The sequence below is a fragment of the Limnohabitans curvus genome (genome assembly GCF_003063475.1).
GTDB classification, from domain to species: domain Bacteria; phylum Pseudomonadota; class Gammaproteobacteria; order Burkholderiales; family Burkholderiaceae_C; genus Limnohabitans; species Limnohabitans curvus.
The window spans coordinates 2,588,561-2,819,246 of the sequence record NZ_NESP01000001.1 but is presented as its reverse complement, the minus strand read 5'-3'; the positions used below and the strand labels follow the sequence as shown (position 1 = coordinate 2,819,246).

The window sequence follows — 230,686 nt, the reverse complement described above, 5'->3', positions numbered from 1 at the left end:
TTGGCCACTTGCTTGTATTTGATGCCGGGCAAGATGCGTGTGAGGCCGTAGCCACCACGAGAAATCAAGGCCACATTGGCGCCGCTGTCTGCCGCGCGGTGAATGGCAGCCAAACGGGTGGCATCGTCACCGGCAAAACGGGTGTGGCTGCTGAGTGCGTCTGCATCGAGTTCGACCTCGTGACCGAGTTTTTTCAGACGTGCGACGCCTCGTTTGAAAGCTGCTTTGTCGCGCACCGCGCCGCTGGGGGAATAGATGTAAATGTGAGCCATCCTCACATTGTCGCGGCAAATTTACGGGTGTTGACTCATCCGCGTGTGTAATGCAGCAAGCGACCGCGATACGTACTCAAGTCTTGCAGCGGTTCGTTCATGATGATTTCTGTCACAGAAAATCCCATATGGGCCATGTCACGGTGAAACGCACTGCGGTTGCCGCGGTTGGGGTCAATGATGAGCACTTCAGCGCCCTCTGCTGCATGCTCTTGAATGAAACCAGACAGTTGTGCAGGGTGACTACGCTCGTACAGCACATCGCTGGCAATGAGTAAGTCAAACGCGCCCAGGCCTTTGTTCACCCTGCCCCAGTTGCCCGTTTCGTAATGCAGAGGCGGCAATTCGTTCAGCAACACATTGGCATTGAGAAAAGTCTCGGTCAATGGGTGGCAATCACTGGCGGTGATGTTGCCCTCACGGCGGTGCACCACCAAGCTGGCCAAGCCTAAACCGCACCCTACTTCCAACACGCGCTTACCTTTGAGTTCCCAGGTTTGCATGAGGTCTGCCAACTTTAGCGCCGAGGGCCAGACCAAACCAAACAAGGGCCAAGTGGCTGATGAAATACCGGCATCAAATGCCAAGCCCAGTGGGTCAAAAAACTGTTGCTTGTCGAGCAAGGAACGGATTTGCAAATCAGCACCACCTCCTACACCGACCCTCTGAAACTTCACTTCGTAACCGATGGGGGGTGTGGCGTTGGGCATGATTAACTTCGTTCAGGTGGCGGCATCGGTGCAGCCAACAAGGTGCTCAAGGCACGAGGACCGGCCATGTGGCCATGGTCGGGATATGGGGCATCACGCAGGGCGGCAGGCAGTGCAGACGTTTCCATCCAATGAATAGGCAAAGGCAACTTGGCGAGCAGCGGTGCCATCACACGCGGCACATGCAAGGCCACAGGTGCGGGTTGCACACTGGCCAAAAACTCTTGCAGCACTTGGGCGTGCCAAGCGATGCGATGGGCTGCCACTTTTTTGGGCTTGTCGGACAAGCCAAAGCCAGGCAAGTCCAAAGCAATCACAGGTGCTGACGATTGCAACTGAGCGACGTATTGCAAGCTCCAGCCATCGAGCCCGTGTAGGTAAACGTGCGGCGCAGATTGGCCGTCTTGTCGGTTGTCAAACCAATGCAGGCGCAAGCCTTCTAAGGCTGGCAAATCTGCCGTGAAACGCGACATCGCCAAGGGCACATCCAGCCCTGCAAACGCACCATCAGGCGTGCGCAAAGCGTCATCACGCAACGGAACCTTGCTGAGTTGCTGATCTGCACGGCGTTGCTCAAAAAAGCTTTTCAGCACTTGAGCGCAGTCGTCGGCCAACACGCCACCCGTGACTTGGGTTTGATGGTTGATTTGCTCATGCGCAAACAAGTTCAACACTGAACCCGCTGCGCCCGTTTTAGGCTCAGTCGCACCAAACACCACGCGCTTGAAACGTGCATGCAACGCCGCTCCGCTGCACATGGCGCAAGGCTCTAGCGTCACATACAAAGTGCAGTCGTCCAGCCGATAGTTGCCCAGTACTTGGGCTGCGGCACGCATGGCATTGACTTCTGCATGCGCTGTTGGGTCGTGGCGGGTCAGTGGCGCATTGTGGCCGTAGGCGATCACCTGCCCTGCCCTCACCACCACGGCGCCGACGGGCACTTCACCCGCGTCTGCAGCCGCTTGCGCTTGGCGCAGGGCGAGCTGCATGAAGCCAATGTCTTCGGGCGAATGCGTCATGGGTGCACCATCCCCAAATGAAGGGGGATGTGCGTGACGCACGGGAAACCCGCGTCGTCCACACTGATGAGGCTTGCAAACGGATGCGCCCGCATAAGAGCGAGCGCATGTCCCTCATCTTTGGCATTGAACTGCTGGGGCAGGTACACGCAATGCCTTTAGTGTTGCGCGCAAAATGCGGCAATCTTATTGCCATCTAAATCACGGAAATAACAGCCGTAATAACCACCGCCGCGCAGGCCAGGTGCACCTTCGTCAGTGCCACCCAGTTCTAGGGCTTTGGCGTGCAAGGCGTGGACGAGGTCTTGGCTTGCGACCGTCAAGGCCACCATATTGCCATTGCCCACGGTTGCGGGCTGACCATCAAAAGGGGTAAGGACGCTGAACATCGGTTGGCCAGGCTGGATGCCCCAACCGATGCCTCGGTCCATTTCAAAGAAACGTTTGCCGCTGATCAGCGCAAACAAAGCGTCGTAAAACGCAGCTGCGCGGGACAAATCATTGGTACCGATGCAGGTGTGACTGATCATGTGAGCCTCTTGGTAAATTGCCCAACGGCAACGCACCGCAAGGCGGTTGCACAGTTAGAAGCGGCGTTTGACCGCTGGGCCTGGGCCCTTGCCTTCGATGTGACGGAAAGTCACACGGGCTTTGTTCATGTCGTAGGGAGACAGTTCGACCGTGACTTTGTCGCCTTCGATGATGCGGATGCGGTGCAGGCGCATTTTGCCGGCGGTGTATGCGATCAGTGAGTGACCGTTTTCCAGGGTGACGCGGTAGCGAGAGTCGGGCAAGACCTCGGTCACGACACCCTTCATTTCGATCATTTCTTCTTTTGCCATGTACTCAGTGTTCTCTAATTTAAAAATTCAAGCCCAAAACGGGCGATTAACCAACAGCCTCCGATTGTAGGCTGTTCCCTCTGTGGGCTGATTGACCCGTCATTCCCACTCCATAATCACCTAAAAAATTCTTCATATTTTTCAAGTACTGACCTGCCCCCTCTGGCCGTACCAATCAATCGGAAGTAGTCCAAGGGTTCAAGGTTAATCCAAAACTTGAGGGTTGAGATTTGCAGCGGCATTGGTTTGAATCCTTTGCTGCTGCGCGAACTGAGCCGGTGGAATCCGGCCCAGGCTGCTGTGGGGCCTGACTTCGTTGTAGTCCTGGCGCCAATCGGCAATGCACTGCCTGGCTTGGGGCAAGCTCAAGAACCACTGCTCGTTCAAGCATTCATCTCGAAACTTGCCGTTGAAACTCTCGATGTAGCCGTTTTGCATCGGCCTGCCCGGCTGGGTCAAGATGTGCCGCACGCCATGTGCTGTGGCCCAAGCCATAAAGGCCCGGCTTGTGAACTCTGGACCGTTGTCCGTTCTCACGGCCAGTGGGTAGCCTCTGAAGGTGGCCGCTTGGTCGAGCAAGCGTGTCACGTATTGCCCCGAGATCCCGTAGTCCACGGCAATGTCCACGCACTCGTGGCTGAAGTCATCGGCCACAGTCAGGCACTTGATGCGCCTGCCATTGGACAAGCTGTCCGAGACGAAATCCATGCTCCAAACATCGTTGACCTTTTGCGCCAGTTGCAAGGGCACCCGCTCACACGGTGGGCGCTTGGCCTTCTTGCGCCTTCTTACGGCCAAGTTGGCATCTTTGTACAAGCGGTAGATCCGCTTGTGGTTGACGCCCGGAAACTCCGGGCGCAGCAGATCGTGGATGCGGCGGTAGCCAAATCTTCGGCGTACGTGGGCAATGTCCACGATACGTTCGCCCAGCGCCTGCGTGAGCGCATCACGCTTAGGCGGGTGGCGAAAACTGTCTCGGCTTAGCCCCACAAGGCAGCACGCGTGGCGCTCAGACAGAAGATGGGTCTGGATCATCTGGGTGATGGCCTCGCGTTTGACCTGCGGGGCTAGCGCTTTACGCCGAAGACGCTTTTGAGCGCATGGATGTCCAGGTGCGCTTCGGCCAGCAGTTTCTTGAGCTTGTTGTTCTCAGCTTCCAGGTCGCGCAGCTTGGCCGCATCGGAGGCTTCCATGCCGCCAAAGCGCGAGCGCCACTTGTAAAAGGTCGGCTGGCTAAAGCCGCCAGAGCGGCAAATGTCCTTGATGGACATGCCTGCTTCAGCTTGCTTGAGGAATCCGATGATCTGCTCGTCGGTAAATCGTGTGGTCTTCATATCCGCCATTCTCCAAAATTAGCGAACTTAGTTCCATCGATTTGGTACGGCTCAGAGGGGGCAGGTCAGTACTTACGTTCGTAAAAATAAACTGTGTAACTTTTGTGCAAGTTAAACAGCACCCACAACCAAACAAAAAAAAGCCTACAACTAACAACCTTGTATTTTACAGCACCAAGTTACACGCCGTGCTACTTTCTTTGCACAATTATTAAGCACCAGTTACCCAGTCAACACTATAAAATTCCCACTATGCAAAACACCCAAGCCAAGCCAAGCCAAGCCAAGCCAAGCCAAGCCAAGCCAAGCCAAGCCAAGCCAAGCCAAGCCAAGCCAAGCCAAGCCAAGCCAAGCCAAGCCAAGCCAAGCGCAATGCGTAACAACGCTGCTTACCTGCGCTTCGTTGCGCTTGCACACGCTGTCACAGCACAGCTCGATGCGGAAACTATTGACAGCACAGCTTTAAGATTACTGGAAGCTATTGCAGTTGCAGCAGCACAAAGCAACGCACTAACAGTAACGCAAGCAATGCAATTAAGCGCCATTGCATCCCCTGCAACCATTCACCGTAAGCTACGTGCGTTAGACGACCAGCAGCTTATTAAATTTATTTACATGGGCAAAGACCGTCGCACTAAGTACCTAGTTGCAACTGAAAAAGCTAACAAGTACTTTAACGAAATGGGCAATGCAGTTGCTCAAGCTCTTGCAAGTTAACTTAATACATCCACATTGTTAAGCTGCTGACAAAGCTCGTTAACTAGTGCAGCAAATGTTGTGTAGTGCTCAACGTAGCCAAGGCTCGTAACATCGCCATCCTGCACTTATTCAAATGCATGTGTAGAAAATGCTCCAATTTCTTTAGTCTCAAGCGCCCTAGTCCAAAGCTCTTTGTACTCTTTGTACCGCACGTTGTACCTGCTTAAAAGCAGCTGCAACAGTTCATTAGTAAACTGTTTACCGTACTCAATCTGTGCGTAACGCATTGCAATACCAGTACAAATCGCGCTAATTTGTGTATCTGTTAACTTGTTCTTTGCTTGTTCATCAGTTAAATTAATGTGTGCAACAACAGTTGCTAACCAAACAAGCTCTTGTAAATCAAGCTCAACATGTTCCCAACCTGTCAAACCTAAAAAGTGCTTAGCCAACGGTGACATTAACTCAACAACAGCTTTGCCGTAGTTGCCATTAATGTAATCTTCAGCACTGTAAGTAACGTCCTTGGCATTCCCCCAAACCTCTAGACACTTTTCATAGCGCAGTTTGACGCTGCCGCTCGAACTCATAGGGGCTGAGTTGATCGAGGTGCTTATGGCGTCGAACTCGATTGTAGAAACCCTCGATGTAATCGAAGATGTCCGACTTAGCTTCAGCCCGAGTTTGGTAAATCCGCTTCTTGATTTGTTCGCTCTTCAAATTACTGAAGAACGATTCAGCAACCGCGTTATCCCAGCAGTTGCCTCGACGGCTCATGCTCGGGCTCAGTCGGTTGTCTTTGCACCAGCGGTTGAACTCATCGCTGCCAAATTGGCTACCCTGGTCAGAATGGATGATCACTGAGTCCTTTGGCCTTCTGCGCCACACCGCCATCGTCAATGCATCCAGCACCAAGCTCGTCTGCATGCGTGGGCCCATACTCCATCCCACCACCGCACGCGAATGCAAATCTAGTACAGCCGCCAAATACAGCCACCCTTCATGTGTGCGGATATACGTGATGTCCGTCACCCAAGCTTGGTCGGGTTCGTCGTGTTGGAACTGGCGCTGCAACTGGTTGGGCGCAACCAATGAAGGCTTGCCCACTTTGTACCTAGGGCGTTTGTAGCCTCGAACTGATTTGATTTGAGCCACACGCATCAGCCGCGCCACACGGTTTTCGCTACAAGCCACGCCAGCTTCACGCAGGTCACAGAAGATGCGCGGACTGCCGTAGATGCCCATGCTCTGGTCGTAGAACTCTTTGATCTTTGCCGTCAACACCTCATTGGCTCTTGCCCTTGCTGAGAGCGGCTCATGCAGCCAAGCGTAGTAGCCGCTGCGGTGAACTTTGAGAACGCGGCACATGCTGGTGAGTTTGAATTCGGATCGGTGGGCTTGAATAAATGCGTACTTCACCCGGACTGCTTTGCAAAGTACGCGGCGGCCTTTTTTAGGATATCGCGCTCCTCGGTAGTGCGTCTTAGCTCAGCCTTGAGCTTGGCCATCTCGGCTTGCAGCACCTTTAGATCGTTGGTAGATGGTTCATCAGCCTTTTTGAACTTACTGACCCACGTGTACAGAACACCTTCAGCAATGCCTAGTCGCTTGGCTACATCGACAACCGAGTGGCCTTTATCGATGACTTGTTTGACTGCCTCGTCTTTGAACTCAGGGGCATATTTCGCTCGTTGCATTTGCAATTCTCCATTTCAGTTTTGACATCATATTTGTCTACTGATTTGGGGGAATGCCAGTATGCAACGTTTGCTCTCTAAATTCAGTCTTACCATTCAAGCTACCAACTAGCCTATCTCCAAGCATTTTGTATAGCTCATCACCATCTAATCGTTCATTTAACTTATCTTCAAAACCCAATCTATCAGCACTAAACTTCTTACAATAAAAAGCTAATGCATCAACAAAACAATCATCCTTAATTACAAAAGCTCGCGTTCTGTTTACCTTACTTGTCTTACCATCCACAGTAATAGTAAACAAATCATCCTTTGCACCTTTCTTACTTGTTACTTCCCTTACTTCATTAACAAAACGTATTCTGCTCCACTTTAATTTAAGCAGTTCACCTCTACGCATTCCAGTAATAAGTAGCAACCCAATAAAGCATAATGCAACGTACGTAGTTGCATTGTTATCTTTATCTAATTCGTGCTTTAATTTTTTTATCTTATTCTTTAATAAATCTTTAATTGCATCAATTTCTGTATCTGTAAATATGCCTCGTCTGTTAGCGTAATCGCCTTTATCTTGTGCTTTAACTTTAGCAAAATCAAACCCATCAATATAAGTTTCACTACGTTTGTGTAGCCAACTTATCATTGCATTAATTGTGCTTTGTTCATTTAGTGCTGTTGTATGTGCAGCGTTAAGGGATGCTTTCTGATGCCCTTGTGTACGTGCGTAAAAGTAGCCTTCGCAGTCTGTTCGCTCAAGCTCTTTCAGCTTTCCATCTTTTCCAATGTACTCAAGCCAGTGCGCTAAATGCGTCTTAATTGTTTTGTATCTACCCTCAACAATCGCGCCGCGCTTGTAATCTTCCCATCGCTTCTCTAAGTACATATCAACACCATCAGCATTAGTTATGCTGTAGTATTTTTTCCCCTGCGTTTCCAGTACTTTTATCTCGTAATAGTGCTTACGTGCTTTGTCTATTGCAAGTGTTTTATTCTTTGTTTTTAAGCTAAATCGTGCGTATTTTTTATCATTTGCCAGCCAAAAGCGCACGTGATAGTAGTCGCCGCGTTTGTATAAAAGCGCATCGTCCAGTATCAGCTCTTCCTCTAACTTCTCGCTAAAGTTTTTCTTTTTTACAACCATGCTTGCAGTGCGTAAAGTTTACGTTTTTTAATTGCAACACCCGTGTGCAACATTTCGTGCAACTTTACTGCACCTGCCCAGCAATCGCAAGCCTTTTATAGCCTGCGTGTAACTTTTGTGAAACATTGAAACCCAGTGTTTATGCGGGTTTCAAGCCTTGTTACTACTCCCACTCGATTGTGGCCGGTGGTTTTGAGGACACGTCGTAGGTCACTCGGTTGATGCCACGCACTTCGTTGATGATGCGGCCCGACACTTTCTTGAGCAACGCATAAGGCAACTCGGCCCAGTCTGCGGTCATGAAGTCGCTGGTTTGCACGGCGCGCAAGGCCACCACGTAGTCATACGTGCGGCCATCGCCCATCACGCCCACGCTCTTGACGGGCAAGAACACGGTGAAGGCTTGGCTGGTCAAGGCGTACCAAGATTTGCCTGTGGCTTCGTCTGTGAAGTTGTGCAGTTCTTCAATGAAGATGGCGTCGGCACGGCGCAGCAAGTCGGCGTATTCCTTTTTCACTTCACCCAAAATGCGCACGCCCAAGCCTGGACCTGGGAATGGATGGCGGTACACCATGTCGTGTGGCAGACCCAAGGCCACGCCCAATTCGCGCACTTCGTCTTTGAACAATTCGCGCAATGGCTCCAAGAGCTTCAAGCCCAATTGCTCAGGCAAGCCGCCCACGTTGTGGTGGCTCTTGATGGTGACGGCTTTTTTGCTCTTGGCGCCGCCGCTTTCAATCACGTCGGGGTAAATCGTGCCTTGGGCCAAGAAGGTAGCGCCTTTATGCCCACCATCGCCCGCTTTGAGCTTGGCCGCTTGTTCTTTGAACACGTCCACAAACAAGCCGCCGATGATTTTGCGTTTGGCCTCTGGCTCGCTCACGCCCGCCAATTTGCCCAAGAACAGGTCGCTGGCATCCACACGAATGACGTGCGCGTGCAGCTTGCCCACAAACATGTCCATCACCATGTCGCCTTCGTTCAGGCGCAACAAGCCGTGGTCCACAAACACGCAAGTGAGTTTGTCGCCAATGGCACGGTGAATCAGGGCTGCGGCCACGGACGAATCCACACCACCCGACAGGCCCAAGATAACTTCTTCGTCACCCACTTGTTTGCGAATCGCAGCCACCGCTTCTTCGATGTAGTCACCCATGATCCAGTCGGGGCGTGTGCCGCAAATATCCAGCACAAATCGGTTCAACAAGGCTTGCCCTTGCACCGTGTGCGTGACTTCGGGGTGGAACTGCACCGCGTAAAACTTGCGCGCCTCGTCGGCCATACCGGCGATGGGGCAAGCTGGTGTCGAGGCCATGACCTTGAAGCCTTCAGGCAGCTGGGTCACTTTGTCGCCGTGGCTCATCCACACTTTCAGCATGCCGTGGCCTTCGGGCGTGTTGAAGTCTTCAATATCTTTCAGCAACGATGTGTGGCCGTGGGCGCGCACTTCGGCGTAGCCAAATTCGCGTGTGGTGCCCGCCTCCACCTTGCCTCCCAGCTGGGTGGCCATGGTTTGCATGCCGTAGCAAATGCCCAACACGGGCAAACCCAGCTCAAACACGGCGTCAGGGGCGCGGTCGTCTACCTCGTACACGCTGGCGTGGCTGCCCGACAGGATGATGCCCTTCAGGTTGCCGTCTTTGGCGTACTCGCGCACCCAGTCGCTGGTCACGTCGCAAGGATGGACTTCACAAAACACATGGGCTTCGCGCACGCGGCGAGCGATGAGTTGGGTGACTTGAGAGCCGAAATCGAGGATGAGGATTTTTTGGTGCGACATAAATAAAAAAGGGCCGTCAAGTGGCCTAGGTCGTTATTGTCTCAAAAAACAAAGCCACCCCGAAGGGTGGCTTGTGTAGGGGCTCAAAACAATGCATCGCGCGTGTTCCGCGCTTGCAAAGCCTTTATTCGGCGCGGTAGTTCGGCGCTTCTTTGGTGATCTGCACGTCGTGCACATGGCTTTCACGAATGCCCGCAGCCGTGATTTCCACGAACTGAGACTCTTCGTGCATGGCTTCGATGGTGGCGCAGCCGCAGTAACCCATGCTGGCGCGCAAGCCGCCGGCCATCTGATAAATGATGGAGACGACCGAGCCTTTGTAGGGCACGCGGCCTTCGATGCCTTCGGGCACCAGTTTGTCGGCGTTGGGGTTGCCGGTGCTCGACTCCTGGAAGTAGCGGTCTGCACTGCCTTGCTGCATGGCACCTATGGAGCCCATGCCGCGGTAGCTTTTGTAGCTACGGCCCTGGAACAACACGATTTCTCCGGGGGCCTCTTCGGTGCCGGCAAACATGCCGCCCATCATCACGGTGCCTGCGCCTGCGGCAATCGCTTTGGCGATGTCGCCGCTGTAGCGGATACCGCCGTCAGCGATCAGGGGAACGCCCGTGCCTTTGAGGGCCGTGGCCACGCTGTCCACCGCCATGATTTGCGGCACGCCCACGCCCGCCACGATGCGGGTGGTGCAAATCGACCCGGGGCCAATGCCGACCTTGACGCCGTCCGCGCCCGCCTCAACCAAGGCCAAAGCCGCAGCGCCCGTGGCGATGTTGCCGCCGATGACTTCGATGTGGGGGTAGTTTTGTTTGACCCAACGCACGCGCTCGATCACGCCTTTGCTGTGGCCGTGTGCGGTGTCGACCACGATGGCGTCCACACCAGCGCGAGACAGTGCCTCGACACGTTCTTCAGTGCCCTCACCCACACCCACAGCCGCGCCCACGCGCAGCTTGCCTGCGGCGTCGCGTGCGGCATTGGGGAAGTTGAGTTGTTTGGTGATGTCTTTGACGGTGATGAGGCCCTTCAGCTCAAACGCGTCGTTGACGACCAGCAAGCGTTCCAGCTTGTGCTTGTTCAACAAATGCTTGGCTTGCTCAGGCGTGGTGCCTTCGGGCACGGTGATCAGGCGCTCACGCGGCGTCATGATTTCGCTGACACGTTGGTCGTAGCGGGTCTCAAAGCGCAAATCGCGGCCGGTGACGATACCCACCACTTTGCCGCCGTCGCACACGGGGAAGCCAGACACGCCCAGCTCTTCAGACAGCGCCATGACTTGGCGCACGGTGGTTTCGGGGGTGATGACCACAGGGTCGCGCAACACGCCGGATTCATAGCGCTTGACCTTGGCCACTTGGGCCGCTTGCTCTTGCGCGGTGAGGTTTTTGTGCACGATGCCAATGCCGCCTTCTTGCGCGATGGCAATGGCCAGACGCGCTTCGGTCACGGTGTCCATGGCCGCAGAGACCAAGGGCAAGTTCAGGCGAATGTTGCGGGTGAATTGGGTCGCAAGCGACGTGTCCTTGGGCAGGACTTGGGAGAAGGCTGGCACCAACAACACGTCGTCGAAGGTGAGGGCTTTGCCGAGAAGGCGCATGGTGATGGCTCCAAAAACAGCATTGTACGTAAGGGGTAAACACAGCTTGTATACAGCGCACCGGTTACTTTACACACGCTTTATTCCTTAAAGACCCGATGGCATTTGGCCTTGAACGACAATAACTTTCAACATTTGCAAACTTCGTATGAAGGTGATTCGTTTGACATCGCATCCTAAAAAACAACTAACTGCCCTGCTGCTTTGCATCACTGCCACATTTTGCAATTTGGCTTTCGCTGAATCTGCAAAATTCAGTTTGCCTGACTTAGAAAGCATGATGTTCAACCAAAGCCCTGCCTTGCGTGGGGCAAGCAATGCGGTCGATGCGGCACGCGCCGCAGTGGACACAGCACGCACGATACCGAACCCACAAATTGAAGTGATGAATGGCACGCGCAAGCCACGCCCAGACAGCACGACTGGCGCTGTCAATGGCAATGTCAAATCCATCAGCATCACCCAAGACTTGGACATGCCTTGGCATCGTTTTCCACGTGTGGACGGCGCGTTAGCTGGCTACTCCGCGGCACAAGCCAACGAACAATCGTTCAGGGCTGACATGCGTGCCCAGTTGCGCTTGCGTTACTACGATTTGGTGCGCCGCACAGCTGAAAACCGCGTAGCGGCAGAAGACGTGAAGTTGATGGAAGGCATCCACAAACGCATAGCCCTGCAAGTGGAAACGGGCGAGAAGGCACGGTTTGAACTGGTCAAAGCCAACGCCGAATTGCTGAACGCGCAAAAAATGCAAGAGTCTGCAGGCTTGCGTGTGCGTCAAGCACGTGGCGCCTTACGCGCCTTGGTGGGCCTGCAATTGCCCGAGAGCTTTGAAGTACAAGAGCAAACCCACACCTTTGCCCCCCCCTCTCCCCTCAACGAAGTACGTGACGAAGTGCTGAAAACCAACCCAGAACTGCAACGCACACGCGCAGAACGACAACAACTCGATCGCAAGCTGAGCGAAGAAAAAGCTTTGCGCTTTCCTAAATTTGCGCTGCGTGCAGATCAGGACCAAGATCCTGAGTGGCGCAGCAAACGCATCGGCGTGGCGATGAATCTCCCACTGTGGGACTGGCGTGGAGGCCCTGTGGGGGAAGCTGCCGCCAAGCTCTCGCAAACAGACAACCAGCTGGCCTATCAAGAATTTTCACTGCTGCAATCGCTTGAAGCGGCTTACCAGCAATACGACATTGCCAATGCCCAAGTGGTGGCACTGGAAGGCGGCATCGTGCGCCATGCAGCCAACGCACTGCGCATCGCAGAGTTGGCCTACAAAGCGGGAGAGAAGAGCTTTCTTGACGTGATGGATGCACAGCGCGTGTACCGCGCTGCACGTAACGAACTCATCACTGCACAGTTTGAACTGGCAGGGGCATGGGCCGAAATTGAACGCCTGCGCGCAAGTGCCCAATAACAAAAAAGGTTTTCATGCATTTCAACCATCTCACATTGCGCACGCTGACAGGCGTGCTGTTGTGTAGCGTCTTGGCTTTGTCGGCTTGTAAAAAAGCCACGGTGCAAGAAGCCACCAGTACCGAGAGCGATGCCATGCGCGTGTTTGCGCCTGAAAGCTTGAAAGCGCAAATTCAAGTCGCTGAAGTGGTCAGCCACGAGTTGTCTGACACGCTGCGCGTGGCGGGCCAAATTGACTTTGATGAACAAGCCCTCACCCGCATTGGCGCCAGTGTCACAGGCCGTGTGACTCAAATTCATGCACAGCTGGGCCACGTGGTGAACAAGGGCGACACACTGGCCTTGATCAACAGCAGTGAACTCTCTGGTTCTCAGCTGGCTTACCTCAAAGCACGCTCAGAAAAAGAGCTGCATCGCCGCAATGTGGAGCGCGCCAAAACGCTGTTTGACGCAGACGTCATCAGCGCAGCCGAACTACAACGTCGTGAAAACGAATACGAAATTGCCTCGGCAGAAACGCGCGCAGCCCAAGATCAATTGCGCGTGCTGGGCGTGAGCGCCAAAGCCATCGAGCGTCTGGCATCAACCGGCACCATCGACTCTGTGGCCAGCGTGGTGGCCACCATCAAAGGCGTGGTGGTTGAGCGAAAAATCGCAGCCGGCCAAGTGGTGCAGCCGTCAGATGTGTTGTTTGCTGTTGCCGACTTGAGCCGTGTGTGGGCCGTGGCCCAAGTGCCCGAGCAGCAAGTGAGCCAAGTCAAAGTGGGTCAATCGGTCAGCATTGAAGTGCCCGCATTGGCCAACGAAAAACTGGTGGGCAAACTCATTTATGTGGGCCAAACCGTCAATCCGGATACCCGCACCGTACTGGTTCGCACCGAGTTAGACAACACCAGTGGTCGCCTCAAGCCATCCATGCTGGCCTCCATGCTGATCGAGTCCGCACCTGTGCCGCGCGTGGTGGTGCCCATCACAGCGGTGGTTCGACAAGACGAGGTGGACCATGTGTTTGTGGAAGAGTCCAACAACTACTTCCGCCTCATACCCGTCAAACTCGCCGCCGAACAAAACGGCCAGCGCGTGGTGTTGGAAGGCCTCAAGCCAGGCATGCGCATCGTCTCAGAAGGTGCGTTCCATTTGAACAACCATCGCAATCTCGCTGAGATGGAAAACGGGGGCTAAGCACCATGTTGGAATCTCTCGTTCGCGCTGCACTCAAGCAGCGCTTGGTGGTCTGCGTCATTGCCGTTGTCTTTTTGTTCTTTGGCTTGCATGCGGCCACCAAACTCTCGGTCGACGCTTTTCCTGACGTGACCAACGTCCAAGTGCAGATCGCCACCGAAGCGCCTGGGCGCTCGCCGGAAGAGGTTGAGCGGTTCGCCACCGTCCCCATCGAAGTCGCCATGACGGGCTTGCCCGGTTTGACCGAGCTGCGCTCGCTCAACAAGCCCGGCTTGTCGCTCATCACCTTGGTGTTCACCGACAGCACCAGCGTTTACTTTGCGCGTCAGTTGGTGATGGAGCGTTTGATGGAGGTGGGCCAGCGCTTGCCCGCAGGCATCACCCCTGTGTTGGGGCCCGTGTCTTCTGGCTTGGGTGAGGTGTATCAATACACGTTAGAACATACCAACGATGGCAACCGTGAACTGAGCGAAGAAGAGCTCACCCAACGCCGGGTGGTGCAAGACTGGGTGCTGCGCCCCTTGCTGCGATCGATTCCTGGCGTGGCCGAAATCAACTCGCAAGGTGGCTACGTCAAGCAGTACCACGTGCTGGTGAACCCCGAGCGTTTGCGCCATTACAAAATCAGTTTGTCAGAGGTGTACGACGCCGTGTCGCGCAACAACGCCAACTCTGGTGGTGGCGTGCTGCCCCAAGCGGCAGAACAATATTTGATTCGTGGCGTGGGCTTGATTCAAGGCGTGAACGACCTCGGCCAAATCGTGTTGAAAGAAATCAACGGCACGCCGGTTTACATGCGTGATGTGGCCGAAATCAAACTCGGTCACGATGTGCGCCAAGGCGCACTCATCAAAAACGGCACCACCGAAGCGGTGGGCGGCATTGTGATGATGATGACCGGTGGCAATGCCAAAGAAGTGGTGAGTCGCATCAAAACCCGTGTGAAAGAAATCAACGACCGCGGCATGTTGCCCAATGACTTGAAGGTGGTGCCCTACTACGACCGCTCAGAGCTGGTGGATGCCGCGCTGTGGACCGTCACCAAAGTGCTGATTGAAGGCGTGGTGTTGGTGGTGATTGTGTTGTTCTTGTTTTTGGGTGATGTGCGTTCCTCGCTCATCGTCGTGGCCACCTTGGTGCTGACGCCCTTGCTCACTTTCATGGCCATGAACAAGCTGGGCATCTCAGCCAACCTCATGTCGCTGGGAGGCTTGGCCATTGCGATTGGTTTGATGGTGGATGGTTCGGTGGTGGTGGTGGAGAACGCCTACGCCCGTTTGGGGCGTGCGGCCGAGTTGGGTGAAAGCAAAGTGCGCGGTATTTTGAATGCCGTGTTGGAAGTCGCCACACCCGTTATTTTTGGCGTGGGCATCATCATTTTGGTGTTCTTACCCTTGATGACTTTGCAAGGCATGGAAGGCAAGATGTTTGCCCCCCTCGCCTACACGATTGCCATTGCGCTGGCTGTGTCACTGGTGTTGTCCATGACTTTGTCGCCTGTGCTGTCCTCGTATTTGCTCAAGCCGCCAGTGGGCGATGGCGACCACGACACACCGCTCATCAAAGCGCTCAAGTCACGCTATTTGAAGTTGTTGGACTTGGCCATGTCCAACCAAAAACGCACGGTGCAGGTGTCGCTGGCCACGTTTGTATTGGCGGTGTTGATACTGCCCTTTTTGGGAACGGCGTTCATTCCTGAAATGAAAGAAGGCTCGGTGGTGCCCGGCATCAACCGCGTGCCCAATATTTCATTGAATGAATCCATCAAGATGGAAATGCAGGCCATGAAGTTGGTCATGACGGTGCCCGGCGTCAAATCTGCCATCTCAGGTTTGGGCCGTGGTGAATCGCCTGCGGATCCACAAAGCGTGAATGAATCCACGCCCATCGTCAGCTTGAAGCCCCGCAGCGAATGGCCTTCAGGCTGGGACCAAACCGACATCACCAACGCCATGAACGACAAGCTCAAGGTCTTGCCCGGCGTACAAATTGTGATGGCGCAGCCTATCTCTGACCGCGTGGACGAGATGGTCACCGGCGTGCGGTCAGACATCGCGGTGAAAGTGTTTGGCGACGATTTGGATGACCTCAAACGCATAGCCAACCAAATTGCCAAAGTGGCGCAAACCATTCAAGGTGCACAAGACTTGCGCGTGGAGCGCATCTCGGGTCAGCAGTATTTGCAAATTGACATTGACCGCCAAGCCATTGCACGCATGGGCCTGAATGTGTCTGATGTGAACGACATGATTGAAACCGCGATTGGCGGCAAAGTGGCGTCAGAGGTGTTTGAAGGCGAGCGCCGCTTCTCTGCCGTGGTGCGTTTGCCAGAACGGTTTCGCGACAACATTGAAGCCATCTCCAACATCATCCTCAACTCGGCGAATGGCGCCCAAGCCCGCTTGGCTGACATGGCCAAGATTCAGGTGCTGGATGGTCCAGCCCAAATTTCGCGTGAAATGGCCAAGCGCCGCATTGTGGTGGGCATCAACGTGAAAGACCGTGACTTGGGTAGCTTTGTGACAGAGCTGCAAGCCAAGGTGGGTGACAAGGTCAAATTGCCGGAAGGCTATTACTTGGAATGGGGCGGCCAGTTCCAAAACATGGAGCGCGCGCTGGGCCACTTGAAAGTGATCGTACCCATCACGGTGGCGGCCATTTTCTTTTTGCTGTTCTTGCTGTTCAATTCGGTCAAGTTCGCCACGCTGATCATCACAGTGCTGCCGTTTGCGTCGGTGGGTGGGGTGATTGGTTTGTTCATCTCCGGCGAATATTTGTCAGTGCCGGCCTCTGTGGGCTTCATTGCGCTGTGGGGCATTGCGGTGCTCAACGGTGTGGTGCTGGTGTCCTACATCCGCAGCTTGCGTGAAGGCGGCATGTCGGTCAAGGACGCGGTGCTCGAAGGCGCACGCCAGCGCTTCCGCCCCGTGATGATGACCGCCACGGTCGCCATGCTGGGCTTGATTCCATTTTTGATTTCAGATGGTCCCGGCTCAGAGGTGCAGCGCCCCTTGGCGATTGTGGTGATTGGTGGACTGATCACCTGTACCTTGCTGACCTTGGTGGTGGTGCCCACGATTTATCACTGGTTCGATGAAGCAGAACCCGAAGCTTGAGTGAAGGAAAACACATGAAAGAAATCAAAGCCATCATTCGCCCCTCTAAGCTACCCACTTTGCGTGAAAAGTTGCGTAGCCTGCCCGGCTTTCCGGGCATGACGGTGAGCAAGGCCGAAGGCTGCTCGGCCCCTAGCTTGCACACGCCAACCAACTTGAAAGAAGAGCTGACCGACTACACGCCGAAGGTGCGTATTGAAATTGTGTCGCCCGACGAGATGTGCGACAGCATCGTGGACTTGATTGTTCACACCGCACAGATCGGGCAAATTGGCGATGGTCTGGTGTGGGTCACCGACATCACGCGTGCGGTGTTTTTGTACAAGTCGGTAGCTGGGCCTATCGAGAGGCCTTAATTCATGAACGCTTAGCCAAAGGCAAATTCAGCAGTAAATTTTGCGGCTTGAGCTTGAGCTGCTGGTTGGCATCTACCGCCATCGCCAAATAGACTGGCTTGCCACGCACCTCAGCCAGCATGTCGTTGGGCTCAACAAACTCCAACTTGAACAAACACAGCAAACGCTCCATGCGTTCAGCATCCACCTCTTTGCCTTGGTAGAGGTCGTTCAACACACCGCTGGCTTGGGCATCTAGGCCCACATGCCACACCCAGTGGTCGTCGTTGATTTCGCGCTCGGTTTGGATGCGCACTTGTACACCTAAGAAGTGTTGCACCCAGTTGGCCATCACCTCACACAGCGCATTCAAAGCGGGCTGACCACGGTTGAGGCTCACCACCCAGTCAAAGCTTTCGCTACGGGGCCAATACGCGTCTTGGTTGTCCTCGTTGAGCACATCCAAGTCCACGCTGCGCAGTTTGATGCCGCCTTGTTTGAGCAGCTCACCAATCGAGCCAAAGCCGCTTTGTGTGGCGTGGCGCTCAACCGTTTCATCATCTGCTGCCATCACTGCACCGTCTTCCAGCACGGTGATTTTTTGGGTGTGCATCAGCATCTCGGCCGCGCGTGCTTGCATGGCTGTGGGCGCTTCGCCCAAAACATGGCACAACAAGATGTGGGTGATGTGTTGCACCAGCAGCGGTGGTACGTCCACGCCCTCGCCTTTGAACAAGGCGATGTAGCTGGCTTCTAAGGTGGGCAGCGTGGTGATGCGCTGGCGAAAGCGCAGCCACACGGCGTAGTTGTCGGCGGCGTCTTTGTCTTGCAGCTCAGCCAGTTCTTGCGCGGTGACTTCTCGGCGTGGTTGCTCTACCAAGCTGTGGTGCAACGCCACTTCGGCGGCGCATGAGCTGGCAATGGGGGTCAGTTCAGGGCGTTCTAAAAGAAAGCGTAAAAAGTCGTCCGTGACCACCAAGTGGCCGGCCTCATTGGGCGTGAGCAGCGAATAGCCGCAGGTGGGCCAGAGAGAATGTGTCATGGTTGTTTGCCTGAGTTTGGCTACTTAGTAGCCGGGCTTTGCGCCCGCGCGGCGCTTAGAGAACAAGCCTGCGCGGCTGGTGCCTTGTTTTTGGAAACGCTCACGTCTCGCAACTTTGGGGTCAACGGTCAGTGGACGGAAAATTTCTATGCGGTCTAAATCGCGCAGCACATGGGTAGGCGTGGTCTTCTTGCCCCAAATGCACACGGTGAAAACATCGGGTTGGCTTAAATCAATCTCTGGGCATTCAGCCAGCAAGCCGCTTTGTTGCAAGGCTTGCATCACCGTCACGCCAGCGCTGAGTGACAGCAGACGCTCATGCACCACACGGGGTGCGGGCGAATACATCACGGTGATGTGAATGGGCGTGTTGAGGGTACTCACGCGACGTACACCTGCTCTGCGCGTTTCACAAAGGCATCCACCAAGGTGGCCGCGATTTTGTCGAACACGGGGCCCACCAAGGCGCCAAACATGCTCTCGAAAGCGTAGTTCAAGGTCAGCTCAATGCGGCAAGCGCGTTGCGGCTCTTGCGTGTTGGGGTCGAGCAGCGGGTGGAAATCCCAGGTGCCGTCCAAATGCTTGAACGGGCCATCGACCAGCTCTAGCTTGACTTGACGGCCTTCGATGTGCACGTTGCGCGTGGTGAAGCTTTTGTGAAAGCCACCAAAGCTCATGCCCACTTGGGCCGTTGCGCCATCGGCGTGATTTTCAAGCACTGCAGCGCGGTCGCACCAAGGCAAAAACTCGGGATAACGGGCCACATCGGTGACCAGCGCAAACATTTCTTCAGCGCTGAACCAGATAAGAACGGACTTGTGTACGGTTTTCATAGAATGGTCCACATTGTAAGAAGCTCTACCGTCCCCACATTACCTCAATGGCTACCAAAAAACCTGCAACTCAATCGCGCATCGCTGACAACAAAAAGGCGGCGTACAACTACTTCTTCGAAGAAAAGTTCGAGGCAGGCATGGTGCTGGAAGGCTGGGAGGTCAAATCTGCCCGAGAAGGCAAAGTGCAGCTCACCGACGGCTATGTGGTGGTGCGCAATGGCGAGCTGTTTTTGATCGGCTGCCAAATCAACCCGCTGCACACAGCGTCCAGCCACGTCAACCCAGACAATGTGCGCACGAAAAAGCTGCTGCTGAAAAAAGACGAAATCAAACGTCTGATTAGCAAGGTCGAACAAAAAGGCCACACACTCGTGCCCATCAACCTGCACTGGAAGAACGGCAAGATCAAATGTGAAATCGCGCTGGCCAAAGGCAAAGCCGAGCACGACAAGCGCGACACCATCAAAGACCGCGAAGGCAAGCGCGAGGTGGAGCGCGCGATGAAGTCGCGCACGCGTTAAATACGTCTGTGTCTGAGCGGTTCTCGCTCAGACGTCTCTCATCAACGGTTGGGTTTGCGCTTGGCAACATTGGCGCTGGGTTTGCCTGCGCCATTGACGCGTGGTGGCAAACCTGTGTGCTGTGTGAGCACACGACCCTTGGTGGGGGTCGCCGTGCTGTTCTTGCGACGCGCACTGGTGTAGCCGCCATCGGTCAAGGGCTGAAACGTAGGAATCAAATGCTGCTTGCCATTGCCAATCAGGTCGGCGCGGCCCATGGCTTTCAAGGCTTCACGCAACAAAGGCCAGTTGTTCGCATCGTGGTAACGCAAAAAGGCTTTGTGCAAGCGGCGGCGGCGTTCGCCGCGCACGATGTCCACGCTCTCGCTGGTACGGGTCACTCGGCCCAAAGGATTGCGGCCTGAGTGGTACATGGCCGTGGCCGTGGCCATGGGGCTGGGGTAGAAGGTTTGCACTTGGTCGGCGCGAAAGCCATTGCGCTTGAGCCACAGGGCCAAGTTCATCATGTCTTCGTCACTGGTGCCGGGGTGGGCGGCGATGAAGTACGGCACGAGGAACTGCTTCTTGCCCACTTCTTCACTGAACTTGTCGAACATGGTTTTGAAGCGGTCGTACGAGCCGATGCCGGGCTTCATCATCTTCGACAAAGGGCCACCTTCGGTGTGCTCAGGCGCAATCTTGAGGTAGCCGCCCACATGGTGCTGCACCAACTCTTTCACATACTCGGGCGACTTGACGGCCAAGTCGTAACGCAGGCCTGAGCCAATCAAGATTTTCTTGATGCCCTTGAGTGCACGCCCACGGCGGTAAATGTTGATGAGCGGTGTGTGGTTGGTACCCAAGTTTTGGCAAATGCCGGGGTACACGCAGCTGGGCTTACGGCAGGCTGCTTCAATCTCTGGGCTTTTGCAACCCAAGCGGTACATATTGGCGGTGGGGCCACCGAGGTCGGAGATGACGCCGGTGAAGCCAGACACTTTGTCGCGGATGTCTTCAATCTCGCGAATGACCGACTCTTCACTGCGGCTTTGGATGATGCGGCCTTCGTGCTCGGTGATCGAGCAAAACGTGCAACCCCCAAAGCAGCCGCGCATGATGTTGACGCTGAAGCGAATCATCTCCCACGCGGGGATTTTGGTGGTTGCATCATGGCTACCGTTTTCGTCGGCATAGGCGGGGTGCGGGCTGCGCGCGTACGGCAAGTCAAACACGTGGTCCATCTCTGCTGTCGTCAGCGGGATGGGCGGTGGGTTGACCCACACATCACGCGCGGTATGGCCTTCGCCGTGGGCTTGCACCAAAGCACGGGCGTTGCCGGGGTTGGTTTCTAAGTGCAGCACGCGGTTGGCGTGGGCATAAAGGATGGGGTCTGACTTGACTTGTTCGTACGCGGGCAGGCGGATCACGCTGCGCTCGCGTGGAGGCACTTTGAGTTTGCCTTTGCCTTGGAACGCTGGGTTCGGTACAAAGTTAATGACTTTTGCACCGACCTGCGCATTGGCGGCATCCGCCACCGCATTGGCCTCGTCTTCACGCGCACAGGTTTCACCCTGCGCTTTGGCTTGCTCGCTCACCATCAAATACGGATTGACGTGGGCCTCCACCCTGCCCGGCACATCAATGCTGGACGAGTCAATTTCAAACCAGCCTTCTGGCGTTTCGCGACGCACAAAGGCGGTACCGCGCACATCGGTGATGTCTTGCACCGGCTCTTTGGCAGCCAAGCGGTGGGCGATTTCCACAATCGCGCGCTCGGCGTTGCCGTACAGCAGCAAATCGCATTTGCTGTCCACCACGATGGAGCGGCGCACTTTGTCGGACCAGTAATCGTAATGCGCAATGCGGCGCAACGAGCCTTCAATACCACCCAACACGATGGGCACATCGTTGTAGGCTTCTTTGCAGCGTTGGCTGTACACCAGTGCGGCGCGGTCGGGGCGCTTGCCACCCACATCGCCTGGGGTGTAGGCGTCGTCGGTGCGAATTTTGCGGTCAGCGGTGTAGCGGTTGATCATCGAATCCATGTTGCCGGCGGTCACGCCAAAAAACAGGTTCGGTTTGCCCAAGGCTTTGAACGGGTCGGCACTTTGCCAGTCGGGCTGGGCGATGATGCCCACGCGAAAACCTTGGTTCTCCAACATGCGGCCAATGACTGACATGCCAAAGCTCGGGTGGTCTACATAAGCGTCGCCCGTGACGATGATGATGTCGCAGCTGTCCCAGCCGAGCTGTGTCATTTCCTCGCGCGACATCGGCAAAAACGGGGCCGTGCCAAAACGGGCCGCCCAGTATTTGCGGTAACTGGTCAGCGGCTTGGCGTTGCGGGGGAAAAGGGAGACGTCGGCGTAGGCATTCATGAAGGGCGTAAGTGTACGGGTTAGCCCCTTCCCTTCGGGTTTTAGGGGCTATCTAGAAATGCCGCTCTTTGGTACCTCGTCCCAGCCGTCTTTGGGTTTTAGGCAGCTGCGGTTGCAGGGTCAGGCTAAGCGCTTCTGCCGAATGTTGAAGCTTAAGGATCAGCGTATCTAACTGAGCCATTTCCTCATCCGTCAGAACACTGAGGATAGAACGATTGATTTCTCGCACTTGTGGCATCAAATTCTGACTGATTTTGATTCCTGCGGGTGTCAGACTCAAATGCACTTCTCGTCGGTTACCCGGCGGAATCTCACGATTGAGCAACCCTCTCTGTGTCAATCCAGAGATCAATCGAGAAGTTCGAGCCTTGTCCATTTGAATTCGCTCTGCCAACGCAGATGATGTCAAGACCTCCCCTTCCTTCATCAGGCCAATCACACGCCATTCACGGCGCGTAATGCCATGCCCGCCTTCGCATAGACGCACCACCATCGCCCCTGCCGAGGCGCTCAAACGATTCAATCGATACAACAGCAAATCGTCAACGCCTGCCAAACGTCGCGAGGGGGTGATGTCACGCATACGGGTAACTCCTTGGAACAGTTGATTAGATCAATAAATAGCACGCGATATACATTGCCACAAATGACAAACAGGAACGACCCCAAATGACGATATTTTCTAAATGCTGGCTCAGCCTATGTGGCCTACTCATCATTGCTGCACCGGCCATGGCTCAGGATGCTTCACCGACGACGACATATCCGAACAAAACGGTTCGCTTTGTCAGCAACTTCCCCCCTGGCGGGCCAGCAGACATTTTGGCGCGCTCTATGGCTGATGCACTGCAATCGAGCCTCAAACAAGCCTTTATCGTAGAAAACAAACCCGGCGCTGGCGGCAATCTGGGGGCGGACATCGTCGTAAAAAGCCCAGCTGATGGTTACACCGTTTTGTTCGGTATTGACACGACTTTCACTGTCAATCCATATATTTACAAAGCCATGCCGTTTAAGCCCGCCGACCTCAAGCCTGTCATGGTGTTGGCATCGTCCGGTTTGATGGTTGGGTCCTATTCGGGTAGACAGTTCAAATCCATGAAGGACTTAATCGCAGCCGGCAGATCCAAAGTCTTAAATTTCAGCAGCGCAGGCAATGGCAGCCCAGGTCATTTAGCCGCAGAAATCTTCACAGATGCCGCAGAAATCAAGATTCAACACGTCCCCTACAAAGGCAATACGCCCGCAGTCACTGCCGTCATGTCCGGCGAAGTTGATGCCGGCGCCTTGGCTACGCCTGGCATGCTGCCGCATGTTAAAACTGGACGAATCAACGCACTGGCAGTCACCAGTCGTAAACGCTCCAAGCTCGCGCCAGACGTTCCAACCGTCGCTGAGCTGGGCCTGAAAGACCTAGAGCTAGAAGTTCTTTATGTGGTGATGATGCCGAGTGCAACGCCAGATGCAGTTGTGCAAATTTTGCAAAACGCCATGAGAAGTGCCTTGAATCAACCAGACATCAAAACGCGGTTGATCAACCTGGACCTCGCCTATGAAGGCCTCACAGGCAAAGCAGCTCAAACGCGCCTGAATGATTTGTCTATTCGCTATGCGCGCATCGTGCAATCCACAGGGATGGAATCAGAATGAATCGCCCCAATATCATTTTCATCGTCGCTGACGATCTCGGATTTGCTGATCTCGGCTGTTATGGAGGACGCGAGGCTGAATTTGGCCCTGTCTCTCCTGTGATCGACCAACTCGCAGCCAACGGCTTGCGCCTGACCGAGGGCTATGCCAATTCACCCGTATGCTCGCCCACGCGTTTTGCACTCATGACTGCGCGCTACCAGTACAGACTGCGCGGCGGAGCCGATGAGCCCATCAACAGCAAAAGCAAAGGCAGCACCACACTGGGGTTACCGCCCGAGCATCCCAGCCTTCCTTCTTTACTGAAAGAGACGGGTTATCACACCGCCCTGATTGGCAAATGGCATCTGGGCTACCCACCTGCATTCAGCCCGATCAAATCCGGTTACGATGAATTCTTTGGCCCCATGTCTGGCGGGGTTGATTACTTCACCCACTGCAGCAACAACGGCACACATGATCTTTACTTTGGGGAAGCTGAACACAGCGAAGAAGGCTATCTGACCGATTTATTGTCCAAGCGTGCCGTCGACTATGTGCATCGGATGGCAAAACCTGCCCAAGAAGGGACGCCATTTTTCCTCAGCCTGCATTACACAGCGCCACATTGGCCATGGGAAACACGCGACGATGCGGATCTAGCAGACCAGGTTAAAGACAACCTGTTTCACCTCGATGGCGGCAACGTTCATACCTATCGTCGAATGATTCACCACATGGATGAAGGCATTGGTTGGGTCGTCGACGCCTTGCGAGAAACACAACAACTTGAGAACACCTTGCTTGTGTTTACCAGTGACAACGGTGGCGAACGCTTCAGTGACAACTGGCCCTTGGTTGGCGGCAAGATGGACCTGACCGAAGGAGGAATTCGTGTGCCATGGATTGCACATTGGCCAGCAGCCATTCCAGCTGGCTCAGTCAGTGAGCAACATTGTTTGACCATGGATTGGTCTGCCACCATGATTGAGCTTGGTGGCGCACAAGCAGCCCCGACACATCCTTTTGATGGTGTATCACTCAGCAAATTTTTGCGCGACCCCTCGTCCCTTTTTGAACGCCCGATGTTCTGGCGCATGAACCATCGGGGACAGCGCGCCATGCGAAGTGGCCCATGGAAATACCTGCGCGTGGATGGCAACGATTTTCTGTTCAACATTCAGCTTGACGCGCGCGAGCGCGCGAATCTTGCCAAACGTGAACCCGAGCGCCTGGCCAAGATGCGTCAGGCTTGGGAGGATTGGAACGCTTCCATGCCAGCCATTCCAGAAGACGCCACCATCAGCTTAGGCTACTCATACAAAGACATGCCGCAGCGCTGAGTCAAATCAATTCCCATAGTTGCGCGCGCAACCATTAGTGCAAACACCTAGTTGCGCACGCAACTATATTGATCACAATATCCCCTGCGTTCTCAACCCAAATTCCTTCAGCGAGATCTTCTTATGTTGTCCATGAAACATTGCCTTCGTATTGCATTGACTGCCTGTTTGGCCGCGACCAGCACTCTCAGCGTGGCACAAACTTATCCCAACCGTCCCATCGAATGGGTGGTACCTTATGCCCCAGGTGGGGGCACGGACACAGTGGCTCGCTCACTGGGACAAGCCATGGGCACAGTCCTAGGCCAAAGCATGGTCATCGTTAATAAACCGGGTGCTGCAACCAATATCGGCGCTGAGTATGTGGCGCGCGCCAAAGCTGATGGCTATGTTCTGATGTCTGCAGACACAGGCACATTGGCAGCCAATCCTTTCATCTACAGCAAGCTCAGCTACAACGTCGAAAAAGATTTCGCCCCCGTGGGTCTGACTGTGCGGTTTCCGATGATCTTGGTCGTCAACCCCAACGTCCCTGCGCACAATTTAAAAGAGCTCATCGATTGGACGAAAACTCAAGCCAATGGCGTGAGCTATGCCACCCCAGGAGCTGGCAGTCCCCACCACTTGGCCACAGAGTTGTTCCGAGACATGTCAGGCCTGAACCTCTCGCACATACCTTATCGTGGTGCTGCACCTGCGGTGCAAGATGTGGTCGCCGGTCAAGTTCCCATGATGTTTGTGGACACCGCCAGTGGCTACCAGTTCATCACCTCGGGTAAGTTGCGCCCCATCGGCGTTGCCAGCGCCAAACGTGTGAAGAACTTCGAAAACATTCCAACACTCAACGAACAAGGTTTGAAAAACTTCGAAGCTTATGCATGGCAAGGTTTGGTCGTTCCTGCGGGTACCCCTGCCGATGTCATCAACACGCTCAACAAAGCCTTGCTGACAGCCATCAACACCACAGAAGTCAAAGCGCGCTTGCAAGTACTGGGGCTCGAAGCCATTCCCAGCTCCCCCAAACAAATGGCCGATTACGCAGCCAAAGAGCGTGCCAAGTGGGGCCCCATCATCAAGGCCAACAACATCAAAGCCGACTGAGCATTGGACAACCATGACCGTACAACTCGACCGCACACTCACCTATCGCCTGCATCAACTGCACAAGTTGACCGATGCGGACAGTCAGTCCATCTACCCAGAGCGAACCGGTTTGTCGATGAGCGACGGACGATGCCTTACTACGGTCGGCACGTTTGAACCTTTGTCCGTCAAAGAGTTGGCTGAAAAAGCCAACCTGAACAAAGGCCAAGCCAGTCGCGCTGCACAAGCCTTGGTCGACCAAGGACTGGTACTCAAAGCCGACCACCCCGGTGATGGCCGAGGGGTGGTACTGACGTTGACAGCTGCAGGTCGCAAGATTTTCAAACGCGCCATGGACATGGTGAGCCAACGCAATGAGCAAATCTTTGGCTGCTTGAGCGATAAAGAACAGGCGGCCTTGAGTGCCATGCTCGACCGTCTGATCGCCCACGCACGCCCTCGCTGATACAGAGCAATTTTGAATTTACACATGCACACACCCACCACACAAGCCCGTCCTTCGATTTACTACACCTACGAAGTTTTCAAACCTTGGCTGCTCTCAGAGCATGCCCAACCCACACGCCAAAAAGTAGTGATCGTGGGCTCTGGCCCTGCAGGCATGGTGACCGCGCTAGAGCTGGCACGCCACGGCGTCGCCAGCGTGGTGCTGTCATCAGAGTTGCAGTTCTCGCAAGGCAGCCGTGCCATTTGCTTCACACGCCGTTCCATGGAAATCTTGCAACAAGTCGGCGTGGCCGACCGCATGACCGAAGGCGGCTTGCCTTGGCGATTTGGCAATTCATACTACCGCGGTCAACGCGTGTTCCGCATGGAAGCACCGCACGATACCGATGACCGATTTTTCCCCATCATCAATGTGCAGCAGCAGTTCATGGAGGAATACCTGCACGACGCCTGCAAAGCCAACCCACTGATCGATTTCCGTTGGGGTAACAAGGTGAGTAAGGTGGATCAAAAAGACGGCTACGCCGTGCTTGAAGTCGACACACCCGAAGGTCTCTACACGCTCGAGAGCAATTGGGTGGTTGCCGCCGACGGCGGTCGCTCAGCCATTCGTACTGCCATGAATTTGGAAATGGAAGGCGCCTCCTACGAGGGCTTCTTCGTGATTGCCGACATCAAGGTTGACTTGCCATTGCCCACCGAACGCTTGGCCTATTTTGACCCCGACTGGAACCCCGGTAACACCATCTTGATGCACCGCGAGCCCAATGGCATTTGGCGTGTTGACTACCAGTTACCCGATGGAGAAACACCTGAACAAGCACTGAAGCCCGAATCATTGAAGGCCCGCATTGATGCGCAGTTGGCCATGATTGGCCACGCAGGCGTCAAGTGGGAAATGGACTGGTCTTCGGTCTACTCCGCACGCACCTTGACCTTGCCAGACTTTGTGCATGGCAGCGTGATCTTCACCGGCGATGCCGCACACCTGTTGCCCATCTTTGGTGTGCGCGGTGCCAACACCGCTTTCCAAGATGCACAGTCCTTGGGTTGGCATTTGGCATTTGTGGTCAAAGGCTTGGCCAGTCAAAAACTGTTGACCAATCACAGCGCGGAGCGCGTGGGTGCGGCCCGAGAAATCATTGACGAAGCGGGTAAGAGCACTCGCTTCATGACGCCACCTGCAGGGGGGTTTCAGCTGCTGCGCGATGCGGTGTTGTCACTCTCGCTCACACAAGCGTTTGTACGCCCGCTCTACCACTGGCGAACCTCGCGCCCACATGCGTACACGCATTCCATGCTCAACAGCATGGGCGACGACAACGACTTGTTCAAAGCGGGTCCAGCCCATGGCGCACCGCCCCAAAACGTACGCCTAGGAGCCAATGACTTCTTGCTCGACCACTTGGGTGGTGGGTTCGACCTGTTGTACTTCACCGATGCCCCGACCATCCCCGAATCTTTGCAACACACCCTCCAAGCCGCGCGTTCCAAAGGCATGCCCGTGAACGTGGTTGCCGTAGGCAGTGCACACCCCGTTGCCGGTGCTGACACCACGTTGGCCGATACCAATGGCCATCTGCGTCAACGTTATGGCGTGCCTGCCAACGGCGGTGCGTATTTGCTGCGCCCCGACCAACACATTTGTGCGCGTTGGCTCACACTGGATGCCACTCGTTTGCAAGCAGCCCTCAAGACAGCACTGCCCCAGTAAGGAGACAACATGACGACTATCCCTAACGCTTTGACCATTCCCGATCTGGAAACGGTGTACGACAGCTTGGCCACCGCCATTGATCAAGCAGGTGAAGAGAAATCTTCCCTATTTTTGGTCAAGCTCGCCTTGCTCAACGCCAATGCCCTAGCCAGTGCCGATGTTTTTCAAGCACACCTGCAAGCGGCTTTACAAGACCTTTAATTCAAACAGGAAACACCATGCTCGTTCAAAAAGTTCATCACGTGGCGTATCGCTGCATCGACGCCAAAGAAACCGTTGAGTGGTACCAAAAACATCTTGATATGAAATTTGTCTTGGCCATTGCCGAAGACGAAGTGCCGTCCACCAAAGCGGCTGACCCTTACATGCACATCTTTTTGGATGCGGGGGCTGGCAACATCTTGGCTTTCTTCGAATTGCCGAGCCAACCGCCAATGGACCGCGACCACAACACCCCAGTCTGGGTACAACACTTGGCGTTAGAAGTTGACTCAGTGGACACCTTGATTGCCACCAAGGCGAAGCTAGAAGCCGCTGGCATTGAAGTGGTCGGTCCAACCAACCACACCATCTTCAAGAGCATTTACTTTTTTGATCCTAACGGTCACCGCTTGGAGCTTGCGGCCAACACAGGCACCCCCGACATGATGCGCAAACTCGATGAAGTCAAGTGGGACATGATCAACGAGTGGTCACAAACCAAACGCGCCCCTAAACACGCAGCTTGGATGCACGATGGAAGCATGTAACGAAACCCTCAACCCAACACGACGCAGTTGGGTCACAACAGCGAATCTAAGCGACACAGATTTTCCAATTCAAAATTTGCCATTTGGACGGTTTCGTTCAAATTCAAATGAACCATGGCGTATTGGCGTAGCGATCGGCGATATGGTGTTGGACCTCAAAGCAGCCGGTCTCATCCATCACGCGGATATGAATCAGCTTCTGTCGATGAAAAAGGAAGACCGCGTCGCATTAAGAGTTGCTATTTCCAACGGCCTCAAAGAAGACACGCCTGTCCATCGTCATGCGTTTGAACAAGCCTTGGTTGCACAATCGTCCATCGAAATGGGCATGCCTTGTGATGTGGGTGACTACACCGACTTCTACGTCGGCATTCACCACGCCACAGCGGTTGGTAAGCTGTTTCGTCCGGACAATCCTTTACTACCCAACTACAAATGGGTGCCCATTGGTTATCACGGGCGTTCGTCTACTTTGAACGTGTCTGGCACATCATTCCCTCGCCCTTGCGGTCAGGTCAAAGCACCTGATTCAGAAGTCCCGACATTCCAGCCATCAGCACGCCTGGACTTTGAGTTAGAACTGGGCGTGGTCATTGGCCAAGGTAACCCACAAGGCCACCCCATTTCGATGGAAGACGCAGAAAACCATGTATTTGGTTTGACGCTTTTTAATGACTGGAGTGCAAGAGACATCCAAGCTTGGGAATACCAACCCCTGGGTCCGTTCTTGTCTAAGAACTTCGCCAGCACTTTGTCCCCCTGGATCGTCACCATGGAGGCACTATCGCCTTTCCGTCAAAAATTCAAACGCGCAGACGGTGAACCACAACCGCTCCCGTACCTCAGCTCTCAGTCAAACAGCCTGCAAGGCGCGTTTGACGTGAAACTCGAAGTGCTGATTCAAACTGAGGCCATGCGTCAAGCTGGATTGCCTTTTGAACGAATCAGCTACTCCAACTTCACGCAAGCTGCCTACTGGACCGTCGCCCAAATGGTGACACACCACACAGTCAACGGCTGCTCCTTACGTGCCGGAGATTTGTTTGGTTCTGGCACTCTTTCTGGTCCAAAACCAGAGCAAGCTGGCTCCTTGCTAGAGCTGACGCAAGGTGGAAAGCAGACTATTGCTTTGTCCAATGGTGAGAAGCGAACGTTTTTGCAAGATGGTGATGCCATTGCACTCAAGGGCTGGTGTGAAAAACCGGGTGCGGTACGCATTGGCTTTGGTGAATGTGTGGCCACAGTCATGCCGCCTAGCGTTGCCTGAAGTCACGACAGACAAATGAAGCTGTACAACTATTTCCGAAGCGGCACATCGCATCGTTTAAGAATCGCGCTCAACCTGAAAGGCTTGGATTACGAATACGTCGTTGTGAATTTGCTCAAAGAAGAGCACCTTCAGGATCGTTTCAAAAAAATCAACCCACAGGGATTTGTTCCAGCACTTGATGTGGATGGAACGGTCTTGATTCAATCGCCGGCCATCATTGAATGGCTTGAAGAGAAATATCCGTATCCCCCACTGCTACCGAGTCACTCTTTGGCAAGACAGCATGTGAGAGCCATCGCAGCCATTGTGAGCTCGGACATTCACCCGCTAAACAATCGCCGAGTTCTTCAACATCTTCGCAAAGATTTTGGCGCCTCTGAAGATGCAATCCATCAATGGTGCGGGCAATGGATCGCTGAAGGCTTTGACACGATTGAGTCTCTCTTAAGTCAGGACAAACATCGCCAGGGATTTTGCTTTGGCTCGGCGCCAACGATGGCCGATGTCTATCTGATACCCCAAATTGAGAGTGCTCGAAGATTCAAAGTCGAACTTGAAAAATGGCCAAACATCCTGGCTATCGAAAAGAACTGCTTGGACTTGAATTCATTTCGCCTGGCGTCTCCATCGCTTCAAGTGGATGCTTGAACGGTAGCCAAGTTGCAGCGTCAGCGATTTGATGCCAAGGGTTCAACCTGAGCGCTATCGCCCCACAGGTGCGTCACCGCATGCTGAACCTGCGCCATATCACCTGAGGTAAAAAACCGCACAGAGCCCAGCTCTGTTTGTGTGGTCAAACTGCCGTTGTCCGTCAAGCGGCGCACCAACTCACGGGCCACGGCCTCGGCGGGGTCTAGCAGGGTCACAACCTCACCCGCCACGCGCTGGATCGTGTCGCGTAAAAACGGGTAATGCGTGCAGCCCAGCACCAAGGTGTCTGCGCCCTGCTCTAGCAGCGGCGTGATGAACTGGCGCACCAGGCTTTCAGTTTCAGCGCTGTGCAAATCGGCGCGTTCGACTTGCTCCACCAAACCGGGGCAGCCTTGCAGCAAGATGCGTTTGTCCGCGCCATACAACTCAACCAGCTTAGCCACCGCCGCGCTTTGCACGGTTTGGCGCGTGGCCAACACGCCCACCACGCCGCTGCGCGTCAGTGCCACGGCGGGCTTGATGGCGGGCTCAATCGCCACCACGGGCAAATGCGTTTGTTCGCGCAAGGTTTTGGCGGCCACCACCGTGGCCGTGTTGCAAGCGATGGTGATGCCCTTCACGCCTTGCTCGGCCAACCAATTGCCCACAGTCAGCGTGCGTTGGGTGATGTGCGCTTCAGATTGGTCGCCATACGGGGCGTGACCGGAGTCCGCCACATACACCAAGTGCTCATGCGGCAGCGCAGCGCGGATGGCGCGCAAGACGGACAGGCCACCGACACCCGAATCAAACACGCCAATGGCGCCTTGAAATGGGCTCGCTGTCGTGGATGAGGCAATGGGCTGGGACATGGTCCGAAGGTGCAGAAACTGGGTTGGGGTGAATCAACAATCTTGCACATTCTCGCCGAGACGAAGGCGGCTGTTAAAGCGCCGCGTCTAAGGTCGCTATATCGGGAGGTTGGCAGCCGACACGGCTGCAATTGATGGCGGCAGCCACCAAGGCGCGTTGCAAGGTTTCAGGCACACGTTGCATGGCAAGGCTGTTGTTGTTCAAGGTGTCGTGCCGTACCCAATCTGCCAAGCAACTGCCCCAAAACGTGTCGCCTGCGCCCACTGTGTCTTTCACATCCACCACGGGCGCTGCGCCTTGTGCATGTGCATCACCCACTTGCAAATAAGCGCCTTGCGCACCAAAGGTCAACGCCACACGCGAGCAACCTTGGGCCATCCAATGCGTCGCCAAGCTGGAGGCATTGGCCAAAGACACCTCTGCAAAACCGAGCAGTTCTAAATCTTCGTCACTGGCTTTGAGCCAATCGGCAAGGGCCGCCACTTCACGCACGGCTTGCAAGTACGCGGGCACATCATGGGCCACGCGTGGGCGCAGGTTTACGTCCACGCTGATGATCCAACCCAAACGCTTGGCAGCTGCAACGATTTGCAAGACCTTGTGGTGCTCGGGTGGCATGGCCATGAGCGAGCCGGTGTGCAGCACGCCAGGCGGGGAAGCCTCTAACAAAGCCACCACATCGGCCACTTGGTAGTCGCGGTCGGCAACGTTGTCACGGTAAAAACCGTAACTGGGTTGTCCCTCATGCACCTGCACCACGGCCAAGGAAGTGGGCCATGCAGAGCGGGGTAACAAGCTGCGTGCGTGGTTGGCTTGCAAATGGTCGAGCAAGGCTTGGCCAAATGTGTCTGTCGAAAAGGGAGCAACAAAGCCAACAGATGCGCCCTGCAAGGCGGTGGCCAATGCCAAGTTGTAAGGGCTGCCCCCCAAGTGCGGCACCAGCGAGCCATCGGGCTGCGCCATGCAGTCCATCAGGGCTTCACCCAGCACCCAGACCGGTGTGCGAGCAGGTGGCGTGTGTGATGCAGTGCTCAAGCCAAGCACTCCGCTGGAATGTCTTCAGGCTTCATCGCGCCCGTCATCACCGCCACGGTGTCACTCATGCTGATGTTTTTCGGATTCAAAACGGCTGCGCGTTTGCCCAAACGGGCCACGTGGATGCGGTCTGCAATTTCAAACACATGGGGCATGTTGTGCGAAATCAGCACCACAGGCAGGCCTTTGTCGCGCACGCGGCGAATCAGCTCAAGCACCATATTGCCTTCTTTCACGCCCAGCGCTGCCGTGGGTTCATCCATGATGACCACGTGCTGCGCAAATGCTGCAGCGCGGGAGACAGCCACGCACTGACGCTGACCGCCAGACAAGGTTTCTACCGCTTGGGTCATCGAGCGAATGCCCACCTTGAGGTCGTTCATGCGCTCAATGCTTTCTTGCAGCATTCGCTTTTTGTCCAGCATGCGCAGCACGTTGCCTGCAAAGCCGGGACGGCGAATTTCGCGGCCTAAAAACAAGTTCTCGGCAATGCTCATCGCAGGCGCAACGGCCAAATCTTGGTACACGGTTTCAATGCCTGCGCGGCGCGCGTCGATGGGCGATTTAAAATAGATAGGGTTGCCATCCAAAGAAATCATGCCTTCATCAGGTACGGTCGCACCCGACAAGCATTTGATAAGTGACGACTTGCCTGCGCCGTTGTCGCCAATGACTGCCAAGATTTCGCCAGCGCGCAGTTCAAAGTCTGCGCCGTCCAAAGCTGTGACTTGGCCATAGCGTTTGACCAAGCCCTTGGCCGACATGACGATGTTGTGTTGTGTGCCGCTCATGATTAGCGCGCTCCCTTGCGTGAGAGTTGATCCGTGGCCACAGCCAAGATCACCAAAATACCTGTGACCAAAATTTGATAAACCGACGACACGCCCATGAGCGTGAGGCCGTTGCGGAACACGCCCACAATCAATGCGCCTACCAACGTGCCCAAGATCACACCACGGCCACCAAACAAACTGGTGCCACCCAACACCACGGCAGTGATGGCGTCTAAGTTTTCGGTTTGTCCTGCATTGGGGTCCCCCGCGCCTGTGCGCGCCACACCCAGCATGGCGGCGAGTCCATAGCAAAGGCCCGCCAACACATACACACCCAACAACACTTTTTCTGTGGGGATACCCGTCAAACGTGTGGCCTCTGGGCTGTTGCCCACGGCGTACACATGTCGGCCTGCTGGGGTTTCACGCAACGCAAACCAAGTAAATAAATAGAGACCGAGCATCATCACCACGCCGTAGCTCACGGTCGCGCCACCCAATGAAAATGTGTTGCCCAACCAGTTCATGCCTGCAGGAATATCGGTCACGGTTTGTGAACCTGAATAAAGCTGCGTGATGGCAAAGGCAATGTTCAAGGTGCCCAAGGTCACGATGAAAGGCGGCAATTTGATGCGCGTCACCAACACGCCGTTGAGGTAACCAAACAAGGTCGTCACCGCCAAGCCACACGCCATCGCGACGGGCGTTGAAAGCCCATAGTCCACTGCAAATTTGGTCATCACAATGCCGCCCAGCGCCATGACCATGCCACATGACAAGTCAATGCCTGCAGTCAAGATGATGAGGGTTTGACCAATGGCAATCACGCCCACCACCATGACTTGCGCCAAGATGAGCGAGAAGTTTTGGGTGCTCAAAAACCGATCGCTTTGGCTGGCAAAAAACACGCAGGCCAACACCAGTGCGATCAGCGGTCCCAAGGTGCCCATGGGTGGAAGCTTGTCTTTGAAGGAATTCATACGGTGACTTTTTTCTTTAAAACCTGAGGGGGCCACACGGCCCCCTCAATTCAGCGTTGGTCTACGCTTTACTTGTTACCCCAGCACAAGTCTGTGCCGGTTTTGACGTCTTTGCTGTCCACGCCTTTCATGGCTTTGGCTGAAATCAGGGTCACACCAGTGTCGGTGTAGCCGCTGACTTTTTTACCGGTCTTGGCATATTCCACACCCGCAGCCACACCCATGGCGGCCATGCGCAAGGGGTATTGTTGCGATGTCGCTGCGATCACGCCAGCGCCCACGTCTTTGATGCCAGCGCAGCCGCCATCCACAGACACGATCAACACGTCTTTCTCTTTGCCTGCTGCCTTGAGTGCGTTGTAAGCACCGGCAGCTGCGGGCTCATTGATGGTGTAGACCACGTTGATGTTGGGGTTCTTTTGCAAGCAATTTTCCATGCCGGTTTGGCCTTTGGCGCGGTCGCCAAAGCTGTCGGCCATACACACCACTTCAGCAGGTTTGGCCAACTCGTTGCTCTTGGCATCGAGTGAGGTCAAGCCGTAGCCTTGCAAGAAACCGTTGTGGCGCTGTGCGCCTACAGGGTGGCCTGGGAACAAATCGAGGGTGGCGATGACGGGCTTCTTGCCATTCAAAGCGGCTTTGGCGTATTGACCAATGAAGACACCGGCTTTGTAGTTGTCGGTGGCAAACAACGCATCCGTAGCGTTGGCTGGCTCTGTGGGGCTATCCAAAGCAATGATCATCACGCCTTGTGCTTGCGCTTTCTTGATAGCAGGCACGATGGCTTTGGAATCGCTGGGCGTGATCAAAATGGTTTTGGCACCTGCGGCAATCATGTTTTCCATGGCGGTGACTTGACCTGCGTTGTCACCATCGGTCTTGCCTGCGGCAGACATCACTTTGGCGCCAAGTTTGGTAGCTTCGGCTTGCGCGCCCTCTTTCATTTTCACAAAGAAGGGGTTGGTTTCTGTTTTGGTGATCAATCCGATCACTGGCTCAGCGGCATAAGCGCTGGTTGCGGCCAAGGCAAGAGCTGTCAACATCAATTTAGGTGTGTTCAATTTCATCAAGGTCTCCACGTTGTTGGTCATCATCGCCGACGCACTTTTGCGCCGCGACTTAAATGTAAGATAACTTCACTTACTAAATCAAGTTAGTTTAGTTAGTACATACCCTGAAACATGAGTTGCTAAAAATTTGGCATCCTCCAAGGCCTGACAATATTGACAAATTAAGGACAGATACGTGCTCAAAGGAATTGACCCCATCCTCACCCCCGAGTTGCTCATGCACCTGTGTGCCATGGGCCATGGCGAATGGGTGGCCGTTGTGGATGCCAACTTCACCGCTGATTATTTGGCACACGGCAAACCCGTGGTTCGCCTGCCGGGCCTCAGCCTAAAACGCGTGAGCGATGCTGTGTTGTCGGTGTTCCCACTCGCCACCGATGTGGCGCAACCAGCCGCCCTCATGCACGTGTGCCACAGCGATGCCGCCCATCGCACCGAGGCACAACAAGCGGTGATTGGTTTGGTCAACAAAGCGGGCTTTCAGTCGAACCAAGTGGAGACGGTGGAGCGCTATGCGTTCTACGAGAAAATCAAAGATGCCAGTTTGATTGTTCAAACTGGCGAAGGCACGGCCTACGGCAATGCCATGTTCTGCAAAGGTGTGATTCTTTTATGAAAACAATGCGTGGGTCCAACCACACCGGTATGCGCCAGTTCAACGAGCGCACGGTGCTGCGCGCCATTCGTCACGAAGGCGCCATTCCCAAAGCCGATTTGGCGCGGCTCACGCAACTGTCGTCACAAACCGTGTCGATCATCGTCAACCGCTTGCTAGACGATGGCTTGCTCATCAAGCAAGAGCGCATTCGCGGCAAGATTGGTCAGCCCTCGGTGCCTCTCGCCATCAACCCCGATGGCGCGTACAGCATCGGTTTGCAAGTGGGCCGCCGTAGCCTCGAAGTGGTGGTGACTGACTTCCTTGGCCAAATGCGTCACCAGTGGCAGCACACCTATCCCTACCCTTCCCCAACCGAGGTGCTTCCCAAAATCAAAGAGGGCTTGAAGCTCATGCACAAACGCATGGGTGCTGAGGCATGGAAACGCGCCGTGGGCATTGGTCTGAGCGCCCCACTCGCCATGCACCAATGGGGCGACTTGATGGGCAAGAAGGCTCAAAAAGCCATGGTGGATTGGGAGCACATCGACTTGGTGCAAGAAGTTCAGGCCATGTCGGCCCTGCCCGTCGAATTTGCCAAAGACACGACTGCCGCTTGCGTGGCTGAATTGGTGCAAGGCTTGGGCCGCGATGTGCCGAACTTTTTGTATGTTTATGTCGGTACGTTTGTGGGTGGTGGATTGGTGATGGATGGCCACATCGTCAACGGGCCGCGCGGCAACGCGGGTGCGATTGGCTCCATGCCCATAGGACTGCCGCCTTTGGGCACCCGCGCCAATGCCAACACACCTGCGCAATTGCTGCAACTCGCCTCGGGTTGGCAACTGGAACAAGCCTTGATGGCTGCAGGCCACGACCCGCTGTTGGTGCAACAAGACGCCATCATGAGCTCCGAGTTCAGTGCATTCACACAGCCCTGGTTGTCGCAAGCCGCCAAAGCCTTGGCCATGAGCGCCACCAGTGCCGCCGCCCTGCTGGATCTGGACGCCATCATCATGGATGGCTCGCTCAACCCCAAGCTCTTGCAAGCCCTCATCCAACAAACAGAAGCCCGCTTGGCGCAATTCAGCTTTGATGGCATTCATCAGCCCCAAATTTTGGCCGGTCGCGTGGGTCACCATGCGCGTGCTTTGGGTGGTGCACTGTTACCCTTACACGCCCAGTTCTTCCCCGACAAAGACATCTTTTTGAAGCAAGACGAATTGGGGTAATTGGCTAGAAAATTTGTCTGTAACCATGTTGAATAAAACATGAAACTAAGTTACATTCATAGCCATGTTGGAACGTATCAAATCGACCTTGTCGTCTTTAGCCCCGGCCGAACAGCGCGTGGGCAAGCTTCTTCTCACTGATCCTCGCACCTTCTCGACACTGCCCGTGACCGAGCTGGCCGAACGTGCAGGGGTGAGCAAACCCACCGTGGTGCGGTTTTGCCGCAGCATGGGCTACGAAGGTTTGAGTGATTTCAAACTCAAGCTCGCCGGCAGCTTGAGCGAAGGCGTGCCCTTCATCCACCGCAACGTGGGCGCACAAGACAACAGCAACGAGGTGTTGGTCAAAGTCATTGACAACACCGTCACCGCGTTTTTGAAATACCGCAACGATGCATCATCAGCCGCGATTGACAAAGCCGCCGAAGCCATCGCCCTCACCCACAAAAAAGGCAAACGCCTTGAGTTTTTTGGTGTGGGCAATTCAGGCATCGTGGCGCAAGACGCGCAACACAAATTTTTCCGTCTGGGTTTTCACACCATCTCGCACAGCGATGGCCACATGCAAATCATGAGCGCCTCTTTGCTCGGCCCTGGTGACTGCTTGGTGGTGTTCTCTAACTCTGGTCGCACACGCGATTTGCTCGACTCATGCGAGATTGCCAAAAAGAACGGTGCCACCACCGTGGTGGTCACCGCCTCTGGTTCACCACTGGCCAACGCCGGAAAAATTCACCTCGCGGCAGACCACCCCGAGAGTTACGAAAAATTCAGCCCCATGGTGTCGCGCTTGCTGCACCTGATGATCGTCGACGTGTTGGCCACCACCGTGGCACTGCGCATTGGCAGCACACAGCTGCAACCTCTGCTACGCAACATGAAGCAAAACCTTCTTAACAAACGTTACTCATGACACACCCCAACCCACCAGCGGGCACGCTGGACATCGTGATTTTTGGCGGCGCGGGCGACTTGTCGTTTCGCAAACTCTTGCCCGCGCTCTACATGGCGCATTTGCATGACAAGCTCGACGCCTCGGCACGCATCATTGCCGTCGGTCGCCAAGAGTGGACGCGCCAAGAGTATTTGGATTTCATCGACAAAAGCTCACCGGCCTTCATCGAAAAAGACGCCTTCACAGCAGACGACTGGCAAAGCTTTTTGAACCGACTGGCCTACGTGAGCATGGACGTCACCAACGCCAACGACTTCCAAAAGCTCAAAGACTTGTGTGGCACACCCGCGCTGCGCGTGTATTACCTGGCCACGGCACCGAGCTTGTTCACGCAAATTTGCGCGCACTTGTCGGGCGCAGGTTTGGTGGATGCGCAGTCGCGCGTGGTACTTGAAAAACCACTAGGCACCGACCTCGCCTCAGCCCGCGACATCAACAGTCAAGTGGCCCGTTACTTTGACGAGCAACAGATTTACCGCATCGACCATTACCTCGGCAAAGAGACGGTGCAAAACCTGATGGTGCTGCGTTTTGGCAATGCCATTTTTGAGCCACTGTGGCGCGCGCCTTACATCAAGAGCGTGCAAATTACCGTGGCCGAAAGCGTGGGCGTGGGCAGCCGTGCAGGTTTTTACGACGGCGCCGGCGCCATGCGTGACATGGTGCAAAACCACTTGTTACAGCTTCTGTGCATCGTGGCCATGGAGCCGCCCATTTCCTTGGGCGCAGACGATGTGCGTGATGAAAAGCTCAAAGTGTTGCGCTCGCTGCGCAAGATGGATTTGGCCGACATCAAACGCGACACCGTGCGGGGCCAATACACTGCAGGTGCTTCTGAAGGTGCTGCCGTCAAAGGCTACTTGGAAGAAGACAACGTGCCCGCCAGCAGCCGCACCGAAACCTTCGTGGCCTTGCGCGCGCACATCAACAACGCACGTTGGGCCAATGTGCCGTTCTTCTTGCGCACGGGCAAACGCATGCAGCGCCGCGAATCGCAAATCATCATTGAGTTTGCAGATCAGCCGTTTTCTATCTTCGGCTCCACCGCACAGCAAGAGCCCAACCGACTCATCATCACCTTGCAACCTGAAGAATCGATTCAGCTGGAGATGATGGTCAAAGAGCCAGGCACGGGCATGAACTTGCATCCGGTGAAGCTCGGCCTCGATTTGCAACAGTCGTCCGACAAACGCCGTGCCGAAGCCTATGAGCGTTTGTTGATGGACGTCATCAAAGGTCGCCTCACCCACTTCATGCGTCGTGATGAATTAGAAGCAGCATGGATTTGGGTCGAGCCCATCATCAACGGCTGGGCTGAGTTGGACGACAAACCGCGCGCCTACTCTGCTGGCAGCTGGGGCCCTGCGGCGTCATCGGCCTTGATGGCGCGCGAAGAACTGTCGTGGTTTGAGGAAGCTTGATGACCTCCGCATGGCATCCTGAATCACGCGGCACCTTGACGGTTCACACTGTCAACCCAGCCGAGTTGAATGTGCGCTTGGCACAAGACATCGCGCAGCGTTTAGCTGCCGCCATTCAAGCACGTGGCTTGGCTGTGCTCAGTGTGTCAGGTGGTAAATCGCCCGTGGCTTTGTTTGAAGCACTGCGAGTGATTGACATCGACTGGTCGCGCGTGCGCATCACTTTGGTGGACGAGCGTTGCGTGCCACGCAGCCACCCCGACAGCAATGCGCTGTTGGTGCAAACCCATTTGCTGCAAGACCTCGCTGCCAAAGGGCAACTGGTGTTCATGGTGGCCAGCACGGCAGCGCCTTTGGATACACCTGCCACGCTTGCCAAAGCAGCCAGCCTTGCACTGACCGCTGCAGGCGTGGCCGATGTGTTGGTGCTGGGCATGGGCGCAGATGGCCACACGGCGTCCTTGTTTCCGGAGGCCCCCAATTTGACGGATGCGCTGGACCTGCGCAACACCCAAACCTGCGTGGCCATTGAATTGGCGCATCCCCCTGCCAATGCCCCCTATGCGCGCATCACGCAAACCTTGGCGCAAATTTTGTCGGCACGACACATCGTGTTGCCGCTTTTTGGCACCGACAAACTCAATACCTTGCAGCAAGCGTGGAAGCAAGCCACACCTGCCCTACCGATTTCATGTGTGTTGCAACAAACCCAAACGCCTGTGGCGCTTTGGCTTGCCAACTGAAAGTTTTTATGACTGTCCCTTTACACGCCACCCTCGCCACCGTGACCGCCCGCATTGAGCAACGCAGCGCCAAAACACGCCAAGCCTATTTAGACGTGCTGGCCCAAGCCAAAAAGCCTGGTCCTTACCGCGGTGGCATGGGCTGCGCCAATGCCGCGCACGCTTATGCGGCCATGCCTGCCAACGACAAACTGGTGCTGCGCCAAGAGCGTCAGCCCAATGTGGGCATCATCACCGCGTACAACGACATGCTCTCAGCGCATCAGCCTTATGAGCATTACCCAGAAAAAATTCGCGCGGCCGCACGTGCTGCAGGTGCCACAGCCCAAGTCGCTGGTGGTGTGCCTGCCATGTGTGATGGCGTGACGCAAGGTGAAGACGGCATGGAGCTGTCGCTGTTCTCGCGTGATGTGATTGCTTTGGCCACGGCCGTGGGTTTGTCACACAACGTGTTTGATGCGGCGCTGTTCTTGGGCGTGTGCGACAAGATCGTGCCTGGCCTGTTCATCGGTGCGTTGCAGTTTGGCCATTTGCCTGCGGTGTTTGTTCCGGCTGGCCCCATGACATCGGGTTTGTCGAACGACGACAAAGCCAAAGTACGTCAGCAATACGCACAAGGCTTGGTCAGCCGCGAGGTGTTGCTGGAAGCCGAACAAGCGGCGTACCACAGCGCAGGCACCTGCACGTTTTATGGCACGGCCAACTCCAACCAAATGCTCATGGAAATCATGGGCTTGCATTTGCCGGGTTCGTCGTTCGTGAACCCGGGTACGCCGTTGCGTGAAGCCCTGACGGTAGACGCCGTCAAACGTGCCGTGGCTTTGTCGCAAGACAAAGAAACCGGCGTGGGCTACCAAATCAACGCCAAGGTCATCGTCAACGGCATCGTGGGTTTACTGGCGACCGGTGGCTCAACCAACCACACGCTGCACATCGTGGCCATGGCACGCGCGGCAGGTATTCTGGTGAACTGGGATGACTTTGCTGAGCTCTCGGCTTGCGTGCCTTTGCTCGCACGTGTCTATCCCAACGGCAGCGCCGATGTGAACCATTTCCAAGCCGCGGGTGGCATGGGCTACCTCATGGCCCAGTTGCTCAGCGCTGGTTTGTTGCACGACGATGTGCACACCATCATGGGCCAAGGCTTGCACCGCTACACCGTTGAGCCTTGGCTCAACCCCGCACTTAACGGCCAACTCGATTGGCGCGATGTACCGACTAAGTCAGCCGACGAAGCTGTGTTGCGCCCCGTGACGCAACCCTTCAGCGCCGATGGTGGCTTGCGTTTGCTGCAAGGCAACTTGGGGCGTGCTGTGGTGAAGGTCTCTGCAGTCAAGCCTGAGCACCGCCAAGTGCGTGCGCCTGCCATTGTGCTGACCGACCAAAAGCAACTCGGTGTCTTGTTCAAAGAAGGCAAGCTCGAACGCGACTTTGTGGCCGTGGTGCGCAACCAAGGCCCACAAGCCAACGGCATGCCCGAACTGCACCGCCTCACCCCCGTGTTGGGCGTGTTGCAAGACAAGGGTTTCAAAGTGGCCTTGGTCACCGATGGACGCATGTCGGGCGCATCAGGCAAAGTGCCTGCGGCGATTCACCTCAGCCCCGAATCTGTGAACGGTGGTTTGATTGGCAAAGTGCAAGACGGCGACATGATTGCGCTTGACTGCGACACCCAAACTTTGCAGCTTGAGGTGAGCGATGCTGAACTTGCTGCACGCACCGCCCCCACCCCGGATTTGTCTGGCAACCAACATGGCACAGGCCGTGACCTCTTTGCCCTGTTCCGCGCCAATGCTGCGCTGGCCGAAGAAGGCGCATCGCCTTTGTTCACCAACATCTAAACCCCACATTGGCACATTCGCTAAACACACATGATATGACCCAACTCAATCCTGCATTCACCCGCCCCGCATTCACCTCACGCGTGGTGCCTGTCATCGTCATCACCCACCCCGACCAAGCGGTGCCCATGGCCCATGCGTTGCTCGAAGGCGGTGTGGACGTGATGGAAATCACCTTGCGCCACGCCGCAGGGCTGCCCGCGATTGAACAAGTCGCCAAGCACGTGCCGCAAATGCATGTGGGCGCAGGCACCGTCACACGTGCCGAAGAAATGGCCCGCGTGCAAGCCGCAGGGGCCAGCTTTGCACTCTCGCCCGGCATGACCGATGCCCTCGTGCAAGCCGCTATGGCATGCAAGCTGCCCTTCATGCCCGGCGTGATGACGCCTGGTGAAGTGATGGCCGCACGCGACTACGGTTTTGGCGTGGTCAAACTCTTTCCCGCCGCACAAGCTGGCGGCTTGGCCATGCTCAAAGCCTTGGGCGGCCCTTTGGGTGACATGCGCTTTTGCCCCACGGGCGGCGTGTCGTTGACCAACATGGGTGAGTTCTTGAAGCAACCCAACGTGGCCATGGTCGGCGGCTCGTGGCTCACGCCTGTGGATGTGGTGGAACGCGGCGACTGGGCCGAAATCACCCGCTTGGCTCGCGAAGCCACCGACGCGGCCGCTGTTTAAGTTAATTCAAGCACGCCATCAAAAGTTTCATCTGGTTGCGCCAAGAAACCCACTAAATTTGACGAAAATCCACACATGACCCCATTCGTCCCTCCCCACAAGCGCCAAGCCTGGCAAGCCCTGCAAGCCTTGGCCCAAGGCCCACAACCGCATTTGCGCGAGTTGCTCAAAAGTGCAGAACGCAACGCGGCCTTGCACGCCAGTGGTGCCGGCATCAGCATCGACTACGAACGCCAACGCGTCACACGCGAAGTCATGCAACAGCTCTTGGCCTTGGCCGACGAATCGCAAGTCATGCCACAAGCGCAAGCGATGTTCAAAGGCGAACCCATCAACGCCACCGAACAACGCGCGGTGTTGCACGTGGCGTTGCGTGGCAGCCATGTGCCTAACCCACCTTGGGGCCATGAAATTTCCAAGCAAGTCGCGAATGAGTTGCACCGCGTGTGTACCTTTGCCGAGAAAGTGCGCGAAGGCCACATGAAAGGCTTTGGCGGCGAGTCCATCACCGATGTGGTCAACCTCGGCATTGGGGGCTCAGACCTCGGCCCGCGCATGACCACCGAAGCGCTCAGCCACTTGACGCGCGACAGTTTCAAAAACAAAGTGCGTGTGCACTACGTGTCCAATGTGGATGCGTGGAGCCTGTACACCGCACTGGCTTACCTCAACCCCGCACGCACCGCGTTTGTGGTGCAAAGCAAAACCTTCACCACGCAAGAAACCATGACCTTGGCCGCGTCGGCCAAACGTTGGTTGACCGACGGCGGCTGCCCTGCTGACCAACTGGGCAAGCATCTGATTGCGGTGACAGCCAACCCACACATTTCTGCCGCGCAAGGCTTCACCCCTGAACACACGTTTGGTTTTTGGGATTGGGTCGGTGGCCGTTACTCGGTGTGGTCGGCCATCGGTTTGCCTTTGGCCATCTCGATTGGTGCATTTGCCTTCCAAGACATGCTGTTGGGCGCACGCGCCATGGACGAGCATTTTCTAACCGCACCGTCTGACCAAAACCTGCCGTTGCTCATGGCCTTGTTTGGCATTTGGAACCGAAATTTCTTGGGGGCCACCACGCACAACATTGCGCCCTACGCTTCCCCCTTGGGAAAGTTCGCCTCGTTCTTGCAACAGATGGACATGGAGTCCAACGGCAAAGGCACACACGTCGATGGCAGCCCCGTTGAAGTGGCCACGGCACCCGTGTTGTGGGGCGGCTTAGGCATCGACGGCCAGCACGCTTACTTCCAACTCATCCACCAAGGCAAGCACTTGGTGCCGATGGACTTCATTGGGTTGCGCACCGAACGCAGCCCGCTGCCCTTTGCCGCTGAACACCACCGCGTGGTGTTACTTAACATGCAAGCGCAAGCACAAGCCTTGGCCATTGGCCGCACGCCTGAAGAAACCATGAAAGAGCTGCGCGACAGCGGCATGGATGAGGCCGAAGTCCAACGCTTGGCCCCGCACCGCAGCTACCCCGGCAACGTGCCCAGCACCACCATTTGGGTGGATGCGCTCACGCCACGCAGCATGGGCGCGCTCATGGCTTTGTACGAACACAAAGTGTTCTGCCAAGCTGCCATCTGGGGCATCCACGCTTACGACCAATGGGGCGTGGAGTTAGGCAAGAAAATGGCCAAGGACATCGAAGCCGCCGAAGCAGCTCGTCTGAAAGCCTGATGCATGTTTGAGTCACGCGACCCCGCCGTGGCCCATGCGCAGGCGTATCCGCGCTTGCTCGGCGACATCGGCGGCACCAATGCCCGCTTTGGTTGGCAAGCGCTTGAAGATGCGCCCATCACCCACGTGCAAGTACTACCCTGTGCCGAACACGAATCGTTGTTGGCCGCAGCACAAACGTATCTCAACGCACAAGGCTTAAGCGCCCCACCCTGCGCGGCATTTGGCATTGCCAACCCCGTCACCGGCGACCAAGTGGCCATGACCAACCACCACTGGAAGTTCTCAGTGAATGCTTTGCGTGAAGGTTTGGGCGTGTCGCGCTTTCTGTTGCTCAACGATTTCACCGCACTCGCGTTGTCACTCACGCTATTGCCCGATACACAAAAACGCCAAGTGGGAAGCGGCACCGCTGCACCTGATGCTGCGATTGGTTTGATTGGCCCAGGCACCGGTTTGGGCGTGTCGGGTTTGTTTCCCGTGGGCTATCAAAACAAGTGGATGCCCATCGCAGGTGAAGGTGGCCACGTGAGTTTGACTGCAACCACCGAACACGAATTTGCAGCCATTCAACAACTGCAAAAACGCTATGGCCATGTGTCTGCCGAGCGCGTGATTTCTGGCGCGGGTTTGGTCGATCTGTACCACGCGTTGTGTGATTTGAAAGACGGACAAGGCCGAGAAATCACGACGCCCGCCGAAGTGATTGAGCGCGCACAAGAAGTAGCAACCTCCACAGCCAACGAAGCGCTGGATATGTTCTGCGGTTTCTTAGGTTCGGTCGCGGGCGACTTGGCTTTGACGTTGGGTGCACGCGGCGGCATCTACATCGGCGGCGGCATCGTGCCGCGCTTGGGTGGGCGCTTTGATGCGTCCCCATTTCGTGAGCGCTTTGAGGCCAAAGGTCGGTTCAAAAAGTATTTGCAAGAGGTGCCAACGTGGGTGATTCACAGCCCTGTGTCACCGGCATTGCAAGGTGCGTCGCAGGCTTTGTCGTTGACGCAATGGCAGTAACTTCTTTTTTCTCCGACTACGGTGACGCAGCTGACGGAGCGGCAGTTTCCTCATGCTGGAGTACCAGAAATCGTCAACTGCCGCTCCGCCAGCTACATCACTTCTGGTTGTCGAAGAGAAATTCACCGCATGTGAAATTTCAATTCTTCACCCATTGCTCCACTAGCGCTCTTATGCATGCAAGTTCGCGACTTCGCAGCTTGGCTGCAGGGGAATGCGCAGGTGACGATTTCTGGTACTCCAGCATGAGGAACCTGCGCATTCCCCTGTAGCCAAGCGAGCACAGCACAAAAAAAAACAAGACAGCAAAGAATTCACATTTCACAAAACGAGCAACACATGACTGACAAAACTTCAGCCAAAGCCAAACCAACTGCAGCAGCCAGAGCCACACAGCAAGCCAAAGAGAACGAACGTCCCTTGGTTGAAGACATTCGACTGTTAGGCCGCATCTTGGGCGATGTGATTCGCGAACAAGAAGGCAAAGAAGCCTATGAGTTGGTCGAACAAGTGCGCAAACTTTCGGTGGCGTTTCGCCGCGACTCTGATGCCAACGCCGACAAAGCGTTGAAAAAACTCTTGGCCTCGCTCAGCGCCGAAGCCACGGTCAGCGTGATTCGCGCGTTCACTTACTTCAGCCACTTGGCCAATTTGGCTGAAGACCGCCACCACATTCGCCGCCGCGCCATTCACGAACGTGCAGGCGATACGCAAGAAGGCAGCTTGCACATGGCGCTGAGTCGCCTCAAGGCCGCAGGCATCGCGCCCAAGAGCATCGTGCAGACATTGGCGCACAGCCATGTGTCGCCTGTGCTCACCGCCCACCCCACCGAAGTGCAGCGCAAGAGCATCTTGGACGCAGAGCGTGGCATTGCGCAACTCTTGGGTTTGCGTGACGACATCAAATCTCGCTCTGCTTTGCACGCATCAAGCAAAGCACCGGATGCTTTGGCGCTGCGCGAACTCGCTGCCAACGAAATGCAATTGCGTGCACGTGTGTTGCAGCTGTGGCAAACACGCTTGCTGCGTTTCACCAAGCTCACCGTGTCGGATGAAATTGAAAATGCGTTGAGCTATTACGAATCCACCTTCCTGAGCGAAATTCCAAAGCTCTACGCCGACCTCGAAGCCGAGTTGGGCCAAGCCCATGTACACAGCTTTTTGCGCATGGGTCAGTGGATTGGTGGTGACCGCGATGGCAACCCCAACGTCAATGCCGACACGCTGCGCTTCGCCTTGCGCCGCCAGTGCGATGTGGCCTTGCGCCACTACCTGACCGAGCTGCATTACATGGGCACTGAGTTGTCGATGTCGGCCATGTTGGTCGATGTCACACCTGAAATGCATGCCTTGGCTGACCGCTCACCTGACACCAACGCACACCGCCAAGACGAACCGTATCGCCGCGCCCTCACCGGCATGTATGCACGCTTGGCCGCCACGCTCAAAGACCTGACCGGTGGTGATGCCGCCCGTCATGCGGTGGCGCCACAAAACCCCTATCTGTTAGCGCAAGAGCTGCTGGCCGATTTGCGCGTGATTGCTGAATCGCTCGAAGCCCAACACGGCAGCGCCTTGATGGCACAACGCCTCACACCGCTCATGCGTGCGGTGGAAGTATTTGGCTTTCACTTGGCCACGGTGGACTTGCGTCAAAGCTCTGATCAGCACGAGCTGGTGGTGGCCGAGTTGCTGGCCACAGCAGGCGTGGAGAAACACTACGCCAAGCTCAATGAAGCCCAACGCGTCGAAGCGTTGAACAAACTGCTGCACGACGCACGCCCTCTGCGTGTGATGGGTGCCAACTACTCCGAACTCGCGCTGAAAGAGCTGGCGATTTTTGAAACGGCACGCGAGATGTTGGAGACCTTTGGCAAAGACGCCATTCGCCACTACATCATCAGCCACACCGAAACCGTGAGCGATTTGCTCGAAGTTTTGTTGCTGCAAAAAGAAACAGGCCTCATGCGCGGCACGCTGGGTAGCAAAACATCCACCTGCGATTTGATCGTTGTGCCTTTGTTTGAAACCATCGAAGACTTGCGCTGTGCCGCAGACATCATGGGTGGCTTTTATGCGATTGACGGCGTGGCCAACTTGGTCAAGCGCAGCGGTGGCGAGCAAGACATCATGCTCGGTTACTCCGACAGCAACAAAGACGGCGGCATCTTCACCAGCAACTGGGAGCTGTACCGCGCCGAGATTGCTTTGGTCACCTTGTTTGATGGCCTGTTCAAGCAACACGACATCACGCTGCGCATGTTCCACGGCCGTGGCGGCACCGTGGGTCGTGGCGGCGGCCCCAGCTACCAAGCGATTTTGGCGCAGCCCCCAGGCACCGTGCGCGGGCAAATTCGCCTCACCGAACAAGGCGAAGTGATTGGTTCCAAATACGCCAACCCCGAAATTGGTCGCCGCAATTTAGAAACCCTCGTGGCCGCCACCTTGGAAGCCACGATGTTGCAAACCACCAAGCCCGCACCACAAGCGTTTTTGGATGCGGCTCAGTGGCTCTCACACGCCAGCATGGCCGCTTACCGTGGCTTGGTGTACGAAACGCCGGGCTTCACCGAATACTTCTTTGCCTCCACGCCCTTGCGCGAAATTGCCGAGCTCAACATTGGCTCACGTCCTGCGGCGCGTCCCAAGAGTGGCAATGCATCGCCGCGCATTGAAGACTTGCGCGCGATTCCTTGGGGCTTTAGTTGGGGCCAATGCCGTTTGACCTTGCCCGGTTGGTTGGGCTTTGGCTCGGCGGTGGATCAGTTCATCCACCAACATCCCACGCTCAAGCCCAAAGACGCGCTGGCCTTGCTGCAAAAAATGCAACGCCAATGGCCGTTCTTCCGATCACTCTTGTCCAACCTCGACATGGTGTTGTCTAAGAGCGATTTGGGGCTAGCTTCGCGCTACGCCGAGTTGGTCAGCGACACCCGCTTGCGCAAGAAAATTTTTGGTTTGATTGAAGCCGAATGGCACCGCACCTCTGATGCCTTGAAGCTCATCACGGGCGACAAACAACGTTTGGTCAACAACGCCGCGTTGGAGCGTTCGATGCGCCATCGCTTCCCCTACATTGACCCGCTGCACCATTTGCAAGTGGAGTTGATTCGCCGCTACCGCGAAGGCAAGCGTCCGCAAGACCGTGATGAGAAGGCCCAACGCGGCATTCACATCTCCATCAACGGCATTGCGGCAGGGTTGCGCAACACCGGCTAAACCACGCGACAGACAAAAGAAAAGCCACCCGAGGGTGGCTTTTCTCATGAAGCTTTAGACATTACTTCTTGGCACGCAAACGTGTCAGTTCTTTCTGTGTGTCATTCCACAAGTCCATGCCCACGTTGGTGGCAATGCCTGCGTTGATGTGCGTGAGCTTGTCACGCATGCGGTTGGTTTCAGCCACCGACAACTCGTTGATTTGCATGCCTTTGGCTTTCAGATCGCCCAAGGCTTTGGCAGCTTCGTCACGTGTGTCTTTGCGTTCAAAGTCGCGGCTCACGCGTGCGGCGTCGAGCAAGATTTTTTGTTCGGTCTTGCTCAAGCCATCCCACCACTTCTTGCTCACCGTCACGATCCACGGGCTGTACACGTGGTTGGTCACGCTCAAGTACTTTTGCACTTCGTAGAACTTGCTCGACAAAATGGTGTTGTACGGGTTCTCTTGACCATCAACAGTTTTGGTTTCCAAGGCACTGAACAACTCAGAGAAAGGCATGGGCACGGCGTTGGCGCCCAAGAGCTTGAAGCTGTCGAGGTACACATTGTTTTGCATCACACGCAGCTTGACGTCGTTCAGGTCTTCCAGCTTGGTCACAGGTCGCTTGCTGTTGGTCAGGTTACGGAAACCGTTTTCCCAATACGCCAAACCGACCAAGCCTTTGTCTTGCAGCTTGTCCATCACCTTTTGACCCACTGGGCCATCTAACACGGCATCGGCTTCTTTGACGTTGTTGAACAAGAACGGGGTGTCCCACAAAGCCATCTCTTTGGTGATGCCCACCAAAGTGGCGGTGGAACCCACCATCATCTCTTGTGCGCCGCCAATCAAAGCTTGTTGCATTTGTGTGTCTGGGCCCAAGGCGGCAGCACCAATGGCGCGCACTTTCATTTTGCCGCCAGAGGCTTTTTCCACTTGCTCAGCAAACACCTTGGCTGCACGGCCTTGGTTGCTTTGCTCGTTCAAGCCGTAGCCAAAGCGAATCAAGCGTGGCTTGATGTCTTGCGCGAAGGCAGAAAACGAGGCACTGGCCACGGCCACGGTGGCTGCAGCAATCAGGGTTCGACGAAGAAAAGTCATGGGAAGTCTCCTTGGGTTAAAACTTATCGCATCCACGCCACAGGGGCGGTCACGATTTGTGGGAACAAAACAAACGCAGTCAAGATGATGAGGTAAGTCACCAAAAACGGGTTCACCCCTTTGATGACTTGGTGCATGGACAAACGCCCCACACCAGCCACCACATTGAGCACAGTGCCGACAGGCGGTGTGATCAAACCAATCGCGCCATTGAGCACAAACATCAACCCGAAATACACGGGGTCAATGCCAGCCTTCACCGCGATGGGCAACATCACGGGCGCAAAAATCAAAATCGTGGGTGTGAGGTCCAACGCAGTGCCAATCAGCACCAGCGTGATCATCATCACCGCCATCAACACGCGTGGGCTCTCGACCAGTGGGCCCAACCAACCTGTGAGCACTGTGGGCAAATCAGCCAAGGTGATCATGTAGCTCGCCACTTGTGCGCCTGCGCACAAGAACATCACCACCGCTGTGGTTTTGGCAGCACGGACCAAGACCTCGTGAATCTCCATCAGCTTCATTTCGCGGTGAATCACCAACGCGACGACCAAGGCGTAAAACGCGGCGACCACAGCCGCTTCAGTGGGCGTGAAGATACCCGTCTTCATGCCACCAATGATGATGAGCGGCATGAGCATGGCCCAGAAGGCTTTGCGTGTGGCGTGCAAACGCTCGATCAAGGGAAGTTTTTCACCTTGAGGCAAATCCATGTCGCGCAGTTGAAGCTTCCACGCCACGATCAAACCAATGCCCATGATCAGTCCGGGCACGATGCCAGACAAGAACAAAGAAGAGATGGAGGTGTTGGTGGTCACGCCATAAATCACAAACGGCATGGATGGCGGAATGATGGGGGCAATGATGCCGCCCGAGGCAATCAAGCCTGCCGAGGTGTGCATGGGGTAGCCCTGACGCTTCATCATGGGCAACAAAATGGTGGCCAACGCGGCGGTGTCGGCCAAGGCAGAACCGCTCATGCTGGCCATGAGCACCGCAGCGCCAATCGCCACAAAACCCAAACCACCGCGGATGTGACCCACCCAGGCTTGCGCCATGTCGATGATGCGGCGGCTGATGCCACCTGAGTTCATCAACTCACCGGCCAAGATGAAAAACGGCACGGCCAACAATGGAAAGCTGTCCACGCCCGCGACCAAGTTTTGCGCGAGCAATTGGGTATCCCAAAAGTCGAGGGTCCATGCCATGCCTGCGCCTGTGAGAACCAAGGCAAACGCCATGTTGAGGCCAATGCCCATGAGCAACAACATGCCCGCCGAGAAAACAATGAATGCTTGTGCTTCTGGTGTCATGCTGTTTACTCCACGTCCACGCCGTGGTCAAAGTCCATCGGTTTGTTTTGAATCAATTCTTTGAGTGCCATCAAGCCAATCGCCAAGGAGGACAACAACACAGGCAATGGCAGCAACCAATTGGGATAACCCAACACCACCGAATTGCTAGACAACCCCACTTCCACTTGCTGCCAAGCGCCACGGCCCAACATCAGGCAGCTCAGAATCACCAAGGCACGAATCAAAATCGTCAACGCTTGGAGCGTTTTGGGGTGATGGCGTAAACCGGCGACGAAGCTGGTGAAGGCCATGTGCTCACCCGCTGGATAAGCTGCGGTGGCGCCAATGAACACCATCCACACAAACAACAAACGCGAGAGCTCTTCACTCGCCGCAATGCCGCTGCCAAATCCGTAGCGCAACACCACGTTGAAAAACACGGCCACCGCCATGACACCCAAACACGCGGCCATCATCACGTGCGCGATGGACTGACTGCGTGAGGTGGTTTGATTGGTACTCATACACACTCCTTGGATTGCAACCAAGCACACACTTGCACTTGGATCGTTTCAATACTTTGCGTGGCGTCTGCGGTGAACACGCCGGCTTCGTCCACTGGTTTTTCTAAAGCCGCAAATTGGCTGTCCACCAAGGCGGGCTGAAAGTAGTGGCCGGGTCGTTGCGTCACACGCGCGATGGATTGCTCACGCGTGAGATCGAGGTGCACAAAGCGCAAGGCGGGCACGCTTTGACGCAAACTGTCACGGTAGGCCTTTTTCAAGGCTGAACACGTCAACACGGCGTGTGGGCCACGTTGCACCAGCTCGTTGGCCAACACATCCAACCAACCGGCACGATCATCATCGGTCAAGGGAACACCTGCGCGCATTTTGTTGACGTTTTCAGGCGGATGAAACTCATCCCCTTCAATCAACTGCCAGCCCAAGGCTTGCGACAAGGCTGCCGCAAAGCTGGACTTGCCGCAACCAGCCACACCCATGATGACCACAGGACTCATCGATTCATTTCCATTCATGCTTAAAGATTGGATAGCGCTATCCCATTTGGATTAAAAGTAGAGCAAGCTCAGTGATAACCATCACATCGCCTGCTCTTGGATAGCGCTATCATAAATAAATCAAACCGTTTACAACCTAGCAAAAACCCTGAGCCACATGAAGCCAAACAAAACCCGTTCTCGCGCCACAGGCCGCGTAACACTGGCTGATGTGGCGGCGTTGGCCAAGGTCAGCCCCATCACGGTGTCGCGTGCGTTACGCGGTGAGCGCGCTGTGGCCAGCGACTTAACCGACCGTGTCAAAACCGCGGCCTTAAAGCTGGGCTACACCCCCGATCCCGCCGCACGCGCCCTCGCCTCGCGTCACAGCGACCACGTGGCGGTGTTGATTCCGATGTTGTCTAACAACTTGTTTGTGGACGTGTTGGAGTCCATCCAAAAAACACTGCGCCACGCCGGCTACCAAAGTTTGATTGGCATCACCCATTACGACACACGCGAAGAAGAGCAACTCTTGCGTGAGCAGCTACAACACCGCCCTGCCGGCATCTTGGTGACCGGCTTAGACCGCAGCGACGCAGCGCGGGAGCTGATTGAAAAAAGTGGCATTCCGTGTGTGCACATGATGGAACTCGCGCAATCGCCCGATGTGAACAGTGTGGGGTTCTCACAAACACAAGCGGCCATGACGTTGACCGAGCATTTGCTACAACGCGGACGCCAACGCATTGCCTTTGCCGCCGCCCAACTCGACCCACGCACGATGCAACGCTTGGATGGATGGCGCAAGGCCTTAAAGGCGGTCAAGCTGTATGACAAGGCACTCAGCTACACCAACAAGTCGCCTTCATCCATGGCCTTGGGCGGAGAAATGCTGCAACACATCATGGCGAATGACCCCAGCATTGACGCCATCTTCTTCTGTAACGACGACTTGGCCCAAGGCGCGTTGTTGGCGGCCCAACGCTTGAAAATCAAAGTACCGCAGCAATTGGCCATTGCTGGTTTCAACGACCTCACGGGCAGCGACTTGATTGGCCCGGGCCTGACCACCATTCGCACGCCACGCGCTGCCATTGGTGAAGCCGCAGCCAAGATGCTGTTGAACCTGATGCGCGAAGAAGATGTGCCAACGCCTAGCGTGGACGTGGGCTACGAGCTGATGGTGCGCGGTAGCACCTGAACTTGGGTTCAGACGCACGCCCCACGTTCGCGTTACAAACGCAAGCCAGAGGCTTGGTCGAACCAAGTCACGTGTTCGGCTTGAATCTCTAAGCCCACAGAATCACCCGGACGCACCAACGTTTGCGGCGCGGCGCGCACGGTGACCTTGCCCGCAGACGTGTCGACCACCACATAGGTATCGGCACCTGTCGGCTCTACCAAATTCACGACGCCACGCCACTGCGCTGCATCGCTCAAGCGGATGTGCTCTGGACGCAAACCAAGCAAGGTGGGTGTGTCGCTGTGGTTCGGAGCCATCAAGCTCAGTTGTGCGCCTGCAATCATGAAATGTTCAGTGCCAGATACACGGCCCTCAATCAAGTTCATCGTGGGTGAACCAATGAACGTGGCCACGTAGGTGTTGGCAGGTCGGTTGTAAATTTCGTCTGGCGTGCCCAACTGTTGCAGCACGCCCCCCTTCATCACCGCGATGCGGCTGCCCAAGGTCATGGCTTCAACTTGGTCATGCGTCACATACACGCTGGTGATGCCGCTGAGTAGGTGCAAGCGTTTGATTTCGGCACGCATTTCCACGCGCAGCTTGGCGTCGAGGTTAGACAGGGGTTCGTCAAACAAGAACAGCTGTGGGTTACGCGCCAAGGCACGGCCCATGGCCACGCGCTGACGTTGGCCGCCCGAGAGTTGCGAGGGGCGACGGTCCAGCAAATGCTCAATCTGCAACATGGCAGCAACTTCGGCAATGCGCGCTTGACGCTCGGCCTTGGGCACTTTGCGGATTTCGAGGGCAAAGCCAATGTTCTCGGCCACGCTCATCGTGGGGTACAGCGCGTAGCTCTGAAACACCATCGCAATATCGCGCTGCGCGGGCGGCACGCCGACCACGTTTTTGTTGCCAATCGAGATGCTGCCTTCGGTAGGCTCTTCCAAACCCGCAATGATGTTGAGCAAGGTGGACTTGCCGCAACCCGAAGGCCCCACCAAGATCAAAAACTCACCAGGCGCCACGTCGATGTCGATGCGTTTGAGCACCTCCACCGTGTTGTCACCCTGACCAAAGCATTTACGAATGCCGCTGATTTTCAATGCTGAAGACATGTTCTATTCCTCTTAACCTTTCACGGCGCCGGCAGTAAGGCCGCGCACAAAATATCGTCCGGCCACCACGTAGACCAACATGGTGGGCAAGCCCGCAATCAACGCAGCCGCCATGTCCACGTTGTAGGCTTTGACGCTGCTGGTGGTGTTAGCCAAGTTGTTCAAACCGACGGTGATGGGTTTGGAGTCTGCGCCACTGAAGGCCACACCAAACAAGAAGTCATTCCAAATTTGGGTGAACTGCCAAATCAAAGTGACCATCACGATGGGCGTGGACATAGGTACGATGATGCGAAAAAAGATCATCCAAAAGCCTGCCCCGTCCATGCGTGCGGCGTTGAGCAAATCTTTCGGCACGGCTGCGTAGTAGTTGCGAAAGAACAAGCTCGTGCTGGGCAAGCCTGCCAGCAAGTGAACCAAGATCAGGCCCATGATCGAGCTAGAGAGCCCCAACCAACCCAAGACTTGGCTCATGGGCAGCAGCACCACTTGAAATGGCATGAACACACCAAACAACAAAAATGCAAACAAGGTTTCGCTGCCGCGAAATTTCCACAAGCTCAGCACATAGCCGTTCAGGGCGCCCCATGTGGTGGAGATCAACACAGCGGGAATGGTCATCCACACCGAGTTCCAAAAGAATGGCTCTAGGCCAGAGCACTGCGCGCCGGTGCAGGCTGAATCCCAAGCCAACCGCCACGCGTCTAAATTGACGCCTCCGGGCAAACTCACCAAACTGTTCTGGCGTATTTCATCCGCGTCTTTGAGTGAGGTCACAACCATCACATACAAAGGCGCTAAGAAGAAAACGGCACCGATCAACAGCGTGGCATACAACACTGCACGCGAGAGTATGTGGATCGAAAAGAACTTAGTGCTCATGGTTTTTACTCCGCAACTCGCTGTACAGATAAGGCACCACCAATGCAGCGACTGTGGCCAACATCATGGTGGCGCTGGCTGCACCCAAACCAATTTGTCCACGCGTGAAGCTCATCGCATACATGAATGTGGCGGGCACATCGGTGGCGTAACCGGGGCCACCAGACGTCAAAGCCATGATCAGATCAAAGCTCTTGATGGCCAAATGCGAGAGCACCATCAAGGTTGAGAAAAACACAGGGCGCAACGCTGGCAACACGATGCGCCAATAAATACGCGGCAGCGATGCGCCATCAATTTGTGCAGCTTTGATGATGCTGTCATCAATCCCGCGCAAGCCCGCCAAAAACAATGCCATGGCAAAACCCGCAGATTGCCAAATACCAGCAATCACGACGCAGTAAATTGCCATCTCGCTGTCGACCAGCCAACCAAAAGTGAAGCTTTCCCAGCCCCAGTCATGCATGAGTTTTTCCAAACCCATGCTCGGGTTGAGTAGCCATTTCCATGCTGTGCCTGTCACCACAAATGACAAGGCCATGGGGTACAGGTACACCGTGCGAATGAAACCTTCTGCTCGAACCTTCTGATCCAACAGCACAGCGAGGAACACCCCCAAGGCCATCGCACCGCCCACATAGCCGATGCCAAAAATAGCCAAGTTCTTCAGGGCGACCCACCAACGGTCCATCTCCCACAACTTGGCGTATTGCGCCAAGCCAACAAATTCGTAATTGGGCAACATGCGAGACGCGGTGACTGACAGCACACCGTTCCAAATCATGAAGCCATAGATGAATGCAAAGCCCAGCATCAAGCCTGGGGCGACCACCAATTTGGGTATTAACGTTTCTAAGCGATGCTTTTGCATCTGGATGCCTTTATGTAAGAAGCAAAAAAGGGAAAGGGTTGCCCCTTTCCCAATCCCTCGTTCAACCGTTGCTTACCACCACACTTCGTACTGAACGCCAGCGAGTGTTTGTGAGGTGCGACCGTTGGCACCAAAGCCTGTATCGGGTTGAGAAACACCTGCGGCATCTGTTGTGGCCGCGTTGGCTGTTGCTGCCGCAGCATTCCAGTTCGCACGTGTCACATAAAAACGCAATTCAGGGCGTGACCAAAAATCTGGTGACAACGCGATAGTTGGCGCGATCGTGAGTTTGTTCAAACGCTGAGCCGCTGTGTTGTCGCTGAATTTGCGTGACGTTGTACCGGCTTCGACCAACATTTTGAAGTTGTTGGTGTAGGCATAAGAAATACGACCACCCAAAGACGTGTCCTTGGTTGTCACACTGCTGTTATCTGCCTTCGTGGTTTGATAACCCACGATGGCTTGACCGCCAAAACGGCCCGACTGCCAGTTGATCGAATCAGCGATACGGTTTGATTTTTTTCCGTATTCCGGCACAGTGCTGCCGGTGTAAACGTTGTAGAAGTTGTTGAACTGGCCGTTCAATGCAGCATAACCACTGGATGTTTGCAAAAACAAGCTATTGGTCAAACCTTTGACCAAGAAATCAGATTGGTTGTGGTTGACTGACAAGCCTGAACCACCGCTACTTGCCAAACCCGATGTGCTGACCGAAGTCAACATCACGCGGACTTTGCCACCAGGGTTGCTGTTAATGTCGGAAATATCCACGTTCAAACGGTTAGCCGAGGTCCCAGCAATCATCTTTTTATCAAAGGTGTCGCCGGTTTGCAAAGCGGCGCCCACTTTGACACTACCCACAGACAAATCTGTAAAACCAGTACCTTGGTTCACACCATAGTCAAGCAAGAACTTGTCTACGATGTGCACGTCTTGGATACGAAGACGGCGTTGACCCACCCAAATTTTGGCTTCGGGTGCAAAACCCAAACCACTCATTTCAACGAAGGCTTGTTCTGTGCCGACGTTGCCGCTGTTCCACTTGGTGGGCATGTAGTCGAGTTTGTATTTCACGCCTTCGACGTCAAAGGTTTTAGCAATGTTGACTTCAACACCGTAGTCACCCTCATTACCCAAACGGTACTTTTGCAAGTCCCCGCCAAGCGTCAAACCACCTTTGACTTGTTGGTCTTTGTTGTAGCTGTACACACCACCGCCGCGGCTATAACCCGTGACTTCGACGCCACCCACATCAGCGGCCATCACCGCTGTGCTCAAGCAGCACAGAACTGCAGCTGCGCAAGTTAATTTCATTTTCATTATTCGTATCTCCAAGGTTTATGTTTCAACAGTCAAGCTGCTGCTTATTTGGTGGCTGCGGCGGCAACCAGACGCTTTTGACCATCGTCAATGCTGATCTTGTCGTCGTTCCAGAACTGGCTCACCAAATCTTTGATCGCGCCTTCGGTTGCTGGCGAAATCGCCATGCCGTGGGCCACGGAGGGGACCAAGCCGCCAGTCTTGGCGGTGTCCACGAAGTCTTTGCTGGAGAGCTTGGCGCAGTCATCAAACTTGGCCATCGACATGTTCAAACGCACAGGGATCGAACCCTTGTTGAGGTTGAACACCTCTTGGAAGTCGGTGCTCATGATCGCTGCGGCCAAATCACCTTGAGCTTTTTGTGCGCTGGCATCTTTGAGCTTGAACATCGCGAATGAATCGATGTTGAAGGTGTATGACTTCGCTGTTCCTGGGGCTGCCGCACACAAGAAATCTTTGCCTGGTTTTTTACCTGCAGCCACAAACTCACCCTTGGCCCAGTCACCCATGAACTGGAAACCCGCCTTGCCTTGCATGACCATGGCAGTGGCCAAGTTCCAATCGCGACCAGGAGAGGCTGCGTCGGTGTAGCTCTTGATCTTGCGGAACGTCTCGAGCGACTTTTTCATCGTCGGACTGTTCAAAGCTTTGGGGTCGAGTTTGACCAAGGCCTCTTGATAAAACGTGGCACCGCCCACGCCCAACACCACGGATTCAAAAGTGGTGAAGTCTTGCCAGTTTTGACCACCGTGTGCCACAGCAATAAAGCCTGCCTTTTTGATCTTGTCGGCGGCAACGAAGAACTCATCGTAGTTGGCGGGCATCTTGGCAACGCCGGCTTTTTGCATCACTTCTGGGTTAGCCCAGACCCAGTTCACACGGTGCACGTTGACAGGGGCAGCTACGTAGCTGCCTTTGTATTTCATGACATTGGCGACGACCTGTGGCAACAAGCTGTCCCACTTCTCGGCGTGCGCCACGCTGTCCAAGTTGGCCAACACGCCCTCGTGTGCCCACTCTTGAATCGCTGGGCCCTTGATTTGTGCGGCTGATGGTGGATTACCTGCCACCACACGGCTCTTCAACACAGTCATCGCGTTATCACCGCCGCCGCCCGCAACTGCGAAATCTTTCCAGGCATGACCTTTGGCAGCCATGATTTTTTTCAGCTCAGCGGCTGATTTGGCTTCGCCGCCCGATGTCCAGTAATGCAGGACTTCGACCTCGCCCGCCACAGCTGCGGACACGGACAAAGCGACAGCACAGGCCAAAAAAAGTTGATTCAATTTCATAAGAATGTCTCGCTCTAAAGTGTGTTGAAACTTGAATTAATCACTCAAGTTGATTTATTGTGACTTAATCAATCAAGTTGATTTATTAGGTTTATCCCTAACTTTTAACGCCGTGTTTAAACTCAAGGCATGAACACAAACCACAACTCACAAGCGCAGCGACTTCAAGGCAAAGTCAGCCTCATCACAGGCGCTGCACAAGGCATTGGCTTAGCCACCGCCCTCAAATTTGCACGAGAAGGCGCCATCGTCATCGTGTGCGACGTCAAACAAGCAGCGGTAGATGAGGCCGTCAAGCAATGCCAAGCCTTGGGTGCGCAGGCCCTTGGCTTTGTGGTGGATGTGACGCAGCGCGACATGGTGGATGCCACGGTCAAAGCCGTGCTCGACAAGTTCGGGCGCATCGATGTGTTGGTCAACAACGCAGGCATCACACAAGATGCACGCTTACAAAAAATGACGTTGGAACAGTTTGACCGTGTGATCGACGTCAACCTGCGGGGTGTGTTCCATTGCGCGCAAGCCGTGACCGAAGCCATGGTGGCTCAAGGCAGCGGCGTGATTTTGAATGCATCTTCTGTCGTCGGTATCTACGGTAACTTCGGCCAGACCAACTATGCGGCCACCAAGTTTGGTGTGATTGGGTTCACCAAAACTTGGAGCCGTGAACTGGGGCCCAAAGGCATTCGTGTGAATGCAGTAGCCCCCGGTTTTATTCAGACGCCCATCTTGTCAACCATCCCTGAAAAAGTGATTCACGAGATGACCGACCGTGTGCCATTGAAACGCTTAGGCCAACCCGAAGACATTGCCAACGTGTATGCCTTCTTAGCCAGTGACGAAGCGGCTTACATCAACGGGACTGTGATTGAAGTGGCTGGCGGTCTGACCTTATGAGTGATGCCCAACCGCTGGAACACAGCACCGCGCGCAATGCGCCCAAAAACAAAACCGATTTGTTTGTGTCATTCACCGTGCTGGCCTTACAAGGTTTTGGCGGCGTGCTGGCGGTTGTTCAGCGTGAACTGGTGGACAAAAAAAAATGGCTCACCACGGATGAGTTCGTCGAAGACTGGTCCGTTGCGCAAATCCTGCCTGGCCCGAATGTGGTCAACCTCGCACTCATGATCGGTGGCCGACACTTCGGCATTGCAGGCGCATTGGCGGCACTCAGCGGTTTGTTGATTGCACCAACGGTGCTGGTACTGCTGCTGGCCGCAGCGGTGGCCGGTGTGGCAGAGACGCCTGTGGCACAAGGCATGCTGCGCGGCATGGGTGCTGTGTCCGCGGGCCTCATTGCAGCGGTGGGCATCAAGCTCATGGGCGCTTTGAAAAACAACCCCATGGGCATGCTGACCTGCATTGGCATAGGCACCCTCACCTTCGTTGCCATTGGCTTGCTGCGCTTGCCATTGGCTTGGGTGCTGCTCTCCCTCGGCCCATTGGCCAGCGTGTGGGCGGCGCATTGCATCAAACAGCGAGATGTAGCATGAGCATCACCTTGACCCTCGCCGATTGGGGCTCGCTGTTTTTGCACTTCATCTCGCTCTCGCTCTTGGCCGTGGGTGGCGCCATCACCACGGCGCCCGATATTCACCGCTACTTGGTCGACGAAACACATTGGCTCAGCGACACGCAGTTCACCTCGTCCATCGCTCTAGCGCAAGGCGCCCCCGGCCCCAACGTGATGTTTGTCGCCCTGATGGGTTGGAACGTGGGCCTGAATGCGGGGGGTGGGTTGGCTGCAGGCTGGCCCGCCGTGGCCTTGGCCTTGTGGGGCGTACTCATCACCATGGTGGGCATCATGATTCCGTCATGCACCCTCACCTTTGTTGCCACGCAATGGGCGCACCGCAACCGCGACATGCTGGCGGTCAAAGCCTTTAAAAGCGGCATGGCCCCCATCGTGATTGCGCTACTCATTGCCACGGGTTGGTTACTCACAGGCAATCACGAGTACCCTGCGCGTGATTGGCCCTTGTGGGTCTTGGCTGGTGCTACCACATTGGTTGTGTGGAAGACCAAAACACACCTGTTGCTGCTATTAGGTTTTGGCGCCTTGCTAGGCGCCCTAGGTTGGATCTAAAAAAAACAGGCCGCAGTCTTCGGCTGCTCAGCTAAAAATCAAACAGCAGTCCGCTGACGACGTGCCTCATACAAGCAAACACCGCTGGCCACCGACACGTTCAAGCTCTCAACGCCGCCACACATCGGAATGCTGATGAGCTCGTCACACGTCTTGCGTGTGAGCTGACGCATGCCGTCACCCTCAGCCCCCAACACCAAAGCCGTTGGACCTTTAAGGTCGACTTGGTACAAAGTTTTGGGTGCATCGTCGCTGGTGCCGATGATCCAAATGTTGCGCTCTTTGAGTTCGTTCAAGGTACGCGCCAAATTGGTCACCATGAAATATGGCACCGTCTCTGCCGCACCGCTGGCCACTTTGGCCACCGTGGCGTTGATACCCACGGCGTGGTCTTTGGGGGCAATCACCGCATGCGCACCCGCACCATCGGCCACGCGCAAACAAGCGCCTAGGTTGTGTGGATCGGTCACGCCATCGAGCACCAAAATTAATGGCGCTTCAATTTTTTCAATGCCCTCGAGCAACTCATCCAAGGAATGCACTTGCTTGATTTCGCTCACACGCGCTGCCACACCTTGGTGGCCGTGACCGCCTGAGAGTTTGGCCAAACGGGGGCCATCGGCTTCGATCAAACGGATGCCCGCTTCAGTAGCGCGGTCCACAAATTGACGCATGCGCGCGTCACGGCGCGTGGGGTCGAAATAGATTTCGATGACGGATTGCGGCGCTGTTTTGACGCGCACGCCAACGGCGTGAAAGCCGAAGAGAACTTTAGGAGCTGAAGACATATAGGGCTGATTATCCCTTGACCTGCCCCGCTTCTATCGTGATGGCCTGATCGCACCTTGCTGCCAGCTTCAAATCGTGAGTCACTAACACCAATGTGGTGCCCAGTTCCTTGTTGAGTTCAAACATCAAATCCATGATGCGCTCGCCGCTGGCGTGGTCTAGGCTGCCTGTGGGCTCGTCGGCCAGCAGCAGCGCGGGCTTGACCACAAAGGCACGGGCCAAGGCCACGCGTTGTTGTTCGCCGCCCGACAGCACTTTGGGGTAGTGGCCCAAACGCTCGCCCAAGCCCACACGCACGAGCATATCTTTGGCGGCAGCGCGTGGGTTTGGCAAGCCTGCCAGCTCTAGCGGCAGCATGACGTTTTCTAGCGCCGTCATATTGCCCAAGAGCTGAAAGCTTTGAAACACAAACCCCACTTGACGTGCGCGCACTGCCGCGCGTGCGTCTTCGTCCATCGCAAACATATCCATGCCGCCCAGCCACACGGTGCCCTGTGTGGGCGTATCAAGACCGGCCATGATGGACAACAAAGTGCTTTTGCCCGAGCCTGAAGCCCCCACAATGGCCAATGATTGCTGGGGCGCTAGATGGAAGTCGATATCGCGGAGAATGTGCAGTGTGCCGCTGGCGTCTTGCACCGATTTCGACAAATGCGAGACGACCATCAAAGGTGAAGGCAATGTGGATGATTTTTCAAATGAAGGCTGGGTCATGAAGCGCAATGGGTGGTTAAGACGTGACTTTAACTTGGGCGCACTGGGCGCCGCTTTGCTGGGGGCATTGGGTACAAGCGCAGCCTCGGCACAGCAAAGCGTCATCACGTCCACGGGCCAAGGCATGGAGGGCGATATCACCTCCACAGGCCCACACCGCCGCCGTGGCCAGCCTTATCCCAGCCAAGTGCCACCGCCCGGCTCTGCCCCTGCACCAGGTACGGTGCCTGCGGCCACTGTTTTGGTGTTGGGCGATTCGCTCAGTGCCGAATACGGCATTCCACGCGGCAAAGGGTGGGTAGCCCTGCTGGCCGACAAGCTACAAGCCGAGCGTCCCGATGTACGCGTGGTCAACGCCAGCATCAGCGGCGACACCACCGCCGGTGGCCGCTCTCGTCTGCCTGCCATGCTCGACCAAGTGCGCCCCGTGCAAGTGGTGATTGAACTTGGCGGCAACGACGCATTACGTGGCCTTGATCTGAACAGCACACAAAACAACCTCGAAGCCATGATTCAAGCCTGCCGCGCCGTCAACGCGCGCGTGGTGTTAGTGGGCATGCAAATACCGCCCAACTACGGGCCAGACTACAGCGCCAAGTTCACCGTGATGTTTGCCAACCTTGCTAAAAAATACCGCACAGGCTTGGTGCCTTTTTTCCTCAAAGGCATTGCCGATGCGCCAGATGCCACGGCGCAATTTCAACCCGACCGCATCCACCCCAAAGCCGAAGCGCACCCGCGCATGTTGGCCAATGTGTGGCCTGAAATTAAAAAGAATTTATAAACCGTGAGCGTGACCTTTATTTCGGCGCAAGACGCCATGAGCCGCATGGCCATTCCGTTGGGCGAGCCCGGCGGCTTCAGCACCATCATCGACGCACGCAGCGAAGACGAGTACGCACTCGACCATTTACCGGGTGCGGTTAACTGGCCCTCGCTCAACAACGAAGAGCGCATCTTCGTGGGCACCCTATACAAACAGGTCAATGCGTTTGAGGCGCAGAAACACGGTGCGGCCATGGTGGCCGCCAACATTGCGCGCCACATCCAACGCGAAGTATTGGATCTGCCCAAAAACTGGCAACCGCTGATTTACTGCTGGCGTGGCGGCAAACGCAGCGGCTCGCTGTCGTTGGTGTTGGGACAAATAGGCTTCAAGGTGAACTTGATTGAAGGTGGCTACAAAGCGTTTCGTGCGGCCATCGTGGAAGACATCCCTAAGCGTGTGGCACCACTGCAATTCAAAGTCATCTCTGGCCCCACGGGCTCAGGCAAAACGCGCTTGCTCTATGCACTCGCCGCCGAAGGTGCGCAAGTGTTGGACCTCGAAGACCTCGCCAGTCACCGCAGCTCGGTGCTGGGCCACATTCCCGGTCAGCCTCAGCCCAGCCAAAAACGCTTTGACACCTTGGTGTGGCAAGCCCTGCGCAGCTTTGACCCTGAGCGGCCTGTGTTTGTGGAGTCTGAAAGCCGCAAAGTGGGCAACCTGTCCATCCCCGAATCGTTGATGCTGGCCATGCGTGAAAGCCCGTGCTTTGAGCTGCAGCTCAGCCTCGATGAACGCGTGGCCTTGCTGATGGAAGACTACAACTTCTTCGTCGATGACAAAGACTTGTTTTGCCACCGCCTAGATGCACTGGTGGCCATTCGCGGTAAAGCTGTGGTGGATGCGTGGAAAGAACAAATTCATACAGGCCACATCGACAACGTGGTGCGCGAGCTGTTGGTATTGCACTACGACCCCACCTATGCGGCATCCATGGTGCGCAACTTCACGCAAGGTTCCAACGCCACGGCGTGTGTGGCAGACAACCGCCATCCAGATAGTCTGCGCAAGGTGGCACAAGCCTTGTGCCAACAAGTGGGCGCTTGAGGTCTAGCTAGCCCCTGCTGCCGTCACACGCACGGCAGCGCGGTACGCATGCCAGCTGGCAAAACCTAGCCAAGGCCCGACCACCAGCAAACCCGCAGCAGACGGCAACATCGCCAACACCACCAAAACAGTGATGAGCAAGCCCCAAAATACGGACACAGCGGTGTGATCCACAAACACACGTAGGCTGGTGATGCAAGCGGTGATGGCATCGGTGTCACGGTCCAAAATCATCGGAATAGACACCATCATGCTGGCGAACACCAAACCGGCAAAAAAACCACCCACACAAATGTAGGCTGCCACGAATTCCCAATTTTGCGGATTGAACACTGCTTCTAAAACAGTCGCGGTTGTGGGCATGCCTGCACTGTTGAAGAACACAGCAAACACCACCAACGAAGCACGCCCCCACAGCAACTCCATCACGACCATCACCATGATGAGCATGCTCATGCTGCGGATATGCGACTCCCAACAGGTCAACGAACTGCCCATGCTCGGCGGTTCACCGCGCTCCATGTGCATGCTCACGTCATACAGACCCATGGCCAAGAAGGGGCCAATCAGCAAACACCCCGACACGGCCGACAAGGTGTACTCGGGGTTGCTTTTGAACACAGCCAGCAGAATCAGCGCCATGAGCCAAAAGCAGACGCCGTAAAACAAAGAAATCAAAGGCTGCGAGGCCATGTCTCGCAAGCCTCGCCACAGCCAACGCAACGGATCGCTGAAGCCAATCGGGTTGATGTCAATGCGGTCATGCGCCTCGTCTGGTACCAATTGCTGCATCTGTCTCCCCCTCTTGTGGGCTTGGTTTTATAGGTGGGCGACTTTCAGAGCTCGCGCGATGTCATTTTGTAAATCGATCACATTCTCTAGCCCAATGCAAAAACGCACCACGCGCCCGCGTTGCATATGCGACACCGAGCGTACGCGGCTAGAGGCCATGTTGTAAGGCATCACCAAGCTCATGGGCCCGCCCCAGCTGTAACCAATTTTGAACAGCTGCAAAGCATCGCAAAATGCGTCCACTTGCTGAGAAGTGAAACGCTCATCCATCACCGCGCTGAAAATGCCTGCGGCCAAACCGTCTGGCTCTTGCGGCGTCACACACAGTTGCTGCCAATGTGCATGACCGGGCGAACTGGGCAGCGCAGGATGCAGCACTTGGCTGAACGCAGGCTGCGAAGCACACCATGCGGCCAGTGTGCGTGCGGCTGTGTCTTGCGCTTTGTAGCGCAGCGGCAGCGAAGGCAACGAGCGCAACACCGCCTCGGCATCGTTCGCGCCGACGCCAGTGCCCAAACGCATGTGGCTGAGTTTGAGCACACGCGCCAGTTCATCGCTGCGCGTGACGATGCTGCCCATCAACACATCGCCACCGCCACTGGGATATTTGGTGAGCGCATGAATGGTCAGGTCCACGCCCAAGCTCGGCTGCCCTTGAGCGCCCTGCTCTGGCATCAGGTCAAACGCGTTGAACGCGAGGCCTGCACCCCAGGTGTTGTCGAGCGCGCACAACACGCCGCGTGCTTTGCACAGCTGCACCAAAGCCACGAGGTCGGGAAACTCCATCGTCACCGAGCCCGCCGCTTCGAGCCACACCAAACGCGTGCGCGGTGTGATGCGTGCAGCCAAGTCATTCACATCCAACGCGTCGTACACCTGATGCGTGATGCCAAACTGCGCCAACTCACCCTCGGCCAGCGACTTGTTGGGCGCATAGGCGTTATCAGGAATCAACACCTCGTCGCCGGTTTTGAGCAACGCGAAATCCACATGCGCAATCGCCGCCAAACCGCTGGGCGTGAGAAGGCAATGCGTGCCGCCCTCTAACGTGGCCAAGCGTTCTTCGAGGGTGAACGTGGTGGGTGTGCCGTGCAAGCCGTAGGTGTAAGCCGACTTGTCCATCCATTCGCGTGTGCGCATGGCAGCCACGTTGGGAAAAATCACCGTCGAGGCTTTGAACACGCCAACTTGCGGCGCTTCAAATTCGGCGGGGGGTTGGTAGGCGTGGTGAATGAGGTCGGTGCTGCGTGACATGCACTGATATTACCTACGCTGAGTCACCCAAAAATCAAAACAATGACAGGCATAAAAAAACTCCGCACGGTGGCGGAGTTTTTTCTTGAAGTGCGAAAGATTAAACCTTCCACTTCTCCATCAAAGCCGCTGGACGCATGTTGTCATACGGCTCAAACGGTTGGTGAATCCATGGGTTGGTGGGCAAGTAGTCCATCGAGTAGTCGGGTGCAAATGCCGACACGCCCTTGGTCCAAATCACAGCAGTACGCAGCTCAGTGATGGGTGCGTAGTTGTTTTTGAGTTGGTCGACCACCGCCTTGAGGGTGTGGCCAGTGTCAGCCAAATCGTCCACCAACAACACTTTGCCAGCGATTTCGCCTTTGGGTGTGGTGATGAAGCGGGCGATGTCCAAGTGGCCTTGCACGGTGCCAGCGTCAGCGCGGTACGAGCTGGTGGACATGATGGCCAAAGGCTTGTCAAAAATGCGCGACAAGATGTCACCTGGGCGCATGCCGCCACGGGCCAAGCACAGGATGGTGTCGAATTGCCAGCCAGATTGGTGAATCTTGATGGCGAGTTTTTCAATGAGGTTGTGGTACTCGTCGTACGACACGTACAGGTGTTTGCCGTCTTCGGTCAACATGGGGTGGTCCTTTTAAAAATTAAGCGATGTAGGGGTGGGTCAGCAAGATCGTGTGGTCACGGTCTGGGCTGGTCGACACCATGTGGATAGGCACGCCGGTGGTCTCTGCAATGCGGTTGAGGTAGTGCTGAGCGGCTTTGGGCAACTTGGCGTAATCGGTCACACCCACGGTGCTGTCGGTCCAGCCAGGGATGGTTTCGTAAATGGGCTTGCAACGCGAAATTTCGTCAGCGCCCATGGGCAAGATGTCGATGGTTTGGCCATCCAGCTCGTAACCCACGCACAAGAGCAATTCGGTCAAGCCGTCGAGCACGTCAAGCTTGGTGATGCACAGGCCAGACAAGCCGTTGACTTGCGCGCTGCGTTTGAGCAAGGCGGCATCGAACCAGCCGCAACGGCGTGAACGGCCAGTGGTCACGCCTTTTTCAGCGCCCACGGTGGACATGTGATAGCCGGGGTTGCCGGGGGTTTCCCAATCCAACTCGGTCGGGAATGGACCGCCGCCCACGCGTGTGCAATAGGCTTTGGTGATGCCCAAGATGTAGTGCAACAAACCTGGGCCCACGCCAGCGCCTGCAGCGGCGTTACCGGCCACGCAGTTGCTAGAGGTGACGAAGGGGTAAGTGCCGTGGTCCACGTCGAGCAAGGTGCCTTGTGCGCCTTCAAACAACAGGTTGGCACCGGCTTTGTGGGCTTCGTTCAACTCGCGTGACACGTCGGCCACCATCGGCAAAATTTCTTTGGCGTAAGCCATGGCTTCGTTGTAGACGGTATCAAAGTCCACCGCGGGTGCGTGCAAGATGTCGGTCAACACATGGTTGTGCAGCTCAAGGTTCTCGCGCAGTTTGGTAGCGAAGCGCTCGGGGTGCTTCAGGTCTTGCACGCGCAAGGCGCGGCGTGCAATTTTGTCTTCGTAGGCGGGGCCAATGCCGCGGCCTGTGGTGCCGATCTTGGCGGTACCGGCCTTCTCTTTGGCTGCTTCACGCGCGATGTCGATGGCGGCGTGGTAAGGCAAGATGAGTGGGCAAGCTTCGCTGATGCGCAAACGTGAGCGCACTTCAACGCCAGCCTTTTCGAGGCCCGCAATTTCTTCGAGCAACTTGGTGGCAGACAAGACCACACCGTTGCCGATGTAGCACTTCACGCCAGGGCGCATGATGCCGCTGGGGATCAAGTGCAACGCGGTTTTGACACCATTGATGACCAAGGTGTGGCCTGCGTTATGACCGCCTTGAAAGCGCACCACGCCGGTGGCGGTTTCGGTCAACCAATCGACCAATTTACCTTTGCCTTCGTCACCCCATTGGGTGCCGACCACGACGACGTTACGGCCTTTGGTTGCAGCCACGGTTTGTCCTTGGGTAGTGCTCATATCCACTCGATTACTAAAAAAATTAAAGGGCTTGAACGGCAGGAACAGCTTGCACTGCCCATTGGCCGGCGACTTCGATCAGTTCACGATCGCAATCAAATTCATCGACTTCACTCTCGTGGCCTGGCATCACGCAGACCACGGTTTCACCATTGGCACGCAAGGTGGCAATGGCTTCGCGCAAACCTTGGGCGGTTCCCCAAGGCGCACGGATGGCTGCTTTGAGAGCGCGCTCGGGCACCACGCTGACCAACTCTTTCAGGTCCAAACTGAATCCGACGGCGGGACGCTTGCGACCAAACACGGCGCCGACTTCGTCGTAGCGGCCACCGCGCACCAAAGCGTCGCTGGCACCGGGCACAAAGATGGCAAAGCGCACGCCGCTGTAGTAGGCGTAGCCGCGCAAGTCGGCCAAGTCAAAGGTGATCGCCACACCGCTCAAGTCAGCGGCAATTTGGCGCAACTCAGCCAAGGCTTGTAGGACCACAGGCCATGCGGCAAAGGTTTTTTCGGCTTGTGCCAACACAGAGGCGTCGCCATACATGTCGACCAAGGCCACCAAGGCGGTGCGCACATGGGCAGGCAAATCTTTGGAAAGGGCTTGAACGCCTGAAGTGTCTTTGGCCGCCAAGGCGCTGTGCAAGGCATCGCGTGCGTCAGCCGTCAGGGTAACGCCGATGAGCAAGGCCGGCACGATGCGCGCATCGCTCAAGTCGACCGTGAATTGGTGGATGGACACGGCTTTGAGGGTGTCCAACGCCAAGTGCAGCACTTCGAGATCGGCCTCAATACCCGCGTGGCCATAAATTTCAGCACCAAACTGCAAAGGCTCACGGGTGGCGAATGGGCGGTCTGGGCGCGTGTGCAGCACGGGGCCGCAGTAGCACAGACGCGTCACACCGGCACGGTTGAGCAAATGGGCATCAATGCGGGCCACTTGCGGCGTGGTGTCCGCGCGCAGACCCAAGGTACGACCCGAGAGTTGGTCCACCAGTTTGAAGGTTTGTAAATCGAGTGCGCGGCCGGTGCCGGACAACAACGATTCGAGGTATTCGAGCAGCGGCGGCATGACCAACTCGTAGCCGTAGCCTCTAGCTGTGTCGAGGTACAAACGACGCAGCTCTTCGATGTGCCGGGCCTCAGAAGGCAGAACATCGGCGATGTGATCCGGCAGAACCCAAGCAGACATGTGATTAAGGGAGGCTGTTAAAACCGAGATTTTACAGGGCTAAACGCCCTCAACCCAGCCACCAGAGCATCAAAAGACCGACCACAACGCAGACCAGGCCGAAAAAGCGGATTTGACCGTCTTCCAACACCATGAGTTGGGCCATTTTGTCGCGCCAACCGTGAGGCGACACGAACGGGAAGATGCCTTCAAAAATGAGCATCAACCCGAACGCGACCCACAGCGTATCGCTGTCAAAGCTCATACGAAGGGCCTTTTACTTCTTCGGTGCTGGGGCGCTGCCGCCACCGCTGCCACGCAGGGCTTTGAAGAAGTCGCTCGATGGGTCCACCACCATCACGTCGCTCTTTTTGCTGAACGTGGTTTTGTAGGCTTCTAAGCTGCGGTAGAACTGGGCAAAGTTGGCGTCACGGCCAAACGAATCGGCATACAAACGCGCGGCTTCGGCATCGCCCTCGCCTTTGATTTTTTGTGCTTCGCGGTAGGCATTGGCCACCGTCACTTCGCGTTGACGGTCGGCATCGGCGCGAATTTTTTCGCCTTCGGCAGCACCGGTGGAACGCAATTCGTTGGCCACGCGCTTGCGCTCGGCTTCCATGCGGCGGTAGACTGATTCGGTGATGGCATCGACATAGTCAGCGCGGGTGATGCGCACATCAATCACGTCCACGCCCCAAGGCTTGGCACCTTTGACAGCGGCCAGCACTTCGCGCTTGACATCACTCAGCAATTCTTCGCGCTTCAATGAAAGCAACTCTTTCACAGTGCGCTTGTTGATTTCCTCTTGGAAAGCATTGCGCACCACGCGGGCGAGTTGCACCGCGCCTGCGTTTTCGTCCAGACCCACGTTGCGGATGTATTGCGATGGGTCGGTGATGCGCCAACGGGCATACCAGTCAATCACCACGCGTTGCTTTTCAGCGGTGAGCATGGGCTCGGTGTCAGCATTGTCAAGCGTGAGCAAACGCTTGTCGATGTAGCTCACATTTTGGAACGGTGGCGGCAGCTTGATGTTCAAGCCAGGCTCAGTGATGACGCTCTTGATTTGGCCAAAGGAATACACCACGCCAAACTGGCGTTGGTCCACCACAAACAGGGTGGAGCTGAGCAGCGCCAAAGCCACGAAGGCTGACGAAATATAAAAACCGATTTTGTTCGTTTGCATGTTCGTGTCCCCTATCAACGGCCGTCACGGTCGCGTGAGCGGCCATCGCGTGCGCGGGCATCGGCCGCAGGCGCTGGGTTGGTGGTCGTGTTTGCCGTGTTGTGTGCCGCGTCAGCGGGAGCCGCAGGCGCTGCACCATTGGCTTGACTGCTTTGTTGAATGATCTTGTCCAGCGGCAGGTAGAGCAAATTAGAACCTTGCTTGATGTCCACCAGCACCTTGGTGGTGTTGCTGTAAATCTGTTGCATGGCGTCGATGTACAAACGGTCGCGCATGACTTGTGGGGCCTTTTGGTATTCACCCACGAGTGACTTGAAGCGTTGGGCATCACCCTCGGCTTGCGCCACGATGCGGGCTTTGTAGCCATCGGCTTCTTGCTTCAAACGCGAGGCGGCGCCCACAGCACGTGGGACCACGTCGTTGGCATAGGCTTCGGCTTCGTTCTTGGCGCGCTCGCGTTCTTGACCGGCTTTGAGCACGTCGTCAAATGCGGCTTGCACTTGCTCTGGGGGACGCACGCCACCTTGTTGCAAGTTGATACCCACCACTTCGACACCCACTTTGTATTGGTCCAGGATGGCTTGCATGATGGTGCGAATGCGTGGGCCAATTTGGTCACGCTCTTCGGACATGGCTGCGTCCATCTTCATCTTGCCGACCACTTCGCGCACCGCTGTTTCGGCAGCTTGCACCACGGTGTCGGTGGGGTTCTTGGTTTCAAACAAATAGGCACGTGCGTCGGTCAAACGGTATTGCACGGCAAATTTGATTTCGAGGATGTTTTCGTCTTCGGTCAGCATCGCCGACTCACGCAAGCCCGTAGATTTAACGATGTTGTCACGGCCCACATCAACTGAGCGAATTTGCGTCACAAACACCAATTCTTGGCGCTGGAATGGGTAAGGCAAACGCCAGTTGAAACCGGCACCCACGGTGGCGTGGTAACGACCAAACTGGGTAATCACCGCTTGCTGACCTTCTTGAACGATGAAGAAGCCTGTGCTCAACCAAATGGCCAGCACGACCGCACCGATCACGCCAATGCCAAAACGCGCGACTTTGAAATCGGGGCCAGTTGGTCCACCGTTGTTGCTAGGCGGTTCTGAACCGCCCTTTTTATTGCCAAACAAACCCGCGAGCTTGGCGTTGAAGTCGCGCCACAGTTCATCCAAATCGGGCGGGCCACTTGCACCTGCAGGTGGACGTTTGGATTCTTCTTGTGGCTTTTTCTCTTCGCTAGAAGGCGGGATGGCTTGACTGCCGTTGGGGTCAAACGTGGGGTTGCCGTCTTTGTCGCGGCCCCAGCGGCCATCGTTGAGGTTGAACATGCCGAGCAGTCGCGTGCGCCAAGATTTGGAGCTGACCGTGTGGGTGTTGGAGTTCATGCGCATCGTTGTTTTTTCTCTGAAGTCTTCGATTGTGCCTAAGGATTCAGGCCTCATTCCAATTCCTGCGTATTTGCATGGTCTTCGGGCATCGTCGCCAGTGCTTCCTGTGCCAAAAACTCGCGCAAAGCGGCCAAGCCCTCGCCTGTTTGGGCGCTCACAAAGAAACGCGGCACGCTCTGACCATCCACCGTGTAGTGGTCGTTCAATTGCAACGGACGCGTCTCGGGGCTCATAGCGTCGAGCTTGTTGAACACCAAGACCTGCGGCACACCGGCGGCGCCAATCTCGGCCAAGACCTTTCGCACCTCGTCCATTTGTTCGGGGTAATTCGGGTTGGACGCATCGACCACGTGCATCAACAGCGTGGCATCGGCCGCCTCTTGCAAGGTAGCTTGGAAGGCATCGATCAAACCGTGCGGCAAGTCACGGATGAAGCCCACCGTGTCTGACAACGACACCGAGCGGCCCGTGCCGTCGGCATTGCCCAAATACAGCTGACGTGTGGTGGTGTCGAGCGTGGCAAACAGCTGATCGGCGGCGTAGGCACGCGCTTTGACCAAGGCATTGAACAGCGTCGATTTGCCCGCGTTGGTGTAGCCCACCAGCGAAATGGTGAAGGCGTCACGGCGGTTGCGCTGGCGGCGCTGGGTGCTGCGTTGCTTTTTGACCTTGTCCAAACGCTCTTTGGTGCGTTTGATCGAGTCATTGATCATGCGGCGGTCCAGCTCAATCTGGGTCTCACCGGGGCCGCCGCGCATACCGATACCACCGCTTTGACGCTCCAAATGCGACCAACGGCGCACCAAACGCGTGCTGAGGTATTGCAGCTTGGCCAGCTCGACCTGCAGCTTGCCTTCGTGGCTGCGCGCACGTTGGGCGAAGATTTCCAAAATCAGCAAGGTGCGGTCGTTCACCGCCACGCCCATGTGGCGTTCTAGGTTGCGCTGCTGCGCGGGGCTGAGCGATTGGTCAAACAAAATCTCGGTGGCGCCGTGCATGAGGGCCAGCTCTTTGATTTCATCGGCTTTGCCACTGCCAACAAACAGCGCGGCATCAGGCGCTTTGCGTTTACAGGTGACGCGCGCCAAAGGCGTCAAGCCCGCGGTTTCGGCCAGCAGGCCGAGTTCTTCTAGCTCGCCATCGAAATGCGGCAAGCCAAAATCGACCCCCACCAAAATGGTGGCGCCGGCGGTTTTTTGAGGTGTGTCGTTCAAGCGATCTATCTAAAAAGGTGAAACGTAAAAAGTGAGACGTAAAAAAAGGGCTGAAACAGCCCTTTTTGCAGAGCATTCAAGCTCAGACTTCAGGCGAACTGCCTGTGCCGTCGGTGGGGTTGAAGTTGACAGCACGGCCCGGCACGATGGTCGAGATGGCGTGCTTGTAGACCATTTGCGTCACGGTGTTGCGCAGCAACACCACATATTGGTCAAACGATTCGATTTGGCCTTGCAGCTTGATGCCGTTGACCAAATAAATGGACACGGGCACATGCTCGCGGCGCAGGATGTTCAAAAATGGGTCTTGCAACAGTTGGCCTTTGTTCTTTGAGTTGTCGGTGTTCACGATATTTTCCGTGTCTGTGTAGTTGAAAGAAATCCCACGTTACCACAGAGCCCGAAGGCTTTGTGGCTCAGTCGTCTTTGCCAGCGTAAGGGTTACTTGAGGTCTTCATCTCAATTCGCAAGGGGGTACCTTCCAAATTAAAGGCCTTGCGGAAGCGCCCTTCCAAGAACCGTTTGTAGGTTTCGGTCACGTGCTCCAGCGAGTTGCCGTGAATCACGATGATGGGCGGGTTCATGCCACCTTGGTGGGCATAACGCAACTTGGGGCGGTACATACCGCCGCGCTGAGGCGACTGAAACTGCACGGCTTCCAGCAACAAACGGGTCAGCAAAGGCGTTGGCATTTTGCACATGGCGGCCTTGTGGGCCTGCGCGATGGCGCCCCACAGTGGGCCCAAGCCTTGGCGTTTCTTGGCCGAGATGAAGTGCATGGCCGCAAACTTCAAGAATGGCAAACGCGTCTCAATCGAGCGCATCAACAGTTCCCGCTGGTAGGAATCCACGGCATCCCATTTGTTCACAGCCACCACCACAGCGCGGCCGCTTTCCAAGATGTAGCCGGCGATGTGGGCGTCTTGGTCGGTCACGCCTTGGGTGGCGTCGAGCAAGAGCAGGACCACATTGGCCGATTCAATGGCTTGCAAGGTTTTGACCACCGAAAACTTCTCGATGGCTTCAAACACCTTGCCTTTGCGGCGCAAGCCCGCCGTGTCGATGAGTTCAAACATCTGGCCGTTGCGCTCGAACGGTACGCTGATGGCGTCACGCGTGGTGCCGGGCATGTCAAACGCCACCAAACGCTCTTCGCCCAACCACGTGTTGATGAGGGTAGATTTGCCCACGTTGGGGCGACCAGCCACAGCCAGTTTGATGATGCCGTTGTCAGCCTCTGCGTCTTCTTCGTCCGGGTCGGCCAAATTCAGCGGCGCCAAGGCTTGCGCCATCATGTCGCGAATACCTTGACCATGCGAGGCCGACACAGGCAACACCTCGCCCAAGCCCAGCTCGTAGAACTCCACCAGCTGAGCGCCCTCTTTCATGCCCTCGGCTTTGTTGGCCACCAAAATGGTGGGCTTACCCAAGCGACGCAGGTAGTTGGCAATGTCGTGGTCTTGCGCTGAAATGCCACCACGGGCATCCACCACAAAGACGACCACATCGGCTTCGGCCACCGCTTGCTGGGTTTGACGGGCCATTTCTTTGTAGATGCCGTTGTCAGCAGTGGGCTCAAAGCCACCCGTGTCAATGACGATGAATTCGTGCTTGTCAAAACGGGCATTGCCGTAGTGACGGTCACGGGTCAAACCCGCGAAGTCAGCCACGATCGCATCGCGCGATTTGGTCAAGCGGTTAAACAACGTGGACTTGCCAACGTTGGGGCGGCCCACCAGGGCCAATACGGGTTTCAAAACTTAGTCCTTTAACTTCCCAATTACGGGATTTGGAGGCCAGTCACGCGACCTTCGCGTGTGACCACCACATAGCGCCCACCTGCAAACACAGGGGCGGTTGCCAATTCTTCGGTGTCGAGCTTGATGCGGTTAAGCAAAGCGCCATCCGACAACGATAAGAGGTAGAGCCACCCGCCGTTGTCCGCCACCAGCACGCCGCGCGGCGTAACCAAAGGTGCGCTCAAGATGCGGTATTTGAGACGCTCTGTTTCCCACAAGCGTTCACCGGTGGTTCGGCTCCATGCCTGCACCACACCGTTGGACAAAGGTGCAATCAGCACTGTGTCGTTGCCGCTCACCCCCATTTCACCCACCGAGGGTCGTGTCCACACGCCCTGTCCGCGTTCGGCGTTCACACACCCAACTGCAGCCTGGAAGGCACGCACACACACCACATCACCGACGCGGTCAAAGGGGCTGACCAAGTCAACCAAGCGTTCCACATCATTGGTGCCACGTGGTGTGGCAATGGCAGATTCCCAGCGAATCACGCCAGTGTTCGGGTCAAGACCTGACAAACGGCCAGACAAACCGACCAACAACGTGTTTTTAAATGCCAGCATCACGCCGGCTTGCTTGAGCACTAAGGGCTCACCCGGGCGTTGCTGTGTCCAAATTTGATTGCCTGTTGCACCGTCAAAGGCAATGACAGAACGGTCGGCGGTCAACACAAATACGCGCGCACCAGCGACCAAAGGTGCGGTGAACGACTGCGCGGGCAAGCGCTTGCGCCACTGCACTTGGCCATCTCGCAAAATGACCAATTCGTTGTTACGCGTCACCACGGCTACTTGTTGGCCATCGCTGCCCACGCCTGCGGCGATGGCTTGGTCCAGCTTCAGGCGCCAAATGTCTTTGCCTGTCGCTGCGTCCAGCACCGCCACCACACCTTGGCTATTGGCCAAAGCAATGCGGTCTTCGCGGGCTGACACGACCAAGGGGAAATCCACCTTGCCCACATTCGCTGTCCAACTGGTGCGCACGTCTTGCAACACAGGCACGCCCGGAATTGCGGTAGGTTTGGGGCGCGAGGGCCCAGAGCAAGCGGCCAAGGCCACGCACACGCCCGCTAAGCTCAAGCGCAACAGGTGGGTCCAGCTAGGCGTTGTTGTGTTCACTTTTTGCTCTCCACAGCAGGTGTTTCTTCAGGGTCAGCACCCAAGGCGGCCAACTTCACCGCCACCAAACGGCGGTACTCGGCATTGGGCTCAAAGCCTTTCCACGCATTTTTGTAGTGTTGAACGGCTTCAGCGGGTTGCGCTTGCAACATGGCCAAGTCGCCCAAGCGGTCGGCCATCAAGGGGGCGAAGGCTTCAGGTGCTTTGGCAGTGAGTTGCTTGCGCGCCTCGTCGTAGGCTTTGTCATCGATCAACAAGGCAGCCAAGCGCAGGCGGGCCAAGGCTTGGTAGCCTTCGTCGCTGGCTTTGTCGATCACCCATGTGAGTTGCGCTTTGGCATCGGCTTTGCGGTCTTTGTCTTGGTACAAGCGCGCGGCCAACATGGCCGCTTGCTGTGCATACGTGGTGCTGGCAAATTTATCTTTGATGTCAGTCACGGAGCGGTCGAGCAAAGCCATGTCGTTGCTCAGGGCCGCACGCTCCACCGTGTCATACAAAGCGGCAGATTGCGCGGCTTGCTTGGCCGAATAAGACTGCCAGCCCATCCAAGCGGCGTAGCCACCCAAAACAGCAATCAGCACCCACGTGATGAGGTCGCCCCAGCGCTTCCAAAAGTGCTTGAGCTCATCGAGTTGTTCTTGTTCTTCGAGATCGAGATGAGATGCCATGGTGTAGTGTGTCTGACTAAAAAGTAAACGAATTGTAGGGCTCGGTCTGTTTAAACCGTGGTTTGGTTCTGAGCCAGGCTCTGCGCCAGTTTATCGGCCACGCGAGTCGTCACGTCCACCAAGGGCACGGCCTCTTGGGCACCTGCGCCATCGCGCAGCGACTTGAGGGTCACTTCACCTCGGGCCAACTCGTCGCCACCAAAGATAAGGGCAAATTGCGCGCCGCTGCCATCGGCTTTTTTGAACTGCGATTTCATGCTGCCCATGCCCTCGCCCGCCCCAGCGTGCATTTGCACGGACATGCCCTGCGCGCGCAGGGTTTGGATGGTTTTGAACACCACGGGCAAGGCTGACGCATCGGGCACGATGGCGTACACATCAGGGCCCACGGCCTCTGGCAAGGTGCCCTGCTCTTTGAGCAACTCAAGTACACGCTCCACGCCCAAAGCCCAGCCCACAGCCGGTGCGGGCTTGCCGCCCACTTGCTCGATCAGGTAGTCATAACGGCCGCCACCGCAAATGGTGCCTTGCGAGCCCAAGCGGTCGGTCACGAACTCAAACACGGTGAGGTTGTAGTAGTCCATGCCACGCACCAAGCGCGGGTTGATGCGGTAGGCCACGCCGCTGGCGTCCAAAATGGCTTTGACCGCGTTGAAGTGGGCCAGCGAGGCTTCGCCCAGGAAATCGATCAACTTCGGCGCGGCTTCCACCACGGCTTGCATGGCTGGGTTTTTGGTGTCCAAGATGCGCAGCGGGTTGCTGTGCAAACGACGCTTGGCCTCTTCGTCCAGCACATCGGCATGGGCTTCTAAGTGCGCAATCAAGGCTGTGCGATGCGCAGCGCGTTCGTTGGGCTGGCCCAAGCTGTTGAGCTCCAAGCGCACGTCTTGCAAACCCAGCTCTTGCCAGAGCGTCGCGGCCAACAAAATAAGTTCGGCATCCACCTCGGCGCCGGGGAAGCCCAAAGCCTCCGCGCCGATTTGGTGAAACTGGCGGTAGCGACCACGTTGTGGGCGCTCGTGGCGGAACATGGGGCCCATGTAATACAGGCGCTTGCCACCGTCGTACAGCATGTTGTGTTCGACCACGGCACGCACCACACCGGCAGTGGCTTCAGGACGCAGCGTGAGTTGCTCGCCGTTCAAGCGATCTTCAAAGGAGTACATCTCCTTTTCCACAATGTCGGTCACCTCACCCAAACCACGCACAAACAAAGCAGTGGGTTCGACGATGGGCGTGCGCAGGTTGCGGTAGGCGTGGCGGGCCATCAAGCCGCGCACTTTGTCTTCCAGCCATTCCCATTGGGCGGAGGCTGGGGGCAACAAGTCGTTCATGCCTTTGACAGCGGTCAGGGCTTGGGCCTTGGCGGGTTTGCTTGATTTCACGGGCTCGGCCGCGTGGTTGGGGGTGAGTTCAGAAGTCACGTTTCGATCCAGAAGTCTTCATCACGCTTGGGGCTTAACCGAAGCGTTTTTCAATATAAGTTTCAACAATTTGGTGGAACTCTTGCGCGATGTTGTCGCCGCGCAAGGTCATGGCTTTTTCGCCGTCGATGAACACGGGCGCTGCAGGTGCTTCACCGCTGCCGGGCAAGCTGATGCCGATGTCCGCATGCTTGCTCTCGCCAGGGCCGTTGACGATGCAGCCCATCACCGCCACTTTGAGGTTTTCCACGCCAGGGTATTGCGTGCGCCACACAGGCATTTGGGCGCGTAAAAAGTCGTCAATCGACTTGGCCATTTCTTGGAACGTGGTGCTGGTGGTGCGACCACAACCCGGGCATGCCGTGACGCTGGGCACAAAGGTGCGCAGGCCCAAGGCTTGCAGAATTTCAGAGGCAATCACCACCTCTTGCGTGCGCGCCTCGCCGGGCTGCGGTGTGAGCGAGACACGGATGGTGTCGCCAATGCCTTCTTGCAAAAGAATAGACAAAGCGGTGGCAGAAGCCACAGTGCCTTTGGTGCCCATGCCCGCTTCGGTCAGGCCCAAATGCAGCGGGTAGTTGCAGCGCTGGGCCAGCTCGCGGTACACCGCAATCAGGTCTTGCACACCGCTCACTTTGCAACTGAGCAAAATTTGGTTGGCCGACATGCCCATGCTCTGCGCCAATTTGGCCGAGTCGATGGCCGAGGTGATCAAAGCCTCGTACATCACTTGCTTGGCCTCGAAAGGCTTGGCACGCAAAGCGTTTTCGTCCATCAACTTAGCCAGCAGTTCTTGGTCGAGGCTGCCCCAGTTCACGCCGATGCGCACAGCCTTGTTGTAGCGCATCGCAGCTTCAATCATTTGGCCGAATTGCTTGTCGTGCTTGTCGCCCTTGCCCACGTTGCCGGGGTTGATGCGGTACTTCGACAAAGCTTGCGCGCAGTCGGGAAACTCGGTCAGCAAACGATGGCCGTTGTAATGAAAGTCGCCAATCAAAGGCACGTTGATGCCCATGCGGTCCAACTGTTCGCGCACATGTGGCACGGCGGCGGCGGCTTCGGGTGTATTCACCGTGATACGCACCAGCTCCGAGCCAGCCAAAGCCAATTCTTTGATTTGAATGGCGGTGCCAATCGCGTCCACCGTGTCGGTGTTGGTCATGGACTGCACGCGCACCGGCGCGTCGCCACCGACCGTCACCACATGGTCGCCCCAAGCCACACGCGCTTGCAAGGTTTGGCGAGCTTTGGGCTGCGACATGGCAATGCCTTGCAAATGGGTGTCAGCGGGCATCGGGCGCTCCTGGGGCACTGGTGGGCGCTGCAGCACTGGCGTTTTGTGCGGCCACCGCCGTTGAATGAACCGTGGTGACCACCATGTTGCTGGATTTGACCTCGGTCACAGGCACCGCTTCTTCTGCGGAAGGCAACACGACGACCGGCGCGGCCACAGGCACCACCACCGTGCCCACCGCAGAGTCATCTTTGAAAACCAATAACGATTGAATTTCAGGCCACAAGCCCAAAACCAAAGCCACGACCAAAACGGCCAAGGCAGCCCAACGCATCGGCGTGAACAAACGGGTCACCGCCAAAAAGCTGGACTGAGGCAAAAACGAGGGGCGATCCAAAGGGAAGTCCAAACCACGTTCGTTTTTAGGCGCCAAACGCGAGACATCTTGGCTTGGCAAGAGGGCCAGCACGGGGGCTGCATCTGTTTTCAACTGACGACACACGGCCAAGGTCAAGGCGCGGGCAAACATGGCGTCTGGCAGCTCATCCAAACGGTCGGACTCCAAAGCTTCGAGCTTGGCAGGCGACACGCGCAAGGCTTGCGCCAACACATCGAGCTTGAACCCTGCGTCTTCACGGAGTTGACGCAACAAGGCCCCAGCGGTTGTGCTCGGTGTGGTCGATGTGGTGGTTTCTTCAGTCATCAGGCTTCAAAAAAGAATGAGGGGTTTGTTCAATTATTGCGTGGGCGTGTGTCAGCTTGTGCCGCACGTTTTTTGCAAAATTCAATGGCTTTGTTTGTTTTGTCAGCGCTGGCATAACCCGGCTGCGACAGCGCACGGTCAAACTGCGTTTGCGCGTCTGCATCACGGTTTTGCTCGCACAAGAACCAACCGTAGTTGTGTTGAATGGCAGCCAACTCGTTGGCACGCACAGGCGGCTGAGACGCCAATTGCAGTGCTTGCTCAAAACTTTGTTGTGCCAAAGCAGGCGCTTTTGCGCGCTGGTGAATCAATCCCAACAAGCTGTAAGCATCGGCATAGTTCGGGTCAATTTGCAAAGCGGCGCGCACCTCTTGGTGTGCCACGTCATTTTGGTTTTGCTCGTAATACGCGCTGGCCAAACTCAGGCGGCGCATGGCGCGTTGGCGGGTGCTGTCTGGCTCGGCTTGCGTGAGCGTGTCTAGTTGCGGCGCAGCAGCACTGCAAGCAGTCAAGCCACATGTTGTCGCAATCAACACGGCCACAAAAGTCACGACACGCCACACACTCATGACGACACCTGTGTGAGCGGAATCACGCGCTGCTTGGCCATGCGTGCATCCACCTTGGTGCGGTCTTTCACGTCACCGGCAAGCTGGCCGCAAGCGGCATCGATGTCGTCACCACGTGTCTTGCGCACGGTGGTGGTGATGCCGGCTTCGCTGAGTTGCGCGGCAAACGCTTTGACCGTGGCCGCGCTCGAACGTGTGAGACCAGAGGCTGGAAATGGGTTGAACGGAATGAGGTTGAACTTGCAAGGCACCGGTTCACCCTGCCCGCGTTTGGGTTTGACCAAATCGATCAAAGCTTGCGCATGCTCAGGCTGGTCGTTCACGCCATCCAACATGCAATATTCAAAGGTGATGAAGTCGCGGGGCGCGTGCGCCAAATAGCGTCGGCAGGCGTCCATCAACTCATGCAAGGGGTATTTGCGGTTGAGCGGCACCAAGTTGTCGCGCAAAGCGTCAGTGGGTGCGTGCAGCGACACGGCCAAGGCCACGGGGCAGTCTTCACCCAATCGGTCCATCATGGGCACCACGCCCGAGGTGGACACCGTCACACGGCGGCGTGACAAGCCATAACCGTGGTCGTCCAACATCGACCGCAACGCAGGCACCAAGGCGCTGTAGTTTTGCAGCGGCTCGCCCATGCCCATCATCACCACGTTGGAGATGACGCGCTCGGTGGTGTTGAACTGCTTGCGCAGCGTGTGCTCGGCAAACCACAGCTGCGACAAGATTTCGCCGGTGGTGAGGTTGCGGCTGAAGCCTTGGTGACCGGTAGAGCAAAAGCGGCAGCCCACAGCACAACCGGCTTGCGACGAGATGCACAAGGTGCCTCGGTCGTCTTCAGGAATGAACACGGTTTCGACGGCGTTGCCATCGCCCACGTCGAACAACCACTTGATGGTGCCGTCGGCGGAGTCGTGTCGGGAAATGGGAGTGAGTGGCTGAACCTGTGCGCAGGTCTTCAGCTTCTCGCGCAGCGACTTGGCGAGATCAGACATCTGATCAAAGTCTTGTGCGCCTTTTTGGTGGATCCACCGGAACAGCTGTGTGGCGCGGAAGCGTTTCTCGCCCAAGCGCTCACAAAAAACGGCCAAACCGTCGAGATCAAAATCAAGCAGGTTGGCCGTCATTTTTTTGCGTCGGCGTTGCTGTGACCAGCCACGCCAATTGCCTCTTAGTGACCGTAAACGTTCATGCCGGCGAAGAAGAAGCCGATTTCAACAGCGGCTGTCTCAGCGGCGTCAGAACCGTGCACAGCGTTGGCATCGATGCTGTCAGCGAAGTCAGCACGGATGGTGCCAGGCGCTGCGTCTTTAGGGTTAGTTGCGCCCATCAAGTCACGGTTTTTCAAGATAGCGCCTTCGCCTTCGAGCACTTGGATCATGACAGGGCCAGAGACCATGAAGTCAACCAAATCTTTGAAGAAAGGACGTGCTTTGTGCACAGCGTAGAACTGTTCAGCTTCGCCGCGTGACAGGTGAGCCATGCGAGCAGCCACAACTTTCAAGCCAGCAGCTTCGAAACGTGCGTAGATTTGGCCGATGACGTTCTTAGCAACTGCGTCTGGCTTGATGATGGAGAGAGTACGTTCGGTCATTTGGAATTTCCCTGTATTGACTGTTATTGAAATTTTGTGCGCGATGCGCGTAGCCTGCTATTTTAACCGTTTCAAGGGATTTCCCTTGAACGCGCAAGCGTTTTTGGTGCATCTTCGCTGTGATTTATCGGCCACCTCGACCACGGTTGCCACCCGCACCGCCGCTATTACCGCCACCTGAGCGGCCACCGCCGAAGCTACCGCCTGCAGAACCGCCGCGTCGTGGCGCAGCACTGCTTGACGGACGTGGACCACCGACCAAGCCGGCCTTGAAGGCTTTTTGGCCATCTTTTTTGCGTTGACGCTCCTCGGCATAGCTGTCTGCACCGATGTAGCCCACCGAGGTTTGCATCGGATCTGGCTGCGGTGCACGCTCTGGCGGCTTGCCACCGCGGCGGCGCTCGGTGCGAACCAAACGTTCGGGGCCACTGCGCTCTTCGGCCGCGCGTGGTGTGGATGGACGTGGGCCAATGCTGTTGCCGCGACGGCGGCTGTTGGCGCGCTCGCTGCGGTCATGGCGTGAGGGGCCGCTTTGCATCGGCGCCTCGGCGCCGGCAGCTTCCATCAAGGCGCGAATGTCGCGCTCGCCCAACTCCACAAAGGCGCCACGCTTCAAGCCGCGTGGCAATACCATGGCGCCGTAACGGATGCGAATCAAACGGCTGACAGCGTGGCCGACAGCTTCGAACATGCGGCGCACTTCGCGGTTGCGACCTTCAGAAATCGTGACGCGGTACCAACAGTTGGAGCCCTCGCCGCCGCCCTCTTCGATCGAGCCAAATTGGGCGGGACCGTCGTCGAGTTGAATGCCAGTGATGAGTTGTTCTTTTTGGTCTTTGCTGAGCTTGCCCAGCGAGCGCACCGCGTATTCGCGTTGCAAGCCAAAGCGTGGGTGCATCAGCTGGTTGGCCAGTTCGCCCGAGCTGGTGAACAGCAACAAGCCTTCGGTGTTCAAGTCCAAACGGCCCACAGATTGCCATTTGCCTTGGTACAGGCGTGGCAACCGGCGGAACACGGTGGGACGGTTTTGTGGGTCATCGGTGGTCACCACTTCGCCAGCAGGCTTGTGGTACGCGATGACGCGCGGTGGCGGCGGCGCAATGCGCACCTTGAGCTGACGGCCATTGACCTTGATTTGGTCACCAAACTGCACGCGTTGGCCCACGTGGGCCACTTCGTTGTTGACAGCCACATGGCCTTCGGCAATCAGGCGCTCCATCTCGATGCGTGAGCCCAAGCCCGACTGGGCCAAGACTTTGTGCAACTTAGGCGATTCGGGTTGTGGCAACAACACACGTTTTTCGGGTGCGGCTTCAGCGCGAATGAGTTCAGCATCGAACTCGCCTGAGACCACATCGTCAAAATCAAAAACGGTTTCGTCGTCGTCCAAGAACTCGTCGTGTGCTTCGGTTGGCTTGCCACCCAGGTCGTGGTGTTTAGTGTTCATGCGTGTCGTCGCCGGTTGGGGCGGGGTCTCTGGGTGAGGAAAGTTCAAAAATAGGGGCTTCGTCGCTGAGAGCCGTCGGGGCTTGGGTTGCCACTTCAGCCGCATTGCCTTCGGCAGGCGTTGTGATTTCAACTGACTCAGCGGACTCGAGGGCCATGTCCATTTGCAACGATGGATCGTCTTCACCCAAGCGGGCAAAGGCGTTGGCTTGCGCTTGGGCGCTGTCATACACGGGCAGTTGGTCGAGCGAGGCCAAGCCCAGGTCGTCCAAAAACTGACGCGTGGTGGCGTACAAAGAAGGACGGCCCACGGTTTCGCGGTGGCCAATGACTTCAACCCAGCCGCGGTCTTCGAGTTGTTTGAGGACCAATGAGTTGATGGTCACCCCGCGCACGTCTTCCATGTCACCACGGGTCACGGGCTGGCGGTAGGCAATGATGGCCAAGGTTTCCATCACGGCGCGTGAGTATTTAGGAGGCTTCTCGGGGTTCAGACGGTCCAAATACTCGCGCATTTCTGGGCGGCTTTGGAAGCGCCAACCGGTGGCCACTTGCACCAGCTCAACGCCACGTTGCGCCCAATCGAGCTGCAACTCTTCGAGCAAGGTGCGAATGGTGTCTGCGCCCAAGGCGTCAGAGAACAGCACGCGCAAATCGCGAATCTGAATCGGTTGGTGCGAACAAATCAGGGCGGTCTCAAGTACGCGCTTGGCATCCACGGTGTTCATCGTGAGAGTTCCGGGTCAAGGGTCGAGGAAAAGGCCTACGAAAATTCATCTCGAGGCAGGTAAGGGCAACGCGGGGCATTGCCGAAGTCAGAACCAAAGGGCTCACCGCTTTCACAAGCGTGAGCTCATATTATAACGGAGAAGGCTAAAAAGCTTATTCGGGGCGCTTCAGGCCCAAACCCGCCAGCAAATTGACCATATCGTCAGGCAGCGGCGCTTCAAACTTCAGGGACTCGCCCGTGATGGGGTGGTCAAAGCTCAAACGGAATGCGTGCAAAGCTTGGCGGTCAATGCCCAAGGTCATGGGGCCAGCGTAGAGCGAGTCGCCCACCAGCGGATGGCCAAAGTGCGCCATGTGGACACGGATTTGATGTGTACGGCCCGTGTGCAAGGTGCACTGCACCAAACAGGCTTCCTCTTGGCTGCTCAGGCACTCAAACGTGGTGTGGGCTTCTTTGCCGGGCAAGCGCTCGAGGTCGACCACAGCCATGCGTAAGCGGTTGCGGTAGTCGCGGCCAATCGCAGCCACAATGTCGCGCACCGGTGTGCCACTCCATTTGCGATACGCGACGGCCAAATATTCACGGTGGACTTCGCGCTCAGCAATCATGGCCACCAAGGCATCCATCGCGCGGCGGGTGCGCGCCACGATCATCAAGCCGCTGGTGTCTTTGTCTAAGCGGTGCACGATGCCTGCACGGGGCAACATGACCGCTTGCGGGTCTAAGGCCAACAAACCATTGAGCAACGTGCCACTCCAGTTGCCTGGTGCGGGGTGGACCACCAAGCCAGCCGGCTTGAAGAGCACGCGCAGGTCTTCGTCTTCGTAGATCACATCCAACGGAATATCTTCGGGCTTGAAGGCTTGGCTTTGCGGTGTGGGTTTCAAGATGAGCTGGTAACGCTCGCCCATGCGCACCTTGGCCGAGGCCTTGGTCATCACGCGAGGCGTGGGCACCACACAGCTCACACACCCCTCACTGAGCAGCTGCTGCGAGAAGCTGCGAGAGAACTCGGGCAGCAACACAGCCAAAGCACGGTCAAGGCGTTCGCCGTGCAAATCACTGGGAATGACGAGTTCGCGGGTTTCCACCTCGGGACCGTCAATGAGGTCGACATGCTCATCGAGCAAAACATCCTCCTGCAAGGGCGCTGTGGATGGCGGCTGAGCCGATAGAATGGTTTGACTTTGCTTCAAGAGGTTGACCTGTGGTGTTACGACTCAAATTATCGACTGTGTGGATGGCCATCGGCCTGTCTACGGCTATTCTTTTCACAGGATGCGCCGACAGCAACTACGATCCCACCAAAGATTGGAGCAATGACAAGCTCTACAACGAAGCCAAAGACGAAATGGCGGCGGGTGGCTACGACAAAGCCATTGGCATGTACGAAAAGCTCGAAGGTCGTGCAGCAGGCACGCCGCTCGCTCAGCAAGCGCAGCTTGACAAAGCCTGGGCGCAATACAAAACCAACGAGCCTGTGCAGGCCGTGGCCACACTCGACCGTTTCATCAAACTCCACCCTGCCAGCCCCGCGTTGGACTATGCGCTGTACCTCAAAGGTTTGGTGAACTTCAACGACAACTTGGGCTTGTTGTCCTCATGGGCCGAACAAGATTTGGCTGAGCGTGACCCCAAGCAAGCGAAAGAATCGTTTGAAGCTTTCCGTGAACTGGTGGTTCGCTTTCCTGACTCAAAGTACGCTGCTGACGCGCGCTTGCGCATGGCGTTCATCAAAAACTCGCTGGCGCGTTCAGATGTTCACGTGGCCCGTTTTTACTACCAACGCGGCGCTTATGTTGCCGCCATCAACCGCGCACAAACCACGGTACAGGAATACCGCGACGTGCCAGCCGTGGAAGAAGCTTTGTTCATCATGGTTCAGTCCTACGACAAGCTGGGCTTGAACCAATTGCGTGACGACACCAAACGCGTGTTGGAAACCACCTACCCTAACTCCGCGTTGTTGTACCCAGAACGCGCCGTGACTAAAAAGTCGTGGTGGAAGTTTTGGAAATAAGGTCTTGGCTCAACGCATCTAAAGCTTGAGCCAAGTCTTGCGCCGTTTGCAGTGGACGCATCGGCGGCAAAGCCGCAATCAACCGACGGCCATAGCCAGTGGTGACCAAGCGGTTGTCACACAACACCAAGACGCCTTGGTCTGATTCGGTACGAATCAATCGACCGGCCCCCTGCTTCAGCGCCACCACAGCCTCTGGCACAAAGTAATCGTTGAACGGGCTGCGGCCTTGCGCTTCTAGGCGCTTGGTGCGCGCTTCGACCAAGGGGTCATTGGGTGGCGGAAACGGCAGTTTGTCGATGACCACGAGCTGCAGCGCATCGCCCGGCACATCAAAACCCTCCCAGAAGGTGGCTGAGGCCACCAATACGCAACCGCCCTCACCGACTTTTGCACCTTCGCGAAAACGCTCCATCAAATGGCGCTTGGGCCATTCGCCCTGCACCAACACTTCGATGGCTGAGCCTTCAAGCTGCTGCTTCATCACATCGCCAATCGCACGCAAAGCACGCAGCGTGGTGGTGAGCACCAAAGTGCGGCCACCCAAGCGGCGCACGGCATCGCTGGCAATGGTGGCCACTTGCGCGCTGTGCGCGGGGTCATTCGGGCGCACGATGTCACGCGGCACATAAAGAGAGGCTTGCGCAGGGTAATCAAACGGGCTGCTCACACGCAAGACCGTGGCCGACTCTAAGCCACAAGGCTCGGTGAACCAACGCAAGCGCGGGTCATCCCCCAACGTGGCGGACGTGAAGACCCAACTGCGTGGACGTGCGTCCTCGACGGGGCGCATCGGAAAAGCGCCGTCAAAAGGCGATGCCGTTGCATCGTCTTCGTGCGTGGCGCTATCGGCGTCGTGATGTGCCACGAAGGTTTCTTCCAGCGATGGCTCGTCATGCCAAGGCGGTGGCTCTTCTGGGTTGACATCGTCGGCAATCACCGAGGCTTGCTTCATCAAACGCTCGCGCACGGTTTGCGCGATGTCGAGTGGCGCTTCCATCAAGCGCATTTGTGAGGCGCTCACATCCATCCAACGCACGGCATCGGGCGCACATGGGTTCAAGAAGGCATCCACACGCTTGGCGATTTCGGCCACACGGTCATGCAAGCGCATGAAGTCGGGCGCAATTTCGCTCACGGTGTCTAAAGCTTGCAGCGCCTGCACGCAGGCTGCGCCCACATCTTGCAAGGACTGCTCCCACACACCAGGGTGAATGCCCTCTGGCGCATCTTCGGTCCAGCGCAATTTCACAGCGCCAGGTCGCTTGCCACCGATGAGGCGCAACTCTCGTGCGGCGCGTTCCAAACCAGAACACACGTCTTGCCAGTCGGCCAAACCGCGTGCCAATTGCAAACCGGTGGCCAGCATGTCGCGGGTCACATCCAGCAGCTGGGCTGTGCCAAGTTGATGGCCTAAGAAGTTCACCCCCACTTCGTTGAGCTGATGCGCTTCGTCAAAGATGACCACACGCACACTGGGTAGCAATTCAGCCATGCCTGTTTCGCGCACCGCCATGTCGGCAAAAAACAAATGGTGGTTGATGACCACCACATCGGCACCCAACGCTTCGCGACGCGCCGCATTGACGTGACAGGTTTTGAACTTGGGGCATTGCGAGCCCAAACAGTTCTCGCGGTTAGAGGTGATGAGTGGGATCAAGGGCGAGCGTTCGTCCAAGCCGGGCAGCTCGGCCAAGTCACCCGTGCGGGTGCTGAGCGACCACGTTTCCACACGCGACAACAAGTGCACGGTATGGCGATCAGGTATCTGCGTGTCACGTCGCGCCAGTTCCATGCGGTGGGTACACAAGTAGCTGGAGCGACCTTTGAGCAAGGCCAAGCGAATGGGTAAGTTAAGCGCTTGTACCAAGCGCGGCAAATCGCGTGCGTACAGCTGGTCTTGCAAGGCCTTTGTCGCGGTCGAGAGCAACACGCGCTCACCACTCAATAGCGCAGGCACCAGGTACGCAAAGGTTTTACCTACACCTGTACCCGCCTCCACCACCAAGCTGCCGCCGTGCGCCACCACATCGGCCACGGCCAGGGCCATGTCGGTCTGACCTTGGCGTGGACTGAATTGATCGGTGGCGCGAGCCAGCACGCCTAAAGGTGCAAACGCTTCTTGCACCAAATCACGCAAGGGGTGGCTCATTGGCCTGGCACAGGCAGCGGTGCTGCTGGTTCTTTGTTACGTTCGCGGAGTTTCTTTTCAGCGTCGGCACGACGTTGCACAGCTTCCCGCTGCTTTTGCTCATAGTCACCACGCTTGGTACCTTGCAAGGCATGGTCGATTTGCTTTTGTGCGTTGGCATCTGCACGTTCTTTCGAAGCGGCAATAGATGCTGCACGTTCAGCTTGGGCTTTCTTTTGCGACGCTTCGCTGTTGCGATCAGCCAAACTACGGCGGGCTTCGTCGGCATGAATTTGACGCTCTTGCGCGTTGAAACGTAGCTCTTGTTTGCGCAAAGCGGTGTCTGCTTCAATGCGTCGATCACGCGCTTGCAAGCGGCAGCTGTTGACATCAAAGTTTTGGTAGCACAGCTTCATCTCTTGTCTGTATTTGTCTTCGAGTGCTTGGCGTTCACGTGTCAAGCGGACGCGTTCTTCGTTGCGTTCGGCATCCGATGGAAAACCAGACAAGGGCTGACTCGCGACCACGCCAGATGCTGGCGCAGCGGCATTCACCGAAGGTTCAACACACCATGCAGTCACGCAAACGCATGCCAGCAAAGAAAAAAACATTTTCTTCATGTCAACCCCGTATCCACCGTGCGACGCTCCAGTGCCAAAAACTCGGCCGATTGCATCTCGTTCAAACGCGACACCGTGCGAGGAAACTCATGCGACATGGGGCCTTCGGTGTACAACTCTTCAGGTGTCACAGCCGCTGACAGCATCAGCTTGACGCGACGGTCATACAACACATCAACCAACCACGTGAAGCGACGAGCCTCGGCCGCTTTATTAACAGGCATTTGAGGCACGTCGCTCAACAAGACCGTGTGAAACTGGCTGGCAATTTCCAAATAGTCGTTTTGTGAACGCGGGCCGCCACACAAATCTTTGAAGTCAAACCACACCACACCACCGGCTCGGCGACGTGCTTTGATTTGACGCGCCTCGATGTGCAGCACCGGGTCTTCGTCTTGACATTCGGCCAAGCGGTTAAAGGCATCGGTCATGGCCGCATCGGCCTTCTCACCCAAGGGACGCAAGTACAACTCGACTTGCTCTAACGTTCTGCGGCGGTAGTCTGTGCCGTTGTCCACGTTGATGACTTCCAGCTCTTTGTTGAGCAGCGCAATCGCAGGCATGATGCGGTCGCGGTGCATACCGCCAGGGTACAAGTCGTCAGGCTTGAAGTTAGAGGTGGTCACGAAGCCCACGCCGTTGTCAAACAAGGCATCCAGCAAGCGATGCAAGATCATGGCATCGGTGATGTCGGCCACATGGAATTCGTCAAAGCAAATCAGCTTATAGCGTTTGGACATTTGTTTGCCCAACACATCGAGTGGGTTCACTGTGCCTTGCAACTCACGCAGCTCGCGGTGAACCTCGCGCATGAACTCGTGAAAATGCAAACGGGTTTTGCGTTTGATGGGCACCGCTTCAAAAAAGCAATCCATCAAAAAACTTTTGCCACGCCCCACCCCGCCAAACATATACACACCGCGTGGAATGGCAGGCCGGTTCACCAACTTCTTCAGTGAGTTCGAACGCTTCTCTTTGTATGCAGCCCACTCGGCAGCACAACGCTCTAACGCATCGATGGCGCGCAACTGCGCAGGGTCACTTTGAAAGCCTCGAATTTCGAGTTCTTTGAGGTAATTTTGATGAACGGGCTGGTTGACTGACATAGGCCTCTATTGTGCCTTGCCCATGAAAAAAGCCCGCTGTTACCAACGGGCTTTTTAGACGCAAAGCGGTTGAAATTGATTAGAAGTTCAACGTGCGTTTGTCCACTGCCAAAGCAGCTTCTTTGGTCGCTTCGCTCAAAGATGGATGAGCGTGGCAAATACGTGCGATGTCTTCGGCTGATGCCTTGAATTCCATCGCCACCACGGCTTCAGAGATCAACTCTGACACCTGTGGGCCCACCATATGCACGCCCAAGATTTCGTCGGTCGTGGCATCGGCCAAGAACTTCACCATACCGGTGGTGTCGCCCAAAGCGCGCGCACGGCCGTTCGCGAGGAACGGGAATGTGCCAGCTTTGTAAGCCACGCCATCGGCCTTGAGCTGCTGCTCAGTGCGGCCCACCCAAGCGATTTCGGGGCTGGTGTAGATGACCCAAGGGATGGTGTTGAAGTTGACGTGACCGTGTTGACCAGCGATACGCTCGGCCACGGCAACGCCTTCTTCTTCGGCTTTGTGCGCGAGCATCGGGCCACGCACCACGTCGCCCACCGCCCACACGCCAGGAACGTTGGTTTTGCAATCGCCGTCCACCACAATGGCGCCACGCTCGTCTACTGCCAAGCCAATGGCTTCGGCATTCAAACCAATCGTGTTCGGCACGCGACCAATCGACACGATGAGCTTGTCAGCTTCCAACACAATGGCTTCGCCTTTGGCGTTGGTGTAGTTGACGGTGACGCCCTTCTTGCCATTGACGATCTCGCCGACTTTCACGCCGAGTTCGATCTTCAAGCCTTGCTTGTCAAAAGCCTTTTTGGCTTCTTTGGCGATTTGCTCGTCCACAGCGCCGAGGAATGTAGGCAGACCTTCGAGGATGGTCACGTCAGCGCCGAGACGACGCCACACAGAACCCATCTCCAAACCGATCACGCCGGAGCCAATCAAGGCCAGCTTCTTAGGCACAGCACCCACGCGCAACGCGCCATCGTTGGACAACACGTTGACTTCGTCAAACGGTGTGCCGGGCAACGCACGGGCGTTAGAACCCGTGGCGATGATGACTTGCTTAGCCGTGATGGACTCTTCAGTCTTGCCAGCCACGTTGACGGTGTAGCCGCCTTCAGCCTTGCCAGCGAAGCTGCCACGACCGTGGAAGAACGTGACCTTGTTTTTCTTGAACAGGTACAAGATGCCGTCGTTGTTTTGCTTCACAACGTTGTCCTTGCGGGCAATCATCTTGGCCACATCCATCTTCACGTCTTTGGCAGAAATGCCGTGTTCTGCGAAGTGGTGGTTGGCATGGTCAAAGTGTTCGCTGGACTGCAGCAAAGCTTTGGAGGGAATGCAACCCACGTTGGTACACGTGCCACCGGGCGCTGGGCCACCGGCTGCGTTTTTCCATTCGTCGATACAAGCGACTTGGAAACCGAGTTGTGCAGCGCGAATAGCTGCGATGTAGCCACCTGGGCCACCACCAATGACGACGACGTCGAATTGTTTACTCATAGGAATATCTCTTGAATGAACAACGCCCCCAAACTGGGGGCATTGCAATTAGCTGAAATTAGATGTCGAACAAGAGGCGCGCTGGATCTTCCAGCGCTTCTTTCATCGCCACCAGACCCAAGACAGCTTCGCGGCCGTCAATGATGCGGTGGTCATACGACATCGCGAAGTAGTTCATCGGACGAACCACGACTTGGCCGTTTTCCACCATGGCGCGGTCTTTGGTCGCGTGCACGCCCAAGATGGCTGACTGTGGTGGGTTGATGATCGGGGTCGACATCATGGAGCCGAAGGTACCGCCGTTGGAGATCGAGAACGTACCGCCGGTCATTTCTTCAAGGCCCAATTTGCCGTCACGCGCTTTCACGCCGAATTCAGCAATTTTCTTCTCGATGTCAGCAAAGCTCATTTGGTCAGCGTTGCGCAAAATTGGCACCACCAAACCACGTGGTGAGCCCACAGCGATACCGATGTCGAAGTAGCCGTGGTACACGATGTCGTTGCCGTCTACAGAAGCGTTCAACACGGGGAATTTCTTCAAAGCATGCACAGCCGCTTTGACGAAAAAGCTCATGAAGCCCAGCTTAACGCCGTGCTCTTTTTCGAACTTGTCTTGCATGCGCTTGCGCATATCCATGACCGGGGCCATGTTGATTTCGTTGAACGTGGTCAGGATGGCGTTGGTCGATTGCGATTGCAACAAACGCTCGGCCACGCGCGCACGCAAACGTGTCATCGGCACACGTTGCTCTGGACGCTCGCCCAAGTTGACAGCAGGTGCTGCCACCTGTGGCAATGCTTTGGTCGGTGCGCCTGTAGGAATGACAGCCGCTGTGGACTGCACGCCACCGGCAACGGCACTGAGCACATCACCTTTGGTGACGCGACCGTCTTTGCCTGTGCCAGCCACAGAGCCAGCGGCCAAGTTGTTGTCAGCCATCAGCTTGGCTGCAGCGGGCATGGCCACGCCAGCTTTGCTGGTCGATGCAGCGGCGGCGGCTGCAGGTGCAGCAGCAGCGGCTGGTGCGGCGGCAGGCGCTGCAGCAGCGGGGGCAGCTGCGCCCACTTTGCCGTCGGTGTCGATGCGCGCGATGAGCTGCTCAGCAGCCACGGTGCCGCCATCAGCGACCAAGATTTCGCACAAGACGCCAGCGGCAGGTGCGGGCACTTCAAGCACGACTTTGTCGGTCTCGATGTCGATCAAGATTTCGTCAGCAGCGACAGACTCGCCCACTTTCTTTTTCCATTGCAGCATGGTGGCTTCGGCCACGGATTCGGACAGCTGTGGAACTTTGACTTCGATGATTGCCATATGTATCTCTCTTTATTGGTGTGTTCGATTCAACGATTTATTTGGTCAGCACGAAGCCTTTGAGCTTGCCGAATGCGCCTTCGACCAGCGACTTTTGCTGCTCTTGGTGCAAGTGCGAGTAACCCACGGCTGGTGACGCCGAAGCGGCACGGCCCGAGTAGCCGAGCTTTTGGCCTGGCAACATGTTTTCGTGGATGTAGTGCTGCACGAAGAACCATGCGCCTTGGTTTTGTGGCTCGTCTTGCGTCCACACCAACTCAGTGGCGTTGGGGTACTTCTTGAGTTCAGCAGCGAAAGCTTTGTGTGGGAAGGGATACAACTGTTCGGCGCGCAGAATGGCCACGTCGTCAGCACCCAACTCTTCACGCTTTTTGACCAAGTCGTAGTAAACCTTGCCCGAGCACACCAACACGCGCTTGACCTTGTCGGCCTTGAGCGCTTTGTTCTCTGGAATCACGGTTTGGAATGAACCTTTGGTGAATTCAGACACAGGCGATGTTGCGTCTTTGTTACGCAGCAACGACTTCGGTGTGAAGATGATCAAAGGCTTGCGCAAGTCGCGCACCATTTGACGACGCAACACGTGGAAGATCTGGCTGGCCGTGGTGGGCTGCACGATCTGCATGTTGGTGTCAGCAGCGAGTTGCATGAAGCGTTCGAGGCGTGCTGAGCTGTGCTCTGGGCCTTGGCCTTCGTAGCCGTGAGGCAACATCAACGTCAAGCCGTTCACACGGCCCCACTTCACTTCGCCGGAGGCGATGAACTGGTCGATCACCACTTGGGCGCCGTTGGCGAAGTCGCCGAACTGGGCTTCCCAGACCACCAAGGTGTTGGGGTCGTTCGAGGCGTAGCCGTATTCGAAACCGAGCACCGCTTCTTCAGACAAGATCGAGTCGATCACGACAAACGGAGCTTGGTTCTCAGTCACGTTTTGCAACGCCACATAAGTGCCGGTGTCCCACTTTTCACGCTTTTGATCGTGAATCACAGCGTGACGGTGTGTGAACGTGCCACGGCCGCAATCTTCACCTGACAAACGCACGGGGTAGCCGCTGGCCACCAACGATGCGAAAGCCATGTGCTCGCCCATGCCCCAATCCACGGGGATGTCGCCACGGCCCATCGCGGCGCGGTCGTCATACACCTTTTTCACCAACTGGTGAGGCGTGACGGTCGCGGGGATGGTGGTGATTTTTTCAGCCAAGCGCTTCCACTCGGTCATGGGGATGGCGGTTTCGCCAGCATCTGTCCACTTCTTGCCCATGAAGGGTGACCAGTCCACAGTGAACTTGGTCTTGAAGTTGGTCAACACAGGATCATCGGTGTGCTTGCCCGCATCCAAAGCGGCGCGGTAGGCCTTGACCATGTCGTCGCCCAATGTGTCGCCCAAGCCTTGTGTGGCCAACTTGTCGGCGAACAGCTTGCGGGTGCCAGGGTGAGCGGCGATTTTTTTGTACATCAGCGGCTGAGTCAGCGCTGGTGTGTCTTGCTCGTTGTGGCCGAGTTTACGGAAACACACGATGTCAAGCACCACGTCTTTGCGGAAGGTCGAACGGTACTCGAGCGCCAACTGGGTGGCCAACACGACGGCTTCTGGATCGTCACCGTTGACGTGCAACACAGGCGCTTCGACCATCTTGACGATGTCGGTACAGAACACGCTAGAGCGCATGTCGCGTGGGTCAGAGGTGGTGAAACCGATTTGGTTGTTCACAATGATGTGCACCGTGCCGCCTGTGGTGTAACCACGGGTTTGGGCCAGTGCCAAGGTTTCTTGGTTCACGCCTTGACCGCCGAAGGCGGAGTCACCGTGGACCAACACGGGCAACACTTGGCTGCCCGTTGGGTCAGCGCGGCGGTCCATGCGGGCGCGCACAGAGCCTTCGACCACGGGGTTGACGATTTCCAAGTGTGAGGGGTTGAACGCCAAAGACAAGTGAACGGGGCCACCAGCAGTCGACACATCAGAGCTGAAGCCTTGGTGGTATTTCACGTCACCAGCCGGCAACTCTTCAGGCGCGGTGTGGTCGAATTCGGCGAACAAGTCGGCAGGCAACTTGCGCATGGTGTTGACCAACACGTTCAGACGGCCGCGGTGGGCCATACCGATCACGACTTCTTGCACGCCTTTGAGGCCCGCTTGTTGGATCAGTTCGTCCATCGCGGCGATGAAGCTTTCACCACCTTCAAGCGAGAAGCGCTTTTGACCCACGTATTTGGTGTGGAGGTAACGCTCCAAGCCTTCCGCAGCGGTCAAACGCTCCAGAATGGCTTTCTTTTTGTCGGAATTGAAGTTGGCTTTGCTGCGGATGCTTTCCAACTTTTCTTGCCACCAACGCTTTTCACCCATTTCTGAGGTGTACATGAACTCGGCGCCCAAGGTGCCGCAGTAGGTTTCACGCAAAGCGTTGAGCAATTCGCGCAAGGACATGTTGTTCTTGCCGAAGAAGGTGTTACTGGTGTCGAACACGGTTTCTTGGTCGGCGTCAGAGAAGCCGTAGAAAGCGGGGTCGAGGTCAGGAATATTGGGGCGTTCAGTGCGCTTGAGTGGATCGAGGTCTGCCCAGCGTTGGCCCACGTTGCGGTAAGCGGCAATGAGCTGCTGCACTGCTGTGCGTTTGCGACCCATTTCGACGTTTTCGCTGGCCATGACGACTTTGGTACCGCCAGCTTTGGCGCGTTCTGCAAAGGCGTTGATGACGGGCAAGTGAGGCACGTCTTTGGCGTTAGAGCCATCGACTGCGGGCACATGCTGAAGCGCGTCGAAGTACTCGCGCCACGAATCGGGCACGCTACCAGGATTGGCTAAATAGTTTTCGTACATCTCTTCGACGTAAGGGGTGTTGCCCCCGAAGAGATGGGTATTGCCCGAATAGGCTTGATAGACGGTTGTCTCACTCATTTGCGCTGACCTCCGTTCCCCTGCAGGGAACATTAGCTGGTTGGAAAAAAACCTCCGCGACACGGCTGGACCGGTTAGCGGATGCGACTGTGGTCAGGATTGACCTAGTGCATCCAAGATTGTGCCACCGAAAACCCAGCCGTGGGCGCCAAATCAAACGATTTGGTCTTTGATCTGTTGCAAAGCGGTTGGATCGTCGATGGTGGTCAAGTCACCTGGATCGCGCTTTTCACACACCGCCTGAATGGCACGGCGCAGCAATTTGCCACTGCGTGTCTTGGGCAATGATGTCACGAAAATCACACGGGATGGGCGAGCCACCGCACCGAGTTGGCTGTCCACCACTTTCATGACTTCGGCCTCCAAGACTTTGCGGGCTGCGTCGTCGGTCAAGCCAGAGGTATCTTTGGCAATCGCAAACGCCATGGCCACTTGGCCTTTGAGCTGATCGGCCACACCGACCACCGCCACTTCGGCGATGTTGGGGTGGCTGGAGATGCTTTCCTCGATTTCGCGGGTGCCCAAGCGGTGACCCGCGACGTTGATCACGTCATCGGTGCGGCCCAAGATGAAAAAGTAGCCGTCTTCGTCGCGCACAGCCCAGTCGAAGGTGCTGTAAACCAGCTTGTTCGGCACGGTGTTCCAGTAGGTGCTGACGAAACGCTTGTCATCGCCCCAAATGGTTTGCAAGTTGCCGGGAGGCAATGGGCCTTCGATGGTCAACACGCCTTTTTGGTTAGCGCCGGTCAACTCTTCGCCAGTTTGGTCGTCGACCAACTTGACGTTGTAGCCGTAAACGGCTTTGCCAGGTGAGCCAAACTTGCTGGGTGCTTTTTCGACACCGTTGCAAATGGTCAAGATGGGCCAACCGGTTTCGGTCTGCCAGTAGTTGTCGATGATGGCTTTGCCGTTCAGGCCTTCTGAAATCCACTTGGCGGTTGGCTCGTCCAGAGGCTCACCCGCCAAGAACAAAGCTTGCAAGCTAGACAAGTCATATTTGGTCAACAAAGCGGGGTCTTGCTTTTTGAGCACACGAATGGCCGTGGGCGCGCTGAACATCACATTGACTTTGTACTTCTCAACCAAGCTCCACCAGATGCCGCCGTCTGGGCGAATCGGCAGACCTTCATACATGATGGTGGCCATGCCACCAATCAATGGACCGTAAATGATGTAGCTGTGCCCTACCACCCAGCCAATGTCGCTGGTACAGAAGAAAGTGCCCCCAGGTTTACCTTGGTAAATATGGGGAATGCTGGACGCCAAAGCCACGGTGTAACCACCGGTGTCACGTTGCACGCCTTTTGGCTTGCCCGTCGTGCCCGAGGTGTACAAGGTGTAGCTGGGGTGGGTGGACTCTACCCACTCGCAAGGCACCACGGTGTCCATGTGTTTGGCGCGCTCAGTGGCGTAATCCACATCACGACCAGCCACGGGCGTGAAAGCCGCCAATTTGCGATCCACCATGATGACATTGGCAGGTTTGTGTGCCGACAGCTTGATCGCCTCGTCGAGCAAGGGCTTGTAGGGCACGCCTTTGCCGCCGCGTGAACCCGCGTCCGCGCTGATGATGACTTTGGGCGACGCATCTTCAATGCGGGTCGCCAAAGAATGAGACGCAAAGCCGCCGAACACCACCGAGTGGATAGCACCCAAACGCGCACAAGCCAACATGGCAAACGCCGCTTCGGCAATCATGGGCATGTAAATCAAGACGCGGTCGCCTTTGGTGACGCCCAGATCTTTCAAAATGGCCGCCATGCGCTGCACTTCTGCGTGCAAATCGCGGAAGCTATAGGTGTGCTCTTGGTTGGTTTCGGTCGAGACGAAGATCAAGGCCGCTTGGTCAGCGCGGTCCTTGAGGTGACGGTCTACCGCGTTGTGGCACAGGTTGGTTTTGCCACCCACAAACCACTTGGCAAACGGCGGGTTGCTGTAATCACAGATTTGTTGTGGCTGGGTCTCCCACTCCACCAATTTGGCCTGCTCAGACCAAAAAGCGTCGCGATCCTCAATGGAACGGCGGTGAAAATCTGCATAAGCAACCATCTACTTCTCCTAAAAACGAATTTGCACTGAATTCATAATTATGAGAAGAACGTACTTGCAACAAGCTGACTTTTGGTGTGGGTAATTACCCTTTACTTGATCAGGGCGTGAATTTCTTTGAAGGGGTCGGCTTCGGCTGAGCGCAGCCATTCAAACAAAACCATCTCGGTCGTCACCAGTTCGGCACCCGCACCGGCCAAACGGTCAAAGGCTGCGTCGCGGTTGCGCTCGGTGCGTGAGCCGCAGGCGTCGGTCACCACCCACACGGAATACTCTTCTTCTAGCAAGTCCAAAGCGGTTTGCAGCAAACACACATGGGCTTCGCAGCCGGCGATGACGATGCTTTGGCGCGTAGGCTCTTGCGGCACGGCCTTTTGCAAATGCTTGGGCAAGCTGCGGGCATTGCCAGCGGGCGCACGCGCCGCGGGTCGCAACACCTCGCTCAGGCCATCGGCACAGGCGCTGAAACTCATCTTGGGCAAGGTACGGCGGCACAAGGCACGCAACTCCACAGGATTGGGACCCAGTTTTTCTGGGTTTTGTTCCGTGCCATAGGTTGGCACCTCCATCCAGTGGGCAGCTTGGGCCAGGCGCATGGCGTTGGCCAATACCAAATCGGCTTCAAAAATGGCGGGCATCAGGCGCGCTTGGTAGTCCACCAGCACGAGTTGGGATTCTTGGTCGTCGAGCAACATGCGAAGTACAAATAGGTTTGTAGAAAGCACCAAGTATCGACGATGCGGCTAGAGGACGTTTGTCAATATCGTTTACTTTAGGATTAACCCTAGGTAAATCAACAACTTACGCGATATATTTGATAAGATTTAGCAGATAAAACAGCTAGAATAAGCGGTTATGTTGAAACGAATTCTCCTCATCCTCTGCTGCGTCGCCAGTGCACATGCTGCACCGTCGAACAATGCCGCAGACGACATCGAGCGCTATCTGGCGGAGCGCGGCATCGTCGCGCAAATGGACCACATGCGCCAATCCGTCGGAGACACGGCGTCAGACTTGGTGGTCAACGCCATGACGTTCTTGGGCGTCCCCTACCGCCGAGGCGGTACCAATGCCAGCACCGGTTTTGATTGCAGCGGTTTTGTACGCTCGATGTTTGAGCAAACCGTGGGCAAAGTGCTGCCGCGCCGTGCCAGCGAACAAGCTGCGGCCACTGAAAAAATCGACAAACAAGATTTGAAGCCCGGCGACTTGGTGTTCTTCAACACCATGCGCCAAACCTTCAGCCATGTGGGCATTTACGTGGGCGACAACAAGTTCATCCACTCACCCAAGCCAGGCCAACAAGTGCGCGTGGACGATATGCGCCAAGCCTATTGGGACCGCCGTTTCACAGGCGCGCGTCGCGTGGCACCTGCGGCCAACGGCGACAGCCTCAGCAACTAAGCGCAGCAGAGCGTTAAAAACGCTCGCCTTCGCTCAGATAGCGCCAAGCGCCCTCTTCCAAATCGCCCAAGCTCACGCGTCCTAAACGGATGCGGCGCAGCGCCAAGATCTCCAGCCCAGCCAATTCACACAGGTAAACCGCCAAACCCAGGTGCGAGCCTTTCACGGCCAAACGCAACTTGCTGCGCTCGGGGTTGGCACTGCCCACGCTGATTTTGAAATCGGGCAAACGCAAACGTTCGTCGCGCATGGCCCGTTCAATCGGACGCAACGCATCGGGCGTCACCTCGCCGCGCACATCCACAATGAGCTCTTGCTCAATGAAGGCCATGTCCTCCATCAGCTTGCGCTGGACGCGGAAATCTTGCGTGAAGGCTACCAAGCCGCTGGCTTCATATTCCAATGGCACGCTGGCGTCGAGTTTGGCCAAATGACTTTTCAAAAAACGCACGCCACTGTGGTCATGCTTGCTGTGTTGCTCGGTGGTGAGCAAGGTGCGCACGTTTTGCGGACCTTTAGGCACGCGTGTTGGCACGGCAGCGCGCCCGACTGGCGCAGGCTTTTTCATCGGCAATGGCTCTAGGCCATCGGTCCAACCCGCAGGTTTGTTCAAAATCAGCGTGACCGACATGAGGTTGAGCAAACTGGCGTGTGCATCTACCGTCACGTGTTGTGTGGTCACACGACGTGACGGCTCTTGCACCACCGCACCATCAACGCGCACAAAGCCCGCTTCAATGTATTGCTCGGCTTCACGGCGCGAACAGTCGCGCAGTTGCATGATGCGTTTGGAAAGGCGCTCGCCTTCGGCTGGGCGGTCACCCACAGATTTGCTGGAATTCATAAGGGCTGAATCCTCCCACAGTTAATCGTTGTATCGTTCACCCATTCACTTGTTTGTGGAGAGATTTCGTTGAATTTGGCTCATTTACTCCAGCGCATGGCGCGTCAGTTTCCTAACCGCGCTGCTATTTTTCATGGCACACATGCCGTGGCGACCTACGCGCAATGGGCGCAACGCAGCGCGCACCTGGCCCAACAGTTTCAAGATGCGGGCCTGCAACCAGGCGACCGCGTGGCGCTGTTCATGCACAACCACCCGCGCTATCTGGAAGTGATGTTTGGTGCATGGTGGGCAGGTTTGGCGGTGGTGCCCATCAATGCCAAACTGCATGTGCGTGAAGCGCAATGGATTGTTGACAACGCCAAAGCCAGCTGGGCCTTCATCACATCTGACGTGACGGCAGACGTCACCACAGACACTGGCGAACAATTGCAAGGGTTGCAGCGCGTCATCGATGTGGATAGCCCAAACGCCGATGACTTATGGGCCCTACCTCACGCAAGTGATAAGCCCCCCACAAAGCCCATCGTTGAGCGCCAGTCGGACGACCTCGCTTGGCTGTTCTACACCAGCGGCACCACGGGTCGCCCCAAAGGCGTGATGATCACCCACCGCAACTTGATGACCATGGGCCTAGCTTACTTCACCGATGTGGATGCCATCACCGCGCAAGACACTATCGCTTATGCCGCCCCCATGTCGCATGGCGCAGGCTTGTATGCCATCCCGCATTTGATGGCTGGTGCACGTCATGTGGTTCCGGCTTCAGGCGGCTTTGACGCAGCGGAGTTGTTTGAACTGGGTCAGGCGGTTGGTCCGCTGTCGATGTTTGCTGCACCGACCATCGTCAAACGCTTGGTCGACCATGCTGAGCAAACACAACAAACCGCCGAAGACTGTGGCAACGCCTTCAAAACCATCGTCTACGGCGGCGCACCCATGTATGCGGCAGACATCCAACGCGCGCTGCGCCTCATGGGCCCGCGCTTTGTACAAATTTACGGCCAAGGCGAAAGCCCCATGGTGGGCACGGCCCTGTCTCGCTTTCATTTGAGCGACACCACCCACCCCGAACATGCGCAACGCTTGGCGTCTATCGGCGTGGCGCAAACGCCGGTGCAAATTCGCATCGCCGATGAGCAGGGACACGATCTGCCTTTGGGTGAGGTGGGTGAAGTGCTCATCCAAGGTGACAGCGTGATGGCCGGCTACTGGCGCAACCCAGAAGCCACGCAAGCCGCCATTCGCGAGGGCTGGTTGTTCACGGGTGACATGGGTTGCTTAGACGCGCATGGTTTTCTCACACTCAAAGACCGCAGCAAAGACCTCATCATCTGCGGCGGCTCTAACGTCTACCCGCGCGAGGTGGAAGAAGTGTTGTTGCAAGCCTCGGGCGTGAGCGAAGTGGCCGTGGTGGGCGCACCCGACCCCGAGTGGGGTGAAATCATCGTGGCTTTTGTGGTGACACAACTCGGCAGCACCGTCACCGCGCAAGACCTCGACACATATTGCTTAAAAGAAATCGCCCGCTTCAAACGCCCCAAGCGCTACGAACTGGTCGACAGCTTGCCCAAGAACAACTACGGCAAAGTGCTGAAAACCGAACTGCGTCAAAGACTCGCTCAGCCCTAGTGGTATGGTGCTGCCCCATGCACACACAAATAGACCACCTCGTCATCGTTGCCAAAAGCCTAGAACAAGGCGTGCAATGGTGCGAAGACACACTGGGCATCACGCCTGGCCCCGGCGGCGAGCACACGCTGTACGGCACACACAACCGCTTGTTCAAAGTGGCCTCGCCTTCCAACCCCATGGCCTATGTCGAAATCATCGCCATCGACCCCCAAGCCGTCCGCCCCAAACGCGCCTGCCCGACGCGCTGGTACGACATGGACGACCCCGCCTTGCAAAAGGCTGTCGCCAAAGAACCGCGCTTGGTCCACTTTGTGGTGAATACCCCCGACATCCGAGCCGCACGCATGGCCGTGCGCATGCAAGGCATTGACCGCGGCCCCGCCATCTCAGCCAGCCGACGCACCAACCGTGGCACGCTCAACTGGCAAATTTCAGTGCGCGCCGATGGCCAACGTTTGTTTGATGGCTGCATGCCCACACTCATTCAATGGGGCAAGCCCGAAGCGACCGACCCGCTCAAGCTGCATCCGCGCAACACCCTCACCCGCTCGGGTGTGACGCTGCAAAGCCTAGAGGTGATCCACCCCAGCGCCGCGAAGTTGCAAGCCGCTTATGACGCGATTGAACTCAACCGTGTGACGGTGACCGAAGGGCCAGCCAACCTCAAAGCCACCTTGCAAACACCCAAAGGGGTGGTGGTGCTGGAGAGTCTTGGCCTTTAAGTGGCTTTCAAAGCGGCTTTTTGTTTGGTGTTTGGCTCGCAGGCTGTTAGCTTTTATACGCCTGCACTTTCTCATACGCGGCCCACAATTTATGCTGCATCTCGCAGCCATTCATCATCAAACCCGGCGCTGAGATGCCCATGAAGCGGTCGGTTTGCATGATGAGCGCATGGGCTTGCTCAAACACACCTGCGCCATACAACTGGCGAATCGCGCCCACATAGGGCGCGGTGTCGCCACGGTCGGTGAGCAACACCAAGGTTTCGATGCAGGCATAGACCGAGCGGCGTTGCTGGGGAATTTGGTCAAAGTGGCGAATCCATTCGCAGCCTTCCACCGTGGCGGCTTCATCGCCACACGCCAAGGCCAAGAGGGTTTTGAGTTCGCCCACGCGCAGGTCTGCCCAGAAGCTTCCTGCATCCGGTGTCATGCCAATCAAGGCTGCCACAGGGCGCTCGTCTGCCAAGTTGGACTCGTTCAACGAGGCCAACAAATCGCTGCATTCTTCGTTGTCGAGGTCGGTCAAGTTGAGGATGGCTTCACGCATCTCGTTGGCGATGCTGTTGTTCTCAAAATCGAGGTCGTCCACGGGGTAAATCTCAGACATGCCCGGCACCAAAATGCGGCAGGCGTACACACCCAAGTGCTCGAAGTCGGCGATGTAAATATCAAAGCCATCGTCGTGCATGCGTTTCACACAATACGAATAGTCGTCGGCAGTGGTACTGGAGAAGTTCCAATCCACAAACACATAGTCTGGAATTTGGCCCAAAAATTCCCAGTGAATCACGCCACTGGAATCGACGAAATGAATTTCAATGTTGGGAGCGCTGGCCGCTTCATCCAAATCAAACGTGGGTGGTGGGAAGCCCACCAAAGTGTCCAACGCGCGGCCTTGCAGCAACTCGGTCAAGGCACGCTCTAGCGCCACTTCAAAACGAGGATGCGCACCAAAGCTGGCAAAACAGCCTTGGTCTTCGGGGTGCAGCAAAGTCACGTTCATCACGGGATACTTCCCGCCGAGTGATGCGTCTTTCACCAAGATGCCAAAGCCTGCGGCACGCAAAGCGGCAATACCCACAGCGATGCGTGGATAACGGTTGATGACGGCTTCAGGCACATCGGGCAAACAAATGCCCTCGCTGATGATTTTGGCTTTCACGTGACGCTCAAAAATTTCAGACAAGCCTTGCGTTCGAGCCTCAAGCGCGGTGTTGCCCGCTGACATGCCGTTGCTCACATACAAGTTGCCAATGATGTTGACGGGGATGAACGCCGTCTCACCATCGCGCTGGCGCACATAGGGAATGGCGCAAATGCCGCGCTCTACGTGGCCGGAGTTGAAATCCACCAAGTTGGCGCAATCGATGTTGCCTTCTGGGTTGTAAAACGTGTGCAGCTCGGCGTTGAGCAAGTCCTTGGGCCACGAGCCATCGTCGGTCAAATCAAACCAACGCTCTTGCGGGTAATGCACAAACGAGGCATCCGCTGTGAGGGGGCCTAGGTAGAAATGTGTCCAAAAATAGTTGGTCGCCAAGCGCTCAAAAAACTCACCCAAGGCACTGGCCAAACACGCCATGCGCGTGGCGCCTTTGCCGTTAGCAAACAACACAGGGCAATCGCGGTCACGGATGTGGACCGACCAAACACCATCGACGGGGTTGAGCCAACTCTTCTCTTGGATGTGAAACCCCATTGCCTGCAACTTGGCTTGTAGGGTGTTGATGGTGGATTCGAGTGGCGCGTCTTTGCCAAGAATAAAACTTTGAGTGGGCACGGTAAATCGCTTTTAAAAACAGCAGGGGCGCCCTGGAACTTGTCCCGTATTGTGGGGCCTGCACGACCTGCTCAAAGCTCGGGGTTTTCGCTCAACGATGCGGCGACGTGTCTGTTATTTAGTCGTCTTTTGGCAAGGTTGCCAGCAGCGCCATGCCTGCAGCCATGACGCCAGCGGTCAGCCACAACGCCCCTTTGAACGTGCCCGTGGTCTGAGCCATGTAGCCTGCCACCACGGGGGCCAGCATTTGCGCTGCGCCATAGCTGAGCGTGAGTTTGGCCATGGCTTTGCCTGGGTTGTTAGGCGCGCGGCGCCCCACAAGTGCCAGCGTCATGCTGACAATACCAATGAAGGTAGCGCCGTATCCCACTGCCCCCGCGAGTGCCGCCCACAACTCGCCCGACATGGCCGGCAGCATGACCGAAAGCGTTTGCAAACCAAACGCCAACAGCAAAGCCCGTTTGTCACCCACACGCCGCGCCACCAAATCCCAAATGAACACCGCAGGCATGGCCGCCATGCCGACCATCGCCCAAGCCAACGGACCTTGGCCCGCCAGCGCAGGCTCGCGCTCCACGATGGCCACGGTGAACGTGGCACTGATGACAAAGCCCCAGCCCGCGGCAAAGTAACTGGTCAGCATGGTCCACGCCCAGCGGCGTGAGCCCAAGCCTGCTGCAGGCGCTGCGTCATGCGCCACCACCACCTGGGGTGGCACAGGCGGACGCCACTTCCAAGCGGGCACAAAAAACAACAAACCCAAAGCCGCAAAGGCCAACCATTGGTCCGACCATGTGGGCCACAGCTGTGCCAAGCCCCAAGCCCCCAGCGCCGACACCACAATGCCCAGCCCTAAGCCGATGAAATACAAACCCAACTCAGGCCGACGCCCTTGGCGCATCAGCCAACCCAAGATCAAACCTGAACCGAGCAACATGCCCGTGGCACCACACAAGCCGCCGATGTAGCGAATCAAAGCCCATGCAGGCATCCACGTGGTCAGCGCCATCGCCGCCACCGTGAGCAAGGCCATCCACAAGCCAGCGCTGTACAGCCAATGCCGCCAGCGCACATCGTCAATCCAAGTGGCGGCTAAAGCACCGCTCATATAACCCGCGTAGTTGATGGCGGCCAAACCGCCAGCGGCCGCGTCGGTCAATCCGGTTTGGGTTTGCAGGCTAGGCAACAAGGGCGTGTAGGCAAAACGGGCCAAGCCGATGGTCAGCACCAAGCCGCAAATGCCGCCCGTGAGAACTTGCCATGGATGAAGGTGTTTGTTCGACATGAGTCAGCGAAGTATGCCGCGCGTCGGGCCCCTCAATGTCAAATTGCTGTCACGCGGGTGCGAGAGGCATCAAGCCAAGGTAAGGCTCAGCCCCGTGCGCCTTTTGGCTTCTCAAACCCCGCATCCACCCAAGCCTGAGCGGTATTGCGGTTGAGCTTGAAGCCAGCCTCCACCCGCACCTCAGCCAGCGTGTCGCCGCCCTCGTCTTGCGCGCTCAGTGTGGCGTAGGGGTTGTCGTCATCGGGCACGATGTCTAGCAGCACGGTCACGCGACCTGTTTGGCCGTTGACCGTGACGGCCTGGTGCAGCGTCGCGTGCAACTGCTGCTCGCTGCGGCGCACAAATTCAGAAGCGGTTTTGACCAAGGTGATGAACGCCGTGCCGTCCAAGGGCTTGGGGTTCTTTTTGTCGCGGCCCATGGTCCACGGGCCAATCAAGGCGGCTTCGGATTCGCCGTCTTTGAACATGGCCACCGCCCAGCCGTCGTCATCGTCGTTTTTGATGACCTTGGCTGTCCAAGTTTCGTTTTGCCATAGGCGGGGCTCTTGCACAAAGCCGCTCTCTTGGGTGTCGTCTTGCGAATGGTCTGGGGTGTGGTCGTCGTTCATGCGGATTGGGTGGCGTGTTCGGGGTTGGCGCGGGTGGCATCCATCCACGCGTGGATGTCTTTGGGGCTGGTCAAGGTGCGCACATGCATGTACGCAGCCTCGGCCTCGGGGTAGTGTTTGCGCAAAAAGTTGAGCCATTGTTTCAAGCGCCCCGCTTGGTGACGCTCGCTCACATGGCCCGACACAATTTGCCAAAACGTGTGCAGGTGTGGCGGCAGGTCTTGCCAACGCACTACGCGAGCGGGTGCAGGCAAACCACTCGCAGATGCGTCGTGCGCTTGAATGGCCCAGCCCAGTCCAGGGTTGGTCACCATGCCTCGGCCCAACATCAAGTCAAAGCAACCTGATTCAGCACGGGCATTGATGGCGTCTTGCACATTCCAAATTTCGCCATTCGCCACCAGCGGGGTTTTGACCTTGGCTTTGATGTCGGCAATGCGGTGCCAATACGCGGGTGGGCGATACGCATCGGCCTTGGTGCGGGCGTGCACCACAATTTCACTGGCACCACCCGCCTCTAGCGCCAAGGCGCATTCCTCCGCCGTGCTGTCGTCGTTGAAGCCCAAGCGCATCTTGGCCGACACCACTTGATGGGCGGGCACCGCGGCGCGCACCGCTCGCACAATTTGGTACAGCACCTCGGGGTCTTGCAGCAGCACCGAGCCACCGCCGTGGCGGTTGACTTGTTTGGCGGGGCAACCAAAGTTCAGGTCCACCCCGTCGCAGCCCATGCCCGCCACGCGCGCGGCGTTGTCCGCCAAACATTGGGGGTCTGACCCCAGTAGTTGAGGCCGCACCGGCACGCCAGCAAACGTACGCCCGCCATTCGTCAGCTCGGGCACGATGCGCAAAAACGTGCGCTCGGGCAGCAAGGTGTTGGTGACGCGGATGAACTCGGACACGCAGCGGTCCACCCCGCCGATGCGGGTCAGCACGTCGCGCAGCACAAAGTCGAGCAAGCCCTCCATCGGGGCAAGAATAAGCATGGGGTTGGGAGTTTGAAAAAGAAGGCCGCAAGCAGCGAAGGCACTACTCTACCTAACTCCGTGCAAGGGATGGTTTTACTGGGACAATAGCGGTCTTATCTGTTCACTGAATTTTCCCTTTCCATGTCCGACCTGACAACTGTTGAAGTCCGTCCCGCCACCATGCGCGACGCCGCCAAAATCGCCGAGCTGTACGCCGCCACCGCCAAAGAAGCGTTCAAAACCATGCAAACCGGTAGCAAAGTGCTGCCGGTGCCCGAAGAAAAAAGCACCACCTACTGGCGCGAAGCCATTGAGTTTGCTGAACCTCAAGTGCAAGTAGCCGTCGACGGCAGCAAGATCGTGGGCTTTGTGGGCTACGACCGCTCTCGCGACAAAGGCACGCCCAACACCCTGGGCGAAATTTGGGACATCTACGTGGATGCTGCTTACTGGGGCCAAGGCGTCGGCCTGGCGTTGTGGGACGCCGCCCGTGAAGGCCTCCAAGAAGAAGGCTGTACCCATGTGTCCATTTGGGTGCCCATCGCCAACGACCGCGCCATGCGCTTTCATGAGTTGGCCGGCTTCAAACGCGAAATGTCCAGCGCCAAGACCGTGCCCATGGGCCCCGTCAAGGTGGAAGAGATTCGCCTGAAGCAAGCGCTTTGATTTTTCAAGCGCTGTCATTTTTAAAGAACCGAACGTGTCTGAACACTACGCCGCCCTCGGGCTGAAAAGCGATGCCACGCTGGCGGACATCAAACGCGCATTCCGCCAAAAAGCCTCGCAGTTTCACCCAGACCGCAACACCGCCGAAGACGCGCCTGCGCGTTTTCGCGAGGTGCAAGAGGCCTACGACGTGCTGTCAGACGAGACCAAACGCAAAGCCTACGACGACAACCGCCGCCGTAATTTGTTAGATGACCCTGCGCAAACCGCGCGCGAAATTTGGACCGCCTACTTTCAGCAAGTGCTGAATCGTTCATAAAAACGTTCTGATTCAAAAGCAACGTTTCCATAAGCAAAACATGAGCATTTCTCCATTCTTCCAAGAGCTGCGTTCGGCCTACCAAGCCGAGCTGGACGACCTCAACTCAGACTCCGAAGGTCACTACATCCTCGACAAACGCTTGGCTGAAAAGCGCAAAGAGCTGGGCTTTTTGCTACAGATGCTGGATCTCAACCCCGAAATGGTGGCTGTGGTGTTGCACCAAGCCTTTGAGTTTCATGAGCCCGAGTTGATGGACCACTTCATCACCTTAGACGCCGATGATTTACTGAGCTGGGATGCTGTGTCTGAAGGCATCCGCATTGCACCTTGGGCACAACCCATGGTGGACCAAATCTTGGCAGAGCCTGTGGGTGCTTGGTTCATGAGCGTGGCTGCGGCCCTCGAATACATGCACGGCACGCCTATGCGCTCCTCCGCACAGTCAAGTGACGCCGATGCCGACGAAGATTTAGAGAACGTCGAACGTGGCGATCAGCCCGAACAAGACGAGGAGCGCGAAGCACGTGAACGCGAAGAAGCGGGCAACGCATGGATGGTCGAACAAGGCTTCGACAGCAAAGAATAAACAGGTGACCCCATGACCGACAAAACAAATGCCATCGCACTGATTGCCAAAACGCAAAGCCTCATCGCCGCAGGCGACATCACGGGCGCAGAAGCCGCGCTCGTCGAGCTGGCCGATGCCGAAGGCGACCAAGCCTTGATGGTGGTGCTGGCGCAGCTGCCCCCCAAAGACATCTTGGCCGTGATTCGTGAGTACGACACGTCCAAAGAATCGGTCATCAACCTGCTGGTCACGCCCGAGCAATTTGCCCGCGCCGTGGTGATTGAAAAACAATACAAAGACCTCACCCGCACCCACTTGCGCGGCATGATGAACTCCATCATCTTTCGCGACGATGCAGACACGGTTGAGTTCCTCACCGCCATTGGCGATTTGGAAGGCGGCGCTGAAGCGCTGGCCGACTACTTCAGCGAAAAGTGGAGCCGCATCGAAGCCTTTGCACGCACTGGCACATTCGACACCATGGAAGACGACGGCGACATGCTGTCTGAAAGCGCCCTGCTCGGCTCCGCCTATGTGAAGCCCCGCGTCGAAGAAGACGAAGTGGCCGACCAAGACTGGATGCAACTCGCGTGGATCTTGCGCCACAAAATTCCAGACCTCTTCATCGAAATGTTGCTGGTACTTCGCGCCAAAGCACGTGCCCACGATGCGGGCCTGTCGGAAGACGACGAGGAAGACGACGACGGCAAGGTCGAGACCAGCGCCACCGACCGCGGCCAAGCCACCCCCGCCGCGCGTGACTCTGACGAAGAATCTGCCATCTAAACCCACAGACCATGACGCAAGCTGTTGTTGCCCTTTTTGATGACCGCCCTTTCTTTGAAAAGGCGGTTGCCTACGGCGTGCAACACGGCGTGTTGGACCAAACCAAGCTAGACGCCATCCAAACCGATGCGCCTAAAGGCATGGTGCAAATCGCGCGTTACTTTGGCAGCGAGTTCTTGCGTCCTGAGCTTGAAAAGGCTAAGGACCGCATCGTCAACATGGTCAGCCTCACGTTGCAAATTCAAAGCGGTGGCGATTTGCGCAAAGCCGCAGAGCAGCTGCGCGAGCACTCTTTTCTTTCGCGCTCGAAGGCCGCTTCAGACATGCTCAAAGCGCTCATCGTCATGCCGCAAAACACGCACTTTGGCATGAACGAGCACGGCGGCTTTAGCGACAAACACATCCCGCAATTGGCCAAATGGTCGCTGTGCAATTTGGCCGACTACCAAGCCGAGCTGGCCAAGCGCCAACAAGTGGCCCACGTCATCGACGCCGCCATTTGGATGGCGGACCAACTGGGCCTGCACGCTGACGATTTAGAAGAAGCGGGCTGCGATGCCGAAGCCGTGATTCGCACCGCGCTGATGGCTGCTGCCACCAAACACAAAGACATGCCTGACTGGGTGGCCTTTCAAAAAATCATCGCCACGCTGCGCAAGCCCAGCGCCACCAAAACCATCCACTTGGTTGCGCCCAAAAACTTGCCCGCCGAATTCAAAGCAGCGGTCGAGCACGTGCGCCTAAGTGTGGAAGCCGACTTGCCCAAAATTTTGGATGCCAAGTTGACGCCACAAAAACTCTTCAACCAAACACCGGCTTTTGTAGGCCGCTACTTTTGGGTAGAGGATGGTTTGTCTGAGGTTGACCACTTTGATCGCCAAACCTCTGCCGCATGGACCAAAGCCACGGGCGGGCACAGCGACGACAGCTCGCTGCTCACTCTCTTCTTGTGCATTGCCACGGGTAGTACCGGCAAAACACTGCTGACCGAAAAAACGGCAACCACGCTGATTCGCAAAATCCGCAAATCAGGCGTGCAACCCGAGCTGGCGACGGCATTCATCCAAGCCAATGCACCGGCTGAGCATCAAGACGATTACATAGCCATGTGGGAAGCCTTCATTGACGAATCGCTCGTCACGTTGGAGAGCGACCACGACTACAAACTGCACGATGCACTGTCGCTGTTGCGCCGCGAATGCAATGTGGCCGACTAAGCCATAGCCGTCAAACAAAGCCACCGCTGCCAGCACCTTCAATTGCCTCGACCTTCGCCTTGACCGCAGATTTACCCCACGCCGTTGCGCGCTTACGCGCAACCCGCCTCGCCCGCAGCGTCAAACCTTTTCTAGCCCGAGGCGGCCCCAAAGGTGAACGCTGCGCAGGCTGCCGCTTGGTGCCCACACACTGCATCTGCTCACTGCGCCCCGACGTGTCCACACGCGCAGGCATGTGTTTGCTGATGGCCGACATCGAACCACTCAAACCCAGCAACACGGGCTGGCTGATTGCCGATGTGGTGGCTGACACCTTTGCGTTTGGCTGGGCGCGCACCGAAGTTGACCCGACTTTGCTCGCGTTGTTAAGCGACCCGCAATGGCAACCCTATGTGGTGTTCCCTAGCGCGTTTGCTGAATCGCAACGCGTGGTGCATAACGTAGCGCATGAAGCCCACAAGCGCCCCTTGTTCATCCTGCTCGACGGCACGTGGGACGAAGCGCGCAAGATGTTTCGCAAAAGCCCCTACCTGCAAAACTTCCCCGTGTTAAGCCTGCACCCCGAACAACTGTCGCGCTACAAACTGCGACGCGCACAAAGCGAGGCCCACTTTTGCACCGCCGAAGTGGGCGCCATGTGCCTAGACCTTGCCAACGACACGCAAGCCGCGACCGCCCTCAACGCCTACTTTGATGTGTTCACCGAGCACTACCTCAAAGCCAAGCAACAACTCCCCGTCGATTTGGGCGATGACTTGCATCTGCGATTGCAGACAGCCACCCATTCCGCGTGAACGACAATCAAGACATGGCTATTCAATGGTTCCCCGGACACATGCACCTCACGCGCAAAGCGATTGGGGAGCGCATCAAAGAGATTGACGTTGTCATCGAAATGCTCGACGCCCGCTTGCCCGGCTCTAGCGCCAACCCGATGTTGGCCGAGCTCATTCAAGGCAAGCCCGCACTCAAGGTGCTGAGCAAGCAAGACTTGGCCGACCCCGAGCGCACCGCGATGTGGCTGGCCCATTACAACGCCATGCCCGGCGTGCGCGCCATTGGTCTAGACACCAGCATGTCCTCGCCCGCCAAAGCGCTGATCGACAACTGCCAACAACTCGCCCCCAACCGTGGCGGCATGGCCAAGCCCATGCGCGTGCTGATTTGCGGCATTCCCAACGTGGGCAAGTCCACCCTCATCAACACGCTCAAAGGCAAACGCGCCGCGAAAACGGGTGACGAAGCGGGTGTGACCAAGATAGAGCAACGCATCGCCTTGGCCGATGACTTTTATTTGTACGACACCCCCGGTGTGCTGTGGCCTCGCATCATCGTCGAACAAAGCGGCTTTAACCTTGCCGCCAGCGGCGCGATTGGCGTGAACGCGTTTGACGAAGAAACCGTGGCGCTTGAGCTGCTCAACTACCTCATTCCCCACTACCCCGACGTGCTGCACAAGCGCTACAACATCGACGACGTGGCCAGCCACACCGACGAAGAAATGTTGGACGCCATTGGTCGCAAACGCGGTGCAGTGCAAAGCGGTGGGCGCATCAACACCACCAAAGCCGCGCACATCGTCATTCACGATTTCCGCACAGCGGCGCTGGGTCGCGTGACGCTAGAAACGCCCGAGCAATTTGCCGCGTGGTTGGCCGAAGGAAAAATTGCAGACGCCGAACGCGCCGTGCGCAAAGAGGCGATTGAGAAAACAAAGAAGACGGCGCGCAAGCCTAAAAAGCGTTGAGATCAGAACAGCAACACATGACACAACGCCTAGACACGCCCGACAAAGAAGCCATCGCCCTGCTCCCCCCGTTTGAACGCTTGGGGCTAGACCGCATCACCTTGGTCAACACAGCCAAGCAAGCCCAGATCGCACATGACGCCTTGATGGCCTCACGCGCCTGGGGCTTTGACACTGAATCCAAGCCCACCTTTCGCGTGGGCGAAGCGTCTGATGGCCCGCATGTGTTGCAGCTTTCCACCCGCGAACGCGCTTGGGTGTTTCAGCTGCACGACCTCGACTGCCGCGCGGTGGCAGCCGACTTGCTAGCGCGACCAGGCATTGCCAAAGCCGGCTTTGGTTTGGGCGATGACCGCAAACGCATCATCCAAAAATTTGGCGTGGAGCCAGCAGATGTGCTGGAACTGAACAGCATTTTCAAAGCGCAAGGCTATCGCAAAGAAGTGGGCGTCAAGGGCGCGGTGGCGGTGCTGTTCAAGCAACGTTTTCAAAAATCAAAGAAGGCCGCCACCAGCAACTGGGCCAATGAACGCTTGAGCGAATCGCAACTGGTGTATGCCGCCAACGATGCGTATGCAGCGTATCGGGTGTGGGAAGCTTTGTCGCTTTAAACCTTCAGAGCAAGGAACCGTCATGTCAAACCTCACAAGCCACAGCGCCACCACACACTCTGAACACGCCAGCTCGGTGCTGGCGTTTGCCAATGCCTTGTGGCGCGTGCGCCGACCCAAGCCCTTTGTGTTGGTGATTGAAGGTGAAGTCGGCCATGAAGGCACCGAGCCCACCGACTACCTGCACGACAAACTGCTGTTGCCCGAATGGCGCGAAGCTTTTTACAAGCTGGTCGATGCCACGGGCTTGGTCGTCTGCCTGAATTCGCACACCCAACACCCCACCTACCGCGATGTGCGTGGGCGCTCCAGCAAAGGGCGGCTGAGCCAGGGCGAGTACTACCACCACGACGGCTGCACAGGCCCCGTCAAGCCGCGCTTTGTGGAAATTCGCTGCCCCATTCAGCCGCAAACACGCGGCGTGGCCACTGCCGTAGCGCCGCACCGCGATGTGGTCAAAGCCATGGTGCAAGTGCTGCCCGCCGAGCTGGCCGCCACAGCCGCACTGGCCACGCAAGACATGAGCCCCGAAGCCTTGAGCCAAATGGACTACGCCGCGCTAGACCACCTGCAAGGCCTCATCACGCGCACCGTGCGCAAGAAGCTCAACGCAGAAGGCGCACGCAGCTACTTCCGCCAAGTCGATGCCGCCGCCAACGCCTACTTTGAACCTTGGGCCTTGGGCGAAAGCCGCTTCATTGCCAACGCCAACAGCGGCGTGACCATGCAACACCGCCGCGCCTACCAAGCCCCACACACTGGCGGCGTGGCTAATGGCCACTTGGTCAAACGCTGGACCAATGAAGAGCTGCTGCTACCCGGCCAAGTGGCCGACCTTGCCTTGATTGCTGCACTGTGCAGCGAAGAAGGTGATGAAGCGGATGGAGAGCGGGCTGAGGGGTGTTACCTCGGGGCGCATTGAGCGCCGTCTCAGTCGGGGCTCTTCCCCGTCAACTCTTCAAACTTGGCCGCCATCGTGGGGTTGCCGCGGGTGAGCTTCTTGATCGTCAGGTCGTCGGCCTTGTCGTTGGCCAAGCGTAAATTGTTGGCCGACTTGTGCAGCGCTTCCTTGGTTTTTTCCAAGTCCTTGATGGCTTCATCAATGCGCTTGACGGCTTCTTCAAAGCCCTCAGAGGCCAAGCGCCAATTGCGGCCAAACGCCGTCTTGAATTCGTCTAGCTGGGTTTCAAACTTGGTGATGTCCACGTTCTGCGAGCGCACCAAGGCCAGCTCGGACTTGTACTTCATCGCGTTCAAAGCGGCATTGCGCAGCAGCGTGATCAGGGGCACAAAGAACTGCGGCCGCACCACGTACATCTTGGGGTAGCGGTGCGACACATCCACGATGCCGCTGTTGTACAACTCGCTCTCCGGCTCCAGCAGGGACACCAGCACCGCGTACTCGCAGGCTTTTTCTGTGCGGTCCTTGTCCAGCTCTTTCAGAAAATCCTCGTTCCGCTTCTTGGTGGCCGTTTCGTCGCTTTCGTTCTTCATCTCAAACATGATGGAGACGATCTCGGCACCCGACTCGTCTGAGTCCCGAAAAATATAGTCACCCTTGCTGCCGGTGCGGGCGTCGTTGTCTTTCTCAAAATGCGCCCGCTGAAAAGCGGCTGCACGGATGCGGTTGAACTCGATTTCGCAGTGCTGCTCCAATGTTTCACCCACCATCTTGGTTGACAGCCGCGCCTTCATGTCCCGCAGACGGGCAATCTCGGCATCACTGTCGCGCAGCTGCAAGGCGTATTGCTCCTTGATGGCTTTCTCTTCCAGCTGGTTTTTGACGGTGATGAGGCTGAGCTCACTCTTCAAGGCATCGCGCTCTTGGGCGACCACACCCACGGCCTCGTTCACGGCCAGTTGGCGCGCTGTCTCGCTGGCCGCCAGCTTGGCTTGCAGCGCCTGAATTTCGGCGTCCTTTTTGGCAGCCTCGGCCTGCAGCGCATGGGCCAGCTTGGCCTCGGCCAACTGGGCTGCCGCTTGGCTGCTGTTGCGCGCCCTCTCCTGTTCGGCCTTCAGCTCGTTGGCCAACTGATCGCGCTCTTTGCTCACCTTGCCCAAAGCCTCCGTCACCGCCAGCTTGCGCGCCACCTCGCCCGCGTCGAGCTGGGCTTTCAGCGCCTGAATCTCCGTGTCTTTGGCCGCCGCTGTTTTTTGCAACGCATTGGTGACATTGGCCTCGGCCAAGGCAATCGCGCCCTGCTTTTCCCGCTCGGCCAACTCCAGCCGCTCGTGCAACTGCTTTTCAAAATCGCCATCACGCACCTGCTTGAGGATGTCGGCGTACCCCGCTTCGTCGATCTTGAAGGCTTTGTGGCAGTGTGGGCAGATGATTTCGTGCATGGTGGTGTTTCCTCTTTTTTGTTAGTTTTTGGTAACGTGTGCCTACCTCAGGCGCATGGTTTGCCTTGATAGGAAAACTTGACCCCGGCATTGGAGAAATCAAAAAGCAAAATCGTGGGCGCGACGTTGTTATGGCCGACACACTTCGATGGTGTCACTGGTCCACTCTTGGTTGACCTAATTCCAGTTTTAACTTCTTCAAGCTGGCTATAGCGCTATCAACAGTCGCTTCTAGTAGCTCGTTTGGCTTGGGCGCTTTGGTCGCAGACGCTGCATCAGCGAAAAGCACACCGTCATCGAAGAGTTTTTGGCGTTGCGACTTGACTAACTCTGCCCATCGATTGAAAAACTCGAGAAGTTCTCGTTCCGCTGGATCAAGATGGCCCACGACACTTGGATCGATATTTGGGATCTCAGCAAAGTGATCCGCAAACAGACACGCAATTGACAATTGTCGAAGCTGCTCGTGAGCCTCTCCAGCTTGTGCTGTTCGAGATCCGCTGGTAGGCCGCTCCCAAGGCGACCCCCCAGGTGCCAAGAGTTTCATACCCTCGATGATGTCTTTATATCGCGCCAATGGATAGGCGTTGCCTGGCAAAGCAGATCGATGCGCCCAGACCGCCAAAATCGAAGAAGCAACCTTGGCTTGAGCAGCGTCCCTGATAGGACCATCCGGCTCATTGGATGCCTTGTCGATTAGCTCTGCCAAATAGTGCGCCATCCAGCGCCCCAAGGTGTCGTTCAGCTCGGAAAAACCCAGCTCATCTGTCAGATGTGATCCAAGAGCCAAGATGTTGATCGGCTGATTCAATACGTCCGCATTGTCGGAGGACAAGGATTTTCGTGAACCGCGTTTTCTCTTCGGTGTCCTCGTCATATCTATAGGTGTCGTCTTTTGATTTTTCATGCTCTATCTCTATTTGCACAATCAAGTCCATAACGGATTGAACGAGAAAGCTAGCCAGGGATACCCGATCCATGGATAACTGCCACCCGTCAGACCGTAGATCCGAAGAATAGTAGTAATTCCTTTCCCGCTTATCGCTAGGAGTGTCGCCCCACGTTTGATAGGAGAAAAGGCCTCGGTTCTTCTCGTCCAGCCAAATTGGCTGCGATAGGCTGGAAACAATTTGCCTCAGCCCCGGAAAAACGGACTTGGCCGGCGCAAATTCAATTCGGCAGATATCGTTTCTAAAGGTGTCGCATTCATCCAAACGCAGATCACCCTCCAATGCATCGAGCCAGCCCTTCAAACGAAATTGGGGGTCGTGTATCTCCAAATCATCCCCGGCATTTGGGATGTGGTAATCCCATGAATCATCCGCAGTCTGAAGAGCGCGTACTAGAGCGCTGGCAGTGCCCGGAGAAACAAGTGCAGACGACAGTCTGGCTGTGAAATTTGTCTTTTGGGTGTGAATGCTGAAACGCGCAGCAACCGCAACTGAATCATCTGAAGCGACGTTGAGGAGTTCCAGAAACCGTTTGTCGTCAAAACCCTCCGATGGCACACTTAGCCAATCAACGGGCGGACCCCAGAATTGCCTCTTCAGGGGTTTACATTGGCGAATGTCTGAGAGCCACCGCTGAGGGTTCTCAATACCATTTCGGTCCAACCATCCCTCTAGGGTTCCCCAAGTGTCATCGTTACATGCGATCAGTGGGTATTGCTTCATTAAAGTACCCGCAGCGCACCACATTGCATGCCACTCCAAGTGACTACGATATCGCTCAACCGTCGGGAGCGACCCGTGCCGGTTGTAGGAAAGGCTGTAGTTGCTATTGCGAAACCGATCCTTTCGTGGTTCGTCAACTGAACCTTCAGCATCGGTTTGGACATGCCACATGTCAACTATCCAACGCGCCGCTTCATGCTGAAACGTGTTCATTGAGAGACCCGAGAAAACCTCCACACCGCGTGTAAACCAGTAGGGAATAGTGTCCATATGATCAAAGTAGAACTTGTTTTTCCCCTCAGGTTGATCTCTAGCTCGCGCCACTTTCTTAGTTGACTCGACCACTCGGGTAAATGCGGACTGACCAATGTTTTCCACCTGCTTTAGCTCGGCCTTAGTCAACCGACCAGGTTCAATATTTGCAATGTTGATCAGTGCATTCTTCGCAGACATTCGCACAAGCAAATGCGGAAATGAATCATCCGTCGCAGCGATGAGCAGCCAGTTTGCATACGGCGCGATTTGATCGGTTTTTTCTGAACTAATTCGTTCTAACGTCAACATCAACCACATCCGAGCTGCACACCAATAGAACGGTGCTTTAGGATCTTTGAAATGCGGCTCTGTGTGCTTGTCATATCGTTTGATGACATGATCAAGGGTGTTTGAATCCTGTAGTCGTGCCAAGCAGCGAATGCCATGCGCCGCGCGCCAGCGCACGCGGAGATCGATATCACCAAGAAAACCATATAGCAATCGTGCGACAGCTTCAGTCGTATCGGCTGGTTCGTCATCGACGCGCTCTGAGCGCACATTTGTCGTATCCGCATCCAGAAAGCGTCCTTGTAACCGCGACGTAAAACGGTCAAGAACCTGCGCAGCTTCTGTAGGCCTCACAAATTTGGCTGCATAGCCGACGAAGGAGTGGATTCCTTGGGGGCTAAGGGAATCGGAGTTATTTTCAATGCCAGCGAGAAGCAGTTCGGTAACCTCATCATCCGAAAGCGCCATGTTCTGCAAAATCCACTCTAAATCTGATCCATCTTCGGATAAGTACCGGCCAAACACGTGGAACTCTGAGACTACTAACTTCTTGAAGTCCGTACGGAACCATTCCTTTATCGCAAGTGAGGCGGGTAACCATGACTTCAAATTGCCTAATACTGCGGCGCGCCAGTCATATGTTGAGATTTCTTCAGATTGAAGATTACACAATGCTTTGAGAAATGCCAGTCGGTCTGCACGCTTCACCTGGCGTGCCATTGCACTAAGTAGAGTTGATGCGCTGAATTGCACACCAAGTGAGTCTGCCTTCAGTTTCGTGGCGTCGATGAACGCGTATATCGCTGCCGAATCTGCGAGTGAGGCGCATTCGGCAAAATCGAGAAGGCTTTCGAAAGCAATCGCACGTTGCGCTGCGGCCTCTTTCCATGACGATGAATCCGGCACCCCTGGTTCATTGTCAAAGGCAGACGTGAAATTGCTGACTTCAACCAATCGCGATGCCCATGGCCCTTTGTTTCCGCCATTGAGCAATGATTCAACCAACTCAACTGTAGATGGCCTTCCATTCTTCGCAAACCGCAACAGCTCGTCCCTAGCGATCTCCTCAGATAAGGATGTGCGAATGACTGCTTGAGCCTGGGAAGAAATTAGAGCTAGTGTTGAGGTATCACACGTATCGTCAAAGTTTGTAAGCGCCATGGCTTGCGCTGCAGTGATGTCGCCTGACTGAAGAGCCGCTTTGATAACCTCGGGTAGCAGGATATTCTGATCTACCACAGCCTCATCATCCCAACAACCGACGGCGGCGAGTGCAAGTGGTGTGCTCAATGCTGACAGGGTTCGCGCGACCGAAGTCCACGGGAAGTGGTCGTAACCGAGAAGCCGCAGATACACCTCATCAACAATAAAGTGAACCCGTGTTGCCAGCTTACGCCGGTACATTTCATCTAGCGTTGAAGCACCCCGCTTGGCTAATGGTTCTAATACGGCGAGTTCGTGCATGGAATCGCCATCGATTTCATCGGCCACTTTTAGAGCCACATTGAATATAGCTTGCCCGTCGTCGGGACTGATAGATGCCAGAACACGGGCAAGTCCCATCAGAAAGCTGATTTTTTCACTTGAAGCGGTTTTGGCAACTGCCGCTGCAGATGCCCAGGCATTGACTTGTTCGATTACTGGGTCATGCAGCACATGACTGAGAGCGAGCTCGGTCATTAGCGGCTCAAAGTATTGGCCAAATGGTGCGTCCCATTTTTTAAAGACCGTCCTCACAAGCAGCATTACATCCGCAGGCGAGGCCCCAGGAATGCATCTGAGTGCAGACATGGAATATGCGACCTGAACGGCCATACTCGCATGTTCATAGGTCCGTGTGCGCCAGCTCTCTCCAACAAATATCGAGACGGGTGGAACCAAGTTCGACGCCAACTCAGTGGCTGGAAGCAAGCCAAGCAAGGCCCGAGCTCTAGCGTTATAAATGGCTAGACGATCTTTGATCAGCGCCGTTGATTTGCTGTGGTTTTCGCGTGCCAAATTCGCGGCTTTATTCTTCTCCCTTCCGGTAAGGGTTGTATCTACCTCGGGTACTGTCAAATACGAATCAACTGTTGCGACACGTCCGTTTAGACATTCGCAGAGCGCGAAAGCACGAAGGGCCAAATCGCCCTGAGGCCTCTCCAATTGATACGACCGACTCGGATCCCGAAACTCATCCCTCAAAAACCGCGTCAGGATTCGGATCATTGGAGCAACGTTCTTTGACTGCGCAACGACGATCTCGCAGCCGGTCAAAACCAGTGCGGTAAGTGATTGACCAGGCTTATCGAACGCTGAGTAAGCCGTACCTTCAGACTTAATTGCAACCGCTACTGCTCGACTCGATAGTGAAAGCGCAAGCGCGTCGATGTCGACGACCTGCCCAGACAGTGCCATTGGCACCAAAAGCAAGCAATGCCAAGACTTTGGCATTGCGGAATCAACTACGCATCGCTCAAGCAATGCGGTGTCTCCTCGGGCTATGAGCTGGCGACTAAGCACAAACGCGACCTCGAAGCCAACTGACCGCGGGGTCCAACTTAGAGTGAATTCAATCGCGGCAGTTGGCCCGTCTGTGCGCAAAATGCCTTCAGCAACTGCGGCTATATCTCGACCTTCAATTTCCCAAGAATGAGGATGCAAACCTTGATTTGATTGTTCACGGGAATCTTCGATTCGGCGCAGGTGCCATTCACGCAACTGCCTCCGCTTTTCGCGAACCGATATACCGTCACCCTTGCGCGAGTCGGCGGCCAAAATATGCATGAGCGCAGGGCCATGGTGCACTTGTTGTGACGGCTCATACAGGATGGTTCGATCCACAGTCTGACGTGCGAAAGTTGCGGCAAGATCTGGGTGTCCTGTCAGCGTTTCCTGAACTGCCTTGTCAATTTTCAAGGCTTCAGCGCCAATTAGCAGTATTAACAGGGCATTCGCAGCGTCACCAGCCGCACGGCAGACCTTCATTGCGATGCGTAGGCGAGAATGATGTGCTTCGCGACGAAGAACCATATCGGCAATAGCTGTTGGCTCAACACCGCTTTCAATTAGTTGCACTATCTCGGCACCTCGACCGGCGGCGAACAATGCACTTGCCAGATGTGCAGCAGCGTATGGATTCACGGAATGCTCTGCCTTGACATGATTCGCTATATCAAGAATTGTCGATGGAAGTTGTTCGATTGCTTCGTCTCTAACAAAGCTCTCGAAGTCTTCATCTGCAAAGGTCACGGCGTCATTTGCAAGCTGTATCCCAGGTGCAATCTCCCCACAAATATCAATGAGCCTCTCTCTCATTAGGCCAGTTACGCAAGCCAAATCATGAATTGGAATTGGTCTGGGTAGTCCAATCAAAGCTGCGCATAGAGTTCCAAGTAACTTCGGGTTGCCATCCCGAAGCAACGCCTCACGGAGACGCTCTCTGAAAATATCATCCAATCCTTTTCCATTTGGCATCAGAAAGTTAAGTGCGTGCTGTGGTTGCGTTGTCGCAAATTCGAACGCGTAGTTCTGCACGCGTGGTACGCCACGTGAAAAGTGATGGAAGTCTTGGATCCACTGCCAGGAGGCGGCGCCAAACCGTGCTACTGCAAACTGCGTAGTCTCATCCAGAGTAAATGCCGCAATGTTTCTCGGGATAAAGCTTTCCGGGAGTGCAAGGTCGGAGAGTCGACTAGAGCGCGCGGTGACCAGTATCCGAACGTTTGCAGGTAAACCTCCAATCTTTGTGAACTCGTGTACAAACGATACTTCTGATGGAGTGCATTGGCGGGCACCTTCAACCGAGTTGTCTGCGGCGTCTATTGCAATGACAAGTAGGGCATTGGTCGATCGTGCAGAAACTGTCGCGGCAGCAAGGTCTAAGCGCTGTTTGAATTCACGAATGTAATCATCATTACCAGTTCGATTGATAAAAAGCGGAGTTTGAAGTTTGCTTGCAAGCTCGTTGATTATTTGAAGGTATGCATCCTTTGCTCTATGTCTGTATGCATCTGGTTCCTGGTATCGCCCGGCGCCATAGCAATCAAAGATCACCATAGTTGACCCTTGTGGCAACCCTTTTTGAATTTGCTGAACCGTTGTGGTTTTGCCACTTCCACCCGGCCCATGCAGGCAAAGCCTCTGACGACCTGAAATCATCTCATCCAGCACTTCGACGGCAACTTGGCGCGGCACGGCAGCTTCAATATAGCGAATCTGCGGGGGGCATGGAAAAAGCGCATCTGGGTGAGCGACACCCAGCCAGCTTAGAAGAGTTTCTTTAGAAATTACGCTACCTCGACCCTCAGGTAGCATGAGTTTGTGCACTCGTGCCTTGAGCTCCGAGGCTAGGCTTAGCGCGCCGCTTGCAACTACGTTGGCAATCTCAGCAACACAAGCCTCCTCATGTGCAAACCTCGATTCAGCACCACACATTGAGAAATCAAACGCAAGAAGAAAAGATGAGAACTGCGCTGACTTAAGTTTGGTTGCTTTTTGTAAAGCTCTGTAGTTTTGGCCTTGTGAATCAGCTATAGCTTCGGCAACCTCTAAAGCAATCGGCTGATTGCTGACCAACCGAATTGAAATGTTGTTGGATGCGACTAAATCTGGTCGCTTATCCGCCAACCCCGCATAAGCGCTAGCCAAGCGAGCAATGACGGAGTTGTTCTTTTTGCCGTTAGTCGCGGCCTGTAAGCGGGCAAGAGTCCACGGTAATTCAGGATTCGCGGATGAATACTTCAGCTGTTCGACCACTACTTTTGTCGCTTTGGAAAGCTGGGACCCGCCAAAGTACTGTGCGCAATCTACTCCCAGCCACGCATCTGCAGGTGCACCCGTTTCGTCGATAGCAAGTAAACCCTCGACGGTCAGTGCTACAAGGTCATTCATGCCAGTGAGAAGGGGTAAGGCGTGCCGTAACGCCCACCATTCGTGAAAGTCGTCTCCTGCTGAGGAGCCCCGAGCGCCTCCAAAATCTGGCTTTGCCATTTGCTTTTCCGATTTGCTGTTTTAAATAACTATAGGTCGCGCGGATGGCATTGCCATGCATCGCTTTAGTTGGGTAAAGCTCACACCGCCCCATGCCGACCTACTCCAATTACCAACCTTTGCGTAGCCTGCGTCGTTGCCACCTAAAACAACACCCGATTGGTTGTAAGCTCACGGTGCCTTACGTCCTTTGGCGCCTTCCCGGCTTCGGTAGAGCTGTCAGGTTTTGGAAGTGGTCGCAATTTGCGGCCACCTCGTGTTTTTTTCCTGCGTGAGTTGAAACAGGAAGTCGCTGGGGAAGCGGTCCCGATTGCGTTTGACCTGCTCATTGAGCCAAAGGCCAGTAAAGGTTTCATCTGGCTTCAACGATTCCCCGCTTGCCCCTGCACCAGCAGATCAAACACAATCCGCGCAAAGTTGGCGGCTTTGCTGGGGTCGGCCAGTAGCTGCATCATCTGGTTTTGGTGGGCATCGCTGCTGTCCATGATCGCGTCGTCAATGGCCTTCGAGAAATCACCCAGCAGGGCCTGCTCGGCCGAGTTGTTCTCGATCTGCTTCATCACCTTGATGTTCTCGCCCACCTTGTCGCGGATCGTATAGGCGTAGTTCACCATGTCCTTGTCGGTGAGCTGGTCGGTCACAAACACCTCGTTCAAGCGGTTGATGATCTGCGACAGATACTCTTCTTTTTTGTCCTTTGGCTTGGCCGTACCTAAGCCTTCGCCCGGCTCCAGCTTGTACTCACCGGTATTTTCTTTAAGCAGCAAATCCTGCTGGCGTATCTTGGCCACACGGTAGTGGCTGAGCACCACGTTGCCTAGGTCGATGTCGTCTTCATCCAGCAAGGTTTCGCGCAACATGGGCCGCAGGTTGCGGGCGTACAGGCTGAGCTTTTCCAAATCGGTGTCGTCGTAATCCACGATCTGCGACATGAACTCGTAAAAACGCACAAAGGTGCCCAGGTCTTTCTTGAAGATTTCGAGCGCGTCTTTTTCCTTCTGGCATTCCTTCAGGCTTTTCTCGGCGTTCGCAATCAGCACAGCATCGCCCGTTTTCTGGGTGCGCTCAAACATCTCCTTGGCAATCTTGAAAGCCTCCACCGCCGATTTGTAGCGCAGCTGCCAGCGTTGCACCGCAGGCTTGCAGATGTTGGCAATCGCAGCGTTGCTCTTGTTCTTCACATAAAACGCGGCGCAGAACTGCTCCACTTCCTGCCAAGTAAAAATGCCACCGGCACGCAGCTTGTCTTGCAGCGCGAAGATCAGGTTGGGATCGGACACATCCAGCAGCTCAGCCGTCTGGAAATACGGCTGAAACGCTTCCAGAATTTCATCCGGATCATTGAAGAAGTCCAGCACAAAGGTGCCCGTCTCGGCCTTGTTGGGGTAAGTGCGGTTCAAGCGCGACAGCGTTTGCACACACTCCACCCCCGCCAGCTTCTTGTCCACATACATGGCGCACAGCTTGGGTTGGTCAAAGCCAGTCTGAAACTTGTTGGCGACGATCATCACTTGGTAGTCGTCCGAATCAAAAGCCTTGCGCATATCGCGGCCCTTGAGGTTCGGGTTCATATTGCTTTCGGTGAACTTCTCGCCGATCAGGCCCGCCACGTTCGGGTCTTTGTCGGTGAACTCCACCTCCCCCGAAAACGCCACCATGGCGCGAATCCTCTGGTAGCCCTTGTCTGCGATGTACTTGTCAAAACACTGCTTGTAGCGCACCGCCTCCTTGCGCGAACTGGTGACCACCATGGCCTTGGCCTGCCCACCCAACAAGCCCATCACGTTGTCCTTGAAGTGCTCAACGATCACCATCACCTTCTGGGCAATGTTGTGGTCGTGCAGGCGCACCCATTGGTTCAGCTTCACTTTCGCTCGCTTGCTTTCCACTTCCGCGTCGGCACCTTGCACCTTCAGGGCCAGCTTGTACGCCACCTTGTAGTTGGTGTAATTCTTCAGCACATCGAGGATGAAACCCTCCTCAATCGCCTGGCGCATGCTGTACACATGAAACGCCGCTGGCTTGTTGGTGCTGGATGCCACCTCGTCCGGGCGCGGCACGCGGCCAAACAGCTCCAGCGTCTTGGGCTTGGGCGTGGCGGTAAAGGCAAAGTAGCTCAGGTTGCCCGATGCGCGGCGCGCAGCCACCGTGGCGGCGATGATGTCGTCGCTGTCCAGCTCCTCGGCCTCGCCCCCAGCTTCCCCTGCTTCCTTCATCAGCACCTCTTTGAGCTGCCGCGCCGTCGATCCGCTTTGCGATGAATGCGCCTCGTCGGCAATGATGGCGTAGCAGCGCTCCTTCAGGCTCACGCTGTTTTCAATCGCCTTCAGCACATGCGGAAAGGTCTGGATAGTGACGATGATGATGGGCTGGGCCGACTCCAAGGCTCCGGCCAGCTTCTCGGACTTGGAGCCATCGCCTTCTTTGTTGTTGATGCGCCCAACCACGCCATCGGTGTGTTCAAACTGGTAAATGGTGTCTTGCAACTGCGCGTCCAACACCGTGCGGTCAGTTACAACAATGACCGAGTCAAACTGCTTCTTGCCGTCGGCCTTGTACAGCGATGAGAGCTGATGGGCCACCCAGGCAATCGAGTTCGACTTGCCCGAACCCGCGCTGTGCTGAATCAGGTACTTCTGCCCCGGCCCCTCGCTGCGTGCCGCCGCCAGCAGCTTGCCCACAACATCCCACTGGTGGTAGCGCGGGAATATCAGGCTTTCCTTCTTGTACTTGCGGCCTTCCCAGTCTTCCTTGTCCTCAATCTGCAAGTGCACAAAGCGGGCGAGGATGTTGAGCAGGTTGTCCGGCAGCAGCACCTCATTCCATAGGTAATCCGTGGCGTAACGGTTGATGTCCTCAGGCACATCATTGCCCGCGCCGCCGTCGTGCGTGCCTTTGTTGAAGGGCAGAAAGTAAGTGTTCTCACCCTCCAGCTTTGTTGCCATGTGCACCTCGTACTGGCTCACCGCAAAGTGCACCAGCGCACCGCGCTTGAAGGTCAGCAGCGGCTCCGCTTTCTTGGCCACCGGGTCTACAGGCAGGCGCGTGGTTTTGTATTGCTTGATGGCGCGGTCCACCGCCTGTTTGAATTCACTCTTCAGCTCCAGCGTGGCCACCGGCAGGCCATTCACAAACAACACCAGATCAATGCGCCACGCTTTGGCCTTGGTTCCTGTTTCAGCAAGGTGCGCATCAGTCGCCCACGGGCTGTACACCAGCTCGGGCACCACACGCAGGCGGTTCTTGGCGTAGCGGGCCAGCGTGTCTGGGTTCAGGTCGTGCTCGGGCTTGAACTGGCACAGCGACAAGCGCGCATTGCGATCGCGCAGCTCGTGGCGCAGCACGCCCAACGTTCCAAAGGTGCGGCTGTCCTTGTGCGTGGCATTCGGGTCGGCCTTGCCCAGTTGCGCGGCAACCAGTTGCAAAAACTTCTGCTCGGCATCCTTCGGGTGGTTGGCGCAAAACTTTTGCCACTGCGCGTCTTGCGTTTCCTGCACAAAGCCCAACGCATCCTCGGGGTACAAAGCCAGTTCGCGGTTGTACTTGTCTGGCGAGCCGAGCAACCAGCCATTGGCGAGCAACTGGCGAATGATGTCGTCTTGAAAGATGCGTTCGGTGGCTTGGTCGCTCATGGTCGAATTGAAATTTGGCTGTGTGGGTGAAGGCCGTCAGGCGGCGGCTTGCCAATCGCGCACGTCAATCTTGCCGGTGACGGCGGCGGAGATTAGAGCGGTACGGCGTTCTTGCAAGAGTATTGAAACGGACTGTGCTTTGTCCGCCAGCTGATCAATTCTAAGCAACCGATTTTTGAGCGCTAAAACAATTTCTTTCTGTTCTTCAATTCCCGGCAAAGCAATATTCATTTTTGAAAGAACCGAGATGTAAATATGCTTGATGGTTGTTCCACCAGCATCAAAGAGCATTTTGGTTTGATAGCTAGCGCCCATTAGTGAAATGGACACAAAGTCTGAGCAAACCTTTTCTTGCATCAGCCGTAATAACGCGATGGACTGACTTATGCAAGTCACATGCGCGCCATCAAAAACTGTAACGCGGCCTAAAGTGCCATCTTTGGTAAGAAGGAGGTCGCCTCGCAATGGCTTACTTTTGTCAGAGAGGGTATTCAAGAAAGCATCTTCTGACGTTTGTCTCGCTTGTTCATAATTGACTCTGCCAAATTCAATATCAGCAGCAGTCAACATATAAGGGCCCTCTTCGGTTGTTGGCATAGGGTTGGTGAACCCATATGTGATGAACTCACATATCCACCCAAGCTTAGTCACCGTCCAATGCTCAGGCACCTCTCCTAGCCACTCCACGCCGGAGTCTTTCATCGGGGCGTTGGGGTTGAGGCCTTTGGTGACGGCGTGGCTGATGACGGCTTGACGCTTTTCCTTGAGCAACTCAATCAGCCGCTGCTGCTTCTCGATCAAGGCATCAATCTTCGCCGTTTCGTGGTCGAGGAAGGCCGCGATTTGTTTTTGTTCGTCATCAGATGGCAACCAAATATCTGCACCTCTGAGAATTGCTTGAGTGATACTGAAAACCTTGACGCCCTTGACCGCAAGACGAATTTGAGTGCGAAACTCTTTTGCATCAAAAAGATATGCAAAATAACGCGTGTTTTTATGGCCTTCCGGTCGAGCAATGATGGTGTGATAACCCGCGAATGTAACCGTATCGCTGGTTAGTTGAGTGAAATTACCTGATCCGTCAAGATCCTCTGATGTGTCTGCAAAAACAAAGTCTCCTTTGCTAAGTAGACAATTCGAAAATGCTTTGAGATAGCTTTCATCTACACACTTTAATGAGTGCTTTGTAGGGTTTACTTCAAATCCAAACTTTGAGTGAACCTCGCCGTAATTCACGCAAGGGATTCCATCTTCTACAAGATTCTCCTTGGTAATGGTTAGGCCTTTGCCGAAAGCAAATTTATAACGAAGCTTGCTGATTGCCCAATGGGGCGGAATACGTCCAAGGCACGCAACGCCAGAATCCTTGTACGCCGGATAAGCCTTGTACCGACTCATTCCGCATCCCCCTCGCCCACGTTCGCCAAATAGAACTCATGCAGTTTGGCCTGCAGCAGCTTCTTGTCCGGCAACTGGGTTTGGCGGCTGTTCTTGAACAAGCTGGCCGCATCGAGGCGAATTTGTCTCACCAGTGGTGAGAGTTTTGGAAATTCTCTCAGCAGTGTTGAGAGAATTGGCGAGGCAGGATAAGCCAAGCAGCTCATGAATGCACCTCGCGCAGCAGCGCCATGATCTCGGCGCTCACGGCATCCAGATCGGCGTCAATTTCTGCCAGCGGCCGTGGCGGCTGGTACTGGTAGAAGTGGCGGTTGAACGGAATTTCATAGCCCACGATGCCGATCTCGCCATCTTTGGCGTCGCGCTTGCTGGCGTCGATCCACGCGTCGGGCACATGCGGCTGCACTTCAGCCATGAAGTAGGCCTCTACGCTTGCGCTCACTGTGCGGCTGGGGTCTAGTGCCACGTTTTCAAAGTCGCGCAGTTCGCCATCGGCTTGGTATTCGATGACTTCTTTGTTCACGTCGAACAGGCCGTACAGGGGGGTGGCCTTGCCTTTGTGAACTTTCTTGATCACCTTTTCGGCGGCTGGGTTCTTCCAGCTCACGGCATCGGCGATCTGCTTTTTCTCTTTGGCGTCCAGCGAAATGCTCGCCTTTTTGCTGGCGACCTTGATGGCTTCGTCATAGCCATTGAAGTCGTCTTGCTGATCGCTGCCGATTTCGCCTTGCAGGGCACGGGCCTTGAGCAGCACGGCCTTTTGTGCCAGCCAGGTGCTTGCGTCGAGCAGGTCTTTGATCTGCTTTTCCTTGAGGTCGGCAAAGTGGCTTTTGAGATAGGCGCGGATTTCGACGGCATAGTCGTCAAGCTGGCCGTAGAGCTCGCAATCAGCCGTGTCTTGCCAGTGGTCTTGACCATACTCGGTGTAGATCCACTGCATGGCACTGCCGAGTGCGCCGGACTCAATGCGCAGGCTGGCGATGCGTTCACTGCTGAACTGCCACGACAAACGCAGTGGCCTCTCGATGGTGATGCGGCGGTAGCCAAACTCGTGCGTGGCAAAAATTTTGCTAGCGAAGGTTTTGACGGCTTCGGGCTTGGGATTGGCGGCTTGGCGGCCACGGTTGCTTTTGACTTCAGCCGGTTTATCGAGCGCCTGCGCCTCAACCACCTCAAATTGGCCAAAGCAGCGGGTGATGGTGGCGATGTCGGCGTCGTCCATCATATGGCGCTTGCTGCCCAGCGATTTGCGCATCTTGCCGCAGAGATTGACGCCATTGATGAGCTGCACCTTGCCTTTGCGCTCGGCGGGCTTTTTGTTGGAGAGCACCCACACATAAGTGGCAATGCCCGTGTTGTAGAACATGTCGGTGGGCAGTGCGACGATGGCTTCGAGCAGATCGCTTTCCAAAATATGGCGGCGGATTTCGGATTCACCCGAGCCTGCGCCACCGGTGAACAGCGGCGAACCATTGAGGATGATGCCAATGCGTGAACCACCTTCTTTCACATCGCGCAGCTTGCTGATGAGGTGCAGCAGAAACAGCAGCGAGCCGTCGGACACACGCGGTAGGCCAGGGCCAAAGCGACCATCAAAGCCTTTGAGGGTGTGTTCGTCGGCAATGTCGCCTTCGATCTTTTTCCAGTCCACGCCAAAGGGCGGGTTGGAGAGCATGTAGTCGAACTTGCTGGCGTAGAGGTGGTCGTTGGAGAGCGTGTTGCCGAGCTTGATGTTGCTGACTTCCTGCCCCTTGATGAGCATGTCGGCCTTGCAGATGGCGTAGCTTTCGGGGTTCAGCTCCTGACCAAAGCCGAGCATGGCGGCTTGGGGGTTCAGCTCGTGCACATATTCCATGCCCGCCGACAGAAAGCCACCCGTCCCCGCTGTTGGGTCATAAACGGTGCGGATGATGCCGGGCTTGGTCAGGGCTTCGTCGTCTTCCATGAACACCAGCGAGGTGGTGAGCCGCACGATGTCACGCGGGGTGAAGTGTTCGCCTGCCGTCTCGTTCGAGCTCTCGGCAAACTTGCGGATCAGCTCTTCAAACACCAAGCCCATCTCGTAGTTGGAAACGGCCTTGGGGTGCAAGTTCATGGTGCGGACTTTTTGCACCACCTTGTAGAGCAGGTTGGCATCGTTCAGAAGGCCAATGAATTCGGCGAACTTGAAGTGGTCAAAAATCTCGCGGGCGTCTTTGGAAAAGCACTGGATGTAGCGCTCCAGATTGGCCTTGATGCCCGACTCGCCCAGGGTGCTCAGGTCCATGGGCGAGGTGTTGAAAAAGCTTAAGCCCCCGGTAGCGCGCAACAGCAGCTTTTCCTTGGCCTCTTCGGCAATGGCCATCTTCTCCACCTTTGCGGCTTCGGCCAGCACAGCAGACTTGCTACTTTCCAACACGCATTCCAGACGGCGCAGCAGGGCAAAAGGCAGGATGACGCGGCCGTATTGGCTCTGTTTGAAGTCGCCGCGCAGCAGGTCGGCAAGCGCCCACAGGTCGGCGGCAAGGTTATTGGTTTCTTGGGTCATTTTTTACTAACGAGGGGTTGGAGTTTCAACCTTATAGGGCTAAGTATTACACGCGGTTAAGGGGGAATCGGCCAAGCCATTGCGTCTGACTATAAAGAGCGAAGCGTTTACTTCTTGCTAGGCGGCAAGTCAGCGTTGCTGCCGTGCGCCACTTCCTCCGCCATGCGTTTGCGGCGATAAAACCACATAATCACCGCAAAATATGCACCGAATATCTTGCGCATGAGGCGCATTCACCGCATAATCACCGCATGAATAGCGGCGATAAACTTTATATCTGGCAGCAAGACACTTGGCCCAAGTGGACCTACGCGCACACGCGCTTGGCCCCACTACTGGCGCAAGTGCACCACGCACAAGGGCTGCTGCTGGGCCGCATGCACGACATTGGCCTAGAGCAACGCGACCAAGCCACCCTGCGCGTGCTGACCGAAGACGTGATCAAGACCAGCGAGATCGAGGGCGAAATGCTCAACCCCGAGTCGGTGCGCTCGTCCATCGCCCGCCGCTTAGGCGTGGACATTGGCGCACTGGCCCCCACCGACCGCCATGTGGACGGCGTGGTGGACATGGTGCTAGATGCAACCCAACAACACGACCAAGCACTGACAGTGCAGCGCCTGTGCGGCTGGCACGCCGCCCTCTTCCCCACAGGCTATAGCGGCATGACGCCCATCCGCGTAGGTGCGTGGCGCAACGACGCACAAGGCCCAATGCAGGTTGTGTCTGGCCCGTCGTACCGCCCACGCGTGCACTACCAAGCCCCGCCCGCGAATACGCTAGACGCTGAAATGGCGCTGTTCCTAGATTGGTTCAACACCGCCAGCCAAGACGACCCGCTGATCAAAGCCGGGCTGGCCCACTTGTGGTTTGTGACGGTGCATCCGATGGACGATGGCAATGGCCGCATGGGCCGCGCCGTGGGCGACTTGGCACTGGCCCGCGCCGAAGGCACTGCGCAGCGCTACTACAGTCTGTCGGCACAAATCCAGCGCGAACGCAAAGACTATTACAACCAACTCGAACGCACCCAAAAAGGCACGCTGGACGTGACCGATTGGCTAGAGTGGTTTTTGGGTTGCCTTCTGCGCGCCGTGCAAGGCGCACAAGGCACGCTGTCTGCTGTGCTGAGCAAAGCCAACTTCTGGCGGCAATGGGCCGACACACCCATGAACGAGCGACAAATCAAACTGCTCAACAAACTGCTAGATGGCTTTGACGGCAAGCTCACCACCAGCAAGTGGGCAGCGATTGCCAAATGCTCACAAGACACCGCGCTGCGCGACATCAACGAACTGCTAGAGCGCGGTGTGTTGATGCGGTCTGAGGCGAGTGGGCGGAGTACGAGTTATGAAATTCGATCATTGCCGGTTGATGCATTTGGCAGCATCAAGCAAGGTTTAAATGAGGCTATTGCGCACGCTAAAAATCAATAGCCACGGGGCTGGCAGAACGTAAAAAAGCCGCCAACCCTTTCAGGTTGGCGGCTTCTTTATTTACAGCGCGAAGCGTTTACTTCTTGCTAGGCGGCAAGTCCGTGCAGCTACCGTGCGCCACCTCTGCCGCCATGCCGATGCTTTCGCCCAGCGTGGGGTGTGGGTGGATGGTTTTGCCGATGTCCACAGCGTCTGCGCCCATCTCGATGGCCAGAGCGATCTCGCCAATCATGTCGCCCGCGTGTGTGCCGACCATGCCGCCGCCCAAGATCTTGCCGTGGCCGTGGGCCTCGGGTGAATCGTCAAACAGCAGTTTGGTCACGCCTTCGTCGCGGCCGTTGGCAATGGCGCGGCCCGAGGCGGTCCAAGGGAACAAGCCCTTTTTCACCTTGATGCCTTGCGCTTTGGCTTGGTCTTCGGTCAAGCCCACCCATGCCACTTCGGGGTCGGTGTAGGCCACGCTTGGGATGACGCGTGCGTTAAACGCCGCAGCAGCCAGCTCTTTGTTGCCTTGAAGTTCGCCCGCGATGACTTCGGCAGCCACGTGCGCTTCGTGCACCGCCTTGTGCGCCAACATGGGCTGGCCCACGATGTCGCCAATGGCAAAGATGTGCGGCACGTTGGTGCGCATTTGAATGTCGACGTTAATAAAGCCGCGGTCGGTCACAGACACGCCTGCTTTATCAGCGGCGAGTTTTTTGCCGTTGGGCGTGCGGCCCACGGCTTGCAACACGAGGTCGTACACCTGCGGCGCGGGGGCTGTGCCGCCCTCTTCTGCCGGTGCAAACGTGACTTCAATGCCTTCGGGCAAGGCGCGTGCGGACACGGTCTTGGTCTTGAGCATGATGTTGTCAAAGCGCTTGGCGTTCATCTTTTGCCAGACCTTGACCAAGTCGCGGTCAGCGCCTTGCATGAGGCCGTCCATCATTTCCACCACGTCCAGGCGTGCGCCCAGCGTGCTGTAAACGGTGCCCATTTCCAGGCCAATGATGCCGCCGCCCAAGATGAGCATGCGCTTGGGTACTTCTTTGAGTTCCAAAGCGCCTGTGCTGTCGACCACGCGTGGATCGTTGGGCATGAAAGGCAAACGCACGGCTTGTGAGCCTGCAGCGATGATGGCCTTCTTGAAGGCGATCACTTTTTTGCTGCCGTTTTGTTCTTGTGCAGTGCCGGTGGTCTCCGACACTTCGAGGTGGTTTGCACCTACGAACTGGCCCAAGCCGCGCACGGTGGTGACCTTGCGCATCTTGGCCATGGCAGCCAAGCCGCCTGTGAGTTTGCCAATGACTTTTTCTTTATGGCCGCGCAGCTTGTCGATGTTGACAGCGGGTGTACCGAAGTCCACACCGAGGTCAGCCATGTGAGCCACTTCGTCCATCACCGCTGCGACGTGCAGCAAGGCTTTGGATGGAATGCACCCCACGTTCAAACACACGCCACCCAAGGTGGCGTAGCGCTCAACGATGACCACGTTCAAGCCGAGGTCAGCCGCACGGAATGCAGCCGAGTAACCGCCGGGGCCACCGCCCAACACGAGCACATCGCACTCGATGTCGGCAGAGCCACCGAAGCTGGAGGCCACGGGCGCGGGTGCGGCGGCAACGGCAGGCGCTGCGGCAGAAGCAGTTGCAGCAGCCGGCGCCGAAGTGGGTGCCGGTGCAGCAGCGGGTGCCGAAGCCGCAGGCGCAGCAGCGCCCTCGCCGTCCAGCACCAAGACCACCGAGCCTTGCTTGACCTTGTCGCCCAGCTTGACTTTCAACTCTTTCACCACGCCCGCGTGTGACGATGGAATTTCCATCGACGCTTTGTCGGACTCGACGGTAATGAGCGATTGCTCAGCCTTGACGGTGTCGCCGGGTTTGACCAGCAACTCGATCACGGCCACTTCGTCGAAGTCGCCGATGTCTGGAACTTGGATATCAATCAGTGCCATATCAAGTCCTTAGAGCAACACGCGACGGAAGTCGCTGAGGATTTGACCGAGGAACGCGTTGAAGCGTGCCGCCGCTGCGCCGTCGATGACGCGGTGATCCCACGTCAAGCTCAAAGGCAACATCAAGCGTGGCACAAATTCTTTGCCGTTCCACACGGGCTCCATGGTGCTCTTGCACACACCGAGGATGGCCACTTCGGGCGCGTTGATGATGGGCGTGAAGTACTTGCCACCAATGCCGCCGAGGCTAGAGATGGTGAAGGTTGCGCCTGTCATTTCTGCGGGGCCGAGTTTGCCGTCGCGGGCTTTCTTGGCCAGCTCTGACATTTCTTGGCTGATTTGCAGCACGCCTTTTTTGTCGCAATCACGGATGACGGGCACCATCAAACCATTGGGCGTGTCAGCGGCAAAGCCGATGTGCCAATAGTTTTTGTAGACCAGTGCATCGCCGTCGAGCGAGCTGTTGAACTCTGGGTATTTCTTGAGCGCGGCCACGCAAGCCTTGATCAAGAACGCCAGCATCGTGACTTTGACGCCCGACTTTTCGTTCTCTTTGTTGGTCGAGACGCGGAAGGCTTCGAGGTCGGTGATGTCGCAGTCGTCATGGTTGGTGACGGCTGGAATCATCACGGCGTTGCGCAACAGGTTGGCACCGCTGATCTTCTTGATGCGGCCCATTTCTTTGCGCTCGACAGGACCGAACTTGGCGAAGTCGACCTTCGGCCATGGGATGAGACCCAAGCCTGCGCCATCGCCACCGGCAGATGCGCCACCTTTGGCTGCTTGAGCCTTGGTTTGTGTCGCGCCCGACATGACGGCCTTGGTAAACGTTTGCACGTCGTCTTGCGTGATGCGGCCCTTCACGCCAGAGCCTTTGAGCTCTTCCAACGGCACGCCGAGTTCGCGTGCGAACTTGCGCACCGACGGTGATGCGTGTGGCAAGCCCAAAGTAGGCGCGCCAGGTGCATGTGCAGGTGCTGCAACAGCAGCCACCGCAGCGGCAACGGTTGTAGGTGCAGCCACGGCGGCAGGCGCGACGGCGGCAACTGCAGAAGCGGCAGCAGCCACAGGTGCAGCGGCGGCAGACACGGTGCCTTCCAAAATGGCCAGTAAGTCACCGATGTTGACGGTGTCGCCCACTTTGACCTTCAGCTCTTTGAGCACGCCAGCGTGAGACGACGGAATTTCCATCGACGCTTTGTCAGACTCCACGGTGATGAGCGATTGCTCCACCTTGATGCTATCGCCAGGCTTCACAAACACTTCGATGACGGCGACATCTTTGAAGTCGCCAATGTCTGGCACGTGAATTTCGATGGGGCCAGATGCTGATGGAGCGGCGGCCACGGGGGCAGCTGCTGCAACTGGGGCTGGTGCAGCGGCTACAGGAGCAGCTGCTGCAGGTGCGGCTGCAGGACCTGCGGCAGCACCAGCGGCTTCCACCACCAACACCACTGAGCCTTCTTTGACCTTGTCGCCCAAGTTCACGCGTAACTCTTTGACCACGCCAGCCGTGCTTGATGGAATTTCCATCGAGGCCTTGTCTGACTCGACGGTGATCAGGGACTGTTCCGCTTTCACGGTGTCGCCCACTTTGACCAGCAGTTCAATGACTGCAACTTCGTCGAAATCCCCGATATCCGGGACTTTTACTTCTACCAATGCCATGTTGTGTCTCCCGAATTATTAGGCGTACAGCGGGTTGATCTTGTCGACTTTGATGCCGTACTTTTTGATGGCTTCAGCCACTTGTGCCACTGGCACGGTGCCTTCTTCGCTGAGGGCTTTGAGGGCTGCGACCACGATGTAGTGGCGGTTGACTTCAAAGTGCTCACGCAGCTTGCTGCGGAAGTCAGAGCGACCGAAACCGTCTGTGCCCAACACTTTGTAGGTGCGGCCTTTAGGAATGAACGGACGAATCTGTTCGGCATAGGCCTTCATGTAGTCGGTCGAGGCAACCACGGGGCCGACGTAAGGGTCCAACTGCGCCGCCACGAAAGGCACCTTGGGTGTCTCTGTGGGGTGCAACAAGTTGTAACGCTCAGCGTCTTGACCGTCGCGTGTGAGTTCGTTGAAGCTTGGGCAGCTCCACACGTTGGCAGCAATGCCCCAATCGGCAGCGAGCAAGTCGCGCGCAGCCATGGATTCACGCAGGATGGTGCCCGAGCCCAACAAGTTCACGCGGGGTGCAGTTTTCTTGCCCTCGCCTTGTTGCAGCAAGTACATGCCTTTGATGATTTGCTCTTCGGTGCCAGCCTTGAGGCCAGGCATCGCGTAGTTTTCGTTCAACAAGGTGATGTAGTAGAAGACGTTGTCTTGCTTCTCCACCATGCGCTTCAAACCGTGGTGCAAGATGACGCCGACTTCGTGTGCGAAGGTCGGGTCATAAGACACGCAGTTCGGAATGGTGTTGGCCATGATGTGGCTGTGACCGTCTTCGTGCTGCAAGCCTTCGCCGTTCAACGTGGTACGGCCTGAGGTGCCGCCCAACAAGAAACCGCGCGCTTGCATGTCGCCAGCAGCCCAGGCCAAATCGCCGATGCGTTGGAAACCAAACATCGAGTAGTACACGTAGAACGGCACCATGATGCGATTGCTGGTCGAGTAGCTGGTGGCAGCAGCAATCCAGCTGGACATACCGCCGGCTTCGTTGATGCCTTCTTGCAAGATCTGACCAGCTTTGTCTTCCTTGTAGTACATGACCTGGTCTTTGTCGACCGGTGTGTAGTTTTGACCTGCTGGGTTGTAAATACCGATTTGACGGAACAAACCTTCCATACCAAAGGTACGGGCTTCGTCCACCAAGATAGGCACCACGCGTGGGCCCAAAGCTTGGTCACGCAAAAGCTGCGTGAGGAAGCGCACATAGGCTTGGGTGGTCGAGATTTCACGGCCTTCGGCCGTAGGCTCCATCACCGATTTGAAGATGTCCAACGACGGCACGGTGAAGGTTTCTTCGGCTTTCGTGCGACGGTGTGGCAAGTAGCCGCCCAAGGCCTTGCGGCGCTCGTGCAGGTATTGCATTTCGGGGGTATCGTCCGCAGGCTTGTAGAACGGCACGTTGGCCAATTCGCTGTCAGGCACTGGGATGTTGAAGCGGTCACGCATGTACTTGATGTCTTCATCCGTGAGCTTCTTGGTTTGGTGAACGTTGTTCTTGCCTTCGCCCGCTTTGCCCATGCCGAAACCTTTGACGGTCTTGATCAACAAAACGGTCGGCTGGTCTTTGGTATTCACAGCTTGGTGGTAGGCCGCATACACCTTTTGTGGGTCGTGGCCACCGCGCTTCAAAGCCCAGATTTCGTCGTCGCTCATGTGCGAGACCATTTCGAGCGTGCGTGGATCGCGACCGAAGAAGTGCTTGCGCACGTAGGCGCCGTCGTTGGCTTTGAACGCTTGGTAGTCGCCGTCCAAGGTGTCCATCATGATCTTGCGGAGTGCGCCGTCTTTGTCGCGGGCCAAAAGCTTGTCCCACTCGCTGCCCCACAAGAGCTTGATGACGTTCCAGCCTGAGCCGCGGAATTCGCCTTCGAGTTCTTGCACGATCTTGCCGTTGCCGCGCACAGGGCCGTCCAAACGTTGCAAGTTGCAGTTGACCACGAAGATCAAGTTGTCCAGCTTTTCGCGAGCGGCCAAACCGATCGCGCCCAATGATTCCACTTCGTCCATCTCACCGTCGCCGCAGAACACCCAAACCTTGCGGTTTTCAGTGTTGGCAATGCCACGTGCGTGCAAGTACTTCAAGAAGCGCGCTTGGTAAATCGCCATCAATGGGCCGAGGCCCATCGACACGGTGGGGAACTGCCAAAACTCAGGCATGAGTTTGGGGTGTGGGTAGCTGGACAAACCTTTGCCATCGACTTCTTGACGGAAGTTGAGCAACTGCTCTTCGGTCAAACGGCCTTCCAGGTAAGCACGTGCGTAAACGCCGGGTGACACGTGACCTTGGATGTACAAGCAATCGCCACCGTGGTTTTCGTTTTCAGCGTGCCAGAAGTGGTTAAAGCCGGCACCAAACATGTGGGCCAATGAAGCGAAGGAGCCAATGTGACCACCGAGGTCGCCACCGTCTTCTGGGTTGTGGCGATTGGCCTTGACCACCATCGCCATCGCGTTCCAGCGCATGTAAGCGCGCAGACGTTCTTCAATTTCAATGTTGCCAGGGCAATGTGCTTCTTTGTCCGGTTCGATCGTGTTGACGTAACCGGTGTTGGCAGAGAACGGCATGTCGATGCTGCTCTCGCGGGCATGTTCGAGCAGTTGCTCTAACAAAAAGTGGGCGCGCTCTGGGCCCTCTGCGTTGATGACGGCGGACAAAGCGTCCATCCACTCACGCGTTTCTTGGCTGTCCACATCGTTACGTGGATCGTTCGGTTGTGCTGACATGCTTGTCTCCTCTGTGTTGCACTTGTTTTGGCTCGAATGTAAATAGTTTCTCACAAATTCCATAAATTTCAAATAGCGACTATTGATTTCTTATTATGAAATTCAATAATTACCTGAAAGGTGCTTTTCAAGGCAGACATAAACTCACCACACATGTCAAAAACATTGCCCACATCTCCTTTCAAGCAACTGATCGTCCGCTGGCGCCATTGGTGGCGTCAGCAAACACCCAACCGACAAGACCGCTTCGCGTTCATCGCACCCCTGGCTGCCGTAGTGCTGTTCATGGCAGCGATCACGACGGCGTTTTGGTACTTGCGATACGAAGAAATCGTGCGCGAACAAGAGGTCGTGCGGCGTGACGTGGAGTACGCCCAACAACGCCTGCGCTTACGCTTACTGGACAAACAAGAACAAATCATGCGCATGGCGCGTGACATTGCCAACAGGGAAACCGATAGCAAAGCTTTTTCTGGCGAAGCCCAAACTCTGTTAAACCAAAGTCCAGAGCTGGCTAGTTTGACGTGGCTCAACGCACGTCAACACGTGCATGCGTCTTATGCCAGTGCCAGCAACAACTCGACCATGAGTTTTCTGACGGGCAATCTCGTCACGCATACCGAAACGCTCAACACCTTCCATTTAGCGCGTGACTTGCAGCAACCTGTTTACTCGCAACCCATCATCGAAAAACGCGCCAATGCAGCGCCCTACACGCACCTGCAGCTGCAAGTTCCCATCGTCTCGCACAACAAATTTGAAGGCGTGTTGGTGGCCGAATACACGATGGACGGTATGTTGCGTTTTGCCGTGCCCAACGAAATAGCCAACCGCTATGCCGTGTCGTTACGAGACGTGAACAACAACGTGCTCGCCGGTCAAGCCAACAAAGCTCGCCCCAAAGTGACCGAGGTGCTGCCTTGGTTGTTCCAAACCAACGAATACGAAGTGCCCATCACCCCCGTGGGGTATGCGCTGTCGCTGCATGCGCAGGCCTATCGCACCTCGCAAGGCTTGATTGGCAACGGCGTGTTTTGGTTGGTCGCCGTGCTCAGCGCCATGACCGCTTGGATGCTGATTGGCACGTGGCGCCACACCCGACGCCGCGTACAAGCGCAGCAGGCCTTGGTGGCCGAGACCAACTTTCGCCGCGCGATGGAAAACTCCATCCTCACAGGCATGCGCGCCATGGACCTCAAAGGCCGCATCACCTATGTGAACGCTGCGTTTTGCCAAATGACAGGCTGGACCGAGGACGAACTGGTGGGGCGTGTCCCCCCCTTCCCTTACTGGCCTGAAGAAGACCGTGAGACGCTGGAACAAAAACTCACACAAGAGCTGCAAGGTGACACCACGGCCAGCGGTTTTCAAGTGCGCGTGAAGCGCAAAAGCGGCGAAGTCTTTGATGCACGTTTGTATGTGTCACCTTTGGTCGATGCACGCGGTCAGCAAACGGGCTGGATGACCTCGATGACTGACATCACCGAGCCCAACCGTGTGCGCGAGCAACTCTCGGCTGCACATGACCGCTTCACCACGGTGCTTGAGGGTTTGGACGCCTCTGTGTCCGTCGCACCGTTGGGCAGCAAAGAGTTGCTGTTTGCCAACAAGCTGTATCGCCAATGGTTTGCCACCACCACGCAGGGGCACTTGAGCCTAGTCACACAAGCGGGTCAACCGCGCACACTCAGTGCATCCACCGCATCGGACGACGACAGCCAAGACCAAGACGATGGTTTGATGGGCTTGCCCACAGAAGGCTTCACCGAGACCAAAGCGGAGAACGCTGAAATTTTTCTGCCCGAGTTAGGCAAATGGCTTGAAGTGCGCTCGCGTTACCTCAACTGGGTGGATGGCCGCTTGGCGCAAATGGTGATTGCGTCAGACATCACGCCACGTCGCCAAGCTGAAGAGCAAGCGCAAATGCAAGCTGAACGCGCACAGTCAGCCAGCCGTCTCATCACCATGGGCGAGATGGCGTCTAGCGTGGCACACGAGCTCAACCAGCCGCTAACCGCCATCAACAACTACTGCAGCGGCATGGTGTCTCGCATCAAAGCCAACAACTTGAGCGAAGAAGAATTGCTCAAAGCACTGGAAAAAACCGCGCACCAAGCACAGCGCGCAGGGCAAATCATTCAACGCATTCGTACGTTTGTGAAGCGCAGCGAACCCAACCGCACCCCCTCCGATGTGACGGCCATGGTTGGCGAAGCCGTGGAATTGGCAGGCATTGAAATGCGCCGCCGCCAAGTACGCCTGACCCAAGTGCTTGCAGCACGACTGCCCGCCGTCAACGTGGATCCCATCTTGATTGAGCAAGTTCTCGTGAATTTGATGCGCAATGCGGCCGAGTCAATTGACCTGGCCCAACGCCCGCTGACGCAACGTGATGTGGAACTCAAAGTCTTGCCGCGCAACGAAGAAGGCCAAGCCGTGGTTGAGTTTTCAGTCACCGACACGGGGCGCGGTTTGCCGCCCGAGGTGATGGAGCGTTTGTTCGAAGCCTTCTTCTCCACCAAGTCTGAAGGCATGGGGATTGGCCTGAATTTGTGCCGTTCTATCGTCGAATCCCACCAAGGGCGGATGAAAGCGGAGAACCTCTACAATGGTGCAGATATCACGGGCTGCCGCTTTTCCTTCTGGATACCGGTCCGATAAGGTTGGAGTTTTTTTGATGAGCTTGATTCCCAAAAAAGGTACGGTCTACGTTGTGGACGACGACGAGGCCGTTCGCGACTCGTTGCAATGGTTGTTAGAGGGCAAGGACTACCGCGTTCGTTGCTTTGATTCAGCCGAAACATTTCTCAGCCGCTATGACCCACGTGAAGTGGCTTGTTTGATCGTTGACATCCGCATGGGTGGCATGACAGGCCTCGAACTGCAAGACCGCTTGGTCGAACGTAAATCGCCGTTGCCTATCGTGTTCATCACCGGCCACGGCGATGTGCCCATGGCCGTGGACACCATGAAAAAAGGCGCGATGGATTTCATCCAAAAGCCCTTTGACGAAACCGCTTTGGTGACCTTGGTGGAACGCATGTTGGCCCAAGCCACTGAGTCGTTTGCCGACTACCAACAAGCCGCCAGCCGCGACGCGCTGATGGCGAAGCTCACCACCCGCGAAGCCCAAGTGTTGGAGCGCATCGTGGCCGGTCGTTTGAATAAGCAAATTGCAGACGACTTGGGCATCAGCATCAAAACCGTGGAAGCGCACCGCGCCAACATCATGGAAAAGCTCAACGCCAACACCGTGGCTGACTTGCTGAAAACCGCACTCGGACAAAACGCAGCCAAAGCCTAATCAGGCCGCACGTTTGCCAACCCCTTTAACGCCCGTGTCACACGGGCGTTTTCAATTCAACTTCTCCTCTGTATACACAAGACCATGACTGCACAACTCATTGACGGCAACGCCCTCTCCAAACAACTCCGCACCCAGGTCGCTGCTGACACAGCCGCGCTCAAAGCCAAGGGCCTGACCCCAGGTTTGGCGGTGGTGTTGGTGGGCGACAACCCAGCCAGTCAGGTGTATGTGCGCAACAAGGTCAAGGCCTGCGAAGACGCAGGTCTGCACTCGGTGCTCGAAAAATACGAGGCCGACATGACCGAGGCCGACTTGTTGGCCCGCGTGGAAGCCCTCAACAACGACCCCGCCATTCACGGCATCTTGGTGCAACTGCCCTTGCCTGCCCACATCGACGCGCAAAAAGTGATCGAAGCCATCAGCCCGGCCAAAGACGTGGACGGTTTTCACATCGCCAGCGCCGGGGCCTTGATGACCGGCATGCCCGGCTTTTGGCCTTGCACGCCTTATGGCTGCATGAAGATGCTCGAGAGCATTGGTTACGACCTGAAAGGCAAACACGCCGTGGTGATTGGCCGCAGCAACATCGTGGGCAAGCCCATGGCGCTCATGCTGCTGCAAAAAGACGCCACCGTGACGGTGGCGCACTCGCGCACGCAAAACCTCAAAGCCCTCACGCTGCAAGCCGATGTGATCGTGGCTGCCGTGGGCAAGCGCAATGTGCTGACCGCTGACATGGTCAAGCCCGGCGCTGTGGTGCTCGACGTGGGCATGAACCGCAACGACGAAGGTAAGCTCTGCGGCGATGTGGACTTTGACGGTGTGAAAGAAGTGGCCGGCTACATCACCCCTGTGCCGGGTGGGGTTGGGCCGATGACCATTACGATGCTTTTGGTTAACACCTTGGAATCGGCGCAACGCGCCTTATCTGAGAAGCATTGAGCTTTTGCATTTGTTGCGAGGGCATTCGCTCTGCAAAGCTGAGCGGCCATCTATTTTTGAAAGTTTTGCATGTCATTGAACAATCCGCTTCTCGACTTTTCGAATCACCCTCTGTTCGATGCCATCCAACCCGCGCACATCACACTCGCTCTTGACGAGCTTTTGCCAGCAGCCGATGCCGCGTTAGAAAAAGTCACGGCAGCAGACTTCCCCGCTGACTGGAAAGCGATTGCGTCGGTGCTGGATGTGGCCACCGAAAAACTCAGCCGCGCCTGGGGTGCCGTGAACCATCTGCATTCCGTCGCCGACACGCCTGAGCTGCGTGCGGCCTACACCGAAGCGCTGCCGCGCGTGACCGAGTTCTACACACGCCTCGGGGCAGACGAGCGCTTGTACGCCAAATACAAAGCCATTCCTTTGGCCAGCTTGAACGCCGAACAACGCCAAGCACACGACAACGCCATGCGCAACTTTGTGCTCTCTGGCGCGGAGCTGGTGGGTGCGCCCAAAGAACGCTTTGCCGCCATTCAAGAGCGCATGGCCGATGTGAGCCAAAAGTTCAGCGAAAACGTGCTGGACGCCACCGACCAATGGTCGACCATCGTCACCGCCGAAGATTTGGCCGGTGTGCCAGACGACGTGGTGCAAACCACCCGCGCTGCCGCTGAGAAGGATGGCGTGGCTGGCCACAAGTTGAATTTGAAAATGCCGTGCTACCTGCCCATCATGCAGTTCGCCCACAGCTCGGCCCTGCGTGAAAAGCTGTACCGCGCGTACGCCACACGCGCGTCTGACCAATCCGAAGCCGTCCAGGCCGGCAAAGCCGAACAAGACAACACCCCATGGGTGAAAGAAATCTTGGCCCTGCGCCAAGAAGAAGCGCAGCTCTTGGGCTACGCCAACTACGCCGAGGTGTCGCTGGCCACCAAGATGGCGCAATCGCCCGCCGAAGTGATGGCCTTCTTGCGCGACCTCGCCAAACGCGCCCGCCCCTACGCCGAAAAAGACGTGGCCGAGATGCGCGACTTTGCCGCTGAACACTTGAACCTGCAAGACCCACAACCGTGGGACTGGCCATACATCGGCGAAAAACTCAAAGAAGCGCGCTACGCCTTCAGCGAGCAAGAAGTCAAACCGTACTTCACCGCGCCCAAAGTGTTGGCCGGCTTGTTCAAAATTGTGGAAACCTTGTTTGAGGTGAGCATTCGCCGCGACGACGCGCCGGTGTGGCACCCAGCGGTGGAGTTCTATCGCATCGAACGCCATACCGAAGCAACCCGCGCACGCGGCTTGCCACCTGTGCTGGTCGGCCAGTTCTACCTCGACCCCGGTGCGCGCGCAGGCAAACGCGGTGGCGCGTGGATGGACGATGTGCGCGCCCGCTGGTTGCGCCCCGACACAGGCGCGTTGCAAACGCCTGTGGCGCACCTCGTGTGCAACTTCGCCGAAGCCGTGGGCAACAAGCCCCCGCTGCTGACGCATGACGACGTGATCACCCTCTTCCACGAATGCGGCCACGGCTTGCACCACATGCTCACGCAAGTGAACGAGCGCGATGTGTCTGGCATCAGCGGCGTGGAGTGGGATGCGGTGGAGCTGCCCAGCCAATTCATGGAAAACTTCTGTTGGGAGTGGCCCGTGCTGCGCCACATGACCGCGCATGTGGATACGGGTGAACCGTTGCCACGCGCACTGTTCGACAAGATGCTGGCCGCCAAAAACTTCCAGAGCGGTTTGCAAACGCTGCGTCAAATTGAGTTCTCGCTGGTCGACATGCTGCTGCACACCGACGGCGACAAAGCGCAAGACTTCATGAAAGTGCTGCGCGATGTGCGCGCCGAAGTGGCCGTGTTGCAAAGCCCCGCATGGGGCCGCACGCTGCACACCTTCAGCCACATCTTTGCAGGCGGCTACGCAGCCGGTTACTACAGCTACAAATGGGCCGAGGTGCTGAGCGCCGATGCCTACGCCGCGTTTGAAGAAACCGCAGGTGCAGACGGCGAGCCCAGCCTTGAGACAGGCCGCCGCTACCGCGAAGCGATTCTGGAAGCGGGTGGCAGCCGCCCGGCCATGGACTCGTTCAAAGCCTTCCGTGGCCGTGAGCCTCAGCTCGATGCGTTGCTGCGTCACCAAGGCATGGCCTAAGCACCAACCTCGCTTTCACCAAGGAATCGCCGCGCCTTTGTAGTCCACAAAATGCGCGACAGCTTGCGCAGGCAAATCATCCAAAGCATTCAACAAACCTGCCACCGATTGCGCGGGCGTGAGGCAATCTTTTGCTGGCACAAAGGGCGCCGACAAGCCAGACGCCACCGTACCCGGCTGCATGGCGGCCACCACGAGTTGCGGGCGTTTGCGAGCCGCCTCAATCGCGGCGGTTTGCAGCACCATGTTCAAGGCAGCTTTGGCAGCGCGATAGCTGTACCAACCCCCTTTGCGGTTGTCGCTGATGCTGCCCACACGGGCTGACAGCTTGGCGTAGATGCTGCGCTGCTCGGTGGCCAGCAAGGGCATGAAGTGTTTGAGCAACAACGCGGGGCCAATGGTGTTGACTTCAAACGCACGGACCAGTTGTGTGGCGTTGAGTGCGCCAAGGTGCTTTTCTGGCCCCTGCCCGTCGATGGTGAGCGCGCCCGTGGCGTCGATGATGAGGTGAAACGGCGCTTGTGACTCAGCCACAAGCGCAGCCACCGCAGCGGCCATGCTGGCCTCGTCTTCCAACCGAAATGCAGGCTGCGAGCTGCGCGACAAACCCACAACTTGCGAGCAAGCCGCATCGGCCTGCAAGACCTCAACAAAAGCACTCCCCAGCGCACCTGATGCACCCAACACCAAGGCTCGATACGAAGTGCCTAGGCTTTTCAAAACGTCAGCGTCTTCACGCCGGTGGATGTGCCCAGCAAACACACCTGCGCTTTTTGGTGGGCAAACACACCCACGGTCACCACGCCTGGCCATTGGCTGACGTCGGTTTCAAACTGAAGTGGGTCGCTGATTTTCAAGCCCGTCACATCGACGATGTGTTGGCCGTTGTCGGTCACCAAAGGTTGGCCGTCTTTCAAACGCACCTTGGCGCTGCCACCCATCGCGGCGAACTGGCGCATCACGCGCGCAGTGGCCATGGGAATCACTTCGACCGGCAAGGGGAACGCGCCCAGCGCATCGACCAGCTTGCTTTCATCAGCAATGCACACAAACATCTTGGATTGCGCAGCCACAATTTTTTCGCGCGTCAACGCAGCGCCGCCACCCTTCACCATATTCCCTTGGTGGTCGATTTCGTCTGCCCCGTCGATGTACACCGACAGGCTTTCCACCTCGGCGGCTTCAAACACCTGAATGCCCAAGGCTTGCAAACGTTCGGTGGAGGCGACCGAGCTCGACACGGCGCCTTTGATTTGATCTTTCATGGTGGCCAAGGCGTCGATGAATTTGTTGACGGTAGAGCCCGTGCCCACGCCCACCACCTCGCCAGGCACCACGTATTGCAAGGCGGCTTGGCCCACCAAAGTTTTCAATTCATCTTGAGACAAAGGTGCGGCTTGGGTCGACGTGTGGGTGGGCGTATTCATGGGCGAAAATCCGAGGGTTCTATAAAAGCTTGAGATTATCCATGTCGTTGTTGCCTTATTCACTTGCCCGCCCTTTTCTGTTCGCCATGGATGCCGAAACCGCCCATGAGCACACGCTGGCCATGTTGGCCTGCACGCAAAACACACCGCTGGCTTGGGCGTACTGCCAAACCCGCGTGCAAGACCCCGTGCAACTGGCAGGCTTGAACTTCCCCAACCGTGTGGGCTTGGCGGCAGGTTTGGACAAAAACGCGCACTGCATTGACGGCTTGGCCGCCATGGGTTTTGGATTTGTCGAAGTCGGCACAGTCACGCCCAAAGGCCAGCCGGGCAACCCCAAGCCCCGCATGTTCCGTTTGCCCGAAGCCAACGCGTTGATCAACCGCCTTGGCTTTAACAACGAAGGCTTGGATGCCTTTTTGGCCAATGTGAAGCTGGCGAAGTTCCGCAGTGAATCAGGAAAGAAAGGTGCGGGCTCGCCCATGCTCTTGGGCCTGAACATCGGCAAGAACGCCGCCACCCCCATCGAGAACGCTGCCGACGACTACCTGATTTGCCTAGACGGCGTGTACCCGCACGCCGACTACGTGACGGTGAACATCTCCAGCCCCAACACCAAAAACCTGCGCGAGCTGCAAAGCGACGAAGCGCTAGATGCGCTGATTGGCACGCTCGCCAAACGCCGCGCTGAACTGGCTCAGAAGCACAACAAGCAAGTGCCCGTGTTCATCAAAATCGCACCAGATTTGGACAGCGACCAAATCGCGGTGATTGCGGCCACCTTGAAGCGTCACTGCGTGCACGAGGGCACGCCATCATGGGGCGTCATCGCCACCAACACGACCATCGCCCGCGACGCGGTGCAAGGCATGGCGCACGCCGACGAAACTGGCGGCCTCTCAGGCGCACCGGTGTTTGAGAAAAGCAATGCAGTCATTCGCCAGCTGCGTGCGGCGATGGGCCCCCACTTCCCCATCATCGGCGTGGGCGGCATTTTGAGCGGCGCCGATGCGGTGGCCAAAATCAAAGCGGGTGCGGACGTGGTGCAGATTTACACCGGCCTCATTTACAAAGGTCCCGCGCTGGTGAAAGAAGCGGCGCTGGCCATTCGCGACGAGGCCTAAAGAGGCTAGGAAATTGAACCAAAGCTTGTAGCTTGGGACCGACAGCCCAAACCCAGCGTCAAGCAAAAACAGTGCGGTAGCCTTCAAAGCGTTTGGACCAATACACATGGTTCAAACGCTCAGTTTTCACACCCGTTTTTTCATTGGCGGCGTGCACAAATTTGCCCGAGCCGATGTAGATGCCCACATGCGAAAACGCGCTGCCCAGCGTGTTGAAAAACACCAAATCGCCGGGGTGGGCTTGCGCAGGCTCCACGGGTTTGGCCACCTCTGCCATTTGCGCCGCACTGCCTTTGAGCGGAATGCCTGCGGACTCTTTGTAGACAAAGCTCACCAAGCCCGAACAGTCAAACCCCGTGTGCAGTTTTTTACCGCCGTAGGTGTAGCCACGGTCGAGCATGGCCACCGCCTGCATGACGATATCTTGCCGTTTGGCGGGGTTGTTGGGGTAGTTTTGCGATGTCGCTGCTGTCGAAGCCGGTTGACGCGACGAGGTCGAGCAAGCAAACAAAAGTGGCGTGATGCAAACGCCAAGAAACAAGCGTTTATTCATACCGCGACTTTACTGCAAGGCCTGCACCACCGCGTCCCCGATGGCAAGCGCGCTGGTCAAGCCCGGCGACTCAATACCAAACAAGTTCACCAAACCCTTCACGCCATGCACGGCGGGGCCTTGGATACAAAAGTCAGCGGCGGCCTCGTGCGGACCAGATATTTTGGGGCGAATGCCTGCGTAGCCTGCTTGCAACGCACCATCGCCTAGGGCTGGCCAATACTTGCGCACCTCGTTGTAAAACACTTGCTCGTGTTCAGCGGACACCAGCAGATCATCCGGGCGATCGACCCACTGCACATCAGGGCCAAACTTGGCTTGGCCACCAAGATCGAGGGTCAAATGCACGCCCAAACCGGCCGCTTCGGGCACGGGGTAAATCAAATGTGAAAACGGCGATTTGCCCGAGAGCGTGAAGTAGTTGCCCTTGGCAAAGTAAGCCTGCGGCACATGCTGCGCAGCCAAGCCTTCAAAATGTTTCGCCAGCCAAGGTGCGGTCAACCCCGCTGCATTCACCACCGTTTGCGCCAACAACTCAGAACCGTCGGCCATGCGCACCACGATGCCGTCGTCGCGGCACACGGCTGAAGCCACGGGCGAATTCAACGCCACAATGCCGCCGGCGTTTTCAAAATCACCTTGCAGGCTCAGCATCAAACCGTGGCTGTCCACAATGCCCGTACTGGGCGAATGCAAGGCCGCCACGCACGACAGCGAGGGCTCCATCACTTGTGCCTGTTCGGCGCTGAGCATCACCACATCAGTCACACCGTTGGCGTGGGCTTTTTGCAAAAGGGCATCAAGTGCAGGCAGCTGATCGGCGTGGGTGGCCACAATCAATTTGCCGCAGCGCTGGTGCGACACGCCGCGCTCTGTGGCGTAAGCGTACAAACGGTCACGGCCTTGCACGCACAATTTGGCCTTGAGTGAACCTTGCGGGTAGTAAATGCCAGCGTGAATGACTTCGCTGTTGCGCGAGCTGGTGCCTGTGCCAATCGCATCAGCTGCTTCGAGCACCAACCACTCTCGGGCTGTTTCAGGTGCGGCTTGAATCAAGGCACGCGCCGTAGCTAGGCCCACCACACCTGCGCCAATCACCACACCGTCCACTTTATCCACCGCTGCTCTCCTGTGTTTTGACCCAATATTAGAACCTGTTCGTCAACACTCAAGCACATACGAAAAACGGCTCCCGAAGGAGCCGTTTCAGAGGTCTTGGAGACCCTTGAAAAATTAACGCTTCTTGGCAGCAGGCTTTGCTGTTTTCAAAGCTGTCTCAGCCAAGTTTTTGTAGTTGGCTTCAGCCACGTCTGTGGCTTGCTTGACTGCTTTTTGCACAGATTCCAAGGCGTTGTTGCCAGCGGACACGGCAGTTTTGAAAGCGGCGACAGCAGCTTCAGAGCCAGCAGGTGCGTTTTTGGCAGCGTTGTCCACCATGGCGTGGAAAGCTTTTTGAGCTTCAGCCACTTTGGATTCCAAGTGACCTTGGAAGTGTGAACCTGTACCTGTTGCGATTTCAACCAAATGACGGTTGTAAGCGACTGCTTTTTCAGCCAAAGGCTGGAACAGGCTCGCTTGCAAAGCCAACAACTCTTGCGCGTCTTTTACGCTCAAAGCGGCGTTGGTTTGTTTTTGTGAATCAGCCAAAGTGCTTTTAGCAGCGGCCAAGTTCAACTCGATGAGTTGTTCCACGCCAGAGAAAGCTTTGTTGGTCAAACCAACCAAAGTTTCCAAGTTTGCTTTGTTGGCGGCGATCACTTGTTCAGGGGTCAAAGTCATTTCAAATCTCCAAAATATTAAAAAGGATGGTCAAACTGCTCTGAACCCTGCCCGTTGGCTAAAGTTATGTTGCAGTGCAGCATGACACGTATTCTAAAGACAAGTTCCGCTTTGACAAGCGTTTTGCGCCGAAATGGTGCATTTTTAGAGCTGGCAGACTAAATCTGCGTTTGCAAGTCCTTATTCCACGCCGTGTGCCCAGTGGTTTTGCCACTGAAGCTTGTACTTCTGCGCCAGTTCGTCAGACTTCAAAACCAGAAAATTCTCTGCGTTACGCGATGCCGCTGAGTTGGTGAAATTGAAGCTGCCAGTGATGACGATGGCCTCATCAATCACCATCACTTTGTTGTGCGCGATGGCGTGTTTGCCATCTTGGCGTAGCTCAATTTGCGCGTGGGCCAGCACACCCATCACATAGCCGTTGGAGGTTTGGCTCTTTTTATCCAACAACACACGCACCGCCACACCACGCTGGTGCGCCCGCACCAATGCTTGGGCAATGGCGTTGTGCGTGAACCCATAAGCCTGCACCAGCACCTCGCGCTCGCTGCCATCGATGGCTTGGACAATGGCGGCGGCGGCATCGGTGGGCGGTGTGAAGTAAACCCCCAACACCTCCACCTGGATACCTGTGGAGGCCTGGCTTGCCACAGCGGGCGTGGCAAGCGTTACCGACACGCCCAGCCACAGGGCACTCAAAATGACGAACTTGTTCATGGTCGAAATGCTAAACCGCAAAAGTCACATTTATTACTTTTGGCGTTTATTTGATTAATTCAATAAACACCCGCATAGTAAAGTCGAGACGCTTTGAAGTCCCACTCACATCCCACATCCCACGCGTTAACGCCCAGCACCCGCCGGGCGATTTTTTTGTTGTCCTTGGCGACCTTCTCGAGCATGTCCGTGCAACGCATTTGCGACCCCATGCTGCCCGAGCTGTCGCGCGTCTTTGCGGCACCTATCAGCGAGGTCTCACAAGTCATCTCGTTTTTCGCCATCGCCTACGGCTTGATGCAATTGTTTTACGGTCCTGTGGGTGACCGCTTTGGCAAGTACCGTGTGGTCATGCTGGCAACCATCGGTTGCAGCGTGGGTTGCACGTTGTCGGCGCTGAGTTCTGATTTGCCATTTCTCGTGGCTGCACGCGTGGGCACAGCACTCACCGCGGCAGCCATCATTCCGCTCTCGCTGGCTTGGGTGGGCGATGTGGTGCATTACGAGCAGCGGCAAGAAACTTTGGCCCGAGTCGGTTTGGGCACCATGCTGGGCATCACAGCGGGTCAGTTGTTTGGCGGTTTGCTGACGGATACGCTGGGCTGGCGTTGGGCTTTTGTACTGATGGCCGCCACATTTGCCATCGTCAGCTTTTTGCTGTGGCAACAGCTCAAACATTTAGAACCCGTCTCACGCCATGCACACGCACCGGCAGGTTTTTTCAGGCAACTCAAACAAGTGGCCGGCGACGCGTGGGCCCGCACGCTGCTAGGCATTGCGCTGGTTGAAGGGGCCATGATTTTTGGTTTATTGGCCGTCACCGCATCTCATTTGCACCAGATGCACCACATTTCGCTCACGCTGGCGGGTGGCACCACGGCGCTGTTTGGTTTGGGCGGCATGGCTTATATGGGAGCTGCCAAATATGTCATTCGCCGCTTTGGGGAAGTGGGTTTGGCGCGCTATGGGGCTTTGTATTTTGGCTTGGCATTTTTGATCATTGCGTTTGGCCCTTGGTGGCAACTGGCCCTGCCTTCTTGCTTTGTGGCGGGCTTTGGCTTTGCCATGTTTCACAACACCATGCAGGCCAAGGCCACACAAATGGTGCCGACCGCACGCGGCACAGGTGTGACGCTGTTTGCTGGTTTTTTGTTTTTAGGTCAATCGCTGGGCGTGTTGGTGTTGGCCGCTCTGCTAGGTCACTTCAACTCCAGCCATGTACTGGGTGCGGTGGGTCTGGGCGTGGTGCTGTTAGGTGTTTTTTTTGCACATGCCATTGCCAAGCGCAACGCCACGCAGGCGGACCACGCTTAACATTAGCCCCATGACACAAGATATCGAACAACTCGCCCAACAACTAGAACAACACCCTGACTACCGCGTGCTGCGCCGCCTCGTGCCGGGCCGTGTGTTCAACACCCCTGCACCAGGCCAAAAACTCAGCAAAGGCATCGTGCTCGACACCGAAACCACGGGCTTTGACGTGGCCACCGACCGCGTGATTGAACTGGGCATGTTGGCCTTTGAATTCGACGCTGTCACAGGCGTGGTCTACCGTGTCAGCGAGGTGTTCGACGAGCTGGAAGACCCCGGTTTTGCCATTCCCCCCGCCTCGATTGCGGTGCACCACATCACCGACGAGATGGTGCAAGGGCAACGCATTGACGACGCCCGCGTGGCTGAGTTTTTGAAAAATGCCGACGTGGTCATTGCCCACAATGCCGCGTTTGACCGCCCATTCGTCGAAGCCCGCTGGCCCCTGTTTGAACAACTCAACTGGGCGTGCAGCATCAAAGACATCGACTGGCGTGAAGAAGGTTTTGGCTCGGCCAAGCTGGAGTATTTGCTCAGCACCCAAGGCTACTTCTACGAAGCCCACCGCGCTGAGGCCGATTGCTGGGCGCTGCTAGAGCTGCTGAACCAAGTGCTGCCGCAAAGCCAACAAACCGCCCTGCTCGCCGTGCTGTTGACCTTGAACAAGCCACAGCAAAAGGTGTACGCCATCAACTCGCCGTTTGAGACCAAAGACAAACTCAAGGCCCGCAACTACCGCTGGTCTGCCGAGCTGCGCTGCTGGAGCCGTGTGGTGGCAGGCGATGCTGAAATGAAACAAGAGTTGGAATGGCTCAAACACCATGTGTACGCAGGCCGCAGCGCGCGCGTGGAACTAGAAACCACAGGCGGCAAAGTGCGCTACTCAAACCGCTTAGGCAACAAAGAAGTCGTCACGCTCTAAACACGTGATGCAAGCGCTTCGATGAAGCGAATGACGCGCAACAAAAAAGCCGGGCTAGCCCGGCTTTTTTGTTTTAGTAGTTCACAGGTTGCCAAGGCACTTGGCAGCTGGGGACGTTGGGGTAGTACTGCTGCGCGGTGGGGCAGAAATACGCCACACGGCTGGGCGGTGCATATTGCTGTTGCACCACCACCGTTTGCGGCACCGCATAGCTTGGACTGCTAGCGGCGTAAATCACGCTGCCCACCAAAGCGGCACCCAAAACGGGGGCTAACCAATAGTTGCTCGAACCACGGTAGTGCCCACCGTAACCACCATAGCTTCCATGACCACCGTGATAACCGCCATACCCGCCGCCGTGCCCACGACCATCCGCTTGCGCGGGCAAGACCACGGCAAAGGCCAATAAACAGGCAAACAAGGTAGAAATGCGTTTCATAGAAGACTCACTTTGTGAAAAGGTAGCTCTACAACGCGCGGCACTTGCAAACGGATGACAGCTTTACAAACCCAAGGCTGCAGCAAACAAACCCACCACACTCAGCAATCCAATCAACCAAAACAAAGAACGCAAACTGGCTTTGTCAGCCACATAGCAAACAATAAAGCCCACGCGCGCTGCCACAAACGCAAAGGCATACAAATCAATGCGAGCGGCATCCACCTGCGCCAAGGTGGCAATGATCACGCCCGCCGCAAACAGTGGAAATGACTCAAAACTGTTGGCCTGTGCTGCATTCGCGCGCGCACGAAAACCCGTTTGCTGTGCCAACCATTGGCGTGGGTTGTGGTTATCAAATTTTTGAAAGCCCCACTTCGCGACCATGGCACACACATAGGGCAGCAAACCCGCAATCAAAACGCACAAAAAAGCTTTGTTCATCGCATCACCACCATCCAAGGTGTCGGGCAGGTTTGAACCACAGGAAAGTATTGGCCAGAGTCACGGCAGTAATACGCCTCGACAGGCGCTTGCACGGGTTGGCCGTTCACCCACTGAGTAGGCTGCGGATTGTTGAGCACCACGGCCGGTGGACTGGTGATGATGACGGTAGACGGCTGCACAGGGCGCGACAAATAAATAGACGTGCCCACAATCGCACCGCCGACCAAAGCAGGCCCCCACCAAAAATCGCCACCACCACGGTAGTACCCACCCCGATACCCACCGTGCGGGCCGTGCGCCAACGCAGTGGAGGCACTTGCTGCCAACAACACGCCTAAAGCCAATGCGCGAAATTTAGAAGTCATACATCGCTCTCTTTCTCTCTCTCTCGATGCGGCCATTGTGGTCTAGCTGTGTAAAGAATTCATTAAGTTTTCCAAAGCCAGTGCCACGCGCGCCAGATGCGCGTCCTGCCCCGCAAGGGATGACACCATCAAGCCCACAGGCAGTTCACCCGCCTCGTGACAGGGCAAACTCCAAGCGCAACCGTCCATGTAATTGATGGCCGATGGGTTGCGCAGCAACAAGCGATTGACTTTGAAAAACGCCTCATCGTCTTCGAGCAAAGGCTCAATCAACGGGGCCACCATCGGCACCGTGGGGCACAGCATGGCATCAAAGCCGTGTAGGGTTTGCCTGGCTGCGGCTATCCACGCGTTGCGGCGGTTGTGCAGTGCTAGGTAGTCTTGTGCAGTGATGCCTTTGCCCAGCGTCATGCGAGCTACCACGCGTGGGTCAATTTGGTTGGCGCCACGCGCTAAGCGCGCGTGGTGTGCGGCATAGCCCTCAATCGGTGAAAAGCCACCAGGCATGCTGAGTGCGGCGATGTCACCCAGCGCGTTGAAAGGTATCTCCACCACGTGTGCGCCCGCCTCGGCAATGTGGCGCAAGGTGCGTGCAAAGGCTTGGGCCACGGTGGCATCCACATCGTCCATCATCAAAGTTTGCGGCACGGCAAAGCGCAGGCCCCGCAAGTTGGCAGCATCCGTAGGTAATGGCTGCTGCGACATCACCGCGTCCACCGCCAAACACGCGCGTACCGAGCGGGTGATGCTGCCCACTGTGTCTAGCGTGCGCGAAAGCTCCATCACGCCCGTGCACGGTATGCGCGCTTGTGTGCTTTTGTAGCCCACCAAACCACACAAAGCTGCGGGGATGCGGATAGAGCCACCCGTGTCTGTGCCAATACCCACCTCGGCAAAGCCCAACGCGACCGACACGGCCGCACCCGACGACGACCCACCGGGCACGCGCGCATGCGCTGGGTCTGCAGGGTTAACCGGCGTGCCGTGGTGCGGGTTGATGCCCACACCCGAAAATGCAAACTCACTCATGTTGGTTTTACCCAGCACCACGGCGCCTGCATCGCGCAAGCGTTGCACCACGGGCGCATCGTGCTGTGCAGGCGCTTCACCAGCACACACCACACCACCCGCCATCGTGGTTTCGCCCGCCACGTCGAAATTGTCTTTGAGGGTGATGCACACGCCGTGCAATGCGCCTAGGCTACGACCTGCTTGTGTTTGCGCATCGCAGTGCTCGGCAGTGGCACGTGCCGCGTCGGCGTAGCGCTGCGTGAACACGTGTTGTGCGGCGGGGCTGGCTGCGGCTTCTAGCGCATCCGCCACGCGTTGCGCGGCGGGTGTGTGTGTGTCAAAACTCGTTTGGGTCATGCGGTGAATTCTGCCCGATTACCCTTTGATCAGCCCTCCTCGACGCAGCCGTGCTAGCCTTGCATCCATGCAACAGACACACGCCAGCGCCGCCCCTGAACTCACGCTGTATTACGACGGCAAATGCCCGCTGTGCGTGGCCGAAGTGGAGTTTTTGCAAAGCCGTAACGCGCAAGGCCAGTTGGCGTTTGTAGACGTGACCCAAACCGGCTTTGAGGCCGCAGGCCACAACATCTCATGCGAAGCCGCCATGGCGCAGATTCATGGCCGCACCGCCGATGGACAAGTGCTGGTGGGCGTGCCCGTGTTTGCCACCGCCTACAAACTGGCCAAGCTACCCGTTTTGGCCTGGGTTTTATCGCGCCGCTGGCTCATGCCCGTGCTGCAGCCGGCCTATGTGTTGTTCGCCAAACACCGCCAAGCCATCTCTCAGCGCATTGGACCAGGCGTTTTGCGGCTCTCGAAGCGTTTTTTGAAGTGAATTTTGAGGTTTTTAAGGGCGGCTGCGCGGATCGGTTGATAAATTTGCGAAAATATCGTCTTTGCCCCGAGAACTAAAACGAATGTCACGCCCAGAAAAAACAGAAATCTCCAACGATGGTTTGCGCTACAAGTCAAAAAAGGGCGGTTCACCATTCGAAGGCCTTGGCCGCACTGGCGACACCATGAGCTGCATCAAGTGCGGCGTTCACAAGCCCCGCAACAACGGTTCATTCAAACGCATCTTGGGTTCATCCATGTTTGTGTGCTTCGACTGCAGCCCTCCCAAGAAAGAGGCTGACCCAGCAGCCGCAGCGGCGACCCCAGTGGCAGCAACCAAAGAAAAAGCCAAAGCTTAAATCTTGGCACCCCACAAAAAAAGCGGCTCATTGAGCCGCTTTTTTATTTCAAAGACGCCACTCGCGTAGCGTCCACTGATGGTCACTCGACCCGCACCACCGCATTCGGCTTAAAGCCCAAGTCCGCCACTTTGCCCTTCTTGGCGCGTGCCGCTTTGGCATTGTTCAAGCTGCGAATTTCTAGGGTTTCTTCGCGCACTTTGCCGCCACGGCCAATGCCTTCGATGCGCACGCTGCGTGTGTACGCAGCCGCACCGGCCAAGGTGTCTTTGGCTTCTAGGTCGATCAGCATCAAGCCGCGACCGCCCTTTTCCATGGCTTTGAGTTCTGACAACTCAAAGGTCAAGAAGCGCCCGCCCGTAGACGCACAAGCCACATGCGTGGCAGGTGCCACAGGCTGCGCGCCCGAGCCCCCGCTGGCAGGTGATGGGCGGCACACGGTTTCGCCCTCGCCCACGGTGATGAAGGCTTTGCCACCTTTGTTGCGCGAAATCATGTGCTCGATGTTGGCCATGAAGCCATAGCCGCCCGAGCTGCTGAGCAAGTACGTCGCGCCTGCAGGGCCAGCCACGTAGTGCAGCAACTGAGTACCTGATTCCAAATCAATCAACGTGGTCACAGGTTGCCCGTCGCCACGTGCGCCGGGCAAGGCCGACACGGGCACCGAGTAGATGCGGCCGTTCGAGCCAAACGCGATGAAGGTGTCCACCGTGCGGCACTCAAACGTGCCGTACAAGCCGTCGCCCGCCTTGAAGGCAAAGGCGCTGGCTTCGTGGCCGTGGCCGGTGCGTGCACGCACCCAGCCTTTTTCAGAAACCACCACGGTCACTGGCTCGTCAATAACCTTGACTTCAGCCACTGCTTTTTTCTCTTCTTGAATCAGAGTGCGACGTGGGTCGGCAAAGGTTTTGGCGTCGGCTTCAATTTCTTTGACCATCAAGCGGCGCAGCGCCGATGGGTTGCCCACGATATCTTCCAGCTTGGCTTGTTCGTCGCGCAGCTCTTTGAGCTCTTGCTCAATTTTGATGGCTTCCAAACGCGCCAGCTGACGCAGGCGAATTTCTAAGATGTCTTCGGCTTGACGTTCGCTCAAACGGAAGCGTTCCATCAACGCCTGTTTGGGCTCGTCGCTCTGGCGGATGATGGCAATCACCTCGTCGATGTTGAGCAACACCAACTGGCGACCTTCCAAGATATGGATGCGGTCCAGCACTTTGTTCAAGCGGTGCTGCGAACGACGCAAGATGGTGATTGAGCGGAACTCAATCCACTCAGTCAGCATGTCGCGCAGCGACTTAGGCACAGGACGACCATCAATGCCCACCATGGTGAGGTTGATGGACGACGAAGTTTCTAAGCTCGTATGCGCCAGCAAAGTGGTGATGAGCTCTTGTTGCTCAATGGTGCGGGTCTTGGGCTCGAACACCAAACGCACAGCCGCATCTTTACTGGACTCATCGCGCACCACGTCCAACACGGCCAGTACGGTGGCTTTGAGTTGGGTTTGGTCGGCGCTCAGCGCTTTTTTACCGGTCTTGACCTTGGGGTTGGTCAGCTCTTCAATCTCTTCCAACACGCGTTGGCTGCTCACGCCGGGTGGTAACTCATTGACCACCAGTTGCCATTGGCCACGGGCCAACTCTTCAATGGTCCAGCGGGCGCGCACTTTGAGCGAGCCGCGGCCTGTGCGATAGGCATCGGCAATGTCAGACGCGCTGCTGATGATTTGGCCGCCACCGGGGTAATCGGGCGCGGGCAAGATTTGCAGCAACTCGGCGTCGCTCATCTTGGGGGTCTTGATGAGTGCCACACACGCATCGGCCACTTCGCGCAAGTTGTGACTTGGAATTTCGGTGGCCATACCCACCGCAATGCCGCTTGCGCCGTTGAGCAAGGCAAATGGCAAACGGGCGGGCAGCTGCTTAGGCTCTTCGGTGGAGCCGTCGTAGTTGGGCTGGAAGTCGACCGTGCCTTCGTCAATCTCGTCCAGCAACAGCGTGGTGATTTTGGCCAAGCGGGCTTCGGTGTATCGCATGGCCGCCGCGCCGTCGCCGTCGCGTGAGCCGAAGTTGCCTTGACCGTCGATCAGCGGGTAGCGTTGCGCAAAGTCTTGTGCCATGCGCACGAGGGCTTCGTAGGCGGCGCTGTCGCCGTGGGGGTGGTAGCGGCCCAGCACATCACCGACCACGCGGGCGCACTTGACGGGCTTGGCGCCTGTGTTGTTGTTAGGGCCGCTGAAGCCCAGACCCATGCGAGACATGGAATAAAGAATGCGGCGCTGCACGGGCTTTTGGCCATCGCACACGTCGGGCAAGGCGCGGCCTTTGACCACGCTGAGTGCGTATTCAAGGTAGGCGCGTTGGGCGTAGTGGCCCAGCGCGATGTCGCCGTCGCCATCATTGTTATTGATGGCGGTGGGCAGTCCAGGGGTGAACAAATCGGTCATACGTCAATCTCAATCGAATCGCCATGCAGTTCCATCAACTCACGGCGTGCGGCGGCTTCGCCTTTGCCCATGAGTTGTGTGATCAAACCTTCGGTGGTTGCAAAGTCCAGCAAGCCCAGTTGCACGGGCATGAGGCGGCGGGTGTCAGGGTTGAGGGTGGTGTCCCACAGTTGCTCGGCGCTCATTTCGCCCAAGCCCTTGAAGCGGCTGATGCTCCACTTGCCCTCGGCCACGCCGTCTTTGCGCAGTTTGTCGAGGATGGCGGTCAGCTCGCCTTCGTCCAAAGCGTAGACCTTGGCGGCTGGCTTTTTGCCACGCGCGGGCGTGTCCACGCGGAACAGTGGGGGGCGCGCCACAAACACATGACCCGCTTCGATGAGCTTAGGAAAGTGACGGAAGAACAGCGTGAGCAACAGCACTTGGATGTGCGAGCCGTCTACGTCCGCGTCACTCAGGATGCACACCTTGCCGTAGCGCAGGCCGCTCATATCGGGCGAGTCGTTGGGGCCGTGTGGGTCCACGCCGACAGCCACCGAAATGTCGTGAATTTCGTTGTTGGCAAACAAGCGGTCTCGCTCGACTTCCCACGTGTTCAGCACCTTGCCGCGCAGCGGCAGGATGGCTTGGTTTTCTTTGTTGCGGCCCATCTTGGCGCTGCCGCCGGCTGAGTCGCCCTCAACCAAGAACACTTCGTTGTGCGCCGTGTCTTTGCTTTCGCAATCGGTCAGCTTGCCTGGCAACACCGCCACGCCTGAGCCCTTGCGCTTCTCTACTTTTTGGCCGGCTTTTTGGCGGCTTTGTGCGGCCTTGATGGCCAGCTCAGCCAACTTTTTGCCGTACTCGACGTGCTGGTTGAGCCAAAGCTCCATGGTGGGGCGCACATAGCTCGACACCAAGCGCACAGCATCGCGTGAGTTGAGGCGCTCTTTGATCTGACCTTGGAACTGCGGGTCAAGCACCTTGGCGCTCAGCACGTAGCTAGCCCGTGCAAACACGTCTTCTGGCATGAGCTTGACGCCCTTGGGCAACAAGGCGTGCAACTCAATGAAGCTCTTGACCGCGTTGAACAAACCATCACGCAAGCCGCTGTCGTGTGTGCCGCCAGCGCTGGTGGGAATCAGGTTGACATAGCTCTCGCGCACAGGAGCGCCGTCTTCGGTGAAGGCCACAGCCCACGCTGCGCCCTCGCCTTCGGCAAAGCTGTCGTGGTTGCTATCGGCGTAGCCATCGCCTTCAAACAAAGGAATGACAGGCTCGCCGTGCAGGGTCTGCATCAAATAGTCGCGCAGGCCACCTTTGTAGAGCCAGTGTTGCGTGTCTTTGGTTTTTTCATTTGTGAGCGTCACGCTCACGCCAGGCATGAGCACGGCTTTGCTGCGCAGCAAGTGCACCAGCTCGTTCATCGGCAAAGCCGACGATTCAAAGTATTTGGCATCGGGCCACACGCGCACGGTGGTGCCCTGCTTGCGGTCGCCTGATTCTTGCTTGCGGGTGGTGAGTTTTTCCACCACATCGCCACCTGAAAACACCAAGCGGGCCACTTGACCTTCGCGGTGCGAGGTGGCTTCCATGCGTTTGGCCAGTGCGTTGGTCACGCTCACCCCCACGCCGTGCAAACCACCTGAGAAGCTGTAAGCGCCACCCGAGCCTTTGTCAAACTTGCCGCCCGCATGCAAGCGGGTGAACACCAGTTCGATGACGGGGGCTTTTTCTTCGGGGTGCATGCCAAACGGGATGCCACGGCCATCATCGTCGATGCTGACCGAGCCATCGCTGTGCAGCGTGACGCCAATTTTTTTGCCGTGTCCAGCGAGCGCTTCGTCAGCCGCGTTGTCCAGCACCTCTTGGATGATGTGCAGCGGGTTGTCGGTGCGGGTGTACATGCCCGGACGCTGCTTGACGGGTTCGAGTCCTTTGAGGACGCGAATCGAGCCTTCCGAGTACTGGGGCGGTGTAGTGGGTTGCTTTGTAGCCATGGGCCGGCATTGTAGACAGATTCAAATGCAACACTGTATAAAACAACAGATCGAAAAATTTTGCATGGACATCACCTTGGCAACCTTGTGACTGCGCCCCTCGCCCGCATTGGTTAAAGTCACGCCATGACTCACACCAACAAAACATTGCCCATGTGGCAAGTGCTCGCCTGCGGGGCAGCCATTGTCACTTTGTCTATGGGCGTGCGCCACGGCTTTGGCCTGTGGCTGCAACCCATCACCCAAGCCCAAGACTGGACCCGCGAAAACTTTGCCATGGCCATCGCCATTCAAAACCTGACTTGGGGATTCGCAGGCATTTTCTCGGGCATGTTGGCCGACCGATTTGGCGCCCTCCGCGTCATCGTGACTTGCGCCGTGTTGTACGCGTTGGGATTGACAGGCATGGCCTATTCGTCCACGCCAGCGTTGTTTACCGCCACGGCTGGCGTACTGATTGGCGTGGCCCAAGCAGGCACAACCTATGCCGTGATTTATGGCGTGATTGGCCGAAATGTGAGTGCATCCAAACGCTCATGGGCCATGGGCGTAGCGGCGGCAGCGGGCTCATTTGGGCAGTTTTTGATGGTTCCCACGGAGGGCTATCTCATCAGCACCTTTGGCTGGCAAGAAGCATTGGTGTGGTTGGCTTTATCGACCATGCTCATCATCCCCCTCGCCTACGGTCTGCGCGAACCTGGTTTTGGCGGTGGTGCCACGCCCAACCGCGACCAATCCATCATGCATGCACTGCGCGAAGCTATGAATTACCGTAGCTTCCAGCTGCTGATGGCGGGCTACTTTGTATGTGGTTTTCAAGTCGTGTTCATTGGCGTGCACATGCCCAGCTACTTGAAAGACCACGGTTTGTCGCCCGAGGTGGCCAGCATTGCTTTGGCGTTGATTGGTTTGTTCAACGTGTTTGGCACCTACATCGCAGGCAGCTTGGGCCAGCGCATGGCCAAGCGCAAGATTTTGTCGTTCATCTATTTCTCACGCTCGGTGGCCATCGTGCTGTTCTTGTTGGCGCCGCTCACGCCCATAAGCGTGTACATCTTCTCGTCTGTGATGGGCTTTTTGTGGCTCTCCACCGTGCCGCCCACCAATGCGGTGGTGGCGCAGATTTTTGGCGTGGCGCACTTGTCGATGCTGGGCGGCTTTGTGTTCTTCAGCCACCAAATTGGCAGCTTCATGGGCGTGTGGCTAGGCGGCTACTTGTATGACAAGACCGGCAGCTACGACATCGTTTGGTACATCTCGATTGCGCTGGGCGTGTTTGCCGCCTTGGTGAATTTGCCCGTGAAAGAAAATGCCATCGAACGCGCACCTAAGACGGTTGCCGCTTGACGTTTGACGTTTGACGCTTGAAATGAACATCCTTTCGCATCCGATGTTGCGCCAAACCCTGATCGGTGTGGTGTGCGTGGCCGTTCTTTTGGGTGTGCTGTCCATGTATTTAAGGCCTGATTTTTTGCTGACTTTGGCGAATCAGGTTTGGGGATGCTTCTGAGATGAGTGCCATGCTTCACGGGCAAGAGCCCACATCTAGCTGGGTGGCCCGTTGGTCGCACCTCTTGCCTTCTGGCAGCACTTTGCTGGACTTGGCCTGCGGACAAGGCCGCCACATGCGCCACTTTGCAGCGTTGGGTCACACGGTGACTGGCGTAGACCGCAACCCAGACGCGATTGCCGCCGTGGGCCCTTTGGGCGAAGCCATTTGTGCGGATATCGAAAACGGCCCTTGGCCGCTGCAAGGCCGCACCTTTGGCGGCGTGGTCGTCACCAACTACCTCTGGCGCCCGCTCTGGCCACACATCTTGGACAGCCTGGCCCTCAACGGCGTACTGATTTACGAAACCTTCTCGGCGGGCAACGAAAGCGTGGGCAAACCCTCGCGCCCAGATTTCTTGCTGCAGCCCGCTGAGCTCCTGACCACGTGCAAAGACTTACGGGTCGTGGCGTTTGAGGAAGGTTTTCTAGATCAGCCCGAGCGCTTTGTGCAACGCATCGTTGCCGTGCGCGAGAGCCTCGAAACACAAACGCCTGCGCGTTACCCACTTCACCATTAAAAACGTCATTGGCAATCGCTAGAATGAACGTTTTTCCTTGACCGAACCAACGGACATGACACCCATTACCGGCAGCATCGTGGCTTTGACCACCCCCATGCACACAGACGGCAGCGTCGACTACCCTACTCTGCGCAAACTGATTGATTGGCACATTGCCGAAGGCACCGATTGCATCGGCGTTGTGGGCACCACCGGTGAGTCACCCACAGTCAATGTGGAAGAACACTGCGAAATCATCCGCGTGTCTGTGGAGCAAGCGGCTAAACACACCGAACGTCATGTGCCCATCATGGCTGGCTGCGGCGCGAACTCAACGTCTGAAGCGATCGAGCTGGCTAAGTTCGCCAAGAAAGTTGGCGCACATTGCCAACTGCAAGTGGTGCCCTACTACAACAAGCCCACGCAAGAAGGCCAATACCTGCACTTCAAGGCCATCGCCGAAGCCGTGGACTTGCCCGTGATTTTGTACAACGTGCCCGGTCGCTCTGTGGCCGATATGGCGCACGACACCGTGCTGCGTTTGGCCCAAGTGCCAGGCATCGTGGGCATCAAAGAAGCCACCGGCAACATCGAACGCGCCCAATGGCTCATTCGTGACGTACCCAAAGGCTTTGCCGTGTACTCCGGTGACGATCCCACCGCCGTGGCCTTGATGCTGTGCGGCGGCCAAGGCAACATCAGCGTGACCGCCAACGTGGCGCCCCGCTTGATGCACGAGCTGTGCATGGCAGCCATCGCTGGCGACGTGAAACGCGCCATGGACATTCAATTCAAATTGATGCCTGTTCACAAGCAGTTGTTTGTGGAAGCCAACCCCATTCCCGTGAAATGGGCAATGAAGCGTATGGGCCTCGCTGGCCCCACCTTGCGCTTGCCCATGACCGAACTCACCCCCGCCAACGAACCCGTGGTGGAAGGCGCATTGCGCGCCGCTGGTTTGATCTGATTGTTAAAAAGGCCTTGGCTGTGAAAATTTCTTTTACTTCGAATCGTGCAGCAGTTGCGTTGACCACCTTGGTGGTGCTCAGCGGTTGCTCCTCCATCATGGATGGTGACAAGGTCAACTACAAAACAGAAGGTGGCACCAAGGTTGTGGCCCTGGATATTCCACCCGATCTGACCCAACTCACACGCGACACGCGTTATGCCGTTCCTGGCGGTTCTGTCACAGCCAGCAGCATGGGCGTGCGTCCTGTAGCGCCTGTGGCGGCCACAGCAGCCAAGCAAGTGAACGACGTGCGCATTGAACGTGATGGCAAGCAACGCTGGCTGGTGGTCAACCGTTCAGCCGACGTGGTGTGGCCCATCGTGCAAGGGTTTTGGAAAGAAAATGGTTTTGAGTACGTGATTGAGCAGCAACAAATTGGCTTGCTCGAAACCGAATGGGCTGAGAACCGCGCCAAGATTCCACAAGACTTTCTGCGTCGTTCCTTGGGAAAAGTTCTGGACGGCTTGTATTCGTCTGGCGAGCGTGACAAATTCCGCACGCGCATTGAGCGAAACAGCACTGGCGGCGTTGACATCTTCGTGACCCACCGTGGCATGAGCGAAGAATACAAAGACCAATCTAAATCTGGCACGATTTGGGTCCCGCGCCCAAATGACCCTGAGTTGGAAGCCGAATTCTTGAGCCGCTTGATGATCAAACTTGGCGTCTCCGCTGAACAAGCGAAAGCTGGCATCACGCCACAAGAAACCGTGGCGAATAAAACCACTTTGGTAACCAAGGGCGGTGCCACACTGCTGAACATCCCCGACTCGTTTGACGTCGCATGGCGTCGCGTTGGCTTGGCTTTGGACCGCACAGGCTTCACTGTGGAAGACCGCGACCGCGCACAAGGCATTTACTTCGTTCGCTATGTGGACACCTCATCCAAAGAAGAAAAAGGTTTCTTCAGCAAGATGTTCAGTGGCTCAACACCTGACGCAGGCCCTGTGAAGTACCGCATTGCTGTGCGTAAAACAGACAACACCGCCGAAGTCACGGTGCAAAACGCAGCAGGTACGACAGAGAACAGCCCTGTTTCACAGCGCATCTTGAAGCTGCTGGCTGACGATTTGCGCTAATTGGCGTCGGCCTGACCCCGCGCCATGTTGCGCTTTAAAAGTCTGGGCAGCGGCAGCTCAGGCAACGCCACTTTGGTTGAAGCCCAGAGTGGCGCCCATACCACTCGCTTGCTCATCGACTGCGGCCTTCGCCTGCGTGATCTAGAGGCTCGTCTCATCGAAGCGGGCACCTGCGCCGAGGATCTTGACGCCATCTTCATCACCCACGAACACGGCGACCACATTGGCTGTGCACGCAGCTTTATCAAACGTTATTCAACACCTCTGTGGATGAGCCAAGGCACATGGCTGGCCGTGAGTGACGGTGGTGCATGGACACCTTATCAACATTTGCTGAATGTGGCGCGCGATGGCAGCGCCATCGAATTGGGCGACTTGCAAGCGATGCCGTTTACGGTGCCGCACGATGCGCGCGAGCCCTTGCAGCTGCGCTGCACCGATGGCCATCGGCATTTGGGTGTGATCACCGATTTGGGGCACGTGTCTTCTCATGTGGTGGCGTCATTGCAAGGCTGCCATGCCCTGCTACTAGAAGCCAACCACGATCCTGATTTACTGCAAGCCTCGGGTTACCCTGTTTTTTTAAAGCAACGCGTCTCAGGCCCTTGGGGGCATTTGGCCAACCACGCCGCGGCCGACTTATTGGCTCGCGTCAAACACGACCAGTTAAGCTGCGTCCTGGCGGCACATTTGAGTGAGCGCAACAACACCCCCGAACTGGCGCGCACCAGCTTGTGCGAAGCAATGGGGTGTTCGCCTTTGGACATTGACGTGGCAGATCCGCTGACAGGCTCCGACTGGCTCGTGGTTTAAGCGGTTATCAAACGCCCATAAAAAAGCCACCCAAAGGGTGGCTTTTGCAGTCAGTTCGAAAACTGATTACTTGCTGGCAGCGTCAGATGCTGGTGCAGCGGCTTCAGAAGCCACAGCAGAAGCGGCTTCAACAGCAGCAGAAGCAGCAGGAGCGGCTTCAACAGCAGGAGCTTCTTTTTTGCCGCAAGCGACGAGAGCGGCAGCAGCCAACAAAGATGCCAACAGGATTGACTTGTTCATTTCGATATTCCTTAAAGGGGGATGAAAACAATTTCCGGAAATTGCTGTGGTTTGCACCACAACCGAGCTGATGGACTCGAGCCCGCCAACTCAGCCTCTCATTATAGGGTAAATCCTATGCATGACAAAAAACCACGTCAGCTTCGCGTCAACTTGGCTCATTTCAAGCCCCTGAATGAAGCCAGCCATCGTCACACCACTCCATCAACAAGTTGAGCGCTTCAGGGCTGGCCTTCAAGAGCTCCACTTGGGTCAACTCACGTGCATCGGCCAATTGACGCATCAAAGCTGCATCCTTGCCAGCCGCACGCCAGCTTTCGCCATTCAAAAAGATGTGATGTGCGTCATACATCATCTTGCTTCGGCGGTCTAAACGCAGTGATTTGAGCTTATTTGGCACGTCACCGATCTCAAACCACACATTGGCTTTGGGCTCCGTCAAATACTCACCCAAAGCACGCTGCAGGGCTTTGGGGTCTTTCAGCGCTTTTTGTAACGCAGATATCGCGAATTCAGCCAAACCTTCGGGCATAGCGGCAGGTTTAGACACCGCAGGTTGAGCGGCGTCTTTGTACAAATCGCAGCCAGCGGCCTCTTCCGCACCTTCGCTCAAGCGCACCAACAACTCACGCGCCAAGTCACCTGTTTGGGGCACGCGAAAACCCACAGAATAGGTCATGCACTCGCCTTGTGCAATGCCATCGTGGGCGTAGCGCGGCGGCAAATACAACATGTCACCCGGGTTGAGCACCCAATCGTGTTCAGGCTTGAAGTTGGCCAAAATTTTCAATGGCATATCGGGCACGAGCGACAAGTCTTTTTGGCGGCCAATGCGCCAGCGGCGTTGGCCGTGGGCTTGCAGCAAGAACACGTCGTAGCTGTCAAAGTGCGGGCCCACGCCGCCGCCTTCGGTGGCGTAGCTGATCATCACATCGTCCAAACGGGCGTCTGGGATGAAGCGAAATTGCTGCATCAAAGCGGCCACGCGGTCGTCGTGCAAATCCACGCCTTGCACCAACAAGGTCCAATCGCGTTCGGTCAGCTTAGGGATGGCGCGGCGCTTGAACGGGCCGCGTTGCATTTGCCAATCGCGTTGGCCGCCATTCGCCCCCATGACCAAACGGGACTCAACCTCGTTTTGTTCGGCCAAGTCAAACAGCTCAGGACGGCTGAGCAAGGCTTTGAATTCGGGAATGGCTTGGCGCACCAACAAGGGCTTACGCTGCCAATAGGTGTTCATGAATTCGGCGGGACTGATGCCGCCGAGCAGGGTCAGGGGTTTGTTCACATGCATCGTGCGACAATTTTGCCTTATGGAAATTACTCAACACTGCGTGGTCGGCTTAACTTGGACCTTGAAAGACACTTTGGGCGAGGTGCTGGACGAATTGGACAGCCCCGTTGAATTTTTGGTGGGCGGCGATGACTTGCTGGCCAAGATTGAAGAGGCTCTGCAAGGCCACAGCGTCGGCGACCACCTCGACTTGCAACTCGAACCCGAAGAAGCCTTTGGCGACTACGACGAAAACTTGGTGTTTTTAGAGGCGCGCTCAAGCTTTCCTAAAGAGTTGGAAGAAGGCCACACCGTCGAAGGCCACGCTCTGCCTGCTGGCTGCAACCCAGACGCCCCGCAAGACTTGCTCTACACCGTGACCGAACTCTACCCCGAACATGTGGTGTTAGATGGCAACCACCCACTGGCAGGTATTGCGATTCGCATTCACCTCGATGTGCAATCGGTGCGCGAAGCCACGCAAGAAGAGCAAGAGCGCGGCACTTTGGGCACTGGTTTTTTCAAGATCGAAGCCCAAGCGCCGGGCAACGATTTATTGCACTGATTTACTTTTTTCCCGTCGAGCCATAACCGCCCTCACCGCGCTCGGTCGGTGCAGCAAATTCGTTGACCACATTGAACTGGGCTTGCACCACCGGCACGATGACCAGCTGAGCCAAACGCTCCATGGGCTCCAAGGTGAACGCCACATCGCTGCGATTCCAAGCGCTGACCATCAGCTGGCCTTGGTAATCGCTGTCAATCAAACCAACGAGGTTACCCAACACGATGCCGTGCTTATGACCCAGGCCTGAGCGCGGCAAGATGAGCGCGGCGTAGGCTGGGTCAGCCAAGTGGATGGCAATGCCCGTGGGCACCAATTGCCAAGCGTTGGGCTCTAGTGTGATGGGTGCATCCAAACACGCACGCAAGTCCAAGCCGGCACTGCCAGGCGTGGCGTATTGCGGGAGTTGGTCGGCCATGCGAGGATCGAGTATTTTGACGTCGAGTTTCATTTTTAATCAGATGAAATGGATAGATGTTGGAAATTTAAAGAGGCGTCTTTGCGGCGTTTGTTTGCTACGTTTGGCGAAATCAAACGGTTTTCAAACGACGCGCAATCTCACCCACCAATTGACGCGCCAGCGTGAGTTTGTTGGCATGTGGCAGTTCTTGGTGGCCTTGTGCATCGACCAACAGCAAGGCGTTGTCGTCCAAGCCAAACGTCGCGGGGCCAATGTTGCCCACCAGCAGCGGCACGCCTTTGCGCTCGCGTTTGGCGGTGGCATGTTTGAGCAAATCATGACTTTCCGCCGCAAAGCCCACGCAATACAAAGCACCGTTTTTGGCACGGGCCGATTGCGCCACACCGGCCAAGATGTCTGGGTTTTCGACAAAGCTCAACTGAGGCAACTGGCCTGAGCCGTCTTTTTTGATTTTTTGTCCAGCGACATCGGCCACGCGCCAATCGGCCACAGCGGCGGTTGCCACAAACACAGAAGCGGCATCTATGTGTTTGGCCACTGCCGCTTGCATGTCCAAAGCTGAACGCACATCCACACGCTGCACACCGCGCGGTGTGGACAGATGAACAGGGCCAGCAACCAAGGCCACCTCGGCACCCGCTTCACGCGCAGCGCGAGCGATAGAAAAGCCCATCTTGCCGCTCGATAAATTGGTGATGCCACGCACAGGGTCCATCGCCTCATACGTGGGGCCCGCAGTGACCAGCACATGTTGACCCGCTAAGACTTTGGGTTGAAAGAAGGCGATGAGGTCTTCCAAAATTTCTTCGGGCTCCAACATCCGACCATCGCCGGTTTCACCGCAGGCTTGTTCGCCCTGCCCCACGTCCAGCACATGTGCACCGTCAGCGGTGAGCTGCACCATGTTGCGCTGGGTGGCGGGGTGTTGCCACATTTCGCGATTCATCGCGGGGGCCAAAATCAAAGGCACGCGTTCAATCGGGCGGGCCAAGCACATGAGACTGAGCAAATCGTCCGCACGGCCGTGCAAGAGTTTGGCCATGAAATCGGCACTGGCGGGGGCTACCACAATGGCATCGGCTTCGCGGCTTAAATTGATGTGCGCCATGTTGTTGGGCTCGCGTGCGTCCCATTGCGAAACGTACACCGCGCGATTCGACAAGGCTTGCAGCGTGACAGGGGTGATGAACTGGGCAGCCGCCTCCGTCATGACCACTTGTACCGTCGCCCCAGCTTTGACCAAGGCACGGCACAGCTCCGCCGCTTTATAGCAGGCGATGCCCCCGCTCAAACCCAAAACAATGTGCTTATTTGACAGATCAGACATGGCTCGCAATGTAGCAGAGCGCCTATAATTTCGATTTCCACCTACCGGGAGACCATCTCCCGATCTGGCATGACCCAATTTGTATTCGTCACCGGCGGTGTTGTTTCTTCCCTAGGCAAGGGAATTGCAGCCGCCTCACTCGCCGCCCTCCTTGAGTCGCGCGGCCTCAAAGTCACCCTCATTAAGCTGGACCCCTACATCAACGTAGACCCAGGCACCATGTCGCCTCTGCAGCATGGCGAGGTGTTCGTCACCGAAGACGGCGCAGAAACCGACCTCGATTTGGGCCACTACGAGCGCTTCATCACGACGCGCATGAAAAAGGCCAACAACTTCACCACTGGCCAGATTTACCAAAGCGTGCTCGACAAAGAGCGCCGCGGCGACTATCTGGGCAAAACGGTGCAAGTCATCCCACACATCACCAACGAAATTCAAGAGTTCGTCAAACGTGGCGCAGCCTATGACACGCCTGACGCCGTGGATGTGGCCATCGTTGAAATCGGTGGCACTGTGGGTGACATCGAGTCCTTGCCGTTTTTGGAAGCCGCTCGCCAGATGAGCCTGAAGCTTGGCGCGCACAACACGGCATTCGTACACCTGAGCTACGTGCCTTGGATTGCAGCGGCTGGTGAACTTAAAACCAAGCCTACCCAACACACGGCGCAAAAGCTGCGCGAAATCGGCATTCAAGCCGACGCTTTGCTGTGCCGTGCGGACCGCCCAATTCCCGAAGAAGAACGCCAAAAAATCAGCCTCTTCTCCAACGTGCATGAGTCGGGTGTGATCTCGATGTGGGACGTGGACACCATCTACAAAGTGCCACGCATGTTGCACGAACAAGGGTTGGACAACTTGGTGTGCGACAAACTGCGCATCAACGCCCAACCCGCCAACTTGCAACGTTGGGACGACTTGGTCCACGAAGTGGCCAACCCCAAAGAAGAAGTCACCATCGCCATGGTGGGCAAGTACGTCGATCTGTCTGACAGCTACAAGTCACTCAACGAAGCTCTGCGCCATGCCGGCATGAAGAACCATGCACGCGTGAAGATTGAGTACGTGGACTCTGAATTCATCACACCCGAAAACGTCAAAGACCTCGGTAAGTTCGACGCCATTTTGGTGCCCGGCGGCTTTGGCATTCGTGGCGTGGAAGGCAAAATTTCTTCCGCCCAATTCGCCCGTGAAAACAAAGTGCCTTACCTCGGCATCTGCCTCGGCATGCAAGTGGCAACCATCGAATACGCCCGCCACATGGCTGGCCTGAAAGACGCCAACAGCACCGAGTTTGTGCCGGACGGCCCCAACCCTGTCATCGCCCTCATCAACGAGTGGAAAGACGCGGACGGCAGCATCCAAACCCGCACCGCCAACTCCAACCTCGGCGGCACCATGCGTTTGGGCGCACAAAGCTCAGACGTCACCCCTGGCACCTTGGCGCACAAAATTTACGGTGACGTGGTGACCGAGCGTCACCGCCACCGCTACGAAGCCAACGTGAACTACCTCGACGCCCTGCGCAAAGCAGGCTTGGTGATTTCAGCGCTCACACAGCGCGAGCAACTCACCGAAATCGTCGAGTTGCCACAAACTGTGCACCCTTGGTACATGGGCGTGCAGTTCCACCCCGAGTTCAAATCGACGCCATGGGATGGCCACCCGTTGTTCAACGCCTTCGTCAAGGCGGCGCTGGATCACAAGGCGAAGGCCTAAACCTTTTTAGAAACGGGACAAGCCATGAAACTTTGCGGATTTGACGTTGGCCTCAACAAGCCTTTCTTTTTGATCGCAGGCACCTGCTCGATCGAAGGCTTGGAAATGTCCATCGACGTGGCAGGTCAGCTCAAAGAAATCTGTGCGGGCTTGGGCATTCCTTTGATCTACAAAGGCTCGTTCGACAAAGCCAACCGCTCGTCTGGCAGCACCAAACGCGGCGTGGGCATGGATGCCGGCTTGAAAATTCTCGACGAAGTGCGACGCCAATTGCACCTACCCATCCTCACCGATGTGCATGACGCATCACAGGTCAAAACCGTGGCCAGCGTGGTTGATGTGTTGCAAACACCCGCTTTCTTGTGCCGCCAAACCGACTTCATCCGTGCTGTGGCGCAATCGGGCAAGCCTGTGAACATCAAGAAGGGCCAGTTCTTGGCCCCTTGGGACATGAAAAACGTCATCGACAAAGCCCGTGACGCCGCACGCGAAGCCGGCCTGCCCGAAGACAGCTTCTTGGCCTGCGAACGCGGCGTGAGCTTTGGCTACAACAACCTTGTGGCCGACATGACCAGTTTGGCAGAAATGCGCAAGTCTGGCGCGCCTGTGGTGTTTGATGTGACTCACTCTGTGCAAAAGCCTGGCGGCCAAGGCACTGTGAGTGGTGGTGCTCGCGAGATGGTGCCCGTGCTGGCCCGCGCTGGCGTGGCCGCTGGCGTAGCCGGTTTGTTCATGGAAACCCACCCCTGCCCTGCAGAGGCATGGTCAGACGGGCCCAATGCCGTGCCGTTGAACAAGATGAAGGCTTTGCTGGAAACCTTGGTCGAGCTCGATGCCGTGACCAAAAAACACCCTTTCTTAGAAAACAACTTTGAGGCTTGAGTGCTCTGCACACAGCCACAAACCCTTTTTAAAAACTTGAAATAGGAAAACACAAATGAGCGCTATCGTCGACATCGTCGCCCGTGAAATCTTGGACAGCCGCGGCAACCCCACCGTGGAATGTGATGTGTTGTTGGAGTCCGGCACCATGGGCCGTGCCGCTGTGCCATCTGGTGCTTCCACCGGCAGCCGCGAAGCCATTGAGCTGCGCGACGGCGACAAGAGCCGTTACCTCGGCAAAGGCGTGTTGAAAGCGGTTGAGCACATCAACACCGAAATCTCTGAAGCCATTTTGGGCTTGGACGCTTCCGAGCAAGCCTTCCTTGACAAGACTTTGATCGACCTCGACGGCACAGAAAACAAGAGCCGCTTGGGTGCCAACGCTTTGTTGGCGGTGTCCATGGCTGTGGCCCGTGCTGCGGCCGAAGAGTCTGGCTTGCCTTTGTACCGTTACTTCGGCGGCATGAACGGCAACCAATTGCCCGTGCCCATGATGAACGTCATCAACGGTGGCGCACACGCCAACAACAACTTGGACTTGCAAGAGTTCATGATCATCCCCGTGGGCGCACCGACATTCCGCGAAGCCGTGCGTTACGGCGCAGAAGTGTTCCACGCCTTGAAGAAAATCATCCACGACAAAGGCATGAGCATTGCTGTGGGCGACGAAGGTGGTTTCGCACCTAACGTCACCAGCCACGAAGCCGCCATCCAAATGATCTTGGACGCGATTGCGGCTGCGGGCTACACCGCCGGCGAACAAATCGCCATTGGTTTGGACTGCGCGGCCAGCGAGTTCTACAAAGACGGCAAGTACCACTTGTCTGGCGAAGGCTTGCAATTGACGGCCCAACAATGGACCGACATGCTCGCCACGTGGTGCGACAAGTACCCCATCATCAGCATCGAAGACGGCATGGCCGAAAACGACTGGGACGGCTGGAAAGTGTTGACCGACCGCTTGGCCAAGAAAGTGCAAATCGTGGGTGACGACTTGTTCGTGACCAACACCAAGATCTTCAAAGAAGGCATCGACAAAGGCATCGCCAATTCGATCCTCATCAAGATTAACCAAATCGGCACTTTGACTGAAACCTTCGAAGCGATTGAGATGGCCAAGCGCGCGGGCTACACCGCCGTGATCAGCCACCGCTCTGGCGAAACCGAAGACAGCACCATCGCCGACATCGCTGTGGGCTTGAATGCTGGTCAAATCAAAACTGGTTCCATGAGCCGTTCTGACCGCATGGCCAAGTACAACCAACTCTTGCGCATCGAAGAAGACTTGGGCGACGTGGCGGTGTACCCAGGCCGTTCTGCCTTCTACAACTTGCGTTAATCGCTGGTGATGCTGCGTCCACTCCACCTTGTGCTGATTGCCCTGCTGCTTGTGCTGCAGGGCCAGCTGTGGTTTGGTCGCGGCAGCATCCCTGACGTGATGCGTCTACGTCAGACTTTGAAAGACCAAAAGCAACAAAACGTTGCAGCGCAGTTGGCCAATGACCGACTCGGCGCCGAACTCCATGATCTCAAAGACGGTCTGGAAATGGTCGAAGAGCGCGCACGCTCCGAAATTGGCATGGTCAAACCCAACGAAGTCTTCGTGCAAATTGCGAAGTGACCGAATTCCTTTTCTCAACCGCATTCAGCATCTGGGGCCTTGACACTTCTTGGCTTGAATTCATCGCTGTGCTGCTGGCATTCGCGATGATTCTGTGCAACATCGTCGAGCTGCATTGGGGCTGGCCCTTGGCAGCCATCAGCTCGGTCCTGTATTTCTTTTTGTTTTGGACCCAGCGTTTGTATGGTGACGCGTTGCTGCAAGTGTTTTTTGCGGTGCTGGCCATGTGGGGTTGGTCGGTCTGGTTGCGTGGCATGGACGGCGAGCCCTTGCCCATCACGCGCATGCCCCCACGTCAACGCGTCACATTGGCCTGGATGGGCACCCTGCTTTGGCTCGCCACAGGTGGCGTGCTGCTGAACTTTACCGACACCGATGTACCTTGGTGGGATGCATTCCCCACCGCCTTCAGTTTGGTCGGCCAGTATTTGCTGGCGCACAAGCGCTTGGAAAACTGGGCCGTTTGGATCATCGTCAATATCGTGGCCGCAGGGCTGTTTGCATGGAAAGCCTTGTGGCTCACCACCCTGCTCTATTTGGTGTTCATCGCCTTGAGCGCGGTGGGATGGCGCACCTGGGCCTCGCGGACCAAGGCAGACCCCGCATGAAGATTGCGTTGCTCGGCGCAGAAAGCACAGGCAAGTCGCAACTGGCCTTGGCGTTGACCACACACTTGCGTGCCGCTGGTTTAACCGTGCATCGCGTAGACGAATACCTGCGTGAATGGTGCGACACCCACAACCGCACACCTGAGTTTGAAGAACAACAGCACATCGCTGAAACGCAAATGGCCCACGTACTGGCAGCGCCTGCGCATGCGGTGGTGATTGCAGACACCACGCCACTCATGACCGCGGTGTACAGCCAAATGATTTTCAACGACCACAGCCTTGATGCACTCGCGTTGCAACACCAAGCTGTGTTTGATATCACCCTACTCACAGGGCTAGATCTGGCGTGGGTCAGCGATGGGCTGCAACGGGTCGGCGCGCATGTACGCGAACCCGTGGACCAAAAAATCAGGCACTTGCTGGCGCAAGGCAATTTGCCTTATCAGGTGGTGTACGGCACAGGCGAGCAACGTTTAGAAAATGCCTTGTTTTGCATTGGTCGCCAAGCACCGCAATGGGCCAAACAGTTGGAGCGCCCCGAGCCGCCTACACGTTGGAGCGGCCCCTGCGAAACCTGCGGTGACGGTGACTGCGAACACCGCTTGTTCAGGGGCTTGCTCACGCCCTGAACAGGGTTTTATTGCAGCGATGAGGGGCTGGGCGGCTGAATGTCAAGGCCCGTAAAAATATGCGCTGCATCTACCGCGTCGTAGCGGTATTGCTGACCGCAAAAATCGCAGCCCACTTCCACCTCGCCGCGTTCAGCCAAGATACTTTCGACTTCTTCGGTGCCCAAGCTGCGAATCATGTTGCTCACACGTTCGCGACTGCACGAGCAGGCAAAGCTGGGCGTGAGGGGCTCGAATCGCACGAGCTTTTCTTCCCAGAACAGGCGGCGCAAAATGGTTTCAGCATCCAAGTTGAGTAGCTCATCAGCGGTCAAGCTGGAGGCCAAGATGGAGATGCGGTTGTAGTCTTCGTTGCGGCCAATTTCGTCTTCGTCTTCCATGCTCGCCTTCGCGGCCAAGTTACCTTCGCCTTTGATGGGCAAACGCTGGATCAACAAACCAGCGGCGGTGGTGTCATTGGCAGCCAACACCAAGGTGGTGTCGAGCTGCTCGCTTTGCAGCATGTAGTGCTGCAGCACGTCGCTGAATTTATCCAACTTCTTGCGATGGTCGTCAAACAACGGCACCACGCCTTGGTAAGGCTGTTGACCTGGCATTTTGTTGAGTGGGTCTAAGGTGATGGCACAGCGGCCTTCGTTGTTGACGTTCACCATCTCAGGCAAGGTGCTGGCATCGCCCAACTCACCCACCACTTTAGCCGTGGCGCGCAGGCTCAAATTCGGATTGACTTCGACCACCGCCAACTTCAGCGGACCATCGCCAAAAATTTGCATGACCAAGGCACCGTTGAATTTGATGTTCGATTGCATCAACACGGCAGCGGCTGTCATCTCACCCAACAAGTGACGCACAGGCTCGGCATACGGCCCTGTTTCGACGTTCTCTGCACGGCGCTTGATCACCTCTTGCCACACATCGGTGAGCTGCACCAACATGCCACGCACGGGCAAACCATCGAACAAAAATTTATGCAACTGAGACATCAAGCAATTTTCTTTAAACCCGTTTTGAAGCGGTTTTTGTTATTCACATAGTGCTGCGCACTGCGGCGCAACCCTTCAATTTGCTCAGGCGTGAGCTGACGCACCACCTTCGCTGGACTGCCCAAAATCATGGAGCCATCTGGAAACTCTTTGCCTTCGGTCACGAGCGAGCCCGCACCCACCAAGCAATTCTTTCCAATTTTCGCGCCGTTGAGCACGATGGCGCCAATCCCAATCAGCGACTCATCGCCCACCGTGCAACCGTGCAGCTGAACCATGTGGCCCACAGTCACATGCTTGCCAAGGGTAAGTGGCATACCCACATCCGCATGCAACACGCTGCCGTCCTGGATGTTGGTGCCTTCCCCAATTCGGATCGTGGCCGTGTCACCACGCACCACACTGCTGAACCAGACACTGCTGTCGGGGGCCATCTGTACATCGCCTATGACTTGGGCGTTGTCAGCAACCCAAGCCGAATCAGCAATTTGAGGGGTGAGCACATCGAGTTGGTAAACAGCCATGAAAGTCTCCTGCGTGATTTTGGTTTTCTACAATTGTAAGGATGAGCCTGCGCCGTTTAGCCTTGACTGCCCTGTGTATATGCGACCCTCTTGAGAAAGTTCAAGCGGTTCAGCTGCTGTGGGCGACACAAAAAGATGCCATGCTGTCTCCCAATGAACAGCTCCACCAAGAAACGCACCAGACGCTGCCCGGTCGCCCGGCACTGCCGCGCCTGATTCCAGCCAAACATGTGCCCACGCGCACACCATTCACCCCCGAAGGCTTGGCGGCTTTGCTGCATGCGGTGTGCCACATCGAATTCAACGCCATCAACTTGGCCTTGGATGCGGTTTGGCGCTTTCCTCACATGCCCGAGCCCTACTACACCGACTGGCTGCGCGTGGCTTATGAAGAGTCGCAGCACTTTGAGATGCTGCACACCCACTTGCAAAGCCTGGGCCATCGCTACGGTGACTTTGATGCCCACGATGGCATGTGGCACATGTGTCAAAAAACAGCGGACGACGTACTGGCCCGCATGGCGCTGGTGCCCCGTACCCTTGAGGCTCGCGGGCTAGACGCCACGCCCTTGATTCAAGCAAAACTGCGCAAAGCCAACACGGTCAATGCGCTACGCACAGCAGATTTTCTAGACATCATCTTGCGAGAGGAAGTGGGTCATGTCGCGATTGGCAACCATTGGTACCGGTGGTTATGCGAACAGCGCGGCTTAGACCCCGTGGCGCATTACCGCGAGTTAACCAGACACTATGAAGCACCCAAGTTGCGCCCGCCTTTCAACACAGAAGCCCGTCAACGTGCAGGATTCACAGAGGCTGAGCTGGACTATTTGTTAGGCGGATAAATACGCCGTCAACCACGCGGATGGTGCGCACCATGCAAGCTCTTCAAGCGTTCACGCGCGATGTGCGTGTAAATAGTGGTGGTGGAAATATCGGCATGGCCGAGCAGCATTTGCACCGCACGTAAATCAGCACCGTGGTTGAGCAAATGCGTGGCAAACGCATGGCGCAAGGTGTGCGGTGAAATCGGCACGCGGATTTGCGCTTGTAAAGCGTAGCGCTTGATGAGCTGCCAAAACATGGCGCGGGTCATGGCCTCGCCTGCGTTTTTGCCGCGTACCGTCACAAACAAAGCTTCGGTTTGGTGGCCTGCTAACAGCGCGGGGCGCGCTTCGCTCAAATAGCGTTGCAGCCAATCGCGGGCCACTTCACCAAACGGCACCAAGCGTTCTTTGCTGCCCTTGCCCATGATGCGCAGCACGCCATCGTTCAGACTCACATGCAAGGTTTTGAGATCCACTAACTCGCTCACGCGCAAGCCACTGGCGTAAATCAACTCCAACATGGCGCGGTCACGCATGCCTAAACCGGTAGCCACATCAGGTGCGTTGAGCAAGCTTTCCACTTGCGCCTCGGTCAAACTTTTGGGCGCACGCACGGGCTGTTTGGCGGTGAGCAATTTGAGCGTTGGATCGGCCACCAACATACGCTCTCGCAAAGCCCAGCGGTAAAAGCGCTTGAACACCGTCAAACGACGGTTGGCGCTGGTGGCCTTGGTCTCGGCGTGGCGGTGCGCAAAGTACTGCTGCAAGTCTGACTCTTGCGCATTCAACAAATGCGTACCTTGGGCTTGAAGCCAGACAGACAACAAATTCAAGTCGCGACGGTAGGCGGCCAAGCTGTTAGCCGCCAAACCATGCTCTAACCAGAGCGCATCAATGAAGATGTCAATGTTGGCGTCTGGTGCAGACGCCGCGATGGCAATCAATGCGCTCAATCCAAGGTGAGTTTTTGTTCGACCACCACGCGTTTGTAAACCTCATACTCAGCCTTGATTTGCGCGGCAAATTGCTCAGGCGTATTGGCCACGATGAGTGAGCCTGTATCTTCAATGCGCTTGCGTACGGCAGGATCTTCCAACGCTTTACGCACCCCTGCGTTGATTTTGTCCACAACGTCTTTGGGCATACCTTTAGGGCCATAGATGCCATAAAAAGCCATGCGGTTCACTGGCTCTAATCCGATTTCTTTGAACGTGGGCACATTGGGCAACACGGCCAAACGTTGCGGTGCGGCCACCACGATGGGTACCAAGCGGTTGTCTTTGATGAAGGGCAAAGCCGATGGCAAGTTATCAAAAATCATCGGCACTTGACCGGCCACTGTGTCGTTCAAAGCAGGGCCTGCACCCCGATAAGGGATGTGCGTCACAAATATGCTGCTCAAGTTTTTGTACAGCTCCATCTGCAAGTGGCCAATGCCGCCTGTGCCAGAAGATGAATACGAATACTTGCCAGGCGAACGTTTCACCTCGGCCACAAAACCTTTGTAATCCGTAGCCGGGAAGCTTGGATGCACCGCAATGATGTTGGGCGTTGCCGCCACGTTGATGATGGGCGAAAAATCTGTGAGCGGGTTGTAGGGGATCTTGGCGTTGATGGCGGGATTGGCCGCGGTTGTGGACACAGTGGCCATGCCCAGCGAATAACCGTCTGGCGCAGCTTTGGCTGTTTCGTTCGCACCGACCACGCCACCCCCGCCGGCTTTGTTGACCACCACCACGGTTTGGCCAAGCGCTTTACCCAAAGGGTCGGCAATGGTGCGGGCAATGATGTCCGTCGTACCGCCCGGGGCGAAGGGCACTTGCAATTGAATTGCCTTATTTGGAAAACCTTGCGCAAAGGCTGAACCAGCTATGGCAAAAAGAGACAGCGCAAAACAATGACGACGGTGCATGGATATTTCTCCTAATCACGATTCAATCAAAAGACCTGTCGTTCAATCCTAAACGCTTTAAGAAGACTCAAGAATTCAAGTACGGTTATTCTCTGTCGCGTGAATTACGCTCAACTCCTCTTTCCTGACTTTTCGCTCATCCTCTGTGGCTATTTAGTATGCAAATACACGGCACTCAATCGCACCGTGTGGGAGCAAGTCGAGAGCTTGGTTTATTTCTTTTTGTTCCCCGTCTTGCTGTTTCACTCCATCGTGCGCACGCCCTTGGATTTGCAAGCGGCCTCCCATCTCATCATGGCGGGCTTGGTGCTGGGGCTCAGCAGCATTGGCCTGTCATATGCCATCCCGAAACTGCCGTTTTTGCGCAAGCACATTGACACACGCTTGCACGCGGCCAGTGCGCAAGTCGCTTTTCGTTTCAACTCCTTCATCGCATTGGCTTTGGCAGAACGCATTGCAGGCCCGCAAGCCTTGTTGTTGATTGCGGTGCTGATTGGCGTTTGCGTGCCGTTGTTCAACGTGGCAGCCGTGTGGCCCATGGCGCGCCACGCCCAACGCAGCTTTGGGCGCGAACTGATTCGCAACCCCTTGATTTTGGCGACCGGGTTGGGACTGCTGGCCAATATTGTGGGTCTGCACATCCCAAGCTGGACGGAGCCCACACTGCAACGCATTGGCGCTGCGTCCCTGGCTTTGGGTTTGATGGCTGCGGGTGCAGGCATGCAATTTGGCCACTTGATGAAAGCCAAAAGTTTGGCCATCTCCCTTTTGACCGTGCGCCATTTACTCACCCCTCTGCTGGCTTGTTGGCTGGCAGCCATGTTTGAGCTAGACAAGACCCAAACCAGCGTTCTACTGGCCTTCTCGGCACTGCCCACCGCGTCGAGCTGCTATGTGCTGGCAGCCCGCATGGGCTACAACGGGGCTTTTGTGGCTGGTTTGGTGACCTTGTCGACCGTGTTAGGCATGCTGAGCTTGCCATTTGCCTTGGGTGTTTTGCGGTAAAAGACCTTTCTTTCGTGGCATAATGACGCGTTTTGCGGAAAGTGTGTCGAAATAGGTCGGCGTGGCTACCGCAGCTGCTCAAGGAAAAGCGATGAAAGAAGGCATTCACCCTAACTACCGTGAAATCTGTTTCATGGATATGTCTAACGGTTTCAAATTTGTGACGCGCTCATGCGCCAGCACAAAAGAAATGATCAAGATGGAAGACGGCCGCGAACTGCCGTTGTACAAGCTGGATACCACCAGCGAGTCACACCCCTTCTACACAGGCACACAAAAATCTGTGGACAACATGGGCGGCCGCGTCGAGCGCTTCCGCAACAAGTACGGCAAAACTGCCGCCAAGTAAGCAACACGCTTACTTCTCAAAAGGCAGCCCGGCTCTCCGCGCTGCCTTTTTTATTTCAAAGCTGTGACTCAACCTACCCCCGCCATCGTTCCTCAGAGTGCCGTGCGACGCCTGCCGCGCATTGCCCTATGGCTGTTCTGCGCCGCCTATGTGCTGCCCGGCTTGTTTGGCCGCGAACCTTGGAAAGGCAATGAGTTCACAGCCTTTGGTCACATGCTCGCACTGGCTGAAGGTGCCAGCGACTGGTTCAACCCCAGCGTCTGGGGGCAAACACCCGAGCTGGATGCCTTGCTTCCCTATTGGTTGGGCGCTTGGGCCATCCAAATGGCACCCAGCTGGCTGTCGGCAGGATTTGCAGCGCGCATTCCTTTTGCATTGCTTCTGGGACTGACGTTGACCAGTACCTGGCATGGCGTGTATTACTTGGCCTTGAGCCCACAAGCCCAGCCCGTGCCCTTTGCCTTTGGCGGCGAAGCCAAACCCAAAGACTATGCGCGCACCATTGCAGACGGTGCTGTACTCGCACTGATCGCCTGCCTAGGCTTGACACTTCTTTCTCACGAAGCCAGTCCCATCTTGACGCAGCTGGCATTTGTCAGTTGTGCGTTTTACGGTGTGGCGGCGTTGCCTTACCACCCACGTTACAGCTTAAGCGCCCTCAGTATCGGGTTGCTGGGTTTGTGTTTAAGCGGCGCTCCCAGCCTTGCAGTGCTGATGGCCATCGGCAGTGGTTTCCTATGTGTATTGGATCGCGAAAGCACATCACCGCAAACCGGTCGCCAGCACGCACTTTGGCTGTTGGCCATGGGCTTGTGCGTGGCAGGCGTAGCCACCGCACTGGAGGTCTGGCATTGGCGCCTGCTGCCCCTGCACAACGATTGGCAAGCTTGGCGCAATCTGCTGCGGCTGCTTGCTTGGTTCACGTGGCCAGCGTGGCCTTTGGCCATTTGGACCGTCTGGCGCTGGCGTCGTCAATGGACAAGCTTGCATTGGAGCCGCCACTTGGTGCTTCCCATGTGGTTCATAGCGCTGACGGTGAGCACGGCCATGCTGACCCAATCATCAGACCAAACTTTGCTGCTGGCTCTGCCTGCATTTGCAACCCTGGCCGCGTTTGCTTTGCCAACGCTGCGTCGCAGCGTCGCGGCATTGATTGACTGGTTCACCCTGCTGTTTTTCTCTGGCTGTGCCTTCATCATTTGGGTCATCTGGATTGCCATGCAAACGGGATGGCCCGCACAGCCCGCAGCCAACGTCGCACGGTTGTTTCCAGGCTTTGAGCCCAGCTTTGGGTGGATCGCTTTCATCGTGGCTCTCGCAGCGACGGCCGTGTGGGTTTGGCTGGTCATGTGGCGCACAGCCAAACACCGCCATGCCCTATGGAAGAGCTTGGTGCTGCCCGCGGGGGGCGCTGCACTGTGCTGGCTGCTGCTACTGACGTTGTGGCTGCCACTGCTGGACTATGCGCGCAGCTACAAACCCTGGGTTCAACAGATTCAAGGGGTGATGGCCAAACAAGAAGCGCGTGAAGCACGAGACGTTTGCTTGCTGAGCTACGGACTGGATGTGGGTCAGATGACCGCTTTTCATTACCACGGTGGCTTTGACGTGAAGCCCGCTGAAATCACGTCCATCGCACAACAAAGCACTTGCCCATGGCTGTTGGTCGACAACGACTTGCGCCCTGATTTAGGCAATGTGGTTCGCCTGAATGAATGGACCCGCGTGCGGACCATTCGTCGCCCCTCTGACAACAACGAAGATGTGACGCTGTATCACCGCCGTCAACCGTGATGGCGCGATGAGCACCGAACGAGCCACCATCATGCGGCACGCTGGCACTGTGATGGTCGGTCAGCTGGCTGTCATGGCCTTCAGCATCACAGACACCTTGGTGGCCGGCCATTTCGCAGACACCGCGTTGGCAGCGCTTGCGGTGGCCGCCGCGACTTACGTGACCGTTCATATTTCCCTCATGGGCATGCTGCAAGCCTTGTTACCCGTGTGGGCTGAATTACATGGTGCACAACGGCATGCAGAAGTCGGTCGATCCGTACGGCAGGCGCTGTACCTGTGTGCCTTCACTGCGGCGATTGGCATGTGGGCTTTGTTTTGCCCGGGGCCTTTGCTCAACTGGACGCAAGTGCCATCTGATTTGCAAGAAGAGGTCCGCGGCTACCTCAACATCGTGGCCTTTGGACTACCCGCCTCCTTGCTATTTCGCATGTACAGCACCTTGAATCAAAGCTTGGGCAAGCCCAAATTGGTCACGTGGGTGCAGGTGGGGGCCTTGGCCGTGAAAGTGCCTTTGTCGATTGCCCTGGTTTTGGGCATTCCGGGTGTTTTGCCTCCGCTGGGTTTAGCCGGATGCGCATGGGCTACCTTGGCTGTGATGCTGATGATGCTGGGCCTGGCCTTGTGGTTGCTGCGCACCCAAGACTTCTACAAGCCCTACCGCATCTGGGCACCCATGGAAAGCCCCCACGCAACCACCCTGCTTCGCTTTGTGCGACTGGGCTTGCCCAGTGGACTGGCAATTGGCGTAGAAGTCACATCGTTCACCCTGATGTCTTTGTTCATTGCACGCTTGGGCGTGGTGGCCACAGCGAGCCATCAAATTGTGTCAAACATGACCGCTGTGCTTTACATGGTTCCCCTCTCGCTCTCCATTGCCAGCAGCTCACGTGTGAGCTATTGGATTGGCGCAGGACAGATACATCGCGCGCGACACGCTTTGCGCGCAGGCCTCGGTTTGATTTTGTTGCTCGGCCTAGGCTTGGCTGCCCTGATCGGTTGGCAGCGTGAGGCCATTGCCAGCCTTTACACACAATCGCCTGAGGTCGCGACGCTTGCCGCTACTTTGCTGTTGTGGCTCATGATTTACCACGTGGCCGATGCAGTTCAAGTCTTTACCGTGTTCACGCTGCGTTGCTATGGCATCACCGTGCTGCCGCTCATCACCTACACCGTTTTGCTGTGGGGCTTAGGCTTGGCTGGTGGCTATGAGGTGGCCTATGGTGCGGACATTGATTTGTCGGGTTTGCCATGGCTGGCACCGCAGTCACCCATTGCGTTTTGGCAAACAGGCAGCTTGGCGTTGTATGTCACTGTCGCTGTTTTATTACCCGTGTTGTGGCGTGCCGCCTATCGTCAGCCAAAGACACACACGCCAGACATTGCATGAAGAAACCTATGCACAGCATCAAGATTTACCACAACCCAAAATGCAGTAACTCACGCAACGCGTTGGCACTGATTCGCGCACATGGACATGAGCCCGAGGTCGTTTTGTATTTGAAAACACCGCCCACGCGCCCAGAGTTGCAAGCCATCATCCAAGCCACGGGCGGCTCTGCACGGGCATTGGTGCGCAGCAAAGAAGTTGTTTATAGCGAACTGGGTTTGGAGAACCCCCGCCTCAGCGAAGACGCGCTGGTGGATGCCATGCTGGCGCATCCCATTTTGATGAACCGCCCCGTCATCATCACCCCAAAAGGCACACGCCTGTGTCGTCCGCCAGAGCTGGTGCTCGATATCTTGCCTACGCCTTAAGCTGACAAGGTATCGGCGATGCGCTTGGCGCAAGCATGGGCTTGCGCTTCATCACGCGCCTCGACCATGACACGCACCAAGGGCTCGGTGCCACTGGCACGAATCAGCACGCGGCCTGTATCGCCCAACTCGGCCTCGGCCTTTTGCACTTCTTCTTTCATGCGGGCATTCGATTGCCAGTCTTGGCCGGGGCGCAAACGCACATTGATCAGGGTTTGCGGGAACAGCGTCACATCCTTGAGCAAATCCGCCATCGCACGGCCACTGCGCACGCAGGTTTGCAAAATCTGTAACGCACTCACCAAACCATCGCCTGTGGTGTGCTTGTCCAAAGCCAACAAATGGCCTGAGCCTTCGCCCCCCAAAATCCATTGGTGTTTGGCCAGTTCTTCCAGAACATAGCGGTCACCCACCTTGGCGCGCACAAACTGCACACCACGTTTTTTCAAGGCGACTTCAACGGCCATGTTGGTCATCAGGGTGCCCACCACACCAGGCAGCACTTCGTCATTCGCCAAGCGGTCATCGGCCATTAAGTACAACAGTTCGTCGCCGTTGTACAAGCGGCCTTGGGCATCGACCATTTGCAAGCGGTCCGCATCGCCATCAAGCGCAACGCCAAAGTCAGCATGGTTGGCTTTGACCGCCTGCACCAACGCCTCAGGGTGCGTGGCACCTACCTCGTGGTTGATGTTCAACCCGTCAGGGCTGCAACCAATGGCAATCACCTCTGCACCTAACTCGTGGAAGACTTTGGGGGCAATGTGATACGCCGCACCATGCGCCGCATCCACCACAATTTTCAAACCTTTGAGCGTGAGGTCGTTCGAAAAAGTGCTCTTACAAAACTCGATGTAACGACCAGCGGCATCGTCCAAACGTTTGGTTTTTCCTAAGTTTGCGGAGTCAGCCCACACAGGCGCTTCGTCCAATGCGGCTTCGACAGCCAGCTCCCATGCGTCACTGAGCTTGTTGCCTTGCGCACTGAAGAACTTGATGCCGTTGTCTGCAAACGGGTTGTGGCTGGCACTGATGACCACGCCAAGGCTCGCGCGTTGTGCGCGTGTGAGATAGGCAACACCAGGCGTGGGCAAAGGGCCGAGCAACACCACATTGACACCCGCCGAGTTAAAGCCAGACTCTAAGGCCGACTCCAACATATAACCAGAGATACGGGTGTCTTTGCCAATCAACACCGTGGGATGTGCTTCGGTTTGTTTGAGTACACGGCCGACGGCGTGGGCCAAACGCAGCACAAAGTCAGGGGTAATGGGGGCTTGGCCCACGGTGCCGCGAATGCCGTCTGTGCCGAAATATTTACGTGTCATGTTGTTGTGCCTTGGTCGTTATTTTTTTGCTATCAATTTGAGTCCATTGTCTCAAACTTGAGCGGCTTGCCAAACTTGAAGCGCCTGCACAGTTTGCGCCACATCATGCACACGCACAACATGTGCACCACGCTCCACCGCCAAGAGTGCAGCAGCCACGCTAGGCACCATGCGTTCGCCTACCGCACAACCCGTGACTGCACCAATGGATGATTTGCGCGACCAGCCCACGAGCAAGGGGTAACCCAAAGCCAACAACAAGTCTTGGTGCGCGAGCAGTTCAAAGTTTTGCGCCACGGTTTTGCCAAAGCCTACACCGGGGTCTAACGCAATGCGTTCGTCCGCCACGCCTAGGGCTTGCAACGCTTGCGCCTGATTTTTCAAGAACTCAGCCACAGGCTGAATTGAACTGCCTTGCATTGGTAAGGTCTGCATGGTTTGAGGTTCACCGTGCATGTGCATCAAGCACACACCGCACTGGGCATGCGCAGCGACCACCTGCTGCGCACCGGCCTGACGCAGTGCCCACACATCGTTGATGATGTCTGCGCCTGCATCCAACACGGCTTGCATCACGCCCGCTTTGTAGGTATCAATCGAAATCGGCACATTCAAACGCACCGCTTCGCGCACCACGGGCAGCACCCGCGCCAATTCGTCTTCGAGCGACACAGCAGGCGCGCCAGGACGGGTGGACTCGCCACCAATGTCCAAAATATGCGCGCCGTCTTTGAGCAACTGTTCGCAATGGACCAAAGCAGCACGCGTGCTGGCATGCTGGCCTCCGTCCGAGAAAGAATCTGGCGTGACATTGACAATGCCCATCACCTGCGGTTGGCTGAGGTCAATGCGAAATCGTGTGGTTTGCCAAAACATAAATGCTCCATGAAAAACGGGGCTTGCGCCCCGTTCTTGATTCAACCCAATCGCTTAAGCCGCGCTGGGTGATGGGTCTGCTTGCACCGCTGGGGTGCCGCCACTGCTGTCACCGCCCGAAGGGGTGCGTGGTGTCCAATCTTTCGGTGGACGTGGCTGACGGCCTTCCATGATGTCGTCGATTTGCTCTTTGTCGATGGTTTCCCATTCGAGCAAAGCCTTAGCCATGGTGTGCATCTTGTCTGAGTTCTCTTCAATCAAGCGACGGGCCAAGTTGTACTGCATGTCGATGATGCGACGCACTTCAACATCCACCTTTTGCATGGTAGCTTCAGACATGCTGGTGGTCTTGGTGACCGAGCGGCCCAAGAACACTTCACCTTCGTTTTCGGCATACACCATCGGGCCCAAAGCATCGGTCATGCCGTAGCGCGTCACCATGTCACGGGCGATGGATGTGGCACGCTCAAAGTCGTTGCTCGCGCCTGTGGTCATTTGGTTCATGAACACTTCTTCAGCAATACGACCACCGAACAACATGCTGATTTGATTGAGCATGAATTCTTTGTCGTAGCTGTAACGGTCTTTTTCAGGCAGGCTCATGGTCACACCCAAAGCGCGACCACGCGGGATGATGGTGACTTTGTGCACAGGGTCACACTTGGGCAACAACTTGCCAATCAAGGCGTGGCCAGATTCGTGGTACGCCGTGTTGCGACGCTCTTCTTCTGGCATGACCATGCTCTTGCGCTCAGGGCCCATCAAGATTTTGTCTTTGGCCTTTTCGAAGTCTTGCATCTCCACCACACGCGCGTTGCGACGTGCTGCCATCAAAGCAGCTTCGTTACACAGGTTGGCCAAATCAGCACCGCTCATGCCGGGTGTGCCACGTGCGATCACGCTGGCATTGACGTCTTGGCCAATTGGTACTTTGCGCATATGCACGTTCAAAATTTGTTCGCGGCCACGGATGTCCGGCAAGGTCACGTACACCTGGCGGTCAAAGCGACCAGGGCGCAACAAAGCGGCATCCAAAATGTCGGGACGGTTGGTCGCAGCCACCACGATGACGCCGAGGTTGGTTTCGAAACCATCCATCTCGACCAACATTTGGTTCAAGGTTTGTTCGCGCTCGTCGTTACCGCCGCCCACACCGGCGCCACGTTGACGGCCAACAGCATCAATCTCGTCAATGAAGATGATGCAAGGTGCATTCTTTTTGGCGTTTTCGAACATGTCGCGCACGCGCGCTGCGCCCACACCTACAAACATCTCCACGAAGTCTGAACCCGAGATGCTGAAGAACGGCACTTTGGCTTCGCCGGCAATGCCTTTGGCCAACAATGTTTTACCGGTACCGGGAGGGCCGACCAAGAGCAAACCGCGTGGAATACGACCACCCAGTTTTTGGAAGCGTTGTGGGTCTTTCAAAAAGTCCACCACTTCTTTCACTTCTTCTTTGGCTTCATCGCAACCTGCCACGTCAGCAAAGGTGACTTGGTTGTTGTTCTCATCCAGCATGCGCGCTTTGCTCTTGCCGAAGCTGAATGCGCCACCCTTGCCGCCACCTTGCATTTGGCGCATGAAGTACACCCACACGCCAATCAAGAGCAGCATGGGGCCCCAGCTGACCAACAGGGTCATGAGGAGCGAGCCTTCTTCGCGGGGCTTGACGTCAAACTTCACGCCATTGGCGATGAGGTCGCCCACCAGGCCACGGTCGAGGTAAGTCGCTGTTGTGCGAATCTTGCGCTCATCATTGGTGACGGCGGTAATTTCTGTACCGCCCTGGCCTTCTTGGATGGTGGCGGTTTTGATGCGCTTGGCGCGAACTTCTTCAAGGAAGTCCGAGTAGCCAAGGTAGCCAGAGCCTGCGCCGGGACGAGTTTCAAACTGTTTGAACACGGTAAACATCACCAAAGCGATGACCAACCAAACAGCGACTTTTGAGAACCATTGATTATTCAATGTGGGCTCCGAAATAAAAAGAGTACGAGATGTACTGAGATGGGCCTGATTTTAGGCGTTTCAAGCGCTTGGGCCCGCTTTATTCACTGCAAGCAGCCTTAGAAAAATCAAGGATTTACTGAAACGCGACTTTTCACGCCCATACCAACCAAAAAGGTTTCACTTGATTTGTCGCGACTGGCCTTGGGTTTGATGGGCTTGACCACGCGAAACGTACTTTTAAACAAGTTGACCAAATCGCTGTAACCGCTCCCATGAAAGAGCTTGACCACCAAAGCACCATCGTCTTTGAGGTGTTTTTGTGCGAAGTCCACGGCCAACTCAATCAAATGGGCAATGCGGGTGGCATCGGTCGATTCAATGCCTGTGAGGTTGGGCGCCATGTCGGACACCACCACATCCACGATACGGCCTTGCAAGGCCGCTTCTAGCTGCGCCAAGACCTCTTCTTCACGGAAGTCGCCCTGAATGAACGTGACGTCCTCGACGGGTTCCATGGGCAAGATATCCAAACCGATGATGGTGCCGTTCAAAGTGCCCGTGGCAGCGCCTGCGGGCGACATGCGGCGGCGCAGGTATTGGCACCAAGCGCCCGGCGCACAGCCCAAGTCCACCACCACGTTGCCCGGCTTGATGAGGCTGAGCTGCTCGTCAATTTCCTTGAGTTTGTAAGCCGCACGTGCGCGATAGCCCTCTTTTTGGGCCAGCTTGACGTAGGTGTCGTTCACATGGTCGTTCAACCATGTTTTGTTGACCTTTTTGCTTTTAGTTTTAGCTTTCAATTCATACCTTTGAGCGAGCGGGGATAATACCCGCATGTCCGCAATACAACTCACACCTGCTCAACGCAAAATTCACCGCGCCGAAGCGCACCATTTAGACCCCGTCGTCATGATTGGCAACGATGGTTTAACGCCTGCCGTTCTCAAAGAAGCCGAGATGGCACTGAACGCACACGGCCTCATCAAAATCCGTGTGTTGGGCGACGACCGCCAAGCACGCGAAGCCATGTTTGTGGCTTTGGCCGACCAACTCAACGCAGCCCCCATTCAACACATCGGCAAGCTGTTTGTGTTGTGGCGTCCTCGCGCTGAAAAAGAACGCACCGTCGACGAAGAGCGCATGGCTGGCCCGCGCGATGTGAAAGTGCTCAAGTACAGCAGTCGTGGCGGTCAACGCCCCGAAGTGAAAACTTTGCGCGTGCTGGGCAACCAACGCCTGACCTCTGGCGGCCAAGTCAAACGCGCCAAACCGAAAAAGATTTCGGTCAAAAAACGCACCTTGGGTTAATCGCTTTGCTCTGAACTTGCTGCAACAGCAAGTTCAGTCTGCGCAGGGCTCAACGCCCACAGCGTCTTGCCAGCGCACAACCACTGCAACACATACAGCGCAGTGCCTAAGTTGTGCCACAAAGCCATGTTGTCACGAGCCATGATGTGGGGCTTCACACCCACTTCAATCAACAAGGCGCACAACATGCCTGCAATCACCCACGGTGATGGTGTGTGAGATTCATCTTGGTCAAGGCGTTTGGCCGCCAACAAAAGCAGCAAGCCACACATCAGTGACAGCCACGACTGCGCGGTGAACAGCTTGGCAGCCATATGCCCTGCGATGGCCGGTGTTTCCAAATGCATGAACAGCATCGGCACCACCATAAATCCCACCGCACACAAACTGCCCCACCACAGCGCTGCTAAAAAGAGGTGTAGCCGCGCCATGTGAGGGGTTGTTACAGGTAAGAGACCTTGACCACTTCGTAGTGCTTCACACCGCCCGGTGCTTGCACTTCAGCCACATCGCCCTCTTCCTTGCCAATCAAGGCACGGGCAATTGGGCTACTGATGTTGACGAGACCAAGCTTCAAATCGGCTTCGTCTTCGCCCACGATTTGATAGGTCACTTTGTCCCCCGTGCCTTCGTCTTCCAACGCCACAGTAGCGCCAAACACCACACGACCACCTGCATCAAGCGATGCAGGGTCAATGATTTGTGCCACCGACAGCTTGCCTTCAATTTCTTGAATGCGGCCTTCGATGAAACCTTGACGGTCTTTGGCTGCGTCGTATTCGGCGTTCTCGCTCAAGTCGCCTTGCGCACGCGCTTCGGCAATTGCCGCGATGACCGATGGACGCTCAACGGTTTTGAGTTTGTGCAACTCGTCCTTGAGCTTTTCTGCACCGCGTTTGGTGATGGGAACTGTACTCATCGTGTGTCCTTAGGCCGTCAGTTGAGCGTGCATTTCCTGCACAGAAATGACATCCAACTTGTCCATGTACTTCATACCTTCCACAGCCGCTTCAGCGCCTGCGATGGTTGTGAAGGTGGTCACACGGTTGAGCAATGCCGAGGTACGAATGTGGCGCGAATCGGCAATCGCATTGCGACGCTCTTCCACGGTGTTGATGACCAACACCACTTCGTTGTTTTTGATACTGTCCACAATGTGTGGGCGACCTTCGGTCACTTTGTTCACCACATCGCAGGGCACGCCGGCCTCCACAATGGCAGATGCTGTGCCTTTGGTTGCAATCAACTCAAAGCCCAAAACAGACAACTGGCGCGCCACTTCGATGGCACGTGCTTTGTCGTTGTTCTTCACCGAGATGAACACCTTGCCCGTCGAGCGGCCATCCGCATCGCGAGGACGAGGCAACTTGGTGCCAGCACCCAATTGGCTCTTCACAAAGGCTTCGCCAAATGTTTTGCCCACACCCATGACTTCACCGGTTGACTTCATCTCTGGGCCGAGGATGGTGTCCACACCTGGGAACTTCACGAAGGGGAACACCGCTTCTTTGACACTGAAGTAAGGGGGTGTCACTTCTTTGGTGATGCCTTGCGATGCCAAGGTTTGGCCCGCCATACAGCGTGCAGCGACCTTGGCCAACTGGATGCCCGTGGCTTTGGACACATAAGGCACCGTGCGTGACGCGCGTGGGTTGACTTCCAGCACATAGATGACGTCTTTGCCGTCCACGTGTTGAATCGCGAATTGCACGTTCATCAGGCCGACCACGTTCAAAGCGCCCGCCATGGCTGCAGATTGGCGCTTGAGTTCGTTCACGGTATCAGCCGACAACGAATAAGGCGGCAAGGAGCAAGCCGAGTCGCCGCTGTGCACACCGGCTTGTTCGATGTGTTCCATCACGCCGCCGATGAAGGTCTTGCCTTCTGGGTCGCGCAAGCAGTCCACATCGCACTCAATCGCATCGTTCAAGAAACGGTCGAGCAACACAGGCGAGTCGTGCGACACCTTGACCGCTTCGCGCATGTAGCGCTCGAGGTCGCGTTGCTCGTGCACGATTTCCATCGCACGGCCACCCAACACGTAGCTGGGACGAACGACCAAGGGGTAACCCAAAGCTGCGGCTTTTTCCAAAGCTTCTGGCTCGGTGCGGGCTGTGGCGTTGGGCGGTTGGCGCAGACCGAGGTCTTGCAACAACTTTTGGAAACGCTCACGGTCTTCGGCCGCGTCAATCATGTCTGGGCTGGTGCCGATGATCGGCACGCCAGCCGCCTCCAGGCCCAAAGCCAATTTCAAAGGTGTTTGACCACCGTATTGAACGATGACGCCGGTTGGCTTTTCTTTGTCGACGATTTCGAGCACGTCTTCGAGCGTCAATGGCTCAAAGTACAAACGGTCAGAGGTGTCGTAGTCGGTCGACACAGTCTCTGGGTTGCAGTTGACCATGATGGTTTCATAGCCGTCTTCGCGCATGGCGAGCGCGGCGTGAACGCAGCAGTAGTCAAACTCGATACCCTGACCGATGCGGTTAGGACCACCGCCGAGCACCATGATTTTTTTGTTGTTGGTAGGCTCTGCTTCGCATTCAGCAGCACCCACGCCGAAGGCGTCGCCGTTACCTTCGTAACACGAATACATGTAAGCCGTGTCCGTCGAGAACTCAGCCGCACAGGTGTCCACACGCTTGTAGACGGGGCGAATGCCCTGGTCATGGCGGCGTGCACGCACCACGTGTTCGGTGGTCTTGAGCAACTTGGCCAAACGGCGGTCTGAGAAGCCCTTCTTTTTCAAAGCGCGTAACTCGTGTGCAGTGATGGCGTCGAGCGATGTGGTTTCAAGCTCAAGCTCAATCTTCACAATCTCTTCGATTTGCACCAAGAACCAAGGGTCAATCTTGGTCAAGGCAAACACCTCGTCCACGCTCATGCCCATGGCGAACGCATCGCCCACGTACCAAATACGCTCAGGACCGGGTTCGCCCAATTCCTTCTCGAGCACTTCGCGGTCTTGGGTTTTTTCGTTCATACCGTCCACGCCGACTTCCAAACCGCGCAGGGCTTTTTGGAAGGACTCTTGGAAGGTACGGCCCATGGCCATCACCTCGCCCACCGATTTCATTTGAGTGGTCAAGCGGCTGTCAGCAGTTGGGAATTTCTCGAACGCGAAACGTGGAATTTTGGTGACCACGTAGTCGATGGATGGCTCGAACGACGCAGGCGTTGCACCGCCTGTGATTTCATTGCGCAACTCGTCGAGCGTGTAACCCACCGCCAACTTGGCGGCGACTTTTGCAATCGGGAAACCCGTGGCTTTGGACGCCAACGCAGATGAACGCGACACACGTGGGTTCATCTCAATGACAACCATGCGGCCATCTTTGGGGTTGATGGAGAACTGCACGTTGGAACCGCCCGTGTCCACACCGATCTCGCGCAGCACAGCCAAAGAGGCGTTACGCAAAATTTGGTATTCCTTGTCGGTCAAGGTTTGTGCGGGTGCCACAGTGATGGAGTCACCCGTGTGCACGCCCATGGGGTCTAAGTTTTCGATCGAGCAAATGATGATGCAGTTGTCCGCCTTGTCGCGCACCACTTCCATCTCGTACTCTTTCCAACCGAGCAAAGACTCTTCAATCAACAGCTCGTTGGTGGGTGAGGCTTCCAAGCCGCGCTTACAGATGATTTCGAATTCTTCTGGGTTGTAGGCAATGCCGCCGCCTGTGCCACCCAGCGTGAAGCTGGGGCGAATGACGGTGGGGAAACCCAAACTCTTTTGCACATCCCACGCTTCTTCCATGCTGTGGGCAATGCCTGAACGCGCAGAGCCCAGACCAATCTTGGTCATGGCATCTTTGAACTTCAAGCGATCTTCGGCTTTGTCGATGGCCTCAGGTGTTGCGCCAATCAGCTCGACCTTGTACTTGGCCAACACGCCGTGGTGCCACAAATCCAACGCGCAGTTCAGCGCAGTTTGACCACCCATGGTGGGCAGGATGGCATCGGGACGCTCTTTGGCAATGATCTTCTCAACCGTTTGCCAAGTGATAGGTTCGATGTAGGTGACGTCTGCCGTAGCAGGGTCGGTCATGATCGTGGCAGGGTTACTGTTGATCAAGATGACTTTGTAGCCCTCTTCACGCAAAGCTTTACAAGCTTGCACGCCGGAGTAATCGAACTCACACGCCTGACCAATGATGATCGGGCCTGCGCCAATGATGAGAATGCTTTTTAGGTCGGTGCGCTTTGGCATGATTATTTCGCCTCCATCAGTTTGATGAAGCGGTCAAAGAGGTAAGCAATGTCGTGCGGGCCGGGCGATGCTTCAGGGTGGCCTTGGAAGCAAAACGCGGGTTTGTCGGTGCGGGCCAAGCCCTGCAAAGTGCCGTCAAACAAAGACACGTGCGTGGCACGCAAGTTGGCGGGCAATGATTTTTCGTCCACTGCAAAACCGTGGTTTTGGCTGGTGATGGATACGCGACCAGAGTCGAGGTCTTTCACAGGATGGTTGGCGCCGTGGTGGCCAAACTTCATCTTGAACGTTTTCGCGCCACTGGCCAAGGCCATGATTTGGTGACCCAAGCAAATGCCAAATGTAGGAATGCCGGTTTCGATCAACTCTGCAGCCGCAGCAATTGCGTAATCGCAAGGCTGAGGGTCCCCAGGGCCGTTGGACAAGAAAATACCGTCAGGGTTGTGCTTGAGCACGTCAGCCGCTGGGGTCTTGGCGGGCACCACGGTCACTTTGCAACCGCGCTCGGCCAACATGCGCAAGATGTTTTTCTTCACGCCAAAGTCATACGCGACCACATGGAACTTAGGCGCGGTCAAGTTGCCGTAGCCTTCGCCCAAAGTCCACTCGGTTTCTGTCCACTCATACGACTTAGACACTGTGACTTTTTGCGCCAAATCGAGGCCCGCCATATTCGGCGCGCCTTTGGCAGATGCCACGGCTTGGTCGATCAACGCTTGCGTAACTTCTTGGCCTTTGGCCAAGCCCACGATCGCGCCGTTTTGCGCGCCCTTGGTGCGCAAGATGCGTGTGAGTTGACGGGTGTCGATGTTGGCGATGGCTACGGTGCCTGCATCAGCCAAATAGGCCGACAAGGTTTGGCTAGAGCGGAAGTTGCTTGCTATCAAAGGCAAGTCTTTGATGATCAAGCCAGCAGCATGGACTTTGTCAGCTTCGATGTCTTCCACGTTGACGCCGTAGTTACCGATGTGCGGGTACGTCAAGGTGACGATCTGCTGGCAGTAGCTGGGGTCAGTGAGGATTTCCTGGTAGCCGGTGAGTGAGGTGTTGAACACCACTTCGCCGACAGTAGAGCCAGAGGCTCCGATCGAGTTGCCGATAAAGACCGTGCCGTCTGCGAGCGCCAAGATGGCGGGCGGGAAGGTTCCCTGAAGAGACAAAAGCACTGGGTTCTCCGGAATAGTTCGGGTACGCCTCAGCGCTCACAAGAGAACGTGTCTCTTTGGCTGCTTTGTTCGAGGAATTTGCCTAGGTTTGAGCTGGGGCGTACAGGTTGATGCGGGAAAGCCTCTCATTATATCCGAGGCACCGGTTTTCCCGAATCAAAACAGGTGAATTAACCCAAATGACAGGTGGCGCTGGCGTGTAAGCAAATAGCAGCAGCCGAGGCCACATTGAGGGACTCTTCCCCGCCAGGCTGCGCAATGCGCACATGCACGGTGGCACGCTCGGCCAACGCGGCAGACACGCCCTGCCCTTCGTGACCCATGAGCCAAGCACAAGGCATGGGCAGCTTGGCCTCGGCCAGCAGGGTGTGCAAAAACGGGCCTTGGTGAGAACTGGTGGCAACCCAAGGCATGTCCAAGGCATTCAAATCGTCGGCACTCAAACCTTCGACCAAGTGCAGCCCAAAATGCGCACCCATGCCTGCCCGCAAAACCTTGGGCGACCACAGAGCGGCAGAACCTTTGATGGCCAGCACTTGCTTGAAGCCAAAGGCCGAAGCACTGCGCAGAATCGAGCCCACGTTGCCAGCGTCTTGCACGCGATCCAGCACCACGGTGGGTGTCGTTGGCTGCACCTCTTGCGAGGTGGGTGCCGCCAACACAAAGCCCATCTTGGCGGGTGACTCTAGGCTGCTGATTTCGGCAAACAGCGCATCGGGCAACACCGTGTTGCGCTCAGCCGCTTGCGTCCATTCACGCGGTGCAGTGGCCCACAACGATTCGGCAAACACCGCATGTTCAGGCTTGACACCACGCGCGAGCGCAGCGCGGCACAGATGGTCGCCCTCTAACCAAACACGGCCGAGTTTGCGGTACGCCGTGCTGTCTTGCGACAAGCGGCGCAGGTCTTTCACCAAGGGGTTGTCACGTGAGGTGATCAAGTTCATTTCAAAACCTCAGCCACAGGCGAAAACGATGTGCGGTGCCAAGGTGTGGCGCCATGTTCTTTGAGGGCTTGCAAGTGCGCAGCCGTGCCGTAGCCCTTATGCGCATCAAAGCCGTATTGCGGGTACTGTGCATGCAGCTCTTGGCACCAACGGTCACGGTGCACCTTGGCCAAGATAGACGCCGCTGAAATGGCCTGCACTTTGCTGTCGCCTTTGACGATGGCTTCGGCCAACACATCGAGCACGGGCAAACGGTTGCCGTCCACCAACACCTTGGTGGGTTTGAGGCGTAAACCTTCCACCGCACGGCGCATAGCCAGCATGGTCGCTTGCAAGATGTTGAGTTCGTCAATCTCTTCCACTGTCGCTTCAGCAATCGAGCAACACAAAGCCTTGGCACGAATCTCGTCATACAAACGCTCGCGTTTCAAGGGGGTGAGTTTTTTAGAGTCGGCCAAACCTGCAATCGGATTCAAGTCATCCAAGATGACAGCCGCAGCCACTACGGGACCAGCTAACGGACCACGCCCAGCCTCATCCACCCCAGCGATCAAGCCTGGAGCATCCCAAATGAGCGCAGCTTGTTCAGCGCGCAAGAACTTTTTCGATCGCATGGGCCGCCAGTGCGGGAGTGTCACGGCGCAACGTGTCGTGCAGCGTCGCAAAGCGTTGTTGAACTGCGGCAGCCGCCGCAGGGTTGGCCAGCCATTGCAACACCTCGTGCGCCAACGCATCGGGTGTGGCGGCGTCTTGCAACAACTCGGGCACCACAAAGTCTTGACACAAGATGTTGGGTAAGCCCACCCAAGGTTGCAGTTTTTTACGGCGCATGATTTGCCAGCTGAGCCAATTCATGTTGTACGCAATCACCATGGGGCGTTTGAACAGCGCAGCCTCTAAGGTGGCTGTGCCACTGGCAATGAGCGTGACATCGCAAGCTGCCAATGCGGCGTGTGATTGACCATTGAGCACCAAAAGATTGGGCACCTCGCCCACATCTTTGGCAATGGCTTCGATGCGCGCGCGCAAAGCGGGCATGGCTGGTAAGACGAAGTACAAACCCGGCTGCTGCTTGGCCATGCGTTGTGCAGCTTGTAAAAAGCGGTGCGCCAAATACTCAATTTCAGAACTGCGGCTACCCGGCAGCAAAGCCACCACGGTGGCGTCTTGCGGCAAACCAAGCGCTGTGCGTGCAGCAGCGCGGTCTGGCACGTCGGGAATATTTTTAGCTAAGGGGTGGCCCACATACGTGGCGTCGATGCCATGCTGCGCGAGTAAGTCGGTTTCGAACGGGAAGATGCACAACACGTGGTCCACGCTTTGGCGAATCTTCTCCACGCGGTCTGCGCGCCACGCCCAAATGGAGGGACACACAAAGTGAATCGCGGGAATGCCTTGGGCTTTGAGGTCGCGTTCTAAGTCGAGATTGAAATCTGGTGCATCCACTCCAATGAAAGCACTGGGTGGATTAGCCAGCAAGCGTTCGCGCAGTTGGTGGCGAATGCCCACAATTTCTCGGTAATGACGCAGCACTTCCACGTAGCCACGCACCGCGAGTTTTTCGTAAGGCCACCAAGGCTCAAAACCTTGGGCCGCCATACGCGGGCCACCAATGCCTGCGCTGCGCATGTCGGGCCATTTGTCGCGCATGCCGCCGAGCAAAAGGCCAGCAAGCAAATCGCCCGAGGCCTCGCCTGCGACGAGCGAGAAAGACAGGGCCTCGGCCATGGTGTTTAGCGGATGATGCCGCGTTGCGGCGAGGTCTGGTTCAAGAAATCCAGCATCATGGCCACATCGGGGGCTGCTTCTGGTTTTTCTTGGCTCAAGGCGGCAATGCGCTCTTTGGCTTGCTCTAACGTCAAGTCATCACGGTACAAAGCTTTATGCATGGCCTTGACGGCGCTGATACGCTCAGCAGAGAACCCTCGACGGCGCAAGCCCTCGAAGTTCATGGAGCGTGGCTCCGCAGGCTGGCCTTGGCACATCACAAACGGCGGCACATCGGCAAACAAAAGCGAGTGCATGGCCGAGAAGCTGTGCGCGCCAATGCGCACAAACTGGTGCACCACGGTGAAGCCCCCCAAAATGACCCAATCACCCACATGCACATGGCCTGCCAACTGCGCGCTGTTGGCGAAGATGGTGTGGTTGCCCACGACGCAGTCATGCGCCAAATGCACATAGGCCATGATCCAGTTATCGTTGCCAACTTTGGTCACACCCGCATCACCGGGTGAGCCAATATTGAAGGTACAAAACTCGCGAATGGTGTTGCGGTCGCCAATGATCAGCTCGCAAGGCTCGCCTGCGTACTTCTTGTCCTGCGGAACAGCGCCCAGCGAATTGAACTGAAAAATACGGTTGTCATTGCCAATCGTGGTGTGACCTTCGATCACGCAATGCGGCCCCACAGTCGTGCCCGCGCCAATGCGCACGTTGGGTCCAATGATGGTGTAAGGCCCCACCTGCACCGAGCTGTCGAGCTCGGCCTTGGGGTCCACAATGGCGGTGGCGTGAATGAGGCTCATCGTTTGCTGTTTGGACTTGTAGGTGTTTAGGCGATAGAGCGCATGGTGCACATCAAATCAGCTTCTGTGGCCACCACATCGCCCACTTTGGCACGTGCTTTGAATTTGAAGATACCGGCCTTCATGCGGTCCAGCTCAACCTCTAAGATGAGTTGATCGCCTGGCTCAACAGGACGCTTGAATCGCGCACCGTCAATGCCTGCAAAGTAATACACCGTCTTGTCATCGGGTGCAGCGCCCAAGGTGTCAAACGCCAACAAGGCTGCAGCTTGTGCCAGGGCTTCCAAAATCAACACGCCAGGCATCACAGGATGGTGTGGGAAATGACCGCCGAAAAACGGCTCGTTCATCGTCACATTTTTGAGCGCCTTGATGCTCTTGCCTTTTTCGAGCTCCAACACACGGTCCACCAACAAAAAGGGGTAACGGTGTGGCAATTGCTTCAAGATTTGGTGAATATCCATGCTCATTTTTTTTGACTTTCTAAGGCTGATTCAAGAGATTTGATGCGGTCGCGCAAGCGATGCAATTGGCGCAAGGTGGCGGCATTTTTCTCCCACGACGCATTGTCGTCGATTGGGAACACGCCGCTGTATTGCCCCGGCTGGCGAATCGAACGCATGACCACCGAAGCGGCCGAAATATGCACGCCATCTGCGAGCTGCAAATGCCCCAGCACCACAGCACCGCCGCCTACCGTGCAGTTCGCGCCAATGCGCGCACTGCCCGCCACGCCAGCACAACCGGCCATGGCTGTATTCGCACCCACGTGCACGTTGTGACCAATTTGCACCAAGTTATCAAGCTTGACGCCGTCTTCGATCACGGTGTCGTCCAAAGCGCCACGGTCAATGCAGGTGTTGGCACCGATTTCGACATCATTGCCGATGCGCACAGCACCCAATTGCTCAATTTTTTCCCAGCGGCCTTCGAACAAGGCAAAACCAAAGCCGTCCGCACCAATCACCACGCCCGCGTGCACGATGCAGCGCTCACCAATGCGGCAATCTTCACCGACGGTGACGCCCGATTTGAGCCACGTGTTTGCACCGATGTGTGCGCCGCGCTCGACCACACACAGCGGGCCAATGCGTGCCGTGGCATCGACATGGGCTTGCGGATGAATCACGGCACTGGGATGAACCAAAGGCTCATCACTCACGCGTGTGTGCTGACGCCACAGCTGCGTGAGGCGCGCAAAGTAGTGGTAGGGGTTGGCCGCCACGATCAATGCGGTTCGTGCGTCCGTTGCATCCGCCACAGCGGGCGAGACAATGACACACCCCGCCTGGGTGGTGGCGAGCTGCGATTGGTATTTGGGGTTGCTTAAAAAGCTCAGCGCATCGGCTTGAGCGGTGTCAAGCGGCGCGAGTTTTTGAATGAGGTGCTGAGGATCACCGATGAGGCGACCACCCAGACTTTCGACAATTTGGCCGAGACTCAGTGCCACGGCAGATTATTTGGCGGCGTTGATGACCTTGAGCACTTTGTCAGTGATGTCGTGCTTGGGGTTGATGTAGACAGCTTCCTGCAACACCAGGTCATATTTTTCAGCCTCAGCCACTTGTTTGATCACGCGATTGGCGCGTTCAAGCACTTGTTGAAACTCTTCGTTCTTGCGGGCGTTGAGTTCTTCTTGGAACTCACGGCGTTTGCGTTGGAAGTCGCGATCTTGTTCGCCCAATTGTTTTTGACGAGCGGCGCGCTGAGACTCGGACAGCGTGGGCGCTTCGCGTTCAAACTTTTCAACCGACGATTTCAACGCATTGCCTGCGTCATTCAATTCTTTTTCGCGCTTGGAAAATTCTTGTTCCAATTTGGCTTGCGCTTGTTTGGCTGTATTGGCCTCTTTGAAAATGCGATCGGTGTTGATAAAGCCAATGCGAATTTCTTCAGCTTGCGCGCAGAACGCGGCCAAGCCCAACACAACTGCTAAGGAAATTTGACGAGTAAACATGTTCATCAGAAGGATGTCCCGATTTGGAATTGCAATTGTTGGATTCTATCGCCTGGGAATGTACGGACTGGACGTGCCCATGCAAAACGCAAAGGCCCCATCGGCGACACCCAGCTCAAGCCCACACCGTAGGCGCTACGCAACTGACTCAGGTCAAACCTTTCGAGCTCGCCGTAGACGTTGCCCATGTCGTAGAAGCCATACAAACGCAGGGTTCGGTCATTGCCAGCGCCTGGGAAAGGCATCAAGAATTCTGTGTTGATCGTGATCTTTTTGGCACCACCAATTTTGGGGCCTGTCACGTCGCGAGGACCCAAAGTACCTTGCTCAAAACCACGCACGGAACCCAAGCCGCCTGAGTAGTAGTTTTTATAAAACGGCAGTGTTTGACCGTTCAAACCTTTACCCAAGCCCAGGTCCGCATTGAACGCAAAGGTGTATTGCTTGGTGATGGGCAGATACTGCTGATATTGCCCACCCAATTTTGTATAACGGGCATCACCAATCGCACCCAGCTCACTGTTCAAGCGAATGAACTTGCCACTGTTTGGATTCAAATAACTGTCACGGCTGTCACGGGCCCAACCCGCTGTGATCGGCACGTTTTGGGCAACGCAGCCAAAGTGAGCACATAAATCTTCATGCACACCAAGCATGTTGGTGCCTTTGACAAGTTCAGTGCGCTCCGCAGAGGTACCGATAAACACACGATCTAGCTCACTGAATGGCAGACCAAATCGCACGCCCAAACCCGAGGTGACCATGCTGTAGTTACCACCCTGCTCCACGTATGGTTTGCTGGCTCGGTGGTAGAACTCAAACGTGCGGGACACGCCATCTTCTGTGAAATAGGGATCGGTGGTGTTAATGACGTAATACTGGTTGTACTTGCTCGTACTGACCTGCAAGCCCAGGTTATGCCCAGAACCAAAAACGTTGTCTTGCTGGATACCGAAAGAAAAGGTAACTTTTTCTGCACTCGAGAAGCCTGCGCCCAACGTCAACATACCTGTTGGTTTTTCAACCACGTTGACGTTCAAATCTACTTGATCTTGAGACGATGGCACTTCTTGAGTATCGATTTCGACATCCTTGAAGTAGCCCAAGCGATTCACACGGTCGCGGGACAAACGAATTTTCTCGCCGTCATACCAAGAAGATTCGGTTTGGCGAAACTCACGGCGCACGATTTGATCGCGCGTGCGGTTGTTACCCACAATGTTGATGCGTCGAACATAGGCGCGGCGCGCGGGGTCTGCAACAAGAACCAACTTCACACGATTCGTTGCGCGGTCAATTTCAGGACGCACATCGGTGCGGGCAAATGCAAAGCCAAAGTTGCCAAAGTACTCATTGAATGCTTTGGTGGTTTTAGCAACGTCATCCGCGTTATAAGCTTGACCCGCCTTGATCTCGACCAACGACTTGAACTCGTCATCCTTGCCAAGGTAGTACCCTTCCATCGCCACTTCAGAGACCACGAAACGGTCGCCTTCGGTGACGTTGATGGTGATGCTGATGTCTTGCTTGTTGGGTGAAATCGCCACTTGCGTGGAGTCAATGCGAAATTCCAAATAACCACGAGCCAAATACCACGCACGCAAGGTCTCCAAGTCTGCATTCAGTTTGGTGCGCGAATAGCGATCCGACTTGGTGTACCAGCTCAACCAGTTGCCTGTGCCTTGATCGAATTGGTCCAACAGTTTTGACTCATCAAACGCTTTGGCTCCGACCACACGCATTTCTTTGATTTTGGCCAAATCGCCCTCCACCACCGTGAACGACAAGTTCACACGGTTGCGGTCACTGGGCGTGATGGTCGTGATGATTTCTGCGCCGTACAAACTGCGGTTCACATATTGGCGCTTGAGCTCTTGTTCAGCGCGGTCAGCCAGCGCTTTGTCAAATGGACGACCTTCGGCCAAACCAATGTCACGCAAAGCCTTGCGCAACACATCCTTGTCAAACTCCTTGGTACCAATGAATTCGACCTGAGCGATGTTGGGGCGCTCTTCAACAATCAAGACCAACACATCGCCATTGACTTCAATACGCACGTCTTTGAACAAGCCTAAGGCAAACAAGCTGCGAATGGCAGCCGCGCCTTTTTCGTCGGTGTAGTCGTCGCCCACGCGAAATGGAATGGAGGCAAACACAGTGCCAGGCTCCACACGTTGCAAACCCTCCACACGAATGTCACGCACATTGAATGGGTCCGCAGCCAGTGCATTGAACGCCATCAACGTACCGGCAATGAATGCAGCAGTTTGGGCAAGTGTGGTGCGACGAAATTGAGAAAGTTGCATGTTCATGGGATGAATAGTGAGACTCATGGCAGCCAGCCCAGGCGAACCAGATCGTTAAAAACAGAAAAAACCATCAGTGCCACAAGCAGCGCCAAACCCGCGCGCTGCAAGGTATCGAGCCATTGCGGCGAAGGAGGATACCCTGTGCAGGCCTCGTAAAGATAATACAACAGGTGCCCCCCATCAAGGACAGGCAGAGGCAGCAGGTTAAACACCCCCAGGCTCACACTGACCAGGGCCAAGTAACTCAAATACGCACCCATGCCAAGGCTTGCAGAACGCCCCGCGTAGTCGGCCATGGTCAGCGGACCGCTCAGGTTATCCAACGACGCATGGCCGGTGAGCAAGCGGCCCAACATGTCGAGCGTCATCACGACAACCTCCCATGTTTTGACCATGGCTTTGTCAATCCCAACCCACATGCCGTACTGAACCCAAACCTTGGCAGGTGGCTCGCCCACTTGCGCGCCAATGCGACCAAAGTGCTGGGCAGCTTCGGTGATTTGTTCGGGTTGAACTTCAATGTGAAGCGGATGCCCGGCACGCAACACGTCCCACATTTGTGGCAGAGGCACTTCATGCTGCCCACTGACACGCACCATGGTTCGCAGTGTGCTGGCATCTGACACCACACGACCCTCGATGCGCAACACCTCGTCGCCGCGTTGCAGCCCTGCCGCATGCGCCGCACCACCTACGTGAACGTCAGCCAACACCGCACGACTCCACGCCCCCGCGAAGCCGCGGGCCTGCCAAGCATCGCTGGTGTTGGTGAGCGCATCCTCGGCAAGCGCAGGCAAACTCAAAACACGAGCACTTGACTTGCCCTGCGGCTGCACTTCTAAATACACAGCTGACGCAGCTTGCTGAAGCAACCACCAACGCAGCGCATCCAAAGAAGCGATGCCTTGCAAATCTTCGGTTGAAGTTCCAGCACGCAACACGGTGTCACCACTGCGTAAGCCAGCGGCTTCTGCCACAGAGCCTGCAATAGGCGCGGCCAAGGTGGCTTGGGTTTCGTATTGCCCCACCCAAAAAGTCACCGCATACAAACACACGGCGAGCGCCAAATTGGCCAAAGGTCCAGCAGACACAATCGCCGCTCTGACCCGCAACGGTTGACGATTAAAGGCCATAGGCGCATCTTGCGGCGCCACATCGCCTTCGTTCTCGTCGAGCATCTTGACGTAGCCACCGAGAGGAATGAGGCTGATTAAAAACTCGGTGTCTTGCCCTGCGTGTGGTTGGCGAGATTTCCAACGCAGCAAAGGCTTGCCAAAACCGATTGAGAACGTGAGCACTTTGACACCGCATGCCACCGCCACGCGGTAGTGGCCCCACTCATGCACGGTGATGAGCACACCCAGTGCGAGCAAAAAGGCCAAGAGGGTCATGGCTTATTTGGCCAAGAGGCGGACAGCATCTTCAGCCACGGCACGGGCTTGCGCGTCCAGGGCCAACAAATCGTCCAAGTTGTGCGGTGCGGATGGCGACAGCTGCGCCATGCAGTTTTGATTCACGTCGTGAATTTGATCGAAGCGAATGCGACGCTCCAAGAAAGCGGCCACGGCAATTTCGTTGGCGGCATTGAGCACCGCCGTAGTGCCACGTGGGCCACGCAAAGCATCCCAGGCCAAATGGATGCCCGCAAAACGCTCCGGATGACCATGGTCGTCCAAGGCTTCAAACGTCATCGCAGACAACGCATGAAAGTCCAAGGCTTGCGCGCCAGAGGCCATGCGCTCAGGCCAGCTCAAGCCATAGGCGATGGGCACGCGCATGTCAGGCGTGCCGAGCTGCGCTACCACCGACATATCTCGGTACTGCACCATCGAGTGGATGATGCTTTGGGGATGAATCACCACCTCCAAGCGCTCGGGCGGCAGACCAAACAAGTAACGCGCCTCAATCACTTCGAGCGCTTTGTTCATCATGGTGGCCGAATCCACTGAAATCTTGCGTCCCATCACCCAGTTGGGATGGGCGCACGCTTGTTCAGGCGTCACGTCTTTCAGTGTGGCTAAGTCGCGGGTGCGGAAAGGCCCACCTGACGCGGTGAGGATGATTTTTTCAACGCGCGCATCCCATGTCGAAGCATCTTCTGGCAACGACTGAAAAATGGCTGAGTGTTCGCTGTCAATCGGCAACAGCGTTGCGCCGCCTTGTTTGACCGCATCTAAAAACACTTCTGCGCCAACCACCAAAGCCTCTTTGTTGGCCAAAAGCAAACGCTTACCACTGCGTGCGGCAGCCAAACATGGCGACAAACCGGCAGCGCCCACGATGGCGGCCATCACCGTCTCGACATCCGGATGCGCAGACACCTCGTCTAAAGCGGCAGCACCACTCAGCACTTCGGTGTTCAAGCCTTCGGCTTGAATTTTGTCTTTGAGTTGTTGCGCGGCTTGCGCATGCACCATCACCGCAAAGCGCGGCTTGAACTGCGCACACTGGCGCAGCATCAAATCGACTTGGGTGGCACCTGTGAGTGCGAAAACTTGAAATCGTTCAGGGTGACGCGCAATCACGTCCAAAGTGTTGGTGCCAATTGAGCCCGTCGAGCCCAGCACGGTGATGCGTTGTGGCTTTGCGCCTGCTTGCATGCTTGTCACACCGATTGCGCCAACATCATGGCCAAAGGCAAAGCTGGCAGCAAAGCATCCACACGATCTAACACGCCACCATGGCCTGGCAATAACTGGCTGCTGTCTTTCATGCCTGCGCTGCGTTTGACCAATGACTCGACCAAATCACCGGCCACACTCATCAGAGTCAAGAACAACGTAGCCAGCACCAAGAACGGTGCGCCACGACTGTATAAACGTGTGTACAAACTTTGGCTGTCCACCGCGTATTGCGTGTCGACCCAAATCCAAACGCAGGCCATGAGCAAGACACCCACCATGCCACCCCACACACCTTCCCAGCTTTTGCCAGGACTGATGGCCGGGGCCAGCTTGCGTCGGCCAAAGGCACGGCCAGAAAAATAAGCAGCGATGTCGGCCATCCAGACGAGGAGCAACACAGACAACAAAAAGTTCACGCCAATGACCTTGGCTTGGTACATAGCCACCCATGTGAGCCACAAAGCCAACACGCCCACGACCAACCGCACCACACGCGAAATCGTGGCCCAGCGTTCTACGCCATTGCGAATCAACCAGCCAGCAACCAAGACCCACGCGGAACCGGAGATCGACCAAACATACGCAGGCGCTGCATAAGCCCAGCGCGCAGACCAAGCATACAAACACAACATCACACACAGCGCCGCTACGCGCAAAGAACCGCGCATGGCAAAGCCATTCAATCGCCCCCACTCCCATGCACCTGCAGCAATGAGAACCAGTGAAAGCCCAGCCAGAGGCTCAGCCGTATCCGCCAACAACGCTGGCAGAAGGAGCGCCAACAAAACCAGCGCAGTGATGACGCGTTGCTTCAACATCTGGTTTAAACCGACATGATTTCGTGTTCTTTGCTGGCGATGAGCTTGTCAATCTCAGCAATGTGGCTGTCAGTCACTTTTTGGATGTCTGCTTCTGCGCGTTTTTGGTCGTCTTCAGACGCGAGTTTGTCTTTCACCAATTTCTTCACGGATTCGTTGGCATCACGGCGCAAGTTGCGCACTGCCACTTTGGCGTTTTCGCCTTCGGTACGAACCACTTTGGTCAATTCTTTGCGGCGCTCTTCCGACATAGGCGGCATAGGCACGCGAATCAACTCGCCCATGGACGAGGGGTTCAAACCCAAATCGCTGTCACGAATGGCTTTTTCAATCTTGGCGCCCATGGGCTTTTCCCAAGGTTGCACGCTCAAGGTGCGGGCGTCCAGCAAAGACACATTGGCCACTTGGCTGATAGGCACCATCGAGCCGTAGTAATCGACTTGCACCGAATCAAGCAATGCAGGGCTAGGACGGCCCGTGCGAATTTTGGACAAGCTGTGGCTGAAGGCCGCAATGGATTGACCCATTTTGGTTTCGGTGGTTTTTTTGATGTCAGCGATGGTCATGTTGAGCTCCTGAGGCAGCGCAGTGTGGGGTTCGAAAAAAAACGGGAAAATTAGGCGTGCACCAACGTGCCTTCGTCTTCGCCCATGACGACGCGCTTGAGCGCGCCATTCTTGAAAATTGAGAACACCTTGATCGGCAACTTTTGGTCACGGCACAACGCAAAAGCGGTGGCGTCCATGATGCCGAGGTTTTGACCAATGGCATCGTCAAAGCTGATTTCGGTGTAACGCGTGGCGTTGGGGTCTTTCTTGGGATCGGCCGAGTAAACACCGTCCACCTTGGTGGCTTTGAGCACCATCTCTGCACCAATCTCGGCACCGCGCAATGCAGCAGCGGTGTCGGTGGTGAAGAAAGGGTTGCCGGTACCGGCAGCGAACACCACCACTTTGCCCTCTTCGAGGTATTGCAAAGCTTTGGGGCGCACATAAGGCTCGACCACTTGGTCAATCGCGATGGCAGACATGACGCGTGCGGTCAAACCGGTCTTGTTCATGGCATCGGCCAAAGCCAGTGAGTTCATCACCGTCGCCAACATACCCATGTAGTCAGCCGTGGCACGGTCCATCCCGACCGAACCACCCGCGACACCGCGAAAGATGTTGCCGCCACCAATGACGATGGCCACCTCGACGCCGAGGTTGATGACCTCAGTCACTTCATCCACGATGCGAACGATGGTGGCGCGATTGATACCGAACGCATCGTCGCCCATCAAGGCCTCCCCCGACAGCTTGAGCAAAATACGCTTGTAGGCTGGCTTTGGTGAGGTCATGAAAAGGCTCCTTGATGTGTGCAGTTGAATTGATGTACGGGGATATCAAAAGGGGAGCCTAAGCCCCCCTTTGTTTTAAGCAGACTGCTTAGCGGCAGCGACTTGGGCGGCCACTTCGGCGGCAAAGTCGTCGACCTTCTTCTCAATGCCTTCGCCCACCACGTACAGGGTGAAAGAAGCCACATTGGTGTTAGCAGCCTTGAGCATTTGCTCAACGGTTTGCTTGTCGTTCTTGACGAAAGTTTGGTTGAACAAAGACACCTCTTTGAGGTACTTTTGCACAGAACCTTCAATCATCTTGGTGGTGATGTCAGCAGGCTTGCCAGACTCAGCCGCTTTGGCTGCAGCAACTGAACGCTCTTTTTCGATCAAGTCAGCAGGCACGTCAGCGCTGGTCAAAGCCACAGGCTTCATCGCAGCCACGTGCATGGCCACATCTTTAGCGGCTGTTTCGTCGCCGTCGAACTCGACCAACACGCCAATGCGTGTGCCGTGCAAGTAAGAAGCCAACTTGTGTGCGCCGTCGAAACGCTTGAAGCGGCGGAAGCTCATGTTCTCGCCGATCTTGCCAATCAAACCCTTACGCACGTCTTCGAGCGTAGGGCCGAAGCTGTCTTGCTCGTAAGGCAAAGCGCCCAAGGCTTCGATAGAAGCGGGGTTGTGCTCAGCCACCAACTTAGCAGCAGCTTGTGCCAATGCCAAGAAGCTGTCGTTCTTGGTCACGAAGTCGGTTTCGCAGTTCACTTCCAACAAAGCACCTGTGTTGCCGCTGATGAAGCTGGTGACAACGCCTTCGGCAGTCACGCGGCTAGAAGCTTTACCAGCTTTGCTGCCGAGCTTGACGCGCAACAACTCTTCTGCTTTGGCCATGTCGCCATCGGCCTCAGTCAAAGCTTTTTTGCACTCCATCATGGGAGCGTCAGTTTTTGCGCGCAGTTCAGCGACCATGCTTGCGGTAATTGCAGCCATTTAAATTCTCCGTATTCAGTTCAAAACAATTTGGGTGTGAAAAAGGGGCTTCACAAGCCCCTTTTCAAGCGTGGGTCGCGTGATTAAGCAGCGACTTCAACAAACTCTTCGCCGCCTTCGGTCACGGCTTTGACCAAGTCGTTGGTGGCGTTAGCACGACCTTCGATGATCGCGTCAGCGATACCGCGAGCGTACAAAGTCACAGCCTTCGACGAGTCGTCGTTACCTGGGATGATGTAGTCGATGCCTTCAGGTGAGTGGTTAGAGTCCACCACACCGATCAATGGGATGCCCAATTTCTTGGCTTCAGCGATGGCAATTTTGTGATAACCAACGTCGATCACGAAGATCGCATCAGGCAACACAGCCATATCTTGAATGCCGCCGATGTCTTTTTCAAGCTTTTCCATTTCGCGCTTGAACATCAGTTGTTCTTTTTTAGACAAAGCGTCCAAGCCAGCTTCTTGCTGGATTTTCATGTCTTTCAAACGCTTGATCGATGTCTTGACGGTTTTGAAGTTGGTCAACATGCCACCCAACCAACGTTGGTCGACATAAGGCACGCCAGCACGTTGTGCTTCAGCGGCGACGATTTCGCGTGATTGACGCTTGGTACCGATCATCAACACGGTGCCACGGTTCGCAGACAACTGCTTGACGAACTTAATGGCGTCTTGGAACATCGGCAACGATTTTTCCAAGTTGATGATGTGAATTTTGTTGCGGTGACCGAAGATGAACGGGGACATCTTGGGGTTCCAGAAGCGAGTTTGGTGACCAAAGTGGACGCCGGCTTCCAGCATATCGCGCATAGTGACTGACATAGAGATACTCCAAAGGTTGGGTCTAAAATCCAGCCCATCATCACCGCAAGTTTTCATTCTTGAAAAACTCTTGGCAACACCTTGATTGGACTGGTTTGCGAGTGATGTTTGTCCGAACTTGAGACAAAGCCTCAACCTCGGAAAAACCCAATGATTCTAGCACACCCATACATGCCCCCTACCCCCACCCAGCTGCCTTCAGCAAGGATTTACGCATGAAGGTCGCCGTGATTGGCGCGGGCGTGATTGGTATCACCACCGCCTACGAATTGGCAACACAAGGCCACCAGGTCAGCGTTTTTGAGCGCAACGGGGCAGCAGCCGAAGAATGCAGCTTTTCGAACACCGGCGTTGCCTCTGCCGGTTATGCCGCGCCATGGGCTCGGCCCGGTATGTTCAAACATGTGCTGACACATTTGTGGCAGCGCGATACACCGCTTCGCATTTCCAAACTCAGCATGGCCGATTGGCGCTGGCTATGGCAAATGCGCAAAGCTTGCGACAGCACCACCTTTGCACGCAACCGCGAAAGCATGTTGCGCCTGGCCGAGTACAGCAGCCACCGCATGCGCACGCTCACCGACACCTTGAACTTGGAGCATGAACGCAGCCAAGGCTTCATGGTGTTGCTGCGCAGTGAGCGTGAAAGCCGCCTGATGCAAGACTCCTTAAAAGTCATGCGCGATGCGGGGCTGAGTTTCAAAACATTGAGCGCTGAAGAAGCCAGAAATATCGAACCTGCGCTCAAACCTGAAACCGCTTTGGCACAAGCCATTCATTTTCCTGAAGATGAAGTGGGCAACTGCCGTCAATTCGCCCTATTGCTGAAAAACGAAGCCGAGTCGTTAGGCGTGAAATTTCACTTCAACACCCCCATTGAGCCACTGTCAAGCGCACAGCCCAAAACCATTCGCATCGCCAAACAAGATCTTGGCGAAAAGTTTGATGCGGTGGTGGTTTGCGCAGGTCTGGCAAGCGCGCAACTCGTGCGTCCTTTGGGGCTTCGGATTCCATTGGCGGCGGTACACGGCTACGCCATCAGCGCATCGGTGCGTGAGCCCCTCGATGCCCCACGCAGCGGCGTGATGGACGAACAATACAAAGTTGCCATCAGCCGCCTCGGGCAGCGCGTGCGCGTCTCCGGTGGCTCTGAAATCGGTGGCAACGCCAGTCGCCATGATGCGGCCAGTATCAAAACGCTGTACCGCGTCTTGGACGATTGGTTTCCGGGGGCTGCACGCACGCAAGACAGCATGCAGGTCTGGAAAGGCTCGCGTCCCATGCTGCCAGACGGACCACCGATCTTGGGTGCCAGCGGCATCTCTGGCGTATGGCTGAACCTAGGTCATGGGGCCAGCGGCTGGACGTTGGCTTGTGGCAGCGCTCGCGCGGTGGCAGACAGCATCAACGGCAAAAGCCCCGACATTGATTTGCAAGGCCTAGGCCTTGAACGCCTGCACCTCCAACGATGAAAACACAAGGTCTGACACAAACACTGAGCAGCCAAGCCACTTGGCCGCTGCACAGCGTTGCACAGACCCAAGCCCTTGAACATGAAGCGCAAGCCGCACTCCCTGCTCACACGCTGATGCAACGCGCAGGCTTGGCCGCGGCACAACTGGCCTTGGCGATTGCACCTCACGCACAAAAAATTTGGATTGCCTGCGGCCCCGGCAACAACGGTGGTGACGGCTTAGAAGCCGCCATGCATTTACACGCATGGTGCAAACACCCCATCGTCACATGGTTAGGCAAAGACGGCGACATGCCAGCAGATGCCAAGCAATCATGGCTGCGTGCAAAAGACGCAGGCGTCACATTTGCTGAACAACCCCCTGTGCAGTTTGACCTTGCCATCGACGCCCTCCTCGGCATAGGCGGACAACGCTCGCCCGAAGGCTTGATGGCGCAATGGTTAGGCGCCATGCAACGCAGCGATGTGTCTGTGCTGTGCGTGGATGTCCCCACAGGATTGTTGGCAGACACAGGCGAGTGGTTAGACACATCGCCACAGCATCACGTCAAAGCCAAGCGTCACACCCTGAGCTTGCTCACACTCAAACCCGGGCTATTCACAGCCAACGGCCGCGATGCAGCTGGTCATATTTGGTTCAACGACCTAGGTGTGACCGCCCAAAAAACGCCAACCGCCTGGCTGCAACACAGCCAGCCAGCTCACGCGCCTCGCGCACACAGCAGCCACAAAGGCAGCTTTGGCGATGTGGCCGTGATTGGCGGTGCGCCGGGCATGTCTGGCGCCGCCATGTTGGCGGCATTGGCCGCCTTACACGGCGGTGCTGGCCGCGTGTTTGTTGGACTCATGGATGAAGACGCCAAACATGCGGCGACCGCCGCGCACCCACCCTTGATGGTGCGCGACATCACACACCTGGCCCTGAATGAATCCACGGTGGTGTGCGGCTGCGGTGGAGGCGATGCGGTGCATGCCTTGATGCCGCAGGTGCTGTCATCGTCTCAGCAATTGGTGCTGGATGCCGACGCCTTGAATGCCATCGCACGTGACACGGCACTGCAAAGTCTGCTGAAAAAACGCAGCCCCCGTCACAAGCCCACCGTCCTCACGCCCCACCCGCTCGAAGCAGCTCGGCTCTTAAATTGCTCAGCAAAGGAGGTTCAGAAAAACCGTTTGCACGCTGCACAGCAGCTGGCAAACACGTTTCAATGCGTGGTGGTACTGAAGGGGTCTGGCAGCATCATTGCCAGCCCTGGCCACACACCCGTCATCAACGCGTCTGGCAATGCGCGTCTGGCCACAGCGGGCACAGGTGATGTGCTGGCGGGCTTGATCGGAGCCTACCTGGCACGCAGCGAAGATCCATTTGCAGCGACATGCCAAGCCGTGTTTGCACACGGGCAGGTGGCCAATGCTTGGCCAAGTGATGCAGCGGCACTCGATGCCGCATTGTTGGCGGCATCGGTGCGCTAAAACGCTCAGTCGCTTAGCTTGTGCGCATCACTTACGAGAGCGGCGACTCTTGGCGCTGGCTTTTTTATCGCCCGATTTACGAGCGGCACCCGCCGTTGATTTAGGTTCACCTCGCCCGGCTTTGCCGCTCATGTTGGTGAATGCTTTTTTCACTGCCGTTTTGAAGTTTTGCATGGACGAGCCGTTGGCATCTTTCGCACTGCGCGGCAACAACTCATCAGCTTCACGTACCAAGCGGAAGTCAATCTTGCGACCATCCAAGTCGACACGGCTGACCTGAATGCGCACACGCGACCCAATGCCATAGCGAATGCCCGTGCGCTCACCGCGCAGCTCTTGGCGCATTTCGTCGAAGCGGAAATACTCACCACCCAACTCGGTGATGTGCACCAAACCTTCGACGTACATGGCGTCCAAAGTGACGAACAAGCCAAAACCGGTTGCCGCAGTCACGACACCGCTGTACTCCTCGCCCAAATGCTCGCGCATGTACTTGCACTTGAGCCAAGCCTCCACATCACGGCTGGCCTCATCGGCACGACGCTCATTGGCGCTGCAATGCAAACCTGCGGCTTCCCACGCTTGTTGGTCTGGCGTTGGCTTGGTTTTTTGCTCCAACTTGTTTTCAGGTTCACGCACCCGTGAGGCCAAGCGACGTGCCAATTTGGCATGCGCTTCACCGGGCGTGGGCAGCGTCGGCAATTGGTATTTGCGCTTGAACAAAATCGCTTTGATGACGCGATGCACCAACAAGTCCGGGTAGCGACGGATGGGGCTGGTGAAATGGGTGTAGGCCTCAAACGCCAAACCAAAGTGACCGTTGTTGTCGGGCGTGTACACCGCTTGCGACATGGAGCGCAACAGCATCGAATGAATCTGCTGTGCGTCTGGGCGCTCTTTGGTGGCTTCGGCAATCGCTTGAAATTCAGCGGGCTTTGGGTTATCGCCCACAGTCAAGCCCACACCCGTGGCTTTGAGGTAACCACGCAGCAAGTCGATCTTTTCTGGCGTTGGGCCTTCATGCACACGGAACAAACCTGGGTGCTTGCTTTGCAAAATAAAGTCGGCGCTACACACGTTGGCGGCGAGCATGGCCTCTTCAATCAACTTGTGGGCATCGTTGCGCACACGTGGCACGATTTTGTCGATGCGTCCACTGTCGTCGCACACAATTTGTGTTTCGGTGGTTTCAAAGTCAACAGCACCCCGTGCACGGCGAGCCTTGAGCAACGCACCGTACACATCGTGCAGATTGAGCAAATCGTCGATGCGCTCTTTGCGCTTGGCTGCTTCTGGGCCGCGTGTGTTTGACAAAATCGCTGCCACTTCGGTGTACGTGAAGCGCGCATGGCTGAACATCACCGCAGGATAAAACTGGTACGCCTCGACATCGCCTGAAGCGTTGATCATCATGTCACAGACCATGCACAGGCGCTCGACATCGGGGTTCAAGGAACACAAACCGTTCGAGAGTTTTTCGGGCAGCATGGGAATCACGCGGCGTGGGAAATACACACTGGTGGCGCGGTCGTAGGCATCCACGTCAATCGCGCTGCCCGTTTCCACATAACTGCTCACATCAGCAATTGCAACCAACAAGCGCCAGCCTTTGCCCTTGCCGACTTTGGCAGGCTCGCAATACACGGCATCGTCAAAGTCGCGCGCGTCTTCACCGTCAATAGTGACCAGTGGCACGTCCGTCAAATCGACTCGACCTTTTTTGTCTTGCGCACGCACTTTGTCAGGCAAACCGCGCGCCATGCCCAAACAAGCGTCTGAGAATTCATGAGGGACGCCATATTTGCGCACCGCAATTTCGATTTCCATGCCGGGGTCATCGACCTCACCCAACACTTCTTTGACGCGACCCACGGGCTGACCGTACAGGCTTGGTGGCTCTGTCAACTCGACCACCACCACCTGGCCGACCGTCGCGTTGGCGGTCGCACCTTTGTTGATCAAGACATCTTGACCATAACGTTTGTCTTCAGGCGCGACTAACCAAACGCCACTTTCTTGCAACAAACGACCAATGATGGGTTGCGGCGAACGCTCCAAAATTTCAACCACGCGCCCCTCTGGGCGGCCTTTGCGGTCAAACCGCACAACGCGTGCTTTGACGCGGTCACGGTGCAGTACCGCGCGCATTTCATTAGGGGGCAAGAAGATGTCTGGCGAACCATCATCTCGTTGCACAAAACCGTGTCCATCGCGGTGTCCCGAGACGGTTCCTTCAAACTCTTCCAGTAAACCACTGGTGTGTGCGGAATTCTTGATACAATGCCTCTCTTTCCTGAAATGCCCAGGTGGCGGAATTGGTAGACGCACTAGTTTCAGGTACTAGCGAGTAACATCGTGGGGGTTCGAGTCCCTTCCTGGGCACCAATATAAGTTAAATGAAAGCCACCTTTTAGGTGGCTTTTGTTTTTTGTGAATTTAAATCGGTAATGCGACAAGGTCATGACCATCTGTCGCTACCACTTTGGCGCGGGTGAACTCACCCACTTTCAATACTTTGCTGAGTTTCTCAGGTGGCAACAACTTCACCACGCCATCAATCTCAGGTGCATCGGCGTAGCTACGGCCCACACCACCTTTGCGGCCACCCGCGGGTGCTGAGTCGACCAACACCTGAATGGTCGAGCCAATGCGACTCTTGAGCTTGGCAATCGACACTTCTTCTGCCACTTCCATGAAACGCGCTTGGCGTGCCTCACGCACCTCTTGCGACAGCATGCCTGGAATGTCATTGGCCGCGGCGCCGTCCACGGGGCTGTAGGCAAAGCAACCGGCACGGTCAATCTCGGCTTCGCGCACGAAGTTCAGCAAATGCTCAAACTCTTCTTCGGTCTCGCCAGGAAAGCCAGCAATGAAAGTGCTGCGAATCACGATTTGTGGGCACAGCTCGCGCCAGCGGGCGATGCGTTCTAAGTTTTTCTCACCGCTGGCTGGGCGCTTCATGCGCTTCAACACATCGGGGTGGCTGTGCTGGAACGGCACATCCAAATACGGCAACACATGGCCCGTGGCCATCAAAGGAATGATGTCATCCACACTCGGATATGGGTACACATAGTGCAATCGCACCCAAGCGCCATAGGTTTGGGCCAACTTGGCCAAAGCTTGTGCCAGCTCTAAGGTGCGCGTCTTGATGGGCTGGCCATCAAAGAAACCTGTGACGTATTTCACATCTACGCCGTAGGCCGATGTGTCTTGGCTGATCACCAAAAGTTCTTTCACGCCGCCTTCAAACAAAGCGCGCGCTTCTTTCAGCACGTCGCCAATCGGACGGCTCACCAAATCACCGCGCATGGACGGGATGATGCAAAACGTGCAACGGTGGTTACAGCCTTCGCTGATTTTCAAATACGCGTAGTGCTTGGGTGTGAGCTTGACACCTGCTTCACCAAAGCTATTGGGCACCAAGTCGATGAATGGGTCATGCGGCTTGGGCAAATGTGTGTGCACCGCGTCCATCACCTCTTGCGTGGCGTGTGGGCCTGTGACAGCCAACACGCTGGGGTGCATTTGCATCACCAAGTTAGAGCCACCTTCGCCTTGTCGTGCGCCTAAGCAGCCTGTCACGATGACCTTGCCGTTTTCAGCCAAGGCTTCGCCAATCGTGTCTAAGCTTTCTTTCACAGCATCATCAATGAAGCCGCAGGTGTTGACGATGACCAAGTCAGCGCCAGCAAAAGTTTTAGAGGTTTGATAGCCCTCGGCGCTGAGTTGCGTCAGGATCAATTCGGAGTCGGTCAAAGCCTTGGGACAGCCCAAGCTCACGAAGCCAACTTTAGGTGTGGTTACTTCAGTCATTTACGTTTCAGCCCCATCACATCCATCATGTGTTCGGTTTGTTTTTGCAATTGTTCGGCATAGCTACTCACCAGCGTGGGCACGATGGGCAGCTGTGGCACGTTGTCCATGAACGTTTGCACGTTCTTCTCAAGGTAAGAGCCCATGAAGCCTTGCATCGAATGCCCATAAAAGCGAATGATGTTGGCCAAGACCTGCTCGGTCAGGATGGGTGAGCCTTCCGACTCATGCTCCAAGATGATTTGCAACAAAATGCTGCGCGTCAGATCTTCCCCTGACTTGGCATCCATCACCCGAAATGGGGTGTTGTGCATCACCAGTTGTTTGATATCTGCCAAGGCCACATAGCTGGATGACGCGGTGTCATACAAGCGGCGATTGGGATACTTCTTGATCACGCGGTCTTGCGTGTCATCTGAAGTGGTCGATTTTTTGCTGCTCATGAAGTCAGCTCCCGTTGAAAGAGAAAAGCCCAGTACTGTTCAAACAGTGCCGGGCTTGACGGGGAACAATATGGTAGGCGCGATTGGAATCGAACCAACGACCCCCACCATGTCAAGGTGGTGCTCTAACCAACTGAGCTACGCGCCTACATTGTTCGAAGCTGAAAGTATAGCAGACTTCAGCGACGTTTTGCCATGCGCACGCCGCGAACTTCTTTCACCAAGCCCAACACCTTTTGCAAGCGCCGTGAATCGCCCACTTCCACGGTGAAGGTCATCCAAGCCAGGTCTTTCACAGACTGGGTTTGCACGCCAATCACGTTCATTTTTTCTTTGGCAAAGACTTCTGAGATGTCACGCAACAAGCCCTGGCGGTCTAAAGCTTCGATGTTCACATCCACCGGATACACCAAGGCCTGCGCCGAAGCGGACTGCCCCCAGTCCACCTCAATCACACGGTCGCCATTACGCAGTGCCATTTGACGGAAGTTGCCGCAATCAGCCCGGTGAATGCTCACGCCTTTGCCGCGCGTCACAAAGCCACGAATCTCATCGGGCGGCGCAGGCTTGCAGCATTTGCTGAGTTGCGTGAGCAACGAGTCAATCCCTACCACCAAGACACCACTCTTAGAGGCTTTGTCGATCGTTTTGGCTTTTTTCAAACGCACATAGTCGTCCGCCACCATCACCGTGGTGGGTGGGTTCAGCAGCGTTTCGATGTTGCGCAGCGAAAACTCGTCCTTACCCACCAGCTCAAACAAAGCATCAGCCGATTTAAAGCCCAGTTGCGATGCCAAGTCATCCAACTTCACCGCTGTTTTACCTTCGCGTTGCAACAGTTTTTCGACTGCCTCACGCCCCTTGGCCGCTGTTTCTTGCATGGCCTGGGCATTGAACCAAGCGCGCACTTTGGAACGCGCCCGCGAGCTGGCCAAAAAGCCCAACTCTGGGTTGAGCCAATCACGCGAGGGGCCGCCTTCTTTGATGGCGGTCACCTCCACCGTCTGGCCGTTTTTCAGTTGCGTATTCAGTGGCACCATCGCGCCATCCACACGCGCGCCCCGGCAACGGTGACCGAGGTTGGTGTGCAAGGTGTAGGCAAAGTCAATGGGCGTTGCACCTTGGGGCAGCTCGACCACGGCGGCGTCTGGCGTCAACACATAAATGCGGTCGCTCAAGGCATCGGTGGTGGCTTGGCTTTGGGCGCCAACTGAGAGCTCGCGCTCCCAAGCCAAGAGCTGACGCAGCACGGCAATCTTGGCGTCGTAGTCGCCGGAGGCGCTCACACCCGCGTAGCCTTTGGTACCTGCTTCTTTGTAGGCCCAATGTGCGGCCACACCATGCTCGGCGTGGTCGTGCATCTCTTGGGTTCTGATTTGAATCTCAATCGGGCGCCCCTGCGCGTCACGCACCACCGTGTGCAACGACTGATAGCCATTGGATTTGGGCTTGGCAATGTAGTCGTCAAACTCCGAATCAATCGGCGAGAACTTGCTGTGCACCATGCTCAAGGCGGCATAGCAATCGGGCACCGAAGGCACCACCACGCGCAAGGCTCGGACGTCAAACACGCGCGAAAAGTCCAGCGACTTGCCGCGCATCTTTTTGACAATGCTGTAAATGTGCTTGGGCCGCCCCGCCACTTGCGCCGTGATGCCTTGAGTTTTGAGTTCGGCCTCTAGGTCTTCGCGCAACTGCACCATGTAGTTCTCGCGCTCCACACGTTTTTCATCGAGGAGCTTGGCAATTTCACGGTAGGTTTCGGGCTCAAGGAAACGGAAAGACAAATCTTCCATTTCCCACTTGATCTGCCAAATGCCTAAGCGGTTCGCCAACGGCGCAAACACATGCAAGGACTCATACGCCAAGCTGTTTGGCACAGGCTGCTTGCTGGCGGCGTAGTAGCGCAAAGTTTGCAAGCGCGACGCCAAGCGCAACAGCACCACGCGTAAATCGCGCGAGAACGCCAGCAGCATCTTGCGCACGTTTTCGGTTTGCAAAGCTGCCACTTGCGATTCAGCCGCCACAGCGCGTGCTTGGCGTTGCACGCGAATCAAACGCGTGGTTTCCAAAGCCAACTCGGCATAGCTCGGGCCAAAGGCTTTGGCAATGACTTCTTCTGGCTTTTGCAAGTGCTCTGCGGCATAGACCAAGTAGCAGGCCGCTTGCATGGCTTCAGAGCCACCAATTTGATGGAGGATGGCCGTCACCGCGTCAGCGTGCGCGAGCGAATCTTCACCTGTATCAAGCGTGACGCCCATCAGCAAAGGCTGCGCAAAGGCACGCGCCCGAGTCAGCGCCTCAGGCTGGTCTGGCAAATCTTGCAGTGAGGCGCTCAAGAGCGAAGCACGCTGCGTTTCTCCGTTATGTTTCATGTAAGCCGCTGAACCGCATAATGTCTATAGGTTTCTCATCGTAATGCATGGAGTTTTGAAAATGTCTGAACGCACACTCATCGGTAAAACAGCTTTGGTCACCGGTTCCACCAGCGGCATCGGTCTTGGCATCGCCAAATCATTGGCACGCCAAGGCGCCAACATCATCCTCAACGGCTTTGGCGACGCCGAAGGGCCCAAGGCCGAAGTGGCCGCATTAGGCGTGAAAGTCGCTTACCACGGCGCCGATATGAGCAAGGCCTCAGACATCGAGGCCATGATGAAGTTTTCAGCCGACACCTTTGGTGGCGTGGACATCTTGGTCAACAACGCGGGCATCCAACACGTGGCCTCGGTGGAAGACTTCCCTGTGGAGCGCTGGGACGCCATCATTGCCATCAACCTCAGCAGCGCCTTTCACACCTCGCGCTTGGCTTTGCCCTACATGCAAAAACAAAACTGGGGCCGCATCATCAACGTGGCGTCCATTCATGGTTTGGTGGGCTCCGCGCAAAAGTCGGCTTATGTGGCGGCCAAGCATGGCATCGTTGGTTTGACCAAGGTCACGGCGCTAGAAAACGCAACCACTGGCGTGACCTGCAACGCCATTTGTCCAGGCTGGGTGCTCACGCCACTCGTGCAAAAACAAGTCGATGCGAAAGCCGCTGCTTTGAACATCTCCAACGACGAAGCCATCAAGTTGTTGCTGGGCGAAAAAGAGCCTTCGATGCAATTCACAACACCCGAAGAGCTGGGTGAGTTAGCCGTTTTCTTCTGCTCCAAAGCTGGCAACAACGTCCGCGGCGTTGCTTGGAATATGGATGGCGGCTGGGTCGCGCAATAAAAATCAAAAGAGATTCAGCGATATTTGTAGTTCTTATTAATCAAATAAGAATATTTTTCTACTTACAATTACAACATTGAGCCGAATCTCTTTTACCTTAGAGGTATGACACAAACCTACCCTAAAGAAACCAGCAAATTTGCAGACCGTTTTCGCGCCGCGCTCAAAGATGCAGGCATTCGAGTCTCTGCAACCGTCGTGGCAAACGAGTTCAATTTGCGCTATTGGGGTGAGGGCATCTCTTCCCACGCTGCACGTAATTGGCTCATGGGGGTGTCCATACCTAAGCAAGACAAACTTCTCGTTCTGTCTAAATGGCTCAAAATTTCACCGGAAGGTTTGTTGTTTGGTACACCGCCACCCCGTCCTGCCGACGAAGGTCTGAAAGACGAGCGCATCAACCTGGTTGACCAGCAATTGATTTCTCGCTACTTCTCGCTTCAGCCAGAACATCGCCGTGTGGTGCGAGAAGTTGTCGAAGGTTTGGCTGCTTTGGGGCCCAAACCCACCGGCAATTAATAAATCAGAGCAACCGCGCGAGCTTCCATGCTGAGGCCCTGTCCGACAGGGCCTATTTTTTCGGCCGTCTTCGCCTTCACATTCACACGGGACACATCAATCTCCAGCGCCTGCGCGATGCGTTGGCACATCGCTGGCATGTGTGCCGCCAGCTTAGGCGCTTGTGCAATCACGGTGCTGTCGATGTTGCCAATTTGAAAACCTGCGGCGCACACCAGTTGAGCTGTCTTCTGTAAAAGCACCCACGAGTCGGCGCCTTTATAGGCAGCATCGGTGTCCGAAAAATGTCTGCCGATATCCCCCAAAGCCGCCGCTCCCAGCAAGGCATCCGTAATGGCGTGCAACAGCACATCCGCGTCCGAGTGACCCAGCAAGCCATGTGTGTGCGCAATGCGCACACCACCCAGCACCAGCGGGCGGCCTTCTACCAGCGCATGCACATCCCAGCCTTCACCAATTCGAAATGAGGGTACGGTCATCGTGTGTTCTTTCCATCGATCGATGCGTCAATGACGCGAATTCAAAATAGCAGCCGCCAAGGCAAAGTCTTCGGGATAGGTCACCTTGAAGTTTTGCGCATTGCCGGGCACGAGCAGCGGGCTCAAGCCCATCGCCTCAATGGCGCTCGCTTCATCCGTCACAGCAGCACCTGCTTGCTGTAAGGCCTGTAGCAACACACCTAAGCGAAACATTTGCGGCGTCTGCGCCAACCATTTGTCAGAGCGATCCACCGTTTGCGCCACACGGCCATGGGCTTCGGCCTTCAAGGTATCGGCCAATTTATGTGCCAGCAAGCCTCCCACGGCATCGTCTTGGCAAGCGTCTATCAAAGCATTGATTTGCTCCGGCGTCACCAAGCAACGCGCTGCGTCATGCACCAGCACCCAATCCGTGTCGTGTGCGCCCTGCTTCACCAGCTCACGCAAGCCCGCCAACACGCTCTCAGCCCGCGTGGCACCTCCGGTGCGCACTGCCTCAAACACAGGCTGCGGATGCGTTGCCAGTACACCATCCATGTGAACATCGTCGGGAGCCAATACCAGCGCACCTTTGGCTATACGCTGCACGCCAGCGAAGGCCTTGAGCGTGTGCACCACCATAGGCAAGCCTGCAATGGCTTGGTACTGCTTAGGCGTGGCCGTGCCGGCGCGGCTGCCAAAGCCCGCACAAGGAATGACGGCAAAAAAACGAAGAGGGCGGTGGGTGTGTAAGGGCATTGAATAGGTTTGAGCCTCGGCAAATAGAAAGCTCAGCCCCCATTCTAGAATTACGCCAATGCATCTGCCCTCATTGAGTCCCGGCAAACGATTTGCCATGCCCCGCCCTGTCGGCTCTGCGGACGCATTGCTGCTCGCACAGCTGGGCACGCGCGAAAAAGCCAAACAACAACGTGTGGCCATCATCACCGCCGATGCGGTGGACGCCCAGCGCCTGCAAGACGAAATGGCGTTCTTCGCCCCCGACTTGCGCTGCGTGCTGTTCCCCGACTGGGAAACGCTGCCCTACGACAGCTTTTCGCCCCACCAAGACCTCATCAGCGAACGCTTGGCCACCTTGTGGCGCATCTCGCAGGGCGATGCCGATGTGGTGCTGATACCAGCCACCACCGCGCTGTACCGCTTGGCCCCGCCCGCGTTCTTGGCGGGCTACACCTTCCACTTCAAAGTCAAGCAAGCGCTGGACGAAGCCAAGCTCAAATCTCAGCTCACGCTGGCGGGCTACACGCACGTCACGCAAGTGGTCAGCCCTGGCGAATACGCGGTGCGTGGTGGCTTGATTGACCTCTTCCCCATGGGCTCGCTGGTGCCCTACCGCGTCGATTTGTTTGACAACGAAATCGACTCCATCCGCACCTTCGACCCCGACAGCCAGCGCAGCCTCTACCCCGTGCCCGAAGTGCGCCTATTGCCAGGCCGCGAGTTCCCGATGGACGATGCCGCGCGTGCGCTCTTTCGCAACCGTTGGCGCGAAATGCTCGATGGCGACCCAACCAAGAGCCGCATCTACAAAGACATTGGCAACGGCGTGGCCACAGCTGGCATTGAGTACTACCTGCCTTTGTTCTTCGAAGAAACCGCCACGGTGTTTGACTATCTTGGTACGTCGGCCACCGTGGTGCTGCACGGCGATTTAGAGCCCGTATTCCAACGCTTTTGGCAAGACACGCAAGACCGCTACCGTTTGGTGCAAGGCGACCCCGAACGCCCTGCTTTGCCACCTGCCAATTTGTTTTTAAGCGCCGAACAGTTTTACGCCTCGGCCAACAGCTATGCGCAGTTTGCGCTGCGCCCGCACGTCACCGACGTGATCGACAACGCGTTTGCCCAAAGCCTGCCCGACCTCACCGTGGTACGTGGTGCGGCAGACCCGCTGCAAAAGCTGCAAGCACATGCAGGCAAAACCGCCAACCGCTTGCTCATCCTGGCAGAGAGCGATGGCCGCCGCGAAAGCCTGCTCGACTTCTTACGCTCATCCAACGTGAGCCCACCTGCGTTTGATTCGCTGGCCGAGTTCGAGGGCAGCGCCGAAAAAATCGGCATTGCCACCGCCGCACTACAAGTGGGCTTCAGCTGGACCGAAGCGGGCCTCGACCTGATTACCGAGACCGAGCTGTTTGCCGTCGGTGCGACCACACGCCGCCGCAAGAAACAAGAACAAGTCAGCGATGTCGAAGCGCTCATCAAAGACTTGTCGGAGCTCAACTTGGGCGACCCCGTGGTGCACAACGCCCACGGCATTGGCCGCTACCGTGGCCTCATCAACATGGACTTGGGCGAGAAGAACGCCGATGGCTCACCCGCGCTGCAAGAATTCTTGCACCTCGAATACGCCGACAACGCCGTGCTCTATGTGCCCGTCAGTCAGCTACACCTGATTGGCCGCTACACCGGCGTGAGTGCCGACGAAGCACCGTTGCACAAACTCGGCTCCGCCCAGTGGGACAAAGCCAAACGCCGCGCTGCCGAACAAGTGCGCGATGCCGCCGCCGAGTTGCTGAATATCTACGCCCGCCGCGCCGCACGCCAAGGTCACCCTTTCCGCTACTCGCCGCAAGACTACGAAACCTTCGCCAACGACTTTGGCTTTGAAGAAACTGCCGACCAACGTGCCGCCATCCACGCCGTCATGCAAGACATGATCAGCCCGCGTCCTATGGACCGCTTGGTGTGTGGCGATGTGGGCTTTGGCAAAACCGAGGTGGCCTTGCGTGCAGCCTTCGTCGCTGTGACGGGTGGAAAACAAGTGGCCTTCTTGGCCCCCACCACTTTGTTGGCCGAGCAGCATTACCAAACCTTGGTAGACCGCTTCAGCAAATGGCCCATCAAGATTGCCGAGATGAGCCGCTTCCGCTCGGCCAAAGAAATCACCGCTGCCGCCAAAGGTTTGGCTGAAGGCCAAGTCGACATCGTGGTGGGCACGCACAAGCTGCTGAGCGAGTCGGTCAAGTTCAAAGACCTGGGCCTGCTCATCATCGACGAAGAACATCGCTTTGGTGTGCGCCACAAAGAAGCCATGAAAGCCATGCGCGCCGAGGTGGATGTGCTCACGCTCACCGCCACGCCGATTCCGCGCACCTTGGGCATGGCCCTAGAAGGCCTGCGTGATTTGAGCGTCATCGCCACTGCACCCCAACGCCGCCTCGCCATCAAAACCTTTGTGCGCAACGAAGGCAATGGTGTGATTCGTGAAGCCGTGCTGCGCGAACTCAAACGTGGCGGCCAGTGCTATTTCTTGCACAACGATGTGGCCACCATTGAGAACCGCCGCGCCCAACTGGAAGATCTATTACCCGAAGCACGCATTGCCGTAGCCCACGGCCAAATGCCTGAGCGCGAACTCGAGCGCGTCATGCGCGACTTTGTGGCCCAGCGCTACAACATGCTGCTGTGCTCCACCATCATCGAGACTGGCATTGACGTGCCCAGCGCCAACACCATCATCATGAGCCGCGCCGACAAATTTGGTTTGGCACAGTTGCACCAGCTGCGCGGCCGCGTGGGACGCAGCCACCACCAAGCCTATGCCTACCTCATGGTGCCCGACACACAGGGCCTGACCAAACAAGCCTCGCAGCGCTTGGATGCCATTCAACAAATGGAAGAACTCGGGTCAGGCTTTTACCTAGCCATGCACGACCTTGAAATTCGTGGCGCGGGCGAAGTGCTGGGCGAAAACCAAAGCGGCAACATGCTCGAAGTGGGCTTTCAGCTTTACAACGAAATGTTGTCTGAAGCCGTGCGCGCGTTGAAGAACGGCGAAGAACCAGACTTGCTCAGCCCCTTGAGCGCCACCACCGAAATCAACCTGCACGCCCCCGCACTGCTGCCCGATGACTACTGCGGCGATGTACACCTGCGCTTGTCGTTCTACAAAAAATTAGCCACTGCTAAAACGGGCGACCAAATTGACGCGCTGCTGGAAGAAATCGTGGACCGTTTTGGCAAACTGCCTGCGCAAGCGCAAACCCTCATCGACGTACATCGCCTGCGCGTGCAAGCCCGCAGCTATGGTGTGACCAAGGTAGACGCTGCACCCGGTGTGACCCACATCAGCTTCAAGCCCAACCCACCGTTTGACGCCATGCGCATCATCGAACTGGTGCAAAAAAACAAACACATCAAACTGGCTGGTAACGACCGTTTGCGCATCGAACGCGAGCTGCCTGAGCCACAAGCCCGCGCACAAATGGTGCGCGATGTGTTGCGCTCACTCGGCACACCCACCGCTCCTGTGGCCAAAGCGGCAGAGGCGCAGTCATAACCATGGACTTTGAAATCGCCGTCATCTTGGCTTGCTTGACTGCATCGCTGTGGCTCAAGCCGTGGCGCATGTTGGTGGGCACCGAGCTGCTCACGCCCTTGCTAGCCACCTTGGTGCTGCTGCCGTGGCTATGGGCGTTGCCCAGCTTGCACCACATGCCGCTGCAACTGCATTGGTCAGGTGCACCGCTGGTCACACTCATGCTGGGTTGGCCTTTGGCTGTGCTGGCCCTCGTGGCGGTGGGCATCACCACCACCTTGATATCGGCCACCTCAGTCGACACAGCGGCCGCACTCATCGTGTGGCAAGGCTTGCTACCTGCCACCTTTGCGCTGCTGTTGGGCGCTGCGTTGCGCCGCTGGGTGTCGCACCACCCGTTTGTGTATGTGCTGGGCCGAGGCTTTTTGGGCTCGGTTCTGTGCATCTTTGCGGCCAACCTCTTAGCCCAGTGGACAGGCCACGAACTGCCAAATGTGACCAGTGGTTTATCGCTGATCGCGTTTTGGCTCATGGCCTGGGGTGACGCGTTCATCACGGGCATGATGTGCGCTATCTTTGTGGCGTTCAAGCCTTATTGGTTGGCCACTTGGTCTGACCATCTGTATCTCAAGTCTTAATTATTTATGCAACAAGAATTCGCTCCTGGCTTAGTCATCCAAGGCTTCAAAGCCCCCCTGAAACTCCAAGACTTCAAACTCATCGCGTTTGACATGGACTCGACGCTCATCAACATCGAGTGCATTGACGAAATTGCCGATGCTACCGGCCGCAAGGCCGAGGTGGCGGCCATCACCGAGGCGGCGATGCGAGGTGAAATCACCGACTTCAAAGACAGCTTGCGCCGCCGCTTGGCGCTGCTCAAAGGTGCGCCAGAGTCGGCTTTGCAAGAGGTGTTTGAACAGCGTTTGCGTTTGAACCCTGGCGCCAAAAACTTGGTGGACACCTGCAAAGCCCATGGGATGAAAGTGTTGTTGGTCAGCGGTGGGTTCACCTTCTTTGCCGACCGCGTGTGCGAGATGCTGAACATCGATTTTTCACGCAGCAACTTGCTTGACATTGCCGACGGTCACCTGACAGGTCAAGTGGTGATGCAAGATTGGGGAGACATTTGTGACGGCGCTGAAAAACGCAAGATGCTGCTGCACATCTGCGCACAAATGGGCATCAGTCCCAAACAAACCATTGCCATGGGCGATGGCGCAAACGATTTGCTGATGATGGGCGAAGCCGGCTTGTCGGTGGCGTATCACGCCAAACCCAAGGTGCGTGAGCAAGCGATGGTGGCTATCAACGAAGGTGGCTTAGACCGTTTGCTGGAAGTCGTTAAAGCCTAAAGCTTTTGTGGTTTACAGCGGCGCGGCTGAATGCGCGCCACTGCGCCACACGCAGCCAGCAGTTGACTTAGCGCAGCGCGTTGTAAATCGTTTGCGCCAACTCTTCCGAAATACCTTCCACAGTACACAGGTCTGCCACGCTGGCATCGCCCACACCGCGAGCGCCGCCAAAGCGCTGCAGCAACTTGGCGCGTTTCTTTGGCCCCACACCCGGAATTTCTTCGAGCTTGCTGCCACCCACGCGCACTTTGGCGCGTGCGGCGCGCATGCCGGTGATGGCAAAGCGATGGGCTTCGTCACGAATTTGCGCGACCAGCATCAACGCAGCCGAGTCACGACCGAGGTACACCTTCTCGCGACCATCGGCAAACACCAGCTCTTCTAGGCCCACCTTGCGGCCCTCGCCTTTTTCCACGCCCACGATGCGCGACAGGTCGAGTCCGAGCGACTCAAACACCTCACGCGCCATCGACACTTGGCCTTTGCCGCCATCAATCAGCACGAGGTCGGGCAGCTTGCCCTCGCCGGCACGCACGGCCTCGGCCAGCTTGCTGTAGCGGCGCACTAGCACTTGGCGCATGGCGGCGTAGTCGTCACCACCCGTGATGCCGTCGATGTTGTAGCGGCGATATTCCGCGCTTTGCATTTTGTGGTGATGAAACACCACGCACGAGGCCTGTGTGGACTCGCCCGAGGTGTGCGAGATGTCAAAGCACTCCACGCGGAACTGCTCTAAATCTTCGGGCGCTAAATCGAGCGCATCCACCAACGCACGGGTGCGTGCTTGTTGCGAGCCTTCTTCGGCCAACAAGCGGGCCAGCTGAATGTCCGCATTTTGTTGCGCCATTTCTAGCCACACGCGGCGTTGCTCGCGCGGGTTGTGCACGGCGGTGATCTTGACGCCGGTTTGCTCGGTCAGTGCTTGCAGCAGTTCTTTGTCCACCGCATGGCTGGTGATGAGCGCAGGCGGCACAGGCACATCCAAATAATGCTGGCTCAAAAACGCTTCCAACACTTCGGTGGGCTCGGCATCGTCCACATGCACGGGAAAGTAAGGGCGGTCACCCAAATGGCGGCCACCGCGCACCATGGCCAAGTTGACACAGGCTTTGCCGCCCTGCACTTTGACGGCGAGGATGTCCACGTCTTGGTCACCCACGGTGTCCACCGCTTGTTGGTGCAACACTTTTGAGAGAGCGCTCATTTGGTTGCGCAGTTCGGCGGCTTGTTCAAACTCCAACTTCTCGGCGTGCGCCATCATGCGCGCTTCGATGCTGCCCATCACCTCTTGGGTTTCGCCGCGCAGCAAGCGCATGGCGCTGTCTACATCGCGTTGGTAGTCGGGCACAGAAATGAGGCCCACACATGGCCCCGAGCAACGCTTGATTTGGTACAGCAAACACGGGCGCGTGCGGTTGTTGAACACGGTGTCTTCGCAGGTGCGCAAGCGAAACACTTTTTGCAGCAGCTGAATGGCTTCGCGCACCGCCCACACGCTGGGGTATGGGCCAAAGTAGTCGTGGCGTTTGTCTACCGCGCCTCGGTAATACACGACGCGGGGCACTTGTTGGGGGTTCACGCTCAAGTGATTGCCCGTCTTGGAGTTGGCCGTGTCGGGAGTAGACAAACCGACTGGCGATGCAGCCGGTTTTACAGCGTCATTGATTTTCACGGGCACGCCGCGCGTCATCTTCAAATACGGATAGCTCTTGTCATCGCGAAACAAGATGTTGTACTTGGGCTTGAGCGTTTTGATGAGGTTGTTTTCCAGCAGCAACGCTTCAGCCTCAGAGCGCACCACCGTGGTTTCCATGCGCACAATTTTGCTGACCATGTGGCCAATGCGTGTGCCGCCGTGGTCTTTCTGAAAATAGCTAGACACCCGCTTCTTCAGGTTGATGGCCTTGCCCACATACAGCACCTGCTCTTGCGCATCAAAGTAGCGGTACACGCCGGGCAATGCAGGCAAGCTGGCCACCAGCTCTAACAGCTCGGGCGGGTGGCGCGGAGCCGTGTTTTCTGGCGTAGCGTCTGAAGAAGTTTTGGACATGTCTGTATTGTGGACAATCTGAGGCGTGAAACCAGACACCTCCTCATTACCCGTTCTGCACTGGGATATTTTTTGTCGCGTCATCGACAACCACGGCGACCTCGGTGTGTGCTGGCGGCTGTGCGCTGACCTCACGCAACGCGGCCACAGCGTTCGCTTGTGGGTCGACGATGCATCCGCCTTGGCGTGGATGGCGCCGCAAGGTTGTGCGAGCATTAAGGTGCATGTTTGGCCGACGGATGCAGCGCTTCAAACCTTGGCTCAAGATGCCGCATTCAAAGTGGGCGATGTGGTGGTGGAGGCCTTTGGTTGCGCACTTCCCGAAGCGTTTCAAGCCCTGATGGTGCAAGGCACACCGCCCGTATGGATCAACCTCGAATACCTCAGCGCCGAGCGCTATGTGGCGCGTTCGCACGGCTTAGCCTCGCCCGTGATGAGCGGCCCTGCTCGCGGGCTGATGAAATGGTTTTTCTTCCCGGGTTTCACACCCGACACGGGCGGCTTGCTGCGCGAGCCGAATTTGTTGGACACGTCACCAGCGCAAGACAATACACCCAGCCCTTTCATTTCTCGACGATCTAAGTTTGATCGCGCAGCGTGGCTAGCAGCCCTGCCACTCGATCAACCCATTGCAGCCAACGAACGGCTTATCAGCTTGTTTTGCTACGAGCCTGCAGCCTTGCCCGATTTGCTGATGCAACTGAGCCAAGCAGACGAGCGCACCCGCTTACTGGTCACCCAAGGCCGCCCCAGTGCGGCGGTGACGGCAGCCACGCAAGCGTTGAACCTACCCCCCTCCGGCACTGGCCAGTTGCAGATCAGCCAACTGCCCTATTTCAGCCAAACCGACTTTGACCACCTGCTGTGGGCCTGTGACCTGAATTTTGTTCGTGGCGAAGACTCTCTGGTACGCGCCCTTTGGGCGGGCCAGCCACTGGTGTGGCACATCTACCCGCAAGACGATTTAGCCCACCATGACAAGCTACACGCCTTTGAAGCGGCGCTCGACATGCCCCTACTTTTAAGAAAATTCCATGCCATTTGGAACGGTCTAGAAACAGGCCCTCTTCCCCCGGTATCCCGCGCCATGCTTGAGGATTGGCGTGATTGGAGCAGCCGAACTCAGCACCGTTTACAAAGTCAAACCGACCTCACCACAGCGCTGCTGGGTTTTGTGGCCCAAAAACGCTAAAATAGGTGGCTTTGCGAATCCCAGCGCAGCTTGAGCTGCATGGGCCACATACCTCTTAGAAAACATCCAAACTATGAAAACCGCTCAAGAAATCCGCGTTGGCAACGTCATCATGCACGGCAAGGACCCGATGGTCGTCCTGCGCACCGAATACCAACGTGGCGGTCGTGGTTCGTCCACGGTTCGCATGAAATTGAAAAGCTTGATCGCTAACTTCGGCACCGAAGTGGTGTTCAAAGCCGACGACAAGATGGACCAAGTCATCTTGGACAAGAAAGACTGCACCTACTCTTACTTCGCTGACCCGATGTATGTGTGTATGGATGCCGATTTCAACCAATACGAAGTCGAAGCCAGCAACATGGGCGACGCCCTGAACTACCTCGAAGACGGCATGGAACTCGAAGTGGTGTTCTACGACGAGAAAGCTATCTCTGTCGAATTGCCCACCAACGTCGTGCGCGAAATCACTTGGACTGAGCCAGCCGTCAAAGGTGACACCTCAGGCAAAGTGTTGAAGCCCGCCAAACTCGCAACAGGTTTCGAAGTGGCTGTGCCATTGTTCGTGGCCCAAGGTGACAAAGTCGAAGTCGACACACGCACCGGCGAATACCGCAAGCGCGTCTAAACCTTCTGGGTTTACAAATCAAAGGCTCCTTCGGGAGCCTTTTTTCATGGGGCACGTCAAGCGAGCAGCTAACATAGCACCATGGATGGAATGCTTGACCCTCACGACCGACGCCTTGCCGAAGCTTGGGAAACTCTCAAAGCGCACTACGACAGCGGCGACTCTCTCAAACCGGAATCAAATCGCTTGGCTTTTGCCGACCCAGAGTTTTTACTACGCCGCGAAACACGAGGCCTGCGCATTCAGCTTGAAATGCTCAAGCCCGACCTAGCGCAAATCGAACGTGGCATTGAACACACGATAGTGATCTTTGGCAGCGCACGTTTTCGCAGCGAAGAGGCCTCACACTTGCAGCTCATGCAAGCGCGAGCCAGTGGCGACGAAGCAGAGATCGAAAAAGCTGAAATTTTGGTGCGCAACGCGCGCTATTACGAACAGTCACGCGCTTTGGCTCACACCATCACCAAGTACAGCGAAGGCCGCAGCAATGGCCGCAAATTGTTCATCTGCACAGGCGGCGGCCCCGGCATCATGGAAGCGGCCAACCGTGGCGCACAAGAAGCGGGCGGCATCAGCGTGGGTTTGAACATTGCGCTGCCCCATGAGCAAAAACCCAACCCCTATATCACCCCCGATCTGAACTTCAAATTTCACTACTTTGCCTTGCGCAAAATGCACTTCATGATGCGTGCCAAAGCTTTGGTAGCCTTCCCTGGCGGCTTTGGCACTTTGGACGAATTGTTTGAAACGCTCACCTTGGTGCAATGCAAAAAATCCAAACCTGTGCCCATCGTG

The 230,686-nt window shown here is 56.4% G+C and carries 213 protein-coding genes and 2 tRNA genes (2 of these 215 cut by a window edge); 85 read left to right on the top strand and 130 right to left on the bottom strand.

Going from position 1 to position 230,686, the window contains the following annotated elements:
* The 7 genes from B9Z44_RS14070 to B9Z44_RS14040 all read right to left on the bottom strand — a co-directional run.
* Positions 1–272 carry the 5' portion of an LD-carboxypeptidase gene (locus tag B9Z44_RS14070; protein ID WP_108402719.1) on the bottom strand. 658 nt of this gene lie to the left of the window's left edge, so 272 of the gene's 930 nt are visible here — the first part of the coding sequence; its start codon is at positions 270–272; its stop codon lies off the left edge, out of view.
* Positions 273–307: 35 nt separating this feature from the next.
* The gene (locus tag B9Z44_RS14065; RefSeq protein WP_108402718.1) at positions 308–982 is read right to left on the bottom strand and encodes a class I SAM-dependent methyltransferase; all 675 of its coding nucleotides are present in this window, start codon (positions 980–982) and stop codon (positions 308–310) included.
* Between the two features lie 2 nt (positions 983–984).
* A complete protein-coding gene (gene tadA, locus B9Z44_RS14060; RefSeq protein ID WP_245912825.1) occupies positions 985–2,001 on the bottom strand; it encodes a tRNA adenosine(34) deaminase TadA in 1,017 nt (338 codons plus the stop codon).
* Complete coding sequence (locus B9Z44_RS14055) at positions 1,998–2,150, bottom strand: FMN-binding negative transcriptional regulator (protein ID WP_108358623.1); 153 nt, start codon at positions 2,148–2,150, stop codon at positions 1,998–2,000. The genes tadA and B9Z44_RS14055 overlap by 4 nt, the downstream gene beginning before the upstream one ends.
* Before the next feature lie 9 nt (positions 2,151–2,159).
* Positions 2,160–2,531, bottom strand: a complete 372-nt coding sequence (locus B9Z44_RS14050; protein ID WP_108358622.1) for a VOC family protein — start codon at positions 2,529–2,531, stop codon at positions 2,160–2,162.
* A 54-nt stretch (positions 2,532–2,585) separates the two neighbouring features.
* Entirely contained in the window at positions 2,586–2,843 is a 258-nt protein-coding gene (infA, locus tag B9Z44_RS14045) for a translation initiation factor IF-1 (protein WP_104797445.1), read from the bottom strand.
* 204 nt (positions 2,844–3,047) lie between these two features.
* Positions 3,048–4,177, bottom strand: a protein-coding gene (locus B9Z44_RS14040) for an IS3 family transposase (RefSeq protein ID WP_369910052.1) whose coding sequence is annotated in 2 segments (ribosomal slippage) — positions 3,048–3,916 and positions 3,916–4,177 — 1,131 coding nt in all. Because the reading frame shifts where the segments join, the coding sequence is not laid out codon by codon here.
* Positions 4,178–4,429: 252 nt separating this feature from the next.
* On the opposite strand from B9Z44_RS14040, the gene B9Z44_RS15280 reads away from it, so the two are divergent.
* Complete coding sequence (locus tag B9Z44_RS15280; RefSeq protein WP_211308715.1) at positions 4,430–4,894, top strand: hypothetical protein; 465 nt, start codon at positions 4,430–4,432, stop codon at positions 4,892–4,894.
* Between the two features lie 107 nt (positions 4,895–5,001).
* On the opposite strand, the gene B9Z44_RS14030 is transcribed toward B9Z44_RS15280, so the two are convergent.
* From B9Z44_RS14030 to guaB, 5 genes are all read right to left on the bottom strand, one after another.
* The gene (locus B9Z44_RS14030) at positions 5,002–5,466 is read right to left on the bottom strand and encodes a hypothetical protein (RefSeq protein ID WP_108402716.1); all 465 of its coding nucleotides are present in this window, start codon (positions 5,464–5,466) and stop codon (positions 5,002–5,004) included.
* Positions 5,432–6,573, bottom strand: a protein-coding gene (locus B9Z44_RS14025; RefSeq protein WP_211308669.1) for an IS3 family transposase whose coding sequence is annotated in 2 segments (ribosomal slippage) — positions 5,432–6,327 and positions 6,327–6,573 — 1,143 coding nt in all. Because the reading frame shifts where the segments join, the coding sequence is not laid out codon by codon here. Before B9Z44_RS14025 ends, B9Z44_RS14030 begins: the two co-directional genes overlap by 35 nt.
* A gap of 37 nt (positions 6,574–6,610) precedes the next feature.
* On the bottom strand, positions 6,611–7,714 hold the full coding sequence (locus B9Z44_RS14020) for a tyrosine-type recombinase/integrase (RefSeq protein WP_108402715.1): 1,104 nt from the start codon (positions 7,712–7,714) through the stop codon (positions 6,611–6,613).
* A gap of 163 nt (positions 7,715–7,877) precedes the next feature.
* Positions 7,878–9,494, bottom strand: coding sequence for a glutamine-hydrolyzing GMP synthase (guaA, locus tag B9Z44_RS14015; protein WP_104798640.1), 1,617 nt, complete (start codon positions 9,492–9,494; stop codon positions 7,878–7,880).
* 124 nt (positions 9,495–9,618) lie between these two features.
* On the bottom strand, positions 9,619–11,088 hold the full coding sequence (guaB, locus tag B9Z44_RS14010; RefSeq protein WP_108402714.1) for an IMP dehydrogenase: 1,470 nt from the start codon (positions 11,086–11,088) through the stop codon (positions 9,619–9,621).
* Between the two features lie 277 nt (positions 11,089–11,365).
* Between guaB and B9Z44_RS14005 the strand changes: the two genes are divergently transcribed.
* From B9Z44_RS14005 to B9Z44_RS13990, 4 genes are read left to right on the top strand one after another with little or no spacing between them, the layout of a single operon-like run.
* Positions 11,366–12,505, top strand: coding sequence for a TolC family protein (locus tag B9Z44_RS14005; protein WP_170108505.1), 1,140 nt, complete (start codon positions 11,366–11,368; stop codon positions 12,503–12,505).
* Positions 12,506–12,519: 14 nt separating this feature from the next.
* Entirely contained in the window at positions 12,520–13,686 is a 1,167-nt protein-coding gene (locus tag B9Z44_RS14000; RefSeq protein WP_108358618.1) for an efflux RND transporter periplasmic adaptor subunit, read from the top strand.
* 5 nt (positions 13,687–13,691) lie between these two features.
* Positions 13,692–16,802 carry an efflux RND transporter permease subunit gene (locus B9Z44_RS13995; RefSeq protein WP_108358617.1) on the top strand — a complete coding sequence of 1,037 codons (3,111 nt, stop codon included), beginning with the start codon at positions 13,692–13,694 and terminating at the stop codon, positions 16,800–16,802.
* Between the two features lie 14 nt (positions 16,803–16,816).
* Positions 16,817–17,158, top strand: a complete 342-nt coding sequence (locus tag B9Z44_RS13990) for a P-II family nitrogen regulator (protein ID WP_108358616.1) — start codon at positions 16,817–16,819, stop codon at positions 17,156–17,158.
* Position 17,159: 1 nt separating this feature from the next.
* Here the strand turns inward: B9Z44_RS13990 and B9Z44_RS13985 are convergent, their stop codons facing one another.
* From B9Z44_RS13985 to B9Z44_RS13975, 3 genes are read right to left on the bottom strand one after another with little or no spacing between them, the layout of a single operon-like run.
* The gene (locus B9Z44_RS13985; RefSeq protein WP_108402712.1) at positions 17,160–18,179 is read right to left on the bottom strand and encodes a DUF6352 family protein; all 1,020 of its coding nucleotides are present in this window, start codon (positions 18,177–18,179) and stop codon (positions 17,160–17,162) included.
* A gap of 24 nt (positions 18,180–18,203) precedes the next feature.
* Complete coding sequence (locus tag B9Z44_RS13980) at positions 18,204–18,563, bottom strand: RnfH family protein (protein WP_245912824.1); 360 nt, start codon at positions 18,561–18,563, stop codon at positions 18,204–18,206.
* The gene (locus B9Z44_RS13975) at positions 18,560–19,012 is read right to left on the bottom strand and encodes a type II toxin-antitoxin system RatA family toxin (protein WP_108402711.1); all 453 of its coding nucleotides are present in this window, start codon (positions 19,010–19,012) and stop codon (positions 18,560–18,562) included. Before B9Z44_RS13975 ends, B9Z44_RS13980 begins: the two co-directional genes overlap by 4 nt.
* Before the next feature lie 47 nt (positions 19,013–19,059).
* Here B9Z44_RS13975 and smpB point away from each other — a divergent pair, with 47 nt between their 5' ends.
* On the top strand, positions 19,060–19,536 hold the full coding sequence (gene smpB / locus B9Z44_RS13970) for an SsrA-binding protein SmpB (RefSeq protein WP_108402710.1): 477 nt from the start codon (positions 19,060–19,062) through the stop codon (positions 19,534–19,536).
* A 41-nt stretch (positions 19,537–19,577) separates the two neighbouring features.
* Here smpB and B9Z44_RS13965 read toward each other — a convergent pair whose 3' ends face one another.
* The gene (locus B9Z44_RS13965; protein ID WP_108402709.1) at positions 19,578–21,893 is read right to left on the bottom strand and encodes a YgiQ family radical SAM protein; all 2,316 of its coding nucleotides are present in this window, start codon (positions 21,891–21,893) and stop codon (positions 19,578–19,580) included.
* A 52-nt stretch (positions 21,894–21,945) separates the two neighbouring features.
* Positions 21,946–22,476, bottom strand: a complete 531-nt coding sequence (locus B9Z44_RS13960; RefSeq protein ID WP_108358611.1) for a MarR family winged helix-turn-helix transcriptional regulator — start codon at positions 22,474–22,476, stop codon at positions 21,946–21,948.
* A gap of 251 nt (positions 22,477–22,727) precedes the next feature.
* Here B9Z44_RS13960 and B9Z44_RS13955 point away from each other — a divergent pair, with 251 nt between their 5' ends.
* From B9Z44_RS13955 to maiA, 9 genes are all read left to right on the top strand, one after another.
* Entirely contained in the window at positions 22,728–23,543 is an 816-nt protein-coding gene (locus B9Z44_RS13955; protein ID WP_245912823.1) for a tripartite tricarboxylate transporter substrate binding protein, read from the top strand.
* Complete coding sequence (locus tag B9Z44_RS13950) at positions 23,540–24,865, top strand: sulfatase family protein (protein WP_108358609.1); 1,326 nt, start codon at positions 23,540–23,542, stop codon at positions 24,863–24,865. The genes B9Z44_RS13955 and B9Z44_RS13950 overlap by 4 nt, the downstream gene beginning before the upstream one ends.
* A gap of 132 nt (positions 24,866–24,997) precedes the next feature.
* On the top strand, positions 24,998–25,966 hold the full coding sequence (locus B9Z44_RS13945) for a Bug family tripartite tricarboxylate transporter substrate binding protein (RefSeq protein WP_108358884.1): 969 nt from the start codon (positions 24,998–25,000) through the stop codon (positions 25,964–25,966).
* A gap of 13 nt (positions 25,967–25,979) precedes the next feature.
* Positions 25,980–26,414, top strand: coding sequence for a MarR family winged helix-turn-helix transcriptional regulator (locus B9Z44_RS13940; protein ID WP_108402708.1), 435 nt, complete (start codon positions 25,980–25,982; stop codon positions 26,412–26,414).
* Between the two features lie 24 nt (positions 26,415–26,438).
* The gene (locus B9Z44_RS13935; protein ID WP_108402707.1) at positions 26,439–28,130 is read left to right on the top strand and encodes an FAD-dependent monooxygenase; all 1,692 of its coding nucleotides are present in this window, start codon (positions 26,439–26,441) and stop codon (positions 28,128–28,130) included.
* A gap of 9 nt (positions 28,131–28,139) precedes the next feature.
* On the top strand, positions 28,140–28,334 hold the full coding sequence (locus tag B9Z44_RS13930; RefSeq protein WP_108402706.1) for a DUF2783 domain-containing protein: 195 nt from the start codon (positions 28,140–28,142) through the stop codon (positions 28,332–28,334).
* A gap of 17 nt (positions 28,335–28,351) precedes the next feature.
* On the top strand, positions 28,352–28,882 hold the full coding sequence (locus B9Z44_RS13925) for a VOC family protein (protein ID WP_108402705.1): 531 nt from the start codon (positions 28,352–28,354) through the stop codon (positions 28,880–28,882).
* Complete coding sequence (fahA, locus tag B9Z44_RS13920; protein WP_108402704.1) at positions 28,869–30,149, top strand: fumarylacetoacetase; 1,281 nt, start codon at positions 28,869–28,871, stop codon at positions 30,147–30,149. Before B9Z44_RS13925 ends, fahA begins: the two co-directional genes overlap by 14 nt.
* Before the next feature lie 15 nt (positions 30,150–30,164).
* A complete protein-coding gene (maiA, locus tag B9Z44_RS13915) occupies positions 30,165–30,800 on the top strand; it encodes a maleylacetoacetate isomerase (protein WP_108358603.1) in 636 nt (211 codons plus the stop codon).
* 20 nt (positions 30,801–30,820) lie between these two features.
* Here maiA and murI read toward each other — a convergent pair whose 3' ends face one another.
* The 5 genes from murI to B9Z44_RS13890 form a co-directional block, all read right to left on the bottom strand.
* A complete protein-coding gene (gene murI, locus B9Z44_RS13910) occupies positions 30,821–31,654 on the bottom strand; it encodes a glutamate racemase (RefSeq protein ID WP_108358602.1) in 834 nt (277 codons plus the stop codon).
* A gap of 73 nt (positions 31,655–31,727) precedes the next feature.
* Positions 31,728–32,690, bottom strand: a complete 963-nt coding sequence (locus tag B9Z44_RS13905) for a PfkB family carbohydrate kinase (RefSeq protein WP_146180624.1) — start codon at positions 32,688–32,690, stop codon at positions 31,728–31,730.
* Positions 32,687–33,481, bottom strand: coding sequence for an ATP-binding cassette domain-containing protein (locus tag B9Z44_RS13900; protein ID WP_108358600.1), 795 nt, complete (start codon positions 33,479–33,481; stop codon positions 32,687–32,689). Before B9Z44_RS13900 ends, B9Z44_RS13905 begins: the two co-directional genes overlap by 4 nt.
* Before the next feature lie 2 nt (positions 33,482–33,483).
* On the bottom strand, positions 33,484–34,443 hold the full coding sequence (locus B9Z44_RS13895) for an ABC transporter permease (RefSeq protein ID WP_108402702.1): 960 nt from the start codon (positions 34,441–34,443) through the stop codon (positions 33,484–33,486).
* 68 nt (positions 34,444–34,511) lie between these two features.
* Positions 34,512–35,510 carry a sugar ABC transporter substrate-binding protein gene (locus B9Z44_RS13890; RefSeq protein WP_108402931.1) on the bottom strand — a complete coding sequence of 333 codons (999 nt, stop codon included), beginning with the start codon at positions 35,508–35,510 and terminating at the stop codon, positions 34,512–34,514.
* A gap of 178 nt (positions 35,511–35,688) precedes the next feature.
* On the opposite strand from B9Z44_RS13890, the gene B9Z44_RS13885 reads away from it, so the two are divergent.
* From B9Z44_RS13885 to ppc, 10 genes are all read left to right on the top strand, one after another.
* Positions 35,689–36,129 carry an RbsD/FucU family protein gene (locus B9Z44_RS13885; RefSeq protein WP_108358598.1) on the top strand — a complete coding sequence of 147 codons (441 nt, stop codon included), beginning with the start codon at positions 35,689–35,691 and terminating at the stop codon, positions 36,127–36,129.
* Positions 36,126–37,340: an ROK family transcriptional regulator gene (locus tag B9Z44_RS13880; RefSeq protein WP_108402701.1), complete on the top strand. Its 1,215-nt coding sequence runs from the start codon at positions 36,126–36,128 to the stop codon at positions 37,338–37,340. The genes B9Z44_RS13885 and B9Z44_RS13880 overlap by 4 nt, the downstream gene beginning before the upstream one ends.
* 64 nt (positions 37,341–37,404) lie before the next feature.
* A complete protein-coding gene (locus tag B9Z44_RS13875; RefSeq protein ID WP_108402700.1) occupies positions 37,405–38,253 on the top strand; it encodes a MurR/RpiR family transcriptional regulator in 849 nt (282 codons plus the stop codon).
* A complete protein-coding gene (zwf, locus tag B9Z44_RS13870; protein WP_108358595.1) occupies positions 38,250–39,716 on the top strand; it encodes a glucose-6-phosphate dehydrogenase in 1,467 nt (488 codons plus the stop codon). The genes B9Z44_RS13875 and zwf overlap by 4 nt, the downstream gene beginning before the upstream one ends.
* Entirely contained in the window at positions 39,716–40,459 is a 744-nt protein-coding gene (gene pgl / locus B9Z44_RS13865) for a 6-phosphogluconolactonase (RefSeq protein ID WP_108358594.1), read from the top strand. The genes zwf and pgl overlap by 1 nt, the downstream gene beginning before the upstream one ends.
* Positions 40,460–40,467: 8 nt before the next feature.
* On the top strand, positions 40,468–42,300 hold the full coding sequence (gene edd / locus B9Z44_RS13860) for a phosphogluconate dehydratase (protein WP_108402699.1): 1,833 nt from the start codon (positions 40,468–40,470) through the stop codon (positions 42,298–42,300).
* A gap of 35 nt (positions 42,301–42,335) precedes the next feature.
* Positions 42,336–42,977, top strand: a complete 642-nt coding sequence (gene eda / locus B9Z44_RS13855; RefSeq protein ID WP_108402698.1) for a bifunctional 4-hydroxy-2-oxoglutarate aldolase/2-dehydro-3-deoxy-phosphogluconate aldolase — start codon at positions 42,336–42,338, stop codon at positions 42,975–42,977.
* A 75-nt stretch (positions 42,978–43,052) separates the two neighbouring features.
* A complete protein-coding gene (gene pgi / locus B9Z44_RS13850) occupies positions 43,053–44,660 on the top strand; it encodes a glucose-6-phosphate isomerase (RefSeq protein ID WP_108358591.1) in 1,608 nt (535 codons plus the stop codon).
* 3 nt (positions 44,661–44,663) lie between these two features.
* Positions 44,664–45,674 (top strand): glucokinase, encoded by a 1,011-nt coding sequence (locus B9Z44_RS13845; RefSeq protein ID WP_108402697.1) that lies wholly within the window; start codon positions 44,664–44,666, stop codon positions 45,672–45,674.
* A 339-nt stretch (positions 45,675–46,013) separates the two neighbouring features.
* Complete coding sequence (gene ppc / locus B9Z44_RS13840) at positions 46,014–48,893, top strand: phosphoenolpyruvate carboxylase (protein ID WP_108402696.1); 2,880 nt, start codon at positions 46,014–46,016, stop codon at positions 48,891–48,893.
* Between the two features lie 61 nt (positions 48,894–48,954).
* On the opposite strand, the gene B9Z44_RS13835 is transcribed toward ppc, so the two are convergent.
* Genes B9Z44_RS13835 through B9Z44_RS13820 form a run of 4 tightly spaced genes read right to left on the bottom strand, consistent with a single transcriptional unit; the run spans position 48,955 to position 52,293 of the window.
* On the bottom strand, positions 48,955–49,974 hold the full coding sequence (locus tag B9Z44_RS13835) for a TRAP transporter substrate-binding protein (protein WP_108358588.1): 1,020 nt from the start codon (positions 49,972–49,974) through the stop codon (positions 48,955–48,957).
* 23 nt (positions 49,975–49,997) lie between these two features.
* The gene (locus B9Z44_RS13830; protein WP_108358587.1) at positions 49,998–51,290 is read right to left on the bottom strand and encodes a TRAP transporter large permease; all 1,293 of its coding nucleotides are present in this window, start codon (positions 51,288–51,290) and stop codon (positions 49,998–50,000) included.
* A 5-nt stretch (positions 51,291–51,295) separates the two neighbouring features.
* Positions 51,296–51,796 (bottom strand): TRAP transporter small permease, encoded by a 501-nt coding sequence (locus B9Z44_RS13825; RefSeq protein WP_108402695.1) that lies wholly within the window; start codon positions 51,794–51,796, stop codon positions 51,296–51,298.
* Positions 51,793–52,293 (bottom strand): gluconokinase, encoded by a 501-nt coding sequence (locus tag B9Z44_RS13820; RefSeq protein ID WP_108402694.1) that lies wholly within the window; start codon positions 52,291–52,293, stop codon positions 51,793–51,795. Before B9Z44_RS13820 ends, B9Z44_RS13825 begins: the two co-directional genes overlap by 4 nt.
* Positions 52,294–52,450: 157 nt before the next feature.
* Between B9Z44_RS13820 and gntR the strand changes: the two genes are divergently transcribed.
* Entirely contained in the window at positions 52,451–53,476 is a 1,026-nt protein-coding gene (gene gntR / locus B9Z44_RS13815) for an HTH-type transcriptional regulator GntR (protein WP_108402693.1), read from the top strand.
* Positions 53,477–53,508: 32 nt separating this feature from the next.
* On the opposite strand, the gene B9Z44_RS13810 is transcribed toward gntR, so the two are convergent.
* From B9Z44_RS13810 to B9Z44_RS13790, 5 genes are all read right to left on the bottom strand, one after another.
* A complete protein-coding gene (locus B9Z44_RS13810) occupies positions 53,509–54,573 on the bottom strand; it encodes an ABC transporter ATP-binding protein (protein WP_108358584.1) in 1,065 nt (354 codons plus the stop codon).
* Between the two features lie 12 nt (positions 54,574–54,585).
* Positions 54,586–55,455, bottom strand: a complete 870-nt coding sequence (locus B9Z44_RS13805; RefSeq protein WP_108358583.1) for a carbohydrate ABC transporter permease — start codon at positions 55,453–55,455, stop codon at positions 54,586–54,588.
* On the bottom strand, positions 55,445–56,326 hold the full coding sequence (locus B9Z44_RS13800; RefSeq protein WP_108358582.1) for a carbohydrate ABC transporter permease: 882 nt from the start codon (positions 56,324–56,326) through the stop codon (positions 55,445–55,447). The genes B9Z44_RS13805 and B9Z44_RS13800 overlap by 11 nt, the downstream gene beginning before the upstream one ends.
* Positions 56,327–56,398: 72 nt before the next feature.
* Entirely contained in the window at positions 56,399–57,646 is a 1,248-nt protein-coding gene (locus tag B9Z44_RS13795) for a carbohydrate porin (protein WP_211308714.1), read from the bottom strand.
* Positions 57,647–57,690: 44 nt separating this feature from the next.
* Entirely contained in the window at positions 57,691–58,938 is a 1,248-nt protein-coding gene (locus B9Z44_RS13790; protein WP_108358581.1) for an ABC transporter substrate-binding protein, read from the bottom strand.
* Positions 58,939–59,067: 129 nt separating this feature from the next.
* On the opposite strand from B9Z44_RS13790, the gene fabG reads away from it, so the two are divergent.
* Genes fabG through B9Z44_RS13775 form a run of 3 tightly spaced genes read left to right on the top strand, consistent with a single transcriptional unit; the run spans position 59,068 to position 61,024 of the window.
* Entirely contained in the window at positions 59,068–59,835 is a 768-nt protein-coding gene (gene fabG / locus B9Z44_RS13785) for a 3-oxoacyl-ACP reductase FabG (protein WP_108358580.1), read from the top strand.
* Complete coding sequence (locus tag B9Z44_RS13780; RefSeq protein ID WP_108402692.1) at positions 59,832–60,431, top strand: chromate transporter; 600 nt, start codon at positions 59,832–59,834, stop codon at positions 60,429–60,431. The genes fabG and B9Z44_RS13780 overlap by 4 nt, the downstream gene beginning before the upstream one ends.
* Positions 60,428–61,024, top strand: coding sequence for a chromate transporter (locus B9Z44_RS13775; protein WP_108402691.1), 597 nt, complete (start codon positions 60,428–60,430; stop codon positions 61,022–61,024). The genes B9Z44_RS13780 and B9Z44_RS13775 overlap by 4 nt, the downstream gene beginning before the upstream one ends.
* A 38-nt stretch (positions 61,025–61,062) precedes the next feature.
* Here B9Z44_RS13775 and rlmB read toward each other — a convergent pair whose 3' ends face one another.
* Complete coding sequence (gene rlmB / locus B9Z44_RS13770; RefSeq protein WP_108358577.1) at positions 61,063–61,812, bottom strand: 23S rRNA (guanosine(2251)-2'-O)-methyltransferase RlmB; 750 nt, start codon at positions 61,810–61,812, stop codon at positions 61,063–61,065.
* A gap of 10 nt (positions 61,813–61,822) precedes the next feature.
* Positions 61,823–62,527, bottom strand: coding sequence for an ABC transporter ATP-binding protein (locus B9Z44_RS13765; protein WP_108358576.1), 705 nt, complete (start codon positions 62,525–62,527; stop codon positions 61,823–61,825).
* Between the two features lie 124 nt (positions 62,528–62,651).
* Between B9Z44_RS13765 and B9Z44_RS13760 the strand changes: the two genes are divergently transcribed.
* Together B9Z44_RS13760 and mnmH are read left to right on the top strand one after the other, a co-directional pair.
* Positions 62,652–63,311: an arylesterase gene (locus B9Z44_RS13760; RefSeq protein WP_108358880.1), complete on the top strand. Its 660-nt coding sequence runs from the start codon at positions 62,652–62,654 to the stop codon at positions 63,309–63,311.
* A gap of 3 nt (positions 63,312–63,314) precedes the next feature.
* Positions 63,315–64,400 (top strand): tRNA 2-selenouridine(34) synthase MnmH, encoded by a 1,086-nt coding sequence (gene mnmH / locus B9Z44_RS13755; RefSeq protein WP_108402690.1) that lies wholly within the window; start codon positions 63,315–63,317, stop codon positions 64,398–64,400.
* Between the two features lie 3 nt (positions 64,401–64,403).
* On the opposite strand, the gene B9Z44_RS13750 is transcribed toward mnmH, so the two are convergent.
* The 22 genes from B9Z44_RS13750 to B9Z44_RS13645 form a co-directional block, all read right to left on the bottom strand.
* Positions 64,404–65,192 (bottom strand): DUF2189 domain-containing protein, encoded by a 789-nt coding sequence (locus tag B9Z44_RS13750; RefSeq protein WP_108358574.1) that lies wholly within the window; start codon positions 65,190–65,192, stop codon positions 64,404–64,406.
* A gap of 27 nt (positions 65,193–65,219) precedes the next feature.
* Positions 65,220–66,446 (bottom strand): PLP-dependent transferase, encoded by a 1,227-nt coding sequence (locus B9Z44_RS13745; protein ID WP_108358573.1) that lies wholly within the window; start codon positions 66,444–66,446, stop codon positions 65,220–65,222.
* A 100-nt stretch (positions 66,447–66,546) separates the two neighbouring features.
* Complete coding sequence (locus B9Z44_RS13740; RefSeq protein ID WP_108358572.1) at positions 66,547–67,071, bottom strand: phosphoribosyltransferase; 525 nt, start codon at positions 67,069–67,071, stop codon at positions 66,547–66,549.
* Between the two features lie 19 nt (positions 67,072–67,090).
* Positions 67,091–68,419 (bottom strand): adenylosuccinate synthase, encoded by a 1,329-nt coding sequence (locus tag B9Z44_RS13735; RefSeq protein WP_108358879.1) that lies wholly within the window; start codon positions 68,417–68,419, stop codon positions 67,091–67,093.
* 46 nt (positions 68,420–68,465) lie between these two features.
* Positions 68,466–69,632: an ATP phosphoribosyltransferase regulatory subunit gene (locus B9Z44_RS13730; protein ID WP_108402689.1), complete on the bottom strand. Its 1,167-nt coding sequence runs from the start codon at positions 69,630–69,632 to the stop codon at positions 68,466–68,468.
* 49 nt (positions 69,633–69,681) lie between these two features.
* Complete coding sequence (locus B9Z44_RS13725) at positions 69,682–69,876, bottom strand: DUF2065 domain-containing protein (RefSeq protein WP_108358570.1); 195 nt, start codon at positions 69,874–69,876, stop codon at positions 69,682–69,684.
* 12 nt (positions 69,877–69,888) lie between these two features.
* Entirely contained in the window at positions 69,889–70,797 is a 909-nt protein-coding gene (hflC, locus tag B9Z44_RS13720; RefSeq protein WP_108358569.1) for a protease modulator HflC, read from the bottom strand.
* A 14-nt stretch (positions 70,798–70,811) separates the two neighbouring features.
* On the bottom strand, positions 70,812–72,182 hold the full coding sequence (hflK, locus tag B9Z44_RS13715; RefSeq protein WP_233246849.1) for an FtsH protease activity modulator HflK: 1,371 nt from the start codon (positions 72,180–72,182) through the stop codon (positions 70,812–70,814).
* 53 nt (positions 72,183–72,235) lie between these two features.
* Positions 72,236–73,399 carry a GTPase HflX gene (hflX, locus tag B9Z44_RS13710; RefSeq protein ID WP_108358568.1) on the bottom strand — a complete coding sequence of 388 codons (1,164 nt, stop codon included), beginning with the start codon at positions 73,397–73,399 and terminating at the stop codon, positions 72,236–72,238.
* Between the two features lie 82 nt (positions 73,400–73,481).
* Positions 73,482–73,748: an RNA chaperone Hfq gene (gene hfq / locus B9Z44_RS13705; RefSeq protein ID WP_104798699.1), complete on the bottom strand. Its 267-nt coding sequence runs from the start codon at positions 73,746–73,748 to the stop codon at positions 73,482–73,484.
* A 67-nt stretch (positions 73,749–73,815) separates the two neighbouring features.
* On the bottom strand, positions 73,816–75,156 hold the full coding sequence (gene der / locus B9Z44_RS13700; protein WP_108358567.1) for a ribosome biogenesis GTPase Der: 1,341 nt from the start codon (positions 75,154–75,156) through the stop codon (positions 73,816–73,818).
* Positions 75,157–75,179: 23 nt separating this feature from the next.
* Positions 75,180–76,316 (bottom strand): outer membrane protein assembly factor BamB, encoded by a 1,137-nt coding sequence (bamB, locus tag B9Z44_RS13695; protein ID WP_108402688.1) that lies wholly within the window; start codon positions 76,314–76,316, stop codon positions 75,180–75,182.
* Positions 76,313–76,984, bottom strand: coding sequence for a YfgM family protein (locus B9Z44_RS13690; RefSeq protein ID WP_108402687.1), 672 nt, complete (start codon positions 76,982–76,984; stop codon positions 76,313–76,315). Before B9Z44_RS13690 ends, bamB begins: the two co-directional genes overlap by 4 nt.
* A gap of 50 nt (positions 76,985–77,034) precedes the next feature.
* Positions 77,035–78,318: a histidine--tRNA ligase gene (hisS, locus tag B9Z44_RS13685; RefSeq protein WP_108402929.1), complete on the bottom strand. Its 1,284-nt coding sequence runs from the start codon at positions 78,316–78,318 to the stop codon at positions 77,035–77,037.
* Positions 78,319–78,442: 124 nt separating this feature from the next.
* Complete coding sequence (gene ispG / locus B9Z44_RS13680) at positions 78,443–79,702, bottom strand: flavodoxin-dependent (E)-4-hydroxy-3-methylbut-2-enyl-diphosphate synthase (RefSeq protein ID WP_199220184.1); 1,260 nt, start codon at positions 79,700–79,702, stop codon at positions 78,443–78,445.
* The gene (locus B9Z44_RS13675) at positions 79,692–80,345 is read right to left on the bottom strand and encodes a helix-turn-helix domain-containing protein (protein WP_108402686.1); all 654 of its coding nucleotides are present in this window, start codon (positions 80,343–80,345) and stop codon (positions 79,692–79,694) included. Before B9Z44_RS13675 ends, ispG begins: the two co-directional genes overlap by 11 nt.
* A gap of 29 nt (positions 80,346–80,374) precedes the next feature.
* A complete protein-coding gene (locus B9Z44_RS13670; protein ID WP_108402685.1) occupies positions 80,375–80,914 on the bottom strand; it encodes a tetratricopeptide repeat protein in 540 nt (179 codons plus the stop codon).
* Entirely contained in the window at positions 80,911–82,041 is a 1,131-nt protein-coding gene (rlmN, locus tag B9Z44_RS13665; RefSeq protein WP_108402684.1) for a dual-specificity RNA methyltransferase RlmN, read from the bottom strand. Before rlmN ends, B9Z44_RS13670 begins: the two co-directional genes overlap by 4 nt.
* A gap of 44 nt (positions 82,042–82,085) precedes the next feature.
* Entirely contained in the window at positions 82,086–82,508 is a 423-nt protein-coding gene (gene ndk, locus B9Z44_RS13660; protein ID WP_104797502.1) for a nucleoside-diphosphate kinase, read from the bottom strand.
* Positions 82,509–82,632: 124 nt separating this feature from the next.
* On the bottom strand, positions 82,633–84,060 hold the full coding sequence (locus B9Z44_RS13655) for a pseudouridine synthase (RefSeq protein ID WP_108358561.1): 1,428 nt from the start codon (positions 84,058–84,060) through the stop codon (positions 82,633–82,635).
* Positions 83,945–84,682, bottom strand: coding sequence for an SMC-Scp complex subunit ScpB (gene scpB, locus B9Z44_RS13650; RefSeq protein ID WP_146179014.1), 738 nt, complete (start codon positions 84,680–84,682; stop codon positions 83,945–83,947). Before scpB ends, B9Z44_RS13655 begins: the two co-directional genes overlap by 116 nt.
* 154 nt (positions 84,683–84,836) lie before the next feature.
* The gene (locus B9Z44_RS13645; RefSeq protein WP_245912822.1) at positions 84,837–85,814 is read right to left on the bottom strand and encodes an RluA family pseudouridine synthase; all 978 of its coding nucleotides are present in this window, start codon (positions 85,812–85,814) and stop codon (positions 84,837–84,839) included.
* 80 nt (positions 85,815–85,894) lie between these two features.
* Here B9Z44_RS13645 and B9Z44_RS13640 point away from each other — a divergent pair, with 80 nt between their 5' ends.
* A complete protein-coding gene (locus B9Z44_RS13640; protein WP_233246869.1) occupies positions 85,895–86,704 on the top strand; it encodes an outer membrane protein assembly factor BamD in 810 nt (269 codons plus the stop codon).
* Here the strand turns inward: B9Z44_RS13640 and B9Z44_RS13635 are convergent.
* The 8 genes from B9Z44_RS13635 to B9Z44_RS13600 form a co-directional block, all read right to left on the bottom strand.
* Positions 86,673–88,856, bottom strand: a complete 2,184-nt coding sequence (locus B9Z44_RS13635; RefSeq protein WP_108402683.1) for an ATP-dependent DNA helicase — start codon at positions 88,854–88,856, stop codon at positions 86,673–86,675. The genes B9Z44_RS13640 and B9Z44_RS13635 overlap by 32 nt on opposite strands.
* Complete coding sequence (locus B9Z44_RS13630; RefSeq protein WP_108402682.1) at positions 88,853–89,455, bottom strand: hypothetical protein; 603 nt, start codon at positions 89,453–89,455, stop codon at positions 88,853–88,855. The genes B9Z44_RS13635 and B9Z44_RS13630 overlap by 4 nt, the downstream gene beginning before the upstream one ends.
* Positions 89,452–90,561, bottom strand: coding sequence for a cell division protein ZapE (zapE, locus tag B9Z44_RS13625; RefSeq protein WP_108358557.1), 1,110 nt, complete (start codon positions 90,559–90,561; stop codon positions 89,452–89,454). The genes B9Z44_RS13630 and zapE overlap by 4 nt, the downstream gene beginning before the upstream one ends.
* A gap of 79 nt (positions 90,562–90,640) precedes the next feature.
* Complete coding sequence (gene lpdA, locus B9Z44_RS13620; protein ID WP_108358556.1) at positions 90,641–92,068, bottom strand: dihydrolipoyl dehydrogenase; 1,428 nt, start codon at positions 92,066–92,068, stop codon at positions 90,641–90,643.
* 58 nt (positions 92,069–92,126) lie between these two features.
* The gene (odhB, locus tag B9Z44_RS13615; RefSeq protein WP_108358555.1) at positions 92,127–93,380 is read right to left on the bottom strand and encodes a 2-oxoglutarate dehydrogenase complex dihydrolipoyllysine-residue succinyltransferase; all 1,254 of its coding nucleotides are present in this window, start codon (positions 93,378–93,380) and stop codon (positions 92,127–92,129) included.
* Positions 93,381–93,417: 37 nt separating this feature from the next.
* Positions 93,418–96,282, bottom strand: coding sequence for a 2-oxoglutarate dehydrogenase E1 component (locus B9Z44_RS13610; RefSeq protein ID WP_108358554.1), 2,865 nt, complete (start codon positions 96,280–96,282; stop codon positions 93,418–93,420).
* 153 nt (positions 96,283–96,435) lie between these two features.
* Positions 96,436–98,331, bottom strand: a complete 1,896-nt coding sequence (locus tag B9Z44_RS13605; RefSeq protein ID WP_108358553.1) for a propionate--CoA ligase — start codon at positions 98,329–98,331, stop codon at positions 96,436–96,438.
* 92 nt (positions 98,332–98,423) lie between these two features.
* On the bottom strand, positions 98,424–99,026 hold the full coding sequence (locus B9Z44_RS13600; RefSeq protein WP_108358552.1) for an isochorismatase family protein: 603 nt from the start codon (positions 99,024–99,026) through the stop codon (positions 98,424–98,426).
* A gap of 160 nt (positions 99,027–99,186) precedes the next feature.
* Here B9Z44_RS13600 and B9Z44_RS13595 point away from each other — a divergent pair, with 160 nt between their 5' ends.
* Complete coding sequence (locus tag B9Z44_RS13595; protein WP_108358551.1) at positions 99,187–99,735, top strand: C40 family peptidase; 549 nt, start codon at positions 99,187–99,189, stop codon at positions 99,733–99,735.
* Positions 99,736–99,748: 13 nt separating this feature from the next.
* Here B9Z44_RS13595 and B9Z44_RS13590 read toward each other — a convergent pair whose 3' ends face one another.
* Positions 99,749–100,579, bottom strand: coding sequence for an RNA pseudouridine synthase (locus B9Z44_RS13590; protein WP_108358550.1), 831 nt, complete (start codon positions 100,577–100,579; stop codon positions 99,749–99,751).
* A 69-nt stretch (positions 100,580–100,648) separates the two neighbouring features.
* Here B9Z44_RS13590 and B9Z44_RS13585 point away from each other — a divergent pair, with 69 nt between their 5' ends.
* Together B9Z44_RS13585 and B9Z44_RS13580 are read left to right on the top strand one after the other, a co-directional pair.
* A complete protein-coding gene (locus B9Z44_RS13585; protein WP_108402681.1) occupies positions 100,649–102,211 on the top strand; it encodes a class I adenylate-forming enzyme family protein in 1,563 nt (520 codons plus the stop codon).
* A gap of 17 nt (positions 102,212–102,228) precedes the next feature.
* Positions 102,229–102,936 (top strand): VOC family protein, encoded by a 708-nt coding sequence (locus B9Z44_RS13580; protein WP_108358548.1) that lies wholly within the window; start codon positions 102,229–102,231, stop codon positions 102,934–102,936.
* Positions 102,937–102,982: 46 nt separating this feature from the next.
* On the opposite strand, the gene ycaO is transcribed toward B9Z44_RS13580, so the two are convergent.
* From ycaO to B9Z44_RS13560, 4 genes are all read right to left on the bottom strand, one after another.
* On the bottom strand, positions 102,983–104,713 hold the full coding sequence (gene ycaO / locus B9Z44_RS13575; protein WP_108402680.1) for a 30S ribosomal protein S12 methylthiotransferase accessory factor YcaO: 1,731 nt from the start codon (positions 104,711–104,713) through the stop codon (positions 102,983–102,985).
* A 118-nt stretch (positions 104,714–104,831) separates the two neighbouring features.
* Positions 104,832–105,998, bottom strand: coding sequence for a YbfB/YjiJ family MFS transporter (locus B9Z44_RS13570; protein WP_108402679.1), 1,167 nt, complete (start codon positions 105,996–105,998; stop codon positions 104,832–104,834).
* 86 nt (positions 105,999–106,084) lie between these two features.
* Positions 106,085–106,606: a hypothetical protein gene (locus tag B9Z44_RS13565; RefSeq protein WP_108358545.1), complete on the bottom strand. Its 522-nt coding sequence runs from the start codon at positions 106,604–106,606 to the stop codon at positions 106,085–106,087.
* Positions 106,603–107,592 carry a tRNA dihydrouridine synthase gene (locus B9Z44_RS13560; RefSeq protein WP_108358544.1) on the bottom strand — a complete coding sequence of 330 codons (990 nt, stop codon included), beginning with the start codon at positions 107,590–107,592 and terminating at the stop codon, positions 106,603–106,605. Before B9Z44_RS13560 ends, B9Z44_RS13565 begins: the two co-directional genes overlap by 4 nt.
* Before the next feature lie 132 nt (positions 107,593–107,724).
* Between B9Z44_RS13560 and B9Z44_RS13555 the strand changes: the two genes are divergently transcribed.
* Genes B9Z44_RS13555 through B9Z44_RS13515 form a run of 9 tightly spaced genes read left to right on the top strand, consistent with a single transcriptional unit; the run spans position 107,725 to position 114,413 of the window.
* Positions 107,725–108,240, top strand: coding sequence for a GNAT family N-acetyltransferase (locus B9Z44_RS13555; protein WP_108358874.1), 516 nt, complete (start codon positions 107,725–107,727; stop codon positions 108,238–108,240).
* A 34-nt stretch (positions 108,241–108,274) separates the two neighbouring features.
* Positions 108,275–108,559 carry a DnaJ domain-containing protein gene (locus B9Z44_RS13550; protein WP_108358543.1) on the top strand — a complete coding sequence of 95 codons (285 nt, stop codon included), beginning with the start codon at positions 108,275–108,277 and terminating at the stop codon, positions 108,557–108,559.
* A gap of 40 nt (positions 108,560–108,599) precedes the next feature.
* Positions 108,600–109,148 carry a hypothetical protein gene (locus B9Z44_RS13545; protein WP_108358542.1) on the top strand — a complete coding sequence of 183 codons (549 nt, stop codon included), beginning with the start codon at positions 108,600–108,602 and terminating at the stop codon, positions 109,146–109,148.
* A 12-nt stretch (positions 109,149–109,160) separates the two neighbouring features.
* On the top strand, positions 109,161–109,916 hold the full coding sequence (locus B9Z44_RS13540) for a hypothetical protein (RefSeq protein WP_108358541.1): 756 nt from the start codon (positions 109,161–109,163) through the stop codon (positions 109,914–109,916).
* Positions 109,917–109,927: 11 nt separating this feature from the next.
* Positions 109,928–111,133, top strand: a complete 1,206-nt coding sequence (locus B9Z44_RS13535) for a hypothetical protein (protein ID WP_108402678.1) — start codon at positions 109,928–109,930, stop codon at positions 111,131–111,133.
* Positions 111,134–111,192: 59 nt separating this feature from the next.
* Positions 111,193–111,927: a tRNA-uridine aminocarboxypropyltransferase gene (locus B9Z44_RS13530; RefSeq protein ID WP_245912821.1), complete on the top strand. Its 735-nt coding sequence runs from the start codon at positions 111,193–111,195 to the stop codon at positions 111,925–111,927.
* A gap of 14 nt (positions 111,928–111,941) precedes the next feature.
* Positions 111,942–112,880, top strand: coding sequence for a ribosome biogenesis GTPase YlqF (gene ylqF / locus B9Z44_RS13525; RefSeq protein ID WP_108358873.1), 939 nt, complete (start codon positions 111,942–111,944; stop codon positions 112,878–112,880).
* A gap of 17 nt (positions 112,881–112,897) precedes the next feature.
* Positions 112,898–113,491 carry a 3'-5' exonuclease gene (locus tag B9Z44_RS13520; RefSeq protein WP_108402676.1) on the top strand — a complete coding sequence of 198 codons (594 nt, stop codon included), beginning with the start codon at positions 112,898–112,900 and terminating at the stop codon, positions 113,489–113,491.
* 22 nt (positions 113,492–113,513) lie between these two features.
* Positions 113,514–114,413, top strand: coding sequence for a hypothetical protein (locus B9Z44_RS13515; RefSeq protein WP_108402675.1), 900 nt, complete (start codon positions 113,514–113,516; stop codon positions 114,411–114,413).
* 8 nt (positions 114,414–114,421) lie between these two features.
* Here B9Z44_RS13515 and B9Z44_RS13510 read toward each other — a convergent pair whose 3' ends face one another.
* The 8 genes from B9Z44_RS13510 to B9Z44_RS13480 form a co-directional block, all read right to left on the bottom strand.
* Entirely contained in the window at positions 114,422–115,834 is a 1,413-nt protein-coding gene (locus B9Z44_RS13510) for a DUF2130 domain-containing protein (RefSeq protein WP_108402674.1), read from the bottom strand.
* 154 nt (positions 115,835–115,988) lie between these two features.
* Positions 115,989–116,645, bottom strand: coding sequence for a hypothetical protein (locus B9Z44_RS13505; RefSeq protein ID WP_146180623.1), 657 nt, complete (start codon positions 116,643–116,645; stop codon positions 115,989–115,991).
* Positions 116,596–123,021 carry a DEAD/DEAH box helicase family protein gene (locus B9Z44_RS13500; RefSeq protein WP_108402672.1) on the bottom strand — a complete coding sequence of 2,142 codons (6,426 nt, stop codon included), beginning with the start codon at positions 123,019–123,021 and terminating at the stop codon, positions 116,596–116,598. The genes B9Z44_RS13505 and B9Z44_RS13500 overlap by 50 nt, the downstream gene beginning before the upstream one ends.
* Positions 123,022–123,240: 219 nt before the next feature.
* Complete coding sequence (locus B9Z44_RS15490; RefSeq protein WP_108402671.1) at positions 123,241–123,387, bottom strand: ORF6N domain-containing protein; 147 nt, start codon at positions 123,385–123,387, stop codon at positions 123,241–123,243.
* The gene (locus B9Z44_RS13490; protein ID WP_108402670.1) at positions 123,384–126,653 is read right to left on the bottom strand and encodes a type I restriction endonuclease subunit R; all 3,270 of its coding nucleotides are present in this window, start codon (positions 126,651–126,653) and stop codon (positions 123,384–123,386) included. The genes B9Z44_RS15490 and B9Z44_RS13490 overlap by 4 nt, the downstream gene beginning before the upstream one ends.
* Before the next feature lie 36 nt (positions 126,654–126,689).
* Positions 126,690–128,051: a restriction endonuclease subunit S gene (locus tag B9Z44_RS13485; protein ID WP_108402669.1), complete on the bottom strand. Its 1,362-nt coding sequence runs from the start codon at positions 128,049–128,051 to the stop codon at positions 126,690–126,692.
* Entirely contained in the window at positions 128,048–128,182 is a 135-nt protein-coding gene (locus B9Z44_RS15430) for a hypothetical protein (RefSeq protein WP_281258811.1), read from the bottom strand. Before B9Z44_RS15430 ends, B9Z44_RS13485 begins: the two co-directional genes overlap by 4 nt.
* A 71-nt stretch (positions 128,183–128,253) precedes the next feature.
* Complete coding sequence (locus B9Z44_RS13480) at positions 128,254–130,578, bottom strand: type I restriction-modification system subunit M (RefSeq protein ID WP_108402668.1); 2,325 nt, start codon at positions 130,576–130,578, stop codon at positions 128,254–128,256.
* A gap of 251 nt (positions 130,579–130,829) precedes the next feature.
* On the opposite strand from B9Z44_RS13480, the gene B9Z44_RS13475 reads away from it, so the two are divergent.
* Positions 130,830–132,014, top strand: a complete 1,185-nt coding sequence (locus B9Z44_RS13475) for a Fic family protein (protein WP_108402667.1) — start codon at positions 130,830–130,832, stop codon at positions 132,012–132,014.
* A 76-nt stretch (positions 132,015–132,090) separates the two neighbouring features.
* Here the strand turns inward: B9Z44_RS13475 and lpdA (B9Z44_RS13470) are convergent, their stop codons facing one another.
* Genes lpdA (B9Z44_RS13470) through aceE form a run of 3 tightly spaced genes read right to left on the bottom strand, consistent with a single transcriptional unit; the run spans position 132,091 to position 138,333 of the window.
* Positions 132,091–133,947, bottom strand: coding sequence for a dihydrolipoyl dehydrogenase (gene lpdA / locus B9Z44_RS13470; protein WP_108402666.1), 1,857 nt, complete (start codon positions 133,945–133,947; stop codon positions 132,091–132,093).
* A gap of 9 nt (positions 133,948–133,956) precedes the next feature.
* On the bottom strand, positions 133,957–135,615 hold the full coding sequence (gene aceF, locus B9Z44_RS13465; RefSeq protein WP_108402665.1) for a dihydrolipoyllysine-residue acetyltransferase: 1,659 nt from the start codon (positions 135,613–135,615) through the stop codon (positions 133,957–133,959).
* An 18-nt stretch (positions 135,616–135,633) separates the two neighbouring features.
* Positions 135,634–138,333 carry a pyruvate dehydrogenase (acetyl-transferring), homodimeric type gene (gene aceE / locus B9Z44_RS13460; protein ID WP_108358534.1) on the bottom strand — a complete coding sequence of 900 codons (2,700 nt, stop codon included), beginning with the start codon at positions 138,331–138,333 and terminating at the stop codon, positions 135,634–135,636.
* A 153-nt stretch (positions 138,334–138,486) separates the two neighbouring features.
* On the opposite strand from aceE, the gene B9Z44_RS13455 reads away from it, so the two are divergent.
* The 4 genes from B9Z44_RS13455 (at position 138,487) to B9Z44_RS13440 (ending at position 144,727) form a co-directional block, all read left to right on the top strand.
* The gene (locus B9Z44_RS13455) at positions 138,487–140,994 is read left to right on the top strand and encodes a PAS domain-containing sensor histidine kinase (protein ID WP_108358533.1); all 2,508 of its coding nucleotides are present in this window, start codon (positions 138,487–138,489) and stop codon (positions 140,992–140,994) included.
* A 16-nt stretch (positions 140,995–141,010) separates the two neighbouring features.
* Complete coding sequence (locus tag B9Z44_RS13450) at positions 141,011–141,637, top strand: response regulator transcription factor (protein ID WP_108358532.1); 627 nt, start codon at positions 141,011–141,013, stop codon at positions 141,635–141,637.
* A gap of 84 nt (positions 141,638–141,721) precedes the next feature.
* Positions 141,722–142,582, top strand: a complete 861-nt coding sequence (folD, locus tag B9Z44_RS13445) for a bifunctional methylenetetrahydrofolate dehydrogenase/methenyltetrahydrofolate cyclohydrolase FolD (protein WP_108358531.1) — start codon at positions 141,722–141,724, stop codon at positions 142,580–142,582.
* A gap of 75 nt (positions 142,583–142,657) precedes the next feature.
* The gene (locus tag B9Z44_RS13440; protein WP_108358872.1) at positions 142,658–144,727 is read left to right on the top strand and encodes a M3 family metallopeptidase; all 2,070 of its coding nucleotides are present in this window, start codon (positions 142,658–142,660) and stop codon (positions 144,725–144,727) included.
* 15 nt (positions 144,728–144,742) lie between these two features.
* On the opposite strand, the gene B9Z44_RS13435 is transcribed toward B9Z44_RS13440, so the two are convergent.
* Together B9Z44_RS13435 and rpiA are read right to left on the bottom strand one after the other, a co-directional pair.
* Positions 144,743–145,447 carry an SDR family NAD(P)-dependent oxidoreductase gene (locus B9Z44_RS13435; RefSeq protein WP_233246847.1) on the bottom strand — a complete coding sequence of 235 codons (705 nt, stop codon included), beginning with the start codon at positions 145,445–145,447 and terminating at the stop codon, positions 144,743–144,745.
* Positions 145,444–146,154, bottom strand: a complete 711-nt coding sequence (gene rpiA, locus B9Z44_RS13430; protein ID WP_108402664.1) for a ribose-5-phosphate isomerase RpiA — start codon at positions 146,152–146,154, stop codon at positions 145,444–145,446. Before rpiA ends, B9Z44_RS13435 begins: the two co-directional genes overlap by 4 nt.
* A gap of 41 nt (positions 146,155–146,195) precedes the next feature.
* On the opposite strand from rpiA, the gene B9Z44_RS13425 reads away from it, so the two are divergent.
* Positions 146,196–147,278, top strand: a complete 1,083-nt coding sequence (locus B9Z44_RS13425; RefSeq protein ID WP_108402663.1) for a quinone-dependent dihydroorotate dehydrogenase — start codon at positions 146,196–146,198, stop codon at positions 147,276–147,278.
* Between the two features lie 58 nt (positions 147,279–147,336).
* On the opposite strand, the gene B9Z44_RS13420 is transcribed toward B9Z44_RS13425, so the two are convergent.
* The 4 genes from B9Z44_RS13420 to B9Z44_RS13405 form a co-directional block, all read right to left on the bottom strand.
* On the bottom strand, positions 147,337–147,831 hold the full coding sequence (locus B9Z44_RS13420) for a C40 family peptidase (RefSeq protein WP_108358528.1): 495 nt from the start codon (positions 147,829–147,831) through the stop codon (positions 147,337–147,339).
* A gap of 9 nt (positions 147,832–147,840) precedes the next feature.
* Positions 147,841–148,950, bottom strand: a complete 1,110-nt coding sequence (locus B9Z44_RS13415) for an NAD(P)/FAD-dependent oxidoreductase (protein ID WP_108358527.1) — start codon at positions 148,948–148,950, stop codon at positions 147,841–147,843.
* Between the two features lie 114 nt (positions 148,951–149,064).
* Positions 149,065–149,610: a TIGR01841 family phasin gene (phaP, locus tag B9Z44_RS13410; RefSeq protein ID WP_108358526.1), complete on the bottom strand. Its 546-nt coding sequence runs from the start codon at positions 149,608–149,610 to the stop codon at positions 149,065–149,067.
* Positions 149,611–149,790: 180 nt separating this feature from the next.
* On the bottom strand, positions 149,791–150,327 hold the full coding sequence (locus B9Z44_RS13405) for a phospholipase D family nuclease (RefSeq protein WP_108402662.1): 537 nt from the start codon (positions 150,325–150,327) through the stop codon (positions 149,791–149,793).
* A gap of 93 nt (positions 150,328–150,420) precedes the next feature.
* Here B9Z44_RS13405 and B9Z44_RS13400 point away from each other — a divergent pair, with 93 nt between their 5' ends.
* Entirely contained in the window at positions 150,421–151,641 is a 1,221-nt protein-coding gene (locus B9Z44_RS13400; RefSeq protein ID WP_281258810.1) for an MFS transporter, read from the top strand.
* Positions 151,642–151,651: 10 nt separating this feature from the next.
* Positions 151,652–152,563, top strand: a complete 912-nt coding sequence (locus B9Z44_RS13395; RefSeq protein WP_108360061.1) for a 3'-5' exonuclease — start codon at positions 151,652–151,654, stop codon at positions 152,561–152,563.
* A 73-nt stretch (positions 152,564–152,636) separates the two neighbouring features.
* Here the strand turns inward: B9Z44_RS13395 and B9Z44_RS13390 are convergent, their stop codons facing one another.
* The 4 genes from B9Z44_RS13390 to B9Z44_RS13375 all read right to left on the bottom strand — a co-directional run bounded on the left by B9Z44_RS13390 (position 152,637) and on the right by B9Z44_RS13375 (position 155,182).
* Positions 152,637–153,002: a hypothetical protein gene (locus B9Z44_RS13390; RefSeq protein ID WP_108360062.1), complete on the bottom strand. Its 366-nt coding sequence runs from the start codon at positions 153,000–153,002 to the stop codon at positions 152,637–152,639.
* 63 nt (positions 153,003–153,065) lie between these two features.
* Positions 153,066–153,446, bottom strand: a complete 381-nt coding sequence (locus B9Z44_RS13385) for an MAPEG family protein (RefSeq protein WP_108360063.1) — start codon at positions 153,444–153,446, stop codon at positions 153,066–153,068.
* Entirely contained in the window at positions 153,443–153,814 is a 372-nt protein-coding gene (locus tag B9Z44_RS13380) for a hypothetical protein (RefSeq protein WP_146180622.1), read from the bottom strand. The genes B9Z44_RS13385 and B9Z44_RS13380 overlap by 4 nt, the downstream gene beginning before the upstream one ends.
* 42 nt (positions 153,815–153,856) lie before the next feature.
* A complete protein-coding gene (locus B9Z44_RS13375) occupies positions 153,857–155,182 on the bottom strand; it encodes an amidase (RefSeq protein ID WP_108402660.1) in 1,326 nt (441 codons plus the stop codon).
* Positions 155,183–155,249: 67 nt separating this feature from the next.
* Here B9Z44_RS13375 and B9Z44_RS13370 point away from each other — a divergent pair, with 67 nt between their 5' ends.
* Both B9Z44_RS13370 and B9Z44_RS13365 read left to right on the top strand, forming a co-directional pair.
* Positions 155,250–155,663: a thiol-disulfide oxidoreductase DCC family protein gene (locus B9Z44_RS13370; RefSeq protein ID WP_108360066.1), complete on the top strand. Its 414-nt coding sequence runs from the start codon at positions 155,250–155,252 to the stop codon at positions 155,661–155,663.
* Between the two features lie 82 nt (positions 155,664–155,745).
* The gene (locus B9Z44_RS13365) at positions 155,746–156,021 is read left to right on the top strand and encodes a hypothetical protein (RefSeq protein WP_108360067.1); all 276 of its coding nucleotides are present in this window, start codon (positions 155,746–155,748) and stop codon (positions 156,019–156,021) included.
* Positions 156,022–156,103: 82 nt separating this feature from the next.
* On the opposite strand, the gene parC is transcribed toward B9Z44_RS13365, so the two are convergent.
* Positions 156,104–158,467: a DNA topoisomerase IV subunit A gene (gene parC / locus B9Z44_RS13360; RefSeq protein ID WP_108402659.1), complete on the bottom strand. Its 2,364-nt coding sequence runs from the start codon at positions 158,465–158,467 to the stop codon at positions 156,104–156,106.
* Positions 158,464–160,443, bottom strand: coding sequence for a DNA topoisomerase IV subunit B (locus B9Z44_RS13355; RefSeq protein ID WP_108360069.1), 1,980 nt, complete (start codon positions 160,441–160,443; stop codon positions 158,464–158,466). Before B9Z44_RS13355 ends, parC begins: the two co-directional genes overlap by 4 nt.
* Before the next feature lie 126 nt (positions 160,444–160,569).
* On the opposite strand from B9Z44_RS13355, the gene B9Z44_RS13350 reads away from it, so the two are divergent.
* From B9Z44_RS13350 to B9Z44_RS13330, 6 genes are read left to right on the top strand one after another with little or no spacing between them, the layout of a single operon-like run.
* A complete protein-coding gene (locus B9Z44_RS13350) occupies positions 160,570–161,790 on the top strand; it encodes an MFS transporter (RefSeq protein ID WP_211308713.1) in 1,221 nt (406 codons plus the stop codon).
* Between the two features lie 22 nt (positions 161,791–161,812).
* Positions 161,813–161,953 carry a hypothetical protein gene (locus B9Z44_RS15210; protein WP_170108446.1) on the top strand — a complete coding sequence of 47 codons (141 nt, stop codon included), beginning with the start codon at positions 161,813–161,815 and terminating at the stop codon, positions 161,951–161,953.
* A 10-nt stretch (positions 161,954–161,963) separates the two neighbouring features.
* A complete protein-coding gene (locus tag B9Z44_RS13345) occupies positions 161,964–162,512 on the top strand; it encodes a class I SAM-dependent methyltransferase (RefSeq protein WP_108402927.1) in 549 nt (182 codons plus the stop codon).
* A 55-nt stretch (positions 162,513–162,567) separates the two neighbouring features.
* Complete coding sequence (dapA, locus tag B9Z44_RS13340) at positions 162,568–163,461, top strand: 4-hydroxy-tetrahydrodipicolinate synthase (RefSeq protein ID WP_370444605.1); 894 nt, start codon at positions 162,568–162,570, stop codon at positions 163,459–163,461.
* A 20-nt stretch (positions 163,462–163,481) separates the two neighbouring features.
* The gene (gene bamC, locus B9Z44_RS13335; RefSeq protein ID WP_342748887.1) at positions 163,482–164,582 is read left to right on the top strand and encodes an outer membrane protein assembly factor BamC; all 1,101 of its coding nucleotides are present in this window, start codon (positions 163,482–163,484) and stop codon (positions 164,580–164,582) included.
* 24 nt (positions 164,583–164,606) lie between these two features.
* Positions 164,607–165,395 (top strand): MBL fold metallo-hydrolase, encoded by a 789-nt coding sequence (locus B9Z44_RS13330; RefSeq protein WP_108402658.1) that lies wholly within the window; start codon positions 164,607–164,609, stop codon positions 165,393–165,395.
* Positions 165,396–165,461: 66 nt separating this feature from the next.
* Here the strand turns inward: B9Z44_RS13330 and B9Z44_RS15205 are convergent, their stop codons facing one another.
* Together B9Z44_RS15205 and B9Z44_RS13325 are read right to left on the bottom strand one after the other, a co-directional pair.
* Positions 165,462–165,635 (bottom strand): hypothetical protein, encoded by a 174-nt coding sequence (locus tag B9Z44_RS15205; RefSeq protein WP_170108504.1) that lies wholly within the window; start codon positions 165,633–165,635, stop codon positions 165,462–165,464.
* A 163-nt stretch (positions 165,636–165,798) separates the two neighbouring features.
* Positions 165,799–166,929, bottom strand: coding sequence for a cupin domain-containing protein (locus B9Z44_RS13325; RefSeq protein ID WP_108402657.1), 1,131 nt, complete (start codon positions 166,927–166,929; stop codon positions 165,799–165,801).
* Between the two features lie 19 nt (positions 166,930–166,948).
* Here B9Z44_RS13325 and B9Z44_RS13320 point away from each other — a divergent pair, with 19 nt between their 5' ends.
* Positions 166,949–167,473: an FKBP-type peptidyl-prolyl cis-trans isomerase gene (locus B9Z44_RS13320; protein ID WP_108402656.1), complete on the top strand. Its 525-nt coding sequence runs from the start codon at positions 166,949–166,951 to the stop codon at positions 167,471–167,473.
* A 1-nt stretch (position 167,474) separates the two neighbouring features.
* On the opposite strand, the gene dut is transcribed toward B9Z44_RS13320, so the two are convergent.
* A complete protein-coding gene (dut, locus tag B9Z44_RS13315; RefSeq protein WP_108360074.1) occupies positions 167,475–167,924 on the bottom strand; it encodes a dUTP diphosphatase in 450 nt (149 codons plus the stop codon).
* A 79-nt stretch (positions 167,925–168,003) separates the two neighbouring features.
* Positions 168,004–169,221 (bottom strand): bifunctional phosphopantothenoylcysteine decarboxylase/phosphopantothenate--cysteine ligase CoaBC, encoded by a 1,218-nt coding sequence (coaBC, locus tag B9Z44_RS13310; protein ID WP_108402655.1) that lies wholly within the window; start codon positions 169,219–169,221, stop codon positions 168,004–168,006.
* 69 nt (positions 169,222–169,290) lie between these two features.
* Between coaBC and B9Z44_RS13305 the strand changes: the two genes are divergently transcribed.
* Genes B9Z44_RS13305 through B9Z44_RS13280 form a run of 6 tightly spaced genes read left to right on the top strand, consistent with a single transcriptional unit; the run spans position 169,291 to position 174,680 of the window.
* Positions 169,291–170,937, top strand: a complete 1,647-nt coding sequence (locus B9Z44_RS13305) for a CTP synthase (RefSeq protein WP_108360076.1) — start codon at positions 169,291–169,293, stop codon at positions 170,935–170,937.
* Between the two features lie 24 nt (positions 170,938–170,961).
* Positions 170,962–171,819 carry a 3-deoxy-8-phosphooctulonate synthase gene (kdsA, locus tag B9Z44_RS13300; protein WP_108402654.1) on the top strand — a complete coding sequence of 286 codons (858 nt, stop codon included), beginning with the start codon at positions 170,962–170,964 and terminating at the stop codon, positions 171,817–171,819.
* A gap of 55 nt (positions 171,820–171,874) precedes the next feature.
* Entirely contained in the window at positions 171,875–173,158 is a 1,284-nt protein-coding gene (gene eno, locus B9Z44_RS13295) for a phosphopyruvate hydratase (protein WP_104797582.1), read from the top strand.
* A gap of 9 nt (positions 173,159–173,167) precedes the next feature.
* Complete coding sequence (ftsB, locus tag B9Z44_RS13290) at positions 173,168–173,440, top strand: cell division protein FtsB (protein WP_108360078.1); 273 nt, start codon at positions 173,168–173,170, stop codon at positions 173,438–173,440.
* Positions 173,437–174,048 carry a nicotinamide riboside transporter PnuC gene (pnuC, locus tag B9Z44_RS13285; protein ID WP_108402653.1) on the top strand — a complete coding sequence of 204 codons (612 nt, stop codon included), beginning with the start codon at positions 173,437–173,439 and terminating at the stop codon, positions 174,046–174,048. The genes ftsB and pnuC overlap by 4 nt, the downstream gene beginning before the upstream one ends.
* Positions 174,045–174,680: an AAA family ATPase gene (locus B9Z44_RS13280; RefSeq protein WP_108360173.1), complete on the top strand. Its 636-nt coding sequence runs from the start codon at positions 174,045–174,047 to the stop codon at positions 174,678–174,680. Before pnuC ends, B9Z44_RS13280 begins: the two co-directional genes overlap by 4 nt.
* An 8-nt stretch (positions 174,681–174,688) precedes the next feature.
* Here the strand turns inward: B9Z44_RS13280 and hslO are convergent, their stop codons facing one another.
* Both hslO and B9Z44_RS13270 read right to left on the bottom strand, forming a co-directional pair.
* Entirely contained in the window at positions 174,689–175,663 is a 975-nt protein-coding gene (gene hslO, locus B9Z44_RS13275; RefSeq protein ID WP_108360080.1) for an Hsp33 family molecular chaperone HslO, read from the bottom strand.
* Positions 175,663–176,187 carry a gamma carbonic anhydrase family protein gene (locus tag B9Z44_RS13270; RefSeq protein WP_108360081.1) on the bottom strand — a complete coding sequence of 175 codons (525 nt, stop codon included), beginning with the start codon at positions 176,185–176,187 and terminating at the stop codon, positions 175,663–175,665. Before B9Z44_RS13270 ends, hslO begins: the two co-directional genes overlap by 1 nt.
* 41 nt (positions 176,188–176,228) lie before the next feature.
* Here B9Z44_RS13270 and B9Z44_RS13265 point away from each other — a divergent pair, with 41 nt between their 5' ends.
* Positions 176,229–177,032 carry a ferritin-like domain-containing protein gene (locus B9Z44_RS13265; RefSeq protein ID WP_108402652.1) on the top strand — a complete coding sequence of 268 codons (804 nt, stop codon included), beginning with the start codon at positions 176,229–176,231 and terminating at the stop codon, positions 177,030–177,032.
* An 8-nt stretch (positions 177,033–177,040) separates the two neighbouring features.
* Here the strand turns inward: B9Z44_RS13265 and xerD are convergent, their stop codons facing one another.
* Both xerD and B9Z44_RS13255 read right to left on the bottom strand, forming a co-directional pair.
* Entirely contained in the window at positions 177,041–177,967 is a 927-nt protein-coding gene (gene xerD, locus B9Z44_RS13260) for a site-specific tyrosine recombinase XerD (protein WP_233246955.1), read from the bottom strand.
* Positions 177,964–178,926: a tripartite tricarboxylate transporter substrate binding protein BugE gene (locus tag B9Z44_RS13255; protein ID WP_108360083.1), complete on the bottom strand. Its 963-nt coding sequence runs from the start codon at positions 178,924–178,926 to the stop codon at positions 177,964–177,966. Before B9Z44_RS13255 ends, xerD begins: the two co-directional genes overlap by 4 nt.
* A gap of 99 nt (positions 178,927–179,025) precedes the next feature.
* Between B9Z44_RS13255 and B9Z44_RS13250 the strand changes: the two genes are divergently transcribed.
* The 5 genes from B9Z44_RS13250 (at position 179,026) to arsC (ending at position 183,832) form a co-directional block, all read left to right on the top strand.
* On the top strand, positions 179,026–179,931 hold the full coding sequence (locus B9Z44_RS13250) for an AEC family transporter (RefSeq protein ID WP_108360084.1): 906 nt from the start codon (positions 179,026–179,028) through the stop codon (positions 179,929–179,931).
* Between the two features lie 91 nt (positions 179,932–180,022).
* On the top strand, positions 180,023–180,280 hold the full coding sequence (locus B9Z44_RS13245; protein ID WP_108360175.1) for a type B 50S ribosomal protein L31: 258 nt from the start codon (positions 180,023–180,025) through the stop codon (positions 180,278–180,280).
* 63 nt (positions 180,281–180,343) lie between these two features.
* Positions 180,344–182,074, top strand: a complete 1,731-nt coding sequence (locus tag B9Z44_RS13240; protein ID WP_108360085.1) for a hypothetical protein — start codon at positions 180,344–180,346, stop codon at positions 182,072–182,074.
* A 7-nt stretch (positions 182,075–182,081) separates the two neighbouring features.
* Positions 182,082–183,464 (top strand): MATE family efflux transporter, encoded by a 1,383-nt coding sequence (locus B9Z44_RS13235; protein WP_108360086.1) that lies wholly within the window; start codon positions 182,082–182,084, stop codon positions 183,462–183,464.
* A complete protein-coding gene (gene arsC, locus B9Z44_RS13230) occupies positions 183,461–183,832 on the top strand; it encodes an arsenate reductase (glutaredoxin) (protein WP_233246956.1) in 372 nt (123 codons plus the stop codon). Before B9Z44_RS13235 ends, arsC begins: the two co-directional genes overlap by 4 nt.
* Here the strand turns inward: arsC and glmM are convergent.
* The 4 genes from glmM to B9Z44_RS13210 all read right to left on the bottom strand — a co-directional run bounded on the left by glmM (position 183,829) and on the right by B9Z44_RS13210 (position 188,786).
* Positions 183,829–185,160: a phosphoglucosamine mutase gene (gene glmM / locus B9Z44_RS13225; RefSeq protein ID WP_108402651.1), complete on the bottom strand. Its 1,332-nt coding sequence runs from the start codon at positions 185,158–185,160 to the stop codon at positions 183,829–183,831. The genes arsC and glmM overlap by 4 nt on opposite strands.
* Before the next feature lie 51 nt (positions 185,161–185,211).
* Complete coding sequence (gene folP / locus B9Z44_RS13220; RefSeq protein ID WP_108360088.1) at positions 185,212–186,036, bottom strand: dihydropteroate synthase; 825 nt, start codon at positions 186,034–186,036, stop codon at positions 185,212–185,214.
* 54 nt (positions 186,037–186,090) lie between these two features.
* Positions 186,091–188,004: an ATP-dependent zinc metalloprotease FtsH gene (ftsH, locus tag B9Z44_RS13215; protein WP_108360089.1), complete on the bottom strand. Its 1,914-nt coding sequence runs from the start codon at positions 188,002–188,004 to the stop codon at positions 186,091–186,093.
* A 107-nt stretch (positions 188,005–188,111) separates the two neighbouring features.
* Positions 188,112–188,786, bottom strand: coding sequence for an RlmE family RNA methyltransferase (locus B9Z44_RS13210; RefSeq protein ID WP_108360090.1), 675 nt, complete (start codon positions 188,784–188,786; stop codon positions 188,112–188,114).
* A 34-nt stretch (positions 188,787–188,820) separates the two neighbouring features.
* Here B9Z44_RS13210 and B9Z44_RS13205 point away from each other — a divergent pair, with 34 nt between their 5' ends.
* Complete coding sequence (locus B9Z44_RS13205; RefSeq protein ID WP_108360091.1) at positions 188,821–189,294, top strand: YhbY family RNA-binding protein; 474 nt, start codon at positions 188,821–188,823, stop codon at positions 189,292–189,294.
* Here the strand turns inward: B9Z44_RS13205 and B9Z44_RS13200 are convergent.
* The 19 genes from B9Z44_RS13200 to rpsB form a co-directional block, all read right to left on the bottom strand.
* Positions 189,291–189,725, bottom strand: a complete 435-nt coding sequence (locus B9Z44_RS13200) for a DUF4149 domain-containing protein (protein WP_108360092.1) — start codon at positions 189,723–189,725, stop codon at positions 189,291–189,293. The two genes, B9Z44_RS13205 and B9Z44_RS13200, sit on opposite strands and share 4 nt — an antisense overlap.
* Positions 189,726–189,736: 11 nt before the next feature.
* Positions 189,737–190,213 (bottom strand): transcription elongation factor GreA, encoded by a 477-nt coding sequence (greA, locus tag B9Z44_RS13195; RefSeq protein WP_108360093.1) that lies wholly within the window; start codon positions 190,211–190,213, stop codon positions 189,737–189,739.
* Positions 190,214–190,222: 9 nt separating this feature from the next.
* Complete coding sequence (carB, locus tag B9Z44_RS13190; protein WP_108402650.1) at positions 190,223–193,501, bottom strand: carbamoyl-phosphate synthase large subunit; 3,279 nt, start codon at positions 193,499–193,501, stop codon at positions 190,223–190,225.
* A 2-nt stretch (positions 193,502–193,503) separates the two neighbouring features.
* Positions 193,504–194,667, bottom strand: a complete 1,164-nt coding sequence (gene carA / locus B9Z44_RS13185) for a glutamine-hydrolyzing carbamoyl-phosphate synthase small subunit (RefSeq protein ID WP_199220234.1) — start codon at positions 194,665–194,667, stop codon at positions 193,504–193,506.
* A gap of 170 nt (positions 194,668–194,837) precedes the next feature.
* Positions 194,838–195,614, bottom strand: a complete 777-nt coding sequence (locus B9Z44_RS13180; protein WP_108402649.1) for a TrmH family RNA methyltransferase — start codon at positions 195,612–195,614, stop codon at positions 194,838–194,840.
* Positions 195,611–196,228, bottom strand: coding sequence for a ribonuclease HII (gene rnhB, locus B9Z44_RS13175; RefSeq protein WP_108402648.1), 618 nt, complete (start codon positions 196,226–196,228; stop codon positions 195,611–195,613). The genes B9Z44_RS13180 and rnhB overlap by 4 nt, the downstream gene beginning before the upstream one ends.
* Positions 196,200–197,342, bottom strand: coding sequence for a lipid-A-disaccharide synthase (gene lpxB, locus B9Z44_RS13170; protein WP_108402647.1), 1,143 nt, complete (start codon positions 197,340–197,342; stop codon positions 196,200–196,202). The genes rnhB and lpxB overlap by 29 nt, the downstream gene beginning before the upstream one ends.
* 5 nt (positions 197,343–197,347) lie before the next feature.
* Positions 197,348–198,142 carry an acyl-ACP--UDP-N-acetylglucosamine O-acyltransferase gene (gene lpxA / locus B9Z44_RS13165; RefSeq protein WP_108402925.1) on the bottom strand — a complete coding sequence of 265 codons (795 nt, stop codon included), beginning with the start codon at positions 198,140–198,142 and terminating at the stop codon, positions 197,348–197,350.
* A gap of 26 nt (positions 198,143–198,168) precedes the next feature.
* Positions 198,169–198,606 (bottom strand): 3-hydroxyacyl-ACP dehydratase FabZ, encoded by a 438-nt coding sequence (gene fabZ / locus B9Z44_RS13160; RefSeq protein ID WP_108360178.1) that lies wholly within the window; start codon positions 198,604–198,606, stop codon positions 198,169–198,171.
* 2 nt (positions 198,607–198,608) lie between these two features.
* The gene (lpxD, locus tag B9Z44_RS13155; protein ID WP_108402646.1) at positions 198,609–199,592 is read right to left on the bottom strand and encodes a UDP-3-O-(3-hydroxymyristoyl)glucosamine N-acyltransferase; all 984 of its coding nucleotides are present in this window, start codon (positions 199,590–199,592) and stop codon (positions 198,609–198,611) included.
* 6 nt (positions 199,593–199,598) lie between these two features.
* On the bottom strand, positions 199,599–200,105 hold the full coding sequence (locus B9Z44_RS13150; RefSeq protein WP_108360100.1) for an OmpH/Skp family outer membrane protein: 507 nt from the start codon (positions 200,103–200,105) through the stop codon (positions 199,599–199,601).
* The gene (bamA, locus tag B9Z44_RS13145) at positions 200,105–202,339 is read right to left on the bottom strand and encodes an outer membrane protein assembly factor BamA (protein WP_108402924.1); all 2,235 of its coding nucleotides are present in this window, start codon (positions 202,337–202,339) and stop codon (positions 200,105–200,107) included. The genes B9Z44_RS13150 and bamA overlap by 1 nt, the downstream gene beginning before the upstream one ends.
* 89 nt (positions 202,340–202,428) lie before the next feature.
* Positions 202,429–203,799, bottom strand: coding sequence for an RIP metalloprotease RseP (gene rseP, locus B9Z44_RS13140; protein ID WP_108402645.1), 1,371 nt, complete (start codon positions 203,797–203,799; stop codon positions 202,429–202,431).
* A gap of 3 nt (positions 203,800–203,802) precedes the next feature.
* Positions 203,803–205,008, bottom strand: coding sequence for a 1-deoxy-D-xylulose-5-phosphate reductoisomerase (ispC, locus tag B9Z44_RS13135; protein ID WP_108402644.1), 1,206 nt, complete (start codon positions 205,006–205,008; stop codon positions 203,803–203,805).
* Between the two features lie 5 nt (positions 205,009–205,013).
* Entirely contained in the window at positions 205,014–205,850 is an 837-nt protein-coding gene (locus B9Z44_RS13130; RefSeq protein ID WP_108402643.1) for a phosphatidate cytidylyltransferase, read from the bottom strand.
* 5 nt (positions 205,851–205,855) lie between these two features.
* Entirely contained in the window at positions 205,856–206,416 is a 561-nt protein-coding gene (gene frr, locus B9Z44_RS13125; RefSeq protein WP_108360104.1) for a ribosome recycling factor, read from the bottom strand.
* Positions 206,417–206,466: 50 nt separating this feature from the next.
* Positions 206,467–207,189, bottom strand: coding sequence for a UMP kinase (gene pyrH / locus B9Z44_RS13120; RefSeq protein ID WP_108360105.1), 723 nt, complete (start codon positions 207,187–207,189; stop codon positions 206,467–206,469).
* Between the two features lie 75 nt (positions 207,190–207,264).
* Positions 207,265–208,158 carry a translation elongation factor Ts gene (tsf, locus tag B9Z44_RS13115; RefSeq protein WP_108360106.1) on the bottom strand — a complete coding sequence of 298 codons (894 nt, stop codon included), beginning with the start codon at positions 208,156–208,158 and terminating at the stop codon, positions 207,265–207,267.
* Positions 208,159–208,241: 83 nt separating this feature from the next.
* Entirely contained in the window at positions 208,242–208,982 is a 741-nt protein-coding gene (gene rpsB, locus B9Z44_RS13110; RefSeq protein WP_108360107.1) for a 30S ribosomal protein S2, read from the bottom strand.
* A 215-nt stretch (positions 208,983–209,197) separates the two neighbouring features.
* On the opposite strand from rpsB, the gene B9Z44_RS13105 reads away from it, so the two are divergent.
* Entirely contained in the window at positions 209,198–210,454 is a 1,257-nt protein-coding gene (locus tag B9Z44_RS13105) for a D-amino acid dehydrogenase (protein ID WP_108402642.1), read from the top strand.
* Positions 210,451–211,929 (top strand): NAD(P)H-hydrate dehydratase, encoded by a 1,479-nt coding sequence (locus B9Z44_RS13100; protein ID WP_108402641.1) that lies wholly within the window; start codon positions 210,451–210,453, stop codon positions 211,927–211,929. Before B9Z44_RS13105 ends, B9Z44_RS13100 begins: the two co-directional genes overlap by 4 nt.
* A 27-nt stretch (positions 211,930–211,956) precedes the next feature.
* Here B9Z44_RS13100 and rnr read toward each other — a convergent pair whose 3' ends face one another.
* Complete coding sequence (gene rnr / locus B9Z44_RS13095; RefSeq protein WP_108402923.1) at positions 211,957–214,206, bottom strand: ribonuclease R; 2,250 nt, start codon at positions 214,204–214,206, stop codon at positions 211,957–211,959.
* 23 nt (positions 214,207–214,229) lie between these two features.
* Here rnr and B9Z44_RS13090 point away from each other — a divergent pair.
* Positions 214,230–214,314: transfer RNA gene (locus tag B9Z44_RS13090), tRNA-Leu, on the top strand.
* Between the two features lie 51 nt (positions 214,315–214,365).
* Here the strand turns inward: B9Z44_RS13090 and rimO are convergent.
* The 4 genes from rimO to B9Z44_RS13070 form a co-directional block, all read right to left on the bottom strand.
* Positions 214,366–215,745 carry a 30S ribosomal protein S12 methylthiotransferase RimO gene (gene rimO / locus B9Z44_RS13085; protein ID WP_108402640.1) on the bottom strand — a complete coding sequence of 460 codons (1,380 nt, stop codon included), beginning with the start codon at positions 215,743–215,745 and terminating at the stop codon, positions 214,366–214,368.
* Entirely contained in the window at positions 215,742–216,188 is a 447-nt protein-coding gene (gene phaR, locus B9Z44_RS13080) for a polyhydroxyalkanoate synthesis repressor PhaR (protein ID WP_108360111.1), read from the bottom strand. Before phaR ends, rimO begins: the two co-directional genes overlap by 4 nt.
* A gap of 71 nt (positions 216,189–216,259) precedes the next feature.
* A tRNA-Val gene (locus B9Z44_RS13075) sits at positions 216,260–216,336 on the bottom strand.
* Between the two features lie 31 nt (positions 216,337–216,367).
* Positions 216,368–218,563 (bottom strand): RelA/SpoT family protein, encoded by a 2,196-nt coding sequence (locus B9Z44_RS13070; protein ID WP_108402639.1) that lies wholly within the window; start codon positions 218,561–218,563, stop codon positions 216,368–216,370.
* Positions 218,564–218,624: 61 nt separating this feature from the next.
* Between B9Z44_RS13070 and B9Z44_RS13065 the strand changes: the two genes are divergently transcribed.
* Both B9Z44_RS13065 and B9Z44_RS13060 read left to right on the top strand, forming a co-directional pair.
* Entirely contained in the window at positions 218,625–219,407 is a 783-nt protein-coding gene (locus B9Z44_RS13065; RefSeq protein ID WP_108360113.1) for a 3-hydroxybutyrate dehydrogenase, read from the top strand.
* Positions 219,408–219,512: 105 nt separating this feature from the next.
* A complete protein-coding gene (locus B9Z44_RS13060; protein WP_108360114.1) occupies positions 219,513–219,926 on the top strand; it encodes a hypothetical protein in 414 nt (137 codons plus the stop codon).
* On the opposite strand, the gene ispF is transcribed toward B9Z44_RS13060, so the two are convergent.
* Positions 219,923–220,405, bottom strand: a complete 483-nt coding sequence (ispF, locus tag B9Z44_RS13055; RefSeq protein ID WP_108360115.1) for a 2-C-methyl-D-erythritol 2,4-cyclodiphosphate synthase — start codon at positions 220,403–220,405, stop codon at positions 219,923–219,925. The two genes, B9Z44_RS13060 and ispF, sit on opposite strands and share 4 nt — an antisense overlap.
* A 27-nt stretch (positions 220,406–220,432) precedes the next feature.
* Entirely contained in the window at positions 220,433–221,143 is a 711-nt protein-coding gene (gene ispD, locus B9Z44_RS13050) for a 2-C-methyl-D-erythritol 4-phosphate cytidylyltransferase (protein WP_108360116.1), read from the bottom strand.
* Positions 221,144–221,201: 58 nt separating this feature from the next.
* Here ispD and mfd point away from each other — a divergent pair, with 58 nt between their 5' ends.
* From mfd to serB, 3 genes are read left to right on the top strand one after another with little or no spacing between them, the layout of a single operon-like run.
* The gene (gene mfd / locus B9Z44_RS13045; protein ID WP_108402638.1) at positions 221,202–224,687 is read left to right on the top strand and encodes a transcription-repair coupling factor; all 3,486 of its coding nucleotides are present in this window, start codon (positions 221,202–221,204) and stop codon (positions 224,685–224,687) included.
* A 2-nt stretch (positions 224,688–224,689) separates the two neighbouring features.
* Positions 224,690–225,304 (top strand): hypothetical protein, encoded by a 615-nt coding sequence (locus B9Z44_RS13040; protein WP_108360118.1) that lies wholly within the window; start codon positions 224,690–224,692, stop codon positions 225,302–225,304.
* 6 nt (positions 225,305–225,310) lie between these two features.
* A complete protein-coding gene (serB, locus tag B9Z44_RS13035; protein ID WP_108360119.1) occupies positions 225,311–226,021 on the top strand; it encodes a phosphoserine phosphatase SerB in 711 nt (236 codons plus the stop codon).
* Between the two features lie 67 nt (positions 226,022–226,088).
* On the opposite strand, the gene uvrC is transcribed toward serB, so the two are convergent.
* A complete protein-coding gene (gene uvrC, locus B9Z44_RS13030; RefSeq protein ID WP_108402637.1) occupies positions 226,089–228,071 on the bottom strand; it encodes an excinuclease ABC subunit UvrC in 1,983 nt (660 codons plus the stop codon).
* A gap of 25 nt (positions 228,072–228,096) precedes the next feature.
* On the opposite strand from uvrC, the gene earP reads away from it, so the two are divergent.
* The 3 genes from earP to B9Z44_RS13015 form a co-directional block, all read left to right on the top strand.
* Positions 228,097–229,263: an elongation factor P maturation arginine rhamnosyltransferase EarP gene (gene earP, locus B9Z44_RS13025; protein WP_233246957.1), complete on the top strand. Its 1,167-nt coding sequence runs from the start codon at positions 228,097–228,099 to the stop codon at positions 229,261–229,263.
* A gap of 73 nt (positions 229,264–229,336) precedes the next feature.
* A complete protein-coding gene (efp, locus tag B9Z44_RS13020; RefSeq protein ID WP_104800292.1) occupies positions 229,337–229,891 on the top strand; it encodes an elongation factor P in 555 nt (184 codons plus the stop codon).
* Positions 229,892–229,972: 81 nt separating this feature from the next.
* Positions 229,973–230,686: the 5' portion of an LOG family protein gene (locus tag B9Z44_RS13015; protein ID WP_108360121.1), read on the top strand. It continues 150 nt past the right edge of the window; the window shows 714 of its 864 coding nt (coding positions 1–714); its start codon is at positions 229,973–229,975; its stop codon lies beyond the right edge, outside the window.

Coding starts and splice junctions, on each gene's coding strand:
- B9Z44_RS14065 (WP_108402718.1), bottom strand. CDS start 982: ATGCCCAACGCCACACCCCCCATCGGTTACGAAGTGAAGTTTCAGAGG.
- tadA (WP_245912825.1), bottom strand. CDS start 2,001: ATGACGCATTCGCCCGAAGACATTGGCTTCATGCAGCTCGCCCTGCGC.
- B9Z44_RS14050 (WP_108358622.1), bottom strand. CDS start 2,531: ATGATCAGTCACACCTGCATCGGTACCAATGATTTGTCCCGCGCAGCT.
- infA (WP_104797445.1), bottom strand. CDS start 2,843: ATGGCAAAAGAAGAAATGATCGAAATGAAGGGTGTCGTGACCGAGGTC.
- B9Z44_RS15280 (WP_211308715.1), top strand. CDS start 4,430: ATGCAAAACACCCAAGCCAAGCCAAGCCAAGCCAAGCCAAGCCAAGCC.
- B9Z44_RS14030 (WP_108402716.1), bottom strand. CDS start 5,466: ATGAGTTCGAGCGGCAGCGTCAAACTGCGCTATGAAAAGTGTCTAGAG.
- B9Z44_RS14020 (WP_108402715.1), bottom strand. CDS start 7,714: ATGGTTGTAAAAAAGAAAAACTTTAGCGAGAAGTTAGAGGAAGAGCTG.
- guaA (WP_104798640.1), bottom strand. CDS start 9,494: ATGTCGCACCAAAAAATCCTCATCCTCGATTTCGGCTCTCAAGTCACC.
- guaB (WP_108402714.1), bottom strand. CDS start 11,088: ATGCGCCTTCTCGGCAAAGCCCTCACCTTCGACGACGTGTTGTTGGTG.
- B9Z44_RS14005 (WP_170108505.1), top strand. CDS start 11,366: ATGATGTTCAACCAAAGCCCTGCCTTGCGTGGGGCAAGCAATGCGGTC.
- B9Z44_RS14000 (WP_108358618.1), top strand. CDS start 12,520: ATGCATTTCAACCATCTCACATTGCGCACGCTGACAGGCGTGCTGTTG.
- B9Z44_RS13995 (WP_108358617.1), top strand. CDS start 13,692: ATGTTGGAATCTCTCGTTCGCGCTGCACTCAAGCAGCGCTTGGTGGTC.
- B9Z44_RS13990 (WP_108358616.1), top strand. CDS start 16,817: ATGAAAGAAATCAAAGCCATCATTCGCCCCTCTAAGCTACCCACTTTG.
- B9Z44_RS13985 (WP_108402712.1), bottom strand. CDS start 18,179: ATGACACATTCTCTCTGGCCCACCTGCGGCTATTCGCTGCTCACGCCC.
- B9Z44_RS13975 (WP_108402711.1), bottom strand. CDS start 19,012: ATGAAAACCGTACACAAGTCCGTTCTTATCTGGTTCAGCGCTGAAGAA.
- smpB (WP_108402710.1), top strand. CDS start 19,060: ATGGCTACCAAAAAACCTGCAACTCAATCGCGCATCGCTGACAACAAA.
- B9Z44_RS13965 (WP_108402709.1), bottom strand. CDS start 21,893: ATGAATGCCTACGCCGACGTCTCCCTTTTCCCCCGCAACGCCAAGCCG.
- B9Z44_RS13960 (WP_108358611.1), bottom strand. CDS start 22,476: ATGCGTGACATCACCCCCTCGCGACGTTTGGCAGGCGTTGACGATTTG.
- B9Z44_RS13955 (WP_245912823.1), top strand. CDS start 22,728: ATGGCTGATGCACTGCAATCGAGCCTCAAACAAGCCTTTATCGTAGAA.
- B9Z44_RS13950 (WP_108358609.1), top strand. CDS start 23,540: ATGAATCGCCCCAATATCATTTTCATCGTCGCTGACGATCTCGGATTT.
- B9Z44_RS13945 (WP_108358884.1), top strand. CDS start 24,998: ATGAAACATTGCCTTCGTATTGCATTGACTGCCTGTTTGGCCGCGACC.
- B9Z44_RS13940 (WP_108402708.1), top strand. CDS start 25,980: ATGACCGTACAACTCGACCGCACACTCACCTATCGCCTGCATCAACTG.
- B9Z44_RS13935 (WP_108402707.1), top strand. CDS start 26,439: ATGCACACACCCACCACACAAGCCCGTCCTTCGATTTACTACACCTAC.
- B9Z44_RS13930 (WP_108402706.1), top strand. CDS start 28,140: ATGACGACTATCCCTAACGCTTTGACCATTCCCGATCTGGAAACGGTG.
- B9Z44_RS13925 (WP_108402705.1), top strand. CDS start 28,352: ATGCTCGTTCAAAAAGTTCATCACGTGGCGTATCGCTGCATCGACGCC.
- fahA (WP_108402704.1), top strand. CDS start 28,869: ATGGAAGCATGTAACGAAACCCTCAACCCAACACGACGCAGTTGGGTC.
- maiA (WP_108358603.1), top strand. CDS start 30,165: ATGAAGCTGTACAACTATTTCCGAAGCGGCACATCGCATCGTTTAAGA.
- murI (WP_108358602.1), bottom strand. CDS start 31,654: ATGTCCCAGCCCATTGCCTCATCCACGACAGCGAGCCCATTTCAAGGC.
- B9Z44_RS13900 (WP_108358600.1), bottom strand. CDS start 33,481: ATGAGCGGCACACAACACAACATCGTCATGTCGGCCAAGGGCTTGGTC.
- B9Z44_RS13895 (WP_108402702.1), bottom strand. CDS start 34,443: ATGAATTCCTTCAAAGACAAGCTTCCACCCATGGGCACCTTGGGACCG.
- B9Z44_RS13890 (WP_108402931.1), bottom strand. CDS start 35,510: ATGAAATTGAACACACCTAAATTGATGTTGACAGCTCTTGCCTTGGCC.
- B9Z44_RS13880 (WP_108402701.1), top strand. CDS start 36,126: ATGAAAACAATGCGTGGGTCCAACCACACCGGTATGCGCCAGTTCAAC.
- B9Z44_RS13875 (WP_108402700.1), top strand. CDS start 37,405: ATGTTGGAACGTATCAAATCGACCTTGTCGTCTTTAGCCCCGGCCGAA.
- zwf (WP_108358595.1), top strand. CDS start 38,250: ATGACACACCCCAACCCACCAGCGGGCACGCTGGACATCGTGATTTTT.
- pgl (WP_108358594.1), top strand. CDS start 39,716: ATGACCTCCGCATGGCATCCTGAATCACGCGGCACCTTGACGGTTCAC.
- edd (WP_108402699.1), top strand. CDS start 40,468: ATGACTGTCCCTTTACACGCCACCCTCGCCACCGTGACCGCCCGCATT.
- eda (WP_108402698.1), top strand. CDS start 42,336: ATGACCCAACTCAATCCTGCATTCACCCGCCCCGCATTCACCTCACGC.
- pgi (WP_108358591.1), top strand. CDS start 43,053: ATGACCCCATTCGTCCCTCCCCACAAGCGCCAAGCCTGGCAAGCCCTG.
- B9Z44_RS13845 (WP_108402697.1), top strand. CDS start 44,664: ATGTTTGAGTCACGCGACCCCGCCGTGGCCCATGCGCAGGCGTATCCG.
- ppc (WP_108402696.1), top strand. CDS start 46,014: ATGACTGACAAAACTTCAGCCAAAGCCAAACCAACTGCAGCAGCCAGA.
- B9Z44_RS13835 (WP_108358588.1), bottom strand. CDS start 49,974: ATGACTTTTCTTCGTCGAACCCTGATTGCTGCAGCCACCGTGGCCGTG.
- B9Z44_RS13830 (WP_108358587.1), bottom strand. CDS start 51,290: ATGACACCAGAAGCACAAGCATTCATTGTTTTCTCGGCGGGCATGTTG.
- B9Z44_RS13825 (WP_108402695.1), bottom strand. CDS start 51,796: ATGAGTACCAATCAAACCACCTCACGCAGTCAGTCCATCGCGCACGTG.
- B9Z44_RS13820 (WP_108402694.1), bottom strand. CDS start 52,293: ATGAGTCCTGTGGTCATCATGGGTGTGGCTGGTTGCGGCAAGTCCAGC.
- gntR (WP_108402693.1), top strand. CDS start 52,451: ATGAAGCCAAACAAAACCCGTTCTCGCGCCACAGGCCGCGTAACACTG.
- B9Z44_RS13810 (WP_108358584.1), bottom strand. CDS start 54,573: ATGTCTTCAGCATTGAAAATCAGCGGCATTCGTAAATGCTTTGGTCAG.
- B9Z44_RS13805 (WP_108358583.1), bottom strand. CDS start 55,455: ATGAGCACTAAGTTCTTTTCGATCCACATACTCTCGCGTGCAGTGTTG.
- B9Z44_RS13800 (WP_108358582.1), bottom strand. CDS start 56,326: ATGCAAAAGCATCGCTTAGAAACGTTAATACCCAAATTGGTGGTCGCC.
- B9Z44_RS13795 (WP_211308714.1), bottom strand. CDS start 57,646: ATGAAAATGAAATTAACTTGCGCAGCTGCAGTTCTGTGCTGCTTGAGC.
- B9Z44_RS13790 (WP_108358581.1), bottom strand. CDS start 58,938: ATGAAATTGAATCAACTTTTTTTGGCCTGTGCTGTCGCTTTGTCCGTG.
- fabG (WP_108358580.1), top strand. CDS start 59,068: ATGAACACAAACCACAACTCACAAGCGCAGCGACTTCAAGGCAAAGTC.
- B9Z44_RS13780 (WP_108402692.1), top strand. CDS start 59,832: ATGAGTGATGCCCAACCGCTGGAACACAGCACCGCGCGCAATGCGCCC.
- B9Z44_RS13775 (WP_108402691.1), top strand. CDS start 60,428: ATGAGCATCACCTTGACCCTCGCCGATTGGGGCTCGCTGTTTTTGCAC.
- rlmB (WP_108358577.1), bottom strand. CDS start 61,812: ATGTCTTCAGCTCCTAAAGTTCTCTTCGGCTTTCACGCCGTTGGCGTG.
- B9Z44_RS13765 (WP_108358576.1), bottom strand. CDS start 62,527: ATGACCCAGCCTTCATTTGAAAAATCATCCACATTGCCTTCACCTTTG.
- B9Z44_RS13760 (WP_108358880.1), top strand. CDS start 62,652: ATGGAGGGCGATATCACCTCCACAGGCCCACACCGCCGCCGTGGCCAG.
- B9Z44_RS13750 (WP_108358574.1), bottom strand. CDS start 65,192: ATGCAGCAATTGGTACCAGACGAGGCGCATGACCGCATTGACATCAAC.
- B9Z44_RS13745 (WP_108358573.1), bottom strand. CDS start 66,446: ATGTCACGCAGCACCGACCTCATTCACCACGCCTACCAACCCCCCGCC.
- B9Z44_RS13740 (WP_108358572.1), bottom strand. CDS start 67,071: ATGTTGACCGAAGACGGCAAACACCTGTACGTGTCGTACGACGAGTAC.
- B9Z44_RS13730 (WP_108402689.1), bottom strand. CDS start 69,632: ATGTCTGCTTGGGTTCTGCCGGATCACATCGCCGATGTTCTGCCTTCT.
- B9Z44_RS13725 (WP_108358570.1), bottom strand. CDS start 69,876: ATGAGCTTTGACAGCGATACGCTGTGGGTCGCGTTCGGGTTGATGCTC.
- hflC (WP_108358569.1), bottom strand. CDS start 70,797: ATGCAAACGAACAAAATCGGTTTTTATATTTCGTCAGCCTTCGTGGCT.
- hflK (WP_233246849.1), bottom strand. CDS start 72,182: ATGAACTCCAACACCCACACGGTCAGCTCCAAATCTTGGCGCACGCGA.
- B9Z44_RS13690 (WP_108402687.1), bottom strand. CDS start 76,984: ATGGCATCTCATCTCGATCTCGAAGAACAAGAACAACTCGATGAGCTC.
- hisS (WP_108402929.1), bottom strand. CDS start 78,318: ATGAACGACTTGTTGCCCCCAGCCTCCGCCCAATGGGAATGGCTGGAA.
- ispG (WP_199220184.1), bottom strand. CDS start 79,702: ATGCCCGCTGACACCCATTTGCAAGGCATTGCCATGTCGCAGCCCAAA.
- B9Z44_RS13675 (WP_108402686.1), bottom strand. CDS start 80,345: ATGACTGAAGAAACCACCACATCGACCACACCGAGCACAACCGCTGGG.
- B9Z44_RS13670 (WP_108402685.1), bottom strand. CDS start 80,914: ATGAGTGTGTGGCGTGTCGTGACTTTTGTGGCCGTGTTGATTGCGACA.
- rlmN (WP_108402684.1), bottom strand. CDS start 82,041: ATGACGGCCAACCTGCTTGATTTTGATCTCGACGGTTTGGCCGTTTTT.
- ndk (WP_104797502.1), bottom strand. CDS start 82,508: ATGACCGAACGTACTCTCTCCATCATCAAGCCAGACGCAGTTGCTAAG.
- B9Z44_RS13655 (WP_108358561.1), bottom strand. CDS start 84,060: ATGCGGCTGAAGTGGCAACCCAAGCCCCGACGGCTCTCAGCGACGAAG.
- scpB (WP_146179014.1), bottom strand. CDS start 84,682: ATGAACACCGTGGATGCCAAGCGCGTACTTGAGACCGCCCTGATTTGT.
- B9Z44_RS13635 (WP_108402683.1), bottom strand. CDS start 88,856: ATGAGCCACCCCTTGCGTGATTTGGTGCAAGAAGCGTTTGCACCTTTA.
- B9Z44_RS13630 (WP_108402682.1), bottom strand. CDS start 89,455: ATGAAGAAAATGTTTTTTTCTTTGCTGGCATGCGTTTGCGTGACTGCA.
- zapE (WP_108358557.1), bottom strand. CDS start 90,561: ATGTCAGTCAACCAGCCCGTTCATCAAAATTACCTCAAAGAACTCGAA.
- lpdA (WP_108358556.1), bottom strand. CDS start 92,068: ATGAGTAAACAATTCGACGTCGTCGTCATTGGTGGTGGCCCAGGTGGC.
- odhB (WP_108358555.1), bottom strand. CDS start 93,380: ATGGCAATCATCGAAGTCAAAGTTCCACAGCTGTCCGAATCCGTGGCC.
- B9Z44_RS13610 (WP_108358554.1), bottom strand. CDS start 96,282: ATGAGTGAGACAACCGTCTATCAAGCCTATTCGGGCAATACCCATCTC.
- B9Z44_RS13605 (WP_108358553.1), bottom strand. CDS start 98,331: ATGGTTGCTTATGCAGATTTTCACCGCCGTTCCATTGAGGATCGCGAC.
- B9Z44_RS13600 (WP_108358552.1), bottom strand. CDS start 99,026: ATGTTGCTCGACGACCAAGAATCCCAACTCGTGCTGGTGGACTACCAA.
- B9Z44_RS13595 (WP_108358551.1), top strand. CDS start 99,187: ATGTTGAAACGAATTCTCCTCATCCTCTGCTGCGTCGCCAGTGCACAT.
- B9Z44_RS13590 (WP_108358550.1), bottom strand. CDS start 100,579: ATGAATTCCAGCAAATCTGTGGGTGACCGCCCAGCCGAAGGCGAGCGC.
- B9Z44_RS13580 (WP_108358548.1), top strand. CDS start 102,229: ATGCACACACAAATAGACCACCTCGTCATCGTTGCCAAAAGCCTAGAA.
- B9Z44_RS13570 (WP_108402679.1), bottom strand. CDS start 105,998: ATGTCGAACAAACACCTTCATCCATGGCAAGTTCTCACGGGCGGCATT.
- B9Z44_RS13565 (WP_108358545.1), bottom strand. CDS start 106,606: ATGAACGACGACCACACCCCAGACCATTCGCAAGACGACACCCAAGAG.
- B9Z44_RS13560 (WP_108358544.1), bottom strand. CDS start 107,592: ATGCTTATTCTTGCCCCGATGGAGGGCTTGCTCGACTTTGTGCTGCGC.
- B9Z44_RS13545 (WP_108358542.1), top strand. CDS start 108,600: ATGAGCATTTCTCCATTCTTCCAAGAGCTGCGTTCGGCCTACCAAGCC.
- B9Z44_RS13540 (WP_108358541.1), top strand. CDS start 109,161: ATGACCGACAAAACAAATGCCATCGCACTGATTGCCAAAACGCAAAGC.
- B9Z44_RS13535 (WP_108402678.1), top strand. CDS start 109,928: ATGACGCAAGCTGTTGTTGCCCTTTTTGATGACCGCCCTTTCTTTGAA.
- ylqF (WP_108358873.1), top strand. CDS start 111,942: ATGGCTATTCAATGGTTCCCCGGACACATGCACCTCACGCGCAAAGCG.
- B9Z44_RS13520 (WP_108402676.1), top strand. CDS start 112,898: ATGACACAACGCCTAGACACGCCCGACAAAGAAGCCATCGCCCTGCTC.
- B9Z44_RS13515 (WP_108402675.1), top strand. CDS start 113,514: ATGTCAAACCTCACAAGCCACAGCGCCACCACACACTCTGAACACGCC.
- B9Z44_RS13510 (WP_108402674.1), bottom strand. CDS start 115,834: ATGCACGAAATCATCTGCCCACACTGCCACAAAGCCTTCAAGATCGAC.
- B9Z44_RS13500 (WP_108402672.1), bottom strand. CDS start 123,021: ATGGCAAAGCCAGATTTTGGAGGCGCTCGGGGCTCCTCAGCAGGAGAC.
- B9Z44_RS13490 (WP_108402670.1), bottom strand. CDS start 126,653: ATGAGCGACCAAGCCACCGAACGCATCTTTCAAGACGACATCATTCGC.
- B9Z44_RS13485 (WP_108402669.1), bottom strand. CDS start 128,051: ATGAGTCGGTACAAGGCTTATCCGGCGTACAAGGATTCTGGCGTTGCG.
- B9Z44_RS13480 (WP_108402668.1), bottom strand. CDS start 130,578: ATGACCCAAGAAACCAATAACCTTGCCGCCGACCTGTGGGCGCTTGCC.
- B9Z44_RS13475 (WP_108402667.1), top strand. CDS start 130,830: ATGAATAGCGGCGATAAACTTTATATCTGGCAGCAAGACACTTGGCCC.
- lpdA (WP_108402666.1), bottom strand. CDS start 133,947: ATGGCACTGATTGATATCCAAGTTCCAGACATCGGCGACTTCGACGAA.
- aceF (WP_108402665.1), bottom strand. CDS start 135,615: ATGGCATTGGTAGAAGTAAAAGTCCCGGATATCGGGGATTTCGACGAA.
- aceE (WP_108358534.1), bottom strand. CDS start 138,333: ATGTCAGCACAACCGAACGATCCACGTAACGATGTGGACAGCCAAGAA.
- B9Z44_RS13455 (WP_108358533.1), top strand. CDS start 138,487: ATGTCAAAAACATTGCCCACATCTCCTTTCAAGCAACTGATCGTCCGC.
- B9Z44_RS13450 (WP_108358532.1), top strand. CDS start 141,011: ATGAGCTTGATTCCCAAAAAAGGTACGGTCTACGTTGTGGACGACGAC.
- folD (WP_108358531.1), top strand. CDS start 141,722: ATGACTGCACAACTCATTGACGGCAACGCCCTCTCCAAACAACTCCGC.
- rpiA (WP_108402664.1), bottom strand. CDS start 146,154: ATGAATACGCCCACCCACACGTCGACCCAAGCCGCACCTTTGTCTCAA.
- B9Z44_RS13425 (WP_108402663.1), top strand. CDS start 146,196: ATGTCGTTGTTGCCTTATTCACTTGCCCGCCCTTTTCTGTTCGCCATG.
- B9Z44_RS13420 (WP_108358528.1), bottom strand. CDS start 147,831: ATGAATAAACGCTTGTTTCTTGGCGTTTGCATCACGCCACTTTTGTTT.
- phaP (WP_108358526.1), bottom strand. CDS start 149,610: ATGACTTTGACCCCTGAACAAGTGATCGCCGCCAACAAAGCAAACTTG.
- B9Z44_RS13405 (WP_108402662.1), bottom strand. CDS start 150,327: ATGAACAAGTTCGTCATTTTGAGTGCCCTGTGGCTGGGCGTGTCGGTA.
- B9Z44_RS13395 (WP_108360061.1), top strand. CDS start 151,652: ATGACACAAGATATCGAACAACTCGCCCAACAACTAGAACAACACCCT.
- B9Z44_RS13390 (WP_108360062.1), bottom strand. CDS start 153,002: ATGAAACGCATTTCTACCTTGTTTGCCTGTTTATTGGCCTTTGCCGTG.
- B9Z44_RS13385 (WP_108360063.1), bottom strand. CDS start 153,446: ATGAACAAAGCTTTTTTGTGCGTTTTGATTGCGGGTTTGCTGCCCTAT.
- B9Z44_RS13380 (WP_146180622.1), bottom strand. CDS start 153,814: ATGACTTCTAAATTTCGCGCATTGGCTTTAGGCGTGTTGTTGGCAGCA.
- B9Z44_RS13375 (WP_108402660.1), bottom strand. CDS start 155,182: ATGACCCAAACGAGTTTTGACACACACACACCCGCCGCGCAACGCGTG.
- B9Z44_RS13370 (WP_108360066.1), top strand. CDS start 155,250: ATGCAACAGACACACGCCAGCGCCGCCCCTGAACTCACGCTGTATTAC.
- B9Z44_RS13365 (WP_108360067.1), top strand. CDS start 155,746: ATGTCACGCCCAGAAAAAACAGAAATCTCCAACGATGGTTTGCGCTAC.
- parC (WP_108402659.1), bottom strand. CDS start 158,467: ATGACCGATTTGTTCACCCCTGGACTGCCCACCGCCATCAATAACAAT.
- B9Z44_RS13355 (WP_108360069.1), bottom strand. CDS start 160,443: ATGGCTACAAAGCAACCCACTACACCGCCCCAGTACTCGGAAGGCTCG.
- B9Z44_RS13350 (WP_211308713.1), top strand. CDS start 160,570: ATGACTCACACCAACAAAACATTGCCCATGTGGCAAGTGCTCGCCTGC.
- B9Z44_RS15210 (WP_170108446.1), top strand. CDS start 161,813: ATGAACATCCTTTCGCATCCGATGTTGCGCCAAACCCTGATCGGTGTG.
- B9Z44_RS13345 (WP_108402927.1), top strand. CDS start 161,964: ATGCTTCACGGGCAAGAGCCCACATCTAGCTGGGTGGCCCGTTGGTCG.
- dapA (WP_370444605.1), top strand. CDS start 162,568: ATGACACCCATTACCGGCAGCATCGTGGCTTTGACCACCCCCATGCAC.
- B9Z44_RS13330 (WP_108402658.1), top strand. CDS start 164,607: ATGTTGCGCTTTAAAAGTCTGGGCAGCGGCAGCTCAGGCAACGCCACT.
- B9Z44_RS15205 (WP_170108504.1), bottom strand. CDS start 165,635: ATGAACAAGTCAATCCTGTTGGCATCTTTGTTGGCTGCTGCCGCTCTC.
- B9Z44_RS13325 (WP_108402657.1), bottom strand. CDS start 166,929: ATGCATGTGAACAAACCCCTGACCCTGCTCGGCGGCATCAGTCCCGCC.
- B9Z44_RS13320 (WP_108402656.1), top strand. CDS start 166,949: ATGGAAATTACTCAACACTGCGTGGTCGGCTTAACTTGGACCTTGAAA.
- dut (WP_108360074.1), bottom strand. CDS start 167,924: ATGAAACTCGACGTCAAAATACTCGATCCTCGCATGGCCGACCAACTC.
- coaBC (WP_108402655.1), bottom strand. CDS start 169,221: ATGTCTGATCTGTCAAATAAGCACATTGTTTTGGGTTTGAGCGGGGGC.
- B9Z44_RS13305 (WP_108360076.1), top strand. CDS start 169,291: ATGACCCAATTTGTATTCGTCACCGGCGGTGTTGTTTCTTCCCTAGGC.
- kdsA (WP_108402654.1), top strand. CDS start 170,962: ATGAAACTTTGCGGATTTGACGTTGGCCTCAACAAGCCTTTCTTTTTG.
- eno (WP_104797582.1), top strand. CDS start 171,875: ATGAGCGCTATCGTCGACATCGTCGCCCGTGAAATCTTGGACAGCCGC.
- ftsB (WP_108360078.1), top strand. CDS start 173,168: ATGCTGCGTCCACTCCACCTTGTGCTGATTGCCCTGCTGCTTGTGCTG.
- B9Z44_RS13280 (WP_108360173.1), top strand. CDS start 174,045: ATGAAGATTGCGTTGCTCGGCGCAGAAAGCACAGGCAAGTCGCAACTG.
- hslO (WP_108360080.1), bottom strand. CDS start 175,663: ATGTCTCAGTTGCATAAATTTTTGTTCGATGGTTTGCCCGTGCGTGGC.
- B9Z44_RS13270 (WP_108360081.1), bottom strand. CDS start 176,187: ATGGCTGTTTACCAACTCGATGTGCTCACCCCTCAAATTGCTGATTCG.
- B9Z44_RS13265 (WP_108402652.1), top strand. CDS start 176,229: ATGAGCCTGCGCCGTTTAGCCTTGACTGCCCTGTGTATATGCGACCCT.
- B9Z44_RS13255 (WP_108360083.1), bottom strand. CDS start 178,926: ATGCACCGTCGTCATTGTTTTGCGCTGTCTCTTTTTGCCATAGCTGGT.
- B9Z44_RS13245 (WP_108360175.1), top strand. CDS start 180,023: ATGAAAGAAGGCATTCACCCTAACTACCGTGAAATCTGTTTCATGGAT.
- B9Z44_RS13235 (WP_108360086.1), top strand. CDS start 182,082: ATGAGCACCGAACGAGCCACCATCATGCGGCACGCTGGCACTGTGATG.
- arsC (WP_233246956.1), top strand. CDS start 183,461: ATGAAGAAACCTATGCACAGCATCAAGATTTACCACAACCCAAAATGC.
- glmM (WP_108402651.1), bottom strand. CDS start 185,160: ATGACACGTAAATATTTCGGCACAGACGGCATTCGCGGCACCGTGGGC.
- folP (WP_108360088.1), bottom strand. CDS start 186,036: ATGTTTTGGCAAACCACACGATTTCGCATTGACCTCAGCCAACCGCAG.
- B9Z44_RS13205 (WP_108360091.1), top strand. CDS start 188,821: ATGTCCGCAATACAACTCACACCTGCTCAACGCAAAATTCACCGCGCC.
- B9Z44_RS13200 (WP_108360092.1), bottom strand. CDS start 189,725: ATGGCGCGGCTACACCTCTTTTTAGCAGCGCTGTGGTGGGGCAGTTTG.
- greA (WP_108360093.1), bottom strand. CDS start 190,213: ATGAGTACAGTTCCCATCACCAAACGCGGTGCAGAAAAGCTCAAGGAC.
- carB (WP_108402650.1), bottom strand. CDS start 193,501: ATGCCAAAGCGCACCGACCTAAAAAGCATTCTCATCATTGGCGCAGGC.
- B9Z44_RS13180 (WP_108402649.1), bottom strand. CDS start 195,614: ATGAACTTGATCACCTCACGTGACAACCCCTTGGTGAAAGACCTGCGC.
- rnhB (WP_108402648.1), bottom strand. CDS start 196,228: ATGCGATCGAAAAAGTTCTTGCGCGCTGAACAAGCTGCGCTCATTTGG.
- lpxB (WP_108402647.1), bottom strand. CDS start 197,342: ATGGCCGAGGCCCTGTCTTTCTCGCTCGTCGCAGGCGAGGCCTCGGGC.
- lpxA (WP_108402925.1), bottom strand. CDS start 198,142: ATGAGCCTCATTCACGCCACCGCCATTGTGGACCCCAAGGCCGAGCTC.
- fabZ (WP_108360178.1), bottom strand. CDS start 198,606: ATGGATATTCACCAAATCTTGAAGCAATTGCCACACCGTTACCCCTTT.
- B9Z44_RS13150 (WP_108360100.1), bottom strand. CDS start 200,105: ATGAACATGTTTACTCGTCAAATTTCCTTAGCAGTTGTGTTGGGCTTG.
- bamA (WP_108402924.1), bottom strand. CDS start 202,339: ATGGCGTTCAATGCACTGGCTGCGGACCCATTCAATGTGCGTGACATT.
- rseP (WP_108402645.1), bottom strand. CDS start 203,799: ATGACCCTCTTGGCCTTTTTGCTCGCACTGGGTGTGCTCATCACCGTG.
- ispC (WP_108402644.1), bottom strand. CDS start 205,008: ATGCAAGCAGGCGCAAAGCCACAACGCATCACCGTGCTGGGCTCGACG.
- B9Z44_RS13130 (WP_108402643.1), bottom strand. CDS start 205,850: ATGTTGAAGCAACGCGTCATCACTGCGCTGGTTTTGTTGGCGCTCCTT.
- frr (WP_108360104.1), bottom strand. CDS start 206,416: ATGACCATCGCTGACATCAAAAAAACCACCGAAACCAAAATGGGTCAA.
- pyrH (WP_108360105.1), bottom strand. CDS start 207,189: ATGACCTCACCAAAGCCAGCCTACAAGCGTATTTTGCTCAAGCTGTCG.
- tsf (WP_108360106.1), bottom strand. CDS start 208,158: ATGGCTGCAATTACCGCAAGCATGGTCGCTGAACTGCGCGCAAAAACT.
- rpsB (WP_108360107.1), bottom strand. CDS start 208,982: ATGTCAGTCACTATGCGCGATATGCTGGAAGCCGGCGTCCACTTTGGT.
- B9Z44_RS13105 (WP_108402642.1), top strand. CDS start 209,198: ATGAAGGTCGCCGTGATTGGCGCGGGCGTGATTGGTATCACCACCGCC.
- B9Z44_RS13100 (WP_108402641.1), top strand. CDS start 210,451: ATGAAAACACAAGGTCTGACACAAACACTGAGCAGCCAAGCCACTTGG.
- rimO (WP_108402640.1), bottom strand. CDS start 215,745: ATGACTGAAGTAACCACACCTAAAGTTGGCTTCGTGAGCTTGGGCTGT.
- phaR (WP_108360111.1), bottom strand. CDS start 216,188: ATGAGCAGCAAAAAATCGACCACTTCAGATGACACGCAAGACCGCGTG.
- B9Z44_RS13070 (WP_108402639.1), bottom strand. CDS start 218,563: ATGAAACATAACGGAGAAACGCAGCGTGCTTCGCTCTTGAGCGCCTCA.
- B9Z44_RS13065 (WP_108360113.1), top strand. CDS start 218,625: ATGTCTGAACGCACACTCATCGGTAAAACAGCTTTGGTCACCGGTTCC.
- B9Z44_RS13060 (WP_108360114.1), top strand. CDS start 219,513: ATGACACAAACCTACCCTAAAGAAACCAGCAAATTTGCAGACCGTTTT.
- ispF (WP_108360115.1), bottom strand. CDS start 220,405: ATGACCGTACCCTCATTTCGAATTGGTGAAGGCTGGGATGTGCATGCG.
- ispD (WP_108360116.1), bottom strand. CDS start 221,143: ATGCCCTTACACACCCACCGCCCTCTTCGTTTTTTTGCCGTCATTCCT.
- mfd (WP_108402638.1), top strand. CDS start 221,202: ATGCATCTGCCCTCATTGAGTCCCGGCAAACGATTTGCCATGCCCCGC.
- B9Z44_RS13040 (WP_108360118.1), top strand. CDS start 224,690: ATGGACTTTGAAATCGCCGTCATCTTGGCTTGCTTGACTGCATCGCTG.
- serB (WP_108360119.1), top strand. CDS start 225,311: ATGCAACAAGAATTCGCTCCTGGCTTAGTCATCCAAGGCTTCAAAGCC.
- uvrC (WP_108402637.1), bottom strand. CDS start 228,071: ATGTCCAAAACTTCTTCAGACGCTACGCCAGAAAACACGGCTCCGCGC.
- efp (WP_104800292.1), top strand. CDS start 229,337: ATGAAAACCGCTCAAGAAATCCGCGTTGGCAACGTCATCATGCACGGC.